The organism is Mesobacillus jeotgali (assembly GCF_900166585.1).
Taxonomy (GTDB): Bacteria; Bacillota; Bacilli; order Bacillales; family Cytobacillaceae; genus Mesobacillus; species Mesobacillus jeotgali_A.
Genome location: NZ_FVZC01000009.1, coordinates 2243054 through 2473739, shown reverse-complemented (window position 1 = coordinate 2473739; position 230686 = coordinate 2243054). Strand labels below are relative to the sequence as shown.

Annotated in this window: 213 protein-coding genes, 1 tRNA gene, 1 riboswitch and 5 other annotated features (2 of these 220 cut by a window edge); of the genes, 174 read left to right on the top strand and 40 right to left on the bottom strand. The window is 43.4% G+C overall.

Annotated features, from left to right (window positions below):
- From B5X77_RS22515 to B5X77_RS22490, 5 genes are all read left to right on the top strand, one after another.
- On the top strand, positions 1–43 hold the 3' portion of the coding sequence (locus B5X77_RS22515; RefSeq protein ID WP_079510132.1) for an MDR family MFS transporter. It extends 1142 nt beyond the left edge of the window; the window shows 43 of its 1185 coding nt (coding positions 1143–1185); its start codon lies beyond the left edge, outside the window; its stop codon occupies positions 41–43.
- 151 nt (positions 44–194) lie between these two features.
- Entirely contained in the window at positions 195–722 is a 528-nt protein-coding gene (locus tag B5X77_RS23540; RefSeq protein ID WP_257391876.1) for a CueP family metal-binding protein, read from the top strand.
- 90 nt (positions 723–812) lie between these two features.
- Positions 813–2177, top strand: coding sequence for a sigma-54 interaction domain-containing protein (locus B5X77_RS22500; RefSeq protein ID WP_079510129.1), 1365 nt, complete (start codon positions 813–815; stop codon positions 2175–2177).
- Positions 2178–2523: 346 nt separating this feature from the next.
- The gene (locus B5X77_RS22495; RefSeq protein ID WP_079510128.1) at positions 2524–3843 is read left to right on the top strand and encodes a GntP family permease; all 1320 of its coding nucleotides are present in this window, start codon (positions 2524–2526) and stop codon (positions 3841–3843) included.
- 16 nt (positions 3844–3859) lie between these two features.
- Entirely contained in the window at positions 3860–4636 is a 777-nt protein-coding gene (locus B5X77_RS22490) for a 3-hydroxybutyrate dehydrogenase (RefSeq protein WP_079510127.1), read from the top strand.
- 43 nt (positions 4637–4679) lie between these two features.
- On the opposite strand, the gene B5X77_RS22485 is transcribed toward B5X77_RS22490, so the two are convergent.
- The 4 genes from B5X77_RS22485 to B5X77_RS22470 all read right to left on the bottom strand — a co-directional run bounded on the left by B5X77_RS22485 (position 4680) and on the right by B5X77_RS22470 (position 8755).
- Positions 4680–5387: a LutC/YkgG family protein gene (locus B5X77_RS22485; RefSeq protein ID WP_218970317.1), complete on the bottom strand. Its 708-nt coding sequence runs from the start codon at positions 5385–5387 to the stop codon at positions 4680–4682.
- A complete protein-coding gene (locus B5X77_RS22480) occupies positions 5381–6811 on the bottom strand; it encodes a LutB/LldF family L-lactate oxidation iron-sulfur protein (RefSeq protein WP_079510125.1) in 1431 nt (476 codons plus the stop codon). Before B5X77_RS22480 ends, B5X77_RS22485 begins: the two co-directional genes overlap by 7 nt.
- A 203-nt stretch (positions 6812–7014) precedes the next feature.
- A complete protein-coding gene (locus B5X77_RS22475; RefSeq protein WP_079510124.1) occupies positions 7015–7731 on the bottom strand; it encodes a (Fe-S)-binding protein in 717 nt (238 codons plus the stop codon).
- 55 nt (positions 7732–7786) lie between these two features.
- Positions 7787–8755 carry a nuclease-related domain-containing protein gene (locus B5X77_RS22470; RefSeq protein WP_176167404.1) on the bottom strand — a complete coding sequence of 323 codons (969 nt, stop codon included), beginning with the start codon at positions 8753–8755 and terminating at the stop codon, positions 7787–7789.
- Between the two features lie 358 nt (positions 8756–9113).
- Positions 9114–9334: a binding site (T-box leader), on the top strand.
- Positions 9335–9414: 80 nt separating this feature from the next.
- Between B5X77_RS22470 and leuS the strand changes: the two genes are divergently transcribed.
- The 3 genes from leuS (at position 9415) to B5X77_RS22455 (ending at position 12567) form a co-directional block, all read left to right on the top strand.
- A complete protein-coding gene (leuS, locus tag B5X77_RS22465; protein ID WP_079510122.1) occupies positions 9415–11829 on the top strand; it encodes a leucine--tRNA ligase in 2415 nt (804 codons plus the stop codon).
- Positions 11830–12008: 179 nt separating this feature from the next.
- Positions 12009–12320, top strand: a complete 312-nt coding sequence (locus tag B5X77_RS22460; protein ID WP_079510121.1) for a rhodanese-like domain-containing protein — start codon at positions 12009–12011, stop codon at positions 12318–12320.
- 61 nt (positions 12321–12381) lie between these two features.
- The gene (locus B5X77_RS22455) at positions 12382–12567 is read left to right on the top strand and encodes a sporulation protein Cse60 (RefSeq protein ID WP_079510120.1); all 186 of its coding nucleotides are present in this window, start codon (positions 12382–12384) and stop codon (positions 12565–12567) included.
- Positions 12568–12835: 268 nt separating this feature from the next.
- Here B5X77_RS22455 and B5X77_RS22450 read toward each other — a convergent pair whose 3' ends face one another.
- A complete protein-coding gene (locus B5X77_RS22450) occupies positions 12836–14104 on the bottom strand; it encodes a BaiN/RdsA family NAD(P)/FAD-dependent oxidoreductase (protein WP_079510119.1) in 1269 nt (422 codons plus the stop codon).
- Between the two features lie 291 nt (positions 14105–14395).
- Between B5X77_RS22450 and B5X77_RS22445 the strand changes: the two genes are divergently transcribed.
- On the top strand, positions 14396–16024 hold the full coding sequence (locus tag B5X77_RS22445) for a putative polysaccharide biosynthesis protein (protein ID WP_079510118.1): 1629 nt from the start codon (positions 14396–14398) through the stop codon (positions 16022–16024).
- 48 nt (positions 16025–16072) lie between these two features.
- On the opposite strand, the gene B5X77_RS22440 is transcribed toward B5X77_RS22445, so the two are convergent.
- On the bottom strand, positions 16073–16354 hold the full coding sequence (locus tag B5X77_RS22440) for a hypothetical protein (RefSeq protein WP_079510117.1): 282 nt from the start codon (positions 16352–16354) through the stop codon (positions 16073–16075).
- Between the two features lie 105 nt (positions 16355–16459).
- Between B5X77_RS22440 and B5X77_RS22435 the strand changes: the two genes are divergently transcribed.
- Complete coding sequence (locus tag B5X77_RS22435) at positions 16460–17176, top strand: pseudouridine synthase (RefSeq protein WP_079510116.1); 717 nt, start codon at positions 16460–16462, stop codon at positions 17174–17176.
- A gap of 49 nt (positions 17177–17225) precedes the next feature.
- Here B5X77_RS22435 and B5X77_RS22430 read toward each other — a convergent pair whose 3' ends face one another.
- Entirely contained in the window at positions 17226–17447 is a 222-nt protein-coding gene (locus B5X77_RS22430) for a DeoR family transcriptional regulator (RefSeq protein ID WP_079510115.1), read from the bottom strand.
- Positions 17448–17912: 465 nt separating this feature from the next.
- On the opposite strand from B5X77_RS22430, the gene pepV reads away from it, so the two are divergent.
- From pepV to speD (B5X77_RS22415), 3 genes are all read left to right on the top strand, one after another.
- Positions 17913–19328 carry a dipeptidase PepV gene (pepV, locus tag B5X77_RS22425; RefSeq protein ID WP_079510114.1) on the top strand — a complete coding sequence of 472 codons (1416 nt, stop codon included), beginning with the start codon at positions 17913–17915 and terminating at the stop codon, positions 19326–19328.
- Between the two features lie 29 nt (positions 19329–19357).
- Positions 19358–20212: a D-amino-acid transaminase gene (dat, locus tag B5X77_RS22420; protein WP_079510113.1), complete on the top strand. Its 855-nt coding sequence runs from the start codon at positions 19358–19360 to the stop codon at positions 20210–20212.
- 194 nt (positions 20213–20406) lie between these two features.
- Positions 20407–21255, top strand: coding sequence for an adenosylmethionine decarboxylase (gene speD / locus B5X77_RS22415; protein ID WP_079510112.1), 849 nt, complete (start codon positions 20407–20409; stop codon positions 21253–21255).
- Positions 21256–21335: 80 nt separating this feature from the next.
- Here speD (B5X77_RS22415) and cysK read toward each other — a convergent pair whose 3' ends face one another.
- On the bottom strand, positions 21336–22271 hold the full coding sequence (cysK, locus tag B5X77_RS22410) for a cysteine synthase A (protein ID WP_079510111.1): 936 nt from the start codon (positions 22269–22271) through the stop codon (positions 21336–21338).
- 221 nt (positions 22272–22492) lie between these two features.
- Between cysK and thpR the strand changes: the two genes are divergently transcribed.
- The 5 genes from thpR (at position 22493) to B5X77_RS22385 (ending at position 28517) form a co-directional block, all read left to right on the top strand.
- Complete coding sequence (gene thpR / locus B5X77_RS22405; RefSeq protein WP_079510110.1) at positions 22493–23065, top strand: RNA 2',3'-cyclic phosphodiesterase; 573 nt, start codon at positions 22493–22495, stop codon at positions 23063–23065.
- Between the two features lie 40 nt (positions 23066–23105).
- Positions 23106–24077: a hypothetical protein gene (locus tag B5X77_RS22400; protein ID WP_079510109.1), complete on the top strand. Its 972-nt coding sequence runs from the start codon at positions 23106–23108 to the stop codon at positions 24075–24077.
- 72 nt (positions 24078–24149) lie between these two features.
- Entirely contained in the window at positions 24150–25130 is a 981-nt protein-coding gene (locus B5X77_RS22395) for a diacylglycerol/lipid kinase family protein (RefSeq protein ID WP_079510108.1), read from the top strand.
- On the top strand, positions 25117–27252 hold the full coding sequence (gene pulA / locus B5X77_RS22390) for a type I pullulanase (protein WP_079510107.1): 2136 nt from the start codon (positions 25117–25119) through the stop codon (positions 27250–27252). The genes B5X77_RS22395 and pulA overlap by 14 nt, the downstream gene beginning before the upstream one ends.
- Positions 27253–27743: 491 nt before the next feature.
- Positions 27744–28517, top strand: coding sequence for a phosphotransferase family protein (locus B5X77_RS22385; protein WP_079510106.1), 774 nt, complete (start codon positions 27744–27746; stop codon positions 28515–28517).
- Here B5X77_RS22385 and B5X77_RS22380 read toward each other — a convergent pair.
- Complete coding sequence (locus B5X77_RS22380) at positions 28510–28800, bottom strand: YtzH-like family protein (RefSeq protein ID WP_079510105.1); 291 nt, start codon at positions 28798–28800, stop codon at positions 28510–28512. The two genes, B5X77_RS22385 and B5X77_RS22380, sit on opposite strands and share 8 nt — an antisense overlap.
- Positions 28801–28947: 147 nt before the next feature.
- Between B5X77_RS22380 and trmB the strand changes: the two genes are divergently transcribed.
- Positions 28948–29592 (top strand): tRNA (guanosine(46)-N7)-methyltransferase TrmB, encoded by a 645-nt coding sequence (gene trmB / locus B5X77_RS22375; RefSeq protein ID WP_079510104.1) that lies wholly within the window; start codon positions 28948–28950, stop codon positions 29590–29592.
- Between the two features lie 285 nt (positions 29593–29877).
- A complete protein-coding gene (locus B5X77_RS22370) occupies positions 29878–30717 on the top strand; it encodes a YtnP family quorum-quenching lactonase (RefSeq protein WP_079510103.1) in 840 nt (279 codons plus the stop codon).
- 32 nt (positions 30718–30749) lie between these two features.
- On the opposite strand, the gene B5X77_RS22365 is transcribed toward B5X77_RS22370, so the two are convergent.
- Positions 30750–31064 (bottom strand): PepSY domain-containing protein, encoded by a 315-nt coding sequence (locus B5X77_RS22365; protein ID WP_079510102.1) that lies wholly within the window; start codon positions 31062–31064, stop codon positions 30750–30752.
- A gap of 200 nt (positions 31065–31264) precedes the next feature.
- On the opposite strand from B5X77_RS22365, the gene B5X77_RS22360 reads away from it, so the two are divergent.
- The 8 genes from B5X77_RS22360 (at position 31265) to murC (ending at position 41106) form a co-directional block, all read left to right on the top strand.
- Complete coding sequence (locus B5X77_RS22360) at positions 31265–32338, top strand: M42 family metallopeptidase (protein ID WP_079510101.1); 1074 nt, start codon at positions 31265–31267, stop codon at positions 32336–32338.
- Between the two features lie 65 nt (positions 32339–32403).
- Positions 32404–32913 (top strand): DUF84 family protein, encoded by a 510-nt coding sequence (locus B5X77_RS22355; RefSeq protein WP_079510100.1) that lies wholly within the window; start codon positions 32404–32406, stop codon positions 32911–32913.
- 175 nt (positions 32914–33088) lie between these two features.
- On the top strand, positions 33089–33592 hold the full coding sequence (locus B5X77_RS22350; RefSeq protein ID WP_079510099.1) for a hypothetical protein: 504 nt from the start codon (positions 33089–33091) through the stop codon (positions 33590–33592).
- Between the two features lie 244 nt (positions 33593–33836).
- Complete coding sequence (locus B5X77_RS22345) at positions 33837–34151, top strand: thioredoxin family protein (RefSeq protein ID WP_079510098.1); 315 nt, start codon at positions 33837–33839, stop codon at positions 34149–34151.
- 85 nt (positions 34152–34236) lie between these two features.
- Positions 34237–35031, top strand: coding sequence for a DUF1444 domain-containing protein (locus tag B5X77_RS22340; protein WP_257391875.1), 795 nt, complete (start codon positions 34237–34239; stop codon positions 35029–35031).
- Between the two features lie 203 nt (positions 35032–35234).
- Positions 35235–38369 (top strand): DNA translocase FtsK, encoded by a 3135-nt coding sequence (locus tag B5X77_RS23105; RefSeq protein ID WP_139378411.1) that lies wholly within the window; start codon positions 35235–35237, stop codon positions 38367–38369.
- Between the two features lie 83 nt (positions 38370–38452).
- On the top strand, positions 38453–39553 hold the full coding sequence (locus B5X77_RS22330; RefSeq protein ID WP_079510097.1) for a nicotinate phosphoribosyltransferase: 1101 nt from the start codon (positions 38453–38455) through the stop codon (positions 39551–39553).
- Positions 39554–39804: 251 nt separating this feature from the next.
- Positions 39805–41106: a UDP-N-acetylmuramate--L-alanine ligase gene (gene murC, locus B5X77_RS22325; protein ID WP_079510096.1), complete on the top strand. Its 1302-nt coding sequence runs from the start codon at positions 39805–39807 to the stop codon at positions 41104–41106.
- A 44-nt stretch (positions 41107–41150) separates the two neighbouring features.
- On the opposite strand, the gene B5X77_RS22320 is transcribed toward murC, so the two are convergent.
- Positions 41151–42266, bottom strand: coding sequence for an aminopeptidase (locus B5X77_RS22320; protein ID WP_079510095.1), 1116 nt, complete (start codon positions 42264–42266; stop codon positions 41151–41153).
- Between the two features lie 442 nt (positions 42267–42708).
- Here B5X77_RS22320 and B5X77_RS22315 point away from each other — a divergent pair, with 442 nt between their 5' ends.
- The 3 genes from B5X77_RS22315 to ytxJ all read left to right on the top strand — a co-directional run bounded on the left by B5X77_RS22315 (position 42709) and on the right by ytxJ (position 44178).
- Positions 42709–43188, top strand: coding sequence for a DUF948 domain-containing protein (locus tag B5X77_RS22315; protein WP_079510094.1), 480 nt, complete (start codon positions 42709–42711; stop codon positions 43186–43188).
- A gap of 17 nt (positions 43189–43205) precedes the next feature.
- Positions 43206–43679, top strand: coding sequence for a YtxH domain-containing protein (locus tag B5X77_RS22310; RefSeq protein WP_079510093.1), 474 nt, complete (start codon positions 43206–43208; stop codon positions 43677–43679).
- Positions 43680–43848: 169 nt separating this feature from the next.
- The gene (gene ytxJ / locus B5X77_RS22305) at positions 43849–44178 is read left to right on the top strand and encodes a bacillithiol system redox-active protein YtxJ (protein ID WP_079510092.1); all 330 of its coding nucleotides are present in this window, start codon (positions 43849–43851) and stop codon (positions 44176–44178) included.
- A gap of 11 nt (positions 44179–44189) precedes the next feature.
- On the opposite strand, the gene B5X77_RS22300 is transcribed toward ytxJ, so the two are convergent.
- Positions 44190–46355, bottom strand: a complete 2166-nt coding sequence (locus B5X77_RS22300; RefSeq protein ID WP_257391874.1) for a cell division FtsA domain-containing protein — start codon at positions 46353–46355, stop codon at positions 44190–44192.
- A gap of 382 nt (positions 46356–46737) precedes the next feature.
- On the opposite strand from B5X77_RS22300, the gene B5X77_RS22295 reads away from it, so the two are divergent.
- The 12 genes from B5X77_RS22295 (at position 46738) to B5X77_RS22245 (ending at position 58470) form a co-directional block, all read left to right on the top strand.
- Complete coding sequence (locus B5X77_RS22295; RefSeq protein WP_079510090.1) at positions 46738–47811, top strand: bifunctional 3-deoxy-7-phosphoheptulonate synthase/chorismate mutase; 1074 nt, start codon at positions 46738–46740, stop codon at positions 47809–47811.
- Positions 47812–48203: 392 nt separating this feature from the next.
- On the top strand, positions 48204–49202 hold the full coding sequence (gene ccpA, locus B5X77_RS22290) for a catabolite control protein A (RefSeq protein ID WP_079510089.1): 999 nt from the start codon (positions 48204–48206) through the stop codon (positions 49200–49202).
- Positions 49203–49450: 248 nt separating this feature from the next.
- Complete coding sequence (locus B5X77_RS23535; protein ID WP_176167403.1) at positions 49451–49618, top strand: hypothetical protein; 168 nt, start codon at positions 49451–49453, stop codon at positions 49616–49618.
- Between the two features lie 11 nt (positions 49619–49629).
- Entirely contained in the window at positions 49630–50097 is a 468-nt protein-coding gene (locus B5X77_RS22285; protein WP_079510088.1) for a cytochrome c oxidase subunit II, read from the top strand.
- Between the two features lie 16 nt (positions 50098–50113).
- Entirely contained in the window at positions 50114–51799 is a 1686-nt protein-coding gene (locus tag B5X77_RS22280; RefSeq protein WP_079510087.1) for a cbb3-type cytochrome c oxidase subunit I, read from the top strand.
- Positions 51800–51934: 135 nt separating this feature from the next.
- On the top strand, positions 51935–52570 hold the full coding sequence (locus tag B5X77_RS22275) for an SCO family protein (RefSeq protein ID WP_079510086.1): 636 nt from the start codon (positions 51935–51937) through the stop codon (positions 52568–52570).
- Between the two features lie 3 nt (positions 52571–52573).
- Positions 52574–53131, top strand: coding sequence for a hypothetical protein (locus B5X77_RS22270; protein WP_079510085.1), 558 nt, complete (start codon positions 52574–52576; stop codon positions 53129–53131).
- 87 nt (positions 53132–53218) lie between these two features.
- Positions 53219–54130, top strand: a complete 912-nt coding sequence (cyoE, locus tag B5X77_RS22265) for a heme o synthase (RefSeq protein WP_257391873.1) — start codon at positions 53219–53221, stop codon at positions 54128–54130.
- 112 nt (positions 54131–54242) lie between these two features.
- Positions 54243–55283 (top strand): flavin-containing monooxygenase, encoded by a 1041-nt coding sequence (locus B5X77_RS22260; RefSeq protein WP_079510083.1) that lies wholly within the window; start codon positions 54243–54245, stop codon positions 55281–55283.
- Positions 55284–55618: 335 nt separating this feature from the next.
- Positions 55619–55987: an ArsR/SmtB family transcription factor gene (locus tag B5X77_RS22255; protein ID WP_079510082.1), complete on the top strand. Its 369-nt coding sequence runs from the start codon at positions 55619–55621 to the stop codon at positions 55985–55987.
- Positions 55980–58109, top strand: coding sequence for a heavy metal translocating P-type ATPase (locus B5X77_RS22250; protein WP_079510081.1), 2130 nt, complete (start codon positions 55980–55982; stop codon positions 58107–58109). The genes B5X77_RS22255 and B5X77_RS22250 overlap by 8 nt, the downstream gene beginning before the upstream one ends.
- A 175-nt stretch (positions 58110–58284) precedes the next feature.
- The gene (locus B5X77_RS22245) at positions 58285–58470 is read left to right on the top strand and encodes a hypothetical protein (protein ID WP_079510080.1); all 186 of its coding nucleotides are present in this window, start codon (positions 58285–58287) and stop codon (positions 58468–58470) included.
- A gap of 231 nt (positions 58471–58701) precedes the next feature.
- Here the strand turns inward: B5X77_RS22245 and B5X77_RS22240 are convergent, their stop codons facing one another.
- From B5X77_RS22240 to B5X77_RS22230, 3 genes are read right to left on the bottom strand one after another with little or no spacing between them, the layout of a single operon-like run.
- Positions 58702–59874: an acetoin utilization protein AcuC gene (locus B5X77_RS22240; RefSeq protein WP_079510079.1), complete on the bottom strand. Its 1173-nt coding sequence runs from the start codon at positions 59872–59874 to the stop codon at positions 58702–58704.
- Entirely contained in the window at positions 59871–60518 is a 648-nt protein-coding gene (locus B5X77_RS22235; RefSeq protein ID WP_079510078.1) for an acetoin utilization AcuB family protein, read from the bottom strand. The genes B5X77_RS22240 and B5X77_RS22235 overlap by 4 nt, the downstream gene beginning before the upstream one ends.
- 49 nt (positions 60519–60567) lie before the next feature.
- Complete coding sequence (locus B5X77_RS22230) at positions 60568–61200, bottom strand: GNAT family N-acetyltransferase (protein ID WP_079510077.1); 633 nt, start codon at positions 61198–61200, stop codon at positions 60568–60570.
- Between the two features lie 224 nt (positions 61201–61424).
- Here B5X77_RS22230 and acsA point away from each other — a divergent pair, with 224 nt between their 5' ends.
- Positions 61425–63143 carry an acetate--CoA ligase gene (acsA, locus tag B5X77_RS22225; RefSeq protein WP_079510076.1) on the top strand — a complete coding sequence of 573 codons (1719 nt, stop codon included), beginning with the start codon at positions 61425–61427 and terminating at the stop codon, positions 63141–63143.
- Between the two features lie 98 nt (positions 63144–63241).
- Here acsA and B5X77_RS22220 read toward each other — a convergent pair whose 3' ends face one another.
- A complete protein-coding gene (locus tag B5X77_RS22220) occupies positions 63242–66163 on the bottom strand; it encodes a transglycosylase domain-containing protein (protein WP_079510075.1) in 2922 nt (973 codons plus the stop codon).
- 141 nt (positions 66164–66304) lie between these two features.
- Positions 66305–66523: a binding site (T-box leader), on the top strand.
- 71 nt (positions 66524–66594) lie between these two features.
- On the opposite strand from B5X77_RS22220, the gene tyrS reads away from it, so the two are divergent.
- Positions 66595–67854: a tyrosine--tRNA ligase gene (gene tyrS, locus B5X77_RS22215; protein WP_079510074.1), complete on the top strand. Its 1260-nt coding sequence runs from the start codon at positions 66595–66597 to the stop codon at positions 67852–67854.
- Positions 67855–68181: 327 nt separating this feature from the next.
- Here the strand turns inward: tyrS and rpsD are convergent, their stop codons facing one another.
- Positions 68182–68784 (bottom strand): 30S ribosomal protein S4, encoded by a 603-nt coding sequence (gene rpsD, locus B5X77_RS22210; protein WP_079510073.1) that lies wholly within the window; start codon positions 68782–68784, stop codon positions 68182–68184.
- A 452-nt stretch (positions 68785–69236) separates the two neighbouring features.
- Between rpsD and B5X77_RS22205 the strand changes: the two genes are divergently transcribed.
- Together B5X77_RS22205 and megL are read left to right on the top strand one after the other, a co-directional pair.
- Positions 69237–71120 (top strand): sensor domain-containing diguanylate cyclase, encoded by a 1884-nt coding sequence (locus B5X77_RS22205; protein WP_079510072.1) that lies wholly within the window; start codon positions 69237–69239, stop codon positions 71118–71120.
- A 251-nt stretch (positions 71121–71371) separates the two neighbouring features.
- Positions 71372–72583, top strand: coding sequence for a methionine gamma-lyase (megL, locus tag B5X77_RS22200; protein ID WP_079510071.1), 1212 nt, complete (start codon positions 71372–71374; stop codon positions 72581–72583).
- A 65-nt stretch (positions 72584–72648) separates the two neighbouring features.
- On the opposite strand, the gene B5X77_RS22195 is transcribed toward megL, so the two are convergent.
- Positions 72649–73128: a GAF domain-containing protein gene (locus B5X77_RS22195; protein ID WP_079510070.1), complete on the bottom strand. Its 480-nt coding sequence runs from the start codon at positions 73126–73128 to the stop codon at positions 72649–72651.
- 153 nt (positions 73129–73281) lie between these two features.
- Between B5X77_RS22195 and refZ the strand changes: the two genes are divergently transcribed.
- The gene (gene refZ, locus B5X77_RS22190; protein ID WP_079510069.1) at positions 73282–73917 is read left to right on the top strand and encodes a forespore capture DNA-binding protein RefZ; all 636 of its coding nucleotides are present in this window, start codon (positions 73282–73284) and stop codon (positions 73915–73917) included.
- A gap of 25 nt (positions 73918–73942) precedes the next feature.
- Here the strand turns inward: refZ and hisJ are convergent, their stop codons facing one another.
- Complete coding sequence (gene hisJ / locus B5X77_RS22185; RefSeq protein ID WP_079510068.1) at positions 73943–74740, bottom strand: histidinol-phosphatase HisJ; 798 nt, start codon at positions 74738–74740, stop codon at positions 73943–73945.
- A 203-nt stretch (positions 74741–74943) separates the two neighbouring features.
- Here hisJ and ezrA point away from each other — a divergent pair, with 203 nt between their 5' ends.
- From ezrA to rarD, 7 genes are all read left to right on the top strand, one after another.
- Positions 74944–76635, top strand: a complete 1692-nt coding sequence (gene ezrA / locus B5X77_RS22180) for a septation ring formation regulator EzrA (RefSeq protein ID WP_079510067.1) — start codon at positions 74944–74946, stop codon at positions 76633–76635.
- Between the two features lie 266 nt (positions 76636–76901).
- On the top strand, positions 76902–78047 hold the full coding sequence (locus tag B5X77_RS22175; RefSeq protein ID WP_079510066.1) for a cysteine desulfurase family protein: 1146 nt from the start codon (positions 76902–76904) through the stop codon (positions 78045–78047).
- Positions 78044–79252 (top strand): tRNA uracil 4-sulfurtransferase ThiI, encoded by a 1209-nt coding sequence (gene thiI, locus B5X77_RS22170; RefSeq protein WP_079510065.1) that lies wholly within the window; start codon positions 78044–78046, stop codon positions 79250–79252. Before B5X77_RS22175 ends, thiI begins: the two co-directional genes overlap by 4 nt.
- Before the next feature lie 91 nt (positions 79253–79343).
- Complete coding sequence (locus tag B5X77_RS22165; protein WP_079510064.1) at positions 79344–79550, top strand: alpha/beta-type small acid-soluble spore protein; 207 nt, start codon at positions 79344–79346, stop codon at positions 79548–79550.
- A gap of 197 nt (positions 79551–79747) precedes the next feature.
- Entirely contained in the window at positions 79748–81328 is a 1581-nt protein-coding gene (gene mbcS, locus B5X77_RS22160) for an acyl-CoA synthetase MbcS (RefSeq protein WP_079510063.1), read from the top strand.
- A gap of 131 nt (positions 81329–81459) precedes the next feature.
- Positions 81460–81777 (top strand): iron-sulfur cluster biosynthesis family protein, encoded by a 318-nt coding sequence (locus tag B5X77_RS22155; RefSeq protein WP_176167401.1) that lies wholly within the window; start codon positions 81460–81462, stop codon positions 81775–81777.
- Positions 81778–81900: 123 nt separating this feature from the next.
- A complete protein-coding gene (gene rarD / locus B5X77_RS22150; protein WP_079510061.1) occupies positions 81901–82836 on the top strand; it encodes an EamA family transporter RarD in 936 nt (311 codons plus the stop codon).
- A 97-nt stretch (positions 82837–82933) separates the two neighbouring features.
- On the opposite strand, the gene B5X77_RS22145 is transcribed toward rarD, so the two are convergent.
- Positions 82934–83734 (bottom strand): NAD kinase, encoded by an 801-nt coding sequence (locus B5X77_RS22145; protein ID WP_079510060.1) that lies wholly within the window; start codon positions 83732–83734, stop codon positions 82934–82936.
- Between the two features lie 144 nt (positions 83735–83878).
- Between B5X77_RS22145 and sppA the strand changes: the two genes are divergently transcribed.
- From sppA to B5X77_RS22080, 11 genes are all read left to right on the top strand, one after another.
- Entirely contained in the window at positions 83879–84889 is a 1011-nt protein-coding gene (sppA, locus tag B5X77_RS22140; RefSeq protein ID WP_079510059.1) for a signal peptide peptidase SppA, read from the top strand.
- Between the two features lie 336 nt (positions 84890–85225).
- Positions 85226–85693 carry an RDD family protein gene (locus B5X77_RS23900; RefSeq protein WP_079510351.1) on the top strand — a complete coding sequence of 156 codons (468 nt, stop codon included), beginning with the start codon at positions 85226–85228 and terminating at the stop codon, positions 85691–85693.
- Between the two features lie 71 nt (positions 85694–85764).
- Positions 85765–86463, top strand: coding sequence for a DUF2953 domain-containing protein (locus tag B5X77_RS22130; RefSeq protein ID WP_257391872.1), 699 nt, complete (start codon positions 85765–85767; stop codon positions 86461–86463).
- An 18-nt stretch (positions 86464–86481) separates the two neighbouring features.
- Positions 86482–86979, top strand: coding sequence for a GerW family sporulation protein (ytfJ, locus tag B5X77_RS22125; protein WP_079510058.1), 498 nt, complete (start codon positions 86482–86484; stop codon positions 86977–86979).
- A 157-nt stretch (positions 86980–87136) separates the two neighbouring features.
- On the top strand, positions 87137–87637 hold the full coding sequence (gene tpx / locus B5X77_RS22120; RefSeq protein ID WP_079510057.1) for a thiol peroxidase: 501 nt from the start codon (positions 87137–87139) through the stop codon (positions 87635–87637).
- Positions 87638–88578: 941 nt separating this feature from the next.
- Positions 88579–89574 carry a class I SAM-dependent methyltransferase gene (locus B5X77_RS22115; protein ID WP_079510056.1) on the top strand — a complete coding sequence of 332 codons (996 nt, stop codon included), beginning with the start codon at positions 88579–88581 and terminating at the stop codon, positions 89572–89574.
- Positions 89575–89828: 254 nt separating this feature from the next.
- Entirely contained in the window at positions 89829–91016 is a 1188-nt protein-coding gene (locus B5X77_RS22110; protein ID WP_079510055.1) for an acetate kinase, read from the top strand.
- Between the two features lie 98 nt (positions 91017–91114).
- Positions 91115–91951 carry an EcsC family protein gene (locus B5X77_RS22105; protein WP_079510054.1) on the top strand — a complete coding sequence of 279 codons (837 nt, stop codon included), beginning with the start codon at positions 91115–91117 and terminating at the stop codon, positions 91949–91951.
- Between the two features lie 4 nt (positions 91952–91955).
- Positions 91956–92468, top strand: a complete 513-nt coding sequence (locus tag B5X77_RS22100; protein ID WP_079510053.1) for a MogA/MoaB family molybdenum cofactor biosynthesis protein — start codon at positions 91956–91958, stop codon at positions 92466–92468.
- 1329 nt (positions 92469–93797) lie between these two features.
- Positions 93798–94310 carry a GNAT family N-acetyltransferase gene (locus tag B5X77_RS22085; RefSeq protein WP_079510050.1) on the top strand — a complete coding sequence of 171 codons (513 nt, stop codon included), beginning with the start codon at positions 93798–93800 and terminating at the stop codon, positions 94308–94310.
- The gene (locus B5X77_RS22080; RefSeq protein ID WP_079510049.1) at positions 94307–94486 is read left to right on the top strand and encodes a hypothetical protein; all 180 of its coding nucleotides are present in this window, start codon (positions 94307–94309) and stop codon (positions 94484–94486) included. The genes B5X77_RS22085 and B5X77_RS22080 overlap by 4 nt, the downstream gene beginning before the upstream one ends.
- Before the next feature lie 34 nt (positions 94487–94520).
- Here B5X77_RS22080 and B5X77_RS22075 read toward each other — a convergent pair whose 3' ends face one another.
- Positions 94521–94838: a hypothetical protein gene (locus B5X77_RS22075; protein ID WP_079510048.1), complete on the bottom strand. Its 318-nt coding sequence runs from the start codon at positions 94836–94838 to the stop codon at positions 94521–94523.
- Positions 94839–95038: 200 nt separating this feature from the next.
- Between B5X77_RS22075 and B5X77_RS22070 the strand changes: the two genes are divergently transcribed.
- Together B5X77_RS22070 and argH are read left to right on the top strand one after the other, a co-directional pair.
- Entirely contained in the window at positions 95039–96244 is a 1206-nt protein-coding gene (locus tag B5X77_RS22070; RefSeq protein WP_079510047.1) for an argininosuccinate synthase, read from the top strand.
- The gene (argH, locus tag B5X77_RS22065) at positions 96241–97617 is read left to right on the top strand and encodes an argininosuccinate lyase (RefSeq protein ID WP_079510046.1); all 1377 of its coding nucleotides are present in this window, start codon (positions 96241–96243) and stop codon (positions 97615–97617) included. Before B5X77_RS22070 ends, argH begins: the two co-directional genes overlap by 4 nt.
- A gap of 44 nt (positions 97618–97661) precedes the next feature.
- On the opposite strand, the gene B5X77_RS22060 is transcribed toward argH, so the two are convergent.
- Positions 97662–98111 (bottom strand): universal stress protein, encoded by a 450-nt coding sequence (locus tag B5X77_RS22060; RefSeq protein ID WP_079510045.1) that lies wholly within the window; start codon positions 98109–98111, stop codon positions 97662–97664.
- Positions 98112–98217: 106 nt separating this feature from the next.
- On the opposite strand from B5X77_RS22060, the gene B5X77_RS23525 reads away from it, so the two are divergent.
- The 3 genes from B5X77_RS23525 to B5X77_RS22050 all read left to right on the top strand — a co-directional run bounded on the left by B5X77_RS23525 (position 98218) and on the right by B5X77_RS22050 (position 101153).
- The gene (locus B5X77_RS23525) at positions 98218–98373 is read left to right on the top strand and encodes a hypothetical protein (protein ID WP_176167399.1); all 156 of its coding nucleotides are present in this window, start codon (positions 98218–98220) and stop codon (positions 98371–98373) included.
- A gap of 563 nt (positions 98374–98936) precedes the next feature.
- On the top strand, positions 98937–100058 hold the full coding sequence (ald, locus tag B5X77_RS22055) for an alanine dehydrogenase (protein WP_079510044.1): 1122 nt from the start codon (positions 98937–98939) through the stop codon (positions 100056–100058).
- Positions 100059–100223: 165 nt separating this feature from the next.
- A complete protein-coding gene (locus B5X77_RS22050) occupies positions 100224–101153 on the top strand; it encodes a manganese-dependent inorganic pyrophosphatase (RefSeq protein WP_079510043.1) in 930 nt (309 codons plus the stop codon).
- A 43-nt stretch (positions 101154–101196) separates the two neighbouring features.
- Here the strand turns inward: B5X77_RS22050 and B5X77_RS22045 are convergent, their stop codons facing one another.
- The 3 genes from B5X77_RS22045 to deoC all read right to left on the bottom strand — a co-directional run bounded on the left by B5X77_RS22045 (position 101197) and on the right by deoC (position 103082).
- A complete protein-coding gene (locus B5X77_RS22045) occupies positions 101197–101811 on the bottom strand; it encodes an AmiS/UreI family transporter (RefSeq protein WP_079510042.1) in 615 nt (204 codons plus the stop codon).
- 138 nt (positions 101812–101949) lie between these two features.
- Positions 101950–102372, bottom strand: coding sequence for a cytidine deaminase (locus tag B5X77_RS22040; protein ID WP_079510041.1), 423 nt, complete (start codon positions 102370–102372; stop codon positions 101950–101952).
- Positions 102373–102407: 35 nt separating this feature from the next.
- A complete protein-coding gene (gene deoC / locus B5X77_RS22035; RefSeq protein WP_079510040.1) occupies positions 102408–103082 on the bottom strand; it encodes a deoxyribose-phosphate aldolase in 675 nt (224 codons plus the stop codon).
- Between the two features lie 423 nt (positions 103083–103505).
- On the opposite strand from deoC, the gene queF reads away from it, so the two are divergent.
- Positions 103506–104003: a preQ(1) synthase gene (gene queF / locus B5X77_RS22030; RefSeq protein WP_079510039.1), complete on the top strand. Its 498-nt coding sequence runs from the start codon at positions 103506–103508 to the stop codon at positions 104001–104003.
- Positions 104004–104346: 343 nt separating this feature from the next.
- On the opposite strand, the gene B5X77_RS22025 is transcribed toward queF, so the two are convergent.
- A complete protein-coding gene (locus B5X77_RS22025; RefSeq protein ID WP_079510038.1) occupies positions 104347–105444 on the bottom strand; it encodes a M24 family metallopeptidase in 1098 nt (365 codons plus the stop codon).
- Between the two features lie 218 nt (positions 105445–105662).
- Here B5X77_RS22025 and B5X77_RS22020 point away from each other — a divergent pair, with 218 nt between their 5' ends.
- The 3 genes from B5X77_RS22020 (at position 105663) to B5X77_RS22010 (ending at position 108158) form a co-directional block, all read left to right on the top strand.
- Positions 105663–106343, top strand: coding sequence for a metal-dependent hydrolase (locus B5X77_RS22020; RefSeq protein ID WP_079510349.1), 681 nt, complete (start codon positions 105663–105665; stop codon positions 106341–106343).
- A 96-nt stretch (positions 106344–106439) separates the two neighbouring features.
- The gene (locus tag B5X77_RS22015; RefSeq protein WP_079510037.1) at positions 106440–106688 is read left to right on the top strand and encodes a hypothetical protein; all 249 of its coding nucleotides are present in this window, start codon (positions 106440–106442) and stop codon (positions 106686–106688) included.
- A 150-nt stretch (positions 106689–106838) separates the two neighbouring features.
- Complete coding sequence (locus B5X77_RS22010) at positions 106839–108158, top strand: DRTGG domain-containing protein (RefSeq protein ID WP_079510036.1); 1320 nt, start codon at positions 106839–106841, stop codon at positions 108156–108158.
- A gap of 46 nt (positions 108159–108204) precedes the next feature.
- Here B5X77_RS22010 and B5X77_RS22005 read toward each other — a convergent pair whose 3' ends face one another.
- Positions 108205–108501 (bottom strand): YtpI family protein, encoded by a 297-nt coding sequence (locus B5X77_RS22005; RefSeq protein WP_079510035.1) that lies wholly within the window; start codon positions 108499–108501, stop codon positions 108205–108207.
- Positions 108502–108864: 363 nt separating this feature from the next.
- Here B5X77_RS22005 and B5X77_RS22000 point away from each other — a divergent pair, with 363 nt between their 5' ends.
- On the top strand, positions 108865–109800 hold the full coding sequence (locus B5X77_RS22000; protein ID WP_079510034.1) for a DHH family phosphoesterase: 936 nt from the start codon (positions 108865–108867) through the stop codon (positions 109798–109800).
- A gap of 39 nt (positions 109801–109839) precedes the next feature.
- On the opposite strand, the gene B5X77_RS21995 is transcribed toward B5X77_RS22000, so the two are convergent.
- The 3 genes from B5X77_RS21995 to B5X77_RS21980 all read right to left on the bottom strand — a co-directional run bounded on the left by B5X77_RS21995 (position 109840) and on the right by B5X77_RS21980 (position 111286).
- The gene (locus tag B5X77_RS21995; protein WP_079510033.1) at positions 109840–110163 is read right to left on the bottom strand and encodes a hypothetical protein; all 324 of its coding nucleotides are present in this window, start codon (positions 110161–110163) and stop codon (positions 109840–109842) included.
- Positions 110164–110451: 288 nt separating this feature from the next.
- Positions 110452–110955, bottom strand: a complete 504-nt coding sequence (gene ytrI, locus B5X77_RS21985) for a sporulation membrane protein YtrI (protein WP_079510031.1) — start codon at positions 110953–110955, stop codon at positions 110452–110454.
- A gap of 1 nt (position 110956) precedes the next feature.
- Entirely contained in the window at positions 110957–111286 is a 330-nt protein-coding gene (locus tag B5X77_RS21980; protein ID WP_079510030.1) for a sporulation membrane protein YtrH, read from the bottom strand.
- 170 nt (positions 111287–111456) lie between these two features.
- Here B5X77_RS21980 and dnaE point away from each other — a divergent pair, with 170 nt between their 5' ends.
- From dnaE to B5X77_RS21940, 8 genes are all read left to right on the top strand, one after another.
- Positions 111457–114819 (top strand): DNA polymerase III subunit alpha, encoded by a 3363-nt coding sequence (gene dnaE, locus B5X77_RS21975; protein WP_079510029.1) that lies wholly within the window; start codon positions 111457–111459, stop codon positions 114817–114819.
- Between the two features lie 220 nt (positions 114820–115039).
- Positions 115040–116278, top strand: a complete 1239-nt coding sequence (locus tag B5X77_RS21970) for an NADP-dependent malic enzyme (RefSeq protein ID WP_079510028.1) — start codon at positions 115040–115042, stop codon at positions 116276–116278.
- 7 nt (positions 116279–116285) lie between these two features.
- The gene (locus B5X77_RS21965; protein WP_079510027.1) at positions 116286–116909 is read left to right on the top strand and encodes a FadR/GntR family transcriptional regulator; all 624 of its coding nucleotides are present in this window, start codon (positions 116286–116288) and stop codon (positions 116907–116909) included.
- 220 nt (positions 116910–117129) lie between these two features.
- Positions 117130–118008 carry an acetyl-CoA carboxylase, carboxyltransferase subunit beta gene (gene accD, locus B5X77_RS21960; RefSeq protein ID WP_079510026.1) on the top strand — a complete coding sequence of 293 codons (879 nt, stop codon included), beginning with the start codon at positions 117130–117132 and terminating at the stop codon, positions 118006–118008.
- Entirely contained in the window at positions 117993–118970 is a 978-nt protein-coding gene (gene accA, locus B5X77_RS21955) for an acetyl-CoA carboxylase carboxyl transferase subunit alpha (RefSeq protein WP_079510025.1), read from the top strand. The genes accD and accA overlap by 16 nt, the downstream gene beginning before the upstream one ends.
- 455 nt (positions 118971–119425) lie before the next feature.
- Positions 119426–120385, top strand: a complete 960-nt coding sequence (gene pfkA / locus B5X77_RS21950) for a 6-phosphofructokinase (RefSeq protein ID WP_079510024.1) — start codon at positions 119426–119428, stop codon at positions 120383–120385.
- 32 nt (positions 120386–120417) lie between these two features.
- Positions 120418–122178, top strand: a complete 1761-nt coding sequence (gene pyk, locus B5X77_RS21945) for a pyruvate kinase (protein ID WP_079510023.1) — start codon at positions 120418–120420, stop codon at positions 122176–122178.
- A gap of 331 nt (positions 122179–122509) precedes the next feature.
- Positions 122510–122896, top strand: coding sequence for an FxsA family protein (locus B5X77_RS21940; RefSeq protein WP_079510022.1), 387 nt, complete (start codon positions 122510–122512; stop codon positions 122894–122896).
- A gap of 139 nt (positions 122897–123035) precedes the next feature.
- On the opposite strand, the gene ytvI is transcribed toward B5X77_RS21940, so the two are convergent.
- Complete coding sequence (gene ytvI, locus B5X77_RS21935; protein ID WP_079510021.1) at positions 123036–124163, bottom strand: sporulation integral membrane protein YtvI; 1128 nt, start codon at positions 124161–124163, stop codon at positions 123036–123038.
- Between the two features lie 286 nt (positions 124164–124449).
- On the opposite strand from ytvI, the gene B5X77_RS21930 reads away from it, so the two are divergent.
- From B5X77_RS21930 to B5X77_RS21895, 8 genes are all read left to right on the top strand, one after another.
- A complete protein-coding gene (locus B5X77_RS21930; RefSeq protein WP_079510020.1) occupies positions 124450–124908 on the top strand; it encodes a DUF441 domain-containing protein in 459 nt (152 codons plus the stop codon).
- A 372-nt stretch (positions 124909–125280) separates the two neighbouring features.
- Positions 125281–126396: a citrate synthase gene (citZ, locus tag B5X77_RS21925; protein ID WP_079510019.1), complete on the top strand. Its 1116-nt coding sequence runs from the start codon at positions 125281–125283 to the stop codon at positions 126394–126396.
- A 171-nt stretch (positions 126397–126567) separates the two neighbouring features.
- Positions 126568–127836 carry an NADP-dependent isocitrate dehydrogenase gene (icd, locus tag B5X77_RS21920; protein ID WP_079510018.1) on the top strand — a complete coding sequence of 423 codons (1269 nt, stop codon included), beginning with the start codon at positions 126568–126570 and terminating at the stop codon, positions 127834–127836.
- A gap of 280 nt (positions 127837–128116) precedes the next feature.
- Complete coding sequence (gene mdh / locus B5X77_RS21915; protein ID WP_079510017.1) at positions 128117–129055, top strand: malate dehydrogenase; 939 nt, start codon at positions 128117–128119, stop codon at positions 129053–129055.
- A 113-nt stretch (positions 129056–129168) separates the two neighbouring features.
- On the top strand, positions 129169–129645 hold the full coding sequence (locus tag B5X77_RS21910; protein ID WP_079510016.1) for a MaoC/PaaZ C-terminal domain-containing protein: 477 nt from the start codon (positions 129169–129171) through the stop codon (positions 129643–129645).
- 134 nt (positions 129646–129779) lie between these two features.
- Positions 129780–130496 (top strand): response regulator transcription factor, encoded by a 717-nt coding sequence (locus B5X77_RS21905; RefSeq protein WP_079510015.1) that lies wholly within the window; start codon positions 129780–129782, stop codon positions 130494–130496.
- On the top strand, positions 130493–132259 hold the full coding sequence (gene pnpS / locus B5X77_RS21900) for a two-component system histidine kinase PnpS (RefSeq protein ID WP_079510014.1): 1767 nt from the start codon (positions 130493–130495) through the stop codon (positions 132257–132259). The genes B5X77_RS21905 and pnpS overlap by 4 nt, the downstream gene beginning before the upstream one ends.
- Before the next feature lie 146 nt (positions 132260–132405).
- Entirely contained in the window at positions 132406–132972 is a 567-nt protein-coding gene (locus tag B5X77_RS21895; protein ID WP_139378410.1) for a DUF4256 domain-containing protein, read from the top strand.
- A gap of 922 nt (positions 132973–133894) precedes the next feature.
- Here B5X77_RS21895 and B5X77_RS23520 read toward each other — a convergent pair.
- Complete coding sequence (locus B5X77_RS23520) at positions 133895–134062, bottom strand: hypothetical protein (RefSeq protein ID WP_176167398.1); 168 nt, start codon at positions 134060–134062, stop codon at positions 133895–133897.
- Positions 134063–134219: 157 nt separating this feature from the next.
- On the bottom strand, positions 134220–134354 hold the full coding sequence (locus B5X77_RS23895; RefSeq protein WP_257391871.1) for a hypothetical protein: 135 nt from the start codon (positions 134352–134354) through the stop codon (positions 134220–134222).
- A 108-nt stretch (positions 134355–134462) separates the two neighbouring features.
- Between B5X77_RS23895 and hflK the strand changes: the two genes are divergently transcribed.
- From hflK to nrdR, 10 genes are all read left to right on the top strand, one after another.
- Complete coding sequence (gene hflK, locus B5X77_RS21890; RefSeq protein WP_079510012.1) at positions 134463–135431, top strand: FtsH protease activity modulator HflK; 969 nt, start codon at positions 134463–134465, stop codon at positions 135429–135431.
- Positions 135424–136359, top strand: coding sequence for a protease modulator HflC (hflC, locus tag B5X77_RS21885; RefSeq protein WP_079510011.1), 936 nt, complete (start codon positions 135424–135426; stop codon positions 136357–136359). Before hflK ends, hflC begins: the two co-directional genes overlap by 8 nt.
- Before the next feature lie 126 nt (positions 136360–136485).
- Positions 136486–139116 carry a DNA polymerase I gene (polA, locus tag B5X77_RS21880; protein WP_079510010.1) on the top strand — a complete coding sequence of 877 codons (2631 nt, stop codon included), beginning with the start codon at positions 136486–136488 and terminating at the stop codon, positions 139114–139116.
- A 35-nt stretch (positions 139117–139151) separates the two neighbouring features.
- Positions 139152–139979, top strand: coding sequence for a DNA-formamidopyrimidine glycosylase (gene mutM / locus B5X77_RS21875; RefSeq protein ID WP_079510009.1), 828 nt, complete (start codon positions 139152–139154; stop codon positions 139977–139979).
- Positions 139980–140052: 73 nt separating this feature from the next.
- Complete coding sequence (ytaF, locus tag B5X77_RS21870; RefSeq protein WP_079510008.1) at positions 140053–140685, top strand: sporulation membrane protein YtaF; 633 nt, start codon at positions 140053–140055, stop codon at positions 140683–140685.
- A 25-nt stretch (positions 140686–140710) separates the two neighbouring features.
- Positions 140711–141307: a dephospho-CoA kinase gene (gene coaE, locus B5X77_RS21865; protein WP_079510007.1), complete on the top strand. Its 597-nt coding sequence runs from the start codon at positions 140711–140713 to the stop codon at positions 141305–141307.
- A 357-nt stretch (positions 141308–141664) separates the two neighbouring features.
- A complete protein-coding gene (locus tag B5X77_RS21860; protein ID WP_079510006.1) occupies positions 141665–142696 on the top strand; it encodes a glyceraldehyde-3-phosphate dehydrogenase in 1032 nt (343 codons plus the stop codon).
- A 300-nt stretch (positions 142697–142996) separates the two neighbouring features.
- Positions 142997–143377, top strand: coding sequence for an adenosylmethionine decarboxylase (speD, locus tag B5X77_RS21855; RefSeq protein ID WP_079510005.1), 381 nt, complete (start codon positions 142997–142999; stop codon positions 143375–143377).
- 105 nt (positions 143378–143482) lie between these two features.
- A complete protein-coding gene (locus B5X77_RS21850; RefSeq protein WP_079510004.1) occupies positions 143483–143887 on the top strand; it encodes a hypothetical protein in 405 nt (134 codons plus the stop codon).
- Positions 143888–144013: 126 nt separating this feature from the next.
- A complete protein-coding gene (gene nrdR, locus B5X77_RS21845) occupies positions 144014–144475 on the top strand; it encodes a transcriptional regulator NrdR (protein ID WP_079510348.1) in 462 nt (153 codons plus the stop codon).
- A gap of 92 nt (positions 144476–144567) precedes the next feature.
- On the opposite strand, the gene B5X77_RS21840 is transcribed toward nrdR, so the two are convergent.
- On the bottom strand, positions 144568–144747 hold the full coding sequence (locus B5X77_RS21840) for a hypothetical protein (RefSeq protein ID WP_079510003.1): 180 nt from the start codon (positions 144745–144747) through the stop codon (positions 144568–144570).
- A gap of 218 nt (positions 144748–144965) precedes the next feature.
- Here B5X77_RS21840 and B5X77_RS21835 point away from each other — a divergent pair, with 218 nt between their 5' ends.
- The 4 genes from B5X77_RS21835 (at position 144966) to thrS (ending at position 150619) form a co-directional block, all read left to right on the top strand.
- Entirely contained in the window at positions 144966–146381 is a 1416-nt protein-coding gene (locus B5X77_RS21835) for a replication initiation and membrane attachment family protein (RefSeq protein ID WP_079510002.1), read from the top strand.
- A 5-nt stretch (positions 146382–146386) separates the two neighbouring features.
- Entirely contained in the window at positions 146387–147319 is a 933-nt protein-coding gene (gene dnaI, locus B5X77_RS21830) for a primosomal protein DnaI (protein WP_079510001.1), read from the top strand.
- A gap of 131 nt (positions 147320–147450) precedes the next feature.
- Entirely contained in the window at positions 147451–148326 is an 876-nt protein-coding gene (gene ytxC / locus B5X77_RS21825; protein ID WP_079510000.1) for a sporulation protein YtxC, read from the top strand.
- Positions 148327–148687: 361 nt separating this feature from the next.
- Complete coding sequence (gene thrS, locus B5X77_RS21820) at positions 148688–150619, top strand: threonine--tRNA ligase (RefSeq protein WP_079509999.1); 1932 nt, start codon at positions 148688–148690, stop codon at positions 150617–150619.
- Between the two features lie 45 nt (positions 150620–150664).
- Here thrS and B5X77_RS21815 read toward each other — a convergent pair whose 3' ends face one another.
- Complete coding sequence (locus B5X77_RS21815) at positions 150665–150868, bottom strand: hypothetical protein (protein ID WP_079509998.1); 204 nt, start codon at positions 150866–150868, stop codon at positions 150665–150667.
- Positions 150869–151124: 256 nt separating this feature from the next.
- Positions 151125–151251 (top strand) — a sequence feature (ribosomal protein L20 leader region).
- 131 nt (positions 151252–151382) lie between these two features.
- On the opposite strand from B5X77_RS21815, the gene infC reads away from it, so the two are divergent.
- The 5 genes from infC (at position 151383) to B5X77_RS21790 (ending at position 153514) form a co-directional block, all read left to right on the top strand.
- The gene (infC, locus tag B5X77_RS21810; RefSeq protein ID WP_139378409.1) at positions 151383–151886 is read left to right on the top strand and encodes a translation initiation factor IF-3; all 504 of its coding nucleotides are present in this window, start codon (positions 151383–151385) and stop codon (positions 151884–151886) included.
- A 16-nt stretch (positions 151887–151902) separates the two neighbouring features.
- Positions 151903–152103, top strand: coding sequence for a 50S ribosomal protein L35 (rpmI, locus tag B5X77_RS21805; protein ID WP_023627047.1), 201 nt, complete (start codon positions 151903–151905; stop codon positions 152101–152103).
- 37 nt (positions 152104–152140) lie between these two features.
- A complete protein-coding gene (rplT, locus tag B5X77_RS21800) occupies positions 152141–152500 on the top strand; it encodes a 50S ribosomal protein L20 (protein ID WP_079509997.1) in 360 nt (119 codons plus the stop codon).
- Between the two features lie 108 nt (positions 152501–152608).
- Positions 152609–152884 (top strand): DUF1294 domain-containing protein, encoded by a 276-nt coding sequence (locus tag B5X77_RS21795; protein WP_139378408.1) that lies wholly within the window; start codon positions 152609–152611, stop codon positions 152882–152884.
- 57 nt (positions 152885–152941) lie between these two features.
- Positions 152942–153514: a TVP38/TMEM64 family protein gene (locus tag B5X77_RS21790; RefSeq protein ID WP_079509996.1), complete on the top strand. Its 573-nt coding sequence runs from the start codon at positions 152942–152944 to the stop codon at positions 153512–153514.
- Between the two features lie 38 nt (positions 153515–153552).
- Here B5X77_RS21790 and B5X77_RS21785 read toward each other — a convergent pair whose 3' ends face one another.
- A complete protein-coding gene (locus B5X77_RS21785; protein WP_079509995.1) occupies positions 153553–153951 on the bottom strand; it encodes a sigma-w pathway protein ysdB in 399 nt (132 codons plus the stop codon).
- Positions 153952–154565: 614 nt separating this feature from the next.
- Between B5X77_RS21785 and B5X77_RS21775 the strand changes: the two genes are divergently transcribed.
- The 3 genes from B5X77_RS21775 to B5X77_RS21765 all read left to right on the top strand — a co-directional run bounded on the left by B5X77_RS21775 (position 154566) and on the right by B5X77_RS21765 (position 157010).
- Positions 154566–154856: a hypothetical protein gene (locus tag B5X77_RS21775; RefSeq protein ID WP_079509993.1), complete on the top strand. Its 291-nt coding sequence runs from the start codon at positions 154566–154568 to the stop codon at positions 154854–154856.
- A gap of 501 nt (positions 154857–155357) precedes the next feature.
- Complete coding sequence (locus B5X77_RS21770; RefSeq protein WP_079509992.1) at positions 155358–155849, top strand: dUTP diphosphatase; 492 nt, start codon at positions 155358–155360, stop codon at positions 155847–155849.
- Positions 155850–155924: 75 nt separating this feature from the next.
- The gene (locus B5X77_RS21765; protein WP_079509991.1) at positions 155925–157010 is read left to right on the top strand and encodes a M42 family metallopeptidase; all 1086 of its coding nucleotides are present in this window, start codon (positions 155925–155927) and stop codon (positions 157008–157010) included.
- Positions 157011–157155: 145 nt separating this feature from the next.
- Here the strand turns inward: B5X77_RS21765 and sspI are convergent, their stop codons facing one another.
- Positions 157156–157371 carry a small acid-soluble spore protein SspI gene (gene sspI, locus B5X77_RS21760; protein WP_079509990.1) on the bottom strand — a complete coding sequence of 72 codons (216 nt, stop codon included), beginning with the start codon at positions 157369–157371 and terminating at the stop codon, positions 157156–157158.
- A 124-nt stretch (positions 157372–157495) separates the two neighbouring features.
- Here sspI and B5X77_RS21755 point away from each other — a divergent pair, with 124 nt between their 5' ends.
- From B5X77_RS21755 to pheT, 3 genes are all read left to right on the top strand, one after another.
- Positions 157496–158251 (top strand): TrmH family RNA methyltransferase, encoded by a 756-nt coding sequence (locus tag B5X77_RS21755; protein ID WP_079509989.1) that lies wholly within the window; start codon positions 157496–157498, stop codon positions 158249–158251.
- Positions 158252–158321: 70 nt separating this feature from the next.
- Positions 158322–158566, top strand: a binding site (T-box leader).
- A 56-nt stretch (positions 158567–158622) separates the two neighbouring features.
- A complete protein-coding gene (gene pheS / locus B5X77_RS21745; RefSeq protein ID WP_079509987.1) occupies positions 158623–159660 on the top strand; it encodes a phenylalanine--tRNA ligase subunit alpha in 1038 nt (345 codons plus the stop codon).
- A 19-nt stretch (positions 159661–159679) separates the two neighbouring features.
- Positions 159680–162094, top strand: a complete 2415-nt coding sequence (pheT, locus tag B5X77_RS21740) for a phenylalanine--tRNA ligase subunit beta (protein WP_079509986.1) — start codon at positions 159680–159682, stop codon at positions 162092–162094.
- Between the two features lie 350 nt (positions 162095–162444).
- Here the strand turns inward: pheT and rnhC are convergent, their stop codons facing one another.
- Positions 162445–163374 (bottom strand): ribonuclease HIII, encoded by a 930-nt coding sequence (rnhC, locus tag B5X77_RS21735; RefSeq protein WP_079509985.1) that lies wholly within the window; start codon positions 163372–163374, stop codon positions 162445–162447.
- Between the two features lie 132 nt (positions 163375–163506).
- Between rnhC and zapA the strand changes: the two genes are divergently transcribed.
- The 21 genes from zapA to B5X77_RS21625 all read left to right on the top strand — a co-directional run bounded on the left by zapA (position 163507) and on the right by B5X77_RS21625 (position 187557).
- Complete coding sequence (zapA, locus tag B5X77_RS21730) at positions 163507–163767, top strand: cell division protein ZapA (RefSeq protein WP_079510345.1); 261 nt, start codon at positions 163507–163509, stop codon at positions 163765–163767.
- Between the two features lie 7 nt (positions 163768–163774).
- Positions 163775–164317, top strand: coding sequence for a CvpA family protein (locus B5X77_RS21725; RefSeq protein WP_079509984.1), 543 nt, complete (start codon positions 163775–163777; stop codon positions 164315–164317).
- A 144-nt stretch (positions 164318–164461) separates the two neighbouring features.
- A complete protein-coding gene (gene polX / locus B5X77_RS21720) occupies positions 164462–166183 on the top strand; it encodes a DNA polymerase/3'-5' exonuclease PolX (protein WP_079509983.1) in 1722 nt (573 codons plus the stop codon).
- 87 nt (positions 166184–166270) lie between these two features.
- Positions 166271–168625 carry an endonuclease MutS2 gene (locus tag B5X77_RS21715; protein WP_079509982.1) on the top strand — a complete coding sequence of 785 codons (2355 nt, stop codon included), beginning with the start codon at positions 166271–166273 and terminating at the stop codon, positions 168623–168625.
- Positions 168626–168713: 88 nt separating this feature from the next.
- Positions 168714–169118: a DUF350 domain-containing protein gene (locus B5X77_RS21710; RefSeq protein ID WP_079509981.1), complete on the top strand. Its 405-nt coding sequence runs from the start codon at positions 168714–168716 to the stop codon at positions 169116–169118.
- Between the two features lie 286 nt (positions 169119–169404).
- The gene (locus B5X77_RS21705) at positions 169405–171108 is read left to right on the top strand and encodes a long-chain-fatty-acid--CoA ligase (RefSeq protein ID WP_079509980.1); all 1704 of its coding nucleotides are present in this window, start codon (positions 169405–169407) and stop codon (positions 171106–171108) included.
- Between the two features lie 215 nt (positions 171109–171323).
- Complete coding sequence (locus B5X77_RS21700; protein ID WP_079509979.1) at positions 171324–171926, top strand: TetR/AcrR family transcriptional regulator; 603 nt, start codon at positions 171324–171326, stop codon at positions 171924–171926.
- Positions 171927–172035: 109 nt separating this feature from the next.
- Positions 172036–172809 (top strand): enoyl-CoA hydratase, encoded by a 774-nt coding sequence (locus tag B5X77_RS21695; protein WP_079509978.1) that lies wholly within the window; start codon positions 172036–172038, stop codon positions 172807–172809.
- Positions 172810–172897: 88 nt separating this feature from the next.
- Positions 172898–173671, top strand: a complete 774-nt coding sequence (locus tag B5X77_RS21690) for an electron transfer flavoprotein subunit beta/FixA family protein (protein ID WP_079509977.1) — start codon at positions 172898–172900, stop codon at positions 173669–173671.
- Between the two features lie 37 nt (positions 173672–173708).
- Positions 173709–174686: an electron transfer flavoprotein subunit alpha/FixB family protein gene (locus tag B5X77_RS21685; RefSeq protein WP_079509976.1), complete on the top strand. Its 978-nt coding sequence runs from the start codon at positions 173709–173711 to the stop codon at positions 174684–174686.
- Between the two features lie 173 nt (positions 174687–174859).
- Positions 174860–175174, top strand: a complete 315-nt coding sequence (trxA, locus tag B5X77_RS21680; RefSeq protein ID WP_079509975.1) for a thioredoxin — start codon at positions 174860–174862, stop codon at positions 175172–175174.
- Between the two features lie 221 nt (positions 175175–175395).
- Positions 175396–176607: a hypothetical protein gene (locus B5X77_RS21675; protein WP_079509974.1), complete on the top strand. Its 1212-nt coding sequence runs from the start codon at positions 175396–175398 to the stop codon at positions 176605–176607.
- 89 nt (positions 176608–176696) lie between these two features.
- Positions 176697–177647: an SDR family NAD(P)-dependent oxidoreductase gene (locus B5X77_RS21670; protein WP_079509973.1), complete on the top strand. Its 951-nt coding sequence runs from the start codon at positions 176697–176699 to the stop codon at positions 177645–177647.
- The gene (locus B5X77_RS21665; protein WP_079509972.1) at positions 177631–178551 is read left to right on the top strand and encodes a lysylphosphatidylglycerol synthase transmembrane domain-containing protein; all 921 of its coding nucleotides are present in this window, start codon (positions 177631–177633) and stop codon (positions 178549–178551) included. Before B5X77_RS21670 ends, B5X77_RS21665 begins: the two co-directional genes overlap by 17 nt.
- Positions 178548–180023: an alkaline phosphatase family protein gene (locus B5X77_RS21660; RefSeq protein WP_079509971.1), complete on the top strand. Its 1476-nt coding sequence runs from the start codon at positions 178548–178550 to the stop codon at positions 180021–180023. The genes B5X77_RS21665 and B5X77_RS21660 overlap by 4 nt, the downstream gene beginning before the upstream one ends.
- Positions 179983–180789 (top strand): glycosyltransferase family 2 protein, encoded by an 807-nt coding sequence (locus B5X77_RS21655; protein ID WP_079509970.1) that lies wholly within the window; start codon positions 179983–179985, stop codon positions 180787–180789. The genes B5X77_RS21660 and B5X77_RS21655 overlap by 41 nt, the downstream gene beginning before the upstream one ends.
- Positions 180790–180840: 51 nt before the next feature.
- Entirely contained in the window at positions 180841–181596 is a 756-nt protein-coding gene (locus B5X77_RS21650) for a hypothetical protein (protein ID WP_079509969.1), read from the top strand.
- A 36-nt stretch (positions 181597–181632) separates the two neighbouring features.
- Positions 181633–182559, top strand: coding sequence for an FTR1 family iron permease (locus B5X77_RS21645; RefSeq protein ID WP_079509968.1), 927 nt, complete (start codon positions 181633–181635; stop codon positions 182557–182559).
- A gap of 109 nt (positions 182560–182668) precedes the next feature.
- A complete protein-coding gene (locus tag B5X77_RS21640) occupies positions 182669–184153 on the top strand; it encodes a glycosyltransferase family 39 protein (RefSeq protein ID WP_079509967.1) in 1485 nt (494 codons plus the stop codon).
- Positions 184146–185918: an excinuclease ABC subunit UvrC gene (gene uvrC / locus B5X77_RS21635; protein WP_079509966.1), complete on the top strand. Its 1773-nt coding sequence runs from the start codon at positions 184146–184148 to the stop codon at positions 185916–185918. Before B5X77_RS21640 ends, uvrC begins: the two co-directional genes overlap by 8 nt.
- A gap of 69 nt (positions 185919–185987) precedes the next feature.
- Positions 185988–186165: riboswitch (Lysine riboswitch) on the top strand.
- 159 nt (positions 186166–186324) lie between these two features.
- Positions 186325–187557: an aspartate kinase gene (locus B5X77_RS21625; RefSeq protein ID WP_079509964.1), complete on the top strand. Its 1233-nt coding sequence runs from the start codon at positions 186325–186327 to the stop codon at positions 187555–187557.
- Between the two features lie 1296 nt (positions 187558–188853).
- Here B5X77_RS21625 and B5X77_RS21620 read toward each other — a convergent pair.
- Complete coding sequence (locus B5X77_RS21620) at positions 188854–189306, bottom strand: YslB family protein (RefSeq protein WP_079509963.1); 453 nt, start codon at positions 189304–189306, stop codon at positions 188854–188856.
- A gap of 455 nt (positions 189307–189761) precedes the next feature.
- Here B5X77_RS21620 and B5X77_RS21615 point away from each other — a divergent pair, with 455 nt between their 5' ends.
- From B5X77_RS21615 to B5X77_RS21465, 30 genes are all read left to right on the top strand, one after another.
- Positions 189762–190370 (top strand): succinate dehydrogenase cytochrome b558 subunit, encoded by a 609-nt coding sequence (locus B5X77_RS21615; RefSeq protein ID WP_079509962.1) that lies wholly within the window; start codon positions 189762–189764, stop codon positions 190368–190370.
- A 108-nt stretch (positions 190371–190478) separates the two neighbouring features.
- A complete protein-coding gene (sdhA, locus tag B5X77_RS21610) occupies positions 190479–192236 on the top strand; it encodes a succinate dehydrogenase flavoprotein subunit (RefSeq protein ID WP_079509961.1) in 1758 nt (585 codons plus the stop codon).
- 5 nt (positions 192237–192241) lie between these two features.
- Positions 192242–193003 (top strand): succinate dehydrogenase iron-sulfur subunit, encoded by a 762-nt coding sequence (gene sdhB, locus B5X77_RS21605; protein WP_079509960.1) that lies wholly within the window; start codon positions 192242–192244, stop codon positions 193001–193003.
- A gap of 280 nt (positions 193004–193283) precedes the next feature.
- The gene (locus tag B5X77_RS21600; RefSeq protein ID WP_079510344.1) at positions 193284–193859 is read left to right on the top strand and encodes a class D sortase; all 576 of its coding nucleotides are present in this window, start codon (positions 193284–193286) and stop codon (positions 193857–193859) included.
- Between the two features lie 217 nt (positions 193860–194076).
- Positions 194077–196353 carry a DUF6359 domain-containing protein gene (locus B5X77_RS21595; RefSeq protein ID WP_079509959.1) on the top strand — a complete coding sequence of 759 codons (2277 nt, stop codon included), beginning with the start codon at positions 194077–194079 and terminating at the stop codon, positions 196351–196353.
- A 131-nt stretch (positions 196354–196484) separates the two neighbouring features.
- Positions 196485–196952, top strand: coding sequence for an acyl-CoA thioesterase (locus B5X77_RS21590; protein WP_079509958.1), 468 nt, complete (start codon positions 196485–196487; stop codon positions 196950–196952).
- A gap of 264 nt (positions 196953–197216) precedes the next feature.
- Entirely contained in the window at positions 197217–197441 is a 225-nt protein-coding gene (gene gerE, locus B5X77_RS21585) for a spore germination transcription factor GerE (protein WP_019154738.1), read from the top strand.
- A 185-nt stretch (positions 197442–197626) separates the two neighbouring features.
- Positions 197627–198079, top strand: coding sequence for a MarR family winged helix-turn-helix transcriptional regulator (locus B5X77_RS21580; protein WP_079509957.1), 453 nt, complete (start codon positions 197627–197629; stop codon positions 198077–198079).
- Between the two features lie 10 nt (positions 198080–198089).
- Positions 198090–198887, top strand: coding sequence for a glutamate racemase (gene racE / locus B5X77_RS21575; RefSeq protein ID WP_079509956.1), 798 nt, complete (start codon positions 198090–198092; stop codon positions 198885–198887).
- A gap of 133 nt (positions 198888–199020) precedes the next feature.
- The gene (locus B5X77_RS21570) at positions 199021–200082 is read left to right on the top strand and encodes a GerMN domain-containing protein (RefSeq protein ID WP_079509955.1); all 1062 of its coding nucleotides are present in this window, start codon (positions 199021–199023) and stop codon (positions 200080–200082) included.
- 120 nt (positions 200083–200202) lie between these two features.
- A complete protein-coding gene (rph, locus tag B5X77_RS21565) occupies positions 200203–200958 on the top strand; it encodes a ribonuclease PH (protein ID WP_079509954.1) in 756 nt (251 codons plus the stop codon).
- A 13-nt stretch (positions 200959–200971) separates the two neighbouring features.
- On the top strand, positions 200972–201565 hold the full coding sequence (locus B5X77_RS21560) for an XTP/dITP diphosphatase (RefSeq protein WP_079509953.1): 594 nt from the start codon (positions 200972–200974) through the stop codon (positions 201563–201565).
- Positions 201566–201568: 3 nt separating this feature from the next.
- Positions 201569–202093, top strand: coding sequence for a metallophosphoesterase (locus B5X77_RS21555; RefSeq protein ID WP_079509952.1), 525 nt, complete (start codon positions 201569–201571; stop codon positions 202091–202093).
- A gap of 118 nt (positions 202094–202211) precedes the next feature.
- A tRNA-Arg gene (locus B5X77_RS21550) sits at positions 202212–202288 on the top strand.
- Between the two features lie 336 nt (positions 202289–202624).
- Positions 202625–203527 carry a branched-chain-amino-acid transaminase gene (ilvE, locus tag B5X77_RS21545; protein ID WP_079510343.1) on the top strand — a complete coding sequence of 301 codons (903 nt, stop codon included), beginning with the start codon at positions 202625–202627 and terminating at the stop codon, positions 203525–203527.
- Positions 203528–203603: 76 nt separating this feature from the next.
- Positions 203604–203841, top strand: a binding site (T-box leader).
- A gap of 172 nt (positions 203842–204013) precedes the next feature.
- Positions 204014–205723 carry an acetolactate synthase large subunit gene (gene ilvB / locus B5X77_RS21535; RefSeq protein ID WP_079509950.1) on the top strand — a complete coding sequence of 570 codons (1710 nt, stop codon included), beginning with the start codon at positions 204014–204016 and terminating at the stop codon, positions 205721–205723.
- Positions 205720–206235 (top strand): acetolactate synthase small subunit, encoded by a 516-nt coding sequence (gene ilvN, locus B5X77_RS21530; RefSeq protein ID WP_079509949.1) that lies wholly within the window; start codon positions 205720–205722, stop codon positions 206233–206235. The genes ilvB and ilvN overlap by 4 nt, the downstream gene beginning before the upstream one ends.
- A gap of 37 nt (positions 206236–206272) precedes the next feature.
- Complete coding sequence (ilvC, locus tag B5X77_RS21525; RefSeq protein ID WP_079509948.1) at positions 206273–207295, top strand: ketol-acid reductoisomerase; 1023 nt, start codon at positions 206273–206275, stop codon at positions 207293–207295.
- A complete protein-coding gene (locus B5X77_RS21520; protein WP_079509947.1) occupies positions 207282–208820 on the top strand; it encodes a 2-isopropylmalate synthase in 1539 nt (512 codons plus the stop codon). Before ilvC ends, B5X77_RS21520 begins: the two co-directional genes overlap by 14 nt.
- A 30-nt stretch (positions 208821–208850) precedes the next feature.
- Positions 208851–209963, top strand: a complete 1113-nt coding sequence (gene leuB / locus B5X77_RS21515; protein ID WP_079509946.1) for a 3-isopropylmalate dehydrogenase — start codon at positions 208851–208853, stop codon at positions 209961–209963.
- A gap of 33 nt (positions 209964–209996) precedes the next feature.
- Complete coding sequence (gene leuC / locus B5X77_RS21510) at positions 209997–211406, top strand: 3-isopropylmalate dehydratase large subunit (protein WP_079509945.1); 1410 nt, start codon at positions 209997–209999, stop codon at positions 211404–211406.
- A gap of 134 nt (positions 211407–211540) precedes the next feature.
- Positions 211541–212137, top strand: coding sequence for a 3-isopropylmalate dehydratase small subunit (leuD, locus tag B5X77_RS21505; RefSeq protein WP_079509944.1), 597 nt, complete (start codon positions 211541–211543; stop codon positions 212135–212137).
- 200 nt (positions 212138–212337) lie between these two features.
- Complete coding sequence (locus tag B5X77_RS21500) at positions 212338–213360, top strand: tetratricopeptide repeat protein (protein WP_176167397.1); 1023 nt, start codon at positions 212338–212340, stop codon at positions 213358–213360.
- A gap of 157 nt (positions 213361–213517) precedes the next feature.
- Entirely contained in the window at positions 213518–214807 is a 1290-nt protein-coding gene (gene tig / locus B5X77_RS21495) for a trigger factor (protein ID WP_079509942.1), read from the top strand.
- Between the two features lie 334 nt (positions 214808–215141).
- Positions 215142–216404 (top strand): ATP-dependent protease ATP-binding subunit ClpX, encoded by a 1263-nt coding sequence (clpX, locus tag B5X77_RS21490; RefSeq protein WP_079509941.1) that lies wholly within the window; start codon positions 215142–215144, stop codon positions 216402–216404.
- Between the two features lie 927 nt (positions 216405–217331).
- Positions 217332–217463 carry a hypothetical protein gene (locus B5X77_RS23890; RefSeq protein WP_257391870.1) on the top strand — a complete coding sequence of 44 codons (132 nt, stop codon included), beginning with the start codon at positions 217332–217334 and terminating at the stop codon, positions 217461–217463.
- Between the two features lie 378 nt (positions 217464–217841).
- Positions 217842–219509, top strand: coding sequence for an ATP-dependent protease LonB (gene lonB, locus B5X77_RS21480; RefSeq protein ID WP_079509939.1), 1668 nt, complete (start codon positions 217842–217844; stop codon positions 219507–219509).
- Positions 219510–219829: 320 nt separating this feature from the next.
- Positions 219830–222157, top strand: a complete 2328-nt coding sequence (gene lon / locus B5X77_RS21475) for an endopeptidase La (RefSeq protein WP_079509938.1) — start codon at positions 219830–219832, stop codon at positions 222155–222157.
- Positions 222154–222738 carry a ribosome biogenesis GTP-binding protein YihA/YsxC gene (gene yihA / locus B5X77_RS21470; protein ID WP_079509937.1) on the top strand — a complete coding sequence of 195 codons (585 nt, stop codon included), beginning with the start codon at positions 222154–222156 and terminating at the stop codon, positions 222736–222738. Before lon ends, yihA begins: the two co-directional genes overlap by 4 nt.
- Positions 222739–223119: 381 nt before the next feature.
- A complete protein-coding gene (locus B5X77_RS21465) occupies positions 223120–223539 on the top strand; it encodes a hypothetical protein (protein WP_079509936.1) in 420 nt (139 codons plus the stop codon).
- A 202-nt stretch (positions 223540–223741) separates the two neighbouring features.
- Here the strand turns inward: B5X77_RS21465 and B5X77_RS21460 are convergent, their stop codons facing one another.
- Complete coding sequence (locus B5X77_RS21460; protein ID WP_079509935.1) at positions 223742–224227, bottom strand: LiaI-LiaF-like domain-containing protein; 486 nt, start codon at positions 224225–224227, stop codon at positions 223742–223744.
- A gap of 257 nt (positions 224228–224484) precedes the next feature.
- Between B5X77_RS21460 and hemA the strand changes: the two genes are divergently transcribed.
- The 6 genes from hemA to hemL form a co-directional block, all read left to right on the top strand.
- The gene (hemA, locus tag B5X77_RS21455; RefSeq protein ID WP_079509934.1) at positions 224485–225831 is read left to right on the top strand and encodes a glutamyl-tRNA reductase; all 1347 of its coding nucleotides are present in this window, start codon (positions 224485–224487) and stop codon (positions 225829–225831) included.
- A 14-nt stretch (positions 225832–225845) separates the two neighbouring features.
- On the top strand, positions 225846–226679 hold the full coding sequence (locus B5X77_RS21450) for a cytochrome C assembly family protein (RefSeq protein WP_079509933.1): 834 nt from the start codon (positions 225846–225848) through the stop codon (positions 226677–226679).
- 12 nt (positions 226680–226691) lie between these two features.
- Positions 226692–227627 carry a hydroxymethylbilane synthase gene (gene hemC / locus B5X77_RS21445; protein WP_079509932.1) on the top strand — a complete coding sequence of 312 codons (936 nt, stop codon included), beginning with the start codon at positions 226692–226694 and terminating at the stop codon, positions 227625–227627.
- Positions 227624–228400 (top strand): uroporphyrinogen-III synthase, encoded by a 777-nt coding sequence (locus tag B5X77_RS21440; RefSeq protein WP_079509931.1) that lies wholly within the window; start codon positions 227624–227626, stop codon positions 228398–228400. The genes hemC and B5X77_RS21440 overlap by 4 nt, the downstream gene beginning before the upstream one ends.
- Positions 228401–228404: 4 nt before the next feature.
- Positions 228405–229385, top strand: a complete 981-nt coding sequence (hemB, locus tag B5X77_RS21435; RefSeq protein WP_079509930.1) for a porphobilinogen synthase — start codon at positions 228405–228407, stop codon at positions 229383–229385.
- Positions 229386–229451: 66 nt separating this feature from the next.
- Positions 229452–230686 carry the 5' portion of a glutamate-1-semialdehyde 2,1-aminomutase gene (gene hemL / locus B5X77_RS21430; protein ID WP_079509929.1) on the top strand. Its footprint extends 58 nt past the window's final position, so 1235 of the gene's 1293 nt are visible here — the first part of the coding sequence; its start codon is at positions 229452–229454; the stop codon falls past the right edge of the window.

Here is a 230686-nt window from a genome sequence, read left to right as displayed (position 1 = left end):
CCGGAAATTGAAAGAAGCACATAAGGTCGCTGCAAGCGCGTAATACATGAGAGAAGCTGCTCACATTGTTCAGCTTCTTTTTTATGACACAATTTATGCATTTTTTCTCGATAAAAAATGCATATTTTCACTCTATGATAGGACTATGAGTTTATAATATAACCATAGTTTGAAAGACAAGGAGGTGAATGGGGTTGAAATTTAAACTCCTCGGAATGGCCTTATTGGCTGCCGGTTTACTGGCTGGGTGCAATAGCGGCGAAAAAACGGCAGAACCTGAAAAACAACAGCAAAACATCAAGGAATTGGTGAGTGATTACAGCTCGGGCAAGATCAAGGGCGACAATGCCTCCATCACCTCACATGAACTGATGGTCGCCGACAGTGAAGGAGAAAAGAAAGTCTACGATCTATCTGGTGAAGATTTCTTTGTCTCGATCGCTCCTTATGAAAATGAAACCCATCCTTGAACGAATCATAGCTTGACAGGTTGTCAAGGTGAGATGGTTGAGGAAGAGTTTGATGTTTATATTGAGGATATGGATGGCAAAGTGATTGTCGATGAGAAAATAAAATCACAGGCCAATGGATTTATCGACCTGTGGCTTCCTAGAGATCAAAAGTATACCGTTTTGATCGAACATAACGGAAAAAAAGCAGAAGCGGAAATCTCCACTTTTAAAAATGATAATACCTGCATTACCACAATGCAGTTGATGTAAGGAAGAGCACTCAGTTGGGTGCTTTTTATTTTGTGTTCATTTATTTTCTGAAAAGTATGATAAAATCAAAAGAAAAAACAGGGGACAAGGATGAATACGAAGCTATTACATATACCCGCAGATATCATTGAAACCATTGTCGAGAACGCGTTTGAGTGGCTGGTCGTCGTTGACAGGGAAGGAAGGATCATTTATATCAATCACAATTATTGCGAATTCCTTGAGGTAAACCGAGAAGAAACGATTGGCAGGCATGTGACCGAAGTGATTGAGAATACAAGGATGCATATTGTCGCCAAGACAGGCAAGGAGGAACTTGCGGACCTGCAATATATCAAAGGTAATTATATGATTGCTAACAGGGTGCCAATTATCAAAAACGGTGAAGTCATTGCTGCGTTCGGGACAGTGTTTTTCAGGGATACTCAAGAATGGATGAAAATGGACAGCCATGTCAAAAGTCTGATTACAAGGATGCAGCCTTACATCCAAAAAATTGATTCAGGCGTTAAATACACGCTTGATGATATATTGGGAGAATCCCAGCAAATTATCAATCTGAAAGAAAAAGTAAAAATGGTATCAAACAGCGATATTTCTATCCTGATCAGGGGAGAAAGCGGTACAGGAAAGGAGCTTTTTGCACACAGCATCCACCAGCTCAGCAGCCGAAGCCAGAAACCGTTCATCAAGGTCAACTGTGGAGCGATACCGGAAAACCTTCTCGAATCGGAGCTCTTTGGATATGAAGAAGGGGCGTTTACCGGAGCAAAAAAGGGCGGCAAAAAAGGAAAATTCCAGCTGGCCGACGGAGGAACGCTTTTCCTGGATGAAATCGGTGATATGCCATTGAGCATGCAGGTCAAGCTGCTGCGCGCTTTGCAGGACGGTGAGATAGAGCCGATTGGCTCGACCAGGTCTGTATCGGTGAATGTACGTATCATTGCGGCCACGAACCGGCCGCTTGAAAAGATGATTGAGGAGAAGCGGTTCAGGGAGGATTTGTTTTACCGGGTAAATGTCGTTCCATTCAGCGTCCCGTCATTAAGGGAACGCGCCGAGGATTTATCGCTTTTAATCGATCATTTTATAAACAAAGTCACCAACCGGCTGGGTAAGCGGATTGCTGGAATTGACCGTCAAGTGATGGCCGTATTGAAATCCTATAGCTGGCCGGGAAATATCCGTGAGCTTGAAAATATTATTGAGGCGGCGGTCCACCTGACCAAAGGGGAGCAGATCACTCTCGAATCACTGCCGGATTACATGCAGACGCAAAACGCCATTTACCGGTTCAACAATAAAAAGCTTAAGGATATTATGGAGGAAACAGAAAAATGGGTGCTGAAGCAAAGCCTGGAAAGAAATCAAGGTGACAAGATACTTACAGCCAACGAACTTGGCGTCAGCAGATCCACACTTTATGATAAGCTCAATAAACACGACCTCTTGTAGTCCGAAAATCCGGAATGATATCCGGATTTTCGGACTTTCTTTTTTTCTAGTATTTTATGAAAAGTTATCTACTGTGTAAATGGTAAAAAAACAACAAGTGCTGGACAGGTAAGTACCTTCATAATCTATTAATTTTAAAACGGACAAATATACTATTGTCCAGAAATCCGGATTAAGACAACTGAAAATTCAGAATAAACCCAGAAATAGACGTGTTTAAAAAGTTGGCACGGAAGTTGCATTAAAGATAAACAGCAATTTTATTTACCATTTATGTAAGCGTTATCAATAAAAAAGGAGGGCAGTTCTGGTTGTTTTTTATTTTAAATAACAAGGGGGAAAAGAAATGCTGAGTATGATTGGATTGATTGGCGGTCTGGCTTTATTAATTTATCTGACGATGAGGGGAATGAATCTGCTAATTGTCGGACCGATCTCTGCGTTGTTTGTTGCTGTGTTTAGTGGTATGCCATTGTTTCCGCAGCTGGCTGAGGAAGGAGCTGCCAACTTTGTCGGCAACTACATGGCCGGCTTCTCTGGATTTGTAACGTCCTGGTACATGATGTTCCTGCTTGGGGCCATTTTCGGCAAGGTCATGGAAGACAGCGGAGCAGCTGACAGCGTTTCCGAATTCATTGTACAGAAATTGGGAATGAAGTATGCGGTGCTCGCAATTGTCGCTGCCTGTGCAATATTGACATATGGAGGCGTAAGCTTATTCGTTGTAGCATTTTCAGTATACCCAATGGCACTGAGCTTGTTCAGGCAGGCCAACTTGCCAAGGCGTTTTATACCTGCAGCACTTGCCTTTGGTTCTGTTACTTTTACGATGACATCTGCTGGTTCTCCGGAAATCCAGAACTGGATTCCAATTGAGTTCCTTAATACTTCTCCGCTTGCAGGCTGGGAAGTCAGTGCCATTGTTGCTGTCTTTATGATGATTTTTGGATACTGGTGGCTGAAACGGATGATTACAAAGGCCATCGCAAAAGGAGAAAAATTTGAAGCCAGAAAGACGGATCCAACAATGGAAAAACGAGAACTGCCACATCCACTTATGGGGCTTATCCCATTAGTTGTGGTATTGGTCATCTCATTCGTCTTCCATGATTCATTGAAGCAATCAGCCCTTATTATTGCCCTGCTTGGAGGAGTGGTATCTGCTTATTTGTTAAATCGCAAGTATTTCAAAAATTTCTGGGAGGCCCTTTCAGAAGGAACAATGGGTGCCCTGATTGCCATCGGCAACACAGCTGCGGTTGTAGGCTTTGGCGGTGTCGCGAAAGCCGTTCCAGCTTTCCAGGTAGCTGTTGATACAATGACCAATATTCCGGGAAGCCCCCTGATCGGTGCGGCGATTGCCGTCAGTGTCATTGCCGGGATGACAGGGTCTGCCTCCGGCGGTCAGGCAATCGCTCTGCCACTGCTTGCTCCGCATTATCTGGATATGGGGGTCAATCCTGAAGCGCTTCACAGGGTAGCGGCAATATCCTCCGGAGCACTAGATTCATTGCCGCATAATGGCTATGTTGTCACCACTGTCCGTGCCATCTGTGGCGAGTCCCATCAGGACGCGTATAATCCTGTTGCAGCAGTAACTGTCATTGTGCCGGCGATTGGTGTGGCAATTGCGATTGTTCTTTTCTCACTTGGATTAGGTATTTAACGAAAGGAGACACATAATGGTAAAGGATAAGGTTCTTTTGATCACCGGGGCCGCCCAGGGGATCGGGTTTGAGATTGGAAAAAGTTTTGCTGAACAGGGCGGGAAGGTTTTTTTGACAGACTTACAAGAAGGCGCTGTAAAAAAAGCAGCCGAGAGCCTGCGGCAATCAGGACATGAAGCTTTTGGCTTGAAATGTGATGTTACAAATGAAAAAGACATCGAAAAGGCAGTAGTGAAATGTGTCGATCACTTTGGCAGTGTCGATGTTCTCATCAATAACGCAGGCTTGCAATATGTTTCGATGATCGAAGACTTCCCTACCGAAAAATTTGAGCTGTTGATCAAGGTCATGCTGACAGCACCTTTTGTCGCATTAAAGTATGTACTGCCAGTCATGAAAAAACAGGGTTTTGGCCGGGTAATCAACATGGCGTCGATTAATGGGCTGGTGGGTTTTGCTGGGAAAGCAGCATACAATAGTGCCAAGCATGGGGTCATTGGGCTGACAAAGGTGGCAGCACTTGAAACAGCACAGCACGGAATAACAGTAAACGCAGTCTGCCCGGGGTATGTCGATACTCCGTTAGTTCGCAATCAGCTATCAAGCCTTGCGGACACAAGGAATGTCCCATTGGAAAAAGTTCTTGAAGAAGTTATTTTCCCGCTTGTACCGCAGAAACGCCTGCTGGCTGTCGAAGAAATCGCCAATTATGTGCTTTTCCTTGCCAGTGATTCTGCGAAAGGAATCACCGGCCAGGCGGCGGTCATTGATGGCGGCTATACGATTCAATAAAAAAACGGGCTGATCTTCCTTTTTGGAAGTCGGCCCGTTTTTTTTACAAATCTTCAATTACAATATAAGTAGCTTTCACCGGTCCATGCACTCCAACGACAAGGTTCAGCTCGATATCGGCTGAATTGCTTGGACCGGTAATGAAGTGGATGCAGGGTGCGACTCTTTTACCGGAAAGATGGTTTTCTCTAAGTTTTTGTGCTGCCTGGGTGATTCGCGGCACGATTGTGCTTTTGGGAACCAGCGCAATATAAGTGGCCGGCAGGAAGCTGACAGTCCGCCCTTTATCTTTGTCGCTGAACAGGACGACTGTGCCAGATTCAGCAAGAGTCATCTCGCTAATGGTAAGACCGACATTTGCCTTCTCTGCTACACGGATATTTTCTTCGCCTTTTAGGTAATCCCATTCATACACTTCGAATTCCTGATTAAGCATAGGGGTCAGGCCCCACTCTGTAAACCGGCTGTCCTTCCAGGTAACGATTGGACCGCCGCCATAACTCTGTATTACCTCATTCAAGGTTTCTGGCAGTTTTTTAGTATCTGACATGACTAAACTAGTATGGATTTTCAGACACTGGTTCTTCAGGACTTCAATCAGTTCATCAGAAGTGGCATTTTTTAAAACCTCATCCTGAGGACGGTGCTTCCATTTTGGAACATTGACCCCGTTTGGTCGCCGGCTTCTGCCTAATGAGCTGGCTACATTGTTTAGAAATGCTTCACGGTTTTGAATAGTCCCTGTCATGATTCACCGTCTCCTTTTTCCCTGTTTTTGAACCAGTCCCGGAACCGTTCTTTATTAGGAGCAGGGAATTCTCTGATTTCTGTCCAGGCCTTCAAAGGTCCGGGACCATTTGAAATTTTATCACCGGCAGTAAAAGGAGTCATCGCCGCCGGGGCTGCCTTAGAGCCGAAATTGTAAAGCATCGGGGAGGCGGCTCCAAGTCCGAATGCCTTCATGGCAAGCTTTTCAGAGATCGGTGCTTTGCCTTCCTGTTCTACGATGACCTGCCGATGCTTGTGCAAAAGCTGATGGAGCGGAATTTTTACCGGACAAACCTCCGTACACGCTCCGCACAGGGTCGAGGCATACGGGAGCTCCTTGTAATCATCATACCTGCCGAGCAGCGGAGAAAGCACGGCACCGACTGGTCCGGAATAAATCGATCCATAGGAATGGCCGCCGACATGGCGGTAAACTGGACAAACATTAATGCAAGCTGCACAGCGGATGCATTGCAAAATAGGCTGGAACTCTGTGCCCAGTATATTTGAACGGCCATTATCAACAATCACCAGATGGAATTCTTCAGGGCCGTCGACATCCAGTTCCTCGCGCGGACCTGTCAGGACGGTGATATAGCTCGTCAGTTTCTGGCCAACCGCGCTTCTGGTCAAAAGACTGACAAGGACCTCGAGTTCGTCGAACGTCGGGACCAGCCTCTCCATCCCCATCACGGTAATTTGTGTCTTTGGGAGCGAAGTAACAAGATCGGCATTTCCCTCATTGGTCACCAATGCAAACGATCCAGTTTCAGCCACGGCAAAATTGCATCCAGTGATGCCGATATCTGCAGTCAAGTATTCCTGCCGTAGCATTTCCCTGGCATGCCATGCGAGCTCCTCCGGCTTCTCTGTCTTCTGGTAGCCGAGTTTTCTGGCAAAAACATCCCTGATTTGCTCCTTGTTTTTATGTAAAGCCGGTACGACAATATGCGATGGCGGATCATGATCATCAACCTGGAGAATATATTCTCCAAGATCTGTTTCGACCACTGTGCAGCCCGCTTGTTCAAGAGTGGAGTTAAGATTGATTTCCTCCGTCACCATCGATTTGGCTTTGACTACTTTTTTCGCATTCTTTTTTCTGACGACATCTTTGATGTAATCCGTAGCCTCTTCAGCAGTCTGGGCAAAGAAAACATGGCCGCCGCGGCTGGCAATATTTTCACTGAGCTGTTCCAGGTAAAAATCCAGGTTCTCCAGGACATGCTGGCGAATTTCCTCACCGTGGTTCCGCCATTCCTCCCAATTGCCAAGTTCATCTGCAGCATCCTGCCTGCGTGTCCCCATCCGTTCCTGGGCACCCGCAACCGCCCCACGCATGAAAGAGTCATGGATGCCGGTTTGCACACGTTCCTTAAAGTCGTCAGCTCCGATTTTCATTGGCATGTGAATCCCTCCTTTAATCAGAAATTCGGATGGCAGCAGCTTCATCTGCTCATGCAATCTGAGTGTTTTATAACGATGTTTTGATGATGCAATTTTAGTGATTTCAAGCTTGATTTTGCTACTACAAATTCAAGTAAAAACGAGACGTTATATTCTTAGTAATCTATACTTTTATTTGCTCATTCCAATAGCAAATCGAAACGTTACCTGCTGTTCAAAACTTCAGCGATATGCAGCACCCTGATTGGCTTACCTTGACGGTCAATCCTGCCGCCTATGTTCATCAGGCAGCCGGCGTCTGCGCCAATCAAATAGTCCGCTCCCGTTTCTTCGATATGCATCACTTTTTCGTCCACCATCTGTTCGGAAATTTGCGCCATTTTTACGGAAAAAGTACCGCCGAAACCGCAGCATTGCTCCTTGCCGGGAAGCTCGGTGATTTCAAGCCCTTTTACATTGTTTAAAAGAATCATAGGTGCCTTTTTTATACCCAGCAGTCTGGTCATGTGGCAGGAGGTATGGTAGGTTGCCTTTCCTTCAAACTTAGCCCCGACATCTTCGGTTTTTAAAACATCGACAATGAATTGCGTCAATTCATACGATTTAGCTGCCAGTGCACGGGCTTTCGGTTCCCAGACCGGGTCTCCCTTGAAGACGTGGGCATACTCATGGAACATCGTAATGCATGAACCGGATGGGGAGACTACATATTCGGCATGAGCAAACACATCGATCATTGACTTCATCGCTGCTTTCGCTTCTTTTACATACCCGCTGTTAAAAGCTGGCTGCCCGCAGCAAACCTGGGATTCCGGAAAATCAATTTCGCAGCCAAGCCGCTCCAACAATTCGACCGTCGCTTTTCCAACATTGCCCTGGAACAAATCAACCAGGCAAGTCGCAAACAACGTCACCTTCATATGGCCCGCCTCATTTCCTCTAACTTTTTACTTTTATAGTACTATATTAAGTTGGTCAGCTGAAAAAATCTTTTGGAGGGGAATAGGTTCTGTTTTTGGTGGTGCCGGTAATGAGAAGATCCATAGAATGGAGGATTCGAGTGACAGTATCCTCTGAATTAATATGGAGGAATTTCCTCAATTGGATATTGGTTAAAACAGGACCATACAAAAGAAAATAGTCCTTCACAGCAGCCTTGTGAGCGTCTCTTGATGTCTTGCCGCAATTTTTGCATAACCAGGTCCCGTGAATGCGCTCCATCCTAAAAACGCTGCAATGGGGACACTGGACACCGGTGATAAGATCCTGGGGATTATCCAGTGATTTGGGGTCGGGGATGAATGGTTCATGTAGTTTGAGCAACAGCCTGGTAACTTTTTTAATATCCTTCTTTGTCAGTTTTTCTTTATTTTGCTTTGCTTTTAAAGTGGATATCTTGAAAGGGATTCTTGCTGCGCGACATAGTCTATGGGTTACTTCTTTATTGTGGGCAGGATTTTTGATAATCGTCTGGGGATTGCTGATGGTAACAAAAACCTCGATCGGAGGCAGTGGAAGTTGATGTTTGAGAAGCAACTTGGCGAGGTGGGAACTTTGGATTTCTGCTTGTAAAATCGGGTTGCTATACGCCTTCTCTACACCTTCGGAATTTTGGAGCAATTGATCCAATTCAGGGTCGAGTTCAATTGTGCCTGCTAAATTTTTTGATTCGATGACTGCTATAAACCAGGCGCTGACGATCAAAGTATCTATTTGGAAATGACCGTTATGGTGGGGGAGCCTGAGGTACTGAAAAATTGTTAAGTCGTCGTCGGGAAAAAGGGAAAGATAGTAATCTACTTCTTTTTCCCCCTTGTATCCTGCTTTCCATCGGTTTAATTTCGATAGGAATTCTGGTTTTCGAGGGTGGTGATCAGGCAAACGGCGGGTAATGGCTTCATAAATGAGGATTTCCATGGGGATCGTGCGATATTTTGCGATCACTTGCATCACTCCATATTAAGTTTTACCAAATACATTCGTTATCGCAGCTGAAAATCCTTTATTTATACATGGAGATTATTTCGTTATGAGAAAAACGGGGGAATCCCGCGATATATTAGGTTTATTCCGCGAAAACTCACCATAATTCCGCGAAAGTGCCAGTGGATTCCGCGAAATTCCAGCATGATTCCGCGAACTGGAAATTCCGCACGATTTTTTCCAAAAATGTGTCCATAAAACAAGGTATTATTCCTACACAAATCCTATAGAACATTCATAAACTACTTTCCATAATCATTTATTCCATCCCCGCTTGCATCCGGGAGGGAATTTTATTACAATAACTCTATATTCATAACGAAAGACTTCGACAAGGAGTAGTAGTGGTGTAAAACCTGATTTAGAGAGCTGGCGGCCGGTGCAAGCCAGACAGGATCCATCATGAACTCGCCTTTGAGTCGCAGACGTGAACAAACATGTAGCGTTTGCCGTTTTCCGCGTTAAGGATGAATGAAGCGAGTGTTACACACTAATTTGGGTGGTACCGCGGGAGATCATACATAACCTCTCGTCCCTTTTACAGGGGCGGGAGTTTTTTATTTTTCTGGAAAAAATCCATCCGCTAAAATAAATCTAAACCAAACAGGAGGACAGTTACGATGAGTTTTAACCATCAGGAAATCGAGAAAAAATGGCAATCGCATTGGGAACAAAACAAAACATTTAAAACAACTGAAGATAAAGGGAAAGAGAAGTTTTATGCGCTTGATATGTTCCCGTATCCATCTGGTGCCGGACTTCACGTTGGCCACCCGGAAGGCTACACAGCGACTGATATCCTTTCACGCATGAAAAGGATGCAGGGTTTCAACGTCCTTCATCCAATGGGCTGGGATGCTTTCGGGCTGCCGGCAGAGCAATATGCACTGGACACTGGTAATGACCCGGCAGAGTTCACAGAGAAAAACATTAACACGTTCCGCCGCCAGATTAAGGCGTTAGGTTTTTCATACGACTGGGACCGAGAAGTCAACACGACTGATCCTGAATACTACAAGTGGACGCAGTGGATTTTCCTAAAACTTTATGAAAAAGGCCTTGCGTATATTGATGAGGTAGCGGTTAACTGGTGCCCCGCACTTGGAACTGTTTTGGCAAACGAGGAAGTTATAGATGGAAAAAGTGAGCGCGGCGGACATCCGGTTGAGCGCCGTCCGATGAGACAGTGGATGCTTAAGATCACTGAGTATGCAGACCGCCTGCTTGAGGATTTAGACTTGCTTGATTGGCCGGAGAGCCTGAAGGATATGCAGCGCAACTGGATCGGCCGTTCAGAAGGTGCGGAAATCACCTTCAACATCGAAGGACATGAGGGCACATTCACTGTGTTCACAACTCGCCCGGATACACTTTTCGGCGCAACATACGCGGTGCTTGCACCAGAACACCAGCTGGTGGATAAAATCACAACAGCTGAGCAAAAGGCTGCTGTTGAAAAATATATCGATGAAATCAAGAGCAAGAGCGATCTTGAGCGTACAGATTTAGCGAAAGACAAAACTGGTGTCTTCACAGGGGCTTATGCGATCAATCCAGCAAACGGCGGCAAAATGCCGATCTGGATTGCCGACTATGTTCTTGCATCATATGGAACAGGTGCAATCATGGCCGTTCCTGCGCATGATGAGCGCGACTATGAGTTTGCTAAAAAGTTCGATTTGGAAATCAAGGAAGTCGTGGCCGGCGGAAACGTCCAGGAAGAAGCATATACTGGCGACGGTGATCACGTTAACTCTGAATTCCTTAACGGCATGAACAAGGAAGAGGCCATCGGCAAGATGATTGCATGGCTTGAGGAAAAAGAAATTGGGACGAAGAAGGTCACTTACCGCCTTCGCGACTGGCTGTTCAGCCGCCAGCGTTACTGGGGTGAGCCGATTCCAATCATCCACTGGGAAGATGGCACAATGTCAGCCGTTCCAGAAGACCAGTTGCCTTTAGTTCTTCCTAAAACGACGGATATCAAGCCTTCTGGCACAGGGGAGTCCCCACTTGCCAATATCGATGACTGGGTGAATGTTGTGGACCCTGAAACAGGCAAAAAAGGCCGCAGGGAAACGAATACAATGCCGCAATGGGGTGGCAGCTGCTGGTACTATCTGCGCTATATCGATCCGAAGAACGACAAGGCACTTGCTGATAAGGAAAAATTAAAGCAATGGCTTCCTGTTGACATCTATATTGGAGGAGCGGAGCACGCGGTACTCCACTTGCTTTACGCTCGTTTCTGGCACAAGGTTCTATACGATGTAGGCGTTGTCCACACGAAAGAGCCATTCCAGAAACTTTTCAACCAAGGCATGATTCTTGGTGAGAATAACGAAAAGATGAGTAAGTCTAAAGGCAATGTCGTCAATCCTGATGAGATTGTTGAGAGCCATGGAGCTGATACACTTCGTCTTTATGAAATGTTCATGGGACCGCTTGAAGCATCCATTGCCTGGTCAACCAACGGCCTTGATGGATCACGCCGCTTCCTTGACCGCATCTGGCGTCTGTTTATCGACGAAAACGGCGGCTTGAGCACTAAAATCAAGGATTCTGACAATCAGAACCTTGAAAAGGTATACCACCAGACAGTGAAAAAGGTAACAGAAGATTATGAAGGACTTCGCTTCAACACAGCCATCTCTCAAATGATGGTATTCATCAATGAGGCCTATAAGGCTGAGGAGCTTCCAAAAGCATACGTGGAAGGTTTCGTGAAAATGCTGGCACCGATTACACCGCATATCGCAGAAGAACTGTGGGCTAAGCTTGGCCACAGTGAGTCAATCACATATGCTGCATGGCCAGCTTACGATGAAGCAAAACTTGTTGACGACGAAGTAGAAATTGTTGTCCAGGTGAATGGAAAAATCAAGGCGAAGATGATGGTTCCTGCAGATGCAAACAGGGAAACTCTTGAGCAAATCGCCATGGACGACAATATCGTTAAAGAACAAATCGACGGCAAAACAGTCCGCAAAGTCATTGCGGTACCTGGGAAGCTTGTCAATATTGTCGCTAACTAATACCTTGTTTAAGAGGGTCGTTTAATGACGGCCCTTTTTTAGGCAATTCTTAAATACCCCATTAGGTTTATTCTTTGTAATGTAAACAGAGTTTCTATATAATAAATAGGGGAAAATACAATATGGTATTGAATCCTTTAATATGGATCAACTTTATTTAAAATTGGAGGTAATGACTAATGAATAAAATTGAGACAATCTCAACTGAAGAGCTTCAACAGAAACTGGAAGCAGGGGAAAAGCTTGAAATGGTCGACGTACGTGAGCATGAGGAAGTTGAATCTGGAATGATACCGGGAGCTAAGCATATTCCTATGGGCGAAATTCCTGAAAGACTGAATGAATTCGACAAGGACAAGGAATACATCTTCATCTGCCGTTCAAGTGCACGCAGCGGCAATGTCTGCCATTATATGAACGAACAAGGATACAAAGTCCGCAATATGGTTGGCGGCATGATGAGCTGGGGCGGAGAAACAAAACGACCATAATTATAAAATTCTGAAAATCTGGCCAGAATGGATGGTAAAAAGGAAGGAAGGAAGACTTACCATGATCCAGGTCAGAATGTTTGATCATGAACATGAAAAAGACTTAGAACAGGACATGAACCAGTTCTTACAGAAGCTTGATGAAAAAAAGCTAGTGGACATTAAATACAATGTCGCCGTCATACCCGAAGAAGAGGATGAAGAGCAGATCTACTGCTTTTCAGCCATGGTTGTGTACAGAGCCTGAGAAATCCTCAGGCTCTGTTTTTATGTGGATTAACCATGACGGACAGAAACGAGAGTTGAGAAATAGTATAATGTCCGCCATGAGGGAGCATGACGGACAAAAAACAGTGGGAAACTAAGAAAGTGTCCATTATCACTGTCATGACGGACAAAAACCAGTGAGAAAACTGAAAAAGTGTCCATCATCAACGCCATGACGGACATAAACCAGCAAAAATACTAAAAAAGTGTCCATCATCAAAATGATGACGGACACTAAGTTTTCTATGTTATTTTTGCAGAGCAAACTGAGCTGCATTTGTTCCGGCGAGCCTGCCTGTGACAAGTGCCGAGGTGATATTGTAGCCACCTGTATACCCGTGGATATCGAGGATTTCACCGCAGAAATAAAGTCCTTCTGCTTTCTTGGATGCCATCGTTTGCGGCTCGACTTCTTTAACGGAGACGCCGCCGCCGGTGACGAAGGCTTTATCAAGCGGAAGTGTGCCGTTGACCTTGAATTCGAATTGCTTGACTGATTTCGCAAAACTCCTGATTTTTTCATGTCCGAGCTGGCCCCCCTGCATGGCTGGATCGATTTCATTGCGCTCTAGCAGGAACATCAGATAACGTTCAGGCAAAAGTCCTTTAAGCAGATTCTTGATTGTTTTTTTCGGCTCGGCTTTTATCAGTTTATTGATTTCCTGAAAGACCTCTTCTTCTTTCATGTCAGGCAGGGCATCGAGTGACATGACGACCTCTTTCAGGTTCCATTTTTGCATCGCTTTGACGACGAACTGGCTGCAGCGGAGGACCGCTGGACCGCTCACGCCGAAGTGAGTGAAAATCATATCCATTTTGTGAGTAATCAATGCTTTACCCTTTGGATTAAGGACGCTGAGTGCTATTCCTCTCAGAGAAAGTCCCTGCAAAACTTTTTCCTTTATAAACGGCTCAGAAGAGGTTACAGGCACTTCTGTTGGGAACAGGGTAGTAATTGTATGGCCTGCTTTCTCCGCCCATGCATATCCATCGCCAGTCGAACCAGTGTGTGGAACAGATTTTCCGCCGACGGCTATGATCACACTGTCAGCAAAAAATCTTTCTCCATTCTTCAATTCAACCGACTCTGCTCTTCCCTCGATGTAATGGACATCCGCTACAGGGGTGTTCGTCTTAATTTCAACTTTCAAATCTCCAAGCCTGGATAAAAGCGCATCGACAACAGATTGAGCTTTATCTGAGACAGGGAACATCCGGCCATGATCTTCTTCCTTAAGCTGTATTCCTAGCCCTTCGAAAAATGAAATGATATCTTCATTGCTGAAAATGGAGAGCGCACTGTATAAGAAGCGCCCATTTCCGGGTATATGTTTAATGATTTCATCCACTGGAAGACGGTTGGTCACATTACAGCGTCCTCCCCCGGAAATCGCGAGTTTACGTCCAAGCTTGTCCCCTTTATCGATGAGCAGCACTTTAGCACCCTGCTCGCCAGCAGCAATCGCAGCCATCAGCCCGGATGGTCCGCCGCCAAGAACAATTACATCGTATTTCATTGCTTCACCAACTTTTCGTTTCACTTTTTTAATTGCTGTTGTGCACTTTTCTTATTATAATGCATCTCTTCATTAAAAACATTGCCACGAATGAGAAATTCAAACATATCCAGCCTGAAAAACTGGCAGTCCAGTTGAAGAAGGAGTAAACTAGGGAATGCAGGAATTCTGCAGCGGGGATGCAGGGAATTTCTGTATCTGTTGATAAATATCACGGTGTGGGATTGTGTTTATGGTAAAATACAAGTTTGTAAACCGATTTTATTTTATAGATTGAAAAGTAGGGATTATATGTCATCTAAGCTTTTAAGAGGGACGTTCATATTGACACTTGGCACGATTTTATCAAAGGTGCTTGGGTTGTTTTATGTTATTCCCTTTTTCGCGATTGTAGGCCGGTATGGAACTGCTCTTTACTCGTTTTCTTATATTCCGTATACGATTTTCATAAGCATAGCTACAGCAGGGGTTCCGCTCGCTGTCTCTAAATTCATTGCAAAATATAATGCTCTTGAAGAATATTCGGTAGGCAGGAAATTATTCAAGTCTGGTGTTGTCGTAATGCTCGCGACAGGCATTCTGGCGTTTTTGGTCATGTATTTGACAGCACCGGGTCTTGCCGAAATGGTTATTGAAAAGGGCAGTGATGAAAATGTAAAAATTACATCCGAGGATGTTACAACGGTGATTCGTGCAGTGAGTTTTGCCTTGATCGTTGTTCCATTCATGAGCTTGATCCGGGGTTTCTTCCAGGGTCATCAATCAATGGGTCCATCTGCTGTATCGCAAGTTGTAGAGCAAATTGTACGGATAGTTTTTGTGCTGGCAGGGGCATACGCAGTATTGAATATTTTCGAGGGGGATATGGTCACAGCAGTTGGTGTGGCTACATTTGCAGCATTTATCGGGGCGCTTGGGAGTCTGGGTGTGCTTGGATGGTACTGGGTGAAGCGGAAACCTCATCTAGATAAGCTTCTTGAGGAAGATAAGAAAACTATGGATATTTCCTTAAAAGATATTTATAAGGAAATCTTGCTTTATGCAGCACCATTTGTTTTCGTAGGGATTGCCAATCCGCTGTTCCAATTCATAGATATGATGACATTCACTAAAGCGATGACATCGATCGGCTTTAGTTCAAATGAAGCAAGCTCTGCTTTTTCAGTATTAAATTTTGAAACACATAAGCTGGTGATCATTCCAGTATCTCTGGCTACGGCTTTTTCATTGACACTGGTACCGAGCATCACCAAAGCATTCACAGAAAACGATAGAAAAGGGATGAGGAGGCAGTTAGACCAGACGTTCCAGGTCCTCATGTACTTGACGGTGCCTGCAGCTATTGGCATTTCACTGCTTGCAGAACCTATGTATACTGTTTTCTATGCACATGATAACCTTGGAACAGAAGTGTTGACCAGCTACGCGCCAGTAGCGATTCTGTTTGCCCTTTTTTCCGTCACTGCGGCCATCCTTCAAGGAATAAACGAACAGCGTTTCACGATTTTAAGTTTATTGACCGGATTATTGGTGAAGCTAACTTTTAACATTCCAATGATTAAGCTTTTTGAAACGCAAGGTGCTGTAATTTCCACTGCGATAGGTTATTTGGCAGCTATTCTTATCAACATATATGTAATCAAAAAATTCGCAAGGTATCCAATGGGATTTGTAGCCAGAAGGATTACTCTTATCCTTGTCTTTTCAGGATTGATGGCAGGTGTAACGGCTGCATTCTATGAGATGCTTGTCCAGTTCCTGTCTCCCGCTTCAAAGTTCCAGTCGATTGTGATTATTGCCATTTCTGCACTGGTGGGTGCGGGAGTGTACTTCTACCTGGGTTTGCGTACTAAATTGGTAGACAGGCTCTTTGGGGACAGGGTTACCAGGATTAAGCGTAAATTAAGGCTGCCCGTCTAATAAGGAAAATGGCCTTCATAACTGAAGGCCATCTTTTTATAATTCATCTTAATAGTAAAACTGCTGGCTGTCTTCCCGGATACCGAGGCGGCGCTCGATTCTGTCGATCCTTCGGTCAAGCCGGTCGATTTGATTGTTTAGTCTTTCTACCTGTCTCTCAAGGCGGTTAAGTCTTTGTTCAAATTGGCCAAAGCCGCCGCCAGGGAACCCGCCGCCAGGGAATCCACCGCCGGGATATCCTCCGCCAGGGAATCCGCCGCCAGGAGCACCTCCGCCGGGAATGCCAGGGGGCGGGATGTACAAGCCTTGTCCTTGCTGCCGATAATTCATTAGGGTCATCTCCTCATAATCTTTTGTGAATTATGATATTAGTCTATGTATGAAAAAAGGAAATGGAATGGGCATATGCCCATCTGAATTTAGGGGAGGTTCACAATGAGAATTGATAAAGTGCTTTCCAATTTGGGTTATGGAAGCAGAAAAGATGTGAAAAAACTTTTAAAAGATGGTGGTGTCAAGGTAAATGGAGTCATCATCAAGGATGCAAAGCAGCATGTGGACCCTGAAGCTGATGTCATTACGTTGAACGGAGAGGAAATCCACTATCGGGAATTTATTTATCTGATGATGAACAAGCCTCCTGGCGTTATTTCGGCTACAGAAGATAACCATGATGAGACGGTTATCGACTTGCTTGAAATGGAGGATTTGGTCTTTGAACCATTCCCGGTGGGCAGACTTGATAAGGATACCGAGGGCCTGTTATTGATCACCAATGATGGCCAGCTGTCCCACAGACTCTTATCTCCGAAAAAGCATGTCCCAAAAACGTATTTTGCGGTAATCGAGGGGGAAGTGACTGAAGAAGATATCGAAGCATTCAAACAGGGTGTCACGCTGGATGATGGTTATGAGACCAAACCTGGTGAACTTGTTATTTTGAAATCAGGCTTAACCTCAGACATAGAGCTGACCATCACAGAAGGGAAGTTCCATCAAGTGAAGCGGATGTTCCAGGCTGTTGGGAAAAGGGTCATTTACTTGAAGCGTCTATCAATGGGACCTCTCAGCCTGGATGAAACGCTTGAATTAGGAGAATACAGGGAACTGACTGACGAAGAATTGGAAATGCTGCAGAACTATGAAGTATAAAAAATCGCCGAGGATTTTCCTCAGGCGATTTCTTTCTAATAATGAGTTTTTAAGATGACATCTTTACTTTTTTCCGGGTCGTTGTCCATTTACCTCGGCTCGGACTTTTTACTAAGTCGTTATAAGCCAGGACATTCAAATCCCTCTGGATGGTTCGAGGAGTAATTCCGAATTCCTCTACAAGATCTTGAGTTGTGACAGTACCATTCTGACATATATACATGTAGATGGATTTGATGCGGTTTATCATCCGGTTAGTCGAAGGTTTCAAACAACCACTCCCTATCCTTTTTTAAACCCCTTTGTCATTTTCCTGCAACCGACAATGATTGAAGACGAATCCTCAAGTATGTAGTTTTCTTCTTTCCAGACAGCTCCTTTTGCGTCCATTTTAAAAAGGAAGTCATAAGATGTCCTACCTTTTGGACTATTTTACACTTTAAAAAAATAAAATTCCAGACTATTCACTGTTTTTTTATAAAAATTTAACAATTAGTATTCTTTTCCCTCCTTCATAAATGTTTATATACTTAACGTTATGGTGTTAAACAGGCTAAATATGACAGTTATTAGAAAATTAGAAAAAGTAGTTTGCGTCCAATAGTTTACGGAAGGCGGATGGAAGGAGTAAAATAGTATTCAAGTTTTTATGAGGGCATTTAAGGTCCAATAAGAACATCTTCTTGTTTAAGAGAAAAAAGACTTACATACAACTATAATTTGGAGGTTTTGGTCCATGACTTCAATCGAATGGAGTAAGGAAGTAGAGAAAAGAGAAGCGGATTTGATTAAAGATGCTCAAGACCTGCTGAAGATCAAAAGTGTTCTGGATGAGGAAAACAGCACTCCAGACGCTCCGCTTGGTGAAGGAGTAAAGGAAGCATTGGACTTCATGCTTCAATTAGGTGAAAAGGATGGATTCACCGCCAAAAATGTCGGAAATCTTGCCGGCCACCTTGAATTCGGACAGGGAGAAGAAATCGTCGGTGTTCTTTGCCATGTCGATGTAGTGCCAGAAGGAGATGGATGGTCGAGCGATCCTTATGGCGCAGAAATACGAGATGGGAAAATCTATGCCAGGGGTGCAATCGATGACAAAGGTCCGACAATGGCAGCATATTATGCTATGAAAATTGTCAAAGAATTGGGCTTGCCACTTAATAAGCGTGTAAGGATGATCATTGGCACGGATGAGGAAAGTAATTGGCGTTGTGTGGACCATTATTTTGAACATGAAGAAATGCCATCAATGGGTTTTGCTCCTGATGCCGATTTCCCAATCATCTATGCCGAAAAAGGAATCGCTGATTATGATTTAGTGTGCAAGGCATCAGGTATTGAAAAAGAAGGCTTTGATGCTGAGGTTATCGAATTTTCATCCGGCCGCCGCTATAATATGGTGCCGGATTTTGCGAAGGCGGTTCTGGCTGTGGAGCAAGGCCAGACAGATATCGTCCAGCGTTTTGATGAATTTAAAAGGAAAAATGACCTGGATGGCAAAGCGGTTGTCGACAGCGGCAGGCTTGTCCTTGAGCTTGAAGGGGTTTCAGCCCATGGCATGGAGCCGGACAACGGGAAAAACGCAGGCCTCTATATGGCGTCGTTCCTTTCTGAATTAAGCCTTGACGGAAATAGCGAAAAGTTCTTTCAGTTCACCGCTAAATTCCTTGGCAAGGACTCACGGGGAAGAGAATTGGGCGTTGCCTATGCAGATAATATCACCGGAGATTTGACGATCAATGTCGGCAAGCTTTCTTATACTCGTGAGAACGGCGGCCGTGCTGGCTTGAATATGCGTTACCCGGTTACAACCAACCTTGAAAAAACCAAGGAAACCTTACAGCAGGCAGTGGAAGCTGAGGGACTGGCCATCGAAAATTTCAGCAACTCCAATCCGCATCATGTGGATGAAAATGATTTTCTTATTCAGACGTTGAAAAAGGTTTATGAAGAACAGGTTGGTGAAAAGGCAGAACTTATTTCCATTGGCGGCGGTACCTATGCAAGGTCATTGAAATCCGGAGTGGCATTCGGCCCCCTTTTCCCTGGAAGACCGGATATTGCGCACCAGAAGGATGAGTATATGATTATCGAGGACCTTCTAAGAGCAACTGCGATTTATGCGCAGGCTATTTATGAATTGGCAAAATAAAAGAATTTGGATTCAAGGAGGGAAAGAGAATGGAATATGTAATTGTAGACGGTGAGGTTTTAGACAGGGCAGCTGCAAAGGTGGACATTGAGGACAGGGGCTATCAGTTTGGAGATGGTGTATACGAGGTCATCCGGGTATATAACGGCAAAATGTTTACTGGCATAGAGCATTTGAATCGGCTTGTGGATAGTGCAGAAAAGGTCAGGATGAAGCTTCCATACAGCCCAGAAGATCTTTTATCCAAAATGGAAGAGTTGATCAAGAAAAACGAATTGGACACTGGAACCGTATATATGCAGTTCACAAGAGGGACTTCTCCTCGTAACCATGTTTTTCCGGGCGGAGACGTGGCGCCAACCTTTGTCGCGTATACTCGCAAGGTTCCGCGTCCTGTCGATCCAATGGAAAAAGGGGTACGCACCATCCTTGATGACGATATCCGCTGGCTTCGCTGTGATATCAAAAGCCTGAACCTGCTTGGGAACTTGCTTTCAAAACAAAAAGCGGCAGAAGCAGGCTGTTTCGAGGCGATCCTTCATCGAGGAGAAACCGTTACCGAAGGCAGCCATTCCAATATCTCGATAGTAAAAGACGGCGTGATCATCACCCATCAGGCCGACAATTTCATTCTAAATGGGATAACGAGACAAAAGATGCTGGAAATCTGCAGGAATGAGGGCATTCCTGTCGAAGAGCGAGCTTATACACTTGAGGAACTTTCATCAGCACATGAAGTTTTCTCATCCGGTACGACAGTTGAAATTATGCCAATTATTGAGGTCGATGGAAAACCTGTCGGAAACGGCCAGCCGGGAGCCGTTACCAGGAACCTCCAAAACCTTTTCAAAGCAGAAATCGAACGTGAATGTGGTCAAATCTGACTCTGGGCCTGCAGCTAAAAAGCTGCAGGTTTTTTAATATGAAAAATAAATCGCATCTTCAATCCCTTTCGCATTTACCGCTTGCTTTGTTTTTTATTGGCAGGAATGGGTATCATAAAAATATTTAATCATCATACCTGCTTTTGTTCATAATTAGACAATGTACAGCAGAAAACCGAACAGGGGGAACGGAAATGAAATTCACACCTGAACAGCATATCGAACTGCATGGATTTAATAATCTGACAAAATCATTAAGTTTTAATATGTATGACATCTGTTATACGAGGACGAAGGAAGAGCGTGAAGCTTATATTGAATATATCGATGAACAGTATAGTGCAGAACGGCTTACCAAAATCCTTACCCATGTTGCAGATATCATTGGAGCGCATGTCCTGAATGTTGCCAAGCAGGACTACGTGCCCCAGGGAGCCAGCGTGACCATCCTCGTCTCCGAAGGACCGGTCGTCGAGGTTCCTGATGAAGCGTATGACGAGTCTCCGGGACCGCTGCCAGATAATGTTGTTTTGCAGCTGGATAAAAGCCATATCACCGTCCATACTTACCCCGAGTTCCATCCGGATGAAGGAATCAGTACGTTCCGTGCAGATATCGATGTATCAACCTGCGGGGAAATTACACCATTGAAAGCATTGAATTATCTAATCCATTCCTTCGAAACAGATGTCATGACAATTGATTATAAGGTAAGGGGCTTTACAAGGGACAAGGATGGAAACAAGCTTTTCATCGACCATGACATAAGCTCGATTCAAAACTACATCCCGCAGAATATTAAAGACCAATTTGATATGGTTGATATCAATGTCTATCAGGAAAATATCTTCCATACAAAGTGCAAGTTAAATGAATTCGATCTGGATAATTACCTTTTCGGCTACACTAAAGAATCACTGTCTCCGGAAGAACGGGAAGAAATCACTGAAAGAATTCAGGCTGAAATGGAAGAAATCGTATCAGGAGTGACACTTCATTCAGGTACGATTTTTGAAGAGGAAGACGAAGAGACGGAAAAATAACAAAAAGGCGTGTGGCTGATCATTCATCCACACGCCTTTAGTATTTAAAGGTTAAGAACCTCGTTTTGTAAAGTCAATAACTAATCCTCAAACCGGAATAAATCGCTGGAAAGATATCTTTCACCTGTATCGCATGCGATGCATATGACGACTTCATCTGGTTTAAGCTGCTTCGCGACATTGATTGCAGCGAAGCAGGCAGCACCTGATGATGGGCCAACAAGGATTCCTTCCTCCCTGGCAAGTCTTCTCGCAGTTTCATATGCATCCTCGTCTTCAATCTTATGAATTTCTTCATACACATCCTGATTGAGAATTTCCGGAATGAATCCTGGGCTTGTGCCAACAAGTTTATGTTTTCCTGGCTTGCCGCCTGACAGCACAGGGGATCCTGCTGGTTCAACAACATGGACGGCAAGGTCAGGGTACACCTCTTTCAGTCCCTCGCCTGTTCCGGTGATCGTTCCGCCTGTTCCAGCTGTGGCCACAAATGCACTAAGCGGCTTTTTCAGTTCTTCCATAGCTTCAATGATTTCTTTTGCCGTAGATTTTCGGTGGGCATCTGGATTTGCTTCATTTTCAAACTGCATCGGCATAAAGCTGTCTGGTATTTCCTTTAATAATTCTTCAGCTTTTTTTATGGCCCCGGGCATTTTATCATCTCCCGGTGTGAGAACGACTTCTGCTCCGTAAGCTTTTAACAGGTTGATTCTCTCCATTGTCATCGTATCTGGCATTACAAGAATTGCTTTGTAGCCCCTTGCGGCAGCATTCATCGCCAGTCCGATTCCCGTGTTGCCGCTTGTTGGCTCAATGATGGTAGAGCCGGGCTTAAGCTTTCCTTCGTTTTCTGCCTGGACAATCATGTTGAACGCAGCTCTGTCTTTCACACTTTTGCTCGGGTTGAAGTATTCCAGCTTGAGGTAAACGGATGCCCCGCCTTCAGGTGCCAGGCGATTTAATTTTAACAGCGGTGTTTCACCGATAAGTGATGCAATATCATTAACGACTCTCATGTGATAGCCTCCTTGAATGTGTTCGATTGCTTTAGTATTTCCATCTAAGTGAATAATTGATTATCAGCAATTGAAAAATAATGTTAACTATTCTTTATCATATAAAAAAAGACTATTCCTATCAACTTGTAGGGATTAGGAATGTTCATAAGGAATTTCTGCCAATATTACATGGCATTTGCTACAATAAATTCAGTGGACGAGAAAGGGGTATTTCAGTTATGGGACAGCATGCTCATTTTTTCTATGCTCTGGAGCTTCCTGGGGCGATAAAAGAAACTTTGACGGGCAAAGTTGACCGTCTGCAAGAACAATTGCCTTTTAAAACATGGGTCCATCCCCAGGATTTACATATTACACTTGCGTTTCTCGGAAATGCCCCTGAGGACAAGCTGATTGCTTCCAGTCAACGAATTGAGGCTGCGTTAAGCAAACAGTCTTCATTTGATATGAAAATTGACCATCTAGGCATTTTCGGCCGTAAGGAGAATCCAAGGATTTTTTGGGCGGGACTGGATGAATCCCCGGAATTGAAGGAAGTCAGAAATAATGTGTTTTCGGCATGCCAGGCAGCAGGCTTTACGCTTGAAAAGCGTCCGTTCAGTCCTCATATCACAATCGCAAGAAAATGGGTGGGGGAACAACCTTTTACTGCTGAAATTCTGGAGTCAGCTATCCCTTTTAAAAACGAACAAATTTCTTTTCATGCAGAGAGGGTCGTTTTATACAAGACCCATCTGGGGAAAAGTCCTAAATATGAATCAATCAAACAATTTGAGTTTGTTTCTCGCTGAAAATGCCAGCGAAAAGCATTGAATGAAGGCAGGTCAATCTATGGCACAATTAATAAAACTTCAAGATTATATATCACGTTATACTCAGGATATTTATCTCTATCCATCGAGATATGTCCGCCTGAAGAAAAAACAGTGGGAGGGCTTGAAGAATAGGTGGGAAAACGGTCATGAGCTACCTGTAAAAGAATTCAATAAGGAACCGGTCCAAGAAATTTCCGATTCCATCCTGGATAAAATCAAAAACAAAATCCGCCAGCCCGGTTCATTAAAAGAAGAGGATTTGATTCCCGAATACTCAAAAAAAGGGGGAAATCAGGACATGATGATGGATGCCGGTGCATTCAATTCAATCAGCAGAATAAAAACCGAGGAAGAGTTAAAGCAGCATTTTCTAGATGGCTTGCTGCCCTTCCAATTAAAGTGGGCGAGCTCGACATTGACGGAACGTTCCTTTGTCGCTAAAGAATTCATCCATGATTCGACCCTTAGATTTTTGCTGCAGCGCTTTCCAGATACTTACCTCATTTTATATAAGCCTATATTTTTACTGAAAAAAGCGCCTGTCGAAGCCGAGTTAGTATTGATTACTCCCGCTGCAGCCATTTGCATTTCCTTTGTTGAGGCTGAAGAGGATGCGGCTTTTGTTGGTTCAAAAGAACGGTTTTGGATCAAGAAAACGAAACGCAGAGAAACGAAAATCCTGAATCCGCTGATTGCACTGAACAGGACAGAGAAAATCGTTAAATCCCTTTTCGACATGTACGGTGTGGAGCTCCCTGTCCAAAAGCTGCTGTTAAGCAGAAATGGCTATTTCGATTATCCATTGCAGCCATATGGAGTTCAGTTCATCGATAAACGAAATTTTGAGGAATGGTTTATGGCCCAGAGAGGAATGAAATCTCCATTGAAGCATATGCAATTAAAAGCGGCACAGGTACTGCTTCAATTTTGCCAGACAACGTCGGTCAGGAGACTTGAATGGGAGAACATCCAGGGGGAAAAAAAATAACACCGCTTCCGAATATCGTTTGACAGATAGGTTACAAGATATATACCTAATAAATAGATAAAGGTTGATCATATGGAGAAACTTTATTTCATCGTCAATCCGAACGCAAAAAATGGGAGATGCAGGGAGATTTGGAGAAAGGTAGAGGCAGAGATGAAGGCCCAGGATATCCTATATCTCGCCTTTTTTACCGAATATAGCGGGCATGCAGAAGAAATCGCCGGGACAATAGCGCGAAATTTAAACGGCAGCCAGGCAATTATTGCGGCAGTGGGAGGGGACGGAACGCTGCATGAAGTGGTGAATGGGGCGGCAACCTATCCTAATGTTACGGTTGGATTTATACCGGGAGGATCCGGAAATGATTTTTCAAGAGGATTTTCCATTCCCAAAAAGGCAGCGGACGCCTTGTATTTGGTGGCAGACCAGAACCATTCTCACACAGCCGAAATTGACATCGGAAAAATTCAGCACAAGGAATTACAAGAAACCTACTTCATGAATAATATGGGTGTAGGCTTCGATGCAGCAGTGGCAAAGGAATCAAACGAGTCCTCAATGAAAATACTGCTGAACCGTGTATCCCTCGGCAGGCTGGTCTATGTCTATATTCTTATAAAAAAACTGCTCACTTTCCGCACCATCCCGATTGAAATAACAGTCGACGGCAAAGTGTTCCGATATGATCATGCATGGTTTGTAACCGTTTCAAATCAGCCCTACTACGGAGGGGGCATGAAAATAGCTCCCGCTGCATGTCCGGATGACGGAATTCTTGATGTCACTGTCGTTCATAGTATATCCAGATGGAAGCTATTGCTCGTTTTCATCAGTGTCTTCTGGGGGAAACACACGAACTTCAAGGAAGTTGAGCAATTTACCGGCAAGTCCATCACCATTTTATCCCCACAGGACGTCTTTGCCCATGCCGATGGAGAAGCGGTCGGGCATACACCATTAAAGATCCAGGCGTGTCCAAAAGCCTTAAGTATTTTAACAGGAAAAAACAATCCAGGGCATACCGAGGAGTTGAAAATAAATGATTGCCATTGAAAGGAAATTTTACGCCTATCTTGATCAAATGGATATAATTACTGTTTTGCTTCCTTATTCATATTTTGAAGGTGACTCGAATGAGTTCAGGCTCCAGGGAGAGGACGTTGATTTGCCTATGGCAATCCGGGATAAGGTATTCCTTGAGGATACAGTGAAATATATCTGTTTTACCAGTGTCAGGCCAGAAATAGGCAAACCCTATAAAATAATAGATGGGCATGGCGGTGAAACCGACCTCCAAATAGGAGCGGTCATCCGAACGGAGGAATTCGATACCTTATTTTTTTACGATGGAACGGACCTAGGGGTCAGCTATGCAAAAGAAAAGACAATTTTCAAAGTATGGGCCCCAACCGCTGCGAAAATCAGGCTGAAGCTATTCAGGGATGCTCAGCATAATCCTGAGTTTATTAATATGGAACGGGTTGAAAAAGGTATTTGGAGCATTACAGTAGACAGGAATCTGGAACTTTATCGCTATTCTTTCCTGGTCTGTTTCAATCTCGAATGGAGAGAGGCGGTTGATCCTTATGCAATTGCATTAACGGTCAATGGTGAATATGGTGTTGTGATCGACCCGGTCAAAGCGCGGGGGGCGAACAGTGATATTTCGCCAGTGAGCCGTCCGGTGGGTGCGATTATCTATGAAGCTCATATCAGGGACTTGACGATGCATCCAAACAGTGGAACAGCAAGGAAAGGGACGTATTTGGGCGCTGCTGAAATCGATACGAGGACTCCGATGGGGGAGATGACTGGGTTATCTTATATCAAGGAGCTCGGTGTCACTCATATTGAGCTTCTTCCATTCAATGATTTCGAAGGAGTTGACGAACTGGATCGAAGCAGTTCCTATAACTGGGGTTATAATCCTGTCCATTATAATGTCCCGGATGGAAGCTATGCGACGGACCCTGCAGATCCCTACAATCGGATCATTGAGCTTAAACAGCTAATCTCCGCAATACACAAAATGGGAATGGGTGTCATTATGGATGTGGTATATAATCACGTATACATTCGGGAAGATTCTCCTTTTGAAAAAATAGTGCCGGGCTATTATTTTCGCCATGATGACAATGGTCTTCCCTCAAATGGAACAGGAGTTGGGAACGATATCGCTTCTGAAAGGCTGATGGCTAGAAAATACATCGTAGACTCAGTGCTTTATTGGCTGCAGGAGTATCATCTCGATGGATTTCGTTTCGATTTGATGGGAATCCTTGATATCGAGACCATGGCAGCAGTAAGGAAGGCTGTGGCTGAGATGAAGCCAGATGTTTTGATCATCGGCGAAGGCTGGGATTTGAACACACCTCTCCCAGGCGACAGGAAAGCCAATATTGCCAATCAGGCAAAGCTTCCGGGGATTGGACAATTCAATGACTGGTTCCGGGATTCCATTAAGGGGAGTACCTTTAATACCTACGATAAAGGGTATGCTTTAGGAAATGATCGGTATCTAGAAGCTGCAAAACAGGTGATGGCAGGCAGTATTGGAATCGGCAAGCGGAACGGCTTATTCCTTCAGCCGGCCCAGTCTGTGAATTATATTGAGTCGCATGATAATCATACATTGTGGGATAAGCTGAAAATATGCAATTCCGACCAGGATGAAGCTATTTTGAAAAAACAGCACAGGCTGGCGACATCCATGGTTTTGCTGGCACAGGGAATTCCGTTTTTGCACAGCGGCCAGGAATTCTTCAGGACAAAAAAAGGGATTGGCAACAGCTACAGGTCTCCTGATGAAATAAACTGGCTAGATTGGGACCTTCGTGATGATAACCGGGATAATGTCGACTATATTAAAGGGATCATTGAAATACGGAAATCCAACCAAGCATTCAGGCTCGGGGACAGCGAGGAAATCCGCAGCAAGATGTCATTTTGGCCATTGCCTGCACCGTTGATGGGTTATGAAATAAAAGCAGAACAATGGGAAAAAATCATTGTTCTCATTAACCCCTCAATGGATCAGCAGCTGGTTGAACTTTCGGAAGAGGCAAAATGGAATGTCCTGGCTGACCATGAAAATGCGTCTGCAATGCCATTTCGCCATATAGAAGGAAATAAGGTCCTTCTGGAGCCATGCTCACTGTTTATTGCAGCAAAATAGCATGTTCCTTGAAATGATAACTTTTTCAAAATATTAATTTAGGGCTGTTGGGGTTGACGTACCGAGCCTATGGGGATAAAATTTATAAGATAGCTATTGTATGTATTTTTCTATCAATAGCTGTCTTTTTACTTTATAAAAATATTTGATTTCTTTACTATAGATTAGTGTCCAGCTCCCGCACCTAGCCCATCGAGAAGTTCTGCTCCGGCCCATGAAGTCAAAAGTGACTCAACTGGCCTGCACACGATGGGCTAGACCTGCCAGCCACAGGATAAGGAAAGCTTCGAAACGATGCATCACACGACCGAAAGCGATCGCTTTTGGGAGGACGTGGCGTTTTTTTGGCGGTATGTGTTTGCCGGGACTGACCAGGGCGCTTGCGCTTTTCTTATTTCCGATTATAGAAACAACAGTGAATTTAGATTTTAGAGAATCCATTTCCGGTTATTCAGCACAAGGGAAATAGTGATAAATGAAGGTGACTAACTTTGGAACATTTATTTGGACAGGATTGGGAGATCGTTCCTGCTGGCGGCGCAACCGGTGCTGCCTATTTTGCACAGCATGAAGAACAAAGGCTGTTTTTAAAACGAAATTCATCCCCTTTTCTTGCTGTACTCTCAGCAGAAGGAATCGTACCCAAGCTTGTTTGGACTAAAAGGTTAGAAAACGGAGATGTTATAACGGCGCAGCAATGGATGAATGGGAGTGAGCTGAAGCCCGGGGATATGAACAATGACCGTGTGGCCAAGCTTTTAAAGAAAATCCACGCATCAGACCCGCTTCTTGGGATGCTTACAAGGCTTGGAAAAAGCCCGCTGAAACCCGAAATGTTCCTGCATGCCCTTAAAGAGGACTTGGATGAGGAGCTTCGGTCGAAGCCGGCAGTCATTCAGGCCATGGATTTCCTTTCTGAAAACGTCAGCCATGTCGACTCTTCCGAAAAGGTTGTCTGCCATTGCGACGTGAATCATAACAACTGGCTGCTTACTGAAGACAACCAGTTGTATTTGATTGATTGGGATGGGGCGATGATTGCTGATCCTGCCATTGATCTTGGACTTCTCCTTTACTCATACATACCATTGGAGGAGTGGGAAGCCTGGCTGGACAAGTACGGCATCAGCCTGACGGAGAACCTCAGGCAGCGGATGAAATGGTATGCATTAGCCCAATCGCTTTCTTCGATTCAATGGCATAAAAACCAAAACCGCATTCCAGAGATGGAAAAGTGGATTGACTTTTTAAAGGCAATTATTTAATTTTCATCAAGAATTGACCGATATCATCGACCCACTGGGATAACTGATCACGATTAGTTTGGATATGATGTTCCAGATCTGAGGTATTGATGCCGTTCTGGCTATAGTGATAAACATCCTGAAGAATCGATTTGATATTTCCATCAACATTCGTGTTGACCATGAGCGATTTAATCAGGCGTTCCAATTGTTGGTACTCTGCAACCGATCCGCAGCAGTCAGTCTGCTGGTTGCTTAATATATCCTTTAATAAATTAACCTGGTCATGGTGGCTTAATGGCACAACGATCACCCTTTCTTTTAAAAGGAATTCACATATAGATTGTGGATTCCTTTTTACGTTTATGCAGCCAGGAGAAATTTCACCTTGAAAACAGCAGAGTTGCATGATATTGTTTGAAACGAATGAAAATAGTACAGGGGTGTCAGTATGAGACTAAGAAACAAGCCTTGGGCTAAAGATAAATTGCAGGAATACTCGAATTATGTGATCCAGGACCCTGAGCAGCAGCGGGGACAATGGGGCAAGGTTTTTGAAAAAGACCAGCCGCTCCATATCGAAATTGGTACTGGGAAAGGCCAATTCATCACGGGTATGGCCAAAGCTAATCCAGACATTAACTATATTGGGATTGAGTTGCAGGAAAGCGTCATTGTCAGCGCCTTGGACAAGCTGATTGAGGAAGAGCTTCCAAACTGCAAGCTGATGAATGTCAACGGTGCTGAGCTTGCCAAGTATTTCGAAAGCGGGGACGTCAGCCGGGTTTATTTGAACTTCTCCGATCCATGGCCAAAAACCCGCCATGAAAAAAGAAGACTGACGTTCAAATCTTTCCTTGAAGTTTATGAATCCATCCTTGTTAAAAATGGCGAGATTCATTTCAAGACTGATAATCAGGGATTATTTGAGTACTCACTGATTAGCTTTTCGCATTATGGCATGAAGCTGAACTTTGTCAGCCTTGACCTGCACAAGAGTGATTACGAAGGTAACATCATGACGGAGTATGAGGAGAAATTCTCCTCAAGAGGCAGTCGGATATACCGTTGTGAAGTGCAATTTCAATCTAAATAAGTAAGTTTGCGACCGGCCTTTTTGCCGGTTGTTTTATTTACTGGGAAAAATGAGCGGAATTTTCCAATTCGCCAATAAATGTGTGAAAATCGCCAATAAAAATTAATTTTCGCCAATAAAATCGGATTATCGCCAATAAAAATAAATGATCGCCAATAAATATGTGAACTCCGCCAATAAAAAAATTCACAAGTAAATCCATAAATAAAAGGACAAAGTGAAAGTTGAATTATTTAAAAATTTAAAATCCTAATGTTACAATCAAAAGAAAAAGGGGGATTGGCTATGGAAAACCTGGATTTGCGAAACGTGAAGCTCAAGTGGCTGAATGGCGGGGTAACCCACCTGGATGGCGGCGCGATGTTCGGGGTCGTACCGAAAGCGCTATGGGCTAGAAAATATGAAGTGAATGACAAAAACCAGATACAATTGAGGACCGATCCAATCTTAATCCAGGCAGAGGGAAAGAATTTCCTTGTTGAAACCGGGATGGGAAATGGGAAACTAAATGAAAAACAAAAGCGTAATTTTGGTGTCCTGGAAGAATCAAGTCTTGATGCTGAGCTGGAATTGCTAGGACTAACTGCTGCGGATATTGATTTCATCCTGATGACCCATATGCATTTTGACCATGCCTGTGGATTAACAAAAGAGGTGAATGGTGAACTGTCTTCCGTTTTTCCGAATGCAAAAATCATCACATCACAGATTGAATGGGATGAAATGCGCAATCCTAATATCAGATCCAAAAGTACATACTGGAAAGAAAACTGGCAGGGAATCGAACAACAGGTGGAGGCATTTGAAAAAGAATGGTCATATGGGCCGATTAAGATGGTACATACAGGGGGGCACAGCGATGGCCACTCCATTCTGTTGGTTGAGGATGAAGAGTCGACTATTGTCCATATGGCTGATATCATGCCGACACATGCCCATCAAAATCCGCTCTGGGTAATGGCTTATGACGATTACCCGATGGATTCGATTTTTGCCAAGGAAAAGTGGCTTGACTTTGGAATCAGCAGGGACGCGTGGTTCACATTTTACCATGATGCTTTGTACAGGGCCGTCAAGTTTGACCAGGAAGGAAAAATAACAGAAACAATTGAGCGAAAAAAATAGACCTGCAGCTGCAGGTCTGAATTTCTTAGGATTTAATTTAAAGGGTAGGCATCCAATATGGTTCCAGTCGCCGCGTCTGCGATAAACTCATATTGCTCGACCTCGCCGTTAACATTTCGTGAGATTCCGCCTTTGTAAACCTTGTATTCAATTGGCGTTTTGGAATAAGGTTCAACTGTCATATTGATCCATGAACCGCTGATGGGCCCGGATTTTTTAAAAGCGGCCTTTGCATCATTCAATACTTTTTCAGCTGAGACAGTTTCTTTTTGTGAAGCGAGTTCTTTTACAGCATATGCACCAGCCAGGCCGGCACCAACGCCGAGGATAAAGGCTTTCCAGTTCATAGTCGAGTACCTCCAAGGTTATATATGGAATTTCAGTTATCTTCATCATAACAAATCGCTATACAGGATTAAAGGATTATTGCCCCTCAGAAAAAGGTGCATGAAAGATTAAGACTGGCACGCATAGCGAATGTTCTGTAAAATGGAATGTATACATAATGTTTAGTAACCCTAAATTTTCATTGCGAAGGAGCAGTTAAATGAACGAGCAAACTTTAAGCCTGTTTAAAACATTGACAGAATTACCTGGTGCACCAGGCAATGAGCATGCAGTCCGCAAATTCATGCGTGAGCAGCTGGAACAGTATTCTGATGAATTGATCCAGGATAAATTGGGAAGTGTGTTCGGAGTAAAAAAAGGCAATCCGGATGGACCGAAAATCATGGTTGCCGGCCATATGGATGAAGTCGGTTTCATGGTGACTTCCATTACGAAAAACGGGATGATTAGATTCCAGACACTTGGCGGCTGGTGGAGCCAGGTGCTTTTGGCACAGCGTGTCCAGATCATCACGAACAATGGACCGGTTACTGGTGTAATCGGCTCGATCCCTCCTCATCTGCTCGATGAATCAAAACGGAATAAACCAATGGAAATCAAGAATATGCTGATCGATATCGGTGCAGATGATAAAGAAGATGCAATCAGAATCGGAATCAAACCGGGACAGCCAATCTTGCCGATCTGTCCATTCACCCCGATGGCAAACGAGAAGAAGATTCTCGCAAAAGCATGGGATAACCGTTATGGCTGCGGCCTGGCGATTGAATTGTTGAAAGAAACAAAGGACATCCAATTGCCAAATACGCTATACTCCGGTGCGACAGTCCAGGAAGAAGTCGGATTAAGAGGCGCACAGACTGCTGCGAATATGATTGATCCAGACATTTTCTTTGCGCTTGACGCAAGCCCGGCGAATGATATGTCAGGAGACAAAAATGAATTCGGCCAGCTTGGCAAGGGAACATTACTAAGAATTCTTGACCGTTCGATGGTCACTCATCGCGGCATGAGAGAGTTCATCCTGGATATGGCTGAAACACATGATATTCCTTACCAGTATTTTGTTTCCCAGGGTGGAACCGATGCTGGAAGAGTCCATACTTCCAATCAGGGAATCCCGAGTGCGGTCATCGGTATCTGCTCACGATACATCCATACAGCAGCATCCATGATCCATGTTGATGACTATGCAGCAGCAAAGGAACTGCTTATCAAGCTTGTTAAGGCAGCAGATAAGACAACAGTGGAAACAATCAAAAACAATAGCTAACCTACTCGAAATAAGGGGCAGATGACAACTGCTCCTTTTTCATGGAATGAAAGGCGGAAAAGCTTATGAAAGTGGCAATAGGTTCAAAAAATCCGGCAAAAATAAACGCCGTAAAGGAAGCATTTAAAGATACAGATGTTGAGATCATCTCAATCGATGCTGAATCGGGTGTGAGCGACCAGCCGATGTCCGATGAGGAAACCATCAGAGGAGCAGTCAACAGGGCAAAACAGTCTGCTGAAAAAGCAGAAGCTGAAATCGGCATCGGACTTGAAGGTGGTGTCCAGCAAACTCCATTTGGATTGATGCTTTGCAACTGGGGGGCATTGTCAGTAAAAGGAATGGACCCAATCATTGCCGGGGGAGCCAGGATTCCGCTTCCGGATGAAGTCGCTCAGCAATTATTGGCAGGGGCTGAGCTGGGCCCAGTAATGGACGAGTATTCCAGGAAACGGAATGTGAGAAGTAATGAAGGGGCCATTGGGATTTTTACAAATGGACAAATCAACCGCAGTGAAATGTTCACTCATGTCATGAAATTGCTCGCTGGACAATATGAATATAAAACTAAATGAAAAAAATGGACAGTCTTAATCGGCTGTCTTTTTAGGTTCAGAAAGGTTTCTCGACAAATTTCTGAAAAATGTCTTAATTTCCAACAAAAAACGCTTGCGAAGCCTTGTCACCAATCAAGCAAGAAAGGTATGATAGAAAAGGAGTGGTTAAGTCCTTAGCTAGGGGGAAAAAAGTATGATGAAGTTCAGAAGGGCATTTGGGCTTGTTATAGTAGGAGTATTTCTGCTGAGCGCTTGCTCTGCCTCATTTCCAGAACAAAAGGCTGAAATAAAAAAAGAAGTTGCGAATACATTAGAAAGCCAGCCTGAAAAACCAAACAATAGTGCAAAAGACATAGAATATTACTTGCCAGCAGATTATGAAGTTGAAGAGGAAACTCCTAATAACGTCTTATTCAAGGACGGATCGAAAACCTATATTCTTTTTTATAATCAACATGAAAAAGAAGACAGCAAAGTAGTTTATAACTCTACTGTTAAGCAGCAGAAAAAATGGGACGCGAATGAGACTTTCAGTAAAAACGGGAAATTCGGCTACATGCTGGTCAAGCAATTGAAAGAAAAAAACTATCAATTAATTGTCGGCATCGGCGGTGTCAAGCTGACCACTGAAACGGAAAATGTAAGAGAAGATGCCGAAGCAATGATGGAAATTGCGAATTCTGTAAAAGTAAAATAACTTTATGATGAAGCTGTCAGAAAGCTGAGCAAAACGATTCTGACAGCTTTTTGTTTTTAATAGGTGTCATAAATATTGGGGTCAGTCTGCTAAAGCTGTCAAAAAAAGAGCGGGATTATGACAGCATTTAAGATTCCTAAGCCAAAGCTGTAAGTAATAAAATTCAAACAGATTATTTTCTTTTTTTTCAGTGCATGGGTACAATAAGGAAAGTATAATGCGATATTTACCGGGAGGATTCAAAATGAAAACCTTGGAGTCAATGGAACAATTTGAAGCGTTGAAAAATGATGGAAAACATATATTTCTTTTTACGGCTGGCTGGTGCCCGGATTGCCGTGTGATTGAGCCAGTCCTGCCAGAAATCGAAAGCAAATACAGCGAATATGAATTCGTCTCAGTTGACCGGGATGACTTCATCGATTTGTGCATCCAGCTTGATGTCTACGGGATCCCAAGCTTTATTGGATATGAAAATGGCAAAGAGCTTGGACGTTTTGTCAGCAAGGACAGAAAAACGCAGACTGAAATCGAAAACTTCATTGAAGGTCTAGCATAATCGTTTCCCTCCATCTTTTGAGGTGGAGGGAAATTTCATGTAAAATGGGTTTCAGAAACTCCTTAAGAAATGGAGGGATTAGATAGTGGACAGCAGAAAAATGAGGAAAGAGCTTGAGAACCGACTTCAGCATCCTGACAGGACTTTTTCCTATGACCGGGAAAAAGATCAGTTAAGGATTGAAAATAAAAATACAGGAAGCGGCATTACAATCGCTCTTCCTGGAATTGTTGCCAAGTGGCAGGATCAGAAAGAAAAGGCGATTGATGAGGTTGTCTATTATGTGTCAGAGGGCCTGAATGCGATGGAAAGCCAGCTTGAGCTGTCAGGCAAGGAGAAGAAAATCTTTCCTGTGATTCGTTCGACGTCGTTTCCATCAGAAGCGGAAGAAGGAGTCCCTTTTCTCTATGATGATCATACCGCTGAAACAAGGATCTATTATGCTTTGGATTTAGGCGCTACATACAGGCTGATTGATTCGAAGCTTTTGAAAAAAGAAGGATGGACAGCGGGTCAGGTCCGTGAGACGGCTTTGTTCAATGTCCGTTCTCTTTCTGTAAAACTGAAAGAGGACCGTGTCGCAGATAATACCTTCTACTTCCTGAATTCGAATGACGGCTACGATGCAAGCAGGATTCTCAATACAAGCTTCTTGAATGAAATGAAGAAAAAGATGAAGGGGACGATGGCTGTGGCTGTACCCCATCAAGATGTATTAATTATTGCTGATGTAGAAAATAATACAGGCTATGATATAATGGCGCAGATGACAATGAGCTTTTTTGCAAGTGGAAGAGTGCCGATCACAGCCTTAAGTTTCCTATATGAAGATGGAGAATTGGAACCCATCTTCATTTTGGGAAAAACGAAAAAGGAATAAGCTCTATAAGATGAAAGCCCGTTATTATGGGCTTTTTTCCTTTTTGTACTTATGATGTAATGTTTTGTAAATAACTGAGCCGAAAGTTGATTCTTCTGGGAGAATTCTTCTCGTAAAAAATGCTCATTCTTTCAATTTATCTCGAAAAATATTGATTTACTGTTAAAATAAAGAATGAAATGCGAAAGAAAGAGTGATTTAAATTGAGTTGGATTAAAAGAATTTTTACGATGTTCCAAAATGACGATGATGAATTTGATGATATCGAGAAAGTACAACCTATTCAAAAACCATCCAAACAAACAAGTAATCAAAAAAAGGATATAGAAGCAAAGGTTTTATACCAATATCCTAAAGGGCAGTTCCGCTTTCCTTTGATTCCCGATGGTGAATCTGCTGCGGAGAAACCGAAAAAGGAACGTACCATAAAGGTTAGCCCTGTTGAAGAAATAAAGCCGTTCATTAATGAAAGAGGATCGTTAAGGTTTAAAGGTGACAGCCTTCCTCAAAGGGATTCCTTCTCCAAACCAGGACGGGAGTCTGCCAGTCCTGCCCAGGACACCTTTGTATCAGAACGGGCAAGGAAAGCGAAGGAACCGCTGAAGCCTGCTGGAGCAGAGGAATCTGCAACGAAGTTCCGTTATGAACCGAGAAAGGACATTGGACCGAAATTCAGGCAGCCGTTCAAGCCAACGGAAATCCCTTCACCAATTTATGCATTCAACAGGCCGCCTAGAAAAGAACCGGAACAAAAGAGCCATGAAGAGGTGGAGTATGAACTGACTGGGTTTGAAGGAGCACAGGAAAACCTGGGTGCAGAATCTATTCAAAGGGATAAAGATTTTATTCAGAAAGAGACGATACGGCAGGAAAATCCAGATTCTAAAGAAATGCCAGAGCAAAATCAAAATCTAAAAGATAACCTTTCAGAAACGCTGGACAACGCAGCGCCTGAGGATGAATTGAAGCAATTTGACCTGGAAACAGAAACACTCGATTTAATTCTTAGTGACCATTCAGAAAAAGAGATTGGTAGTTTTATTCCAGAAAAAGAGACCCCCGATGAAGGCGTTGCAGAAAAAACAACGGCAGAAAATAGGATAAGCGAGACCAATGAATTAACAGCAAACGTCCAGGATGAAGTATTATTACCTGAACCAAGCCAGGCAGGAAGTGACCCCCAGCAAGTCTATGAAGGAGCAGAGATTTTTGGCCATCTTGTTGAAGATGCTGAGGTAATAGATTGTGATCAAACCCAGACAGAAGCAAAACAAGGCGACTCTCTGCTCATTTTTGAAGAAGAGGATTCTCAGCTAATAGAGACTAAACTGCACGAGGCTGAAGAGGACAAATCTTATCAAAAAATTATTCATCCAGGTGAGTTGGAGGATATCAAGATATCCGAGCACTCCGGTGAATCGGCTCAGAGTACTGACAATGAACCTGATCAAATGGAAGAGGAAAAGCAGAAAGAACCGAAAAGGCAGCTTCCTTTCAACGTGCTGATGCTTAAACAGGACAAGAGGAAATGGGAAAAGCGTAACATGTCTAAGTATCCTTCTTTCATGACAGAGGGAAAAGCTGACGCACCGAACCAATCCAGGGAAATAAAGCATGAAACTCATTCAGTTGCAGTAAGTGAAGATTCATATCCCGAAGCTGCTCTTTCGGAAAAAAGAGTACTGCCGTCAGTTGCCGAGTCTAATGTCAGTGAAGCGGAACCTGTTGCACAGAAGAAAGCTTTTACACCAGTGCCAAATCCAGAAGCAACATCATCGGAGCCGGGATTTATAGGTCAGCAAGAAGCCCCGCAGGAGGAAGTCCTTATATCTGCTCCTAAAGTGGACAGTCTGCCTGGAATCAAAGAGGCCGTTCGAGTTCCGGAAGTTAGTACAGAAATCCATCCGGCAGCGGTTTATGAATTCCCGCCGCTTGAATTGCTAAATCCGCCCGTCTTTAAGGCGCCGGATCCAGAATGGATTTCAGAACAAGAGCAGATGTTAAACGATACTTTAAGGAACTTCAATGTGGGCGCAAGAGTGGTCAACGTGACGCAGGGACCATCTGTTACCCGTTTTGAAGTACAGCCGGAACCTGGTGTGAAAGTAAATAAAATAACCAACCTGTCAGATGACATCAAGTTAAGTCTCGCCGCGAAGGACATCCGGATTGAAGCACCAATTCCAGGTAAGCACACAATCGGAATCGAGGTGCCTAATCATTCAAGCAGGCCCGTGCTGTTAAGTGAAATTTTACAGACTGCTGGGTTCATGGACATTGAGTCTCCTTTATCGGTTGCCTTAGGGCTGGATATTGCGGGGAATCCGATTGTCACTGACCTGAAGAAGATGCCGCACGGTTTGATTGCCGGTGCTACCGGATCAGGAAAGAGTGTCTGCATCAATACAATGCTGGTGAGCTTGCTTTATAAAGCCCATCCAGATGAGGTAAAGCTTTTGCTGATTGACCCTAAAATGGTTGAATTAGCTCCATACAACCAAATTCCTCACCTCGTTAGTCCGGTTATTACGGATGTTAAAGCCGCGACCGCATCGCTCAAATGGGCGGTAGAGGAAATGGAACGTCGTTATGAATTGTTTGCACATACTGGTGTCCGTGATATAAACCGATTCAACGAGCTTGCTGAGAAGCATCGCAGATTCTCCCACAAACTGCCTTATATCGTTATTGTCATCGATGAGCTGGCAGATTTAATGATGATGGCACCTGCGGATGTCGAGGAGGCTATTTGCCGGATTGCCCAAAAAGCCCGGGCTTGCGGTATCCATTTAATCATTGCGACACAGCGGCCTTCTGTAGATGTCATCACTGGCCTTATCAAAGCAAATGTTCCTACGAGGATTGCATTCTCTGTTTCATCACAGGTCGATTCAAGGACGATCATTGATATAAGCGGTGCCGAAAAGCTTTTGGGCCGCGGAGATATGCTGTTCCTTGAAAATGGGTCATCCAAGCCTTTCCGACTGCAAGGGACCTTTGTGACGGACAATGAGATTGATGACATTGTTGCATTCGTGAGGGAGCAGCGTGCACCTGAATACTTGTTTGAACAGGAAGAACTCTTAAAGAAAGCCCAGGTAACTGATGACGAAGATGAGCTGTTCTATGAAGCCTGTGAATTTGTCATCGATCAGGGTGGCGCTTCAACATCAAGCGTCCAGCGCCGTTTTAAAATCGGCTATAACCGTGCGGCAAGATTGATTGAAATGATGGAACAGCAGGGTTTCATTTCAGAAGGACGCGGCAGCAAGCCAAGGGATGTCTTGATTACAGCGGAAGATCTTGAAGCTCTCCAGGAAACTAGTACATTCAATTAATAAATGGTATTCTTTATTTGCATGTACTTATAATAAGGATAAATGACTATTGAAGTTGGTTTGTTATTGAAGGAGCTTTTTGGATGAAGGAAATCGAATTGAAAATGCAGGGGAAAATCAGCCGCCTGACCAATCATACATTTAAATTTGATGAAAGGATTCGGGATGGCTGGTTTTCAGCCGTGTATTTTCTAAAAACTCGAGAGTTAGTAAAGAAATACCATGAAGACAATATCATCACAATGCAGTTTTTCCAGAAGGATGAGGCAGTTCTGTGCGGTACAGATGAAGTGATCGCACTGGTAAAAACATTTTCAGACCGTCCTGAGGAACTTGAGATTTACTCACTAAAAGACGGAGATAAAATCTCACCGTTTGAAACGGTCCTGACCATCACAGGTCCTTACCAAAGCTTTGGCTATCTGGAGGGAATCATTGATGGCATCCTCGCCAGAAGGACATCAGTGTCCACGAATGTTTATAATGTCGTAAAAGCAGCCAGCTATTCCGGCAGGCAAAAGCCGGTGATCTTCATGGGTGACCGTGATGACCACTATACGACACAGGCCGGAGATGGCTACGCTGCCTATATAGGAGGAGCGACGGCCCAGGCAACCCATGCGATGAACGAATGGTGGGGCAAGCATGGGATGGGCACGATGCCACATGCCTTGATCCAGATGTTCGACGGAGATATCGTGGCCGCAACCCATGCTTATCATGAAACTTTTCCGAACGATGATTTGATTGCTCTTGTGGATTATAATAATGATGCGATTACTGACTCATTGAAAGTCGCAAGGGCCTTTGGCGAAAAACTGAAAGGTGTCAGGGTTGATACTTCCCGCACCATGATCGATCAGTATTTCCTGAGGAACCAGCACTTGCTTGGCACATTTGATCCACGGGGTGTAAACGCTGAATTGATTTTCGGTCTAAGAAAAGCCCTCGATGATGAAGGATTTAACCATGTTAAAATTGTAGTGAGCGGCGGCTTCAGTGAAAAAAGGATCCTGGAGTTTGAAAAGCAAAATGTACCCGTCGACATGTATGGAGTAGGCGGCAGTCTTTTGAAAATGAAAATTGGTTTTACTGGGGACAACGTTATGTTGAATGGAAAACACCAGGCTAAATCGGGCCGCAGGTACAGACCGAACGCTCGTCTTGAAAAAGTCGAATTTTGACACATTTAATCTCTTCCCGAAGTTTAAAAGCGACTGATTAAGGGAAAAAGTACTTTTATCTGTGATTACGGTAACAAAAAGAATGAAACTGTGTTATTTACCGTAATGATGTTATAATGATTCAATACATGGAAGATAGATGCTATCCCGTTGGCTTTAGCGCCGGATTATTCAAGAAAGCCGGCCAAATAGCAAAACAGGATATCTGTCATATACTGTGTTACATACAGACGTTGTTGGAGGTTCTTTATATGACTATTTACCATTTTGTAGGTATAAAGGGGTCTGGAATGAGTGCATTGGCTCAAGTTCTCCATGATATGGATTATCAGGTACAGGGCTCCGATTATGATAAGCACTTTTTTACCCAGGTGGCCCTTGAGAAATCTGGAATAAAGATCCTTCCGTTTAATAAGGAAAATATACAGCCTGGGATGACGATCATTGCCGGCAATGCATATCCGGATACCCATGAGGAGATTCAGGAAGGAATGAAACTTGGCCTTCCAATCATCAGGTACCACCGTTTCCTTGGCGATTTCATGCAGAACTTTACGAGTGTCGCAGTCACAGGAGCACACGGCAAGACTTCGACTACAGGGTTGCTTGCTCATGTGATGAGGGGAGCCAACCCGACATCATTCCTGATTGGCGATGGAACCGGCAAGGGTGACAGGGATGCTCAATACTTTGTATTCGAAGCATGCGAGTATCGGCGCCATTTCCTTTCCTATTTCCCTGATTATGCCATCATGACCAATATCGATTTTGACCACCCGGATTACTTTGCCAATATCGAAGACGTATTCTCTGCATTCCAGGAAATGTCATGGCAGGTCAAAAAGGGTATTTTCGCATGTGGTGACGATGAACAGCTTCAAAAAATACAGGCCAAGGTGCCGGTTGTATTTTATGGCTTTGGGGAAGAAAATGATTTCCAGGCTCGAAATATCGTTAAATCCACCAGTGGGACTACCTTCGATGTTTTTGTCCGGAATACTTTCTATGATTCGTTCTCGATTCCGTCATTTGGCGACCATAATGTGCTTAACTCTCTTGGAGTAATTGCTTTATGCCATTATGAAAATATCGACTCGAAAGTTATCCAGGCACAGCTTGAAACTTTCGAAGGGGTGAAAAGAAGGTTTTCCGAAAAGAAGGTTGCGGACCAGATCATTATTGACGACTACGCACACCATCCTACAGAAATCAAGGCAACAATCGATGCGGCAAAACAGAAGTACCCTGACCGTGAAATAGTTGCAGTTTTCCAGCCGCACACCTTCACAAGGACCCAGGCGTTCCTGAATGAGTTTGCGGAAAGCTTGAATGAGGCCGATAAAGTATATCTATGCGAAATCTTCGGTTCTGCCCGTGAGATTCATGGAAAACTATCGATTGCCGATCTAAAAGAGAAAATTGACGATGCTGAAATTATCACTGAAGATCATACATCATTGCTGAAGGAGCATGACAACGGAGTCATCCTGTTTATGGGTGCAGGCGATATCCAGAAGTTCCAGGAAGCATATGAAAAACAGTTACAAGTATAAAGGAAAAGGATGCGGCCAAATAGGTCCGCATCCTTTTTTAGGTTTTATTTAAGGTTCTCTGGATTCAATCCTTCCAGTTCCGGGATGACAAATCGTCCGTCTTTTCGGATCAGTACGTCATCGAAGTAAATCTCTCCTCCGCCGTATTCAGGGCGCTGGATATTGACCATATCCCAGTGGATATTGGAATGGTTGCCATTGAATGCATCATCATAACATTGTCCAGGGGTGAAGTGGAAGCTGCCATCGATTTTTTCATCGAACAGTATGTCCTGCATAGGGTGCTGGATATATGGGTTTACGCCAATCGCGAATTCTCCGATATATCGTGCTCCTTCGTCCGTATCGAAAATCTTGGTGATTCGTTCTGTATCATTGGCTGTTGCTTCAACAATTTTTCCATCCTTGAAGGTCAGCTTCACATTTTCGAAGGTGAATCCCTGGTATGGAGATGGAGTGTTGTAAGTGATTACGCCATTGACTGAATCACGGACAGGTGCTGTATAAACCTCGCCATCAGGGATGTTCAGTTCACCGGCACATTTAACAGCCGGGATATCCTTGATTGAAAAAGTCAGGTCAGTCCCTGGTCCAGTAATTCTGACCTTGTCGGTGCGATTCATCATTTCTGCCAGGCTGTCCATTGCCTTGTCCATTTTGCCATAATCAAGGTTGCAGACATTGAAGTAAAAATCTTCGAATGCTTCCGTGCTCATTTTTGCAAGCTGTGCCATTGCTGAATTCGGATATCGAAGGACAACCCATTTTGTTTTTGGAACACGAATGTCCCTATGTACCTTCTTGCCAACTGTATTGCCGTGGATTTTCATTTTATCAGCCGGGACATCCGCATGTTCGCTGATGTTATCACCTGAACGAAGCCCAATATATGCATCCATTTTACTCATTACGTTTGCTTCGAAGTCAGCAATCATGTCGAATTGTTCCTGCTGCGCACCCATTAGCAGGGCACGGTCCACCTGATGGTCCTTTAAGGAAACGAATGGATAGCCACCCGCCTCGTAAGCTTCTTTTACCAGGGCCGTAACAAGCTCACGTTGAAGGCCGAAGTTTTCGATCAGGACTTTTTCACCTTTTTGCAGCTTAACGGAATAATTGATCAGGTTTTTGGCCAACTTCTGAATACGAGGGTCTTTCAAATAAATCACTCCTATATATGTAAAATAAACCACACAACCATATTGTAACCGAAACGCTATAATTTGTGCTTTTTTTCAATGTAAGTCTTTCAAAGAAGTTCATCGTTCTTTTGCAAGCTTTGAGTGAAGGGTGAAAATGTCATTACCCGGGCAACCTGTCAAAGCAGTCCTGAATCTAGACTGGCAGAGTATCGAAAAGCTGCCTAAAAAATTGATATAGGTCGAAATGGAAAAGGGCAGTTCCTGTTGAATCCTATTCATCATCATTTTTACGGTGTTCTTGATCCTTAATTTATTTTTCTGCTGGCTTTTCACCGTATAGAAAGATATTCTTAAACAGGAAGGAAAAGGGTAAGGCTCTATTGAAATAGTTATTGGACAAGGTGGTTTACGTCGTTATATGCGGGGTAAAATGTACATATGCTAACGGAGGTGTTCAACAGTGGAAATTATTTTGTATCTAAGTGTTGCGGTAATCGCAATCGCATTCCTGGTTTTAGTCGTTTCGTTATCCAAAACTCTAAAATCATTGCAAACTACTTTAGACAGTGTGTCAGGCACGCTTGATGGCCTGGAGAAGCAGTTAGATGGTGTGACTCGAGAAACAACAGAGCTTCTGCATAAAACAAACAACCTGGCTGACGATATTTCCAGAAAATCTGAGAGCTTGAACGGTGTCATTAATGCTGTGAGGGATGTAGGAAATTCTGTTCAAAGATTCAATCAATCTATCCATAATGTACAGACAATGGTGGACCTTCAGATTGACAAGAATAAGGACAAGATTTCACAAGTTGTTCAATGGAGCAATGTATTCCTTGAGTTGAAGGATAAGTGGCAATCAAAAAAAACGGCCCGAATTGACCATCAGATGGAAGGCGAAGAGATGGTGTCGAGGCAAAGAGAACGTGTCCGGTATTAAAGAAAGGTGGAGATAGAATGAACAGGGAACAAAGCCAATATGATGTAAATGGAGCAATGAGGGAGAGTAACAGCAATTCCAGAGATTTTGTCACTGGGGCGATTGTTGGCGGACTTGCCGGGGCACTAGCAGCCTTATTGCTAGCTCCAAAGTCAGGAAAAGAGTTGAGAGGTTCGTTGAATGAGCAAACGTCCACTATTAAAACCAAGGGCGTGGACCTTGCCTCTGTAGCGAAGGAGAAGGCTAGCGGTTTGAAAGAAACTGTGACTCAGCAGTCTTCTAATCTGGTTAACAAAGTGAAGGATATGAAAAACCAGAATGGCACATCTTCAACGGATTCCGAGGAGGGCGTGCTGCAGGAGGTTCCAACTTCCATGGCAGAAACAAGCTCCATGGATAACACTCATACTGCCACTGGGGAAGAAATTCAGAAAAAGCTTGAAGAAACACAAAAAGCTTTCGATGAAACGGAAAACAAACTGAATCAGTAAGTTTGTCTTGTAAACGGTGAAGTGGTAAGATAACTTCACCGTTTATTTTTATATGAAAAAGGCTTTTTTTGTATGGATCGTTGCTTCTCAGTTCTGTGAAATGCTTAGTGAGAGGATACCGGAATAGAGAAAGGGTATCGATTCAAGCCATGAAAAAGGAGAGAGCAGGATGCAAAAAATTGATTCCATCCAGGAGTTTGACAAGCTTGTCGATTCAGGAGAAACGTTTTTCTTTCTGAAGCATAGTACAACATGTCCGATCAGTGGGGCCGGATATGATGAATTCGCAAAGTTCGATCAAAACGGAACTGATCAATTATATTACTTAACTGTACAGGATTCCCGTGAGCTGTCCAATTACATCGCTGAGAAATTCCATGTTAAGCATGAATCACCTCAGGCCATTCTTTTTGTTAATTCTGATGTGGCCTGGCATGCTTCCCATTTTAAAATCACCTCAAAATCACTTGCTGCAGCTAAAGAAGAGAATGTGAAGTAAAAAAACATCCATTAGGATGTTTTTTTACTTACCGGATTTTCGAAGGTAATACTTAGCTCGTCGCCTGGTGCGAGAGGATCATCAAATGCGGTTGTTTCACCATTTTTCAATAAAGTGAATCCTCGGCTGTCCTTAGGGATGTTTATTTGGGCAAAGTTGAACACATCCTGAAAAATGAACGGCCGCACATCCTTTGTTTTTGTGGTGATTTGGTCCCCGCTATACAGAAGTTCATCCAATCCAAGTTTAGTGCCTTCCTTGAAAAACTCCAATACTTCGTGTTCCAGCTGGATTTGCTGTCCGTTAAAGAAGATTGGCAGAGAGTCAAATGCTTGTATGTCAAGAATTTCTAAAAGCCTACTGAGAGTATGGTCTGTCCCTTTTTCAAAGCGGATATCATCAAGATGTTCAAATTTGTTATGCAGGCCGGCTTCTGCGCCATTAATATAAATTTTTCCCATGAACTGATTGATTTTGTGCTCCATCCCATCAATCTTGATATAGAAGGGGCGTGTATCATTAAGTATTTCTGCAAGGTTGAGTTCCTTTAGTGCCCCTTCTACCGTGTCTGTAGTCACAAAACTGATATCATCCCTATCTGCAATCTGCTGTTGAATCGGAACATGAAGGCCATTGCAGGTTAACCTTGAGCTTATTTTATATCTTTGTCCATTTAAGATGATGGTTTTCGAAGGCAGCTCACCTATCAAGTCTTCGAGCGTCAGTTCTGCTCTGACTCCATCCTTCCCCTTAATGACAGTCAGATGATCACCCCCATCTACATGATCATCAAAAGTACAAGGAGTACCGTTCTTCAGCAATACAGGAGGCTGCCCATGCTCGCCTGGAATGGTCACATTCTTGCCATTCAGGCTGACGATCATCGCAAGTCCTGGTTTACCATACAGCTTATTCATTTTGATGCCTGCAGCCAACAGGCAATCTCCAACCGTCAACTTGTTGACCTCGAATAGTCTCACAGGCTGCCCATTGACGTGAACTGTATGATATTGGACAGGAGATTGCTTCGCTGCAATCGCTATTCCAATTGGCGTGACCAGTTCTGGCCCTTTCGTGATATGGCTGGCAAATGAAACAGAAGATATGGCATCCAGGCCGCGGATGGCAACTCTGTTTTCCGGCAGGTTCAGCCTGCCGGAAAGCCTCCTGGTCAAATCAGGAGTCAAGCTTCCTCCCCCGACAAGCATGACAGCCTTAGGTGATTTATTGTTGTTCAATCTTAAGATCTCTTTCCCGATGGTTTCTGCAAGGCGGTCAATTGCAGGAGCTATCCTCTCAATCGCTTCCTCTTTTTCGATGACCGTTTCGAACCCAAGTATGTCAGTAATTGAAATGGATTCATTTTCTAGCAGCTCCCGCTTTGCTTTTTCAGCAAGTGGGAAGTCGAGCAGGAATTCATCGCTGACAGCTTCAGTGATTTCATCTCCTGCTACTGGCACCATCCCGTAAGCTATAACTGTTCCGGTGTCCGTAAGAGCAATATCAGAGGTACCCGCACCAATATCCACTAAAGCAACATTTAATCTTCTCATTGAGGCTGGAATCAATACATTGATCGCCGCTATCGGTTCGAGCGTCAATGCGTCCATTTCCAGGCCAGCCCGGTCCAAAGCGGCGAGCAGTGACTCTACTACGACCTTGGGGAGGAAGGTAGCAATGATCTCCACTGAGGCCTCGGAACCGCGCTGATCAATCAAGCTTCCAATGACTTCTCCGTCAAGCTGGTAATAAAGTACGGAGTATCCGACACAATAATAATGATGGCTTTGTTCATTGCCTGTTTCGCCGGCAACAGCCGCTTGGGCAAGCTGGACGGCGCTTAGTTCAAGATGTAGGATATCCTGTTTGGAAAACATCGGATTGCCGGAAATATCAACGACTGCTTTTGAACGTTCGGTTCTAAGAGCGCGGCCAGCCGCAGCAACACAGACCTTTGTTAAAGGGCCATGTGAAACTTCCAATTCTTCTTTAATATCCCGGATGATTTCTGAAACCGAAAGAACATCGTGGATTTGGCCGTCCAGCATGGATCTGTCCTTATGTTCACGGACAATGATATCAATTGCTTCATACTGCCCGGCGGATTCTTCCAGGATGATGCCTACTACGGAACGGGTCCCGATATCTAACGCAAACAATTTATTATGTAATTGCAAATTCCTGCACCCTCTAACTAATGGTCTCATACGATACTTTATCGCTTAAAAGCGTTTAATTATTAAAGAAAAAAGCGTGACAATTGAATTTATTTCAGATATAATTACCCTTATTAAATTGTACATCTATAGTCAAGTTCTTCAAAAGCATTATTTTTTTCGGCTCCTCCTCTAATATCGGCTCCAATCTGTTTGGGCTTTAGGTTAGAAACTTCGAGTATGCCGAACCTTGTAAAAAATGTACCATTCAACTCTAATGCTATAAAGAACATTCAGGTAAAGTTTATTTCTCCTCCTGAACTAGACAGGAACCGCGGGTTACTTTGCTTGATGATTCTTATAGTTAGGGCTAAAATGAATTCCGAAAGGACGGGAGAGAAAAATGACTAAAAATCTTGACCAGCTTAGAAATCGTGTGGATGAATTGAATCTAGAGCTTCTCTCATTGATTAATGAAAGAGCACTGCTCGTCCAGGATATTGGCCGTGCAAAAGAAACGCAGGGTGTCTATCGATATGACCCAGTACGTGAAAGGGAAATGCTCGACCTGATCAAGGAAAGCAATAATGGTCCTTTTGAGAATTCAACAATTGAACATATCTTCAAAGAAATTTTTAAGGCTGGACTGGAACTTCAATCAGATGATCACAGAAAAGCACTTCTGGTTTCCAGGAAGAAGAAGCCTGAGGATACTATCATAGATATTAAAGGATTGAAAATTGGAGACGGCACACCGGATTTCGTCTTCGGCCCTTGTTCGGTTGAGTCATATGAACAAGTAGCTACAGTGGCGGAAGCAGTTAAGGCTAAAGGCTTTAAATTGCTTCGCGGCGGAGCTTTCAAACCAAGGACTTCACCGTATGACTTCCAGGGATTAGGTGTGGAAGGCCTGAAGATTTTAAAACGAGTTGCAGATGAATACGATCTTGCGGTTATCAGCGAGATAGTGACACCTGCCGACATCGAAATAGCGGTGGACTACCTTGATGTCATTCAAATCGGCGCCCGCAACATGCAAAACTTTGAGCTTCTCAAAGCTGCTGGTGCGGTGAATAAACCTATATTGTTAAAGCGGGGGCTTGCGGCAACGATTGAGGAGTTCATTAATGCAGCTGAATATATCATGTCACAGGGTAATGGCCAGATCATTCTTTGTGAACGCGGGATACGGACATATGAAAGAGCTACCCGTAATACACTTGATATTTCCGCAGTGCCAATCTTAAAAAAGGAAACACATTTACCGGTCATGGTGGATGTTACTCACTCAACAGGCCGAAGGGATTTATTGCTTCCGGCCGCCAAAGCCGCACTTGCCATCGGGGCAGACGGCGTTATGGCAGAAGTGCATCCAGATCCCGCAGTGGCATTGTCCGACAATGCTCAGCAGATGGACCTTAAGCAATTCGATGAGTTTTTGAATGGCTTAAAGTCTACTCCGTTCGTAAGAGTCTAAGGCACAGAAACCTTCCTTTTTCTAAGGAGGGTTTTTTTTATGTGCATTTAAGGGAACTTATAAAGAGGCGGCATAGTAAGAAGCTGTTTTGAATCATGGTTTTTGACCGCATTCTTAAAGGGATCGGGTCACTGACCGAGGGAGAGCCTGAAACCAACATGAATGAATAATTTAAAACCTTAAATAGTTAAAGCTGCAAATTTTAAGGAAAAACACTGATAAAATTCATTAAAATTAAGCTGTTCAGATTGCGGGAATGCTGTGGATATCGTATGATTAATAACATAATTAAACTTGTACATATAATCACAAACTCGAAAAATGATTATTGTTGCAATTTTTGCTGTAAACTAAGCAAAAAGCGCCGTTTATTACCTTAAGGAGTGAAATAGATGAATATCACAATATATGATGTTGCAAGAGAGGCGAATGTTTCAATGGCAACGGTTTCACGTGTTGTCAATGGAAATCCTAATGTAAAGCCAGCAACCAGGAAGAAGGTCATGGAGGTCATTGACCGTCTTGGGTACCGCCCGAATGCGGTTGCCCGTGGTCTGGCAAGCAAAAAGACAACTACTGTCGGAGTCATCATCCCCGATATCTCCAGCCCATTTTTTGCTGAACTGGCCAGAGGAATTGAAGATATTGCAACCATGTATAAATACAATATTATCTTGAGCAATTCTGATCAAAATATTGAAAAAGAATTGCACCTTTTAAACACGATGCTTGGAAAGCAAGTTGACGGCATTGTTTTCATGGGCGGCAATATTAAAGCTGAGCATGTTGAAGAGTTCAAGAAATCCCCAGTACCGATTGTTCTTGCTGGTTCGATCGAGGATTCCGGCGAGATTCCATCAGTAAATATTGATTATGAACAGGCAACATATGATGCCGTTTCAGCTTTTGTAGAAAAAGGCCACAAAGAAATTGCGTTCGTCATTGGACCGTATCATGAGCCAATCAATAAAGATAAGAAGCTTGAAGGTTATAAAAGGGCACTAAAGGATGCAGGCATTGAATATAATGAAGAGCTTGTTCTGGAAGGGGATTACACCTACGATTCAGGCCTTGAGGCAATTGAAAGAATCATCGAGCTGGGTACAAAACCAACCGCAATCCTAGTCGGTTCGGATGAGATGGCTCTTGGAGTGGTTCATGGTGCATTTGACCAAGGGTTCAGCGTTCCAGATGATTTTGAGGTCATTAGTTCAGATAACACAAGATTGACTTTGATGGTGCGCCCGCAGCTGACAACTATCGTCCAGCCTTTATATGATATTGGGGCAGTAGCGATGCGCTTGCTGACTAAATACATGAACAAAGAGAAAGTGGACGAGAACATCGTTGTTCTGCCACACCGGATTGAAAACAGAAAATCAACGAATTAGACTACGGCCCCCGCAATCATTGCGAGGGGTTTTTTTGTTTCCTTTACGTAAATTAGTCTGATTATATTTTAATTCAAGTCTGGCTTGATTCAAATATTCCGTCCCTTTTAATTGTGAACGCTTAGTATGTAAGCGTTTATTTTTTTTGCAAAAAAATTACTCCCCTGGGTTTTCTAAGTGATTTGCCTCACTACAATGATAATCATTCGCAATTATCATAAAGGTAAGAAATCAAAGGGGGGATTTAAGTGAAGTTGACAGATGTGAATGATCATGAAGATGTTCGGAATGAAAAAATGACGGTTAATGTTCATCGTACATCTAAGATTGGTACTTGGATATCAGTCGGCGTTGTTGGAGCTGTAATTCTGGCTACGTATTTTGTGCTATTTGGATTATATATGGCGAGGATATAGGAGGGAAAGAAATGAAGATGCATTTGGACGAAAAAATCTGGCTGTTTTTAAGTTTCGGAATGATTATGGGATTCATGATCTTCACGGGGTATCAAGCAGTTGCTTTAGGAATGGGGCCGCCTAGCCATAAAGAAACGATTGATCCTAAAAAAGTGGATCAAACGGCACCGTTTGACCAGCCTGGAATCAAACAGATTAATGAGAATGAATATGAAGTAGTCATGACACTTCAGCTGTTTAGTTTCACACCAATGGAAATTGACGTGCCTGCTGGCTCGACTGTCCATTTCACCTTGACTTCAAAAGACGTTGTACATGGATTTCAAGTGGCAGATACAAATATAAACGCCATGGTCATGCCTGGTCATATCCAAAAAATTTCGCAAAAGTTTGATGAACCTGGAGAATATTTGGTGCTGTGTAATGAATATTGCGGGGCAGGACATCAAGCAATGAGTACAAAGATCATCGTTAGATAAAAAGGGGGGAAAGAAAGTGCAACCTGCATTAAAAACAAAAACATTTAATCAGAAAACAAATCAAGTGTTAGGGATCAGTCTAGAAGATGCCAGAATATCGAAATCATATTTATCCGTAGCTTTTATCGCATTACTGCTGGGCGGTTTTCTTGGATTGTTACAAGGATTGAATCGTGCTGGTGTCCTGCAGCTGCCTCCATGGCTTAACTATTATCAGGTACTGACAGCCCATGGAATACTATTAGTTGTTGTATTATCAGCATTTTTCACCATTGGTTACTTTTATGCCGGGATTTCCCATACATTGGGAGGATTGCTGCCTAAAGTAAGGAAGATGGCATGGATTGGCTTTTGGATGAAGATCTTTGGTTTTGTATTGGTCGTCATTCCAATTTTGAAGAATGAAGCCTCCGTCATGTATACCTTCTACCCTCCAATGGCCGCATCTCCTATGTTTTACTTCGGCTTAGTCTTTATTGTATTAGGTGTATGGATGCTCTCATTTGGAGCGTTTACCCAGGTGGCGAATTGGAGAAGGAATCATAAAGGGCAACATCTGCCGATTCTCGCATTCTTTGCAACGGGTGTTTTTGTCCTATTAGTTGGTGCAACCGCATTTGTTGCTGTGGAAGTCATTTTTATGATCATTCCCTGGACTCTTGGATGGGTTGACGGCATAAATGTGTTGCTAGCCCGTACACTATTCTGGGCATTCGGGCATACAGCCGTTAATATCTGGTACTTAACAGCTGTATCGGCATGGTATGTAGTCGTACCAAAAATAATTGGGGGAACCCGATGGAATGATCTTTTAACTCGTATGGTTGTCATACCCTTAGTGATTATGAATATTACTGGGGGATTCCACCATCAGATCATTGACCCGGGTATTTCCGAATCAATCAAATATATGCACGTATTCATGAGTCTGGCAATCGGATTCCCATCCTTAATGACGGCATACGCAATGTTCAGGGTATTTGAACGAACAGCGAGAGCGAAGGGTGGTAAAGGGTTAGTTGGCTGGTATAAGAAAATGCCATGGGGAGATGTGCGCTTCCTGGCTCCGTTCATTGCCATGGTTGCATTCATCCCAGCTGGAGCAGGCGGTATTGTACAGAGTACAAACCAATTAGACCAGGTTGTGCACAATACAATGTGGGTTGTAGGACACTTCCATCTAACGTTGGGTATGTCTGTTATTATGACATTCTTTGGTATCAGCTACTGGTTAGTTCCGTATCTATCAAAACGTGTACTGACGCCAGCCATGAACAAACTGGGTGTCATTCAAACTATCATTTGGACCATAGGCATGGTAATAATGGCAATATCGATGCATATCGCTGGCCTATTTGGATCCCCGCGCAGAACATCTTTTACAACTTATGGCGACTTTGCAGAAAAACTCGGATGGAATCCATATATGGCGTTAGTAGGAATCGGTGCAAGCTTATTACTGCTTGCTGTCATTCTTCAAGTATATGCAGTATTTAATCTGATGTTTTTTGCACCAAAAGGTACCACTGAGTTCCCAATCGCGGAAGAGGAGGCAGGTGCAGAAAAAACTCCATATTGGACAGAACGATGGGGAATTTGGGTGGTACTCATGCTGTTAGTTGTTTCAATGGCTTATGTACTTCCAATTGCTGATATGATCCTTAACGCGCCTCCTGGCTCTCCGCCATTTAAAACCTGGTAAATTCATTGAAAAAGGGATAGCTCGTGATAATGAGCTATCTCCTTTCAAATATTCTTTAGCAATAAATTTTAATCTTGAAGGATACTGGATTCAACGCTTTACTAAAATGCTTATATAAAACAGGAAGTGATCTCTGTGATCAAAAATCGGCATACTTCAGTTTCATGCATTCTTGTTCTTGTGTTTGGTTTGGTTCTGTTCTATACAGGGACAGATGGATTCACTGCTTACACAGCTGAAACAGCAAGAGTGACGAAGCTGATCGAGGAACAGCCCGTTTTTCCAGATGTATTAATTGAGGATAGTGAAGGGCGAACGTATTCCATTTCAGAATTTGAAGGCAAATATGTATTTATTACTTTTATCTATACAGGCTGCACCACTGTTTGTATAAAGCTTGAAGAAAATATGGCTCAGGTTTATGATTTGGTGCCCGACGAGTATTTAGGCAAGGAAATGGTGTTTTTAAGTATAAGCTTTGATCCAGAACGTGATGATCCAGCAACTTTAGATAGGTATAAAGATTTATTTAAAAGTGATGGGGAGACATGGAGAATGGCAAGAATCCCTGAAAAGACTCAATTGGATTCCCTGCTAAATAAGTTCGGTGTCATTGTTATTCCTGATGAAAATGGGAATTTTGCCCATAATTCTGCCTTCTATCTGGTCGACCGTAAAGGTACTTTAGTGGATGTTATGGACTTTACTAAGGTAACAGAAGCAGCGAATACGTTAAGGCAATATATTGAATCAGACAAAAAGGGGGAGTAAGCGATGAATCAGTTTTTATTCGGTCTCATCCTTTTTATTGGTTTAATGCTTCCTCCAGTCGCACGCTTAATGGAATCGGTCATGATTGTCCATATGCATATGCAAATGCCATTGTTAGTGATATCTGGTTTTTTTATGGCACACCTCTTTCTTCACCGGTATCCTCAATTCTTCAACAAATATAATCAAAATGGGGTACCTGGAATACTCCTTTTTATTATCATAATGTGCTATTGGTTGCTGCCGCGTACGATGGATGAGGCATTAACAATAAATACAGTAGAGATATTTAAATTTGTGAGTCTGCCATTTTTAGCTGGGGTTCCACTTCGTGACAGCTGGAAAAAATTCAGTAAAACATGGAAAAACAATATCATTACACTGTTTACTGTCATCTTTCTGGGAATGGGATGGTTATATATTCAATCAAACGATCAGCTGTGCAACAATTATTTAGTCATTGACCAGGTGATTCTGGGATGGGGATTTATTACGATGGCAATAAGCCTGGTCATTTATTTAATTTATATTTTTGCAGTTGATCCTTCACAGTATGAATAAGCCTATTCATTGGAATGGTAGAAGTCCGGAGAAATCCTTGAAAACACGATCAACCTTAACTATGGATTCAGGATGGGTGAGAATACTATGATCCAATCAGAAAAATTGAACGTATTAACGACAAAGAACAACACAAATTTCCTCTCAGATCTTAAATCTCTGTTTAAGGGAATTGTTCTAATAGCAAATGTATTGCCAGTATTCACCGGTCTATGGTTAGCGATGTATTTTACAAATACCTCCTTTATAGACAATTTAGATGCTGTTATATTCACAATTACGGGAAGTACATTTGTTATGGCAGGTGCTTTGGCCCTCAACAATTGGTATGATGCGGATATTGATGCAAAAATGGCTCGTACGAAAAATAGGCCAACCGTGACAGGTGCGATTTCTCTTAATGCGGTGTTGACAATAGGGATAACCTTAAGTATTCTTGGATTCCTGCTTTTACTATTTACAACAGCTGAATCAACCATTTATGCACTTGTCGGATGGGTTACTTATGTATTGCTCTACACCATGTGGTCCAAGAGAAGATATACATTCAATACACTGATTGGAAGTATATCCGGAGCTGTAACACCACTAATTGGCTGGGCAGCGATCGATTCAGGGATGCACACTGTACCGATTGTGCTTTTTCTTATCCTATTTTTCTGGCAAATGCCTCATACCTATGCAATTGCTATGAAGAAGTGCGATGAATACAGGTATGCTGGAGTGGTTATGCTTCCTGTCGTTCACGGATTCAGAAAAACAAAGAAACAAATTGTTATCTATATTCTCTGTTTGCTGCCATTGCCTTTTTTCTTAACGTCTCTTGGAAGTATCTTCACTGCTATAGCTACAATACTAAATGCCGGATGGCTCGTACTGAGCGTCAGCAGTTATTTTATCCAGGATGATCTTAAATGGGCACATCTGAATTTCATCTATTCTGTTAACTATATTTTGTTTCTGTATGTCTTAATGGTTGTTATGACAATTTTAAAATAAAGGCAATATTTGATGTATCTAAAAACAAGCCCTATTAGGGTTATTTTTTTTTGACCAATATGTGGAAGAATATGTTAGAATTTCAGTAACTAAAAATTTGGATGTGCTCAATATGGTTTATGACGTTGTTATAATTGGAGCTGGACAAGCAGGGCTTTCAATAGGTTACTTTTTACAGAAAAGTAACCTATCTTTCATTATATTGGACAAATCCACAGAAGCAGGAGAAGTTTGGAGAGAGCGATATGATTCCCTTACCTTGTTTACGCCTCATTTTTATAGTTCATTACCTGGGTTAAAATTAAATGACAATAAGAATACTTATCCAACGAAAGATGAGATAAGTCTATATTTAAAACAATATAAAGAGAAATTCAATCTTCCTGTACAGTTAAATACATTTGTACAACAGTTATTAAAAGGTAAAAACTGTTTTGAAATATCAACTAATCAAGGAGATTATACGGCGAAAAACGTTATTGTGGCAACTGGTCCCTTTCAAACAGCCCTCATACCTGAAATATCGAAAACAATTTCAGATCATATTTTTCAACTCCATTCTTCCGAATATAAAAACCCAATGCAGTTAAAAAAAGGACCTGTCCTTGTTGTGGGAGGAGGCAATTCAGGTGCCCAAATAGCAGCTGAATTATCAAATGAAAGGGATGTTTATCTATCCATTGGCCACAAATTGAAATTTCTCCCCTTAAATATAGGGGAGAAAAGTATTTTTTGGTATTTTGATAAAATGGGGATATATCGAGCTAACACAGATTCAATAATAGGTAAATTCATAAAAAAACAGAACGATCCAATCTTTGGGATCGAACTTAAAAACTTAATTAGAAATAACCTTGTAAAATTAAAACCAAGAGCTATTTCAGTGGATGATGATTCAATAATTTTTTTGGATAAAAGTGAATTAAAAGTAAGCAATATAATCTGGGCAACTGGGTTTAAACCGAACTATGAATGGATCAATCTCTCTTTAGATTTTGCAGAAAATGGCCTTCCAATCCATAAAAGGGGCATTACATCTGTAGAGGGTTTGTACTTTCTAGGATTACCATGGCAATCCAGCAGAGGTTCTGCACTAATTCAGGGTGCAGGCAGGGATGCGGAATATCTATATCATTGCATTTTATCTAGTTGAATTTAGCGATATTTAAAATGCAGCTTCTAGAAATCGGTGCGATACACAAACAACTTGAAGTAAACGAATAGAATGGGTTTCCATTCTTTTTTTACATAAATTTTTTAACTAACTTCGTTTAAAAATCCTAATATTCTCAACAGGAATTACGTTGTGTAAGAACAATAAAAACAAATACGTCTGGAATCGAATATAAAGTGGAATATACAGTCGCTGAAGTTTGATTATACCAATTGGATTTTTAGAGTGTAATATTCTAATAATCGTTTGACTATTTGAAATCCCTTGCATATACTAATGTTCAAATGAATGTTTGAATGAGGGGTGAGAATCGTTTGAAACATGATGATGTTTGTGAGATAACATGTTTTGATGGACCTAAAGTGGAACGGGTAAAGGAGTCTTTATCTAAATATAATACATTCTCAGTTTCTACAATGTTTAAAGCACTGGCAGATGATACCAGGCTGAAAATTGCTTTTGCATTAAGTGAAGAAGATGAGCTTTGTGTGTGTGACGTCGCTAATATTACAGGGTGTACAACAGCAACTGCCTCCCATCATTTACGCCTGCTCCGCAATATGGGCCTGGCAAAATATCGAAAAGAAGGAAAGCTGGTGTTTTACTCTTTAGATGATGATCATGTAAAACAATTGATTCTCCTAGCCTTTACTCATGAACAGGAGGGGAAAGTACATGGATGAAGCAGTCCAAAAATCAGCTGAAAAGCATGTATACCGTATACAGGGATTCTCTTGAACAGGTTGTGCGACTACGTTCGAAAAGAACGTAAAACACCTGGAGGGTGTTTCAGATGCAAGTGTAAACTTTGGAGCCTCTAAACTTGTTTTATACGGAAATGCTTCCATTGAAGAACTTGAAAAGGCCGGGGCATTTGAAAATTTAAAAGTAATTCCTGAGAAGGAACGATTTGAAGAAAAGAAAGAGCCGTTTTTGAAAAAGCATGCTACAGTGATTACCTCATTTGTTTTCTTGCTAATGGGATGGATTTTCGGACAATTGAACGGAGAAGAGGATATCGCCTCCGTTATCGCATATGCAGCCTCGATCCTAATAGGAGGCTACCGTCTGTTTAACACTGGATTGAAAAACCTGTTTCGATTAAATTTTGATATGAGAACCTTGATGACCATTGCCGTCATAGGAGCAGCATTCATTGGTGAATGGGGAGAAGGTGCTACGGTTGTCATCCTGTTTGCCATTAGTGAAGCCCTTGAAACTTACTCAATGGATAAAGCCCGTCAATCCATTCGATCGTTAATGGATATTGCACCAAGGGAAGCCTTGATAAGAAGGGGAAATCAGGAACTGGTGATCCAGGTCGATGAAATTCGAATTGGAGACATTATGATTGTCAAACCCGGGCAAAAAATTGCGATGGATGGCATTGTATCGAAAGGGACCTCTGCTATAAACCAGGCAGCGATTACGGGGGAGTCTGTGCCATTGGCTAAAACGGTCGATGATGAAGTTTTTGCCGGAACCCTTAATGAACAAGGACTGCTTGAGGTTAAAGTAACCAAACATGCAGATGACACGACCATTGCGAAGATTATCCATCTGGTTGAAGAAGCACAAGCAGAGCGAGCACCTTCCCAGGCGTTTGTCGATCGGTTTGCTAAGTACTATACGCCTGCGATTATGTTAATTGCTCTAGGGGTTGCCGTAATTCCTCCGCTTTTCGGAGCTGACTGGAACACCTGGATTTATCAAGGTTTAGCAGTGTTGGTGGTCGGCTGCCCATGTGCCCTGGTGGTTTCTACACCTGTTTCAATTGTTACCGCAATCGGAAATGCAGCCCGAAACGGCGTGTTAATTAAGGGTGGAATTCATTTAGAAGAAATGGGATCAATTAAAGCCATTGCTTTTGATAAAACAGGAACATTAACAAAAGGGATTCCTGTTGTCACCGATTATCTTCCGCAAGATGAAGGTTCAAACGAACAATTAAAAATCATTGCTGCCCTGGAAAATGGATCTCAACACCCACTGGCTTCAGCGATCATGAAAAAGGCTGAGGAAGAAAACCTTGATTACCAAACTGTTAATATTAATGAATTTTCTTCGCTGACCGGTAAAGGAATAAAAGGAAATATCAACGGTGAGACATATTTTGTTGGCAGCCCGAATTTATTTGAAGAAATCCTTACCGATGGGATTAGGACCGGACTAAAAGAGAAAATTGAAACTTTGCATAGCCAGGGGAAAACCGTGATGGTTGCTGGTACATCAAAGAAAATTACGGCACTGATCGCTGTTGCTGATGAAGTGAGAGAAAATAGCAAAAAAGTGATTCAAAAACTGCACTCTTTGGGTATCGAGAAAACAATTATGCTAACGGGAGATAACTCAAGGACTGCTAATGCCATCGGAAAGCATGTAGGCGTCTCGGATATTAAAGCAGAGCTTTTACCGCAGGATAAGCTTGACTGCATTAAAAATCTCAGAAAAGATTTTAACCGGGTTTCGATGGTCGGTGATGGTGTAAACGATGCTCCTGCTCTTGCAGCCTCAACTGTGGGGGTTGCTATGGGAGGTGCCGGGACAGATACGGCATTAGAAACGGCTGATATTGCCCTGATGGCTGATGACTTAGGAAAGCTGCCATTTACGGTAAAACTCAGCAGAAAAGCTTTGACGATCATTAAGCAGAATATAACCTTCTCATTAGCTATAAAGCTAGTTGCGCTATTACTCGTGATTCCAGGATGGCTCACCCTCTGGATTGCAATCTTCGCGGATATGGGCGCTACTTTACTCGTTACCTTAAACAGCCTGAGACTTCTCGGAATTAAAGACGAATAACCGACGCTTCCCAGCAATGGGAAGCTTTTTTTAGAGGATATATGATGTTTTTTAAACAGTTTCGGATGATTAGGAGTAATAAAAAAAAAAACCGAATTACTGGGTTTTTTTTCTTCGTAATTTCCCCATTTACAATTAAATCCAATTTATTTATAGTTTAATTGAGGTGGTAAAGATGATTTGGTTGATAATAGGGGCACCGTTAATTGTTTTGATTATTATTGCCTTGATTTTGGAAAAGAAAAAAGGGGCCGTTCCTCCAGAGCCACCCCATAACCACGGTATTGAATCAGATACAATGAAATACCAGTATTATACGACTCCCTCTAGTGGAGGCAGTGAAGGCAATCCCCCACAATGATAAAGCAAACACCCAATCAACTTAAATTGACTGGGTGTTTTTTTCTTCACTCTAACATGTTCGGGAATTAATGAGCACTGAATCAAGCAGGCGATATTTTGATATACTTGAGCATCAATACTCTTAGGCATTTTGCATGCTAATGGATGACCAGTTTGACTTCTGATTTTGTGGGAATTACAATATTAATTCCCCTCTGGAACTTCAATTACAGAACCCGTTACAAGTAACTTAAACGGGTTCTGATTTTTTATTATTCCTGATGGGATATAGCGCTTTTTCAACTGTCTGGGCGTTCTTTTCGGTGATTTCCGGTTTTCGCGGAATCGGTGGATATAAGTTATCCGGGTCATCCCATTCTAGTGGTAATTCTACCGGTGCCTTGTCTTTCCATTCATCGATCCAGTTTTGAGGCAAACTGCCATAACAGTTCGAGTTTTCAGTCATCTCCAGCCAGATTAGTGACCAGGCTCTCGGCACCACGCGCCATATGTCGTAGCCTCCGCCGCCAACTGCAATCCACCTGCCATCGCAATATTTATGGGCTGCTTCATGGGCAAGCCTTGGAATTTCCCGATAAATTTTCATGGTTGCAGACAGATGGGTCAATGGGTCATGGTAATGAGCATCAGCCCCATTTTGTGTCAGAATAACATCGGGTTTGAAGAACTCAACAACTTCCATCAGGGATTTTCTATAGGCATCGAGCCACGAGTCATCCTCTGTGAAAGCATCCACTGGAATATTAAAAGAATACCCATAGCCTTTCCCTTGTCCACGTTCATTCACATTTCCTGTGCCCGGAAAAAGGTAACGGCCAGTTTCATGGATCGATAAAGTGCATACATTCGGATCATCATAGAAAGACCATTGGACACCGTCTCCATGATGGGCATCGGTATCGACATATAATACCCTCGCATTGTACTTTTCCTGCAGGTATTTGATTGCGACAGAACTGTCATTGTATATACAGAAGCCCGAAGCTTTGCCACGGAACCCGTGATGCAGTCCCCCTCCTAAATGGAGCGCATGGACGGCTTTCCCGGTCATGACTTGATCTACTGCAGTCAGGGTGCCGCCGACGAGCAAAGCACTTGCTTCATGCATATTTGCGAAAATTGGTGTATCTTCAGTCCCGAGACCATATCCTTCCGCGGATTCACCTTTAAGCTTTCCCTGGCCAGCAAGCTTAACAGCGTTTACAAAATTAGGATCATGGACAAGGTGGAGTTCCTCATCCGTGGCCATCCTGGGAGCAATAATCTGATTGTCTTCAATTGCGCCAATTTTAAGCAATAAATCAAGCGTAAGCTTCAACCGCATCTGGTTAAAAGGATGGTTGCTGCTGAACCGATAATTCAGCAGCTCTTCTGAAAAAACGAACACAGAGCGGTCGCTCATGATGAAACACCCGGGAGGTTAGGCCAGAGTACATTGTGTCCTGCTTTTTTCAAATCCTCAATCACTGCGATAGGATTCATCGTCTGGATCCGTACAACGAGAATTTTATAACGATCATCCTTTTGGTCAGGGTATACGAGCACGCTTTGGATATTTGCTTTCCGCATGCTGATAACAGATGTGATTTCGCAAAGCATTCCTGCTTTGTTAGGTACCTTTACTTCTATTTGCGATCCGGGCTGGTGTGCACCTGTCAGCTCAACAAGTGTATGCAGCAAATCTGTTTCGGTTACGATTCCTACGAGTTTCCTATCTTTAATAATAGGAAGGCAGCTGATATTGTGTTCATAGAATACTGCTGATATTTCCTCTACAAAGTCTAGAGGATGCCCGGTTATCACGTCTGTTGTCATGATTGATTTTACTGGTTTATCGAGCTCGCTCTTATGTTCATCCCAATGGAAAACAGACGGGGCAGCATCCTTGATGTCGCGATCTGAAACCAGCCCAATCACGCTGTGATCTTCGTTCACAATCGGGATGTGGCGAATTTTGTTATCCGCCATCAGCTTGATCGCATCTGCAATTGTATCTTCAGGAAAAAGCGTCGTGACATTCTTCTTCATAATTTCCTCGACGATCATAATTCCTTCCTCCTTGATGATGAGGTATCTTTCAAGCTTAACAGCACTTTTAATACATAAAACGGTTCATGAACCGAAGCTGGTCAAATTTCTGCACAGATTCTGGAGGAATCCTCTTGCCAATCCGCGCCATGAGACAGTTTGCTGGGTGGGAGCTGATTTCAGGGTCATCCGTCGCATACCAGACGAGGCCGCCGGCATTCATCATCTTTTCCATGACTTTTCGATATTCCCATACATTAAGGCCGGTTCCCTTAAGGTCCCAGTGCCAGTAATATTCAGTCGTTATAATGATATAATCTTCCATTGCGTCATCCATCATGGAAACCATCAGCAAATTCTTGCCGACAGAGCTTCCGCGAAATTCAGGTATGACCTCAATTGCACCAAGTTCAATTAAATCTTCCATTTTTCCTTCAGACCATCTCTCTAGCGGGTCTGGATATAGGTACGTAACATAGCCGACGATCATATGGCCAGATCGAGCCACAATGATACGTCCTTCTGGCAGTCCGGCAATCTCAATGAGTGCCTTGTGCTGCTGTGCTGGAGGACGGAAGGCCACCAAGTCTTCGTGGAATTCATAGCTTGCCAGTTTTTCTGAAGAAATCGGGCCTTCAATGATCAAACGGCCATGGGGAGTTTTCAATTCTTTTGCGTTGTAAGTCTTTTTATGTTCCATTCAGTCACCACCCGTCAACAATTAAAACGATAATTCTATTATACATAAAATCTAACAAATAAAAGCGCTTTCACAAAATTTTCTGTATTTAAATGGCTACTTTTCTTTATAAATAATGAGCTGGAAGACCACATTTAATGTTCTGCTAATATTTTAAAAATTGAGAAAATCGAAATTTTATACTATAATGGTTTTTAAATATACAAGCCAAGGGGGATGGGTACATGAAAGTGGAAGCGCTACCAGTTACGCAAGGAAATCATAACTTAAAAAATTATGAAGAACTTCATAGTCAATTTGATTGGGCTGAAGCAGAGAAAGAGTTTTCCTGGTCTGAAACGGGCAGGGTCAATATCGCATATGAAGCAATTGACCGGCATGCCGAAGGCTTCAGGAAAAATAAAATTGCGCTATATTATCAAGATGGAGTGCGTAAGGAAAAATATACTTTCAAAGAAATGAAGGAACTTACCAATAAAGCTGGTAATGTATTTAAGACATACGCAGATGTTGAAAAAGGTGACCGCGTGTTCATCTTCATGCCTCGTTCTCCAGAACTGTATTTTGCGGTTCTCGGGGCGGTGAAACTTGGCGCGATTGTGGGGCCATTATTCGAGGCGTTCATGGAAGGTGCTGTACGCGACAGGCTGCAGGATAGTGGGGCAAAGGTATTGGTGACGACACCTGAGCTTCTTGAGCGGGTTCCTGTTGATGAGCTCCCTGACTTGAAGCACATTCTTCTTGTTGGTGATAACCTGGAAGCAAGTGATCAATATATTGATTTTAAACTAAAGCTTGCTGAAGCAAGCAAGAAGCTTGCTATTGAATGGGTTGACCGTAAGGATGGCCTGATCCTGCATTATACATCCGGTTCTACCGGAAAGCCAAAGGGTGTACTGCACGTCCATAATGCGATGATCCAGCATTACCAGACCGCAAAATGGGTTCTAGACCTTAAAGAAGAGGATGTCTACTGGTGTACAGCGGATCCAGGATGGGTAACAGGGACTTCATACGGAATCTTCGGACCATGGCTTGCAGGAGCTTCAAATGTAATTATTGGCGGGCGTTTCAATCCTGAGACATGGTACAAGATGATCGAAGAGTACGGAGTGACTGTCTGGTATAGTGCTCCAACAGCCTTCAGGATGCTGATGGGTGCGGGCGATGAGGTCGTGAAGAAATTCGACCTGAGCTGTCTGCGCCATATCCTGAGTGTTGGTGAACCGCTGAACCCTGAGGTAGTCAGATGGGGAATGAAGGTGTTCAATCTGCGCATCCATGATACTTGGTGGATGACTGAAACTGGTGCACAGCTGATCTGTAATTACCCAAGCATGGAAATTAAGCCTGGATCCATGGGCAAGCCAATCCCTGGTGTTCAAGCGGCAATCGTTGATGATCAGGGAAATGAACTGCCTCCATACAGAATGGGCAATCTGGCAATCAAAAGAGGCTGGCCATCGATGATGCACACAATCTGGAACAACCCGCAGAAGTATGAATCGTATTTCATGCCTGGCAACTGGTATGTTTCCGGTGACTCGGCGTACATGGATGAGGATGGATATTTCTGGTTCCAGGGCAGAATCGATGATGTCATCATGACTTCCGGTGAACGTGTGGGTCCATTTGAAGTAGAAAGCAAGCTTGTAGAGCATCCTGCTGTAGCCGAAGCTGGTGTAATTGGAAAGCCGGACCCAGTCCGCGGTGAAGTAATCAAGGCTTTCATTGCCCTCCGTGATGGCTATGAGCAGTCTGACGAGTTAATAGAAGAAATCCGCCAGTTTGTTAAAAGAGGCCTTGCAGCGCATGCTGCCCCTCGAGAAATCGAATTCCGCGATAAGCTTCCGAAGACACGAAGCGGTAAAATCATGCGCCGTGTATTGAAGGCCTGGGAACTTGATCTCCCAACAGGAGACCTGTCTACAATGGAAGACTAAATATATGGTTAAAAAGAGCGTGAACAGGTTTCACGCTCTTTTTACATCTTAATAAGGAAAACACCGCATCCATTTGGACGCGGTGTTTTCCTTTATAACTAGTTTCCAGTTCCGCCGCCGTCGTTTCCTCCGCCGGTCCCACCGCCATCACCAGGTGGTGGAGGTGGTGGTGGTGGCTTCGGAGGATCCTTTGGTTTTGGATCGGTTGGAGGCGGGTCTTTTGGTTTTGGATCCGTCGGCTTGCCATCCTTTGGAGGATCCTTAGGTTCTGGCTTTTTGCCGATTTCAATGATATTGGATGGAGCAGATTCTTTTCCTGCAATATCGACTGCTGTGACATAGAATGAACCGTCACCGGCATTGAAACTCAAGGAATCACCCGCTTTGATGCTGCCGACCTTTTTCTTGTTGTTATAGATTCGGTAGCCGACAATATCGTTTTCAGGATGTTTGCCCCATGTAATTGTTTTTCCAGAAAGTTTAACTCCGAGGGCTGCTGGAGTTTTTCCATTTTCACTCAGCTTATCATCTGCTGCAAGAATCTTGTTCCATGCATCCTTCTTAGGAATGAGCTGCTGAGGATCCCTGATTTTATGGCCGATGATGCTTTCCATATACTCAGGATTCAAGATTACACCGGTTTCAGTGAATTCAGCAGGAGTTGAATCAAGTGCTATGTAGCGCTTATCTCCTACTCTTACAAATTTGTTTTCAACAAGGCTGTCATCGACCTTAGATGGTGCGTACTTTGCAATAAAGTAATCAGACTCTACTAATCCTGCTTTCGAACATGCACTTGAAGGAAGCAATCCGGATACTGCGCAATAAGATCTCTTGACGATTCCGCCAGGCATCTTGAAGCGCTCTTCCGGATCGACCAGCTTAGGAGCGACCTCATATGCATCATTCATTAAGTCTGCCCAGATGTATTGGGTCCGGACTCCGTATGAAAGTCCTTTATAACTTTTTTGAAGGGCTTTTGGTGTATCATACCCAAGCCATACACCGAATGAGACATTCGGGTTTGTTGCAACAAACCAGGAATCAATATATTCATGTCCTGTTCCTGTTTTACCAGCCCAGTCAGAACCGAATTTCAGTCTGCCTTTAACAGCTGTCGCAGTACCGCGATTGATAACATCACGCATCATATCGATTGTCAGGTAGGATGTCTGCGGACTGAACACATCTACAGGTTCAGATTTATGCTGGAAAACAACATTTCCATTCTTATCAACAATTTTTTCGATCATATAAGCATCGATGAATTTACCGCCATTAGCAAACGTGCCAAAAGCATTAGTGTTTTCTTCAACAGTGACACCGCCGCGCAGGGAACCGATGGCTGTTGACAGGTTTTCATAATCATCCTTCTTCAGGTTTGAGAAGCCCATCTTATCCAGGAAGTTAGCTGGTCTCTGGCCGATGATGCTCTTATAAGCCAGTACTGCCGGAACGTTATAGGATTTCGTCAGCGCATGCCTTGCAGATGTCAAACCGCTGTATCTCATATCATAGTTATTGGGCCAGGCTTTTCCAGGTCCATTCAAAAACACCTGTACATCTGGCAGAACAGAACCAGGATGTAATTTCCCCAGCTCCATTGCAGGAGCATAGACAAGAAGCGGCTTCATAGTGGAACCGTTTTGTCTTGGAGCCCTGGAAGCGTGGTTCGTCTGTTCACGTTTAAAGTTGCGGCCGCCGACAAAACTGATGATTTTACCAGTTTTATTCTCAATGAGAGTAGCGCCAATTTCAACAGGCTCCTGGACAACAATCTTTTTGTTCGGGTCATCAGGGTCTGGAACTTCCTGAGGTTTTTCGCTTCCATAGTAAGGGTAATTCTTGGCAGTTTCCTGCATCTTTTCGTAAATATCTTTATTGATGGTGGAATAAATTTTATAGCCGTTTTGTCGAAGGTCTCGATCGGCAAGTGCTTTATATTCAGCCATCAATTTATCATCTTTTTTCAAATCGGCAAGTTCATAACCATCACGCTCGGCCAGGATCTTCGCCAGGATTTCAACAGAGCGGGCTTCGATTTCAAAAGTCAGGAATGGATATTCCTCAACCGTATTATCACTTGGAACCTCTTTGACAAAGTCTTTGGTAATATCGTAGTTGATTGCTTCCTTAAACTCTTGATCAGAAATAAACCCGGCACCATGCATCCTTGTGACGACAGTCTTATATCTGGAGAGCCCCGGTTCAAGTCCTTTCGGATCCTTTAGTTTACCATGGTCGCTGCTGAACGGAGTATAGCCAAACGGACTCTGTGGAAGTCCTGCGATAAAAGCGGCCTGAGGCAATGTCAGGTCCTTAGCATTCTTTCCGAAGATTCCCTTTGCAGCCGCCTGGACACCGGCAATATTGCTGCCGTTCGCGTTACGGCCAAAGGTAGCGACATTTAAATAGGCTTCGAGAATCTCTTTTTTATCAAAGAATTTTTCGAGACGAAGGGCGAGAAGGATTTCTTTAGCTTTTCGCTCGAATGAAATTTCATTCGTGAGGATCTGGTTTTTGATGAGCTGCTGCGTCAGTGTGCTTCCGCCTGAGGATGTCGACGAGTTGGTGACTTCCTGGAAAAGCGCCCGCATGATCGCTTTAGGCACAACACCATCATGCTCGTAAAAATACTCATCTTCCGTTGCCACTACTGCATTAACCAAATGCTTTGACATATCATCAAGCTTTACTTCCTCACGGTAAAGGTCGGTCCGTAGCTTGCCAAGATAAACATCGTTATCAAAATATAAATCCGATGTTTCTTCATAGTTGTAAATATCTTTCCTCATATTTTCATAAGGTCTGATTTGTTCATCTTTGACAAGGGATGCAAAATAGCCTGCACCTGCTCCTCCGGCAAATCCTGCCCCGAGGACCAGCACAATGATCAATAACAGCAGCATGTTCCAGACAACCGAATAGGTAATCCTGGCTCCTTTTACGGTCTTTTTATTCGTAAAAAAAGCAGCAAAGGATTTAAGCTTCTCTTTCCAAGGCTGTTTTCCTTCATGCATTCATATCATTCCCCCTAAAATCACATACATTATAGCATAAACAGGCTGCCGAAAAGTCAGCAATGTTAATTTTTCTGAAAATTTATGTCGAATTTGACAACAGATATCGCTTTATGGTAAAAATGCTTTATTAACTTTATAGTGAAAGCTTTGAAGGGAATCAGTAGTACTTTTGTCAATGTTCCAGAAAGCCGGCGGCCGCTGTGAGCCGGTACAAACAAAAGGACGAATTACCTCCCCGAGCGCCGCAGTGAACCGAATTCATAGTAGCCGCGGACGGTTTAACCGTTATTTTATTGAGTGGAAGACTTTTTGTTTAGTTTTCAAGCCGGGTGGTACCGCGCATTTAGCGTCCCTGCATTATTGCAGGGGCGCTTTTTATTGTGAAAAAAATCCGGTTGCGAAAGATATTTTTGAATGGAGGAAGGAAAATGGAATTACTAAAAGATCTCGAATGGCGCGGGATTATCTACCAGCAAACTGATGAAGAGGGAATGAAGGACCTGCTTTCCAAAGAGAAAATCTCTCTATACTGCGGTGTGGATCCAACAGCAGACAGCATGCATATCGGGCATCTTCTTCCGTTCCTGACACTGCGCCGTTTCCAGAATGCTGGCCACCGTCCGATTGTCCTTGTCGGCGGAGCAACAGGGCTGATTGGCGATCCTAGCGGCAAGAGTGAGGAACGTAAACTGCAAACACTCGAGCAAGTTCAATTGAATGTTGCAGGAATCAAGAAGCAGCTCGGAAAGATTTTTGATGTTGAAGGCGAAAATGGCGCGATGATGGTCAACAACTATGACTGGGCGGGTTCCATGGATGTTGTGACATTCCTGCGTGATTTCGGAAAGCATGTCGGCGTGAATTACATGCTGGCTAAAGATACGATCGCTTCAAGACTTGAGACAGGTATCTCATTCACTGAATTCACCTACACTATCCTGCAGGCAATGGATTTCTTCCATTTATACGAAAACCATGACTGCAAACTGCAAATTGGCGGAAGCGACCAGTGGGGTAATATCACAACAGGTCTTGAACTGATCCGCAAAATGTCCGCAGAAGGCTCAAAGGCTTACGGAATGACGATTCCATTGGTAACGAAGGCTGATGGTACAAAATTTGGCAAGTCAGAAAGCGGCGCAGTGTGGCTCGATCCTGAAAAAACTTCACCATACGAGTTTTACCAGTTCTGGATCAACACTGCTGATGCCGATGTTGTGAAATACTTGAAGTTCTTCACTTTCTTAGAAAAAGAAGAAATTGAAGCACTCGAAAAAGCGGTAGAGGAAGAACCACATCTCCGCAAGGCTCAGAAAGCACTTGCTGAAGAAATGACCCGCATGATCCATGGCGAAGATTCGCTTCAGCAGGCAATCAGGATCTCAGCAGCACTTTTCAGCGGCGAGATTAAAAACTTGAGCGCTGATGAAATCAGACAGGGCTTCAAAGATGTTCCTTCTTTTACAGCAGAAGGAGACGGAGAGCTTGGGTTAGTTGACCTGCTCGTTGCAGCGAAAATTTCGCCATCCAAGCGCCAGGCCCGTGAAGATGTGGCCAACGGTGCAGTTTCACTAAATGGAGAGCGTGTAACAGATACCTCATATGTACTTAGCGATGCAGACAAAATCGAAGGACAGTTCACCATCGTCCGCCGGGGCAAAAAGAAGTACTTTATGATTAAATACTAGAGTTTTTCGCTAACTATGATGCTTTATGCGGAAAACAGTGAATGTTAATAAAGAAAACAGCCTTCCTCGGATTAGGAAGGCTGTTTTTTTCAGTCAACAAACGTTAATTCCGCGAAAATCATGGTGAATTCCGCGAAACCACCCCTGATTCAGCGAACTAAGGCGTAATTCCGCGAAATTGACCACTAATTCCGCGAATGGTGTATTTTTACTCAAATGGTGTATCCCCAGTGGAGGCTAGAGATTAGCACCTACAGACGTTTGCAGATCCCGATTCCTGGTACAAAAAAACCCCAGCCAAATCGGCTGGGGTTTTCAAACACTCTATTAACGAGAGTAGAATTCAACGATAAGAGCTTCGTTGATTTCAGCTGGAAGTTCAGAACGCTCAGGCATACGAGTGAAAGTTCCTTCTAGCTTGTCTGCATCGAAAGTCAAGAAGTCAGGTACGAAGTTGTTTACTTCGATTGCTTCTTTAACTACATCAAGGTTGCGAGACTTTTCACGAAGTGTGATAGTTTGTCCTGGAGCTACGCGGTAAGACGGGATGTCTACACGTGCGCCATCAACCATGATGTGTCCGTGGTTTACTAATTGGCGAGCTGCACGACGAGTGCGAGCAAGACCAAGACGGTAAACAACGTTGTCAAGACGAGCTTCAAGAAGGATCATGAAGTTTTCGCCGTGCTTACCAGGCATTTTGCCTGCTTTGTCGAACAAGTTACGGAACTGGCGCTCAGTAACTCCGTACATGTGGCGAAGCTTTTGCTTCTCTTGAAGTTGCAATCCGTATTCGGAAAGCTTTTTACGCTGGTTAGGACCATGAGGACCTGGTGCGTAAGGGCGTTTTTCTAATTCTTTACCTGTACCGCTTAGTGAAATTCCAAGACGGCGGGATAGTTTCCAGCTTGGGCCGGTATAACGAGCCATGAATGACTCCTCCTTAGTTTTTATTTAGTAAAATAAAAACAGATTGTGATGAACCAATTATGGGTATTTTGTTTTCATGTACCTTCGCCCTAGCAGCAGCGGGTTACGAGATACACCATCAAACGTGTTTGAGGAACAAAATACATACATAATGCAGATCACATAGGCTGCGATATTTTACACAAAGAGTATTATATAATTTATGTTCACTTAAAGTCAAGGGTATATTTTTAGGTATATCGTTTGACCTTGAAAATCTTCCTAAAAACTTTGGTATTTATATCATACTATTTTACTAGGTCTATGATATAATAAATAGTAATTGTTTTATTTTTCAAATATTTAGGATATTACCTTGCCACGTGATGAATCATTTTTGTCCAATCAGGCTGCTGCCTTTAAAAAAGCTACTTATAAATCGCTGATAAGTGATTTTAAAACAGGTGATACATATGGAAGAAATGTTAGAACGGAAGACTATACTGGAACTGAAAAGCAGGTTCTTTGATTTGATCAGCACTGGCAGATTATCATTTTCGGAAGTTCTCTTACAGATGGTGACTGTTTTAAAAGAATTGCTTCGGGCTGATGAAATTGACTTATACAGATGTGAAGAATGGAAGCAGGGCATGTTCCTTGAAGCCACGACCCGTGAGGAGGCAAATGAGGGACTGGCAGGCACTTTCCCTGAATGTCTGGTTAGTAATGTGACTGCAGGTTCGCAGGCTTTTATTAAATATCCCGAAACTCTTAATCAATATGATTTGCTGCTTGTTGTGGCCGCAAACGAAAAGTTAAAAGGTATGTTTGCCATTGAAATGAGTAAAACATCACTTGAACGATTCTCAGACCGCTTTCTGAATGAGCTTACCGCTGAGTGCACTGTGTTTACAGAGAAAATACATAGCCTGGCTGAGACTATGGAAGAAGAAAAAAGGTATAAGCAATTATTCAGGGTAACAAAGAAATTTCATTCGACCATGGATATGGATGCAGTGCTCGGTGAAATCATTTCCACATTAAAGGAAGTGTATCCTACTTTCACTTATTATCTGATGCTGTCGCATGACCACAAAGGTTATGGCGGATTGCCTGTCAAAGACCTGGAATACGACAGTGAAAATCAGACTGCGATGCAATCGTATGTGAGCGGTCAAATCCAGTTCGAGGATTTAGTTGTTGATAAAAATTCCATCATGTATGCACCTTTAAAAGGGAGACAAGGCGTATACGGAGTGTTGCAGGTCATCGCGCCGAACTCTCTGGTATTCCCGCAAAATGAAGTGGAATTCATTAAGCTGCTCGCCAACACCGCGGGTAGCGCCCTGGAAAATGCAAAGCTTTATGAGCAATCAAGGAAGCTGATTGCCGATTTACAGTTAATAAATGAAACCTCCCATCAATTGAATACCAGCCTCCGTCTGACAGATACGATGAAATTTATCTGCAGCCAGATTATCAAGTCCTTTAATGCCCGGGAAGTTGGATTCATCATGCTGGCCGAAGAAAGTGGAGATTATACTGTTCTTCATGGCAGCACGAGTTTTTTCTTTTCAAATGAAGCATCAAATTATATATTGAAAATCGCCAGGCAGATCAGGCAGGATATGGAGCCATTGTTCATAGGAGATATCGATTCTGATTTCGAGGATGGATACTTCCGTTCCGTTATGTGTGTTCCGATGGTCCAGAGCGGTGAATTAAAGGGTATTGCCCTTGTCATGCATGAGGAGCCTTACCACTTTGCATTTGATACATTCAAGTTGCTGCAGTCACTCATCCACCATTCGACATTAGCTTTCACCAATTCCATGCTGCGTGAAGAACTGGAAAAAATGGTCGTGACGGATCATTTAACAAAGCTGTATTCCAGAGGCTATCTCGATGACAAAATGAATCTCTCGATGCTGGAGGATGCTCAGGGAACCTTTATATTAATTGATATTGATAATTTTAAAAGTGTGAATGACCAGTATGGACACCAGGTTGGAGATGAGGTGCTCATCCAGCTTGCCCGCCAGATCGCAAAAAACATTCGCGGAACTGATATAGGCGCAAGGTGGGGCGGGGAGGAACTCGCCATCTATTTACCGGGAGCTCCTTTGGAAATCGGCGTCATGATCGCAAAGAGACTAGTTGATAAAGTTGAACAACATACTAACCCCAATGTGACGATTTCCTGTGGTGTATCCACCTGGATCCGGGGGCAGGAAGATACGACCAAGACTGTGTTCAAAAGGGCAGACCAGGCTCTTTATAAAGCAAAAGGATCTGGTAAGAACAAAGTAGTAGTCCAGAATGAGAACCAGTTTGATTTTACAAGCACTCAGAAATGAGTGCTTTTTCTATTTATGTCCTGCATGAGTTTGAAATCAGTGCTTTTTCTATTAATCGGATACAGGATATCAAAATCAATGTTTTATCTATAATGGGCTGTTCGATTTGAAATGGGTGCTTTTCCTATTTAATGGACTGCAGGACTTTTTCAGCTGATGCAAGGGAAATCACTTTCCATATTAGGGTAATTATCATATCCTGATTATGAGGGTATTTTGTAAACGCTTACAATTATATAGGAGGAATAGGAATGGGAGAGAAAAGATTCGAAACAGAAGTAATCCATGCAGGCTATAAATCGGACGAATTCAGGGGAAGTCTTGCTCCTCCGTTATTTCAAACCAGTACATTCACTTTTGAAACGGCTGAGCAAGGAGAAAGGCGCTTTGCCGGGGAGGAAGAAGGATTCATTTATTCACGTCTGGGAAATCCAACTGTTGCGATGCTCGAAGAACGGATGGCAGTGATAGAAAAAGGAGAAAAAGCCCTCGCATTTGGTTCGGGAATGGCTGCTGTTTCGGCGATTTTAGTGGCACTGACCAGATCAGGCGATCATATTCTTTGTTCACAGGGTGTGTATGGCTGTACATTTGGTCTATTGCAGCTTATGAAAGAAAAGTATGATATCAATCACGATTTCTCCATGATGTCGTCTAGAGAAGATGTGCTGGCTGCTATTACCCCGGAGACAAGAGTCATCTATATTGAAACACCGATTAACCCGACTATGAGACTGGTTGACCTGGAAATGGTGGCAGATGTCGCGAAAGAAAAAGGAATTCCGGTCGTTGTTGATAACACTTTCAGTTCTCCGTATCTGCAAAATCCTTTAGAGCTTGGCTGCGATTTTGTCATCCACAGCGCAACGAAATATATTTGCGGACACGGGGATGTCATCGCTGGTCTAGCAGTTGGCCCGAAGGAAATTATGTCAAAGATTGCTATGACTACCCAAAAGGATATCGGCGGTGTAATTTCACCATTTGATGCCTGGCTGCTGCTTCGCGGCTTGAAGACGCTGCCTGTGAGGATGGACCGGCATTGTGATAATGCTGAAAAATTGGCCGCCTTTCTATCCGATCATCCAGCAGTTGAGGAGGTCATCTTTCCGGGTGATCCTAAACATCCTGATTACGCAATTGCAAAAAAGCAAATGCGCAAGCCAGGGGGTTTGATCTCTTTCAACATAAAAGGCGGCAAGAAAGAGGCTCAAGCATTTATCAACAAATTAAAACTCATAAAAATAGCAGTCAGCCTGGGTGATGCAGAAACATTGATCCAGCACCCGTCAACAATGACACATGCTGTGGTTCCGCAAGAATCAAGAGAAAAGATGGGGATTAAAGAAAACATGTTAAGGCTTTCAGTTGGTCTGGAAGCCTGGGAAGACCTAAGGGATGACCTTGAGATGGCATTTGAGGCAGTAAGGAAGGAAAGCGCAATGGAGACAGGAACGATTTAAGCAGTTATCAATCATTATAAAAAAACCTCCCGGCCATAACCGGGAGGGTTTCACTATGCTCTCTATTAAATATACTGCACCAGTACTTCAACGAATTCCTCCAGCTTCTGCTGGTCCAATTCATCAAAACGATTTTTTTCCGGAGAGTCAATATCAAGGACGCCGATCAAGTTTCCATCTTTGATGATTGGTATGACAATCTCGGATTGAGAAGCGGCATCACAGGCGATGTGACCAGGGAACGCATGGACATCTTCGACCCGTACTGTTTCTTTTTTAGAAGCTGAAGTCCCGCAGACTCCTTTTCCGAGCGGGATTCTTACACATGCAGGAAGTCCCTGGAATGGTCCGAGGACAAGTTCTCCATCCTCCATCAAGTAAAAACCGACCCAGTTGACGCGGTCGAGGAACTGGTTCAATAGAGCAGAAGCATTACTCAGATTTGCAATGGCATTCTTTTCATCCTCTATCAGTGCCTTAAGCTGTTTAATGACCAAATCGTAATTTTTTTCGCGGCTGTCGCTGTATGTTTCGACGTTAAACATCGTTATTCCCCCTCATTCATGAAGTTTTACTCTATATTGTATCAAAAATCGGCGAAACAATGGAGACTTTGTCGAGCTTTTTATAAAGGAATTTTGCAGGATTCCCAGAAAGGTTAACTATAGAGTGATTCGAGGAAAGTGAGGGGCGGAGAAATGAGAAAAAATTCAAAAGCTGCAATTATTGATGCGGCCATCTACTTATTCAATACGAAGGGGTTCAATGGAACATCAGTGAGGGATATTGCAGCAAGGGCAGACGTAAATGCAGCGAATATCTCATACTACTTCCAGAATAAAAAAGGACTCCTCGAAAATTGCTTTACTGCCTTTTTCGAAAACTATATAAAAGAGTTGGAAAAAGGTTATTCGTTTCTTGAATATGGTGCCGAGGTCTGTCTGAATGCAATGGTTGGCAATGTGTTAAGGTACCAGAGTGAAAATATCCAATTGACAAGGTTCATATTAAGAGAAATGACGATAGACTCTCAGGTTGTCAGGGAAATTATGTCGACCTACCATGTAAAAGAACGCTATATGCTTAAAAGGGTGCTTGAAAGCGGAATCGAGAACGGAGAATTCAAAAAACATTCAATCCAGTATAGTATCCTGCAGCTGAAAGGCTTGCTGCAGATGCCTTACTTGAATACACATTATGTTACAGAGGTCCTTCATGTCCAGCCGCATGAAAAATACTTTGCGGACAAATACAGTCTTGAAATTTCACAGTGGATCAAAGGAGCCCTCTGTCATGAGCAGCAATCCCATCAAAAAATGTTGATTAACATATAGGAAACCGGTATGCAGGCCGGTTTCCTTATTTTTTTATTGTCATAAATTCCAATCCCTGCCCGAGCTCCTTTGCCTGATGTGCATCGGATCCGTATACAAGCCTGATATGGCGCTTTTTGGCCTCGCTGATTACCCATTCTGGAGGATAGGGTTCACGGCATAATGGTTTCGCTGTACCGGCCCCGTTATAATCAAGTTCATACCCAAGTGCTGAAACCTTTTCCAGTATTTCAATGATTTCATTTGTACATTCATTACTGATCGGGTATTTAAGGCGGAATTTATTGGCCAGGGTCATATGGCCGATCCTTTTTGGCTTGTAAGGGCCCAAATCGGCCAGGATGGATTTCATGACAGTTTGATAGTAATGCTGATGGACTTTTTCCACGGAACCATATGATTTGATCATTTCCCCAAAGTAATCTGGACTGTAATCCAGGCAATCATATGTACCGGCATTATTTTTCAAAAAATGGACCGATAGGAGCGCATCATCTATAAACGATCCGAATTTGTTCAAAAAATTGATGGTGGCATTCTCATATCCTTCAATAAAATCAATCTCAAATCCAGCATTGATTTTTATTTTTCCTTCATACCTTTTTTTTGCCTCAGCAATTGTTTCAAAATAAGCATTTAAATCATCAAATCTCATTGCGCTGTCTTTTAATGGCGTTGGGTCGATAAAACTTTCCGGCAATGGTGCATGCTCCGCAAACGTGATTTCAGTGTAGCCAAGCTGGAGGGCCCTTTGGAGATAATCATCCATTGTGTCGTTTGATCCATGTGGGCAAAAAGCTGTGTGGACATGTCCATCTTTCATAAGAATACACCTCCTGAAGTATAATCTTTGGCATTAATTCAAGTTAATTCTGCCTAATTCGGACAATTTCAACAAAAAATATGAATTTAATAGTCAAAAATTGTCGTTAACATGGTAATATAATTACATTATACACGCATTTATCAAGAGATTTTATATAGAAGAATTCAGGACTTGGAATATGTGAGGCCAGGGGGATAATAATGGAGTACATAATTGGCGGAATTGCTATACTTATAATTGTTTTTTTGATCGGATATTTTATGAAAAGAAAATACTACAGTGAGGTCGACCGCTATGAATCATGGAAAATCGATATCATGAACCGGCCTGTACTGGATGAAATGTCCAAGGTAAAACAGCTTAACATGACTGGGCAGACAGAAGAGCTTTTCGAACGCTGGCGCCAGGAGTGGGATGAGCTTGTAACATCCAAGCTGCCCGGCATTGAGGATTATCTGTTTGATGCAGAAGAGTATATCGATAAGTACAGATTCAGCAAGGCGAAGGAATCTCTTGCCGTTATTGACCGTAAGCTTACAGAAACCGAGGAGAAAATCAAAAAAATTCTCGGGGAATTGAATGAGCTTGTCGGAAGTGAAGAAAAAAACCGCGAGGAAATCGATGGGCTGAAGGAGCATTACAGAGAAAGTAAAAAGAACCTTCTCACTCACCGCCACAGCTATGGAAGCGCGGAGGCCAGCCTCGAAGCAATGCTGGAACAAATTCAGGCCAAATTCATCGAGTTTGATGAGAAGACTGAGAATGGAAATTACCTTGAAGCAAGGGAGACGGTGCTGTCCATCCAGGCATTGCTTGAACAGGTTTCAGCGAAAATGGAATCCATTCCAGCACTTCTGCATGATTGCCAGTCGGCCATCCCAGCCCAGGTCGGCGATCTTAAGGATGGTGTCAGAGAGATGACGGAACAGGGATATGTTCTGAACCACTTGAACGCTGACAGCGAGATTGAAGAAATCAGCAAAGAATTGAGTGAGCATCTTGCTTCGCTTGAGAAGGGCGATGTAGAGACCGCTGATCAGGGCATCCAGGGTTTGAAGGAGCGGCTGGATAAATTATTTGACCTTCTGGAAGAGGAAGTACTGGCAAAACAATATATTACAAATACAGAGCATGTTGCGAAAGAAATCCTCGTAAAAGCAATAACTGAAAGCAAGACACTGAAGGAAGAAACAAAGCATATCCAGGAGAGCTATCATTTAACGGATAAAGAGCTATCTGCGCAAACACATGTGGAACAGCAGCTCAGGGGTCTGCTTAAGCGCTTCGAGCTGATTGACCACAGAATCACGGAAAACGATACAGCACAAAGCCTGATCAAAGTGGAGCTTGAAGAAGCAAAACTGCAGCTTGATAAGCTTGTCGAAGAGCAAAAAGAATTGATGGAAAAACTTAGCGCTCTTAGGAAGGACGAAATGGCGGCAAGGGAGAAAGTGAGAGGACTCTCGAAACAGATTTCCGAACTGATCCGAACCGTTTCCAAGAGCAATATGCCTGGCCTGTCACAGGAATATAAATACCTGCTGGAAGACGCGAATGAAAGCATCAAACAAGTTAATGAAAAGCTTGAGCAAAAGCCACTGGATATTCCTGCTGTCCAGCAATATCTCGAAATTGCCGTGCTGACAGTAGAAAAGCTTGAAGCTTCGACAGAGGAAATCGTCGAGACCGTCATGCTCGCTGAGCGTGTCATCCAATATGGTAACAGATACCGCAGCCGATATCCTTCTGTGGCGAGGGGATTGCGGGAAGCTGAAGAGTATTTCAGGAATTACGATTACCGTGAGGCACTTGAACAGGCAGCTACTTCCATAGAGGAAGTGGAACCTGGCGCATTGAAGAAGATTGAGAATATGCTGTCCGTAAAACAGTGATGAAACATGGTCTCCGCTTGGAGGCCTGTTTTTTTGCGAATGATTCATTCGAGGGATTGGATTTTTAATTTTGCAACATTTCTCATTCGAAAATTATTATGATATGATTTTTAGTTAGCAAAAGGATGCTTCATCATTGTTCATGAATCTTTTCCAGTTATAATTTAGATATTTTTTTAAAACCGAGGAAGCCGGTTTTTATTTTGGCTGAGATAGCAAAGTGTACGAAAAGGCCTTTAAAAAGGTTTTGGACAAGGGGGTTACCGATGATTTATTTAGACAACAGTGCAACGACTAAGCCTTATAAACCAGTATTGGAATCATTTGTAAAGGTATCTGAAGAGTACTTTGGGAATCCATCCTCTCTTCATAAAATCGGCGGCCAGGCAGAAAAGCTGCTTCAGCAGGCTCGTTCCCAGGTGGCCAGGCTGCTGAAGGTTAAAGAAGCAGAAATACTGTTTACCTCCGGAGGAACAGAAAGCAATAATCTCGCAATAAAGGGAATTGCAATGGCTCACCGTGAAAGAGGCAGGCATATTATTACCACCAGCATAGAACACGCATCCGTTCATAACGCGATGGTACAGCTCGAATCGCTCGGATATGAAATAACATATATCAAACCGGATAAAAACGGCTTTGTCAGTCCAGAATCAATCGAGAAAGAATTGCGTGATGATACGATCCTAGTGTCTGTCATTCATGTTAATAATGAAGTAGGCACCATACAGCCAGTCAAGGAGATTGGGCTGAAGCTGAAAAAGTATCCAAAGGCTTTTTTTCATGTTGATTTCGTCCAGGGAATTGGCAAGGTACCTTTGGACTTTTACGAGGCAGGAGTCCATTTATCAACGATTTCCGGCCATAAATTTCATGGGCTGAAAGGGACAGGAGCTTTGTTTATTAAAGAAGGTGTCAGGCTGTCTCCGTTATTATCCGGCGGCAATCAGGAATGGAAGCAGCGCAGCGGAACTGAAAACGTGGCAGGGATGGTAGCCATGGCAAAGGCGCTAAGGATGACACTTGAACAGAGAGAAGAAAAGCTGAATCAAATGGAGTCGGCAATGGAAAGATTAAGGGATGAACTTAGCCAAATCCAGGAAATCACTATTCACACTCCGAAAGTAAACAGTGCTCCCCACATCCTGAATTTTTCCATAAAGGGACTGAAGGCGGAAACATTTGTTCATGCACTGGAAGAAAAAAATATTTATGTATCGACCACAAGCGCGTGTTCATCAAAGAAAAAGGCAGCCAGCAAGACGCTGCTGGAAATGGGAGTTCCCGCCGCTGAAGCAGAAAGCGCGATCAGGGTAAGCCTGACCTACAGCAACACACTAGAAGAGGCAGAAATAACGGCAAAGGCGATTGCCGAAACTGTAAAACATTTAAGCGAGGTTGTAAAAAAATGATGTATGACCGCATATTGGTTCGATATGGAGAAATATCGACTAAGGGAAGAAACAGAAATAAATTCATTGACCGCCTGAGAAAAAATATCAAAAGAGCATTGAGTGATTATCCAAATGCAGCCATTAAAGCGGAACGTGACAGGATGTTCATCCTTCTAAACGGTGAGGACAGCGCTGAAATAGGAAAAAAGCTGAAGGAGATATTTGGGATCCAGTCCTTCAGTCCTGCAGTTAAAGTTGAGAAAGACCTGGAAAAAATGAAGGATGCTGCACTTGAGCTTTTCAGAAACATCTACAAACCGGGACAGACGTTTAAGATAACAGCCAAACGGTCCGACAAGACTTTTGAGTTGGATACAAATGAAATCAATTCAGAATTCGGCGGACATATACTGAGGAATGTGGAAGGGCTGAAAGTCGATGTCAGGAACCCTGATATTAACCTTCAAATTGAAATCAGGAAGGAAGCTGCCTACCTTTCAGCTGAGATCATCAAGGGGGCAGGAGGGCTTCCAGCGGCCTCCGGAGGTAAAGGAATGCTAATGCTTTCCGGCGGCATTGACAGCCCTGTTGCAGGCTACCTGACGATGAAAAGAGGACTTGAAGTAGAGGGCGTCCACTTTTTTAGCCCTCCTTTTACAAGCGAGCGTGCCAAGCAGAAGGTAATCGACCTTTCTGAAAAGCTTGCTGAAGTAAACGGGCATTTCGTACTTCATATTGTGCCATTCACTGAAATCCAGCAGGCTATACACAAACAAATCCCGGAAAACTATACAATGACAACAACAAGAAGACTCATGCTTCGTATAACGGATGTAATCAGGGAAAAGCAGGGCGCTCTAGCCATCATTACCGGAGAAAGTCTTGGGCAGGTTGCGAGCCAGACGCTTGAGAGTATGTATGCTATCAATGAAGTCACTAATACGCCAATCATCCGGCCATTAATTACAATGGACAAGCTGCAAATCATGGATATCGCACATGACATCGATACCCATGATATATCAATCCGTCCCTTCGAAGATTGCTGCACGGTCTTTGTCCCTTCGTCGCCGAAAACAAAGCCAAAGCTGGATAAAGTCCAAAACTTTGAAAGCTATTTCGACTTTGAGGAAATGATTCAGAGGGCTGTGGAAGGAACAGAGCGCATCATCGTCAAGCCGGCCTCTGAAAGGGCAGATGAAGCGATGGATGATTTATTCTAGATTGTTAAAAATATGTGAACAATTACCAATTAAAGTTTTGAATTAAGCCATGTGTTTTTACACACTCTATACTCACAAGGAGGTGAAACACATGGCAAACAACAACAACTCAAACCAACTTCTAGTTCCTGGAGTACAACAAGCTCTTGACCAAATGAAGTACGAAATCGCTACTGAATTTGGTGTAAACCTTGGTGCAGAAACTACTTCTCGCGCTAACGGTTCTGTAGGAGGAGAGATCACTAAGCGTTTGGTTCAAATGGCTGAACAACAACTTGGTGGCGGATTCTCTCGCTAATTAAAAAAAGAATAATATGGCTACAAGGAGCAGGGCAGATGCCCTGCTCTTTTTGTGTGGGAGTGAATTATTTTAAAATAACTTTGTCATATAATTTTTAATTTTTAAATAATTTTGTATAATAGAAAGTGGGGATAAGAAGCTTGTCTGACCATCCTGTCAGACAGGCCTTAAAATTTTGATTAGGGGGAATAGGTATGAATAGGGAGCAGTTAATTGCACCGCAAAAGTATAATCTTGTATCTGAAATGGAGCGTTTCGCCCAGGATCCAGTGAGAAAAGCGATTCTCTGGGAAAATGAAGAGGGCATCACAAAAGAAATTACATATCAGGAACTACTTAAAAATGCTAATAAAATTGGAAACGTTTTCTTGGAAAATGGATTAGCCAAGGGGGATGTAGTCCTTGTTGTCGTACCGAGGCTTATTGAAGCATACCAGGTTTATATTGCTTCATTAAAAATGGGCCTGGTCGTCATTCCAAGCTCGGAATTGTTAAGAACAAAAGACTTTCAATACAGAATTAACCATGGAGATGTAAAGGCAATCATCAGCTATGCTCCTTTTACAGAGGAATTTACTGATATCGAAGAAGTTAAAAATCTGCCTAAATTCGTCATCGGTGCAGAAAAAGAAGGCTGGATTAATCTTGATAAAGAAATGGAAGCGGCCTCAGAAGACCTCGCGCTGGCCGACACGGATCGTGATGATATGGCTTTCTTAAGCTATACTTCCGGAACAACCGGCAATCCAAAAGGTGTTGTCCATACACATGGATGGGCATATGCACACCTGCGCACAGCGGCCACAAATTGGCTTGGCATACAGGATGGGGACACTGTCTGGGCTACAGCAGGACCAGGCTGGCAAAAGTGGATTTGGAGTCCGTTCTTATCGGTTATGGGAACAGGTGCTACAGGCCTTGTTTATCATGGTAAATTCGAACCGCAAAAATACTTGTCATTATTGCAAAACTATAATGTAAATGTTCTTTGCTGCACTCCGACAGAGTATCGATTGATGGCTAAAGTAGAAAACATCGGTGATTATAGTTTACCTGGCCTTCATAGCGCGGTATCCGCCGGGGAGCCGTTGAACCGTGAAGTCATCGATACATTCAGGAAGCACTTCAATGTCAATGTACGCGACGGATACGGCCAGACTGAGAACACCTTGCTTGTCGGTGTAACGAAGGGCATGGAATTAAGGCCTGGATCGATGGGCAAGCCTACACCTGGAAACCGTGTTGAAATCATTAATGAGAACGGGGAACCATGCGCTCCGGGCGAAGTTGGCGATATTGCCGTCCATATTGAGACACCTGCATTATTCAAGAACTATTACAAAGACCCCGAGCGTACAGCGATGCAGTTCCGCGGTGATTACTATGTAACAGGGGATAAGGCAAGCAAGGATGAAGAGGGCTATTTCTGGTTTGAGGGCCGGGGCGATGATATCATCATCAGTTCGGGTTATACAATTGGACCTTTCGAAGTGGAGGACGCACTAGTGAAACATCCATTCGTTAAAGAATGCGCTGTTGTCGCTTCACCAGATGAAATCCGCGGACATATCGTCAAGGCTTTCGTTGTCCTGCGTGATGGTGTCACCCCTGACCAAGAGAATTTAGTTGCAGACCTGCAGCAGCACGTCAAGGAGTTAACCGCTCCATATAAGTATCCTAGGAAAATTGAGTTCCTTGAAGAACTGCCAAAAACAACTTCAGGCAAAATCCGCCGCATTGAACTGCGAAAGAAAGAATTAGAAGGCGCGAAATAATAAGAGAATACAAAAAAACGCAGGCCGAACGGTCTGCGTTTTTTGTTGCCTGAAAAAATCAACACTCTTAGGAGGAAATGCGTGACCATTCAAAACTTGGGTATATTTTTAATATGAAAGGGTGTGCTAAAGTGAAAATCGAAATTAAAGAAGCTGCAATGAATGAGTTAAGCAAAATTCAATTTGAAAATGGAGAAGGAATAAGAATACTGGCAGAGTTCGTAGGCACATGTTCTATTGCCACAGATATACAGCTGCAAATAGAAGAAAAGCAAGCTGAGGATGAGGTCATATCTGAAAACGGAATTAACTTCTTCGTTCCAAAAATATCATTGGAGTCTCTTCCAGGTAAAATTTTGTTGGATTTCAAACAAGGACTCGGCTATAAAATTTCGTCTCCGGAAGAAACTTTTGGCTATAACTTTAAATTAAAGCCGCGTAACCCATAATCAACTGATAAGGGTGACTGCGTTTATTGTCTGTTATTGGTTGAAAAAAATGGTTGTCAGTCTGTATCTTCCCCCTTATAATTGATATTATTTCGAGTCTAGAAAGATTAGGGGGCAGTTCGGATGAATAACAGAACCGAACAACAGGCTGGCGTCTTATACGCAGCTTTTTCTTATATAATATGGGGAATTCTTCCGGTTTATTGGAAGCTGCTGCAGCATGTAAGTGCAGATGAAATCCTTGCAAACCGGGTATTTTGGTCGTTTTTCTTCGTTGCGTTCATACTTATTGTTAACAAAAAGTGGGGCCTTTTTACAAAGACTTTCCGCGGGCTGGCACAGAACAAAAAACAGCTGGCGGCCCTGTTCATAGCTTCGATGCTGATCAGCATTAACTGGTTCATCTATATATGGGCAGTCAATACTGATCAAATGATCGAAGCAAGTCTGGGTTATTATATCAATCCACTCGTCAGTGTCCTATTAGGAATGATTTTCCTGAAGGAAAGACTCACACTGCTTCAGTACATGTCATTTCTTCTTGCCGCAATCGGTGTGCTGATCATGGCCACTTCTTATGGACAATTTCCATGGATTGCTTTATCACTGGCCGTTTCATTTGGTCTTTACGGGCTCGCGAAGAAATTGATCAAGGTAGACTCGGCTGTCGGCCTTGCGCTTGAAACATTAGTCGTTATGCCGCTCGCAGCCATCTATATTGGCTATCTCATCTTCCAGGGTACCAATTCTCTGTTCTCTGGTTCGTGGACTACTACGCTGCTGCTGGCGGGTGCGGGAGCAGCGACAGCAGTGCCTTTGCTGTTTTTCGCAAAGGGAGCGCAGAGAATTCCACTCGCTACGCTTGGAATCCTGCAATATATCGCACCGACACTGACTTTGATGCTTGGAGTTTTCGTCTATCACGAAACGTTTTCAACTGTCCACCTGCTTGCCTTTACTTTCATCTGGTCTGCCTTGATCCTGTATTCATTATCAAGGACAAAGCTGGCTTCAGCATTGACCATCAAGTTGAAAAAAGAAAAAAGTATGCATATGTAAACAGAGAAAGAGCTGCGGAATTTCCGCAGCTCCTTTTATTTTTATTGATTTTGTATTCTTTATTGAAAAAGTAGTAATAGAATTTACAAGATCAAACTTATAAAAACGTCCTCTTGACTTTTTCCCAGAAAGAATTGTCCTTGAGTTTGACAGTTTTGATGATTTTATTGCTCAATTTAACGTCGAATTTTTCCACATGCTGGATGCTCAGTGCTTCGTTATCCATTCCCATGATCGGATAATCGTTGCCGTCCTGGGCAACCTTGAAGGTAAGCTTACGGTCACCGCTCAGGATGAAGGATGATCCAAGAGTTCGATAATGGTTGTTATTGACCGAAGCCAGCTCACTTACCTGCATACATGGCAGAAGCGGGTCGACGACAGCTCCATTCACTGACTTGTTATAAGCAGTGCTTCCTGTTGGGGTTGCAACAATCATGCCATCCCCTCGGAACGTTTCAAAATGTTTGTCATCAATGAATACGTCCATCACGAAAGCCTTAATGATGGCGGAGCGTACGCTGAACTCATTCAGGCATTCAAATGTGGTTTCTCCGTCAATTGTCACTTCAATGGTCGGATAGCGCCTAACTTCGATTTGCGAATTTGTAATGGCTTCGATCATTTTATCCGTATCTTCAAGATGGAAATCACAATACATATTGAGGGATCCAGTGATTGAAATGCCGGCATACAGGCAATCATCGCGGAACCCAGTTTTTCTGACAGCCTGCAGGAAGGTACTATCGTCTCCAATGCTCACAATGATATTGGCTATTTTGTAGTCAGTGACGATATTGAATTCGTATCTGCGGGCAAGTTCATAAAGAGGCTCGACTTTTTCCAGCATGGTTGTGTCTGGTTTATGGTGAAAATAAATATTCCGGCGGTCTGGCATGGCTGATTCCTCCAAAATTTATATATTTTTTCCATACTTTTACCCACTTTTGAAAACTTTTGTTAATATATAACGTATTGACATTAGTGTATCATTTTTTAACAAGGCTTTGAAAGTACAAGCAATTTACAAGGGGGATTTAATATGAATGGCAAAAGGTGGGCGGCTTTAGGGATAGCCGTCGGTTTATTCATTGCTTCAACTGTAATTAATCTTCTTTCAACATTCGCATTCAGTGACGCAGAAAATGCGTTCGATGATATGTTTGCAGTGTCAGAAGAAATGTTTGCGGAAGAAATAATAGAAGAAGGTGACATGCTTAGCAAAATTGCGGTATTGTCCATCAATGGGGTAATCCAGGATACAGGGGATGCGCAATCATTCTTTGAAAGCCCGCTATACAATCATCAGGCTTTCATGGATCAGCTCGATTATGTAAAAGAATCAGATGATGTCAAAGCGATCATCCTTCAGGTGAACTCTCCGGGCGGAGGCGTTGTGGAAAGTGCAGAAATCCATGACAAAATCAAGGAAATCCAGAAAGATACGAAGAAGCCGATTTATGTTTCTATGGGATCGATGGCCGCATCTGGCGGGTATTATGTCTCTGCGCCTGCCGATAAAATCTTTGCAAGTCCGGAAACGCTGACTGGCTCCCTGGGCGTCATCATGCAAGGGATGAATTATGCCGGACTTGCCGAAAAGTACGGTGTAGAATTCACGACCATCAAGAGTGGGCCATATAAGGATATCATGAGCCCGACTAGACCAATGACAGAGGAAGAACGTAAGATCCTCCAGTCCATGATCGACAACTCTTATGAAGGGTTTGTCAAAGTCATTTCTGAAGGACGAGGCATGTCCGTCGAGCAGGTCAAGAAAATCGCGGATGGCCGCATTTATGATGGACGTCAAGCCAAGCAGCTGAATTTGATTGATGGATTCGGCTATCTAGAAGATGTTATTGAAAAGGTAAGGAAGGATGAAAAACTCGGTGATGCTACTGTGGTAAAGTACACTGAAAGCATGGGCTTTGGCTCATTTTTCAGCATGGGAGCGCAGAAACTCATGGGGAAAGACGCAGAAATGGCAGGCTTGATGAAGCTATTGTCCCAGCCTAATTCTCCGCGTCTAATGTATTTATACGCAGAATAAGGGGGACAAAAAATGAAATCCAAAGAATTTGATAATGACCAAACTAATGGTTCGCCTGAACCTGATCAAGGGGAACTTAAAAACACCCCTCCTGACGCTGATCGTTCAAACGAAAGTGAAATATACAATATTTCAAGGGAAGTTGATCGTTCAAATCAAAATGAACTGCACATATCAAGGGATGTTGAAAATTCAAAGGAAAATGAAATCCACAGCATCTCAACTGATGTTGATCGTTCAAATTCGAGCCATCCGGAACTGGACAGCATTTCAACCGCTGATGGACGTTCATACTATACAGATGCGGAAAAAGTGACGCCTCAATCAGATTATTCCATGACAGAGAGTCATCGAAATGGTACCGCACCTGAAGAAAATCAATTGTTTGCTGGTCAATATGCGGGTTTCTGGACGAGATTCTGGGCCTATTTGCTTGATTTGATTGTAATCGGGAGCATTAACAGGATGATCATCAACCCCATATTCCGTGCGTTGGATATACCTCTGGCGGAGGATGGAATCTTTTCGCCGATGGCCATTGCCACGGCAGTCGTCTTCTATTTATATTTTGTGCTAATGACAAAATTCCTTGGCCAAACGCTTGGAAAAATGGTGTTTGGACTAAAAGTAGTGGAGCTCGACGGAAAAACGCTTACATGGGGGACTGTCCTTTTCCGCGAGTGGATCGGACGTTTCATATCAGCCACTATTTTTGTCTTGTATGTTGTTGTTGCTTTTACCAAAAGAAAACAGGGATTGCATGACCTGTTCGCCGATACAACCGTCATATATGAACCACGCTAAAATGAACCTGCCGCGGCAGGTTTATTTTTTTGCCTTTTTGTTGATAATAATAGGCTGAAAGGTTGTGGAGAATGATGAAATGGGTGCTGCTTGTCATACTGCTTCTAACAGTGCTGGCGATTATAATCCTTTTTACTAGAGTTAAGATATTTCTTGATTATTTCCACGGCAATGATAATGACCACTTTAAATTAACTATTAAAGCATGGGGCGGTTTAATTAAGTACAAGATTGAAGTGCCTGTAGTAAAAATTGATGATAATTCTCCGACAATCATTGCAGAAGAAAAAATCCAGGCAGGACCTGATCAAAATAAGAATCAGCAAAAAACCTCACAGGTCGGAAAAAATGACGTGCTTAACAGCATCCATGATGTCAGGCAGATCCTTAGCCACATCGCTGGCTTCCATAAGATTGTCCGGGGTTTTTTGAAAAAAGTAACGTTGAGAAATATAGAATGGCATACGATGGTTGGTGTTGGCGATGCGGCAGCTACTGGTGTGATTACCGGTGCATTTTGGGCAGCTAAAGGCGGTGTCATCGGTATTCTGAGTCATTATATGAAACTGAAAGAGATGCCTGTAATGTCGATTACGCCAAACTTCCAGCAAACCATTTCAATTACTAGTTTTAAATGTATGATTCAAGTCAGAGTCGGGCATGCTATTTTAGCAGGAATAAAGCTGGTTAAATATTGGAAAGGCGGCTGGCCAGAATTCAAATCAAAGCAATTGTCCGCACTTTCTGGTGACAATACTAATTCTGTATAAAATAAGGAGGAAACAGGAATGTCCGACCATCCAATTCAAGGACTAATGACAACTGCCATGGAAAGCTTGAAAGAAATGATTGATGTCAACACAATCATTGGGGACCCTGTTGAAACACCGGATGGAAGCGTAATCCTGACAGTTTCAAAGGTGGGTTTCGGATTTGCAGCAGGCGGAAGTGAATTCGTTTTGGAAAGTTCAAAGGGAGGATCAGGCGGGTCTGGTGGCTCAGGAGGACAGTCAGGTGGTCCGCAGCACCCATTTGGCGGTGGTAGCGGCGGCGGTGTATCCATCACTCCAATCGCTTTCCTGATTGTAAGTTCAAGAGGAGTCAAGATGCTCCATCTCGACGAGAGCACCCATCTTTACGAGAAAATTCTTGACCTGGCACCACAAGCAGTGGAAAAGATCCAGCAGATGATGTCAAAGAAAGATCAGGGAAGTCAGGAAGGCAGCCAAAACAAGAACCAGAGCCAAAATGACTATAACGGGCCGAAAAACGATCTTGATTTTTAGGACGATGCTGCCTTTTCATGGTGAAGAGGCAGCTTCCTTATGTCAGGGGATATGCCAGACAAGAGATTTCAACCTTTTAATTTTAAATAATTGCAAAAAAATTCTTTAAAAGATATATTAACACTGTACATAAAATGGACAAGGAGGATGAGCAGGTATGGCATCTGTTACATTTAAGGGGAACCCAGTTACATTACCAGGAAATGAAGTAAAGGTAGGGGACCAGGCACCTGATTTCAAAGTGCTTGCAAACGATCTTTCTGAAGTTACTTTGCAGGATTCAAAAGGACAGGTTCGACTCATCAGTGTAGTACCTTCACTAGACACAGGTGTTTGTGATGCGCAGACACGCCGTTTCAATGAAGAAGCATCAAACCTTGATAACGTTAAAATCCTGACTATCAGCGTTGACCTTCCATTCGCGCAAAAGCGCTGGTGCGGAGCAGCTGGAATCGAAAACGTCCAGACTCTATCAGACCACCGCGACCTTTCATTCGGTGAAGCTTATGGAGTGGCAATTAAGGAACTTCGCCTCCTGGCCCGCGCAGTTTTCGTTGTCGACTCAAACGACAAAGTAACTTACGTGGAATATGTTAGCGAAGCTACAGACCACCCGAACTACGAAGCAGCAGTAGAAGCTGCAAAACAAGCTAAGTAAAAAAAGACAACATGGAACAAGCCGCAGAGTAAAAACTGCGGCTTGTTTTGCTATTTTAAGCATGGAGGGAGAAGGCTGGGGATCATTGATAGAAGGTCTCTAACGGACAAACGTAAGCCAGGGATGGAGAAAAGTGTCCGATAGAAGGTCTCTAACGGACAAACCGAAGCCGAGGGATGGAGAAAAGTGTCCGATAGAAGGTCTCTAACGGACAAACCGAAGCCAAGGGATGAAGAAAAGTGTCCGATAGAAGGTCTCTAACGGACAAACGTAAGCCAGGGATGGAGAAAAGTGTCCGATAGAAGGTCTCTAACGGACAAACGTAAGCCAGGGAGGAGAAAAGTGTCCGATAGAAAGTCTTTAACGGACAAACCGAAGCCGAGGGATGGAGAAAAGTGTCCGATAGAAGGTCTCTAACGGACAAACGTAAGCCAGGGATGGAGAAAAGTGTCCGATAGAAGGTCTCTAACGGACAAACGTAAGCCAGGGATGGAGAAAAGTGTCCGATAGAAGGTCTTTAACGGACAAACGGAAGCCAGGGATGGAGAAAAGTGTCCGATAGAAGGTCTCTAACGGACAAACGGAAGCCAGGGATGGAGAAAAGTGTCCGATAGAAGGTCTTTAACGGACAAACGTAAGCCAGGGAGGATGAAAAGTGTCCGATAGAAGGTCTCTAACGGACAAACGTAAGCCAGGGATGGAGAAAAGTGTCCGATAGAAGGTCTCTAACGGACAAACGTAAGCCAGGGATGGAGAAAAGTGTTCGATAAAAAAGCTCTACCTAACAAAACGAGAAGCTTGCACGATTGAACAAGCGCCAGACAGAAACTAACTTTTCATGGTCACGCTTCAGGGCTTGCTGGTTCCAGCCATATACCTTGTACACAACACAAAACACGGCTAAAATAGATAAATATCTATTCAAATCAGGAGGAAGTAAATTGAGTATGACTCCGGTCGAACAATTATTTACCGCATTTAACACTACGGCAGACATTTTAAAAGAAGAACTTTCTTGTACATATTTGGAAGCGCTGGCTGAAACTGGGGAAAATATTTTCCAGGGCACGGTGCTCCAGGATGAATTAAATCAATTGGCGAACAAGAGACTTGAAAAAGTATACAAGGACATCAACCTGGATTCTTTCAGCAAAGAGGAAATCCGTAAAGGCTTCCAACTGGCAATTCTGAAAGGCATGAAGGAGCATGTTCAGCCAAATCATCAAATGACACCAGATTCTGTAGGCATGTTCATTGGGTATCTTGTCAACAAATTTGTGGATAAGAATTCATTCAGGCTGCTTGATCCGGCAGTTGGAACTGGGAACCTCCTCGCAACGGTTCTGAACCAGCAGAATAATAAAGAAATTGAGTCGGTCGGGGTGGAGATTGATGATCTCCTTATCCGCCTTGCATTCGTAAATGCAAATCTTCAGAAGCATCCGGTTGAATTTTTCAATCAGGACAGTCTTGAACCATTGTTTGTCGATCCTGCGGATGCAGTTGTGTGTGACCTTCCCGTAGGTTATTATCCTAATGATCTCAGGGCTGGGGATTATGAAGTGAAAGCGAAAGAAGGCCATACTTATTCTCATCATATGTTCATTGAGCAAAGTACCAAACACGTGAAGGAAGGCGGCTATTTGTTCTTCATGATTCCAAATGGACTTTTCGAAAGCGAACAAGCCCCAATGCTTCATGAATTCATCAAGAATCATTTGATTGTCCAGGGGGTTTTGCAGCTTCCGGCTTCTTTATTCAAAAACAAGCAAGCTGCTAAGAGCATACTCATCCTCCAGAAAAACGGGGAGGAAGTGACGGCTCCGAAACAAGCACTTCTGGCCGAACTGCCGAAATTATCAGATGGGCCGGCAGTGAATCGCATATTGGGCAAAATCGACCAATGGTATAAAGAGAATAAAAGTTCAGTAAAATAAATTAAAGGACCGGACAATGCCGGTTCTTTTGTTGTTAAAAAGGGTAAATACACCGTGATAATATTTTTTTCTAATCCTTTGAAGTATCTGAATAAAAACTCATTTCGTGATTAAGAAAGCTTTGCTTGAAATGTGAAAAAGACAGTGTTTAAATGGGGTATTGAGAGATATAATCACGGCCTGTGGCACACAATAAAGGTGTACTATTTCACTGGATTATAAATCAGGTTGTTATATAAAAGGAGCGGTACAAAATGGCTAAAATCATTGCAATCAATGCCGGCAGTTCTTCACTTAAGTTCCAATTGTTCGAAATGCCGAGCGAAGAAGTCATCACAAAAGGAATCGTTGAGAGAATCGGTCTTAAGGATTCAATCTTCACAATCAGTGTAAATGGAGAGAAAAACAAAGAGGTTACTGACATCCCGGATCATGAGGTTGCGGTAAAAATCCTGCTTGATAAGCTGACATCACTGGGTATCATTCAATCACTAGATGAAATCGAAGGAATTGGCCACCGTGTTGTTCACGGCGGTGAAGAATTCAATGATTCAGTTTTAATCACCGATGAGGTTTTACAAAAAATAGACGAGCTTTCTGAGCTGGCACCGCTGCATAACCCAGCCAACTTGACTGGTATCCGTGCATTCCAGCAGGTGCTGCCGAATGTTCCAGCGATTGCTGTTTTTGATACAGCATTCCACCAGACCATGCCTGAAAACTCATTCCTATACAGTCTCCCATACGATTACTATAAAAAGTACGGAATCCGTAAATATGGCTTCCATGGAACTTCACACAAGTACGTTTCCCAGCGTGCTGCGGAAATGCTTGGGCGCCCTGTGGAGCACCTTCGCCTTATTTCCTGCCACCTTGGAAATGGAGCGAGTATCGCGGCAATCGAAGGCGGAAAATCCATCGATACATCAATGGGATTTACTCCGCTTGCAGGCGTGACAATGGGGACTCGTTCAGGGAATATTGACCCTGCCTTGATTCCTTACATCATGGAAAAAACGGATAAGACGGCAGATGAAGTTTTAGAGGTTCTTAATAAAGAGAGTGGTATGCTTGGCGTATCCGGATTCTCAAGCGACCTGCGCGATATCGAAGAGGAAGCTGAAAAAGGAAATGGGCGTGCCGAGCTTGCACTTAAGGTGTTCGGTGACAGAATCCATAAATACATTGGATCATACGCAGCCCGTATGTGCGGTGTTGACGCCATTATCTTCACGGCTGGTATTGGTGAAAATAGTTCTGCAATCCGTGCTCGCGTATTGCAGGGACTAGAATTCATGGGAATCTACTGGGATCCAGCATTGAACAAAGTGCGCGGGGAAGAAGCATTCATCAGCTATCCTCATTCACCAGTAAAAGTAATGGTCATCCCAACCGATGAAGAAGTTATGATCGCACGTGATGTTGTGCGTTTGGCGAGATAGTATAATTTCAGGCAGGAGCCAGAGTGCTCCTGCCTTTTTATGTTGAGTCAAAATTTGTGCTATACTGGAAGAAAATTCACACTAGTGGAGGGTTTTCGATGCCTTTGACTCAACGGGAACAAAAGGTGCTGGATGAATTAAATTCCTGGGAAAACAGTCTGTACGATTATGAGCCGAATGATTTTGAACTTGCTTATGACCGGTATCTTGAACGCTCTTTTTCGCTATTGCCACTTGAGGTACAGGAGCGATTTTTCAATTTATTCGACAGCTGGCTTTTCCATCTTCATTCATTGATACAGGGTTCGCAATTACAGATGGATGCAAAGGACCGGATTCTTTCGGCAGGACGTGTTTTTAAACCGGAACTGGAAACAATCCAGGATTTAAGGGATCTTCCTATTGAACAGCTTGAGTTTATTGCCAAGCAGCACATCGCCCGTCATAGGCTTTATTCCTTTGTTCAAGGCGGAATGTCCGGCAGCGGCGGAAAACTCGTGCTCGGAGCAGACATGCCGGCAATGGCAGTCATCAACCTGCGTATTGTCCAGCTCGTTGCAATGACGTATGGTTTCGAGGTGAACACACCCTTTGAGATGTCGGTCGCTCTAAAGGTATTCCATACCGCAACAATGCCTTCAAGAATGCAAAGTGCCGGTTGGGAAGAACTGAAGAATGATCTGGAACAGGCAGAAGACTTCTATTTTTATGAAGGCAATGACGACCTTACAGATGTTACATGGCTGGAACAGCCGATCAAGCAACTCTTTAAAGGAATGGCTATTTTGATGTTCCGCAAAAAACATATCCAGGGCAAGCCAATCATTTCGATGGCAATTGGCGCCGGGGCAAACTATCAATTAACTAGAAGAGTCACCGATTTTGCCCACAAATTCTATCAAATGAGATATTTCAAAGAAAAAGGGGCATTGTAGCAAAATGAGCACACAAGAACACAAGCAGGCTGCACCAAGCCAGGTGCGCTGCAAAGTCATAACCGTAAGCGATACAAGGACAACCGACACTGATAAAAGCGGTAAACTGATGATCGAGATGCTTGAATCAGCTGGCCATAAGATCGTTGATTACGTCATTGTCAAAGACGAAGCAGAACCAATCAAGTCTGAAGTCCTAAAAGGCTCTGCAAACCCGGATATTGACGTGATTCTGACAAACGGCGGTACAGGAATTGCGAAACGCGATGTCACAATCGAGACAGTCCAGAGCATCTTTGAAAAAGAAATTCCTGGATTCGGCGAGATTTTTCGAATGTTGAGCTATCAAGAGGATATTGGCTCAGCTGCGTTACTATCAAGAGCCGCCGCCGGAGTCGTGAACGACCGTGGCGTCTTCTCGACACCTGGATCGACAGGAGCAGTACGCCTGGCCATGGAAAAACTCATCCTGCCCGAAATTGGACATGTGGTGAGAGAACTGACAAAGGATTTATAATAAGCACCCGGGATGAAATCTTTAGGATTTCATCCTTTTTTATGGCTGAAAAGGAATTCGGAAAAATTTATAGAAGAACTTATGGATGAATTTGGACAAGTTAGAAAGAACATTGCGAAAGGTGTCAGCAACAGGGTCAAGTTTGGACCCGAAGTTTGGACAGCTTTAGTGGGAGAACCGGGAAAGCTGTCAGAAGTAAGATGAACTTTGGACAGGTTTAGAGTGAGAACAAGAAAAGCTGTCAGAAGTAAGGGGAAGTTTGGACAGCTTTAGTGGGAGAACCGGAAAAGCTGTCAGAAGTAAGGCGAAGTTTGGACAGCTTTAGTGGGAGAACCGGAAAAGCTGTCAGAAGTAAGGGGAAGTTTGGACAGTTTTAGTGGGAGAACCGGAAAGCTGTCAGAAGTAAGATGAACTTTGGACAGCTTTAGTGGTAAAAGCAGAAAAGCTGTCAGAAGTAAGATCAAGTTCGGACAGGTTTGAGGGGCAAGCACCAAAAGCTGTCAGAAGTAAGGGGAAGTTTGGACAGCTTTAGTGGGAGAACCGGGAAAGCTGTCAGAAGTAAGGCGAAGTTTGGACAGCTTTAGTGGGAGAACCGGGAAAGCTGTCAGAAGTAAGATGAACTTTGGACAGGTTTAGAGTGAGAACAAGAAAAGCTGTCAGAAGTAAGGGGAAGTTTGGACAGCTTTAGTGGGAGAACCGGAAAAGCTGTCAGAAGTAAGATGAACTTTGGACAGCTTTAGTGGTAAAAGCGAAAAAGCTGTCAGAAGTAATCTCAAGTTCGGACAGGTTTGAGGGGCAAGCACCAAAAGCTGTCAGAAGTAAGGGGAAGTTTGGACAGCTTTAGTGGGAGAACCGGAAAAGCTGTCAGAAGTAAGGCGAACTTTGGACAGCTTTAGTGGTAAAAGCAGAAAAGCTGTCAGAAGTATGATGAACTTTGCACAGGTTTAGTGGGGAGAAGCAGAAAAGCTGTCAGAAGTAAGATCAAATTCAGACAGGTTTAAGGGGAAAACACAGAAAGTTGTCAGAAGTAAGGTCAAGTTCGGACTGCTTTGAGGGGATAACAAGAATAAATACTGGTTTGAAAGGGGCACAGGAAAAGCTGTCAAGAAAAAGCCAGAATCAAGACAGGATGGAAGGGAACCGAGGAAAATCTGTCAAGAAAAAGCCAGAAAAGACAGTTGTTAAAGGGACGCAGGAAAAGTTTTGAAGATCTTTCAAGAAAAAATAAGAAAAGCGGACTAAAGTGGGGGAGCTATTATGAGACTGCTCGCCTTATCCATTTTTACTAAGCGAGAATGAGTTAGCCTGATTAACATGGGGGAGACTAGCATGTTTGATTTTAGAGAAATTGATGAAAATAAAGAGTTTTTAAACCAAGTAGCGGATTTATATCAACAAGTATGGAACCAAGAGGGAGATTCCATTAGGGAGCGAATTGTGAGGCATTCGGGATATGAAGGCTACAGAGGGATTGTGGCAATTTCCGACCAGGGGGAAGTAGCGGGTTATTCATATGGTTACTCTTCTCAACCTGGTCAGTATTATCATGGATTGCTATCCCAAGCGCTGAATCAGGAAGAATATCAAATTTGGTTAGCTGATTGTTTTGAGTTCGTTGAATTGGGGGTGCATCCTGCATTCAGGAATCAAGGACTTGCAAAACAGCTGGTATATCGCTTGCTTGAAGGAGCGGTACATAAGACTGCGGTATTAACAACGCAACTTGATAACGACTCCGCCCGTGGTTTATATGAAACCCTGGGCTGGAATGTCGTCAAGAAGCCTTTTTATCCTAATGAGGCTGGGGAAGCTTATATCATAATGGGAAAACAATTGTCATGAAAATCGTCGAAGCCTTAATATTTGCCCTAATCGGAAGTATTTTGATTGGTTCGTCTATCAATGTATTGAGCCCTCTTGGAAACGGATTGATCAGGATGCTTGGTGTTATTTTCCTCATTAACGCAATAAATATTGTCAGAAGGAAAAAACACGGAAAGCAGCTAGACAAAAAATAGCCTGGAGCTCCAGGCTATTTTTTTTATGAATTTGTTATCGATGCATCTTCTCCGATGTAATATCCTGATGTGTACGGTACCAGAGCCAAAGGTCGTTTATGATGGAGGCTAGCTCGGCGATTTCGCTGTTCAATTCACAGGAACGGATAAAGTTGCCCTCATTTGAAAGCTCGGCTTGTTTATGGTTAATTGTTTTTTCGAGCTCGGCAATCCGGTCTGGAATGCTTCCGCGAATTTTCTCCCAATGCAGCAGGATGGCGTGCTGTGTATCCAGGTCAAATTCTTCCCAGTTATTCTTAAGATCAGGCAGGGGAATGCCCAGTCGGCTGTTAAAAAGAAAATATTGGTCCATTTCTGATAAGCCCCCATTCCGGTAAACATGCTTACATTCTACTATACTTTTATATCCTCATCTATACTAGTCACTCAGAAGTTTTTTGCGAAATTAAAATTTAGCCTTGAAATATGCTTCAAAACCTGTTAATTTTATAAACATGAATAAAAATTTATTTGTATGTATAAATATCCGAAAAGAAAAAGGAGCTAAATAAAATGACTCAAAACAAAGTTGTGCTTGCCTACTCGGGCGGCCTTGATACATCTGTTGCGATTAAATGGCTGAAGGACCAAGGATATGCGGTAATTGCATGCTGCCTTGATGTCGGGGAAGGAAAGGATCTTGATTTCATTAAAGAAAAAGCTTTAAAGGTAGGGGCAGTCCAATCATACGTATTGGATGTAAAAGAAGAGTTTGCCACTGAATATGCACTCTTTGCCCTCCAGGCACATGCTTTATACGAAGGGAAATACCCGCTTGTTTCAGCACTGTCACGTCCGCTTATTTCTAAGAAACTAGTAGAAATCGCTGAGATGGAAGGAGCTGTGGCGGTAGCGCATGGATGCACAGGTAAAGGGAATGACCAGGTTCGCTTCGAGGTATCCATTAAGGCCTTGAATCCCGAACTTAAAGTCATCGCTCCAGTACGTGAGTGGAAATGGTCACGTGAAGAGGAGATTGCCTATGCTGCGACCAATGGCATTCCTATTCCAATCAATCTTGACAGCCCATTCTCAATTGACCAGAATCTTTGGGGACGAAGCAATGAATGTGGCATCCTAGAGGATCCTTGGCAGGCACCTCCAGTGGAAGCATATGAATTGACTGCGGAATTGGAAGACACACCTGACACACCTGATATCATTGAGATTGAATTTGTTGAGGGAGTTCCTACCGCAATTGATGGTAAAGTATATCCACTATCGGAATTAATCCTTGAACTCAACAGTATCGCTGGCAAGCATGGTGTCGGAAGAATCGACCATGTGGAAAACCGCCTTGTAGGCATCAAGTCACGTGAGGTATATGAAGCACCTGCAGCGATGACCTTAATAAAGGCGCATAAGGAATTGGAAGACATTACGCTTGTAAAAGAAGTGGCCCATTTCAAGCCGGTTATCGAGAAAAAAATGACAGAATTGATTTATGAAGGCCTTTGGTTTTCGCCGCTTCAGGAAGCACTGGCTGCTTTCCTTAAATCAACACAGAAGCATGTCACTGGAACGGTCCGCGTAAAGTTATTCAAGGGCCATGCAATCATTGAGGGCAGAAAGTCTCCGTACTCTTTATACAATGAGAAACTGGCAACATATACTGCTGACGATGAATTTGACCACAATGCTGCTGTTGGTTTCATTAACCTCTGGGGACTGCCGACAGTTGTCCACAGCATGGTCCAGGGCAAGAAGGTGACAGTGTGAAAAAACTATGGGGCGGCAGATTTACCGGATCTGCAGAAGAATGGGTAGATGAGTTCGGTGCTTCAATTGGCTTTGACCAGGAATTGGCGAAGCAGGATATTGAGGGCAGTGTCGCCCATGCTAAGATGCTGGCCGCCTGTGGAATCATCACGGAAGAAGAAGCCAATGAAATCGTTCAAGGTTTGAAAAAACTCGAGCAGCAGGCAGAAATAGGTGAACTGGAGTATTCAGCCAAACTAGAAGATATCCATCTCAATCTTGAGCATCACCTGACTGAACTGATTGGTTCGACTGGCGGGAAGCTTCATACTGCAAGAAGCAGGAATGACCAGGTTGCCACAGATATGCATTTATATCTTAAGGAGCAGGTAGCGGATATTATTGGGCTGATCACTAATTTTCAAAAAGCCCTCCTCTTACAGGCTGAGCAAAATATTGAAACCCTGATGCCTGGTTATACCCACCTGCAACGGGCACAGCCAATATCGTTTGCGCATCATTTAATGGCTTATTTTTGGATGCTGGACAGAGACAAACAGCGATTTATTGACAGCATGAAAAGAATCAATCTATCACCACTGGGTGCCGGAGCGCTTGCAGGCACTACTTTTCCAATCGACCGCCAGATGACGGCTGAAATGCTGGGATTCGACGGTATTTATGAAAACAGTCTTGATGCTGTCAGTGACCGTGATTTCATTCTTGAATTCCTGTCAGACAGTTCTATAATGATGATGCATCTTTCAAGATTGTGTGAGGAAATTATTCTCTGGACCAGCCAGGAGTTCCAGTTCATCGAGCTCTCAGATGCATTTACGACAGGAAGCAGCATCATGCCCCAGAAAAAAAATCCGGATATGGCTGAATTGATTCGCGGAAAAACAGGCCGGGTCTACGGCAGCCTGATGGGGCTTTTGACGGTGTTGAAAGGCTTGCCGTTAGCGTATAACAAGGATATGCAGGAAGATAAAGAAGGAATGTTCGATACAGTCAAAACGGTTAGAGGCTCCCTGAAAATCTTCGCTGGGATGATCAGTACCATGAAGGTCCAAAAAGAGAATATGGAAGGTTCTGTGAAAAGTGACTTCTCCAATGCCACGGAGCTAGCTGATTATCTGGCGGCCAAAGGTGTTCCATTCAGGAAAGCTCATGAAATCGTCGGGAAGCTTGTGCTGAATTGCATAGAAAAAAGCTGTTATCTTGCGGACCTGCCGTTAGAGGTATATAAAGACATGAACCCTCTATTCGAGGAAGATATTTATCATGCATTGAATCCGTATAATGCAGTAGAAAGAAGGAAGAGTGCAGGCGGCACCGGATTTTCTCAGGTTAAGAAGCAAATCGAAAAAGCAAAAGCATCCATGAAAATGTAAGAAGCACGCAGCAATTCGCTGCGTGCTTTATTTAATCATGATAGCTAGTCAGCTTTGTCAGTTCTCACTACCAGAACATCACAGGATGCATAGCGTGTGATATGCTCTGAAACACTTCCAATGAAGAAGCGCTCCACTGCGTTCATTCCTGTTGCTCCGCATATGATCAGGTCGGCGTTGTATTTTTTTGCAACATCTTTCGCAATCTTAACCTTTGGAGATCCATAATCCACTTCGTAGCTTACATCCTTGACTCCTGCATCGATAGCCTGTTGTTTGTAACTTTCCATCAACTCTGTAGCGAACTGGTTTGCACGCTCAGAGATTGTGCGGTCATAGGCCTCAACAGTTGCAAAAGTACGTAAGTCGATGATGTGGGTCATGACCAGTCTTGCTTCATTTCTTTTTGCGATTTCAATGGCCTTTTTAAAAGCCCATGCTGCCTCTTTAGAACCATCCACGGCAACTAATATATTCCTGTAATATAGTGCCATAGTTCTCGCCTCCTTTACCTATATTATACAACACTTTCCTTGGTATAGCTGTGACAATCCAACGAAAACTATGAATGCAAGCAAGAAATAAAAGGAGGTATTTCACATGGATAAGAAAGAAAAACAAGGACGGGCATTTTATGACTATGATGACCAGGGTGTCATGCAAGTCAGCCAGCAGATCATGGATTCATACAACAGCGGAATCGTTCCCCAGGATCAGATGAAAGCGGCCGCTGAAGCCAATGAGGAGCAAAGATAAACACGGTAACTTTGTAGTTTCAGGAGATAGGCAGCCTTTAGGTACGAGAAAACGATGAAAAAGAACTTAAGGCTTGCTATCGTTGAGGAATTTGTTAGCAAGCCTTTTATAAGTGTATGGGTTTTATTTATCCGCGGTTTTCACAATTTTATATGCGACCACCTTTGTCTTATTGGAAAAAACCTTTACTGGTGAAATTCAAATATATTGGCGCATTTCTCTTTTATTTTGGCGAACCGGAAGCTAATCCCATATTTTTCAGTCTGATAGAAGGTAAGTCGGCACCGGCTGGAGATTATTGATTTTAAATCAAATTCTGTGATCCCATCTGAAATACAGTAGAGGCAGGGCAAGGACGTAAAAAATATTTATTTTATTCCAAATATAAGGAATATTCATTTTTAGACAAGTTCGAACGATTTGTTTTGCCAAACGAACTTTTTTCTACTAAAATGAAAGTGTTTTCATTCTTGTTTTTTCTTTCTATTTTCCTCGTAAAATAATAGGATAGAGAAGCAAGGTGAAATGGAAGAGCAATCATAATACATAGGAGGTATGCAACAATGCGTATCGGTGTACCTAAAGAGATAAAGAATAATGAAAACCGTGTGGCTATGACGCCTGCTGGTGTAGTCAACCTTGTGAACTTCGGTCATGAAGTTTATATCGAAGCAGGGGCTGGAATCGGTTCAAGTTTCACTGATGAGGATTACAAAGCTGCCGGTGCTCTCATTGTTGAAAGTGCACAAGAAGCATGGGCACAGGAAATGGTCATGAAGGTTAAAGAACCTCTGCCAGAAGAATACGGATATTTCCGTGAAGGTTTAATCTTATTTACATATTTACACCTTGCTCCAGAACCAGAGCTGACAAAGGCCCTGATTGAAAATAAGGTAGTTGGTATCGCATATGAAACTGTTCAGCTGGCAAACGGTTCACTTCCATTGCTTACGCCTATGAGTGAAGTTGCTGGAAGGATGTCTACACAAATTGGTGCACAGTTCCTTGAAAAAGTTCATGGCGGTAAAGGAATCCTTCTTGGCGGAGTACCAGGTGTCCAAAGAGGTAAAGTTACTGTCATCGGTGGCGGTGTGGCCGGAACGAATGCAGCGAAAATGGCAGTCGGACTTGGTGCTGAAGTTACAATGATTGACTTGAACCCTGACCGTCTTCGCCAATTAGACGATATTTTTGGATCTGATATTACCACTCTAATGTCTAATCCTTTGAATATCGCTGAGGCAGTCAAGCAATCTGACCTTGTAATCGGCGCTGTATTGATTCCTGGCGCTAAAGCTCCTAAGCTTGTGACTGAAGAAATGATTCAGTCCATGAATCCAGGCTCAGTCGTTGTCGATATTGCGATCGACCAGGGCGGCATTTTCGAAACAACAGACAGAATCACTACTCACGACAACCCTACTTATGAGAAGCATGGTGTCGTACATTATGCTGTTGCCAATATGCCTGGTGCTGTTCCTAGGACTAGCACAATCGCGTTGACGAACGTAACTGTTCCATATGCTGTTCAAATTGCGAACAAGGGCTACAAGCAGGCTTGCCTTGATAATGAAGCATTGTTGAAGGGCATCAACACACTTAATGGCTACGTCACGTACCAGGCAGTTGCTGAAGCTCATAACCTCGTATATTCAGAAACAAGAACATTATTGGAGCAAATCTAATTTATCCAGATCCGGGGCGGTGTCCCGGATCTTTTTATTCCAATAACACATGCCAATTTTGGACAAAGCAGTTTAAAATCTTTTAATTTTAGCGTATATTATTTATGGGATATACGGATTCTCAAGCAGCATGTCCGTGATAAATTGTAATTAAGGAGTGTCATGATGGAAAAAGTTCTTGTTTTTGGCCATAAAAATCCTGATACAGATACAATCTGCTCTGCGATTGCTTATGCGAATCTAAAGAAAAAGCTCGGTGTGGATGCGGAAGCAGTTCGCCTGGGCCAGGTCAATGGGGAAACTCAATATGCATTAGATTATTTCAAGGCTGAGGCACCACGCCTTGCTGGCAGGGTTTCTGAAGAAGTGGACAAGGTCATCCTTGTTGATCATAACGAACGTCAGCAGAGTGCTGAAGATATAACTGAAGTGCAAATCGTGGAAGTGATTGACCACCACCGTGTGGCTAATTTCGAAACAAGCGATCCACTTTATTTCCGAGTCGAGCCAGTAGGCTGCACTGCAACAATCCTGAACAAGATGTACAAGGAAAATAATGTTGAAATTGATAAAGATATTGCAGGTCTTATGCTTTCAGCAATCATTTCCGATTCCTTGCTGTTCAAATCGCCAACTTGCACAGATCAGGACGTGGCTGCTGCACGTGAACTGGCTGAAATTGCCGGAGTGGATGCTGAGGAATACGGCCTTGACATGCTGAAGGCTGGTGCTGACCTCAGCAGCAAAACAATTGAGGAACTTATTTCTCTTGATGCAAAGGAATTCCAGATGGGAGATTCCAAAGTTGAAATCGCGCAGGTAAACACAGTTGATGTGAATGATGTTCTTTTACGCAAGGTAGAGCTTGAAGAAGCATTGATCAATAAAGTGACAGAAAAGAAACTTGGTTTATTCTTATTGGTGATCACTGATATCTTGACGAATGATTCAGCTGCGCTTGCGGTTGGTGAGAAAGCTGCTGCGGTCGAAGAAGCATTCAATGTAAAACTTGAAAATAACACTGCGACCTTAAAAGGTGTTGTATCACGAAAGAAGCAAGTCGTTCCAGTATTGACAAATGTGCTTGCGAAGTAATGTCAAAAAAACGTCCTCGCCAATCGGCAGGACGTTTTTTGAATTACGCATATTCCCCGGTTCGGGAAGGTGTTTTCTTTAGCTTTATTGTAATATAAGCAAAATACATAAAAGCAGCAATCGAGAAGTAAATCCATGCGCTAGTAACCTGGTCTGTTTTCCATAAGCCAGTCATTGACAGCAAAGCTGGGAAGGTCAAGGTCAGCCATGACTGGACCATCGCGACCTTGCCAATATAGGCATCGATCTTCTTGTTCATTCCCATCGACAGGAAGAATAGGAACCAGAGATAAGCCCACATCAGCCATGTAAGAGTGCTGACGATGTCTTCAAAATGGACATAAGCAACGAAAGCGTAGATAAGTGCAAGGACAGCAACCCAAAGGGAATACCATCCTAATCCGCTTACATCAAGATCTTTTAACAGAGTCATGCCAACATATAAATAAGTGAAGCCAAAGAGAAAGATGCTTGCAAGGCTGTATATGGTCCAGTTGTTCTGGTCAGAGGCAACGATTAAATAAAATGGTACGATTACCTGCATGGCCCCGATAAATAAATTGAATACTGCTACGCTTTTCGCATTGGCTTTTCCCATAAGCATTAAGCTGTTCAGGAAAAGTGCTGCGCCTGATAATAATAAACCTGCGTCTCCCATGATGTATGCCGTCCTTATGGAATGAACGGCTCTTTCCTCCTTTATCTATCAAGCAATAAATAGATTGAATAAGAAAGAGCAATCCCATAACCCTATATTTGGTTAGAAGGAATTGCCCCATTGTTTACTTGTAGATTTTTAAACCATCTTTTTAGACTGATCGACTTTTTCCATATCCTTTGATGTGAAATAACCAGGAAGGATTTCATCGATTGTTGTTTCCTTCACATCTCCATTAAGGTTGGAGAGATAAATCTTTGTATTTTCAGTTGCGAATTCTGCAATAACCTGGCGGCAAGCACCGCAAGGAGAAACAGGACCTTCTGTATCCGCAACAACTGCAATCGCTTTGATTTCAGTATCGCCTTCTGAAACGGCCTTGAAAATAGCTGTTCTTTCAGCACAGTTCGTCAGGCCGAAAGATGCATTTTCGATATTGCAGCCAAGATAAACATGATCATTGCTAGTAATGATGGCAGCGCCAACCTGAAATTTAGAATATGGAACGTATGCTGTGCTTCTTGCTTCAATCGCTTTCTCAACAAGCGTTTTTTTATCCATCTTCCATTCCCCATTCCCGAATGATTTGTTATTGCTTAGTATGAAGATTCAGAAGACAGTCCATTGACGATCGCTACGCCAGAGCTGGCGCCAATTCTTGTAGCCCCTGCCTCGATCATTTTCTGTGCATCCTCAAGGCTTCTTACGCCGCCGGAAGCTTTTACGCCCAAATCAGGACCCACTGTTTTTCTCATCAAAGCGATGTCCTCTACTGTGGCACCTCCTGTTGAGAAACCTGTAGATGTCTTAACAAAATCAGCTCCTGCATTCACGGAAAGCTTGCAAGCCATTTCTTTCTCTTCGTCTGTAAGCAGGCAAGTCTCGATGATCACCTTAGTCAATGCTTTGCCTTTGGCAGCATCAACAACTGCTTTGATATCTTTTTCGACCAAGTCGTACTGCTTATCCTTCAATGCACCAATGTTGATAACCATGTCGACTTCAGTCGCGCCATTTTCAATTGCATTTTTAGTTTCGAATGCCTTTGTTTCAGAAGTAGTAGCTCCAAGAGGGAAGCCGATTACTGTACAAACTTTTACACCTTCAGCATCCTTAAGAATTTCAGCAGCAGTTTTTACCCATGTTGGGTTAACACAGACAGAAGCGAATTTATATTCTTTTGCTTCCTCGGCCAGCTTTACAATCTCTGCTTCGGTAGCATTTGCTTTAAGCAATGTGTGGTCAATCATACCTGCTAAATCTTTAGTCATATTATTCATTCCCTTTCCAAAAAAATATAATGAAACGCTTTCATAATGAAGAAAAAAATATAGCTCAAATTAGTATGTGTTACTTACATGAATAATATATCAGTTGATTGAACAAATGTAAATAACCATATGAACATATGTAAAAATAAAAAACTGGAAATGCACAGATTTGTCATAATTTCTTTTTGTCTGTGTGAAAGAGCATGATGAAAAAATTTCTTTTGACTTTAATAGGATGTTTCATTATAGTTGCAATATAAATTGAATAAACATCCTGCATCGCGGGAGAGGTTCATAGCGGACACCCTCTATAAAAAACTATGGCTTTGAAAAATTTCAACCATATCCAGGAGGATGTGGTTTTTTTATTAGCAGGGTATCTGCCTCGATAAGCGCTTGCGGATTATATGGGAGGCTACTACAATGGCTGGAAGAAAAGAAGAGGAAATGAATGATTTAACTTTGCTAGGCAACCAGGGGACCAAATACCTGTTTGAATACAGTCCTGAAATTTTGGAAACGTTTGAAAATAAACATCCATACAGAGATTATTTTGTTAAATTCAATACCCCTGAGTTTACGAGCCTGTGTCCAATCACCGGACAGCCGGATTTTGCATCGATTTATATCAGCTATATTCCTGATCATCTGATGGTCGAGAGCAAATCATTGAAACTGTATCTGTTCAGCTTCAGGAACCACGGTGATTTTCACGAGGATTGCATGAACATCATCATGAACGATCTGATTAAGCTGATGGATCCAAGATATATCGAGGTCTGGGGAAAATTCACGCCAAGGGGCGGAATCTCAATTGATCCTTATACAAACTATGGCAAGCCAGGAACCAAGTATGAGGAAATGGCAAACTACCGGATGATGAATCACGATATGTATCCGGAAAAAGTGGATAATCGCTAACCAGGAAAAGAGCAGCTGCTGATGCTGCTCTTTTTTGTATTGGAAAAAAACCTGGATATTTTCCAATTCGCTATAAAAATTTGATTTTCGCTATAAAAAAAGAAAAGTCGCTATAAAAAGAATTTCTCGCTATAAAAAAAGAAAAGTCGCTATAAAAAAGAATTTCTCGCTATAAAAAAAGAAAATTCGCTATAAAAAAGAATTTCCTCGCTATAAAAAATTAAATTGGCTATAGAAAGAACTTTTCGCTATCAAAATTCGCTGTAAAAATGGAACTTCCATTTTAATTACTCACACAACTAACCGCCTGGATCCGGGATCGCAGGCGGTTGTCGTTTCTATTTTACGACACAAAGACTAATTCTTTAGTGTACTTCGTCAAAATTTCAATTCCACTCTCGGTGATGACCACGTCATCTTCAATCCTTACACCTGCCACGCCTGGTACATAAATTCCAGGTTCTGCTGTGAATACCATTCCCTTTTCCAGCAATAACGGATTCGTGCTTGTTAATGACGGGTATTCATGGACACTGACGCCAAGTCCGTGTCCAAGACGGTGTGGGAAGTAGTCGCCATATCCTGCTTCTTCAATCACATTCCTTGCTGCGAGGTCAACCTCTGAACATGACACTCCAGCACGTGCAGTTTCAAGAGACTTCAACTGTGCCTTCAAGACGGTGTTATAGATTTCTTCCTGCTGTTTGGTAATCTCGCCATATGCTACCGTCCTTGTGATATCAGAGCAATAGCCATCCATCACGACGCCAAGGTCAAACAGCACTAGGTCGCCTTTTTTGATTTTAGTCAGTCCTGGTGTACCGTGTGGGGCTGCTGCATTCTTGCCAGTAAGGACCATTGTTGAAAAGGACATTTCGGTTACGCCTTTTTTCTTCAACTCATACTCAATCGCAGCAAGGACATCCAGCTCTGTTTTGCCTTCTTTGATTTCGCTTACTCCTGTTTCAATGGCAAAATCAGCCAGCTCACAAGCTTTTCTAAGCCTTTGCAATTCTTCCTCGGTTTTCACCATACGCATCAGGCGCAGTTTTTCTTCTGCAGAGACAAATTCAGAACCGTCTGATAGTCCGGCGATCTTTTCATAGCGCTCGACATTCAGCTGTTCTTTCTCAATCGCGATCTTCTTGATGAAAGAAACACGCTTCTTCATCGCATTGAAGGCAAGTTCCATTGAATCCTCAGTATCGCTGTAGCCAATGATTTCAAGTGCCCATCCGGCATTCTTGGCATTTTCCTTATCCATAGCCGGGCAAATCATGAAAGGCTCGGCATCCTGGAATACCGCAACCGCCAGCAATCTTTCATGCGGGTCACTTAAAAAACCGCTTAAATAAAAGACATTATCTGGAGATGTAACAAAAGTGACATCAACACCATTGTCTTTCATCCATCCTGATAACGCAGCCAATCTTTCAGTCATAGAAATTCCTCCTCCGATATGTACATCACACTATGAGAGTAGCAATTCAGAGGTGAAAAGTAAAACTTTTAATCGATGAGGTTGCAGGGTAAAAGAAAATTGAAGCAGGAGATAGTCAAAGGGTGTTGAAATTATTTAATAATATGGCTATTTTTTGTAATAATTGGAGGCTGCGGTTGCAAGCCGGATCCTATGCACAAAAAGAGAGGAGCAATAATATGAAAGTATCTTATCACGGCCATTCTGTTGTTAAAATCGAAACAAATGGGAAAACAATCCTGATTGATCCATTCATCACAGGCAATGACCTGACGGATCTGAAGGTGGAGGATGTTAAGCCGGATGTCATTATCCTCACCCATGCACATGGAGACCACCTCGGGGATACGGTCGAACTGGCAAAAAAACACGACGCTCTTGTAATCGCCAATTTCGAAGTCGCTACATATTTAAGCTGGAAGGGCTTGAACACACATGGTATGTCGATTGGCGGGGCTTATGAATTTGATTTTGGAAAGGTCAAAATGACACAGGCTTTTCATGGAACGGGCATGATCAGTGATAACAATGAGATCATTTATGGTGGCATGCCTGCAGGAATCTTGTTCATGGCTGAAGGAAAAACAGTGTTCCATGCAGGTGACACAGGTCTATTTTCTGATATGAAGCTGATCGGGGAAAGACATCCAATAGACCTGGCATTCCTGCCAATTGGGGACAATTTTACAATGGGACCTGAAGATGCTGCATTGGCTGCAGAATTCCTGAAGGCGAAGCAAGTTGTGCCAATCCATTTCAACACATTCCCGCCAATTAAACAGGATCCACAAGCTTTTGTAAAAATGCTAAAGAATAACCAGGGCCGTGTCCTTGAAGCAGGAGAGGCTATCGAATTGTAATTTCACTTGCTGCACAAAAAGTTGTGCAGCTTTTTATGCTTTTTTCCCCCTCATAAGCATAAATATGAATTAAGACAACCTAATAGGAGGGGAATTATGAAGAAGAACCGCTACTTATTGTACCTGTTATTATGCGGTGTGATGCTCTACATAGCAATGCCGGAGCTCAATATCCAGGCAGGAGGAAAAGAAGCCCTGTTTGCAGGCTCATGGCTTTTCCTCGCTCTTCTTGTATTCGCAGGGAATCTGGCAGCCTTTTTATACACACCGAAAAAGCAGTCCCGGACTGGAAGCGGAAAAGCGGGAAGCAACCAGAAAAGGAAATCGCGCGTCTACACTGGCTGAGCAAATCGGCCAGTTTTTCTTTTGAAGTCCTTGCCTTTTCCAATAATTTGCACTTGCACCGTAATACAATTGAATCAAACCCTTTAAAACCTTATAATGAGTATGGATATGGCTTCATTGAACGGAAAATTATGATAAAGGGTGAAAGTCTTGGCAACTAAGCATGAACAAATACTTCAATATATTGATGAATTGCCAATAGGTGAGAAAATATCGGTACGCCAAATCGCCAAGGCGCTTAACGTAAGCGAAGGAACTGCATACAGAGCCATAAAGGATTCGGAAAATAAAGGATATGTAAGCACGATTGAACGTGTAGGAACCATCAGGATTGAGCGCAAGAAGAAAGAAAATATTGAAAAACTAACGTTCGCAGAGGTCGTCAATATCGTTGATGGACAGGTACTTGGCGGCCGTGCAGGACTTCATAAAACATTAAATAAATTTGTCATCGGGGCAATGAAGCTGGAAGCGATGATGCGATATACGGGTGCAGGCAACCTGCTGATTGTCGGGAACCGCGACAAAGCGCATGAACAAGCATTAAAGGCGGGTGCCGCTGTCTTGGTGACAGGTGGGTTCGATACAGAAGACCATGTCAAAAAGCTGGCAGATGAATTGCAGCTGCCGATTATTTCAAGCAGCTATGATACTTTTACAGTGGCGACGATGATCAACCGTGCGATTTACGATCAGTTAATCAAAAAGGAGATCATTCTAGTCGAGGATATCCTGACACCGGTGTCCGAAACGGTTTTTCTAAAAGCAAATGACCGTGTATCAGATTGGTACCGCCATAAGGATGAAACCCTGCACAGCCGTTTCCCCGTTGTTGACCAGAATATGAAAGTAATCGGGATGATTACTTCCAAGGATGTTATGGGCCATGAGCAGGAAACTTTGATTGATAAAATTATGACAAAGAGTCCGATGACTGTCAGTGGTTCGACGAGCGTGGCTTCATCATCCCACATGATGGTGTGGGAAGGAATTGAGGTCCTTCCGGTTGTTGATGACGGTAACAGGCTTCAGGGGATTGTCAGCAGACAAGATGTGTTAAAGGCCCTTCAAATGATCCAGCGCCAACCGCAGGTAGGTGAGACCCTGGACGATACAGTGACCAACCAGCTAGTACTGGCAAAAGGAAAAAACAAAGATGAAGAAATTTTCCGCTGCCAGGTGACTCCGCAGATGACAAATCACCTCGGAACTATTTCGTATGGCGTATTCACGACAATTGTCACCGAAGCAGCGAACAGGGTGCTCAGAGGCTATAAAAAAGGTGATTTGGTAGTCGAAAACATGACCATTTATTTTATCAAGCCAGTCCAGATTGACAGTGTCATAGAGATTTATCCGAAGGTGCTCGAAGTAGGAAGGAAGTTTGGAAAAGTCGATATCGAAGCCTTCAATGAAGGTATTTTAGTAGGCAAGGCGATGATGATGTGCCAGCTGATTGACAGGCATTAATGGAATGAGAAAGCCGATCCGGGACAGGATCGGCTTTTTTGAACAATTAATTTTCCCGGGCTTCCTTCACGGCATGAGGAAGATAGAATTTATAGGCTTTGATTCCGCCCCAAACACTCAATGAACCTATGACAATGAATATAGCACCCACGATGTAGGTGACAGTCGTCTGGAAAAGGAATAACTGGTTAATCCCGAACAATGCGACGAAAAGTCCAAGGGCAATGCTCGATTTTGCAGAAAGCCAGCTTCGCTCAGCAGGCCTTTTGCTGCGGACATATTTAATCTTGTAAAAGATATAGAAGACAAATGAAAGAACAATCAATAATACGAGAATAGGCATTGCAATTCCTCCAAATTTATAATCACCCCTATTTTAACGTTAATTTAAGGAGAATGCCATACCGTAGCTTTTAAGAATGGCATAAAGTAATAAGCGAGGTTATAGATTTTATAAAAACACTACTTTTAATGGTAGGGTGAGTCTTTTAACCGAAAAAATCAGGGTTTATTCGCAAAAAACGCAGTTTATTCGCAAAAAACATGTAGTAATCGCAAATCCAATGATTTATTCGCAAAATCCAATGATTTATTAGCAAACTGGAAAATAACCATTGTTTTTCCCAGCCTGTGTACATCTTCATGCTTTTCTTTTCCAAAAAATATGTTCATAATTAAGATATGATAAAGGTGAAGGAGCATTTTAATGAAAGAGCAAATACTTGAGGCAATTGAGAATTATGAAACGATCATTATCCACCGCCATGTGCGGCCCGACCCGGATGCGTACGGTTCGCAGGGAGGACTTGCTGAGGTTTTGAAGGCTTCCTATCCGGAGAAGAATATATACACTGTAGGTGTTGAGGAGCAATCCCTCAATTACCTGAGAAGGCTGGATTCAATTCCTGACAGTACTTATAAAGGGGCGCTTGTGATAGTCTGTGATACCGCGAATGCCGAGCGGATTTGCGACGAGCGTTATCGCCTGGGGGAACAGCTGGTCAAGATTGATCACCATCCAAATGAAGACCCATATGGGGACCTTCTCTGGGTGGATACTTCGGCAAGTTCCACTAGTGAAATGATCTATGAGTTTTACCTTACTTTCAAGGATAAGGGACTCAGAATGTCTGATGAGGCAGCAAGATTGCTTTATGCCGGCATTGTTGGCGATACTGGCAGATTCCTGTATCCGAGCACGACAAATAAGACTTTTGCATATGCAGGAGAACTGATTCACTATAATTTCTCGCGTACAGAGCTATATGACAGAATGTATGAACTGGCGCCGAATGTAGTGAAGCTGAACGGATACATCCTCCAGAACTTTGAATTGCTTGAAAACGGTGCTGCAAAGGTCGTGATGAAACAGGAATTGATGGACCAGTTTTCTGTGAAGCCGTCAGAAGCTTCCCTGCTGGTCAGTGAACTCGGCAATGTCGGGGGAATCAAGGCGTGGGCATTCTTTATTGAAGAGTCTGATCAAATCCGTGTTCGACTCCGTTCCAAAGGCCCTGTCATCAATACGATTGCAAGGAAATATAATGGCGGAGGCCATCCGCTTGCTGCCGGTGCCTCAATTTATTCCTGGGACGATGTCGATCGTGTACTGGAAGATTTAATCGAAGCATGTAAAGAATAAAATTAAGGTGCGTTTCAATCCGAAACGCACCTGCTTTATTTATCTATTATTAAAATAAACCTTCAAAGCATTCGTTATTTCTGCATTTAATCCATCCGTCCTGATTTTATAATGGTCACCATCAAGGGAAGCGGTGAAATCCTTGATACCCTGCTGCTTTAAAAAGTCATCGATATCCGAAAGATGTTCCCCCTGGTTCTTAAGGCTTTTTTTGCCGATAAAATCATCATTTACATAAACATCATATTGATCTTCATTTAATTTAATCTGGTTATCGTCATTGACATTATTCATAGCGTAAGGAGGGAATATCCCTCCGCCAATGCCACTGCCGCTATTTCCGGCTCCATTATTAAAAGTCATATCAAACCCTCCAGTCTGAAACTTTTTATATTGATCTTATAATTCCCCTTTTCCAAAGCAGCCACACAAATGGAAGGGAACTGGAGGGAATTACCTTTAATTCTGTAAAAGAGATAATTAAGGCAGTTCATTCGGGAATCCGCCAAAGAAAGCAGGAAGAAAAGGATTCCATTTAAGTCGTTAAAAAAAGACTGCATAGCTGGAAATCCGGCCAAAGCTGTCAAAAAAACAACAAAATAGGCTTTCCTGAAAATACCCGCTAACACCATCTCCATCCAGATCCCCGTATCAATCTAAACTGATTTCCACTTGAATACTGACAGAAGTATAAATCACCATTGACTTGATTTTCAGTTTATAGCGTTTGTCATTAACCTTGATTGATTTGTTTTCAATCACTCTTGTGATCAGTTCCCTGCTTTTAAAAACTGAGTCAAGATCCTTGGCGAGGAGCATGTTCAGCTGGCCTTTGATATCCTCCTCAATTTCGAAGATGCTGAGGGTATCTAGCTGTTTATACTTTTTGTCATTGACGATTTTCACTTTGATCTCCTGCACCGTGAGCTTTTCCTCGTTCTTTTTGTTTAACTCTTCATAATCCTGCATCCAGATTTGGATGTCGCTCTTCAAGTCTGCAATCTCATCTTTTTGCTGCTCAATTTTTTTTGCGTGTTTTTCCATCCAGGCACCATTGATGTATAAAAATAAAACCCAGCTAACGAGTGCTCCGACTGCCACACCAGAAAAGAACCTCTGCCATTCTGGTCTGCGGTAATATGGAGGAATCCTCATTTCAGACATGCTCCTGTGTCAGCCAATCGATTAGAAGAGCCCCGGTTTGAGCGCCACCCATGGCAGTCAGGATCAATAAGAACTGTTTGAAAATATCCTTTGTTTCCCCTTGCAAAAGTCCTTTTTCAAAGCTGTAGACGGTGTCGAATGTTCCGCCAATCGCGGCAATGATTGCCCATATCCTGATAGAACCAGAGAAACGGGCAATTTCTGTCATTAAAGGCTGTCCGGTTAAAAATGCGGCCAATCCTCCGATCAATGAGCCGCCAAGCAAAACTCCAAGCGCGATAAAATATGCTTCAAACAACCCAGGGATAAATGGCTGGTTCATGATAAACACCCTTTTGTAAAAAGTCGATTTTTTCCTTGTAATTCATCATATGGACAAACCGCCATCAATATGTTTAAACTTACGCAAACAAATGAGAACATATTTTCTTTTTTTTACTAAAAAGCCTATAATGAAAGAAGATGAACCTACCTTTAAAGGGTGTGAGAGAAATGCCATTTATTCACCTTCATGTCTATAGTGCATTCAGCCTGCTCACTAGTACCGCCACCGTCGAGCAGCTTGTCCGTGATGCAAGGGCAAAAGGGTTTTCCGCACTCGCACTGACGGATCACAATGTAATGTACGGAACGGTTGCATTTTATAAAGAATGCTTGAGGAATTCAATCAAGCCTCTTTTGGGCCTGACTGTTGATGTTGTCAGTACCTCTTTGGAAAATGAATCCTTCCCGCTCGTGCTCCTGGCGAAAAACAATGAGGGATTTCAGAACCTGATTAAAATCTCAAGCGCAGTACAGACAAAATCACCTGAAGGAATTCCCGTTAAGTGGCTGAAGCATTATGCATCTGGCCTATTTGCGATGACACCTGGCACTACGGGTGAGATAGAATATTATCTTTCAAATGGAGAAAGAGAGAAAGCGTTAAAGACGATTGATTTATATAAACAAATTTTTGGTAAGGATGACTTTTACCTGGCCATACAGGATCATGGTCTTCCAGGACAAAGGGAACTTGTTGAACAGCTAGCCAGGGTTGGATTAGAGACAAACACTCCATTGGCAGCTTCCAACCAGGTACATTATTTGGAAAAAGAAGATTCCTTTGCCCAGGAATGCCTTCTGGCGATAAAGAATGGCGAGAAGCTTCAGGATGATGAACGTAAAAGACTTGGCAGCAACGAGTTTTATCTGAAACCGGCAAAAGAAATGTGCGATCTGTTCCAGGAGTATCCTGAAGCTTTGGAAAACACGCTGAAAATAGCGGAAGATTGCAATGTAATGCTTGATTTTGGAACAAGGCATTTGCCCAAGTTTCCTGTCGAGCCGGGAAAAAACGCCGATGCGATGCTTGAAGAACTTTGTTTCTTGGGGCTGGAAAAACGTTACGGAAATCCATCCCGGCAGCATGTTGAAAGACTTCAGTATGAACTAACGATCATTAAAAAAATGAACTTTAGCGATTACTTCCTGATTGTATGGGATTTCATCAAATATTCGAGAGAGAAAGGAATCCTTATCGGGCCTGGACGTGGTTCCGCTGCAGGGTCGATTGTATCCTATGCGCTGTTCATTACTGATGCTGACCCTATTGAACATGACCTGCTCTTCGAAAGGTTTTTGAATCCAGAAAGGATTTCAATGCCCGACATCGATATCGACTTTCCTGACAATAGGCGGGATGAGGTCATAGAATATGTCGCTTCAAAATATGGGGAGCTTCATGTCGCGCAGATCGCGACCTTTGGAACACTTGCTGCCAAGGCAGCGGTCAGGGACGTGGGCCGCGTTTTCGGTCTGAACACAAAGGAACTGGATCGACTATCCAGGCTTGTTCCCTCAAAGCTGGGAATCACGCTGAAGGATGCGATCAGGGAATCCTCCGGGCTCAGGGAGTTTATTGAGGAGTCATCAAAAAATAAGAGAATCCTTGAAACGGCGATAAAGCTTGAGGGTTTGCCGCGTCATACATCCACTCACGCCGCGGGTGTCGTCATCAGTGAACAGCCGCTCACTAATGTGGTGCCAATCCAATCCGGACAGTCGAGGGTATTCCTCACTCAATATTCAATGGATCATCTCGAAGAAATAGGTCTATTGAAGATGGACTTCCTTGGACTCAGAAATCTGACTTTAATTGATTCCATCCTGCATTCTATCCAGCATAAAACTGGGAAAAAGCTGCATGTACGTGATATTCCCGCCGAAGATAAGCAAACTTTTGAATTGCTTGGCAGAGGAGAGACAACCGGAATCTTTCAACTTGAGTCTGAAGGCATGAGGAAGGTACTGACAAGACTGGAACCAACACGGTTCGAAGATATCGTCGCTGTCAATGCACTTTACCGCCCTGGTCCGATGGAAAATATTCCGCTGTTCATTGACCGCAAGCACGGAAGGCAACCGATTGATTTTTACCATAAAGACCTCGAGCCGATACTGAAGGATACATATGGAGTAATTGTCTATCAGGAGCAAATCATGCAGATTGCCTCAAAGATGGCAGGTTTCTCTCTTGGGGAAGCCGATTTGTTGCGAAGGGCAGTTTCAAAGAAAAAGAAAGAGGTCCTTTCACAGGAACGTGAACATTTTGTAAATGGAGCATTGAGAAAAGGTTATGATACACAAACAGCGAATCTTATCTATGATTTGATCGTCAGTTTCGCGAATTACGGATTTAACCGCAGCCATGCTGTAGCTTACAGTATGATCGCCTATCAGCTCGCCTATCTCAAAGCACATTACCCTTTATATTTCATGGCTGCACTGCTGACTTCTGCCATAGGCAATGATGCAAAAATCGCTCAATATGCCAGAGAACTGCAGCAGATGGAAATCAAGCTTCTGCCTCCATCAATCAACAGAAGCGCTTTCAGCTTCCAGCCCGAGGGAGATGCCGTCCGATATAGCCTGGCAGGAATTAAAGGTGTAGGGATTGCATCACTAAGGGAGATTTTCCAGGCGAGAAGGATTGAACCGTTTAAAGATATATTCGATTTTTGTATCCGGGTTCCGCAAAAGGCAGCCTCCAGGAAAGTGCTTGAAGCACTGATTTATTCTGGCGCATTCGATGAATTCGGGCAGGACCGGGCCGTCCTTTTGGCGACGATTGACGTGGCAATTGAACATGCTCAGCTCGTTGCCCCGGATGACACAGGACAAATCGATATGTTCGCTGAAGCTGAATTTTCCTTGAAGCCGAAGTATATAGAAGTTGACCCAATGAGGATCGAAGACAAACTGAGTCTTGAAAAAGAGATCCTGGGAGTCTATTTATCAAAGCACCCTGTTTCTATTTATGAGAAGGAGTTCCTCGCTGCGGATGTTAAAAAGATAGCCTCAAAGTCCCCAGGCAGCAAAATAAGGCTTGGTGTCTATATTACTGATCAGAAAAAAATCCGCACAAAAAAAGGTGAGGCGATGGCCTTCCTGACTCTCAGTGACGCGAGCGGCGAAACAGAAGCTGTTGTCTTCCCGTCAGTTTATAAGCAGTATGGAAATGTGCTGGGACAGGGGAAAATGGCACTGCTGGAAGGGAAATTCGATGAGCGGGACGGCAAAAGCCAGTTTATCGTCCAGCAGGTGCTTGACCTTGAAAAGGAAGCGGATAAGGCGCAGCAGAAAAAGCCTGTATTATATTTACGAATCACCCGTGGAGGGGACAGCACAGGCAAGATGGACAAGCTTAAAGCTTTATTAAAAAAACATCATGGTGCTATACCGGTTATTGTGTATAACGAAGAGACGGAGAAATCAATACTGTTACCTAATGAGTTCAATGTGAACACAGAGCTGGGAACTGTTGCAGAATTAAAGAAGGTATTAGGTGACAACAATGTTGTCCTGAAAAATTAGTTCTTTACAAGTATAATAGATGTGTTATATTGGAAAAAGGATATGTGTGGTCAGACCACTGGAATAGGCAGATTTATTTGTTAACCAGTCAGTTCGCCTATTATTGTGTCGCTGATCTCTTGCATTTTTCATCGAAACGAAACTGCTAAATCCAGATTGCAGATAGACTAGAGGCAATTAAATTGATGGAGAGAGCCCATAACTAAGGAGTGGACCTGAGTTGACTTTACGTGAAGAAGCTTTGCACATGCACCGTGTGAATAAAGGGAAATTAGAGTCTAAGTCGAAAGTGCCTGTAAGGAATGCCAGAGATTTAAGCCTTGCCTATTCTCCAGGTGTCGCGGAGCCTTGCAAGGAAATATATGATAAGCCTGAAACTGTTTTTGATTATACAATGAAGGGCAATATGGTGGCCGTTGTATCCGATGGCACTGCCGTCCTTGGCCTTGGAAATATCGGTCCTGAAGCCGCTCTTCCTGTAATGGAAGGGAAGGCTGTTCTTTTTAAGAGTTTCGCAGGTGTAGATGCATTTCCAATCTGTTTGAACACAACAGATGTAGATAAAATCGTTGAGACCGTAAAGCTTCTTGAGCCGACCTTCGGCGGTGTCAACCTTGAGGATATTGCTGCGCCAAACTGCTTTGCAATTGAAGAGCGGCTGAAAAAAGAAACGAATATTCCTGTCTTTCACGATGACCAGCATGGAACAGCCATTGTGACTGTTGCAGGACTTGTGAATGCGCTGAAAATAGTAGGCAAGAAAATGAATGAGATAAAAGTGGTCGCAAACGGAGCAGGAGCTGCGGGAATTGCCATCATCAAGCTTCTATATTCGTATGGTGTGCGAGACATCATCATGTGTGATACAAAGGGTGCTATCTATGAAGGACGCCCTAACGGCATGAATGCAATCAAGGATGAAGTAGCGAAATTTACAAACCGCGACAACGTTAAAGGTTCGCTTACTGATGCAATTAAAGGTGCTGATGTGTTCATCGGCGTTTCTGTTGCCGGAGCTTTGACTTCAGAAATGGTACAGTCAATGAATACTGACCCTATCATTTTTGCGATGGCAAATCCGGTGCCGGAAATCATGCCAGAGGAAGCGAAGGCTGCAGGCGCGGCCGTTATTGGTACTGGACGTTCGGATTTCCCTAACCAGGTGAATAATGTTCTCGCTTTCCCGGGAATCTTCCGTGGAGCCCTGGATGCCAGAGCTACCCATATCAACGAAAAGATGAAAGTGGCTGCAGTTGAGGCTATTGCCGGCCTGATTGAGGAAACAGAGCTTTCAGCCGATTATGTAATCCCGGGCCCATTCGATCCTCGGGTGGCACCTGCAGTTGCAGCGGCTGTTGCTAATGCGGCGATGGAAACCGGAGTTGCACGCATCAAGGTGGATCCGAACGAAGTCAGGGAGCGTACTGAAACTCTTGCATTAATTGGAAAAGGTGAGTGATCTCTTAGTGGCACAGCCTGAAAAAAGCACAAAAGTGTATGTGGAAATCGTCAGGCAGCTAAGGGAAATGATTAATAAAGACGGCTTGAAGCCAGGAGATAAAATTCCCTCGGAACGTGAACTTTCGGAGCGCCTGATTGCTGGGCGCTCTTCGGTTCGCGAGGCGTTGCGGGCCTTAGAGCTTCTTGGGCTGATAGAGACGAGAAGGGGAGAAGGGACCTTTATCAGGGACTTTCGCGGCAACCAGCTAGTCCAGTTATTAAGCACCTTTATCCTGCAGGATGAAAAAGCCAAAGATGATGTAGTAGAAACGAAAAATATGATCGAGGCTGATTGTCTCTATCTGGCAGCTGAAAAGATTAATGAAGATGAAATCAGAAGGTTAAAGGTCTGGATAGATGACCATAATTTTGAGGATGAGGAGTTTTTCCGAAGAATTGCAGACCTTGCTGACAATCATTTATTTTATCGAATTTGGTATATACTGAATGATTACTACAAAGCACTTAATCTGAAAGTAATTCCGGCTCCAAAAGAAGATTATCATCTGCTGGTGGACTCGCTTACAACAAAAAGTGGGGGACTGATCCTGAAAAGGTATCGCATGCTGCGGAAATTGTCGGACGAGTAACGACATGAAGTAACATCTTTCGAAAATTTGATGTTATATACTTGTGGACATGCTTATGATGCCTGGATCGAAGCCTCTCTTTCTTTTTTGATGTAGTGGTCTGACCACCTAGTGCTTTATTACTAATGATCTTTTTGTCACTGCCATAATCAGTGAGAATCCAGCCTTGCAAAATAAGGATATTACAAAACAACCAGTATTATTCGGAGGGGGTTATACATTGCTTAAGGAGCTTTTTACTAAAACGAAAAAGAAGAAGTACGCGACAATTCCTTCTGAAGCAGCAAAGCAGGATGTTCCTGAAGGAATCATGACTAAATGTCCGAACTGCAAAAAAATCATGTATACGAAAGAACTGAATAAAAACTGCAAGGTTTGTATCCAGTGTGGTTACCATCATCAAATGAATTCAGATGAGCGGATTAAAAGCTTCCTTGACATAGGAAGTTTCCGCGAATTGGACCGCGAAATGGTATCAGGCAATCCGCTCGGCTTTCCTGGATACGAGGAAAAGCTGGAAAAGGACCGGGAAAAAACGGATTTGAACGAGGCGGTAGTTACCGGCATAGGTTCTGTGAACGGATATGATGTTGCCATAGCGATCATGGATGCGACCTTCAGGATGGGAAGCATGGGATCTGTTGTAGGCGAGAAGATTACAAGAGCGATAGAGAAAGCCGATGAACTGTCCATTCCATTCATTATTTTTACTGCCTCAGGCGGGGCGAGGATGCAGGAAGGTGTCCTGAGTCTCATGCAAATGGCAAAAACAAGTGTCGCACTGAAAAGATTCAGCGATAATGGAGGGCTGATCATCTCCATCATGACCCACCCTACAACCGGGGGAGTTTCTGCAAGTTTTGCCAGTCTAGGGGACTACAATCTGGCAGAACCTGGGGCATTAATTGGCTTCGCGGGCCGCAGGATCATCGAACAGACTATTCGAGAGGAATTGCCTGAAGACTTCCAGACAGCGGAGTTTTTGCTGAAGCATGGACAGCTTGATGCGGTAATCTCGAGAGTCGATTTGAAGGAAAAAATTGCGGGAATACTTGAAATCCATCAGCCAGGAGGGACGTTCGAATGGCAGGAGAACTAGAATTCGAGAAACCAGTATTAGAATTAAGGAAAAAAATAAGTGAGCTGAAGGAATTCACCAAGAATACCGATGTTGATCTTAGCTCTGAAATAGATAAGCTTGAAGCAAGATTGCAAAAGCTTGAAACTGAAATTTATGAGAACATGAAACCATGGGATCGGGTACAGATTGCCCGGCACCCAAATCGTCCAACGACGCTTGAATATATCTCTTTGCTGTTTACTGACTTCTTCGAATGCCATGGCGACAGGACTTTTGGAGATGATGAAGCGATTGTTGGCGGTATTGCAAAGTTCCATGGCTATCCAGTTACAGTTATTGGCCACCAGCGCGGCAAAGATACGAAGGAAAATATCCGGAGGAACTTTGGTATGCCTCATCCGGAGGGTTACCGCAAAGCTTTGCGTCTAATGAAGCAGGCTGAAAAATTCAGAAGGCCGATTATTTGTTTTATAGATACAAAGGGTGCTTATCCAGGGAAAGCGGCTGAAGAACGGGGACAAAGTGAAGCAATCGCACGAAATCTGTTCGAAATGGCTGGCTTGAAGGTTCCGGTCATCTGTGTTGTCATCGGGGAAGGCGGAAGTGGCGGAGCTCTTGCACTAGGAGTGGGCAATTACATTCACATGCTGGAGAACTCCACATACTCGGTTATATCTCCAGAAGGAGCAGCGGCCATCCTTTGGAAAGATTCTTCTTTAGCTAAAAAAGCGGCAGAAACCATGAAAATTACAGCTCCTGATCTTAAAGGGCTTGGAATCATTGATGAAATCATTCCTGAAGTAAAAGGCGGAGCACATAAAGATTTGAAGCAGCAAGCAAAGTATATGGATAAAATATTAAAAGACTCGATGTCAGAGCTGCTGGTTTTAGATGAAGATACATTACTAAGCCAGCGCTATGAGAAATATAAACGAATTGGGGAGTTCTCGTTTCCAACTGAATTTATCGGGGTAAAATAAAACGTGCATAAATGCACGTTTTATTTTTTACATTTCTCATTTTGTTGCATTCTGATATTATTTATTTTAAAATCTGAAGACTCATTGAAAGAGTTTTAGTTAGGCCAATCATAATTCTGGCCAAGGCAGATGTGCTTTCCTTTTTCCAGCAACACCCTATTGAAGCGCTTGCAATTACGTGATAATTCCGTCTTATTGACAATATTAAGGATTCAGTTGAGATACGGTATTCTACATGTTATTTTAGAAATATTCCCGGGTATTCTGTTCATAATAATAGAAGCTGACAGGATACACAGTAATTTTTGTTTTCTATTTGTTTTTTCCGGATTCGTTGCTTTTTTATTTTCAAGAGTAAAAGTAGACTTCCAATAATTTTACAGTTGAAATATGAAGGGAACCATTCGAAAAGAGCAGGAAAAGTACATAGATGATCCCGAATGAGGTGAAAGACAATGAAAAGAATTGGTGTTTTGACGAGCGGCGGGGATGCCCCTGGGATGAACGCAGCAGTTCGTGCCGTCGTAAGGAAGGCTATTTATCATGATGTCGAGGTGTACGGTGTAATCGGCGGGTATGCTGGATTGATGAACGGAAATATCCAAAAGCTTGAACTAGGATCTGTAGGTGACATTATCCACCGTGGAGGGACATTCCTTTACTCTGCACGCAGTGAAGAATTCAAGAATAAGGAAGGCCAGCAAAAAGGTATCGAACAACTGAAGAAATTCGGCATTGACGGCTTAGTCGTTATTGGAGGAGATGGTTCTTACCGAGGCGCAAAGGCTTTGACTGAGCAAGGATTTCCTTGTGTTGGTGTCCCTGGGACGATTGATAATGATATTCCTGGCACGGAGTTCACCATCGGCTTCGATACAGCACTTAACACAGTTATTGACGCGATTGACAAGATCCGTGATACAGCTTCTTCACATGAAAGAACCTTTGTCGTCGAAGTAATGGGACGTAATGCGGGAGATATCGCGCTATGGGCAGGTTTAGCTGGTGGTGCGGAAACTATTCTTATTCCGGAAGATCCGCATGATATGAAGGATATTGCCAACCGTCTAAAAAAAGGTCATGAACGCGGTAAAAAGCATAGTATCATTGTTGTGGCTGAAGGAGTCATGAATGGCTATGAATTCGCAAAAAAATTAAAGGAAGAAACGGACTTCGATACGAGAGTTACGGTTCTCGGCCATGTCCAGCGCGGCGGGTCACCGACTGCATTTGACCGTGTATTGGCGAGCCGACTTGGCGCCCGCGCGGTAGAGCTTTTATTAGAAGGCAAAGGCGGACGAGCTGTCGGAATGGAGAAGAACCAGTTGGTTGACTATGACATTATCGAGGCTCTGGCTAAAGAACATACGCTTGATTTGAACTTATATAAATTATCAAAAGAGCTTTCTATCTAATTTCTTTACAGTAAACCAGGAGGTTGCAATCTATGCGCAAAACGAAAATTGTTTGTACGATTGGTCCCGCAAGTGAAAGTGTAGAAAAATTAACCCAGCTGATTGAGTCAGGAATGAATGTATCCCGCTTGAATTTCTCCCACGGGAATCATGAAGAACATGCTGCCCGTATCAAGAATATCAGAGAAGCTGCAGAGAAAACAGGGAAGAAGGTTGGTATCCTTCTTGATACGAAAGGCCCTGAAATCCGCACAAATGATATGGAAAATGGCGCAATCGAGCTTGTGACAGGCCAGGAATGTATTGTATCCATGAAAGAAGTTCTGGGTACAGCCGAGAAATTCTCTGTTACTTATGACCAGCTTATTGATGATGTCCATCCCGGTGCGAAAATTCTGCTTGATGACGGTTTAATCGGGCTTGAAGTAATCAGCATCGATAAAGAAAATAATGAAATCAAGACCAAAGTCCTTAACACGGGTACGCTTAAAAATAAAAAAGGCGTTAACGTTCCTGGTGTTTCCGTTAATCTTCCGGGAATCACGGAAAAGGATGCAAAAGATATCCTTTTCGGGATCGAACAAGGCGTAGATTTCATCGCAGCTTCTTTTGTGCGGCGCGCAACGGATGTTTTGGAAATCCGTCAGCTTTTAGAAGAAAATAACGGTTCCCACATCCAGATCATTCCTAAGATTGAAAATCAGGAAGGCGTTGACAACATCAACGAAATCCTTGAGGTTTCAGATGGACTGATGGTTGCCCGTGGAGATCTTGGTGTAGAAATCCCAGCCGAAGAAGTGCCACTTGTGCAAAAAGATTTGATCAAAAAGTGCAATACACTCGGAAAGCCAGTCATCACAGCTACTCAAATGCTCGATTCTATGCAGCGCAACCCTCGTCCAACTCGTGCAGAGGCTAGTGACGTTGCGAATGCGATATTTGATGGAACTGACGCTATCATGCTTTCAGGTGAAACAGCAGCGGGACACTACCCTGTTGAAGCTGTGCAGACAATGCATAACATCGCATCTCGTGCAGAGCAGGCGCTTAATCATAAAGAATTACTGTCATTCCGCAGTAAAGAGACAGACCACAATATCACGGATGCAATCGGACAATCGGTTGCACACACAGCGCTAAACCTTGAAGTTAATGCCATCATCACACCAACTGAAAGTGGACATACTGCACGTATGATTTCAAAGTACCGTCCAAAAGCACCGATCATTGCGGTTACTTCTAATGATCATGTGGTCCGCCGACTTGCCCTCGTATGGGGAGTGTATCCACAGCTTGGAGAAAAGGCAGAAACGACGGATGAAATGCTTGCCAGCGCAGTCGAAGAAAGTGTCAACAGCGGTCATGTTTCCCATGGTGACCTGGTAGTCATCACTGCTGGTGTACCAGTTGGAGAAGCAGGCACAACTAACTTGATGAAAATCCATGTAGTAGGAGATATCCTTGCAAAAGCACAAGGTATTGGCCGCAAATCTGCATACGGAAGAGTAGTTTTAGCAAAAGATGCCCAAGAAGCAATCAGTAAGGTAAAGCCAGGCAGCATCCTTGTAACAATCGGCTCCGACCGTGAAATGGTACCTGCCCTTGAGAAATGCAGTGCATTAATCACTGAAGAAGGCGGTCTGACAAGCCATGCAGCAGTTGTTGGATTGAACCTTGGAATCCCGGTCATCGTAGGAGTGGAAAATGCGATGAACCTGTTCACGGATGGCCAGGAAATCACAGTGGACTCTGCAAGAGGTGTCATCTACAAAGGACATGCGAGCGTTTTATAAATAAGCTTCTTAATAATTAGCGTGGAATCTTAGGATTTCACGCTTTTATTTTTATGGGTCCGAAAAAAGCAGGCGGTTCATCATGTGACTTCATGAGTTGGCCCCGGTTCGGACAAAGCCGGGAGATGATTTTGAAGGAAATGTCCGTTGTCACCCATGTTAAGACAAAATAGCAGCTGAACTTGGAGGAGATGTCCGAAGCTACCTCAATTAATCTTAATGTTTACCCTCGTTCATATATTTGGGAATCATAGCAATCATATTATTGTATTCTCATCAGCTCGGCACGTATAATAGAAAGACAGGCTATTCCAACACATTGAGGTGGAAAATGAAATACATTTTTCTGTTTTTAATTATTATTCCAGCGGCTGAGATTTCTGTCTTATTGCTTTCAGGGCAAACAATCGGCATTTGGCCAACGATTTCACTTATAATCCTCACAGGTTTCCTCGGGGCTTACCTTGCGAAACAGCAGGGATTGGAAACAATCAGAAGAACACAGGATCAATTAAGGCGAGGCATGATGCCAGGAGATGTCATCCTGGATGGAATAAGCATTCTCGTTGGAGGAGTCCTGCTTTTGACTCCTGGATTCATCACCGACATCATGGGGATTTTACTTCTGGCGCCACCTACAAGGAAGTTTTTCAAAGCATTGATGCTGAAGCTGTTCCGTAACTGGATGGATAAAGGGACCATTAAAGTTATACGATAAGATAAAAACGCCAACACTAATTGTTGGCGTTTTGTTATTTGCTCGCGTTTAAACTTACTTACACTCATGTATTTACTGTCCGGAACCTTGAACTCCCAAATGTATGGAACGGAACGCTCGACAGTCCCTGTCTGCAAACCTACTTGATTATCACTTCATCTTTTCCTTTAATGAACGACCATAAATCATGGAATACGTTAGCGCGCTGCAGAGTGTTGAAGACAACCAGAATCACAGGACCGACAATCAGTCCCAGGAACCCGATAGTTTTAAAACCGACAAACAGGGCAATCAAGGTAGCGAGTGGATCCAGGCCAATGCTGGATGATAGAATTTTTGGCTCCATTACTTGCCTTTGTACAAGGACAACAACATATAAAACACCCAAACCGATTGCAGTACTCATGTCACCGGTTACCGCTTCATATATGATCCATGGAACAAATACAGCCCCCGTGCCAAGGTATGGAATGATGTCAATAATGCCGGTCACGAGGGCGATCGTGATCGCATAATCAACTCTGAGGATCAGTAATCCGATCAGGATGATAACCGTGGTAATCGATATCAGGGTCGCCTGGGCCTTAATAAATCCGAATAAAGCCTTTTTTAAATCATCAAAAACACTTTTACTGCTTGTCCTAGCTCGATTCGGCAAGAGCCTCGTACCTAATGCGGATAATCTATACCAATCCTTGCTGATGAAGAATGTCCCCAGCAAAGAGAAAATAAGAACGGTTGCTGCATTCGGGAACCATGACAGGATGTTCGGAATTTTTTCAAAAAAGTTCTTGATAAAATTCCCTGCGGTTGTCCCGATAGTGGCACCGACATTCTGGATATTGTCCATGATCGTATCCTGCTGACCTGCATCCAGGTTTTGGAACAAACCAGCTAATTGGTTATAAAGCGGAATGAGCTGGGCAGCAAATAGATGCTCTATGTAATCAATTAAAGTAACCAGGTGATCAGGGACAACCTTAGCCAGATATTCGGCCCCGGATGCTATTTCAACAACAAGCAAAGTCAGCAGTCCGGCAAACAATGACATAATCAGGATGAGAGCAATGATTACTGCCAGGGACCTCGGTATTTTAGCCCGCATTTGAAGAAAGTTGACGAGCGGATTCATCATAAACGCAATCAGAAATCCGATTAAAAATGGATATGTGACCTTTGAAACATAATATAAGGCAAAAGCTCCTGCAACAATCGTGCTTATGACTAGAATAAAACGTATGGTTCGATGAAGATATACCGGGTTCAAGCAGTTTCCTCCTTTTGGAATGGTCAATTGCCTGGATGCTAGTACATGCTGTTTATCATGAAAACTTGGAGCCAGTCCGGAAAGTTTTCTACAATATACGATTCATATGTTAAAAAGATTCGACTTATACATAAAAATCCCTTTAAAGCCTGGGCAATATGATGGGTGATTTGGACAAGTTGCTGGAGCGTATATTAATAGATACAACTGCATCTGCCCTCTGGCTTGGTGTAATATTTTTAATTATGTTAAAATAGTATTAACCGTGGAAGGATGAAAAAATTTTATGCTGCAGCCTATGCTTTTTTTAATAACATTGCTTGTGATAGCTTTCTTAGCCAAAAACCAATCATTAATTATAGCTGTACTTGTACTTCTTGTGATGAAGATTGCCGGGTTTGAAGCAAAAACGTTTTCGCTGCTTCAGGGAAAGGGTATTAACTGGGGAGTGACAATTATCACCATTGCCGTCCTGGCCCCAATTGCCAGTGGTGATATTGGCTTCAAGGATTTATCAGGTGCCTTTAAATCACCTTATGCCTGGATTGCATTGATTTCAGGGATGGCCGTTGCTCTGCTTGCAAAGGGTGGGGTCACACTGCTCGCTGAAGATCCTCATATCACAACTGCGCTAGTCTTGGGAACCATCCTGGCAGTATCGTTATTCAAAGGTGTGGCAGTAGGTCCTTTGATAGGTGCAGGGATTGCATTTGCAGCCATGAAATTCTTTGATTTTTTCAAATAGCTTTTTACCAAAATAATATTTTCTGTTGAATTAAGTTGTTTTCATTCACAAATGTCAGATAATTGTTTATAATAGGACTTGTAACTGCTTCCATCCCTGTTGTATGGGCTGGGGGATGAGCAGAGTATCCACGGTTCTTGAAATCTAATAAAATGTAAGCATTTTCTTTTTTGCCGGCTGCCTGAGCAAGCGCTCGATACTATCTTCATAGAGGCAATTCGGCTGGAAAAGGTCTGTCGCCGGCGTATGCATCCGGCTTTTCGTATAAAGTGTCAGAAATTTCTTTTTTCTGAACGCTGTTGTGAACAGCAATTCAACAAACAGACAAATTATGGGATATGGGGAAATTAAACTACAAAGGAGAGATTGAGTATGACAGTAACACGTGGTCTTGAAGGGGTAGTGGCAACAACATCTTCTATCAGTTCTATCATCGATGATACACTGACTTATGTTGGCTATGACATTGATGATCTAGCAGAAAATGCTAGTTTCGAAGAAGTGATTTACCTATTATGGCATCGCAAGCTTCCTACAGCGGCAGAATTGGACGAATTGAAGAAGCAGCTTGCAGAAAATGCGGCATTGCCAAAGGAAGTGCTTGAGCATTTCAAGATGTACCCTATTGATAAAGTCCATCCGATGGCTGCAGTTCGCTCGGCAGTATCTCTTTTAGGATTATACGATGATGAAGCGGATGTTATGGAGAAAGAAGCGAATTACCGTAAAGCGATTCGTCTTCAGGCAAAAATGCCAGCTATTGTAACTGCTTTTGCAAGAGTAAGGAAAGGTCTTGAGCCAATTGCGCCAAGGGAAGACCTGAATTTCGCTGCAAACTTCCTGTATATGCTGACTGGTGATGAGCCTGAAGATGTGGCTGTAGAAGCAATGAACAAAGCTCTTGTCCTTCACGCTGATCATGAGCTCAATGCTTCGACATTCACAGCACGAGTATGTGTGGCGACGCTATCAGATGTGTATTCTGGTGTTACAGCAGCTATCGGTGCATTAAAGGGACCTCTTCATGGAGGAGCTAACGAAGCAGTTATGAAAATGCTGACTGAAATCGGCACACTTGAAAATGTTGAGCCAGCAATCCGCGGAAAGCTTGCGAACAAAGAAAAAATCATGGGCTTCGGACACCGTGTATACCGCCAGGGAGACCCTCGTGCGAAACACTTGAGAGAAATGTCCAAGAGGCTTACTGAGCTTACCGGCGAGCCGCATTGGTATCAGATGTCCACTAAAATTGAAGATATCGTAACAGGCGAAAAGAATCTGCCGCCGAATGTCGACTTCTATTCTGCATCTGTATACCACAGCCTTGGCATTGACCATGACCTTTTCACGCCAATTTTTGCAGTAAGCCGTGTATCCGGATGGCTTGCGCATATACTTGAGCAGTATGACAACAACCGTCTGATCCGCCCTCGTGCTGATTATACGGGTCCTGGCAAGCAGGACTATGTTGCCATCGAAATGAGATAATTTATAGAAATAGAGGAGCAATATTTTACTTTTTAGTGAAAAATTGCTGTAATAGGAGAGTGAGGAAAGTCAGTCAGGATTGCCTGACTTTCCTGAGTAAAGGTTAGAGGCCTGCCAGCCTGCTAACCTTTGATTCTGAAAAGAATGAGGATTTTGGAGGGAGAGTTTACTATGCAAGGTGAAAAAATTACAGTTAAAGATGGAGTTTTAAACGTACCAAACAACCCGATTGTTCCTTTTATCGAAGGTGACGGAACAGGTCCTGATATCTGGGCAGCTTCTGTCCGTGTCCTTGATGCTGCTGTTGAAAAAGCATACAAGGGTGAGCGCAAGATTGTCTGGAAAGAGGTTCTTGCTGGGGAAAAGGCATTCAACCAGACTGGCGAGTGGCTACCAAGCGAAACTCTAGAGTCGATCAATGAGTACTTAATCGCAATCAAGGGTCCATTAACAACACCTATCGGCGGCGGAATCCGTTCCCTTAACGTTGCACTTCGCCAGGAACTAGACCTATTCGTATGCCTGCGTCCTGTACGCTGGTTCGAAGGTGTACCATCACCTGTAAAGCGTCCTCAGGACACTGACATGGTTATTTTCCGTGAAAACACTGAAGACATCTATGCGGGTATTGAGTATGCTAGCGGTTCTGAAGAAGTCAAGAAAGTTCTTGAATTCCTGCAAAACGAAATGGGCGTAAATAAAATCCGTTTCCCTGAAACTTCAGGAATCGGTATCAAGCCTGTTTCCAAAGAAGGAACAGAGCGCCTTGTACGTTCAGCGATCAATTACGCCATCACAGAAGGACGTAAGTCATTAACGCTTGTACATAAAGGCAATATCATGAAATTCACTGAAGGTGCGTTCAAAAACTGGGGTTATGAACTTGCTGAGAAAGAATTCGGCGATAAGGTATTCACTTGGGCTCAGTATGACAAGATTAAAGAAGAACAGGGTACTGATGCAGCGAATAAAGCTCAGTCTGACGCAGAGGCTGCTGGCAAGATCATCGTTAAAGATGCGATTGCAGATATCTTCCTTCAGCAAATCCTTACTCGTCCGAAAGAGTTCGATGTTGTTGCGACAATGAACCTTAACGGCGACTACATTTCTGATGCACTTGCAGCACAGGTAGGCGGTATCGGTATCGCTCCTGGAGCAAACATCAACTATGAAACTGGCCATGCTATTTTTGAAGCGACTCATGGTACTGCTCCGAAATATGCTGGTTTGGATAAAGTTAACCCGTCTTCAGTTATCCTTTCAGGAGTTCTTATGCTTGAACACCTTGGCTGGACGGAAGCTGCCAACCTGATTGTCAAGTCTATGGAAAAATCAATCGCTTCAAAGGTTGTAACATATGACTTTGCACGTTTGATGGATGGCGCTACAGAAGTGAAGACTTCTGAGTTCGGTGATGAACTGATCAAGAACATGGGCTAAAAATGTGCAGAAGGCTATCCTTTTTAAGGATAGCCTTTACATAAATAACATATATTTTTAAAGGTTGTTCTCGTAAAGATGGTTGTTAAAATCCTAAAGCCGATTTTAACGTGATAAAATCCATTTTGTATGTCGGTACTAAGTTTGCAAGCTCTTTTCTCTTCATAAGGGTGGATTCTTTGTAGAAACATAGGTAATTCCATCCTATTTAGTAGATATAGCAGCAAAGTTGGAGAAAAGAGCCTTTTTAAAAATATATTCGTTCTGAGGAGGAAGCCTTATGTCATTGAAACGCAAAAAGATTTCAGTCATTGGTGGAGGATTCACTGGAGCAACAACAGCATTCTTGCTTGCACAGAAGGAACTTGGGGATGTAGTGTTGGTCGATATCCCGCAAATGGAAAACCCAACAAAGGGTAAAGCGCTTGATATGCTTGAAGCGAGTCCAGTCCAAGGCTTTGACGCGAACATTACCGGTACTTCCAGCTATGAGGATACGAAAGACTCAGACATCGTTGTTGTCACAGCTGGTATTGCACGCAAACCTGGCATGAGCCGAGATGACCTTGTCCAGACGAACCAGAAAATCATGAAAAGTGTAGCCCAGGAAATCGCCAAGCACTCCCCGAATAGTTTTATCGTCGTACTTACAAATCCGGTTGACGCGATGACTTATACTATTTTTAAAGAGTCCGGTTTCCCTAAAAACAGAGTAATCGGTCAATCAGGTGTATTGGATTCAGCCCGTTTCCGTACATTCGTTGCACAGGAATTGAACCTATCTGTAAAAGATGTAACTGGTTTTGTTCTTGGGGGCCACGGTGATGATATGGTGCCACTAGTGCGTTATTCATATGCAGGAGGCATTCCTCTTGAAACACTTATCCCAAAAGACCGCCTGGAAGCAATCGTAGAGCGTACACGTAAAGGCGGTGGCGAAATCGTCAACCTTCTTGGAAATGGGAGCGCTTACTACGCGCCAGCAGCCTCACTTGTGGAAATGTGTGAAGCGATTCTTAAAGACCAGCGTCGTGTACTTCCGGCGATTGCCTACCTCGAAGGGGAATATGGATACGAAGGAATCTATCTCGGAGTTCCAACAATCCTTGGTGCCGGCGGAATTGAAAAAGTAATCGAGCTTGAATTGACAGAAGATGAAAAAGCTGCACTAGACAAGTCAGCTGAATCTGTCCGAAGTGTTATGGCCGTTCTGGCTTAATCGTTTCGATAATAAAAAATCGGGGAATATTCCCCGATTTTTTTCACAAGTTTTCACTTATGAATTTAGACAAAAATAGTTTCCAGAACTTCTAATGCAAAGGGGTAAATGCTATGCTGCTTGGAAGAAAACGAAAGCTTGGCAGGAAAATAGAAGAAATCACTGTCGGTGAAAAATTGACACTAACAGAAAAAATAGAGGATAAAGATCTCCTGTTGTATTTGGGATTGACTAATGATGCGAATCCTTTATATATCCAGCACGATTATGCTTCACAAACACCATATGAGAAGCCGATTGTCCCAGCGATCATGCTTAATGGAATCATTACAGCAGCTGTTTCTAAATACCTTCCTGGACCAGGAAGCCATATTTTGAAGCAGGATCTTGAATATGTGAAGCCGGTCTATCATTATGGAACTGTCCAATTTCTGTTTGAAGTGACAGAAGTCATCAAGAGCAAGCATAATGTGGAAATTACAGTAACGGGAAAAAATGAAGAAGATGAGACAGTTGTAAAGGGGCAGCTGCTCGTCTGTCCGCCATACCCTGTACAGCGCATGGATGGTAAGGCATTGGAAAACTTTTAAAAATCGGGATGTACATTTATTTGTACATCCCTTTTCATTTTGTTTTAAAATTTGATTTTACATAATGGGTTGATATTATAATGTAGATAGAGCTATTGGATGAAACAGGGGTAATAACTTTTTTGGAGGCTTATATGAACAAGAAGGTCTTGGTTGTGGACGATGAACAATCTATTGTGACGCTGCTGAAGTATAATCTGGAGCAGGCTGGCTATTCGGTTGTTACTGGAATGGACGGTGAGGAAGGGATCACCCTTGCTGCAGCAGAGAAACCGGATTTGATGATTTTGGACTTGATGCTTCCGAAGCTCGATGGCATGGAAGTATGCAAGCAGCTCAGGCAGCAGAAAATCAATGTGCCAATTTTGATGCTTACAGCAAAGGATGACGAGTTTGACAAAGTCCTTGGCCTCGAATTAGGTGCAGATGATTATTTGACGAAGCCGTTCAGTCCTCGGGAGGTGGTTGCAAGGGTAAAAGCCATCCTCAGAAGGGTGCAGACACTGCCGGAAACCGTGGGAGAAATGCCTAAGGACGAGGGGCAGATCAAAATTGGCGAGCTTAAAATCATGCCCGATTTTTATGAAGCCTATTATATGGAAGAGCTGCTAGAGCTGACACCGAAGGAATTCGAATTGCTCCTTTATCTCGCAAAAAATAAAGGCAGGGTATTGACTCGTGACCAGCTTCTAAGCGCAGTGTGGAATTATGATTTCGCCGGGGATACAAGAATTGTAGATGTACATATTAGCCACTTGCGGGAAAAGATTGAACAGAACACGAAGAAGCCATCCTATATAAAAACAATACGAGGCCTGGGCTATAAGCTGGAGGAACCAAAGGTAGAATGACAAAGTACCGGACACGTCTTTTATTTGCCCTCATTACCCTGATCATCATCGTGTTGATCGGCCTTGGCCTGTTACTGGGGCAATTATTCAAGAATTACTATATCGATTCATTCAATGAGCGTTTGAAAATTGAAATGAATCTTTTAACCTCCAATATTGAGCAAAACGGAGGTCTAGCATCGCTGCACACAGACGAAATTTCAAAGATGAGCCGATTGCTGCACGCAAGAATTACCATCGTTGACCTAGAAGGCGATATCCATTATGACACGGGTGAACTATCAAGCACCAAAATCGGCAGGCACCGGGATATTATCGGGGAGATCGTGGAAGACAATCCCGATTCAAAGAGTGATCTTGAAATTGGCGGCGGTTATGATCTCCATTATTATTGGCATCCGCTCAAGCATAATGGTGAAAAAGAAGGATACGTATTTTTAACAACAAAGATCGATGAACTGCAGAATGCCTATCGTCAGATTTGGTGGATCCTCACAATAAGTCTTGGCATGGCACTGATCGTTATCATCCTTCTTGGTACGAGGATTACCAATCGCTATACCAAACCAATCGAGTCTGCGACAAATGTTGCAATCGAGCTGGCAAAAGGGAATTACCGCGCCAGGACATATGAAGATCATATTGACGAAACAGGTATGCTGAGCTCGTCCATCAACATTCTGGCAAGAAACCTTCAAGAACTGATGAAGCTGAAGGAATCCCAGCAGGACAGACTTACCGCCCTGATTGAAAATATGGGCAGCGGCCTGATTTTGATTGACAGCCGGGGATATATCAACTTGATCAATAAGCCATACAAGGAAATTTTCAATGTGGAAGCATCGGAATATCTTTACAAACTTTACTATGAAGTCATTGACCATATGGAAATATCTCAAATGGTCGAAGAGATTTTCATGACCGAACAAAAAGTCAGGAAGCAAGTCGTTCTTCCGTTGGAAATCGAAAGACGCCATTTTGAAGTATACGGAGTGCCAATCATCGGGACAAACAAGGTTTGGAAAGGAATCCTGCTTGTTTTTCATGATATCACCGAGATAAAAAAACTTGAACAGATGAGAAAGGACTTTGTAGCAAATGTTTCCCATGAGCTTAAGACACCCATTACCTCTATCAAGGGTTTTTCCGAAACACTGCTCGATGGTGCAATGCATGATAAGGACACCCTTGAAGCCTTCCTGGAAATCATTTTAAAGGAAAGCGACCGTCTGCAGGTGTTGATCCAGGAATTGCTTGACCTGTCCAAGATTGAGCAGCATGGTTTTCGGTTGTCATATGGAAGTGTGGATCTTCAACAGCAGGTAACTGAAGTCATAGAGATATTAAAAGGAAAAGCCGCACAAAAGGATATTGAACTGAAATTTGGCCAATCAAGCGGGAAACCCATAATTGAAGGAGATGCTGACAGGCTGAAACAAGTGTTGATCAATCTTGCCAGCAACGCAATTACATATACGCCAAATGGAGGCAGTGTAGAAATTTCCTTAGCTGACCAGGGAGACACGATTTTCCTTATGATCAAGGACTCTGGGATTGGCATTGAAAAAAGTGAGATACCAAGGATTTTTGAACGGTTTTACCGGGTGGATAGGGCAAGAAGCCGGAACTCAGGCGGAACAGGACTTGGCCTTGCCATCGTAAAACATATCGTGGAAGCCCATAAAGGGCAAATTGAGGTCACCAGTGAAGTCGGCAAAGGAACAACCTTCACAATCAAGCTTTATAAAAAGCTGCCTCAGTAAAAAATCGTTTTCGAATATAACCACCATTGTGGGCGGTCCTTTTATGATAGGGACTGCTTCTTTTTACTTAGATAAATTTGGTCCGGTTTAAAAGGGAATATGGAATGGCAAATCGAAGTCATACAGTATCAAAGGAGGGAATTCAATTGCCGAATAAAAATAAAGAGTTGTCCCGAGAAGAGCGTGATGAACTTTTTCATACTTTGAGAATCCGTTTTGAGAAGAATATGGAACGTCATAAAAGTCTTGATTGGGCTAGTGTACAAGCCAAGCTCGAAGAAAACCCCGACAAAATGTGGACGCTCAATGAAATGGAAAGGACCGGCGGGGAACCTGATGTGATTGCCATTGATAAAGAGACGGGCGAATACATTTTCTTTGATTGTTCAGCGGAGAGTCCTAAAGGCCGAAGAAGTGTGTGTTATGACAAAGAAGCACTCGAATCCAGGAAAAAACACAAACCCGAAAATAACGCTTTGGATATGGCAGCCGACATGGGCATTGAACTTTTAACAGAGGAACAATACAGGGAACTTCAGGAACATGGAAACTTTGACTTAAAAACGTCGAGCTGGATTCATACACCTGCAAATATCAGAAGATTGGGTGGCGCACTATTTTGTGACCGTCGCTACGATACGGTCTTCTTATACCACAATGGAGCAGACTCTTATTACGCAGCAAGAGGTTTTCGCGGCATGCTAAGGGTGTAAGTTTCCTGGCCAGCTTTCCATGGAGAAGGGTTTTCCAAATTTACATTGTCTTAACAAAAGGTTTATTTTTCCTTAATACTTAATTGCTAACATAATTAGTGAAAACCCCTTCATCCAAGAAGCAGAAAGAAGCACAAGCTGACCCCGCTTGTGCTTTTTTCATTTTATTATAAGGGTAGTAGTTTTAAGGTTAAGTTAATCCCGATGTCTCCCCTCTTAATCAGTGAAAGTTTTTTCAAAGGTGATCTCGGTTTTGCCAGGATTTCCTCTCATCTGTTAAAAGCTGCCCAAAGATGAATCAAGTTCTGCCAGCTATTCTTCTTTGACGGGAAAAGCTGTCCAAAGATGAATCAAGTTCTGCCAGCTATTCTTCTTTGACGGGAAAAGCTGTCCAAAGATAGCTCAAGTTCTGCCAGCTATTCTTCTTTGACGGGAAAAGCTGTCCAAAGATGAATCAAGTTCTGCCAGCTTTTCTTCTTTTACGGGAAAAGCTGTCCAAAGATGAATCAAGTTCTGCCAGGTTTCCTTCTTTTACGGTAAAAGCTGCCCAAAGATGAATCAAGTTCTGCCAGCTTTTCTTCTTTTACGGTAAAAGCTGTCCAAAGATGAATCAAGTTCTGCCAGCTTTTCTTCTTTTACGGGAAAAGCTGTCCAAAGATAGCTCAAGTTCTGCCAGCTATTCTTCTTTTACCGGAAAAGCTGTCCAAAAATGAATCAAGTTCTGCCAGCTTTTCTTCTTTTACGGTAAAAGCTGTCCAAAGATGAATCAAGTTCTGCCAGCTTTTCTTCTTTTACGGGAAAAGCTGTCCAAAGATAGCTCAAGTTCTGCCAGCTTTTCTTCTTTTACGGTAAAAGCTGTCCAAAGATGAATCAAGTTCTGCAAGGTTTCCTTCTTTTACGGTAAAAGCTGCCCAAAGATGAATCAAGTTCTGCCAGCTTTTCTTCTTTTACGGGAAAAGCTGTCCAAAGATGAATCAAGTTCTGCCAGGTTTTCTTCTTTGACGGAAAAGCTGTCCAAAGATGAATCAAGTTCTGCCAGGTTTCCTTCTTTTACGGTAAAAGCTGTCCAAAGATGAATCAAGTTCTGCAAGGTTTCCTTCTTTTACGGGAAAAGCTGTCCAAAGATAGCTCAAGTTCTGCCAGCTATTCTTCTTTTACGGGAAAAGCTGTCCAAAGATGAATCAAGTTCTGCCAGGTTTCCTTCTTTTACGGTAAAAGCTGTCCAAAGATGAATCAAGTTCTGCCAGCTATTCTTCTTTGACGGAAAAGTTGTCCAAAGATGAATCAAGTTCGACCAGGTACTCATCAGTTACTGCTAACCTGTCCAAACCGTCCAAAAGTTCCAACGGCTCTTCAACTTCTCCTGCTGAAACTACCTCCAATTATTACCTCTGACAAAACAATTTTTTAATTACCATTCATTTTGAAACTTTTACTGTAAATAAACGTAAAAACAAACATAGAAAGAAACTTAGGAAGAGGGGAATGAAATGGTGAGCTTAAAAAGGATCTACGTGACGACCGGTATTGTTGTTCTGGCTATTATTCTAGGTCTCTCTGCATTTACGACATGGTATACGGTTGATGAATCCGAACAGGCTGTCATCCTGACGTTCGGTAAGGTAGAAGCGGGAATCAGCGAGCCGGGACTGCACTTCAAGCTGCCTTGGCCGATCCAAAGTGTGGAGAAATTATCGAAAGAAACGTTCAGTCTCCAGTTTGGGTATGAGCAAAAGAACGGGGAGATCAAAGAGTTTCCTGATGAAACAAAAATGATTACCGGTGATGAAAACATTGTTCTTGCTGACCTGGTGGTTCAATGGAAAATAACGGATCCGGCAAAGTACTTATATAATGCAGATAATCCAAGAGAAATTTTATATGATGCGACTTCAGCATCGGTAAGGAGCATCATCGGCAACGCGAAAATTGATGATGCACTCACATCGGGGAAGGCAGAGATTGAAGGAGAAGTCCGGGATCTGCTGTCAACATTGATTGAAAAATACGATATGGGTGTTTCTGTATTGGGGGTAAAGCTTCAGGATGTTGAGCTGCCAAATGCTGAAGTACGAAAAGCATTTACAGATGTGACAGATGCCCGTGAAACGATGAACACTAAGATTAACGAAGCGAAGAAGTATCGCAATAAACAACTGAATGAAGCGCAAGGTGAAAAAGATGCGCTCATTTCAAGGGCAGAAGGGGAAAAAGCAGCAAGGGTTGAGCGTGCAAGAGGTGACGTTGCAGTTTTTAACAAACTATATACGGAATATAAATCCAATCCTGAGATTACAAGACAGCGTCTGATGCTCGAAACAATGGAGCAAGTGCTGCCAGGCACGGAAATTTATATTATGAATGACGATGGCAACACGATGAAGTATTTCCCAATTCGCCCTCTGGAAGCTGAGAAGCCGAAGTCAGAAAAGGAAGGCAGTGAAAAAGATAATGGCTGATAAAAATGTGATTGATCTCAAGGAACGGAGCGGCGGTTCGTTCAACTGGCGAAACTATACAAAACTAGGTATTTTTCTGATCATTATCATAGCCCTTCTCGTTTTCATGCTTACCAATGTATTTATTGTGAAGCAAGGTGAGTACAAAGTAGTGAGGCAGTTCGGTGAAGTCGTGAAAATCATAAAAGAACCCGGGCTTAACTTTAAAGTTCCTTTCATCCAGAGTGTAACCACACTGCCTAAATACCAAATGACTTATGATGTGTCACAGGCTGAAATCAATACAAAAGATAAAAAGCGGATTTTGATTGATAATTATGCGATCTGGCGGATTGAAGATCCGAAGAAGATGATTTCAAATGCAAGGACGCTTGAAGGTGCTGAATCAAGAATGGAGGAGTTCATTTATTCCGTGGTGCGTTCAGAGCTCGGCCAGCTTGATTATGACGAAATCATCAATGATGAAAAGTCATCGCGCGGCTCTCTGAATGACAGGGTGACTGAAAAGGTAAATGAGCTGCTGGCTGGCGGGAATTATGGGGTCGTCGTAACGGATGTCCGCATGAAAAGAACAGATCTTCCTGCTGAGAACGAAAAATCTGTCTTCACACGTATGATTTCAGAACGTGAATCTAAGGCTCAGGAATACCTGTCAATGGGTGATGCTGAAAAGAACAGGATTATTGCCCAGACAGACAGGGAAGTGAAAGAGCTTTTGGCAAAGGCTACGGCTGACGCTGAAACGATTCGTGGAGAGGGAGAAGGAGAAGCTGCTAAAGTCTACAACCAGTCATTCTCTAAAGATCCGGAATTCTATACAATGTTCCGCACACTGGAATCCTATAAAAAGACAATCAACGGAGAGACCGTCATTGTCCTCCCATCCGATTCACCATATGCAAGGATGCTGATGGGTTACACAAATTAATAGAAGGCTGATAAAGGGCCGTTATTTTTCTTTCTATCTTCTCTCATGATAAAATAGGAAGGAATCTAACGGTCTTTTTATATAAAGTGTTCATAGGTCTCGTTTTTTAAAAGGAGGAGGAAAGACATGTCAAAGAAGCTTGTATTGATCGACGGCAACAGTATAGCGTACCGTGCGTTTTTTGCTTTGCCGCTGTTGAATAATGAAAGAGGAATACATACAAATGCTGTTTATGGATTTACGATGATGCTGATGAAAATACTTGAGGATGAAAAGCCTTCCCATATTCTTGTTGCATTTGATGCCGGCAAAACGACCTTCAGGCATAAGACTTTCAGCGAATACAAGGGAGGCAGGCAAAAGACGCCGCCGGAGCTTTCTGAACAGTTCCCTTTCATCCGTGAGCTGCTGGCAGCTTACGGAATTGCTCAATATGAGCTGGAGAATTATGAGGCGGACGACATCATCGGCACTTTAAGCCTGCTAGCTGAAAAAGAAGGGTTTGAAACAAAGGTCATATCCGGGGATAAAGACTTGACACAATTGAGCTCTGACAAGACAACAGTCAGTATCACCCGGAAGGGCATTACCGATATCGAGGAATATACCCCGGAACATATCAAGGAGAAATATGGTCTGACGGCGGATCAAATCATAGATATGAAGGGGCTTATGGGAGATGCCTCCGATAATATTCCAGGAGTGCCGGGTGTAGGGGAAAAAACGGCAATCAAGCTGCTGAAGGAGCATGGCACCCTAGAGAAGCTGATTGAATCGCTTGACCAGGTCAGTGGGAAAAAGCTCAAGGAAAAGCTTGAGGAATTCAAAGACCAGGCCATCATGAGCAAAGAACTTGCGACCATTACTCGTGAAGCTCCGGTAGGAATAGAACTGAGTGAGCTTGAGTATGAAGGCGCAGAAAACGAGAAATTGGTGAAGATGTTCAAGGAATTAGGATTTAACTCGTTATTGGACAAGCTTGGTGCAAGTGCAATAGCAGAAAATGTAGAGCTGGAAGACATTGAATACGAACATCTAAATACGGTGGATGAAAGCATTTTTGCAAAAGAAAACGGCTTTTACGTTGAGGTGCTCGAGGATAACTATCATTATGCTGATATCGTCGGTTTTGCTGTCGTGAATGAAAATGGCCGTTATTATCTGCCAGCGAAAATGGCCCTTGAATCTGAGGAATTCAAGAAATGGGCAGAGGATGAGACTAGCAAAAAGTCCGTCTATGATGCGAAACGTTCCGAGGTTTCATTGCGCCATCACGGCATCCATCTAAAAGGTGCCGAGTTCGATGTGTCACTGGCGTCCTATATCATCAACCCTTCCGAATCGCCGGACGATCTCGCTGCAATCGCCAAACAGCATGGCTTCAATACCGTGCAGGCTGATGAGGCAGTCTATGGAAAAGGGGCTAGACGAAAGATTCCTGAAGAGGCCATTCTAGGTGAGCATCTAGTCCGTAAGGCAGCAGTGCTGGCAGCTTTAAAAGAAAAGCTCGAGCAGGAGTTATGGGATAATGATCAGCATGATCTCTTCAGCAGTCTGGAAATGCCATTGTCACTGGTGCTTGCGGATATGGAATATCAAGGGGTCAAGCTCGATATCGAACGCCTGGAGAAAATGGGAGAAGAAATTAAAGGCCGTCTGGCCGAAATCGAAATGAAGATTTTTGGGATGGCGGGCGAACAGTTCAATATCAATTCACCTAAACAATTAGGTGTGATTTTATTTGAGAAACTGGGTCTTCCTGCAGCAAAAAAGACGAAAACTGGTTATTCAACGTCAGCAGACGTCCTGGAAAAATTGGCGCCGAAGCATAAGATCATTGAAGAAATCCTGAATTACCGCCAGCTTGGCAAGCTTCAATCAACATATATTGAAGGACTCCAAAAGGTCGTAAACAAAGAAACAGAGAAAGTCCATACAAGGTTCAACCAGGCGCTGACCGCGACAGGCAGGCTAAGCTCTACCGATCCTAACCTGCAGAATATCCCGATCCGCCTTGAAGAAGGCCGGAAAATCAGGCAGGCTTTCGTTCCTTCAGAAAAAGGCTGGGTAATGTTTGCGGCCGATTATTCGCAAATTGAATTGCGTGTTCTCGCCCACATTGCCGGAGACGAGAAATTGATCGATGCTTTCCAAAATGACTTGGATATCCATACAAAGACAGCGATGGAAGTTTTCAATGTCGGGAAAGATGAAGTCACTTCTAATATGCGCCGTCACGCAAAAGCAGTAAACTTCGGAATTGTATACGGAATCAGTGATTATGGATTATCACAAAGCCTGAATATCACCAGGAAAGAAGCTGGAGAGTTCATCGACCGCTATCTTGAGAGTTATCCTGGAGTGAAGGAATATATGGATGAAATCATCAAGGATGCCAAGGCGAAAGGATATGTCCAGACGCTATTGCACCGCCGGAGATACATTCCTGAAATCACTGCCCGAAACTTCAATCTGAGAAGTTTTGCAGAACGGACAGCCATGAATACGCCGATCCAGGGCAGCGCAGCCGACATCATCAAGAAGGCAATGATTGAAATGGCTGAAAGACTCCATGAAGAAGGCCTCAAGACTAGACTGCTCCTTCAGGTACACGATGAATTAATATTTGAGGCACCGAAAGAAGAAATTGAAATCCTGAAAAAAATCGTTCCAGATGTCATGGAAAATGCCATAGAACTAAAGGTTCCTTTAAAGGTAGACTTCTCCTACGGCCCAACATGGTATGATGCAAAGTAACGGGTACAACTAGAAAAGAGGAAAGGCGGGATAGAATGCCTGAGCTTCCAGAGGTAGAAACTGTCAGGCGGACGCTTGAGGTACTTGCACTGGGCAAGGAAATCGAACGTGTCTCGGTTTTTTGGCCTAAGATGATCAAAAAGCCAAGTGAAGTGGAACAATTTAATGATGCGCTTTGCGGCCAAAAAATCCAGCAAATCGGCAGGCGAGGAAAATTCCTGATTTTCTATACAGAGGACTTCGCGCTTGTCTCCCATCTGAGGATGGAAGGGAAATACGGATTATTCAGCGCGGGGGAACCTGTTGAAAAACACACCCATGTTATTTTCCATTTTACAGATGGCAAAGAATTGCGCTATAAGGATGTCCGCAAATTTGGGACGATGCATCTGTACGCTAAAGGAACGGAATTTGATTCACAGCCACTAGCCGATTTGGGACCCGAGCCATTTTCAGAAGATTTTTCAGTAGAATGGCTGTCGGAAAAGCTCAAAAGGACTAATCGGAAAATAAAGCCTGCACTGCTTGATCAAAAGATCCTTGTAGGACTTGGGAATATTTATGTAGACGAGGCGCTTTTCCGTGCAAAGATCCACCCAGAGCGGATTGCAAACTCTCTGTCTCCAGAAGAAGAGGCTGTGCTTTACAGGGAGATTGTCAGCACTCTTTCTGAAGCGGTGGAGAAAGGCGGCAGCACCATCCGGTCGTATGTCAATTCCCAGGGACAGATTGGCATGTTCCAGCTCCAGCTGTTTGTATATGGCCGAAAGGATGAACCATGTAAGGTTTGCGGCACACCCTTGCAAAAAACTGTCGTCGGCGGGCGGGGTACGCATTTTTGCCCATCTTGTCAAAAGCTCTGAACACATGAATTTTCACCATATCTAGGCTCCTTCCATATACTAACGTAGCGATTGACAGGAAGGAGCTCAGTTTATGGCACAAATAATATCCCTGCTTTTACTTGCATTCGCTGTCAGTCTTGACAGTTTCAGTGTGGGGTTAACGTATGGATTGAGGAGAATGATTATCCCGGTAAAATCGATAGCCGTTATCGCAGCCTGTTCTGCGGTGGTCCTGATGGCTGCTATGATGATCGGGCATTTTCTCGAGAGCTTTTTTTCACCTGAATGGGCAGAGACGCTAGGTGGCGCTGTCTTGATCGTGCTGGGAGGCTGGGTTTTATTCCAATTTTTCCGCGATGACCAAACAGAATTGCTCTCCCATGAAAAAATCATCCTGAATTTTGAGATTAAATCACTAGGTATTGTTATCAATATCTTAAAGAAACCAATGTCAGCAGATTTTGACCGTTCAGGTACAATCAATGGAATTGAAGCGGTCATGCTTGGCCTCGCCCTATCCCTTGATGCATTCGGTGCCGGTATTGGAGCAGCCTTATTGGGCTTTTCGCCTGGCTACCTGGCTTTGACGGTTGCTTGCATGAGTTCACTGTTTGTCTATGCAGGCATGAAAATGGGGAGTTATTTTTCGGAAAGCGGCTGGCTGCAGAAGTTTTCTTTTGTACCAGGAATCTTATTGATCATTATTGGGCTGTTTAAGCTTTAGCAGCCCGTTTGAAAGGATAATAGAGATGTCATTAATCATTGGATTAACAGGAGGAATAGCAAGCGGCAAAAGCACCGTATCATCAATGTTCACTGAACTGGGCATCACTGTGATCGATGCCGATATTGAAGCAAGGCTTGCTGTCGAACCAGGAGAACAAGCATACAATGATATTGTCAGCCATTTTGGCAAGGGAATTTTAGATGAGGATGGCACAATCAATCGTCCTGCCCTAGGGGCGATTATTTTTAACAATGAGGAAAAAAGACTGCTGCTCAATTCGATTGTCCATCCTGCTGTACGCGAGCGCATGGCCGAAAAGAGACAGGCAGCAGAAGCGGCAAATGAAAAAGCAGTTGTCATGGATATACCGCTGCTGTTTGAAAGCAGGCTCACCAGCCTGGTCGAGAAAATCATCGTCGTTTTTGTGGATGAGAAAACACAGCTTCAAAGGCTGATGGCGAGGAATGATTTTTCCGAAGATGAAGCCCTTTCCAGGATTAAATCACAGATGCCCTTGAAGGATAAAGTTGATTTGGCAGATGAAATTATTGATAACAGTGGAAGCATTGAGCAATCAAGGCGCCAATTAATGGAGATTTTAAGAAAATGGGGAATTTGAAGAGCCTTACCATGGCTCTTTTTTTATTGGAATGGAAAATACCTGAAGTTAAACGGCTGGACCTCAGGTATTTTTAATTGAGCGGATTTATGATCCTGGTTTCTCTCAAAAATTCCCGGTTGCCCAGTATACTCCTGGTTTTCTGATGATTTACTCTTGTTTGTATTAAAATAAACACGTTATCTGAACATATCCTAACCATTCGTGGTTATAACTGACCTCGCAGGCATTATTATCAGAATTATTTTAAATTTAAAATGTGTGCAGTTTATATATCACAAATAAAATTTAATATGTTATACTAATACCATAACAAGGGGTTATTAAGTATAACACTAATTCGGAAGGGGCCGTACAATGAAGGCGAGAATAGCGATAAACGGTTTTGGGAGAATTGGCAGAATGGTTTTCAGAAGAGCCATTCTTGAAGAAAATCTTGAGATTGTAGCGATTAATGCGAGCTACCCAGCTGAAACACTGGCGCATTTAATTAAATATGATTCAACACATGGTCAATTTGCGGGGGAAGTCATTCCAGCTGATGATCACCTAGTGGTAAATGGGAAAACAGTTAAACTGCTAAGCAATAGAAATCCTGCTGAGCTTCCATGGAAAGAAATGAAGATTGATATTGTCATAGAAGCTACTGGGAAATTCAATTCGCGTGATAAGGCAGCACTTCATCTGGATGCAGGCGCAACTAAAGTCATTTTGACTGCACCAGGCACAAATGAAGATGTAACGATTGTTATGGGTGTAAATGAAAGCGCATTAAATATTGAAGTGCATGACATCATTTCAAATGCATCATGTACAACCAACTGCCTGGCACCAGTTGCAAAAGTGCTGGATGATACATTCGGGATTGAAAACGGCTTGATGACAACTGTCCATGCCTACACAAATGATCAAAATAATATCGACAATCCGCACAAGGATTTGCGCAGGGCGCGTTCTTGCGGCCAATCAATCATTCCGACTTCCACAGGAGCGGCAAAGGCACTATCACTAGTGCTTCCTCAGTTGAAAGGAAAGCTTCATGGCATGGCACTAAGGGTGCCAACACCTAATGTTTCACTTGTTGACCTGGTTGTTGACCTGAAACGTGAAGTAACCGTAGATGAAGTGAACGATGCGTTTTATTCTGCTGCAAGAGGGAAGTTGAGCGGGGTCCTGGATATCACAACAGATCCGCTTGTATCGATTGATTTTAACACCAACGAACACTCAGCCATCATTGATGGTCTATCTACAATGGTCATTGGCGCAAATAAGGTGAAGGTACTTGCATGGTATGATAATGAATGGGGTTACTCAAGCAGAGTTGTAGATCTGACAAAGCATGTGGCACAAGCCTTGTCTTCTTCTGCAAAATTGAGTGTAGGATAAATTGATATGCTGAAGGCCTGCCGGTTAATCCCGGCAGGCTTTTTTCACGTAATCAAACTTCTAAAATGGCTATCTAAAAACCTTCTAGAAAATAGGCTGTAATTCAAGAAAAAAATTTGTTTCATGTGTTGCAAAAAAAATATAAACAAAGTATACTAGTCATCGTGAACTTCTTAATAACGGTACCAATTGGCTACTTAAAGGGTTAGGACCTCTCTGGACTAACTTTCCCCCGTGGTAGTTAAGATACCATTGAAACTAGGAACTTCATTCTAATATTGTTAGAGGGGGAAATTGAATATGGAAACAATGGGTCGTCATGTAATTTCTGAACTTTGGGGTTGCGATTTTGAAAAATTGAATGATATGGATTTTATTGAACAAACTTTCGTTTCAGCTGCGTTAAAATCAGGTGCTGAAATCCGCGAAGTGGCATTCCACAAATTTGCGCCACAAGGTGTCAGCGGTGTTGTCATCATTTCTGAATCTCATTTAACTATTCACAGCTTCCCAGAACACGGGTACGCCAGCATTGATGTTTACACTTGCGGCGATCTTGATCCTAATATTGCAGCTGACTATATTGCTGAAGCTCTTAGTGCACAAACTCGCGAGAACATCGAACTTCCGCGCGGCATGGGCCCTGTGCATGTAAAGCAGGCACAAGCTAAAGCACTATAATTGAAAATATGAAAAATTACCAGGGGTGTAGCGATACACCTCTTTTTATTTTGTTCCAAAGTTAAGGTAAACTATAAATAGAAATAAGATGCAGGAGGATTTTTGATGTCTTTTTTAAAATCCATTACAGGAAGATTCGAGAAATTCAGCGGCACGAGTGAAAACAACAGGGATGAACAATTGCGGACTCGTTATTATAAAGCAAATTTCAACCAGATGTTCCAGTCAATTGAGGACCTGCTGAAAGCGGATCCTTCAGCAAGAATCACAAGTGTATCAAAAGAACATGGAGAAATCTCTGCAGAATTAAACGGCAGGCTGCCATCTTTCTTAACAGTGACTGTCATCACAACAAAACCTTATGAGACAGCGGTTGATTTACATATATCCACCGAGAAGTTTTCTCTGGCAGGCATGAATCCTGCCCTTAAGCAAGAACTGATCAAAATATATGAAAAACTGGACAAAACACACACATTCATTGGATCAGGTAAATATGGAAATCGATAGTTCCTCTTGTCCCGCCACCATCTTTTTTATAAGATAATAGTAAGGATAATGCTTATGGACGTATTGGTGGAAAAGCGAATGGTCCTTCGCTCATTCTATATTTCAAAATATTCGGAGCTGATCGAGATGAAATGTCCAACTTGCCAAAATAACTCTACCCGGGTTCTTGATTCAAGACCGGTTGATGATAGCCGATCAATTCGACGGAGACGTGAATGTGAAGCGTGCGGCTTTCGCTTTACCACTTTTGAGAAGGTTGAAGAAATTCCTTTAATAGTCGTGAAAAAAGAAGGTACACGCGAGGAGTTCAATCGGGAAAAACTTCTGCGCGGCTTGCTGAAAGCATGTGAGAAGAGACCTGTGGCCCTGAAAGAGCTCGAGGATTTGGTTTCTGAGGTGGAAAAAGAACTCCGCAGCCATGGAGTTTCAGAAGTAAAGAGCGAAGCCGTTGGGGAAATGGTGATGGACAGGCTGGCAAAGATCGATGAAGTCGCCTATGTCCGCTTCGCATCTGTTTACCGTCAGTTTAAGGATATCAATGTATTTATCGATGAATTGAAAGAGTTAATAAAAAAAGAACAATCATAAGACTCGGAGCTCAGGATAACTATATAATCTTGCTCCTGCGCCTAGCCAGTTTCATCCTCGAAAGTGCTGCCTCGAGTATCTAGCGATAAGCGTTAGCTTTGAGCAGCTCGAGCCGCTTGTTTAGTGTCACTTCCTAGAAACTTGGAAACTTCAACTACGCCCGCAGAAGCAAAGAGCGCTTCTTTGTCGGAGTCTACAGTTTCTGCGTTTCCGGGCAGTCGGCTATACTTTTCGATTTCAGGCCGCCCAATGAAGTCAAACAACAGCTTCACTGGCCGGCCCTCCGTGGCACACGATGTGCTAGACCCTCCAGCCACAGGACGTGGCGTTATTAGGCGGGCAGCGCTTGTCGGGGATGAACAAAGCGCTTGCACTTTTTATTTGAAGGAGCTGAAGGAAACTTCAGCTCTTTTTAAGACGCAATAGTTAAAACGTGTTGTTTTCAAATAGTATCAGCAATGACTAAACCAGACAGAGTGGAGGGGAAAGGATGGCTCAGCATTGGCAGGAGACTTTGCCTGTGGACCAGTATATCGTTGCATCTGGCGGCTTGCTGCATGAGTATGATCGCAAGGTGCTCACTTTTTTGTACCAGCCTTTGATTGGGCCAGCTTGTTTGAGCCTTTATATGACCCTATGGGCTGAACTTGAAGAAAACCGCCTCTGGTCACAATCGGGTACCCATCATAATCTGATGACGATCATGGATATGAACCTGAAGGAAATATATCAGGCACGCCAAAAGCTTGAGGGTATGGGGCTATTGAAGACTTATGTAAAAAACAGTGAGGATGGCCGTTCGTTCATTTATGAATTACAGCCTCCGCTGACCCCTGAACAATTTTTCCTAGATGGCATGTTGAATGTTTATTTGTATCGAAAGGTTGGAAAGAATCAGTTTTTGCGGTTGAAACGGTTTTTCAGTGATAAAACAACCGGGGCGGAGCCAGGATATTCTGAAATTACCAAGGCTTTTCAGGATGTGTTCCTTTCCGTGCCCCCACAGGCTCTTATCCATAATGAAGATTCAGCTCCTGACCTTGATGCGGGAGAGGGGAAATCCTTTATTGGAAGGGAAGAAGCTTCAAAAATCCAAATTGACCTTTCCGAGTTTAATTTCGATTTGTTATTGGGCGGTCTGCAGGAATCCCTGATCCCGAAAAAGGCTTTCACGCCGAAGGTCAGAGAAGCGATCAGCAATCTTGCTTTCCTTTATGGTATTGATGCATTGAAAATGAAGAATATCGTCTTAAGCGCATTGACGGCTGAGAATGAAATAGATATCGATGAGTTAAGGAAGGCAGCCCGGGACTGGTATCAATTTGAATATCAGGACCAGCTGCCTGCACTTCTCGACCGTACCCACCCTGTCCAGTACAAAGCAGGGATAGAAAAGCCCAGGACGAAAGAAGAGGAACTGGTTGTTTATTTTGAAAAAACTTCTCCTAGACAGCTGCTGATTGACTTTTCAGGGGGTGCCGAGCCGTCGAAAGCCGATTTGCAGATCATCGAAGAAATAATGTTCAAGCAAAAGCTGCTGCCCGGTGTTATAAATGTTTTAGTTCAATACGTTATGATCAAAACGGATATGAAGCTGACAAAGGGCTACATTGAGAAGATTGCCAGCCACTGGTCGAGGAAGAAGATCTCTACTGTCAGGGATGCGATGCAGCTGGCTAAAAATGAACACAGACAATATCTTGATTGGGCTGAAGGCAAAAAAGTTCCCGCTTCATCAGGAAAACGGAAACCTGTCCGTAAAGAAGTTCTGCCGGACTGGTTTGAGAAAAAACGCGAGGATGGACCAAATCAGCAAGATACATCTGTTGGAGAAGCGGATCCTGATTTTGAATTAGAAAAGAAAAAGCTTGAAGAAGAACTTAAGAAATTTAAATCCGGGAGGTGACTCATTTGCAAAACATAAATGAAACCCTAAAAAAGCTGGCAAATAACCAGAACTTCCAGGAACGGTATGAATCGCTCAAAAGACAGGTTATGCAGGATCAGCGTATAAAGGAGTTCCTGGATGAGAATGCGGATTATATTACTCGGGAAATGCTTGATGGCAGCATGTCAAAGCTATATGAGTTTGCCAACCAGAGCAAGGACTGTGAGAAATGTGAGAGCCTAGCAGCCTGCAGGAATATGATCAAGGGGTATGAACCTCAGCTTTTTATCAAAGGGAATTATATTGATGTTAAATATGATCGCTGTAAAAAGAAAGTCCTCTATGATGAGCAGCAAAAGAACGCACGCCTCATCAACAGTATCTATGTGCCGAAGGAGATCCTGAATGCGTCGTTCGGGGATATTGAGCTCGATGACTCAGGAAGATTCAAGGCAATCAAAATGGCAAAGGACTTTATTGAGAATTATGAATCCGGCCAGAAGCAGAAGGGCTTGTTTCTTCACGGCCCGTTCGGTACAGGCAAATCATATCTGCTTGGAGCAATAGCTAATGAATTGGCGGAGAAACAGGTCAGTTCCTTGATTGTATATGTGCCGGAATTTTTCAGGGAAATGAAAAATGCGATTGGTGATCATTCGGTCAACGACAAGCTTGAGGCAATTAAAAAGGCCAATGTCCTTATGCTCGATGATATCGGGGCTGAAACGATGAGCAGCTGGGCCAGGGATGAAATCCTTGGGACAATACTGCAATTCCGGATGCTCGAGAATCTTCCAACCTTCTTTACTTCCAACTTTGACCTTAAAGGCCTCGAGCATCATCTGACGCACAGTCAGAGAGGAGAAGAGGAGCAGCTGAAGGCAGCAAGGATCATGGAACGTATCAAATATCTTGCACAACCGGTAAAGGTAGAGGGCAAGAATCGAAGAATTTAAACATATGCTGCAGCGAACCAGGCTGCAGCATATTTTTTTTGGTTAAATCCTTCACCTGCCATTTGGATGCTTCTAAATTGTCCAAGTCCCCCATATATATAATCAGGGAATATTTATAAGGGGGGATATGGTTGATTGAAATCATCTTCCAAAAAAAGCAGGATGCCTGGAATTTTTACCACCACTTAGTCGCCAGGCTTGCTTCATTGCAGGAAAAGAATTCAATTCTTCTAAATGAAGATCGAAATAGAGTGCAGATTCCAGGGGATTTTTATCTGAAGGGCACATTATTTGAACTGAAACAATGTGTTTATGAGTTTATTTTGAAGGTGAAACGGGAGGAATGGCTCAGAAACATTCTGGCGGAATCTTATTTTTACACAGAGAGTGAAGAGCAAGACCAAATCCTTGATATCATCTACTCTGTCATGGAAGGGAACAGAAAAGATCTGGCACCTTTTATGGAGGTGGACGAAGAGCAAGGAATCATTAAAAACTTAATTAATGAAATTCTCGATGAGAGGGTCTCGTTTTCGTTTGACTCCTTTGTGATGTTCAGGCTGAAGACCTACTTCGAGCAGCTTTCGAAATGGGTAGAGGTGGCAATTGATGAGTATAAGATGGAGCAGGAGTACCAGGTATTCCTGCATACTTTAAGAAGTTTTTTGAAGGATAGAAAACCGCAAATGCCTTATTTATATTTGGTGATTGATGAAAACATGGCATTCTTTAACCAGCGATTCACGGAAATGAAAAGGAGCGAACTGTTCAAAACGATTGACCGGAGATTGCTTGTCAATCACCCAGTCTACGTCGATTCCGGAACAATCGCGCCATTGCTGTCCATCGCCCCGCAAATCATTTACCTGTATACCGACGATGCGCAGCAGCCTTTAGTGCGAACCATAATCAACCTGTTTGAAGAACGGGTCCAGATTAATTCAATATCCGCGTTTGAAGAAGAAAAGTTGAATTTTTTGAATGAGGATCATGAAAATATACGATAGCCCACTTGATTTTCAAAACATTACAAACTATAATTACGTACATAATAAACGAATAGTAAATGTAATGATGAGGACATGGGCATTCTTGAAAGGTTTGCAGAGAGGGAAGGCACGGCTGAAAACTTCCTAACACTTAAGATACGCTTACCACCTCTGAACTCCAGCTGTGAACGCCTTTATGGCAAGTATTGGCTGGCGGCAGAAGCCGTTATCTCAACCAGAGCCATTCATGCGTGAATTTTTTGCGCAAGGGTGGGAATTGGGTGGAACCACGTGTGATCAAACTCGTCCCTGTTTCAGGGGCGGGTTTTTTTATTTTTTGCGCAATAATTGCGCCATATTCGAAAAGGAGGAAAAGCCAATGGCAGACATGTTAAAGATTTCGTTTCCAGATGGAGCAGTGAAGGAGTTTCCGGCAGGCACAACAACTGAAGACATTGCCAGTTCAATCAGCCCGGGCCTAAAGAAGAAAGCCATTGCCGGTATGGTGAACGGGAAGCCTTATGATCTCCGCAGACCGATTGAGCAGGATGCAGCAATCGAAATCGTCACTCCAGACCATCCTGAAGCACTTGAAATTCTGCGCCACAGTTCAGCTCACTTAATGGCACAGGCAATCAAGCGTATGTATAAAGATGTGAACCTTGGAGTAGGGCCAGTAATCGAAGGCGGCTTCTACTATGATATCGACATGGAACATTCCTTATCTCCGGAAGACTTACCGGAAATTGAAAAGGAAATGAAGAAAATCATTAATGAGAACATCGAGATTGTCCGTAAAGAAGTAAGCCGAGAGGATGCAGTCAAGTTTTTCAAGGAGCTTGGTGATCCGTATAAGCTTGAATTGATTGAAGCGATCCCTGCTGATGAAAAGGTCACTCTATATGAACAGGGTGATTTTGTGGACCTCTGCCGGGGAGTGCATGTTCCTTCGACAGGCAAGCTGAAGGAATTCAAACTGCTCAGCATCGCAGGCGCTTACTGGCGCGGCGACAGCGACAACAAAATGCTGCAGCGTATTTACGGAACAGCATTTTTCAAGAAGGAAGATTTGCAAGAACACTTAAGGCTGCTGGAGGAAGCGAAAGAACGTGACCACCGCAAGCTTGGAAAAGAGCTGAATCTTTTCACCAACTCACAAAAGGTTGGGCAGGGACTTCCGCTTTGGCTTCCAAAAGGTGCGACAATCCGCCGCATCATCGAACGCTATATTGTCGATAAAGAAGTCAGCCTGGGTTATGACCATGTTTATACACCTGTGATGGGCAGTGTCGACCTTTACAAAACTTCCGGCCACTGGGACCACTATCAGGAAAACATGTTCCCGGTCATGGAAATGGACAATGAACAGCTTGTCTTGAGACCGATGAACTGTCCGCACCATATGATGGTATACAAAAATAGCATCCATAGCTACAGGGAGCTTCCGATCAGGATTGCCGAGCTTGGAACAATGCACCGATATGAAATGTCCGGCGCGCTTGCTGGTCTGCAGCGTGTACGGGGCATGACTCTGAACGATGCTCACATTTTCGTCCGCCCTGACCAGATCAAGGAAGAATTCAAGAGAGTAGTCCAGCTTGTACTTGAAGTCTACAAGGATTTTGACATGAATGATTATTCCTTCCGTCTATCCTACCGTGACCCTGAAGACAAGGAAAAGTACTTCGATGATGATCAGATGTGGGAAAAGGCTCAATCCATGCTTAAGGAAGCGATGGATGAGATGGGACTAGAGTATTTCGAGGCAGATGGCGAAGCGGCCTTCTACGGTCCGAAGCTGGATGTCCAGGTCAAAACTGCTCTTGGCAAGGAGGAAACTCTGTCAACTGTACAGCTCGACTTCTTGCTTCCTGAGCGCTTCGACCTGACTTATATCGGTGAAGACGGCAAGCATCATCGTCCGGTTGTCATCCACCGCGGCGTTGTGTCGACTATGGAACGTTTTGTGGCCTTCCTGATCGAAGAATACAAAGGAGCGTTCCCTACATGGCTGGCTCCAGTCCAGGCTCAAATCATTCCGGTTTCACCTGCAGTCCATTATGACTATGCAAGAGAAATCCAGGATAAACTGAAAGCAGAAGGCTTCCGCGTCGAAATCGACGGCCGTGACGAAAAAATCGGCTACAAAATCCGTGAAGCGCAAATGCAAAAGATTCCTTATATGCTGGTTGTCGGTGACAACGAAGTTGCAGAAAAAGCAGTTAACGTCCGTAAATACGGTGAACAAAAATCCGAAACTATTCCCTTTGATGAATTCCTGGAATTATTCAGGGAAGAAGCGAAGAAATAAAAATGAGAGGGGCCGATTGGCTCCTCTTATTGTTTTAATGAAATATTATTCAATAGGTTTGGAACAGGTTGGGCACAGGTTTTTCCTGTAGCTGCGCTGTATCTTCTGGCCGCAGTTTCTGCAGGACTTGAGGTTCACCGGTTTATTGTCAATATCATTGGAAAAACCGTAGCCTGTCCGGAAAAACTTCAGGGCGGTACCTGCGAGCAGCCCTGTGATCACACCTGTAATAATAATTGCGATCAGCATCACTACACCAGCTTTCTGACTTATTCTACTTTGAATTATAGCAACAAATAACCCAACAGGTTGTGACAATTTAACATATTTTGTATTTTAATCTATAGGGAACTCAATAGAATAATTTTTTAGTAAAGCGTAAAAAACTATTGCAGCCTGTAATCCTATCTGATACAATACTTTTTGTTGCAGTTAACGAATAGTGATTCGTTTGACACATCAATTTCTTTATGCTATATTAGCAAGAGTGAACTGAATACAAGTTTTAGGAAAGAAGAAGCACCCGCTTCTCACCTGGCTGACGCACTTGGGCTGTTGGCAGGTAATACGTAAACGTCTAATTATTTTGTTTCCGTAAGTGTGGGTGTTGTCGCCTGCGCTTTTTTTATTGCAAAATAAAAACGGACTATATCGTATGTCATTGTGTGAGCAAGATAAAGGCTTTGTCCTTGCAATGTACTTCTTCTCCTTGACAATGTATTCGATAAAACCCTGGAGGTGGCTAATTATTAGCAAAGATGCGATGTTACTAAACGAGGGAATTCGTGCTCGCGAAATTCGTCTGATCGATCAAAACGGCGAGCAATTAGGAATCAAATCCAAAGCTGAGGCTCTTGAGATCGCAGCGCGCGTCAATCTTGATCTTGTCCTTGTTGCTCCGAACGCGAAGCCTCCTGTAGGCCGAATCATGGACTACGGAAAATTCAAGTTCGAACAGCAAAAGAAAGAAAAAGAAGCACGTAAGAACCAAAAGATCATCACAACAAAAGAAGTACGTCTTAGCCCGACAATTGATGAGCACGACTTTAATACAAAGCTTCGCAATGCTATCAAGTTCTTGGAAAAAGGCGATAAAGTTAAAGCATCAATCCGTTTTAAAGGACGTGCTATAACACATAAGGAAATCGGTCAGCGTGTTCTTGATCGCTTCTCTGAAGCTTGCAAAGAAGTAGCGACAATCGAATCGCATCCAAAAATGGATGGCCGAAGCATGTTCCTGGTCTTAGCACCTAAAACTGACAAGTAACGAGGAGGAAGTCCCTATGCCAAAAATGAAAACTCACCGCGGCACTGCCAAGCGTTTCAAGAAAACTGGAACTGGCAAGCTTAAGCGTTCACACGCTTACACTAGCCACTTATTTGCTAACAAGTCTACAAAAGCTAAGCGTAAGCTTCGCAAATCTGCAATTGTTTCTAAGGGCGATTTCAAACGTATTCGTCACATGCTTGACAACATTAAGTAAACTCGAGCAATCTCGATTTATATAGGAGGGAAATTACATGCCACGTGTAAAAGGCGGTACAGTTACGCGCAAGCGTCGTAAAAAAGTTATCAAATTAGCTAAAGGTTATTACGGTTCTAAACATACATTATACAAAGTTGCTAACCAGCAGGTTATGAAATCCCTAATGTATGCATTCCGCGACCGTCGCCAGAAGAAGCGCGACTTCCGCAAACTTTGGATCGCTCGTATCAATGCAGCAGCTCGCATGAACGGTCTTTCTTACAGCCGTTTAATGCACGGCCTTAAGCTTGCAGGTATCGAAGTGAACCGCAAGATGCTTGCTGAGCTTGCAGTTAGCGATGCAGCAGCATTCGCTCAATTGGCTGATACAGCTAAGCAACAATTCAACAAGTAATCAATGATAAACCATTCTCTTCGGAGGATGGTTTTTCTTTTTACCTAAGGTCGGCCAAAGTATTAAGATATAATTATTTACATAACCGTTTATGAGGGATGTGTGAGAATGGAAATAATGATTTTAACTGGATTTGTCAGTCTTATCAATCTGGCAGCTTTTATCCTGATGGGCGCAGATAAGCAGAGGGCAATGAATAACCAGTACCGGATCAGTGAAAAAACACTGTGGAATGTTGCTTTTTTTGGGGGAGCGATTGGAGCAGCTACTGGAATGAAGCATTTCAGGCATAAAACAAAGCATTCGCAGTTCAAGTATGGTCTGCCTGCCCTTGCGATTATAGAGATTGGTATTTATATATATTTCTTTATGCTATTGGCATAACAGCTCGGGCGATTTTATAAGCTATTACAAATCTGAAAACCCGGGCAGGTGACAGTAATGGAAGAGGCATGGACATTGCTGCTGGTTATCGGTGAATCAGGAAGCTGGTTTGCACCTGTATTGTTTATACTTTTTCATGTTTTTCGCCAGTTTGTTTTTATTCCTCCTTCGGTGGTCTGCATCGCTGGCGGTATTGTGTTTGGAACAGTTCCGGGAATCCTCTATTCTCTCATTGGTTTGACAGGAGCGAGTATTTTGTTTTACTTTTTTGTGAAAAAACTTCCTGAGACTATGGACAGATTAAGCAGGATTAAAAAGCATCTGGTAGGACGCTTCAGGGAGTTGACCGTCCTGCAGGTCGCGCTGTTGAGACTTATACCGGTGATTCACTATCAGCTGCTGAGCTTTTGCCTGTACGAGCGAAAAAAAGATTTTAGAGAATTTATGATTGCTTCATTCATAACCAATATACCATTCGTTATCTTTTTTACAGTTTTCGGGAAGAGTGTGGGAGAGTTTGATGCACTGGCGGGGAGCTTGCTGATGATCGGACTTTTGTTGCTGGCCTATCTGTTTCGAGAGAAAATCACCCTTATAAAATGGCGTGAATTTTTTGATACGAGCCAATAGGAAAAGCGTCCGAAATGATTCGGACGCTTTGATATTTTTTATTCCTCATCCGGCCCATGATTCGCCATGAATTCCTTAATCGGGCTTTTCCAGTCAATTTTGGCTACAGGGTAGCTCTCACGGATCTTTCGTTCAATGATTTGAAAATCCTCAAGCACAAGCCCCTTCAATGCAGAAGTTTTCTTAGGCCAAATGAAAATGGAGACGACCTCAAATGCAGAAGGAGTCGTACCAAGATACTTTTCACCCTCAAACAAAACACCTTTGTAAGTCAACAGGAAATTCTTGCGGACATTGTCCGGGTCATCCAGTAAGAAAAAGCGCTTCTGCTCGTGAGCAAGCTCCAGCTTACGTTTCGGGTGGAATACATACTTCACTCCGCTGTATATCAGGAAAATGAATAAAAGCAATAAAATCAGACGTAAAAGCAGAATCATGACTGCCCCTCCAATGCGAACTTTCCTTATTTACGGATGAGTTTCCAAATAGTTTCAACAAATTTATAATTGATATATACTTTTTTTACTAAAGCTGTGAGAAGCAAGCCGAAGTTAGGACAGGTTTGGGAGCAAAGGGAGAAAAGCTGTCAGAAGCAAGCTGAAGTTTGGACAGGTTTGGTGGCAAAAGGAGAAAAGCTGTCAGAAGTAAGTCCAACTTTGGACAGGTTTGGTGGCAAAGGAAGAAAAGCTGTCAGAAGTAAGGTGAACTTTGGACAGGTTTGAGGGCAAAGGGAGAAAAGCTGTCAGAAGCAAGTCCAACTTTGGACAGGTTTGAGGGCAAAGGGAGAAAAGCTGTCAGAAGCAAGTCCAACTTTGGACAGGTTTGGGGGCAAAGGAAGAAAAGCTGTCAGAAGTAAGTCCAACTTTGGACAGGTTTGGGGGCAAAGGGAGAAAAGCTGTCAAAAGTAAGTCCAACTTTGGACAGGTTTGGGGGCAAAGGGAAAAAAGCTGTCAGAAGTAAGTCGAAGTTTGGACAGGTTTGGTGGCAAAGGAAGAAAAGCTGTCAGAAGAAGAAAAGCTGTCAGAAGTAAGTCCAACTTTGGACAGGTTTGGTGGCAAAGGGAGAAAAGCTGTCAGAAGTAAGTCCAACTTTGGACAGGTTTGAGGGCAAAGGGAGAAAAGCTGTCAGAAGTAAGTCCAACTTTGGACAGGTTTGGGGGCAAAGGGAGAAAAGCTGTCAGAAGCAAGTCCAACTTTGGACAGGTTTGGAGGCAAAGGAAGAAAAGCTGTCAGAAGTAAGTCCAACTTTGGACAGGTTTGGAGGCAAAGGAAGAAAAGCTGTCAGAAGTAAGGTGAAGTTTGGACAGGTTTGGTGGCAAAGGGAGAAAAGCTGTCAGAAGTAAGTCCAACTTTGGACAGGTTTGAGGGCAAAGGGAGAAAAGCTGTCAGAAGTAAGGTGAACTTTGGACAGGTTTGGTGGCAAAGGGAGAAAAGCTGTCAGAAGTAAGGTGAACTTTGGACAGGTTTGGTGGCAAAAGGAGAAAAGCTGTCAGAAGTAAGTCCAACTTTGGACAGGTTTGGGGGCAAAGGGAAAAAAGCTGTCAAAAGTAAGTCCAAGTTTGGACAGGTTTGGTGGCAAAGGAAGAAAAGCTATCAGAAGTAAGTCGAAGTTTGGACAGGTTTGAGGGCAAAGGGAGAAAAGCTGTCAAAAGTAAGTCCAACTTTGGACAGGTTTGAGGGCAAAGGGAGAAAAGCTGTCAGAAGTAAGTCCAACTTTGGACAGGTTTGAGGGCAAAGGGAGAAAAGCTGTCCAAAGTGAGCAAGTTTGGTCGAGAATTATCCTGAAGCTGTCAGAACAACGAGCTCTGCTATCAAGTTAAAAATTTACGGGGTGAAGTCAAATAATGAATACGATCACACTATTTAAAATGCAAAAAGCACTCGACAGCCATATTGAGTCGCACCATCAGATAGAGAATGAAGATTTATTTGATCGCAAGGTCCTTGCATTGCTTGTTGAAATAGGCGAGCTTGCGAATGAGACGAGGTGCTTTAAATTCTGGAGTGTGAAACCGTCGTCTGAAATAGATGTCATACTAGAGGAATTTGTGGATGGTGTTCATTTTATCCTATCGCTTGGGATTGAGTGTGGTTTTGATGATGTGGAATCTATTATGCAAGGCGCATCCATTGAAATCGATACAACCGGTCAGTTCCTGGCAATTTACAACTGTGTGCAAAAATTCAGGAACAGCCGCAGCAGGGAGTCCTACCTGGAATTATTCCAGGGTTATATGAAGCTTGCCCAGCTGCTTGGTTTAAGTGAAGACCAAATCGAACAGGCATATATTGCGAAAAATGAAGTAAATTATGATAGGCAGCAAAAAGGGTATTAGGCAGAATTTTTTGTACAATATCCAGCACGTCTAGTATAATAAAAAACGAAACTACATATTAAGGGAGTCGAAATAATGGCTAAATTAGATGAAACATTGACAATGCTAAAAGATTTAACCGATGCAAAAGGCATTCCCGGCAATGAGCGTGAGCCAAGGGAAGTAATGAAGAGATACATAACTCCATTCGCTGATGAAGTAACGACTGACGGACTAGGCAGCCTTGTAGCCAAGAAGGTTGGAGATGCGAATGGCCCGAAAATCATGGTTGCCGGCCATCTAGATGAGGTAGGCTTCATGGTGACAAGCATTGATGACAAAGGATTCATCCGCTTCCAGACAGTCGGCGGCTGGTGGAGCCAGGTCATGCTTGCACAGCGCGTGACAATTGTGACTCGAAAAGGCGATATCACAGGGGTAATCGGTTCTAAACCGCCTCACATCCTGCCTCCGGAAGCTCGCAAAAAGCCGGTTGATATCAAGGATATGTTCATCGATATCGGTGCATCAAGCCGTGAAGAAGCGAAGGAATGGGGAGTTACTCCTGGGGACATGGTGGTTCCTTACTTTGAATTCACCGTCATGAACAATGAGAAAATGCTTCTTGCTAAAGCTTGGGATAACCGTATCGGCTGTGCGATTGCCATCGATGTCTTAAAGGGACTCAAGGACGCAGAGCATCCTAACGTGGTATATGGGGTTGGAACAGTTCAGGAAGAGGTTGGACTCAGAGGGGCAAAGACTTCTGCCCAGATGATTGAACCTGATATCGGTTTCGGCGTTGATGTAGGTATTGCTGGCGATACTCCAGGAGTTACTGAAAAAGAAGCTTTAAGTAAAATGGGTGAGGGTCCGCAAATCATCATTTATGATGCTTCAATGGTTTCTCATAAAGGCCTACGCGATTTTGTTACAGACTTAGCTGATGAGTTGAACATTCCATATCAGTTCGATGCTGTCGCTGGCGGAGGAACAGACTCTGGTGCTATCCATCTGACACACCGTGGTGTACCGGCGTTATCAATCACGATTGCGACACGCTATATCCACTCACACGCTGCAATGCTTCACCGTGACGATTACGAAAACGCAGTAAAGCTGATCGTAGAAGTTATTAAGCGTCTTGATAAAGAAACAGTCGAAAAGATTACTTTCGAATAAAAAGATGAAGGTGTTCAGAAAATCAGTGAAAACTGGTTTCCTGGACACCTTTTGTTTGTTCATTTATAAGTCCTTTAGCTCCCTCTCTCCCGGCATCCGCACCAAAATAAAAGAACTCCTCAAAAATAAAGGAGTCCTTGCTAACTTATTGCTTTCCTTTCAATCCTTCTTCCAGTGCATTCAACATTTCCTGTTTTTCCTCTTCAGAGGCGTTCTGCCAGATTACTTCGAACAAAACTCCAAGTCCCGGAAGCATTTTTTCTTCGCCGTTTTGGATTGCGTCGACGATTGTGTCTTTCAACTCGTCTTGTGTATTTCCTGCTACATTTGATATGACAGCGTTTCTAAGGTTTAGGTTCATCCTTGCTCAAACTCCTTTCAAATGTCCATTACTGTTTTTAGGTTTTACAATTTTGGTTTTATTATGTATCCGTTTTGAGCTATAATAGTAAAATTGAACAAGCCATAATAAAGGAGAGCCAGAATTGAAGTACATTCAATCTGATAAAAATCCGCAAGTAAAACAATGGAAAAAGTTAAAGACAAGAAAAGAACGTGATAAGTCCGGAATGTTCCTTGTCGAGGGCTTCCATTTAGTCGAAGAAGCACTTACGAAAAAAGACGATGTTGAAGAAATCATTTTAAGCGAAAAAACGGAATTGCCGCCTGGCCTGGATTACGGCTCGATCTCTGTAACGGTTGTGACTGACGATATCAGCCGTCAGCTTGCCGATACCGAAACAACTCAGGGCATTTTCGCTGTGTGCCGTCAGCCACAGCAGCACATTCCAAATGGGAAGACCTATCTTCTGATTGATTCTGTTCAGGATCCGGGGAATCTTGGCACGATGATCCGTACCGCTGATGCGGCCGGGCTCGATGCCGTCATAGTCGGCAAAGGCAGTGTCGATATGTATAATCCGAAGGTACTGCGTTCAGCCCAGGGAAGTCACTTCCATTTGCCGGTTCTAAGCGGCGATCTTTTCGAGTGGGTCACCAAGCTTAAGGACGACAATATACCTGTTTATGGGACGGCACTTGAAAATGGAGTTGTTTTTACTGAGGCTGGCAGCAAGCATTCCTTCGCACTGCTGGTGGGGAATGAAGGAAGCGGGGTAAAAAAGGAGCTGCTGGCAAAAACTACTCAAAACCTTTATATCCCGATATACGGAAAGAGCGAATCATTGAATGTCGCAGTTGCGGCAGGTATTTTGCTATATTATTTAAAAACTGCAAAATAGGCTCGTTTTTTCATAAAACCATTTGATACCGCGGAAAGAATATACTATAATTAACAGCAAAATTAATATTTCAAAAACGATGACGGAGAAAAGTAGCTTGAAGATGGCCATTCAGGGAGAAAATGCCGGAGACTGGAAGCATTTTTATGGAACAGGCAAGCGAAGTTCACCTCCAGAGTTGGCATCGGGACCGCTTTTACAGAAGCGTAAAGATGCATCGGCACATGCCGTTATCTCAATGAAGCGAACACGTGATACATATTGTATTGCCTGTTAAAAAGGGTGGTACCGCGAAACCAAGACCTCGTCCCTTTATCCGGGATGAGGTCTTTTTGTGTTCAAAAAAGAAGAATAAGAAGGAGGATTTACCAATGCAGGATCGTCTAAAAGAACTGCAGGCTGAGGCTCTTGAAAAAGTAGCAGCTGCAGCAGACCTAAAAGAATTGAATGATATTCGCGTTTCCTATCTGGGGAAAAAGGGTCCAATAACGGAAGTTTTGAAAGGAATGGGCAAGTTATCGGCCGAAGAAAGACCGAAAATGGGTGCCCTGGCTAATGAAGTACGTGATGCAATTTCTGGACAGATTGAAGTAAAGCAAAAAGAGCTTGAGGAAGCAGCGGTACAAAAGCAATTGGCAGCCGAAGAAATTGATGTTACCCTTCCAGGCAGACCTGTAAAGACTGGCAGCCATCATCCGCTCACAAGCATTATCGAAGAAATCGAAGATCTTTTCATCGGCATGGGTTACACAGTCGAAGAAGGTCCTGAAGTTGAAAAAGACTATTACAACTTTGAAGCGCTGAACCTTCCAAAAGGACACCCTGCACGTGATATGCAGGATTCATTTTACATTACAGAAGAAACGCTGATGCGTACACATACCTCACCTGTTCAGGCAAGGACGATGGAAAAGCATCAGGGCAAAGGTCCTGTAAAAATCATTTGCCCTGGTAAAGTTTATCGCCGGGATAACGATGATGCGACCCACTCACACCAGTTCATGCAAATTGAAGGCCTTGTCGTCGATGAGAATGTAAGGATGAGTGATCTGAAAGGTACACTTGAAGTTTTTGCAAAGAAAATGTTTGGCGAAGATCGCGAAATTCGTCTGCGCCCAAGCTTCTTCCCATTCACGGAGCCATCCGTCGAAATGGATATTTCCTGCAAAATCTGCGGAGGATCAGGCTGCAGCGTGTGTAAGGGAACAGGCTGGATTGAGATTCTCGGTGCAGGAATGGTTCACCCGAATGTACTTGAAATGGCAGGCTACGATTCAAAGAAATACACTGGCTTCGCTTTTGGCATGGGACCTGAGCGGATTGCAATGCTGAAATACGGAGTGGATGACATACGTCATTTCTACACAAACGATGTCCGATTCTTAAAGCAATTTTCAGTTGAAGAATAAGTATTAGGAGGGTATAACCATGTTGGTATCATATAAATGGCTGCAGGATTATATCGATTTGACAGGCGTATCCGCGGATGAGCTTGCTGAAAAGATTACGAAGAGCGGCATTGAAGTTGAAGGCGTAGAAAAATTGAATGAAGGCTTGAAGGGTGTCGTTGTCGGCCATGTGTTGGAATGTGAAAAGCACCCCAATGCAGAAAAACTGAACAAAACACTCGTCGACATTGGCAGCGGCGAGCCAGTCCAAATCATTTGCGGCGCACCAAATGTCGGTAAAGGCCAGAAGGTTGCGGTTGCGACGGTAGGTGCTGTCCTGCCTGGCAACTTCAAGATCAAAAAAGCAAAACTCCGCGGCGAAGAGTCACATGGGATGATTTGTTCCCTGCAGGAGTTGGGTATTGAAGGCAAGCTGGCTCCAAAAGAATATGCTGAGGGAATCTATAATTTCTCACCAGAAACAGAAGTCGGCCAGAATGCCCTTGAAGTCCTTAACAGGGATGATGAAATCCTTGAGCTTGGCTTGACGCCAAACCGTGCAGATGCCATGAGCATGCTTGGTGTCGCGTACGAAATAGGTGCAATTCTCGGCAAAGAGGTAAAAATTCCAAATCCACAGCCGGAAACTTCTTCTGAACAGGCAAGCGACTATATCAATGTAACTGTTGAAGCAAAAGAAGATAATCCATTATACGTGGCAAAGGTAATCAAGAATGTGAAAGTCGGTCCATCACCAGTATGGCTGCAAACGAGATTGATGTCTGCTGGCATTCGCCCTCACAATAATGTAGTGGATATTACCAACTTTATTTTATTGGAGTATGGACAGCCGCTTCACGCGTTCGATTACGATAAGCTCGGTTCTAAAGAGATCCTTGTCCGCCGTGCCAGGGATGGCGAATTGATTGAAACGCTTGATGATGTGAAACGTACTTTAAATCCTGAACATCTGGTCATTACCAACGGAACAGAGCCTGTGGCGCTTGCGGGCGTCATGGGCGGAGCGAATTCTGAAGTCAGCAGCGATACAACCACTGTACTGCTGGAGTCTGCTTATTTTACCGGCGGGGCGATCAGAAAAGCTTCTAAAGACCATGGTTTACGAAGCGAAGCAAGCTCACGCTATGAAAAAGGCGTTGATCCTGAACGAGTGCGCCCGGCTGCCGAACGCGCGGCTCAATTGATGATTGAACTGGCTGGCGGAGAAGTGCTTGGCGGTGTTGTAGAAGCGGATGCTTTAAATGTTAAGCCGGCAGTCGTTTCCACAACGCTTGGTAAAATCAATAAAGTTCTTGGTACAGAATTTGAAATGAAGCAGGTTGAGGACATTTTTGCCCGCCTGAAGTTCGATACATCCGTCGACAACCAGACGATCACCGTAACTGTTCCTACACGCCGCGGTGATATTACAATCGAAGAAGATCTAATCGAGGAAGTTGGCCGCCTGTATGGCTACGACAACCTCCCAACTACTCTTCCTGAAGGACCTTCAACGCCAGGACATCTTTCTGATTACCAGAAGAAGCGCCGTGTCGTCCGCCGTTTTATGGAAGGTGCCGGACTTTACCAGGCTGTAACTTATTCACTGACAAGCGCTGAAAAAGCAACACAATATGCTTTGGATAAGCGCGAACCAGTGGAATTGGCAATGCCGATGAGCGAAGACCGCAGCCTGCTGCGCCTGAGTATCGTGCCTCAGCTGCTGGAAGTGCTTAAGTACAATAATGCACGACAGAACGACAGTGTGGCTGTTTATGAAACAGGAGCAGTCTTCCTTAAGAACAGCAATGAGGAGCTTCCAGAAGAGCGTGAGCACCTGGCTGCTGCAATTACCGGCCTATGGGAAAGCCATCCATGGCAGGGTGAAAAGAAGCCTGTTGATTTCTTCGTACTTAAAGGAATCGTCGAAGGGCTGTTTGCCAAACTTGGCCTTGATGGCCAGCTCGGATTCCAAAAGGCTGTGCTCGATGGATTGCACCCTGGACGCACTGCCGAAATCCTGCAGGACGGCAATGTGATCGGCTTCATCGGCCAGGTTCACCCAACCATGCAAAAAGCGCTTGACCTGAAAGAGACATATGTATTTGAACTGTCGCTTAAAGCATTACTCGAAGCCGAGACAGCGCCGCTTCAATACACAGCAATCCCGCGCTTCCCATCAATCACAAGAGATATCGCACTTGTTGTTGAAAAAGCAACGGCTGCAGGCGATCTGGAAAAGATTATAACTGAAGCAGGTGGTTCACTTTTGAAGGAAGTGAATGTTTTCGACCTTTACGAAGGTGAAAAAATGGAGCAGGGCAAGAAATCACTTGCCTTCTCATTGAAATACTTCGATCCTGAAAAAACATTAACGGATGAAGATATTGCGAAAGCACACAATAAAGTCCTTTCAGCCCTTGAAGAAAAAGCAGGAGCAGTATTAAGAGGATAAATAGGAAAAGGCAGCCCGCGGGCTGCCTTTTTAATATGTTTTGTGAGTTAGGATCGCGTTAATATGGGTTTAGAGACCATGAATTCTAGATGAATAGCTAACTTCCTGAGAATTTCACTATAATATCAGTCATTTATAGCTTTAGTACTCTGCTAGCAAGTGGGATACCGCGATTCTGCTGAAGATTCCCGCGGAACTACAGCATGATTCCGCTAAAACTGACCCGGATTCCGCGAAAGTCTCCCATAATCCCGCGAAAACAACCAACAATTCCGCGAACTGGAAAAAACAACTCGTTTTTTCCAGTTCCCAGATCTACACCCGAGAAATTTTCAAGTTTCCAGCTCCCGCTACACGCGTGCAATCTTCTTAGCTTTTTCGGTATTCGCAAAATGAAGCTTGACGAATTCAGGCAGGACTTCTACACCCTTTTCGATGATCAACCTGGCCGCTGCCTTATCAACAGCTGCTCCGGCACCTTTCGGGATTGTAAATCCTGCTCGCTTGCTGAGGTTCTCAAAATGGCGGACAAACGCATAGCGGGCAATCATGGATGCGGCCGCAACACCGAGATGGATTCCTTCAGCTTTTGTACTGAACAGGACATTCTCGCGGATGATCTTCCTTTGTCCTTTTAAATGCGCGAAATAGATAGGCTCTTTTGCAAATTCATCAATTAAGATGGCTTCTGGTTTTTCCGGGGCAATTTTGTCGAGAACATGGCTGATTGCCTGGTTGTGCAGCAGGGCCTTTAGTTTTCCCTGGGACATGCCCTTCATTTGCATCTGGTTATATTTTTCATTATGTAATGTCAGCAGGCTATGAGGTAAAAAGGTAACGAGCTGTCTCGCAATCTCGATGATTTTATCATCCTTGAGATTTTTGGAATCCTGGACACCGAGCTCTTTGAGAACCGGTATATCCTGCCGCCTTACATAAGCAGCAACGACGGTGATCGGACCGAAATAGTCTCCGGTGCCAACTTCATCTGAACCGATGATGGCCATTTCTGCGATATTTTTAGGCAAGTGGAATCCTGGAGCAGGAGCAGCGCTTTTTTTCGCTGAAGGCGCTGTTGCGGTGCCCCATCTTGCTGCTTCACTCTCTCCGTCTTTTCCCTGGAACAATACTTTTCCTGATTTATAGGCAGTGATCGCACAGGAAGGTGTTTTTGCGGCAAATACACTGCCGGGCGGAAGCTTATCAATCAGGAACTTGCTGTAATAATCTTTCATCTTTCTGATTTCTTCCGGACTTTTTTGAAGGACACTATTTCCCATGGTTCTACACTCCCTGTTAATGTTAGACATTTTCTTCCAAAAAACATATAGTTCAGGCCGGCAAATACTTCCCAGCTTTTTACGTTCATGTTATAGTATAAAATAGGATTCTTATGAATGGGGGCATAAATGTTGTCAGACACAAAAAAAAATCGGTCGACTGTCGTTATATATGGCCAGCAGTATACAATAGTCGGCATTGAAAGCACCAGCCATATCCGGCTCATTGCCTCAATGGTAGACGATAAAATGCGAGAAATCGGTTCAGCGAATCCTTCACTTGATACTAGTAAATTAGCTGTATTGACAGCCGTGAATGCTGTTAATGATTACATAAAAATGAAAGATCGTGTTGAATCGCTCGAAGCGGAAATTAAAAGGTTAAAGGACTGAAAAATTCATGCTTGATCTTGCTGTTTTGGCTATATTGGTCATGGGCTTCATTGTAGGACTGAAGAGGGGGTTCATCCTGCAAACCATCCATTTGGCTGGCTTTATCGCTGCCTTCATTGTGGCGTACATATATTATGATCAGCTTGCTCCCAAGCTGACTCTATGGATTCCATATCCAAACCTCGGCAGCAATACTACATTGAATCTCCTATTTGAGAATGCGAATTTAGAAGATGCCTATTATCGTGCAATAGCTTTTGCTGTCATCTTCTTCGCTGTGAAAATCCTGCTCCAAATCATCGGTTCGATGCTCGATTTTGTAGCACATCTTCCGATCCTGAAGCAGCTGAATGTCTGGGCAGGAGGATTCCTCGGATTTATAGAAGTATACCTGCTTCTGTTTATCGTCCTCTACATCGCGGCCCTGCTGCCGATCCAGGCGATCCAGGGACCTTTGAACGATTCAATTCTAGCCGAAAATATCATAAAAAATACACCGGTATTCTCCCAGCAAATAAAACAGCTTTGGATTGAATACATGGCTGCATAACTTCTCTTTTGCGGAGGAGTTTTTTTTATCCGTACGAAATAGTTTCATTTAATTTCACAGTGGAGCTTGTTTTCTATAAAATAGAGACAATGGCCAAGACCGGCTTGGAAAACCGGTTCAGAAAAGAAAAGGCAGGTGGACATCGTGTCTGTTAATAAAAAAGATATCGTGCAATTGCTTGAAACGATCGCTATATATATGGAATTAAAAGGGGAGAACCCATTTAAAGTATCCGCATTCCGCAAGGCTGCAGCTGCTCTAGAGGGTGATGAGCGCACCATGTCGGAAATGGGAGACCTTACTGAACTCAAAGGTATCGGAAAAGGGACAGCAGGAGTCATTCTGGAGTTTATGGAAACAGGACAGTCGACCGAGTTAAAGGAATTGCAGGAAGAGGTGCCAAGCGGTCTCATTCCGCTTCTGCAGCTTCCGGGAATGGGAGGCAAAAAGATTGCCAAGCTTTATAAAGAGCTGGGTGTAGAGAGTATCCATGATCTTGAGGAAGCGGCAAGTGCTGGGAAGATTCGTAATCTTGCTGGCTTTGGAAAAAAATCAGAAGAAAAAATCCTTGCTGCAATTGAAAACTTTGGCACAAGACCGGAGAGGCTTCCTCTCGCCTACATGCTTCCAGTTGCTGAATTAATTGAATCATATCTTCAAAAGATAGAGAGTATCGAACAATTTTCAAGAGCCGGAAGCCTGCGAAGGATGAGGGAGACAATCAAGGATCTCGATTTCATCATCGCTTCCGCCAACCCGTCCGCTGTGAAGGATCAATTGGTCAAACTCCCGAAAATCAAAGAAATCATTGCCGCTGGCGACACGAAGGTTTCTGTTACTCTTGGACTTGACTATGATGTGAATGTGGATTTCCGGCTTGTCGATCCAGAAGAATTCGCAACCGCTCTCCATCATTTTACCGGGTCAAAAGATCACAATGTAAGAATGAGGCAGCTTGCTAAGGAAAAGGGAGAGAAAATCAGCGAATATGGCGTGGAGAATGTAGAAACGGGTGAAGTTTCTACTTTCAAGTCGGAAGAGGAATTTTATCAATATTTTGGCCTTCCTTTTATTCCTCCAGAATTGCGGGAAGACGGCTCGGAGGTTGAGTTATACAAAAAAGACCTGAAACTCATCACTCTTGACGCTATAAAAGGTGATCTTCATATGCATTCGACATGGAGCGATGGCGGGCATTCGATTGAAGAAATGGCTATGGAATGTATGGCCAGGGGTTATAAATACATGGCCATAACCGACCATTCCCAGTATCTGAAGATAGCGAATGGACTGACACCGGACCGTATAAGGAAGCAAATAGAAGAAGTGAAAGAACTGAATAAGAAATACGAAGACTTCACAATTTTAACAGGTATCGAAATGGATATTTTACCGGACGGCTCCCTGGATTTTGAGGATGACTTGCTTGCTGAACTGGACCTGGTCATCGCATCGATCCATTCCTCTTTTTCACAGCCAACCGAAAAAATCATGAACCGCCTGAAAACGGCTTTGGAGAATGCACATGTTGATATCATCGCTCACCCAACAGGAAGGCTGATAGGCCGAAGAGAAGGGTATCCTGTTGATATCGATATGCTGATCAAGCTGGCAAAAGAAACGAATACGGCACTTGAGCTGAATGCCAATCCGAACAGGCTTGATCTGGCATCGGAATATTTAAGAAAAGCTCAGGATGAAGGCGTTAAAATTGTCATCAATACAGACGCCCACAAAGTAGATACACTGGAACATATGGGAATCGGCGTAACGGCGGCCCGGAAAGGCTGGATTAAGGAATCATCAGTCCTGAATGCACTTGATCTCGATGGATTGCTTGAATTCCTGCACGGCCGCAATCGCTAAGGGAATATTGATTCTTTTGTAGAAATGGCTAGCTTCAGGCTGACCCCTTTCTAATAACCTTCGCTTAAGAAGAAGGAGGAAATTTTCGTGCAGCAACGAGTTTTGAAAACATTGGAATTTGATAAAATCAGGAGCCAGCTGATTGAACATACTTCATCCTCATTGGGACGTGAAAAGGCGATAGCCTTGATGCCATCGGTCGATTTTTCCGAGGTTTCCCGTTTGCAGGAAGAAACTGATGAAGCAGCAAAGGTCCTAAGACTAAAGGGAAATGTACCGTTAGGCGGCATACATGATATCAGGCCTCATGTGAAAAGAGCGCAGATCGGCGGTATGCTTAGCCCGCTTGAACTGGTGCAGGTAGCAAGTACTGTCCATGCCAGCAGGCAGATGAAGCGTTTCGTTGAGGATCTGCAAGAAGTGACTGAAGTGCCGATATTATTGAGCTATACTGAAGAAATTATCGTACTGGCTAACCTTGAGGAATCGATCAGGAACTCAATCGATGAAGGCGGCGAAGTACTTGATGGAGCAAGTGAAGCGTTAAGGTCGCTGAGGCAGCAAATACGGACAAGGGAAGCAAGGGTTCGTGAAAAATTGGAAAGCATGATTCGCTCATCCAATGCTTCAAAAATGCTCTCGGATGCCATCATCACCATCAGGAATGATCGTTTTGTCATTCCTGTCAAACAGGAATACCGCTCCCATTATGGCGGCATTATTCATGATCAAAGCTCTTCTGGGCAGACTCTGTTCATCGAGCCGCAGACTGTGGTTCAGCTGAATAATGAACTCCAGACCATAAGGGTAAAAGAACAGCAGGAAATTGAACGAATCCTGTCAGAGCTTTCTGCACTGACGGCCGAGCACCATGATGAACTCTTGGTGATTGTAAGGATTATGGGCGAGCTGGACTTCATGTTTGCCAAGGCCCGATATGGCAGCAAAATCAAGGGTTCGAAGCCAATCGTCAATGACGAGGGCCGAATCAACCTTTTCCAGGCCCGACATCCTCTGATTTCAATAGAGGAGGTTGTCCCGAATAGTGTCACTCTGGGAAGTGATTATACGACGATTGTCATCACAGGTCCGAATACAGGGGGTAAAACGGTTACGCTGAAAACTGTAGGACTTTGTACGCTAATGGCTCAGGCTGGATTGCAGATCCCTGCGCTGGACGGATCGGAAGTAGCTGTTTTCGGATCGGTATATGCAGACATTGGAGATGAACAGTCAATCGAGCAAAGCTTGAGTACCTTTTCATCCCATATGGTCAATATCGTTGAAATCTTAAATAAGGTTGACTATAACAGCCTTGTTCTTTTCGATGAGCTTGGCGCAGGTACCGACCCACAGGAAGGTGCAGCACTGGCAATCTCTATTCTTGATGAGGTATATAAACGCGGGGCAAGGGTAATTGCGACAACCCATTACCCAGAGCTAAAAGCATATGGATACAATCGTGAGGGAGTCATCAATGCGAGCGTTGAGTTCGATGTGGAAACTCTGAGCCCGACTTATAAGCTTCTGATTGGTGTGCCGGGACGAAGCAATGCGTTTGAAATATCCAAGAGACTCGGTTTGAAGGAAACTGTCATTGATACAGCCAGATCTTATATCAGTGCTGACAGCAATGAGGTAGAAAACATGATTGCTTCCCTTGAGTCCAGCCGCAAGCAGGCGGAAAGGGACAGAGAAGAAGCCCACCAGCTGCTGAAGGATGCAGAAAACCTCCATAGGGATATGCAAAAGCAAATGGCTGAGTATTATCAGAAAAAGGATGAACTCTCTGAGAAGGCAAAGGTTAAAGCAGCGTCCATTGTGGAAAAAGCGAAGGATGAAGCAGAAGAAGTCATCCGTGAGCTGCGTAAGCTGAGGATGGAAAAAGGTGCGGAAATCAAGGAGCATGAATTGATCGATGCAAAGAGGCGCTTAAGTGAGGCAACCCCGGAGCTCAATAAGGTCCAAAAGGGCAGCAAGGCTAAACCTGCAAGGCATGAATTTAAGCCAGGGGATGAGGTCAATGTGTTGACCTTTGGCCAGAAAGGCCATCTTGTGGAACGAGTGAATGAAAAAGAGTGGCAAGTCCAGATTGGCATTCTCAAAATGAAAGTGAAAGAAACTGATTTGGAATATATCAATACTCCGAAACCTGCAGAAACACGACCGATCGCTACCGTAAAAGGCAAGGACTTCCATGTAGGGCTTGAGCTGGATCTTAGAGGTGAGCGCTATGAGGATGCGCTTATGAGGGTCGAGAAATATATTGACGATGCCTTGCTAGCCGGATATCCGCGAGTCAGCATTATCCATGGAAAAGGGACAGGGGCATTAAGGCAGGGTGTACAGGAATATCTGCGCAACCACCGGTCTGTCAAAAAGATCCGTTTCGGCGACGCCGGAGAAGGCGGAACGGGTGTGACGGTTGTGGAATTCAAATAGTGGATTCAACAGGCTAAAATAAATATTAAATGACGCCGGAAACCATTATAATAGGCATTAGGGTAAAATATATTCAGGGAGATAAGATATGGCGCATTTCTGGGAAAATGAATTTGTGGTAACAGCAGGTTATTACAGTGTGGCGATTCTCTGTATGGTTGTATTTCTGGCAGTCTTTGAATTGGTCACTAAATACAGGAACTGGGATGAAATCAAAAATGGAAATCTTTCAGTAGCAATGGCTACCGGCGGGAAAATTTTCGGGGTAGCCAATATATTCCGCCATTCCATCAACCAGCATGATTCCCTTCTCACAATGGTCAACTGGGGTGTTTACGGATTTGTGCTGCTTTTGATTGGATACTTTATTTTTGAATTCCTGACGCCGAAGTTCAACATAGATAAAGAAATAGAAAACGATAACCGTGCAGTCGGCCTGATTTCCATGGTCATATCCGTCGGTCTTTCGTATATCATCGGGGCTGGAATTTAACAGGGGGATTTGGAACAGATGGAAAAACTGGCGAAAATCTTGCTGATTTTATGTGGATTGTTCCTGTTGGTCGGCATGATCTATATGATGTTTATTGCATAAAAAGTTTTGAAAAACCGCCTTCAATGGCGGTTTTTTCTATGAATCCTTGCAGTGTTGCTAGAGTGTTTTATAGGAGTTTGTCCCTATTATCCTGCAAAAAACTATTCTAATTGTCATAAAAAGACCATTATATTATAATGAGAGATAGAATTTTCAAAAAATTTTAAATAAAGGAGGCAACAAGATGGAAGTAGAAAAGCCATGGCTGTCGCAATATCCTCCGGAAATCCCCGCCCATCTGGATCTTCAGGAAGCAACCGTCCAGGATTATTTAAAGAGGACTACCGAGAAATATCCAGAGAAAGTGGCCATCCACTTCATGGGCAAAGAATTGACGTATAAGCAAGTTTACAATTATGCAAAAAAACTGGCTGCTTATCTGCAAGAGTTGGGAATTGAAAAAGGAGACAGGGTGGCAATCATGCTCCCAAACACTCCCCAGTCAATTATCAGTTACTATGCAATCCTGATGGCGGGCGGAATCGTTGTCCAAACAAATCCGCTGTATATGGAGCGAGAGCTTGAATACCAGATGAAGGATTCAGGAGCGAAAGCAATCATCACTCTGGATATTCTTTTCCCAAGGGTGTCAAAGGTCATGGCAAATACGGATTTGGAGAACGTAATTGTAACCGCTGTCAAGGATTATCTTCCTTTTCCTAAGAATCTCGTCTATCCTTTCATCCAGAAAAAACAGTATGGAATCATTGTGAACGTGAAGCATGAAGGCCAGAACCATCTTTTTACAGAAATTATGAAAAAGCCAGCTGGCAAAATCAAAGAATATGAATATGATTTTGATGAAGACCTTGCCCTTCTGCAATATACGGGAGGTACAACCGGATTCCCGAAAGGGGTCATGCTGACGCACAAAAACCTGATTGCCAATGCAGCAATGAGCAATGCCTGGCTGTATAAGTGCAAGGAAGGGGAAGAAACGGTTCTCGGGATCCTGCCTTTCTTCCATGTCTATGGAATGACTGCTGTCTTGATCCTGTCAGTCATGCAAGGATCAAAAATGGTCCTGTTGCCGAAATTCGATCCTGAAACAACCTTAAAGACAATCCAGAAGCAAAGGCCAACATTGTTTCCGGGAGCACCAACAATTTATATTGGTCTGCTCAATCACCCTGACCTAAAAAAATATGATTTGTCGTCCATCGATTCCTGCATCAGCGGCTCAGCACCACTGCCTGTCGAGGTTCAGGAGAGGTTCGAGGAAATAACCGGAGGCAAGCTGGTTGAAGGATATGGCCTGACTGAATCGTCGCCAGTCACTCATGCGAATTTCCTTTGGGACAAAAAACGTGTAAAAGGAAGCATCGGGGTGCCCTGGCCGGATACTGATTCTGTTGTCCTTTCAATGGAAAACGGTGAACCGCTGCCGCCAGGGGAAATTGGTGAAATAGCAGTAAGGGGTCCGCAGGTAATGAAGGGATACTGGAACAGGCCGGAAGAAACGGAGCAAGTGCTTAAGGATGGCTGGCTTTTGACAGGAGATCTTGGCTATATGGATGAAGAAGGATATTTCTATATTGTCGACAGGAAAAAGGATATGATCATTGCAGGAGGCTTCAATATCTATCCGCGTGAAATCGAAGAAGTCCTATATGAACATCCTGCAGTCCAGGAAGTTGTGGCGGCAGGCATACCTGATCCATACAGAGGGGAAACAGTAAAAGTATATGTCGTGCTGAAGGAAGGCGCTGAGGTCACGGAAGTTGAACTTAATGAGTATTCACGCAAGCACCTGGCGGCATATAAAGTGCCCAGACTGTATGAATTCAGAAAAGAACTGCCTAAGACAGCAGTCGGCAAGATTCTAAGAAGAGCACTGGTAGATGAAGAAAAAGCTAAAAATCAGGAAGACCAGCAGAAGCGAGCTTAACTTTTTAAAGCCGGCTTTAATCGGCTCTTTCTTTTTGACAGAGAAAGCTTGTCCAGGTGAGATACAATTCCTTGACAGAAATATGAGTGAATACTATTATAAAAATATGAATGACGATTCATTCAGTAAAAAGTATTCCAGACAAAAATCGTAAACGGGAGTGTGCCACTGTAGCAGTTAATGCTTGTGCTTTTCCTGGAGCGGGAGTGAACGATATGAAAAAGAACAGGCCGAAGTATATGCAAATAATTGATGCGGCAGTCGTCGTAATCGCAGAAAACGGCTATCACCAGGCGCAAGTTTCTAAGATTGCAAAACAGGCTGGAGTGGCTGACGGGACCATTTATTTGTATTTCAAGAATAAGGAAGACATACTGATTTCTCTGTTCCAGGAGAAGATGGGTTACTTTGTTGAAAATATCCAAGAAAAAATTGCAGGAAAAAAGACAGCAACAGAGAAATTATACATGTTGGTCGAAACGCATTTCAAAATGCTTTCCCAGGACCGGCATCTTGCAATTGTAACCCAGCTGGAGTTAAGGCAGTCCAATAAGGATCTCCGTCATAAAATCAACGAGGTACTTAAAGGCTACTTAATGCTGATTGACAAAATCATTATGGAAGGCATAGAGAATGGAGAGTTTTCTAGCTCCCTGGATTTGCGTCTTGCAAGGCAGATGATTTTTGGTACGGTGGATGAAACTGTCACTTCATGGGTAATGAATGAACAGAAGTATAATCTGCCTGACCTGGCTCAAGCGGTACACCAGCTGCTGATCAATGGCTGCGGTTACCACGGTGCCAAACCGGTCCTTTAATCAAGTCCTTTCCATCGGCCTGTGTACAGGATCGTGTGGAAACGGTACGTAAAAAGGCAAGTTTCGCACCTCGGTGCGAAGCCTGTCTTCATGCAAAGGAGGGGAAAATGTGGAATATCTTAAATGGTCTACGGAGGACAGGATTGCAACCATCACGATTGCCCGTCCGCCTGCGAATGCCCTTGCTTCAGGATTGCTAAAGGAAATTTCCGCAGTGCTTGATGAAATCGAGGGAAATGAAGATATCAGGGTAGTCTTGATTCACGGTGAAGGCAGATTCTTCTCTGCAGGTGCAGATATCAAGGAGTTTACCACAATCAAAACTGGTGAAGACTTTGCGAAACTGGCGGAGTATGGACAAGATCTTTTCGAACGCATGGAGTATTATCCAAAACCGATAATCGCAGCTATTCATGGTGCGGCACTGGGCGGCGGACTGGAGCTTGCCATGGCTTGCCATTTCAGGCTGGTTGCTGAAAATGCGAAATTAGGCCTGCCGGAACTTCAGCTGGGATTAATTCCAGGATTTGCAGGCAGTCAGCGCCTTCCGAGATATGTTGGTGTTGCCAGAGCGGCGGAAATGCTGTTTACAAGTGATCCGATTTCAGGGATGGAAGCAGTTCAATACGGTCTGGCTAACCATGCCTACCCAGAAGAGGAATTGCTTGAAAACGCATACAAGCTTGCTGGGAAGATTGCGAAGAAGAGTCCTGTATCCATTGGTGCTGCTATCAAACTATTGAATTATACCAAGCATGAAACCTTCTATAAAGGGGTTAAGGAAGAGGCGAAACTCTTCGGCGATGTTTTCCTGTCAGAGGATGGCCAGGAAGGAATCAAAGCATTCCTGGAAAAAAGGCAGCCGGAGTTTAAAGGCAGATAAGCAAACTTTTAGCATCAATATTTTTTTGCTATAAATTTTTCTAATCTTTAGAACAGCTAAAATGTTTGAATACTTAGGAGGGGAACAAATGAATATCTACGTTCTAATGAAAAGGACATTCGATACAGAAGAAAAAATTACGATTTCAAACGGCAAAATCAATGAAGATGGTGCCGAATTCATCATCAACCCTTATGATGAGTACGCAATCGAAGAAGCAATCCAGGTAAGAGACGCTCATGGCGGCGAAGTTACTGTTGTTTCTGTAGGCAATGAAGAAACAGAAAAGCAGCTGCGCACAGCATTAGCAATGGGAGCAGACAAAGCTGTATTAATCAATATTGAAGATGACGTAGAAGATGGCGATCAGTTCACAACTGCCAAAATCCTTGCTGAATACCTTAAGGATAAAGAAGCAGACTTGATCCTTGGCGGAAATGTCGCAATCGATGGCGGATCAGGCCAGGTAGGGCCACGTGTGGCTGAACAGCTGGGAATGCCTTATGTAACAACGATTACTAAACTGGAAATCAATGGAACTACTGCTACAATCACTAGAGACGTTGAAGGGGATTCAGAAGTCATTGAGACAAGCCTGCCTGTTCTTGTAACTGCACAACAGGGGCTGAATGAGCCTCGTTACCCATCTCTTCCAGGGATCATGAAAGCAAAGAAGAAGCCGCTTGAAGAGCTTGAGCTTGATGATCTTGATCTTGACGAAGATGATGTAGAAGCAAAGACTAAAACAATCGAAATTTATCTTCCTCCGCAAAAAGAGGCAGGGAAAGTCCTTCAAGGCGAGCTTGCCGACCAGGTTAAAGAGCTTGTCAGCCTGCTTCACACAGAAGCAAAAGTTGTTTAACACATAAAGGAAGAATAATACGCAGGAGGTAAATCAAATGGCGAGAAAAGTATTAGTATTAGGAGAAGCACGTGACGGACAACTAAGAAATGTTTCTTTCGAAGCAATCGCAGCTGCAAAAACAGTTGCTGAAGGCGGAGAAGTTGTCGGAGTATTGATCGGTGGCTCTGTAAGTTCTTTAGGAAACGATCTATATCAGTATGGCGCGGATAAAGTTGTGACAGTAGAAGATGCCAAGCTTGCACAATATACACCAGACGGTTTTTCACAGGCATTGATGGCTGTAATCGAGCAGGAAAGCCCGGAAGGCATAATCTTCGGACATACATCGCTTGGAAAAGATCTTGCGCCGAAAATCGCGAGCAAATTGGATTCAGGACTGATCTCTGATGCAGTAGCGGTAGAGGAAGCAGGAGGGAACCTTGTATTTACTCGTCCAATCTATTCAGGAAAAGCTTTTGAAAAGAAAATTGTCACTGATGGCCTTGTTTTCGCGACAATTCGTCCAAACAATATTGCTCCGCTGGAAAAGGATGCGGGCAAATCCGGTGAGGTATCAGCTGTTTCCGCAGAAATCAAGGATCTAAGAACCATCATTAAGGATGTTGTCCGTAAAGCAACGGAAGGCGTAGATCTTTCAGAAGCAAAGGTCGTTGTGGCTGGCGGACGCGGAGTCAAGAGTGAAGAAGGCTTCGAGCCTCTAAAGGAACTGGCAAACGTTCTTGGCGGAGCAGTAGGCGCTTCCCGCGGAGCATGTGACGCGGACTACTGTGATTATTCACTGCAGATTGGCCAGACAGGAAAGGTTGTAACACCGGACTTGTATATCGCAGCCGGTATCTCTGGAGCAATCCAGCACCTTGCTGGTATGTCGAACTCTAAAGTCATTGTAGCCATCAACAAAGATCCAGAAGCAAATATCTTTAAAGTGGCTGACTACGGTATTGTTGGTGATTTATTTGAAGTCGTGCCAATGCTTACTGAAGAATTCAAGAAGCTTAAAGTCAACGCATAAAATAACAGGAAAAAACGGACGTGAGAAACGTCCGTTTTTACTTTTTACGGAGGAAAAAAGGGGAATATTCCATACTAAAAAGGGTAAATTACAACAAGAGCAAATAAATAGCATCTATTGGAAAACGATGATATACTGACGATATTATTCAGATTTATTTAGGAGGCTTTCAAATGGCTATTACACATGCTACTGACGCAACTTTTGCTAACGAAACTGGATCAGGCCTAGTGCTTGTTGACTTTTGGGCTCCATGGTGCGGCCCTTGTAAGATGATCGCTCCTGTGCTTGAAGAATTGGATTCAGAAATGGGCGACAAAGTAAAAATCGTAAAGCTTGATGTTGATGACAACCAGGAAACTGCCGCTCAATACGGCATCATGAGCATCCCGACTTTGCTTATCCTTAAGGATGGCCAGCAAGTTGATAAAGTTGTTGGTTTCCAGCCTAAAGAAGCACTTGCAGGACGTCTGCAGCAGCATATCTAAATTAAAATAAGAAGAATCCCGCCCTCTTTTGAAGGCGGGATTTTTTGCGTTATGAAGCAATGTTTGGACATAATAATTGGGAATGTTCAATACTTTGTCAAAGTTTTCTTACAAAGTTCGTTGACAGTGAAAATCATTCTCGATTATAATAACAATTGTCAATGAAAATCATTATCAATTATTAATAACACCAAAACATATTACATAGGGGGATCACAACAATGAAAAAGAAGCACCTTAAAGTGATTTTTGCGAGTTTTTTAATGGCGAGTACTGTCCTTGCAGCTTGCGGAGGAAATGAATCTGCTGAGAAACCAGAAGACAAAAAGCAGGCAGAAACAGAAAAGAAACCAGAAGACACAAAGACACAAGAAACTAAAGAAGTGAATGTAGAAGACACAGATGCTGCAAAGCAGGCTGCAGCGTATGCTGAAATGATGACAGAGCTTTCAAAAGCAAAGGAAGAACAAAAAGTTAACTGGGATACAGTCAAGGAAAAATATGATGCTGGGCTTCAGAAGGATATAGCTGAGCTTACCCCTGAATTTGACCAGGCAATCCAGGCTGCTATTGCGGCGGGTAAAAATGGCGAGATGGAGCCAATCATCTCTGTTCAGTTAATCGACAAGACCACTCAATCCTATTTCTATCAAAATCAAAAAGCACTTCAAAAAGAAGCTGTTGCTGCTCTGACAGAGGATAAAAAAGAAGATGCTGATCTAGCATTTGCGCAAATCAAGCATCTGGCTGAAAAAGTTTTCATTCCAACAGCGGAAAAGCGTGATACGTATTATGAACTCAGTGGGGACTCAAGTCTTGTAGAAAACATTAACTCAGGATTGACAGCCCAGGAAGAAGCACTTAACTCTGGAAACGCAGAAGACTTCCAGGTATTCCTTCAGGTAACGGATAAATCAATCTACAGAAGCTACTACCTGGCAGCGAAGTCATACGCTGAGAAGATGGAAGCAGGAGCGAAAGAAGGAAAAGATTCAAAAGAATTGTCCATCATGCAGGCAGAAGCTTGGGGCTTCTACCAGGCGATTAAAGGTTCACTTGGCGGTGGGGATGAAGCTGCTGCAGCTCAGTTAGACAAACTCTTCACCATTAACACAACGGATCCTGCTACAATCAAATCTACAGAAACAAATGCTTTATTCGCAAAAGCGGTAGCTGGCAAAATCAAAGGCTACTACGAAAAAGCACCAAACCTTCTAGCAGAAAATGCAGTCGAAGCGAAAGTAAGTGCTATGGAAGGCAATATGTTCCTAAAGATGCTGCAAGGCCAGATGACTGAAAAATTAGGCGAAGAAAAAACACAGGCAGTATTTGCTGACGCTGAAGCTTGGTTCAATGCCATTTCGGAAAATGAGCCAGAAGATGCAAAGGCAAAAGGCGACGCTGTCATTTCAGCAGTAAATGGTTTGCTATAAAATTTGGGAGCCGCAGTGATGCGGCTCTATTTTCGCTTTTTAGATGAAATATTATGGTAAAATGGCTTAGGAAAGAAAGAGGTGTAATCATGAAGATTTTGATTACTGGGGGCGCGGGATTTATCGGAAGCCATTTTGCTGTCAAAATGCTCAAGGAGCAGCACGAGGTGGCAATCATCGATAACCTGCATCCTTACTATTCGGTTGACAGAAAACAACAGCATCTTGAGAACATAAAAAGAACTGGCGATTTTCAGTTCTGCCAAACCAATCTCCTTGACCGTAATGAGACCACCGAAATTATCAAAAAAATTTCGCCGGAAGCGATTGTTCACCTGGCCGCATTGCCGGGAGTTGCATATTCTATCCTCCGCCCATTGGAATACATAGATTACGATGTAAAGGCAACTGTTAATGTACTTGAAGGAGCAGGTATTTCAGGTGTGAGGCAGGTTATATTTGCTTCCTCTTCATCGGTATATGGGATGATGAACAATATACCCTTTAAAGAGGAGATGGCAACTGGCAAGCCGATATCACCTTACGCGGCCTCCAAATATGCTGCTGAATCCTTTTGCCATGTGTATGGACATCTTTACAATATAGATGTCAAAATCCTTCGCTTTTTCACCGTTTATGGTCCTTGGGGCCGGCCGGACATGGCCATCGCCAACTTTATAAAGAAGTTGGAAAATGGCGAAGAGATAACTATTTTTGGCAAGGGTGGTTCTCGCGACTATACATATGTTGGAGACATCGTGAATGGTATCAGCCTGGCTCTGCAAAATCTGCAGCAAAGCGCCATTATCAATATCGGCTCGGGCCAGCCTGTTTCAATGACTCAGCTGCTGGGCGAACTAAAGGTTTATTACCCGGACATGAAAATAAAGCGCGAAGAAGATCGGGCCGGAGATGTAGACAGGACATGGGCTGATATCTCACTTGCGAAGAAATTGCTTGGTTATGAACCAGAGATGGAATTCAGCAAAGGGATAGCTGAAACGGTGGCATGGGCAAAGAATAATGAAAAATTTCTATAAAAAAACCATAGCGTTTCTATTAATCGGGGCATTTCTCCTGATGACGATCTACTATCTTGATGCAGGCAGTGTGCTTGGTGAATTAAATGCCATTGCTGATAAACCTGAAGCACTGCTGTTCATTTTCGGAAGCTATTTTCTTGCTTTCTTTGCCAGAGGCATTGCCTGGAAGCTGTATCTGAAAAATCATGTACGTCTTTCAACTTGTATGTATGGCTTGTTTTATAGTATGCTGCTGAACCATCTCCTGCCTGTCAAAGCGGGAGATTTTGCGAGGATCGGGGTTATGAAGACCAGAGAGCCTGGCATTACAGGACAGGCAGCTTTCTATTCAGTCATAGTCCTGCGCTTGATGGATACCGCAATCCTATTTACCTTAGCGTTGATCGGGCTGGCTTTCCTTGAACTGCCGTTCCCCGGGATCGTTCTTGTTTGGGTTGCAGTACCCGGAGCTGCCGTATCTATAGTTGTTTACTATAAATTCCGCTCTTTTTTTGACAGACAATTATCTATCATGAAAGATGCCTTTTCAGGCTGGCGGGGAATTTGGGTACTCGGGTTGACCCTGGCCAGCTGGATGCTGGAAGCGGCAGTGATCTATGGTGTTATTCTAAGCGGAGATAGTGTCATCAGCTTTGTACAAGCAATCTGGGTCAACAGCATTACGGTTGCTGGGCAAATCTTTCAGATCACACCGGGAGGAATTGCCAGCTATGAGGCTATAATGGTTTTTGCATTGGGAGCTAATGGCGTAGCTGCTGCAGATGCCTATACTGCTGCTATCATCACCCATGGACTGAAATATATCTTTTCATTCATCGTCGGAGGTATTGCCTTTGCTGCATACCCGGTACCGATTCATTTTTTGAAGAAATGGACTAGAGAAAGGGGCAACGAATCATGAAAAGCGCATCTAAATTTGAAAAATTCGCGGCCCGAAGCTGGAATTTGCTTAATGAAGGGAAGCCTTTCACGCCAATTTTTACAGTTGGCACGATGCTTTTATTCCACCTCGGAGATTTGGGCAGTGCGGAAGGGATAATGGATTTTCTTATCGCTCTGCTCACGGTACTGCCGCTCTTTATTATGTATTTTATTTATGATTTTCCGCTGTTTTTGAGAAACTATTTATGGATTCCGTTTATTGTTTTTATTATCTTGTGGCCTGACCTTAATTTGAATTTGCTGCTGTTTGCGGCTGGCCTTTATTTTTTCTTCACTGTGTTTTTCTGGGGTACGCTTTATTACCACTTGAGAATTGGCACTTCCTGGCTAAACTTCACAAGGTTTTGGAAACTGGTGTTAAAGAACAGTGATACGACCAGCGGAAATGCCCAGGAACAGCTTCTGAAAGTATTGCTGCTTCTGTCCTTATGGGAAATGTCATTTATCGCTTTCTCTGGTAATCTGGGTCTGCCGCTCATGGACATGGCTTTATTTTACGGCTTCGTATTGCTATTTGCGTTTATTTTGCACAGATATTTATTTGACTGGAAACCGAAGGCGTACGATACCTATACAAAGGATGAGGGACCGGAAGTACCTGAAAACGGCCTTTCAGACAAAGTGATCGTCATTGTTATCGATGGTATGCGCAAGGAACGATTTTACGAAGCGAGTACCCCTTTTCTCGATCAATTAAAAGAGAATGGTACAGAATTCCTGAACATGGAAACCTTGTATCCTGCAAGGACGGTCGTTTGTTTTAGCTCAATGTTCACGGGTACTTATCCGTTTGAACACGGCATTAAATCGAACATGGTCTATAAGCTCGGTGTTAATGCCGAAACGATTTTTGACTCGCTCAGGAAAGTCGGCAAAAGAGGAAGACTGCTGGGCATTGCCCATCTCGTTGATGCAATGGGGAGCGATGTTGAGACGGTAACAGCTGTAATGCATAAGGACAAGGCAGACACCAATATGCTTGCAAGGGCAAGAAAGATAATGGATGAGCAGGATCCTGACCTGTTTATCGTGCAAATGATCGGAACAGACCAGGTTGGTCACAGCCGCGGGGTGCTATATGATGATTACATTGAAAAAATCGAGGAAGCCGATGCGCTGATCAAGGAATTCGTAGATTGGCTCGAGGCTGAAGGGAAAATGGAGAATACCACACTGGTCATTTGTGCAGACCATGGGCAGGCTGATGGCATAGGAGGCCATGGCCACCTTGACGAAGGGGAAAGATTCGTTCCATTTTTCATGCATGGACCGCATATCAAGAAGGGAAATAAAGTCCAGGAAAAGCATAGTCTGGTCTCACTTGCTCCGACGATATCTTATTTGATGGGAGCGCCATACCCGGCCAGCAGCAGGGGAAAAGTGCTGATGGATGCAATCAAAGCAGAGAAAGAAGAGAATCGATTTGAATAAAGTTATCGTATTTTTACCTGCATTTAATGAAGAGGAATCAATAGGTGAAGTGATTGGCAATATTCCGCGCAGTTTTGCCGGAGTTGATCAAGTAGAAGTGCTAGTCATTGATGATGGATCAACAGATGGAACGGTTGCTGAAGCGAGAAAAGCGGGAGCCGACCATATCATCAGCTTTGAAAAAAACCGCGGCCTCGGTGCCGCGGTCCGAGAAGGACTGGATGCATGCTACAAAATGGGGGCAGACGTCGGCGTAATGATTGATGCAGATGGGGAATACCCCGCATGGCAGATTCCTGACATAGTTAAACCCATTATCAATGGTGAGACAGATTATACAATGGGATCCCGTTTTATGGGCACAATAAAAGGAATGAAATTTCACCGCAGGATGGGCAACTATATTTTTACCTTCCTGCAAACCTTATTATTGAGAAAGTGGCTGTATGATGGACAATCAGGAATGAGGGCCTTCTCCCGGCAGGTGCTGAAGCATGCGGAGATTATTCATGATTACAATTATGCTCAAGTATTGACGCTGAACCTTGTGAGAAAGGGTTACAGGGTTCTTGAAGTACCGATAAAATACCGAGTGAGGACAACTGGTACATCCTTCATTTCCTTCAAGAAATATATGACGAATGTCGTGCCCGCCGTATATCGCGAAATGACAAGGCCGGTCATTAAGGTATCCGGGGAAGAGAAATTCCAACGTAAAAGCAGTAAAAATAGTGACAAAAAAGTGACGTTTATCAAATATGATTGACATACATATTGATAATCATTATCATTATCATTGTAGGAGGGAAAACGACTAATGAAAAAAACTATATTTTTTTGTTTTTCATTGATATTCATTCTCAGCAGCAGCATTCCGATGACAGCCAGCGCATATTCATATGGTGACCCCAATGAAGAGAAAGTCGCTGAGGTCTATAAGGAGATGCAGCTGAAACTTGATGAGGACCCTCCAAACTTCTCGGCAGCAACGTCTCTGTTTGAAACAGTAAAAGAAGAAGTTGATATGCACATGGGACCTGAGCCTGGAGAAGTCATTATGGAAAGCTTGAATGATAAGGATAAAGAAGCCACTATTGACAATATGGAGAAGCTTTTGGTTTTGAATATTGCAAGAAGGCTTGAGAGCATTGAAAAGAGTTTTGAGGAGTATGATACTTCTAAAAAACTTCTTGCCAAAGGCTTTGCTACATATCAGGCGCTGTCGCCAAACGTGGAAGCAAAAGATCCTGAACTTGATAAACAAATTAAAGCGGACTTTGATACAGCACTTGAAGCTTTGGGGAATCCCGGACTTTTTGGAGTCGGGAAGAAGCCATCTGACATTGAAACTTTTAAAACAACAAAAGATGAAATTTTAAAGGCTTTGCAAAAGCAATTCAATCTTCCCAGCCTTGAAGTAGGACACTTCTCTGACACAGGCGAGGAAGTTGCTGCAACAGGCAAAAAGGACTGGACCGACTTGTCGAATTTGCGAAATTGGATTCCTTTGGTCCTGATTGTTGCTGTCCTTGCTGCTTTAGTGATAATTGGAATCAGAAAAAGAAGATCTTAAAATTACGATGACACCTTGGAGAGGGGAGAATCAGCAGTGGAAGTACAAGCATTATTGATCACTTTTCGTGAAGTATTGGAAGCGTTATTAATCATTGGCATCATTACAACATACTTAAAGAGGACTGGTAATCCAAAGTATACCAAGTATGTTTGGCTGGGCGCAGGCCTTGCTGTTCTTGCAAGTATAGGAGTAGCCATTCTGTTTCAGGTAGTCTTCACTGGATTTGCCGCAATGGGCAGTGAGATTTATCTGAAAATCGGAATCATGGTTGTATCGACTGTCCTTCTAACCCAGATGGTATTCTGGATGGCCAGCCATAGCAAAGACCTAAAGGGCAATATGGAAGGAAAAATGAATAAATTTATTTCCACTGGAAATATCATTGGAATGGTCATCCATTCATTCCTAGTAGTATTGCGAGAAGGAATTGAAACTGTATTCTTCTTCGCTGCGATCACTGGCGGGAATATCGGTGCCGCGATGCAGGGTTGGGGAGCGATAACAGGAACGATAATTGCAGTAGTTGTATCTTACATGTTCTTTAAAGGTACAATGAAGGTTAAGCTTAAAACATTCTTCCAAATCACTGGAGCATTCATCATCCTGATTGCAGCAGGTTTGCTGGTCCAGGCGATTTCTATGATGCAGGATATAAATTTGATCGGCAGTGTTATGTACCATGTTTATGATATTACCTGGCTGTTGCCGGAACATCCGATTGACCATGCCCATTATTTGCGGGACCATGGTGTCGCTCCGTTGCTGTCAGGAGATGTAGGAATCTTCCTGAAGGCTTTATTCGGATATTCATCAATGCCTTCCATTGAAGAAGTCATTGCGTATATTGGATACTTCACGGCAATTTACCTCTTTACCTCATCACGCAGCAGTAAAGTGAAAGCTGCCGAAAACAAAAAGGCAGAAAAACAGGTGAACGTGCTCAACCCACAAGTAAAATAAGAACTTTTGTGAGGTATTATGATCCTCTCTCCAGAAAAAGTACAGGGAAATTCCTTGTACTTTTTTCATACCTTAAAATAATTTTTTGAAAGTTAGTTGGTGAAGATAAATGGCTTCTGAAAAAGTGAACAGGGTAATAGTACTTGGACTGAGTATGATTGCGGTTCTTTATATTTTTGCTGTCCAGTTAAATTCACTGAATCCATTCGTTTCATCATGGGATCAGGTGGATTTTGCCCTTGCCCTTGAAAGGTACGACATAAGGGCGATGCAGCCGCATTTTCCAGGATATCCGTATTTTATCTTAGGTGGCTTGCTCACCGAAAATATTGTGCACAATCCAGGTCAGGCCCTGGTGGCATTCAATGTACTATTTTATGCAAGCTCAATCATACCCGTTTACTTTCTTTCATCAAGAGTTGTAGAAAAAGAGAATGCTTTCGTTGTGGCAGCAGCTATTTATACAGCCAGCTTTCCTTTGATTATCGTCAATCAGCCGATGTCTGAAGGAGCAGCGCTTGCCGCATTCTGGTGGTACTTCTGGAGCATAGTGGCAGCTGAATCTAGAGATTCGGGGAAATGGATGCTCCTGCCGTTGTTTTTATTCAGTGTGCTTTTAGGGATCAGATTGAGTTATATTCCGATGGGAATCGGGCTCATTTATCTTTTTTATAAAAAATGGACCAAACAACAGCTGAATTTGCCTGATATTCTTAAGTTTTCGGCCATTGCTGGCCTGTTTCAGCTAATTTGGGTTGCCGGGATCATTTTAACAGAAGGAAGCCTTGGCAATTTCCTGGAGCTGGCATTCGGATTCACCGGCGGCCACTTTCAGGAATGGGGAGGCACTTCGATATCGAATGAACTATCCATACTGGAAAGGCTGCAAGCATTTTTGTTTACCAACATTTTATGGTGGGGAATATTTTCACGAACAGCTGTTTTGATGGTATTATATATACTTATCGGTATATTCATTTTTATGCCGGCTCCCAAAAGCAGGATCTTGAAGCATAGCACTGTCCGATTAGGTATATTGCTGATGCTTGCTTATGGCGGATGGGCGCTTTTTGCCCAGAATATCGAGAAGCCAAGGCATATATTGCCCCTTGCGCTGCTGCTGGTGTTTCTCTGCTTGATTGTTTTTTTAAAAAAGAGAGCATTAGGTTTTGCCAGATTTCTTGCTGTAGCCGTAATCATTGCCCAGGCAATTATTTCATCAGGCTATGTGCAGGAGCAGGCCGAGTCATCACCGGCTGTTTATCAGCTCGCAGATTATCTCGAGGGGCAGACCGGCGATTTTGTGCTATACACTTGGGAGGAAACACGAGTGCTTCAGTTCCTGGAAATGCCCTTTGCGCATAAGCGAATCTACACCTATAAAATATTCCTTCATGACCAGAGTTTATATGAAGGGAAAAGCGTTTATCTAACCAATAGTGTAGTTGACGGCTTCCGTTCCCAGGGGTTTAACCTTCAAGGGAAGATTGAAAAAATAAAAACATTTAAATCAAATGAGATTTTCGATCCAGTCTATCATGAGATTGTTTTATATAAATTGGACACCGTAACAGGAGGTGAATCGCATGAATGAGCAAATTAAAAATAAGCTTGCTCTTCTCCCTGCACAGCCAGGATGTTATTTAATGAAGGACAGGCAGGGAACCATCATTTATGTCGGGAAAGCCAAGGTCTTGAAAAACAGGGTGCGTTCCTATTTCACCGGATCGCATGACGGCAAAACGCTTCGGCTTGTCAATGAAATCGAGGACTTTGAGTATATTGTCACCTCTTCCGATATGGAGGCACTGCTTCTTGAGATCAACCTGATCAAAAAATATGACCCGAAGTATAATATCATGCTCAAGGATGATAAGAGCTATCCCTTCATCAAGCTTACGGCAGAGCGCCATCCAAAGCTGATCATTACCCGGAAGGTCAAGAAGGACAGCGGCAAATATTTTGGACCGTATCCTAACGTACAGGCGGCAAATGAGACGAAAAAACTGCTCGACAGGATTTATCCGCTCAGAAAATGCTCGACTCTGCCTGACCGAGTCTGTCTTTATTATCACATGGGCCAGTGTCTTGCACCATGTATCAAGGAAGTCAGCAAGGAGGAGTACAAGCAGATTACCGATGAGATTGCCAGGTTCCTGAATGGCGGTTACAAGGAAATCAAGGAAGATCTGACGGCCAAAATGGCAGCTGCTGCCGAAGACCTGGATTTTGAACGGGCGAAGGAATTTCGCGACAAGATTGCCCATATCGAGGCGACGATGGAAAAGCAGAAAATGACCACGACAGATTTTACCGACCGGGACGTTTTTGGTTATTCTGTCGATAAGGGCTGGATGTGCGTCCAGGTGTTCTTTATTCGCCAGGGAAAACTGATCGAGCGGGAAGTATCGATGTTCCCAATCCATAATGAACCTGAGGAAGATATCCTGACGTACCTAGGTCAGTTTTACTCAAAAAATGAGCATTTCAAGCCAAAAGAAATATTGGTGCCCGAAAGCGTCGATCTGGAAATGGCTGAGGGCTTGCTTGGTGTAAAAGTCCTTAAGCCACAGCGCGGCAAGAAAAAAGAGCTTGTCCATTTGGCTTCCAAAAACGCGCGTATTGCTCTGGAAGAAAAGTTCTCGCTGATTGAGCGTGATGAGGAAAGGACCATCAAGGCAGTTGAAAACCTTGGAAAGCAGATGGGAATCTACACTCCACATCGAATCGAGTCTTTCGATAACTCGAATATCCAGGGAACTGACCCGGTTTCCGCAATGATAGTATTTATCGACGGCAAGCCTGAGAAAAGGGAATACAGGAAATACAAGATTAAATCGGTTAAAGGGCCGGATGATTACGAATCGATGAGGGAAGTCGTGCGCCGCAGGTATACCCGCGTATTGAGAGAGGCTTTGCCGCTGCCCGATTTAATCATCATCGATGGCGGTAAAGGACATATTGAGTCGGCACGGGATGTCCTCGAGAATGAATTGGGGCTCGATATTCCGATTGCAGGTCTTGCCAAGGATGACAAGCACAGGACCTCACAGCTGCTCTATGGCAATCCATTGCAGGTAATCGAATTGCCGCGGAACAGCCAGGAGTTTTATCTGCTGCAAAGAATTCAGGATGAGGTCCACCGTTTCGCAATCACCTTCCACCGCCAGTTGAGGGGGAAGAGTGCTTTTCAGTCCATACTCGACGATATCGATGGCATTGGAGAGAAACGCAAGAAAGCTCTTTTGAAGCATTTCGGTTCAGTGAAAAAAATGCGCGAGGCCACTGTTGAAGAACTAGCTGCGGCAGGACTGCCAGCAAATGTAGCACAGGAACTATATCAGAAATTACAGAATTAAGGTAGCATTCTATTTTTTTGTATGCTATAATAATAAAAATTTCATATTGTTATCACTTTAGAGTATTAAAGTGAAGATAGAGGTGCGAGCTTCAAGAGTAAAATCCCGGAGAATTATAGGATTCGAGGAAGGGTTTTGAAAGGGGATGTTCGCCGAAGTGAGGGAATGCCTATCGATTTTCTCGCTGGTCCTTCGTTGAATAAACGCAGGATTGTCAAGATTGCCATCTTGGAGTGCTATCTCATGTTGCAGCGTATAAAAACGTTTATCAAGCAATGGGAGCCACTTCCATTGCTTTTTCTGTTTTTATGGCTCTTTTTTTTAAAGGCCAGGGGAAAATACATATGCGGAAAAGCCATGAAACTCTTTAAGAGGCACAAAACAGTAGAAGAGGCAGGGGAAACTTATGGGATTGATTGTACAGAAATTCGGCGGAACATCGGTTGGCAGTGTTGAAAGAATCAGGAATGCTGCTTTAAGGACAGCAGAAGAATTAAAGAACGGAAATAATGTAGTTGTCGTGGTATCGGCCATGGGAAAAACGACCGACCATCTTGTCGACATGGCGAATGATATTTCCAAGACGCCATCCAAAAGGGAAATGGATATGCTCCTTACGACTGGAGAGCAAATTACAATTGCACTCTATTCTATGGCGCTTTCACAAAGCGGAATTGAGGCAGTTTCCTTTACAGGCTGGCAGGCTGGGATCAAAACCGAGTCCGTTCATGGCAATGCCCGGATAATTGATATTGATACTGACAGGATTTCCAAAGAGCTGAAGTCAGGAAAGGTAGTGATTGTCGCTGGATTCCAGGGAGTAACGGATGATGGGGAAATCACGACACTTGGCCGCGGAGGATCAGACACCACTGCAGTTGCTCTTGCAGCCGCATTGAAGGCAGACAAATGTGATATTTATACAGACGTAACCGGAGTATTCACGACCGATCCTAGGTTTGTAAAAAGCGCCAGGAAGTTACTGAGTGTTTCCTATGATGAAATGCTTGAACTGGCAAATTTGGGGGCAGGAGTGCTGCACCCGCGTGCGGTCGAATTTGCCAAGAACTACGGACTGCCTATTGAAGTAAGATCAAGCATGGAAAAAGAAAGAGGCACCATCATCGAGGAGGAGAATGAAATGGAACAAAATCTAATTGTACGCGGAGTGGCATTTGAAGACAAAATCACTAGAGTATCAGTCCTTGGGGTGAGCACTTCCTTAAAAGGGCTTTCTACGATTTTCACGACACTTGCACAAAATCAAATCAATGTCGATATCATCGTCCAAAGCCGGACAGAAGCAGGAACTGCCAACATTTCATTCTCCATCAAGAGCAATGATCTGCCAGAAACACTGGATGTACTGGAGCGTAATAAGGAGACCCTGAACTATCAGGCAATCGAATCAGAAACTGGCCTTGCAAAGGTGTCAATCGTAGGATCCGGCATGGTATCAAATCCGGGGGTTGCCGCGAAGATGTTCGAAGTCCTCGAAGGAAACGGCATCCAGGTGAAAATGGTCAGCACTTCCGAAATCAAAGTTTCCACAGTCGTAAGTGAAAAACAAATGGTAACCGCCGTTGAGTCGCTTCATGAAGCATTTGAGCTGTATTCAGGAGCGGTTAAGACGAATTAAGCAGGTAAAATAAGCTTTCCCGGCTGGGAAAGCTTTTTGTTCAGATATTGACGCTGACTCTTGTTCGGGTGCAAGAGGAGACAGCGCTTCAGTCCATCGGTATGAGCCATCCGGAAGGAAACGAGAGAGCAGACGGTCACATAAGGGAAACATGTGCCCGAAAAGTGGAGGAACAAAAGGTTTCGGTAACAAGTAAGAGGAACATGTGCCGAAAAAGTGGATGAGCAAATGAGTTCGGTAACAAGTATGAGAAACATGTGCCCGAAAAAAGGAGGAGCAAAAGGGTTCGGTAACAAGTAAGAGGAACATGTGCCCGAAAAGTGGAGGAGCAAAAGATTTCGGTAACAAGTAAGAAGAACATGTGCCCGAAAAGCAGAGGAGCAAAAGATTTCGGTAACAAGTAAGAGGAACATGTACCCGAAAAGCGGAGGAACAAAAGATTTCGGTAACAAGTAAGAAGAACATGTGCCCGAAAAGCGGAGGAGCAAAAGATTTCGGTAACAAGTAAGAGGAACATGTGCCCGAAAAGCGGAGGAGCAAAAGGTTTCGGTAACAAGTAAGAGGAACATGTGCCCGAAAAGTGGAGGAGCAAAAGATTTCGGTAACAAGTAAGAGGAACATGTGCCCGAAAAGTGGAGGAACAAGTAAGAGGAACATGTGCCCGAAAAGTGGAGGAGCAAAAGATTTCGGTAACAAGTAAGAAGAACATGTGCCCGAAAAGCGGAGGAGCAAAAGATTTCGGTAACAAGTAAGAGCAACATGTGCCCGAAAAGTGGAGTGACAAATGATTTCGGGAACAAGTATGAGGAACATGTGCCCGAAAAGTGGAGGAGCAAAAGATTTCGGTAACAAGTAAGAGGAACATGTGCCCGAAAAGTGGAGGAACAAAAGGTTTCGGGAACAAGTAAGAGGAACATGTGCCCGAAAAGTGGAGGAGCAAAAGGGTTCGGTAACAAGTAAGAGGAACATGTGCCCGAAAAGTGGAGGAGCAAAAGATTTCGGTAACAAGTAAGAAGAACATGTGCCCGAAAAGTGGAGGAACAAAAGGGTTCGGTAACAAGTAAGAGGAACATGTGCCCGAAGATTAGTATGTGCCTCTAAATTGGTCATTGTATCAGTATGGAGGGCAAACAAAATGTATTGCGCTAGAAAAACCGTAATAGCTCAAATTCCAGCCACAATAAAAAGGTTACTGCGACCGAATTTCGAAATTTTTTCCAAATTCGTGCGCAGTAACCCTTAAGATAAAGCTGGCATTATAAAACAGTATCTTGTTAAAGCTTCTGCTTTTTCCATTCACTCTATAATATCAGTCTTATCCCACTTGATTGTGAACAGGATTTTCAATGATTTTTTATTCGGGTGTTCGAAGGCTTCTGCTGTTACTTTTTTCTGGTGTTCAATTTGCTGGGCGATGAATCCCGCTTCGAGCTGGAAGGTTGCGTTTGGATTTTTTTTGAGTCGGGAGGAAATCAGTTCGCTGCTGAGTTGGAGCAGCATTTCTTTTCGTGATTCTTCTTTGACGGTGAGATGACCCCAGCCCGCTTCCAGGAAAAAGTGGATCGTCTCCTCCAGGCTTGATAATGGATATTTGCGCGCGAGCCTTTTGCCGGCCCAGTAAAGGATTTCAGGTGTGTCTTTGCCGAGCAGTTCCGCTAAAAGCTCGTCCCTGATCAATTCATATCCGAAAGCAGAAACAGCAAGAGGCTTGCTTTCGGTCTTTTGTTCAGAAGTTGTTGTTTCGCTCATGTTCTCCCCTCTTTCTATTAATCTATTATAAACAATTTGCCAAGAAAACAACCGGCGATGGTAAAAATTAAAGACTGTTAAATTTTGTTTCCTTAAAGATTTTATAATTTTTTTCCATGTTTATACCATACCCGTAACTTGGAATTTCAAAAATTTATTTTTTTAAATGGTTGTAAAAGGGCAATAGTGTTATTTTAATATAACCTTTCAGGGCTTGGAATGATTAAAAAGTGGGATTTTTACAATACCAATATATTTTAAAAATTTTATTTATATAAGCATTTTTATGTATCCGTTTTCTTGACGCTCTATTATGATGGGAGTAAAATGAACATGTCACATAATTGTAAGAAATACTTATTTTTTTTTGATGTTAGGTTTAATCAGTCTCTTAGGTTAATAGGGATGGGGAGAGAAGCCTGGACATCACGGCCAAATTTCAGGGGGGTATACTTATGGCAGGTAGACAAGAGTTTTATTGGCGGAGGCTGCATTCTTTACTGGGTGTTATTCCAGTAGGTCTATTCCTAACGCAGCACCTTGTAGTAAACCATTTTGCTACAGGGGGAGAAGAATCATTTAATAACGCAGCACATTTTATGGAGCAGTTGCCTTTCAGGTACTTTCTAGAAATCTTCATTATCTTCTTACCATTATTATTCCATGCAATTTACGGTCTATATATTGCTTTTACAGCTAAAAACAATATAGGCCAATATGGCCATTTCAGAAACTGGATGTTCATGCTCCAGCGTGTATCCGGGGTCATCACATTGGTCTTTGTGGCATGGCATGTATGGGAAACACGTATTGCCGCAGCCTTTGGTGCAGATGTTAACTTCCAGATGATGGAGACTATTCTATCAACTCCATTCATGCTATGGTTCTATTTAATTGGTGTAATTTCTACCACTTTCCACTTCGCAAACGGATTATGGTCTTTCCTCGTAAGCTGGGGAATCACTGTTACACCACGTTCACAAGTGATTTCTACTTATATCACAATCGGGGTTTTCATTGCGCTTTCCATTGTTGGAGTCCGCGCGATCCTGGCGTTTGTATAAGCTCATTTCTGAAATAAATGAACAAATAATGTGCAGCTTAGGCTGAGAAATAGAATTACTTTTTTAGGGATATGAAAGACAGACTTGGATTTAAGGGAGTGAGTCACGATGAGTAAAGGTAAGGTTATCGTAGTCGGCGGCGGTTTGGCTGGCTTAATGGCTACTATAAAAGTTGCAGAAACAGGAACTCCTGTTGAACTGTTTTCTCTTGTGCCGGTAAAACGTTCCCACTCTGTTTGTGCACAGGGCGGAATTAACGGCGCAGTAAATACAAAAGGTGAAGGTGACTCTCCTTGGGAGCACTTTGATGATACAGTTTATGGCGGTGACTTCCTTGCAAACCAGCCGCCTGTAAAAGCAATGGCTGAAGCAGCACCAGGAATCATCCACCTTCTTGACCGTATGGGTGTAATGTTCAACCGTACACCTGAAGGATTGCTGGACTTCCGCCGTTTCGGAGGTACACAGCATCACCGTACAGCATTTGCTGGTGCGACAACTGGACAGCAGCTTCTTTATGCTTTGGATGAGCAAGTCCGCCGCCATGAAGTGGCTGGTTTGGTCACAAAGTATGAAGGATGGGAATTCCTTGGAATAGTTAAGGATGAGGAAGGTGTCTGCCGCGGGGTGGTAGCACAAAACCTGACTTCAATGGAAATCAAATCATTTGCTGCTGATGCCGTCATCATGGCAACTGGTGGACCTGGTATCATTTTCGGTAAAACAACGAACTCAGTAATCAATACGGGTTCAGCTGCTGCAATCGTTTATCAGCAGGGCGGATATTATGCTAACGGAGAATTCATCCAGATTCACCCAACGGCAATTCCTGGTGATGACAAACTTCGCCTAATGAGTGAATCTGCACGTGGAGAAGGTGGACGAGTATGGACTTACAAGGACGGTAAGCCTTGGTATTTCCTTGAAGAGAAATATCCAGCTTACGGAAACCTTGTGCCTCGTGATATCGCTACACGTGAAATCTTCGATGTGTGCGTAAGCCAGAAGCTCGGCATCAACGGCGAAAACATGGTATATCTTGACCTTTCACATAAGGATCCTAAAGAGCTTGACATCAAGCTTGGCGGAATCATTGAAATTTATGAAAAATTCATGGGAGACGATCCAAGAAAAGTTCCTATGAAAATCTTCCCTGCTGTTCACTATTCTATGGGTGGACTGTGGGTTGACTATGATCAGATGACAAATATTCCTGGCCTGTTTGCAGCTGGTGAAGTAGATTACTCACAGCACGGTGCGAACCGTCTTGGGGCCAACTCCCTGCTGTCTGCAATCTATGGCGGAATGGTCGCTGGTCCTAACGCAATCCGTTACATCAATGGCCTTGAAAAGAGCGCGGATGCTGTTTCTTCAGTTCTGTTTGATGATGCTGTCAAAATGGAACAGGAGAAGTGGAACAATGTAATGTCATTGGATGGAACAGAGAACGCATATGTCCTTCACAAAGAGCTTGGCGAATGGATGACAGACAATGTCACAGTTGTTCGTTACAATGACAGACTGAAGAAAACAGATGAGAAAATCGTTGAATTGATGGAGCGTTACAAAAATATCAATATTAATGATACAGCTAAATGGAGCAACCAGGGCGCCGTATTCACACGTCAGCTTCAAAACATGCTCCAGCTTGCCCGTGTTATCACGATCGGCGCATATAACCGTAATGAAAGCCGTGGAGCTCACTATAAACCGGAATTCCCTGACCGTAACGATGAGGACTTCCTGAAAACAACAATGGCGAAGTTTGTTGATGCTAACTCTGCGCCAGCATTCCATTATGAAGATGTCGATACTTCATTAATCCAACCGCGTAAGCGAGATTATTCCAAGAAGAAAGGGGAGTAATAAGCATGTCAGAGAAAAGAACTGTCCGTTTTATCATCAGCCGCCAGGATACTCCTGATTCAGCCCCTTATCAGGAAGAGTTTGAACTAGATTACCGCCCAAATATGAATGTGATTTCCGCGCTTATGGAGATACGCCGTAATCCTGTTAATGCAAAAGGAGAGGCTACTACTCCAATCGCATGGGATATGAACTGCCTTGAAGAGGTTTGTGGTGCTTGCTCAATGGTCATCAATGGGCGTCCGCGCCAGTCATGTTCTGCGCTTGTAGACCAGCTGGAGCAGCCAATCAGACTGGAGCCTATGAGAACATTCCCGGTTGTCCGTGACCTGCAGGTTGACCGCAGCCGCATGTTCGATTCACTGAAGCGAGTTAAAGCTTGGATTCCTATCGATGGAACTTACGATCTTGGACCGGGACCTCGTATGCCTGAGAAAAAGCGCCAATGGGCTTACGAACTATCCAAGTGCATGACATGCGGTGTGTGCCTTGAGGCTTGCCCGAACGTAAACAGCAAGTCTGACTTTATCGGACCGCAGCCATTGTCACAGGTTCGCCTGTTCAATGCTCACCCAACTGGTGCTTTGAACAAAGGAGAACGACTTGAAACGATCATGGGAGACGGAGGACTTGCAAACTGCGGTAACTCCCAGAACTGTGTTCAGTCATGCCCTAAAGGCATTCCGTTGACTACATCAATCGCTGCCTTGAACCGTGATACAACATTCCAATCTTTCAAGAACTTCTTCGGAAGCGACCAAGTATAAAGAAAAGCGCAAGCGCCTTGGTCAGCCCCAATAAGCGACTCGAGCTGCTCAAAGCTAATGCTTCTCGCAAGATACTTGAGGAAGCCAACTCCAGGATGAAAACTGGCTAGGCGCTGAACTTGGACAATAATCTAAGGGTAAAAAGCTATTCTTTATAAAAAATACAGCCTCCTTTTCCATTTGGAAGAGGAGGTTTTTTCATTTTAAAAAAGTGCTTTTTATACAAGAGGGCATCTTGGTATACTGATACTAAAGACTTAATCAGGAGCGGTATATGAAAATACCAAAAATATTGGCTATTGTAATTATCCTCAGCGGGATCGTCATTCTCACCATTGGTGTGTTCCAATTATGGGATATCAAACGCCAGGAGATGATTTCCCTTGCAGCCGCCAGAGATTTAGTTAAAGATAATCATCTGAAGATGAAAAAGGAAGAGTTCAAGCCAGATACTGGCGATGCATCAGGATTGCTGGTAATCCCAAGAATTGAAGCGGAGCTGCCGATTGTAGAAGGGACGGACCCGGATGATCTGGACAAGGGAGTAGGCCATTATAAAGACTCCTTTTACCCGGATGAAAAAGGGCAAATCGTCCTCTCAGGCCATCGTGATACAGTTTTCCGAAAAGCAGGTGACCTGAAATTGGGGGATCATTTGACAATGAAAATGCCTTATGGGGACTATACATACGAAATCATTGCAACAAAGATTGTAAGTGCTGAAGACACTAGCATCATTACTCTCCAACATACTGAAGAAGAACTTATTCTGACCACCTGTTACCCTTTCAATTATATAGGCGATGCTCCTTACCGTTATATCATTTATGCCAGGAGGACAGCTGAGGGCAATTAATCTAGCAAAAAACCAGGAAGGGCCAAAAGTCCTGGCTGGTTTTCTTTGTGCGGGAGTATGGTAACTATTTTAATATAAAGCGTTTTCATACTATGTATTCATTTTTCTAAATTTAGGAATAATTAACATACACTGCATGGAATAGCTGAAATATCCATGTTATATTCCTTCTGACAGGGATCTTATTCTGTCGGATATAATCTGAGGAGGAATCAATGTGGGGAACTTTCGTCAAAAACTTTTTTCTTTGCTGACAGCGGTTATTCTGCTTATGGGCTATGTTTCACCTTTCCCTGGCCAAACATCAGCTGAACCAATCCTGACTGTCCAGCAGGCGATAGAAAATAACAGTGGTACGGGAACAGTTGAAGGATACATAGTAGCACATACTACAGGCACCAATGCCTATGATTTTGAAGCTCCATTCGGAAATGATTATAATCTTGCACTGGCAGACAATCCTGATGAAAAGGATGCAAGCAAAATTCTGCCTGTCCAGATCAGTACCTCTTTCAGGAATTCATTTGGTTTATCTTCCAATCCAGATATTATCGGTAAAAAAGTGCAGGTGACAGGTTCACTTCAAGCATATTTCACCGTACCAGGCCTTAAGTCGCCTACAGCTATGCGCTTCGCTGAGGACAGCGGCGGAAACCAGGGAGAGCCTGAGCCACCCGCTGTTACAGGTTTGAAAATCCATGATATTCAGGGAGAAGGTCATTCCTCACCCTATAAGGACCAAAATGTTGCCGGAGTTACAGGCATTGTAACAAAAATTGATGGCAGCAGCGCGTTTTTTATGCAGGAACCAGAAGAGGATGGTAACCCAAACACTTCGGAAGCGGTATATGTTTACCAAAAGTCTCATGGTCTTGCTGTAGGTGATTCGGTTAAAGTTGATGGCCTTGTGAAGGAATGGGTTCTTGATGGCTACAGTGAAAAGCTGCAGACTGACCTGGCAATGACTGAAATAAACGCGACTGCAGTTACTAAGATTGCTTCTGGCAACAAGCTGCCTGATGCCGTCGTCATTGGCCAAGACAGAATTCCGCCATCACAAATCATTGATAATGATCAATTCGGTGTCTTTGATCCTGCCGAGGATGGCATCGACTTTTATGAAAGTCTCGAGGGTATGAGAATCGGAGTTGAAAGTCCCCAGGTCATCGGACCGCAGAAATATGGCGAGGTGCCTGTCATCGCCAATAAGGTTGATGGAAAGGTATACAGCCCGCAAGGCGGAATCTTGCTGACTAAGGAAAGCAGCAATCCTGAAAGGCTGTTCCTGCTCATCAATCGTGACTTTGTTGCGAAAACAGGAGACCGTTTTAATGGACTAGTCACTGGTGTAGTAAGTTACAGCTTCTCAAATTTCAAAATCTTGGTGGATCAGGATACGCTTCCAGAGTTGACTGAAGCCCAATTTGTTGAAGATTTGACGAAATTAGAGACTGAAAAGGATAAATTGACAATTGCCAGCTATAATATTGAAAACTTCTCAGCAAAAACAGATGCTGCAAAGACTAAAAGAATTGCAGATTCGATAATTAACAACTTGAAATCGCCTGATATTATCGGTCTTGTTGAAGTACAAGATAATGACGGCCAGACAGCCAGCGGTTCTTCAGATGCATCGATGAGCTACCAGGCTTTGATCGATGAAATTACTGCGCAGGGCGGACCTGCATACAGCTGGACTGATATTGCCCCAGAGTATAACCAGGATGGAGGAGCGCCGGGCGGAAACATTCGTGTGGGCTACCTATATAATCCGGAACGTGTACAGTTAAAAGAGGCACCTAAAGGCACTTCGACAGAAGCTGTTGCCTATGAAAATGGCGGTCTGACATTGAATCCGGGTAGAATCGACCCGCAGAATCCTATTTTTGAAGATACAAGGAAACCATTGGCTGCAGAGTTTGAATTCAAAGGGGAAGATGTAGTCGTCATCGCCAACCATTTTAACTCAAAAGGCGGAGACACCCCATTATTCGGCAAAATCCAGCCGCCAGTCCTTGATAGCGAGGCAAAAAGAATTGAGATTGCTAAATTGCTGAACGAATTTGTCGCAGGGATATACTCACAGGATCCTGAAGCAAATGTCGTTGTTCTTGGGGATTTGAACGACTTTGAGTATTCCCAACCAATTGAGGCATTGGAAAACGGGCAATTAACAAACATGATTGAAACATTGCCTGCAGAAGAAAGGTTCACTTATAATTTTCAGGGAAATTCTCAGGTACTTGATCATATTCTGGTATCCAATCATCTTGCTGACAGCAGTGAGGCGGATATCATCAATATTAATTCTATGTATATGGAGGAGCATGGGCGGGCAAGTGACCATGATCCTGTCATGGTTCAAATCGACCTTAAGCAAAAGCAGTGTCCGGAGCAAAGCGGAAACGCAAAAGGAAAGGTAATGGACAATAACGGAAAACACTTGGGACACGATAAAAAAGCAAGAGCGTGCGGCTATAAAAATGCCAGCTGATTATTCAAGGAAGGATTGGGTCTCCCAATCCTTCCTTTCTGTTTTTAACCTGTTTTTATTTCCAAACAACAAAAAAAAATTTATAATAAAGAAAAGAATGAATGTTCATTCAGTTTACTGGAGGTTACAACATGAAGAAGATGGATTACATTGACGAAATTGTCAGCTGGGAAGAGGAATTTGAGTTTTTTTATAAAGTGAAGGTACGCTTCTCTGAAACGGATATGTTCGGGCATTTGAATAACACTGTTCCATTTACATATTTCGAACAAGCGAGGATTGAATATTTCAAGAGCCAGGGATTCATGCAGGATTGGGTAAAACCGGAAAATGAGACGATCCCGGTTGTTGCGGATTTGCAGTGTGATTATTTGAGCCAGATTTTTTTTGATGAGGACTTGAAAATTTTTGTGAAAGCCAGCTCAATTGGCAATTCTTCCGTCGACCTTCACTATATGGCAAAGAAATCTGATGGTTCAATTTGCCTTGCCGGCAGGGGGACAATTGTCCAGATTTCCAAAAAAACAGGAAAAGGTGTACGATGGACAGAAGAAATGAGGGATCTATTTTTAAAAAGCAAGAAATCCGCCGTTCAATAGTCCTTCAAGACATTCAGTAAAATAATTTTCGGGTATCGCTTTCTGGTTTTATCCTTTAAAATCAGCAAAAAAAGCCTGGACAACACATTATTTTACGGACCTTGAAAATCAATTTACAACTGTACAACAGCCTAATTGTAAAATTTGGCATGAAGTCCCTTAATTATGTGTCACTTCAATACTTTCCTTCACATATGATATTTTGACTAAATTTATACCCACCCCGCAGTTCACAGCTGGCGAAGGCAAGGAGGGTTACAATACTTGAAGGAAAATGAATATACTCACAAGCCATTACTCACTAAACGCGAAAGAGAAGTTTTCGAACTGTTAGTACAAGACAAAACAACAAAAGAGATCGCTAGTGAATTATTTATCAGCGAAAAGACAGTTCGGAACCATATTTCAAACGCCATGCAAAAGCTTGGTGTAAAGGGGCGTTCCCAAGCTGTTGTAGAGCTCCTGCGAATGGGAGAGCTAGAACTTTAATCATGACCGGCCAATCCTGCAGGGTTGGCCGGTTAAGATATTAAAGGGCCTTTGTCGGCTCATTTCAGAATTGTATCTTGAAATTTTCCCGAAAAAAGTAGAAAATAAGGGCAATAGTATTAATATCATTCTGGCTTGGAAACCAGGTCTTTTGGATAAAGCATTTTATTTAGGAGTTGTTACGGATGAAGGTTGAAGGGATTAACCAGGGGCTGGAGACGGTTGCTGATATCGAAAAGGATTTAAGATACATATCGGGTATTATTAAGCAGAAGGGCCGGGAATTGCTAAGTAATTACACGATTACACCGCCACAGTTCATTGCCCTGCAATGGCTGTTTGAAGACGGTGATATGACGATCGGGGAATTGTCGAATAAAATGTTCCTGGCATGCAGTACGACGACGGATCTTGTTGACAGGATGGAAAAGAATCAACTTGTTGTAAGGGTGAAAGACCCTAATGACAGACGAGTAGTACGCATCCATCTCCTTGACGAAGGGGAAAGGATCATCGATGAAGTAATCAAGAAACGCCAGCTGTACCTTCAGGAAGTATTGAAGGATTTCTCCGGTGAAGAAATCGTATCGCTTAAGGAAGGGCTGGCAAAATTACATCAAGAAATGCGTGGAGAATGAGGCGAGTTTTTTGAACCGACCAATCGGAATCATTGATTCAGGAGTAGGCGGGTTAACTGTTGCCAAGGAAGTCATGAGGCAGCTGCCATATGAGCAGATCATCTATGTCGGTGATACGGCCCGTTGCCCTTATGGCCCGAGGCCTGTTGAAGAAGTGAAGAGATTCACCTGGCAAATGACCCGGTTCCTGCTGGAAAAGAATATTAAAATGCTTGTCATTGCGTGCAATACAGCGACAGCGGTGGTCCTTGAAGAAATCAGGGAAGAACTATCCATTCCGGTACTGGGTGTTATCCAGCCGGGCGCAAGGACAGCGATCAAGGTAACCGAAAATTATAAAATCGGAATTATCGGTACTGAAGGCACCGTTAAAAGCCGTGCGTACGAGCATGCGCTGAAATCAATCAATCGTAGAACTTCTGTTGCAGCACTTGCCTGCCCAAAATTCGTGCCGCTTGTTGAGAGTGGGGAGTATGATGGGCATGTTGCGAAGAAGGTCGTAACTGACACCCTGAAACCATTAAAGGGACAGGGCCTGGATACATTGATCCTGGGCTGCACCCACTATCCTTTGCTTGAGCCGCTCATCAAAGAGGAAATGGGAGATGAAGTCAAGGTTATAAGTTCAGGAGAGGAAACGGCGCGTGAAGTGAGTACAATACTAGGCCATAGCGACATGTTTGCCGATCGGGACGAGCTTCCTGAGCATTCATTTTACATGACTGGCTCAAGGACAATCTTTTCTTCAATCGCGTCCCAGTGGCTGGAAAGGCCGATAGAAAACGCAGAGAAAATTAAATTAGGATAACACGGACTTCCGGCAACGGAGGTCTTTTTTTTAACAGCTTAAACAGCCTATCCAAAAAATCTTCTCTCAGACGGTCTAAAATGTTGAAAGGCTCGTATACATGATAGTACAAACTGTCTTTGGAGGGATTTATATGTCAAAAAATAAAAAGGCTGTGGTCGTTACAGCTGCTACATTGGCAACTACGGTATTCCTGTCAGGCTGCGGACTGTTCGGCGGCGAGGAAAAGAAGAAAATCGATCCGCCACAGGATGTTACGATCATGGAAGACGGGAAAGCAGTTGATGAAAATGTTTCTACAGAAACAAAAGAGGACGGCAAAGAAGCGGTGGAGACATCTGTTCAGACAGAACTGTACTTGATCGATAAAAATGGTTATGTCGTTTCCCAAACGCTCGAACTTCCTAAAACCGAGAGCGTCGCAAAACAGGCATTAGAATATCTGGTCGCAAATGGACCTGTCGAGCAAATGCTCCCTAATGGCTTCAGGGCTGTCCTTCCAGCTGACACGCAAATGTCAGTGAACATCAAGGATGGAACAGCAACAGTTGATTTTTCAAAGGAATTCGCAACCTACAAAAAAGAGGATGAAAAAAGAATCCTTCAGGCTGTGACATGGACGCTTACACAGTTTGATTCCATCAATGAGGTTAAGCTTCAGATGAATGGCACCCCACTTGAAGCCATGCCGGTAAACGGAACTCCGATTGGAGGAGAATTGAGCCGTGCAGATGGGATCAATATCGACAATTCTGATGTTGTAGATATCACAAATACAAAAGCACTAACAGTTTATTATATTGGCGGTGAGGAAGGAGCCTATTACTATGTTCCGGTAACAAAGCGGGTCAGCAATGATGTAAAAGATAACATCACCGCAGTTGTCAACGAGCTTGTAGAGGGTCCTGCATTTGCTTCGAATCTGCTTTCGGAATTCCAGGCAGATGTAAAGCTGCTTAATGATCCAAAAAATGAGGATGGCAAGGTGACGCTGGACTTTAATGAATCCATCCTAGAAGAAAAAATGGTTTCAGAACATCTGCTGAATTCTCTTGTCCTGTCACTGACAGAGCAGGAAGGAGTTGAGAGTGTCGCCCTGACTGTAAATGGAAAGGCAGACATCCTGTCAGAAACAGGTGAGAAACTGGCAGAGCCGGTTACAAGGCCTGAAAAAGTTAACACAGGTAGTTTTTAATAGCAAGATTTTGATATACTAAATAAAGACATTCAAAGAGGCAGGCGTATTTCCTGCCTCTTATTTATTGTGTTTCCAGGCAGGCCGATTGTTTTTTATCATGCTAAGGAGGGCTTTTTTATGCGATTTGATGGGCGAGAACCCTTACAATTAAGACCAATACATATTGAAACTGATTATTTAAAACACCCGGAGGGCTCAGTGCTGATTTCTGTGGGAGATACGAAAGTCATCTGTACTGCGAGCATAGAGGACCGTGTGCCGCCATTTATGCGTGGTGAGGGAAAAGGGTGGATCACTGCTGAGTATTCCATGCTGCCTAGAGCTACAGAGCAAAGGAATATTCGTGAGGCGGCAAAAGGCAAAATTTCCGGGAGAACAATGGAAATCCAGCGCTTGATTGGCAGAGCATTGCGGGCAGTCGTGAATCTGGAGGCGATTGGAGAGCGGACAGTCTGGATTGACTGTGATGTCATCCAGGCAGACGGCGGCACTCGTACCGCATCGATTACAGGAGCTTTCATTGCCATGGCACAGGCTCTAGAAAAGCTTAGTAAGCAAAAGAAACTCTCGGCATTCCCAGTAACGGACTTACTTGCTGCAACAAGTGTCGGAGTCCTGAAAAATGGAGAAGTTGTTGTTGACCTGAATTATGTAGAAGATTCCGCTGCCCATGTCGACATGAATGTGATTATGACAGGCAATGGGGAATTTGTTGAGCTCCAGGGGACAGGAGAAGAAGCTACTTTTTCATACGGCCAGCTGCAGGAGCTTTTAAAGGCGGCCCAGGATGGGATAACGGAACTATTCGAAAAGCAGAAAGCAGCCCTGGGAGAGGAATTAGCGGCCAAAATCGAGGGAGCAAATAAAAGCTAGGGGAGATCTCAAAATGGAATCAGTCATTATCGCAACAAAAAACAAAGGAAAAGCAAAAGAGTTTGAAAAGCTTTTTTTACCAAAGGGGCTGACTGTTAAAACGCTGCTGGATTACCCGGAGCTTGAAGAAGTCGAAGAAACAGGTTCAACCTTTGAGGAAAATGCAGTCCTTAAAGCTGAAACAATTGCAAGAATTCTTGGAGTCCGTGTGATTGCGGATGATTCTGGCCTTGAAATTGATGCCCTGGAGGGTCGTCCTGGTGTCTATTCTGCACGATATGCCGGAATTGAAAAGAATGATGAGGCAAACATCGACAAGGTTCTTGATGAGCTGCAAAATGTGCCAGAAAACGAGCGTGCCGCCAGATTCTGTTGTGCTTTGGCGATGGCAGAGCCGGGAAGGGAAACACTGACGGTTTTCGGAACATGCGAAGGCCGGATCCTTCATGAACGGCGGGGAACCCACGGGTTTGGCTATGACCCGATTTTCTTTGTCGAGGCAGAAGGCAAGGCAATGGCAGAGTTGTCATCAGACGAAAAAAACAGTATCAGCCACCGGGCGACCGCAATTCGAAAACTGGATGAAGCTCTCAGGGAGCGGGAGTGAAACATGAGCAAAGTGTTGATTGTCAGTGACAGCCATGGATCAACAGAGGTGCTTGAAGGAATTAAAAGTCTTCATGGAAACGATATGGACCTGATGATTCACTGCGGCGATTCTGAACTCTCCGAGAAGGACGCTGCTATCGTGAATTTCCATTCAGTCAAGGGAAATTGCGATTTTTACGGTAGTTTCCCTGATGATGAAACTCATATGATAAACGATGTGAAAATCTTTGTGACCCACGGGCATTTGTACTCAGTCAAATCGACCCTCGTAAACTTATACTATAAGGCAAAAGAAGTACAGGCGGATATAGTGTGTTTTGGGCATTCTCATATCCTGGGAGCCGAAATGATCGATGATGTGCTCTTCATTAATCCGGGCAGCATCAGACTCCCGCGAGGAAGAAGGGAAAGGACCTACGGAATTATAGAGCTGCGTGATCAAAAAGTCTTATTGAGATTCTATGACTATGGTAATGGAGAGCTATCTGATTTGAGGCAGGAGTTTTCACTTCACAAAAAAGGCTAATGCTACTATAATAGGTTTCTGAGGGGGAATAAAATTCCCCTCGGAAAAAAATTTCATTTTTTATTGACATTTAGTTATTTGGCTAATATAATAAATCTTGTCTTTAAAAAACCACTATGTCCCAGTAGCTCAGCCGGATAGAGCATACGCCTTCTAAGCGTACGGTCGGGAGTTCGAATCTCTCCTGGGACGCCATTTAAACTACATACCTTAACTCACCTTCCTGGAAGGTGAGTTTTTTTGTATTTTGGATTGCAATTAGGAAAATAGATTAAAAAAAATTTAAAAATTTTAAAATGTGAATATATCAACAATGTAAGCGTATACAAATTGATTAACAAATCTAAATTATCAAATAATTTAGAAAAAGGGTGTTGACGAGTGTATAAATTGGGCGTAAGATAATCCTCAAATATAAAATACAAGTTGCACCATACAGTTTTATAGCAATAGCCAATTGTGTAAAATTGTATTTTTTTAAACCTAAATTTTACTAATTTAAAGCGTCTATTTATTAAAGGAGTGTTGATGGTGCCCGATCAGTGGATTTACTTGAATGGTGAATTCGTCACCAAGGAAAATGCCAAGATTTCAGTATATGATCATGGTTTTTTATACGGTGATGGTATTTTTGAAGGGATACGGGTATACAGCGGCAATATTTTCAGGATGGATGAACATATGGATCGGCTATACCGTTCAGGCAAATCCATTATGCTGAACATGCCCCACTCTAAAGAGGAGCTCACTGATCTTGTTGTACAGACAGTTGAGCGGAACCAATTACGAGATGCCTATATCCGCATTGTCGTCTCGAGGGGTGTCGGTGACCTGGGACTGGATCCCTTCAAGTGCCCGAATGCGAATATCGTTATCATTGTTGAGCCGCTGTCTATTTTCCCGAAGGAATTATATGAAAGCGGACTTGAAATTGTTACGGTAGCCACAAGAAGAAATCGCCCTGATGTTTTAAGCCCAAAAGTGAAGTCATTGAATTATTTAAATAATGTTCTGGTAAAGATTGAGGCGCATCTGGCTAATGTAAGCGAGGCTTTAATGCTCAATGATCAGGGCTATGTTGCCGAAGGTTCAGCAGACAATATTTTTATCGTAAGAGGCAACAGCTTTTTCACACCGCCAGGCTATGTTGGAGCTCTTGAAGGAATCACGAGGAATGCAGTCATTGAAATAGCGGAAAAACTAGGTTACGAGGTGAAGGAAGAACCATTTACCCGCCATGATGTATACACCGCGGATGAAGTATTCCTTACCGGGACCGCAGCCGAAGTGATTGCGGTGGTTAAAGTAGATGGAAGAGTCATTGGCGATGGCGTACCGGGAGAGCACACGCAAAACATCTTGAGTGAGTTCAGAGCAAGAGTCGTAGCAGAAGGAATCCAGGTCTACCCGGAAAAAGCCCATCAAGTAAGTTAATAGAATTCTTTTACAAGACAATACGTGAGTTATACCATTAGAATCTGCCAATACCAAACTAGTCTAATTGAATATAGATAAAGCAAAGACAGGGACAAGTAATTCAATGCAATCAGCATGCACAGAGAGCCGGGTTAGCTGGGAGCCGGTGATGCCGTATTGAATGAACTCACCCTGGAGCGCCAGTTTGAAAGGAATCCAAGTAAAACTGGCCGAGTGCCCCGCACTTGTTATCAAAATCACGAGCGCACGCGTAAAGCGTGAAGAAGGGTGGTACCGTGGAACAAGGAGATAAAGCCTATTCCATCCCTTTGCCTGGGAAATCCAGGCATATGGAGATGGATGGGCTTTTTTATTTTTGAAAAAAGCTATTTCCGCAGAGTTTATTGCTTTAACAGCCAAACATTTGGGTCCAATAAGTCCCTCTCATTGGAAAAGCAACCATCAATGCGAGAAACAGCTTATATACAAAAGGAGGTTCGATAAATGGAAGCTGCCTTGAAGGAAACAAAGGCTAAAACAAGTGAAGTAAGCGGTGCGGATTTACTGCTTAAAGCCCTGGAAAAGGAAAACGTCGAAGTCATTTTTGGCTATCCCGGCGGTGCTGTCCTGCCAATTTACGACAAACTCTATGATTCCAAGATTCTTCATGTGCTGCCAAGGCATGAGCAGGGAGGAATCCACGCAGCGGAAGGATATGCAAGGATCAGCGGGAAACCGGGAGTAGTGATTGCAACTTCAGGGCCAGGCGCGACCAACATCATCACCGGAATTGCCGATGCGATGATGGACTCATTGCCATTGGTCGTTTTTACTGGCCAGGTGGCTACAGGCGTCATCGGTACGGATGCCTTCCAGGAAGCTGACATTCTTGGAATCACCACACCAATCACGAAGTACAACTATCAGGTCAGGGAAATCAAAGACATTCCGAGGATCATCAAAGAAGCTTTTTATATAGCGACAAGCGGCAGACCTGGCCCGGTCGTCATCGATTTTCCGAAAGATCTGGCAGCCGGAGTAACAGAAGTGCCGGAAGAGCAGGATGTCCATCTTCCGGGATACCAGCCGACAACTGAGCCGAACTTCCTACAGGTCAGGAAATTGTCAGAAGCAGTCAGCAAAGCTAAAAAGCCAGTCATCCTCGCCGGCGCCGGTGTCCTCCATGCCCGGGCTTCGAATCTACTAAAAGAATATGCTGAACAGCAAAACATAGCAGTTGTCCACACACTGTTAGGCTTGGGAGGATTTCCTGCTGGACATGAACTATTCATGGGAATGGCAGGGATGCATGGCTGCTATACGGCCAATATGGCTCTTTACCATTGTGACTTGTTGATCAATATTGGGGCGCGTTTTGATGACCGCTTGACCGGCAATCTAAAGCATTTCGCCCCACATGCAGCAGTTGCCCATATAGACATTGACCCGGCTGAAATCGGCAAGAATGTCCCAACGCAAATTCCCGTTGTTGGAGATGCAGGTGAAGCATTAAGGCAGCTGATCAAGCTGGAGGGGAATCCGCCGCAGCAGCAAGAGTGGATTGAATCGCTCGCCGTGTGGAAAAGGGACTTTCCTTATCATTACGAAGACAGTGAGGTTCTTAAACCGCAAAAGGTGATGGAATTGCTCTATGAAAAAACTGCAGGCGAGGCGATTGTCGTTACCGATGTCGGCCAGCATCAAATGTGGGCAGCTCAATTCTATCAGTTCAATACAGCTGATCGATGGGTCACCTCAGGAGGGCTGGGGACAATGGGATTTGGTCTTCCAGCTAGTGTTGGAGCACAGCTCGCAGACCCGCATGCTTGTGTTATCGCTGTTCTTGGCGATGGAGGCTTTCAAATGTCAACCCAGGAACTTGCGGTCATCAAAGAATTCCAGCTGCCGATCAAGATTGCGATTTTCAACAACATGGCACTCGGAATGGTGAGGCAGTGGCAGGAGATTTTTTATCAAGAAAGGTATTCACACAGTAAAAACCCAGTACAGCCATCCTTCGTCAAACTGGCAGAAGCTTATGGCATAAAAGGATTTGAAATCCGCACTGAAGCAGAAGCCAGTGCAGTCCTGGATGAAGTCCTCAATAATGATGAACCAGTGCTGCTCGATTTCAGAGTGGATGGAGACGAAAATGTATATCCGATGATTGCTCCGGGAAAAGGAATCCACGAAATGGTGGGAGTGAAAAAATGAAACGAATCATAACGTTGACGGTTTTGAACCGGCCGGGAGTTCTGAACAGGATCACCAATCTTTTTACAAAACGCAACTACAATATCGAGAGCATTTCAGTGGGCCATACCGAACAGGAAGGAGTTTCTCGGATGACTTGTGTTGTCCATGTCGAGAATGACAGGATGGTCGAGCAAATTACAAAGCAACTGAACAAGCAGATTGATGTCCTGAAGGTGGCGGATATCAGTGATCAGGCAATTGTAGCCCGCGAGCTTGTTTTAGTGAAAGTGCCGGTCCTTCCTCATAACCGCACAGAAATCTATTCAATCATTGAGCCTTTCCGGGCGTCGGTGATAGATGTCAGCAAGGATAGCATCATCATCCAATTGACAGGTGAAACAGAAAAAATTGAAGCGTTTATCGATTTGATCAAACCATATGGAATCAGGGAAATGGCCCGTACCGGAACGACAGCTTTCCCGAGGGGGAACCAGCGGACCACTCAGCAAAAAACATTTTCTTTTGTCTGATGATAACTAATTTTTTTAATAGAAAGGGAGAGGTAATATGGCAAAAATGTACTATAACGGAGACGCGAATGAGGCTTATTTTAACGGAAAGAGAGTTGCGGTTGTCGGATATGGCTCACAAGGGCATGCACACGCCCAGAATCTTCGTGACAGCGGTGTGGAAGTTGTTGTTGGCCTAAGAACTGGAAAGTCATGGGAAAAGGCTGTTGAAGATGGATTCGAAGTCAAGACGGTTGCAGAAGCAGTTGCTTCATCAGATGTAGTGATGGTGCTGTTACCGGATGAGCGGCAGACAGCGGTCTACAAAAATGAAATTGAACCTCAGTTGTCAAACCAGGCTTTAATGTTTGCCCACGGGTTTAATATACATTTTAACCAGATTGTCCCCCCGGCGAGCTGTGATGTATTGCTGGTTGCACCAAAGGGTCCGGGACATCTTGTCAGAAGGACCTACGAGGAAGGTGCAGGGGTTCCGGCATTGTTCGCTATCCATCAGGATGTGTCAGGAGAGGCAAGGGAGCTGGCGCTGGCATATGCGAAAGCAATCGGTGCATTAAGAGCGGGAGCACTGGAAACAACCTTCAAAGAAGAAACGGAAACGGATTTATTCGGGGAGCAGGCAGTACTTTGCGGGGGGTTGACTTCGCTGGTGAAAGCTGGTTTTGAAACACTTGTTGAAGCAGGCTACCAGCCAGAGCTGGCCTATTTTGAAACCATGCATGAACTGAAGCTGATCGTTGATTTGATGTATGAGGGCGGACTAGAAGGCATGCGCTATTCAATCTCCGACACAGCTCAATGGGGTGACTTTGTCAGCGGACCAAGAGTCGTCAATGACCAGGTAAAACAGGAAATGAAAAAAGTTTTGACTGACATCCAGGAAGGCAATTTCGCAAAAGGCTGGATTGCTGAAAATGAAAACAACAGGCCAGTCTTCGATGCAATCAATGAAAAAGAAAACCGGCACCAGATTGAAGAGGTGGGAAGAGAACTGAGAAAGATGATGCCGTTTGTCAACAAACAAAAGCAGAGAGAAGTGGCTGCCAGTGCGAAAAATTAAGATTTTTGATACGACACTTAGGGACGGGGAACAATCAGCAGGAGTGAACTTGAATTTTTCGGAAAAATTGGAGATAGCCAGGCAGCTCGAGCGCCTGAATGTAGATATTATCGAAGCAGGATTCCCGGCTGCCTCAAAAGGGGATTTTGCCTCGGTTGCTGAAATTTCCCGCCAGATAAAGGGGTGTTCGGTGACAGGACTCGCGCGCTCGGTTTTGACCGATATTGACACCGCCTGGGAAGCATTAAGACATGGGGCAGAACCAAGGCTTCATCTGTTTATCGCAACTTCGCCTATTCATAGGGTACACAAGCTGAAACAGACAAAGGAAGAAGTGATTGAAACAGCGGTAAGAACCGTGAAATATGCGGCATCTAAATTTCCGGTTATACAATGGTCTGCTGAGGATGCGTGCCGGACTGAGCTTGATTTCCTTGCTGAGATTGTTGAAGAAGTAATTAGAGCAGGGGCAAGGGTAATCAATATTCCAGATACTGTCGGTTATATCTCTCCGCAGGAATATGGACAAATTTTTAGTTACTTGCAGGAACATGTTCCTTCTATTAGTAAAGTCGATCTTTCAGCGCATTGCCACGATGACCTTGGAATGTCGATTGCCAACTCCCTTGCAGCTGTATCTGCTGGAGCTGCCCAGGTCGAAGGGACCATTAACGGAATCGGCGAGCGTGCCGGGAATGCTGCGCTCGAGGAGTTCGCGGTCGCCCTCCATATCCGTAAAGATTTCTATAATGCAGAAACAAGGATGAACCTTAAAGAAATCAGCAGAACGAGCAGCCTTGTCAGCAAGCTTACGGGAATGGCTGTTCCAGCTAACAAAGCCGTTGTAGGCAGGAATGCGTTCGCGCATGAGTCAGGAATCCACCAGGATGGAGTGTTAAAAGAGAAAACGACGTACGAAATCATTTCTCCCGAGCTGGTCGGCCTGCAGAATAACTCGATGGTACTCGGTAAGCATTCCGGACGCCATGCATTCAGAAACAGATTGAATGAAATCGGGCTTTCGGTACCTGAGCAGGATATCAATCATTTATTCTCAATATTTAAGGAACTGGCGGACCGCAAAAAGGAAATGACCGATGAGGATCTTGCAGCAATCATCCTAGAAGAGAAGCTGGCGAAAGAACAGCAATATTACAGTCTTGATTCGATTCAGGTCCAGTATGGCACAAACCAGGTTCCAACCGCGACCGTTACCCTGTTTGGCTGTCAAAATGAGCTGATACAGGAAGCATCGACAGGTTCCGGAAGTATTGAAGCTTTATATAATACGCTTGAAAAATGCATGGAAGAAACAGCGAGTTTATTAGATTACCGAATACAGTCTGTTGGAGCTGGCAGAGATGCACTGGCACAGGTGTATGTAAAGCTCGATTTCGGGGGCACGGAAACTAGCGGAAGAGGCTTGGCACAGGACGTGCTTGAAGCTTCTGCTAAAGCTTATCTCAATGCTGTCAACAGAGTCCTGTTTATAGAAGAAACAAAGAAAGTCGCGGTCAATGGCTGAACAACTAATAAAAAAGCGGAGGCGAGTGTAATGGAAAAAAGGATCGCAATCCTGCCGGGAGATGGCGTAGGGAAAGAAGTAAGCAAGGGGGCGGTCACTATCCTCCAGGCAGTAGCCGAGCTTTTCGGGCATAAATTCCACTGTGTATATGGAGAAATTGGAGGGGCAGCCATTGATGAATATGGCACCCCGCTTCCAGAGCACACACTGGAACTCTGCAAAACTAGCGATGCAGTCCTTTTAGGGGCAGTGGGCGGACCGAAATGGGATCGAATGCCGGGGCATATCCGTCCGGAAAAAGGGTTGTTGAAAATCAGGAAAGAGCTTGGGTTATATGCAAATGTCCGGCCAGTCCAATATTACTCCAGTATTTCTGATGTTTCACCACTGCGCAAGGAAGTCGTCGAGGGAGCAGATATGGTTGTAGTCAGGGAACTGACAGGAGGGCTTTACTTCGGGAAACCAAGCGAAAGAACCTTCCAGAAAGGTGAGGCTTCCGTAGTTGATACTTTGTTTTACCAGAAAAAAGAAATTGAGAGGGTCATCCGCTATGCGTTCGAGCTTGCAACGACGCGTAAAGGAAAGGTCACTTCTGTCGATAAGGCTAATGTCCTGGAATCAAGCAGAATGTGGAGGGAAACAGCTGAAGAAATCGCAAGGGAGTATCCTGATGTTAGGCTCGAGCATATGCTCGTTGACAATGCGGCAATGCAGCTGATTAAAAATCCGCGACAGTTTGATGTCATCGTAACCGAAAATATGTTTGGAGATATTTTAAGTGATGAAGCTTCAGTGCTGACCGGATCGCTTGGCATGCTGCCATCTGCCAGCGTCTCGACCAAAGGGCCCAGCCTCTATGAACCGATCCATGGTTCCGCACCGGATATTGCTGGTACGAACGCAGCCAATCCGATAGCGATGATCCTTTCTGCTGCTATGATGCTGAGAATGTCCTTTGGGTTGTTGGAAGAAGCCGAAGCAGTAGAGAACGCCGTCAAGCAGGTGCTTGAATCAGGAAGCAGGACTCGTGATATCGCTTTGCTGGGGAATTTCCCAGTAACTACTGAACAAATGGCAGATGAAATCAAAGCGGCCCTGCTCGACAATGAAGCAATTTTTAATATCATGGGCGCGTACGCTTAAAAAAGAATAATGATTAAGGAAGGGGAGGATATTTTGGGTAAAACGATCATAGAAAAAATTTGGGAGAAGCATGTCGTCCATATGGAAGAGGGCAGGCCGGATCTTTTGTACATCGACCTGCACCTTGTCCATGAAGTAACCTCCCCGCAGGCATTTTCAGGGCTGAGGATGAAAAATAGGAAAGTAAGGCGGCCTGATCTGACATTTGCGACGATGGACCATAATGTGCCTACCATTAATCGACGGGAAATCAATGACCAGGTGGCCAGGAATCAGATGGACACGTTGAGAAACAACTGTCTGGAGTTTGGCATACAGCTAGCGGATCTTGACAGCCCTGAACAGGGTATCGTCCATGTCATCGGGCCAGAACTGGGATTGACGAAGCCAGGAATGACCATCGTCTGCGGAGACAGCCACACATCGACACACGGTGCATTCGGTTCCCTTGCCTTCGGGATTGGAACAAGTGAGGTGGAGCATGTGCTCGCAACCCAGACACTCTGGCAGGCAAAGCCTAAAACATTGAAAATTGAGGTTTCAGGCTCACTTGGGCCTGGAGTCAGTGCCAAGGATGTGATCCTCTTCATCATCAGTAAATATGGGGTCAAATTCGGAACCGGATATGTAATCGAATTCTGCGGTGATGTGATCAGGAATATGTCGATGGAAGAGAGAATGACCATTTGCAATATGTCAATTGAAGGCGGGGCAAAAGCTTCAATTGTTGCTCCAGATGAAAAGACTTTTGCGTATTTAAATGGAAGGAAATACGTGTCAAAGGGAGATGAGTTTCTCGATCAAATCCTGGAATGGCAGCAGCTCGCTTCGGATAAGGATGCTAAACACGATGATGTGATCATGGTAAATGGAAACGAAATTGCTCCGATGGTCAGCTGGGGCACCAATCCTGCTATGACTGCAGAGGTAACGCACCGAGTGCCTTATTTAGCTGAATGTGAAACCGAGGCCGAAAAGAAAGCCGTCCAAAGGGCATTTGAGTACATGGGACTTGAGGAAGGCCAGCCTATCACTGCTATCCGTGTTTCCAGGGTATTCATCGGCTCCTGCACGAATTCAAGGATAGAGGATTTACGCGCAGCTGCCCAGATCATCAAAGGAAAGAAAGTCGCTGCCGGAGTATATGCGATTGTCGTACCCGGGTCCCAGCAGGTCAAAATGGCTGCAGAAACAGAAGGCATTGCCCGAACCTTTATCGAAGCAGGTTTTGAATGGAGAGAATCAGGCTGCAGTATGTGTCTGAGCATGAATGCTGATATTGTACCAGCTGGAGAACATTGCGCCTCCACGTCGAATCGAAACTTCGAGGGCAGGCAGGGCGCGGGGGCACGGACACATTTAGTCAGTCCGGCCATGGCTGCTGCTGCGGCGCTGTACGGACACTTTGTTGATGTCAGGACACTGGCCGGAGTTCCAGTTTAGGTTTTACTTCTTAGCCCGGTTTCTTGAACGATATTAATATGAAAATCATTACTAAAGAAGTGAAAAATGTTTCGAGGAAGAAGAATTTCGGGTCATTTTGCCAAAATCCCATTTTACGATGAAAGGAGTCTCAAATGGCCAGTTTTAAAGAAATGACAGGTAATGCTGCTGCAATGGATCGGACAAATGTGGACACAGACCAAATCATTCCAAAGCAATTCCTCAAAAGAATCGAGAAAACCGGCTTTGGGCAGTATTTGTTCTATGATTGGCGCTTCAAGCCAAGCGGTGAATTAGATGAAAGGTTTGAACTCAACCACCCTGCCAGCCAGGGAGCATCTATTTTGATCGCGAATGAAAACTTTGGCTGCGGCTCATCAAGGGAGCATGCGCCATGGGCATTGCAGGATTATGGATTCAAGGTGGTGATTGCCCCGTCGTTTGCAGATATATTCAAGCAAAACTGCCTGAAAAACGGAATCCTCCCTGTTGTACTGCCTGAAGAGGTGGTGGCCTCTTTACTCAAGAAAGCAGCCGGTCAGGTGTACGAACTGACCGTCTCACTTGAACACCAATGTGTTTATGACAAAGAAGGCTTCAAAGCAGAATTTGAGATTCACCCATATTGGTATAATATGCTCCTGAACGGCTGGGATGAGATTGAATTGACCCTCCAGCTTGAAGAGCATATCAAGGAATATGAGGATAATCCTGCTTCAACAAGATGTTAACATTCTTATAAGCATCAGCTGTTTTTTTGCAGGCTACCAGTTAAGCTTATTAATACTGCATTTATAAAATTGATTGATTCACAAGTTACACTTGTGAATCTTTTTGTTTTTTCATGAAATCATGCTACACTTTCTAAAAAGCTGAAGATGCATCTGGGAAAACAATATTGTTATTTTTTATAAAGTAAGGCGGTATGTGTATGAAAAAGCGGGATTCAAATAAGGATAATGTGATCCTGTTTCCTGGCCTGGAAAAGCGCCTTTTGGAAAAAGGCCTCGATTATATGAAACAGCAAAAGTACAGGGATGCTATCCAATATCTTGAGCAGGCCCTGGATCACGATCCTGAGAACAGCGATATATATGTTGGGCTTATACTTGCCCATTACGAAACGGGAAACCTGAAGCAAGCCAAAGATATAGCGGCAGAGATGCTTAAGAGCGGATTGGGTGATTACATACAGGTAATTGAAATGTACTTAATGATCCTCGTCCAGCTGAATGAGTACAGTGAAATGGTAACTACTATTGAAGCTCTTTTGGAAGAAAGGGAGATTCCCGCAGATAAACACGAGCATTTTATCAAAATGCTCGAGTTTGGCAGAAAGATGATCGATGGAATTGAAAGAAATGAAATTGCAGAGATAGATGATGAACAACCAGAAGAACAGGCGCTTGATCTGTTTGGCTCGGACGACCTCAATCAACAGGTGATGGCTTTAGCAAGTCTTGCGAATGTAAATATCCGTCCTTTTATCAAGATTATTAAAGAATTTACACGGTCAGAAGAGGGTCATCCCTTTTTAAAAACAATGCTGGTCAATATATTAAGAGAACAGGGTTACGCAGAGGAGCTTGCCGTAAATAAATTCGGCTGGGAAGAATCGTTTTTCCCTGCTCAGCTGCCAGATGTCAAGGAGTATATCGAGGACAGTGGAGTACTGCAGCTGTTAAGCCGTGAAATAGAAAATGAGGATCCTGTATTGTTTGAGCAGGTACAGAGCCTGGTCGAGCGTTATTTCTTCCTGATTTACCCGTATAAAAATCCTGTCGGCAATTCTCCGGCATGGGCTGCAGCAAGTCATTTCATTGCCAATGAGTACTATGGATTTGACGATCCGCTTGAGACTTTCGCTGATCTTTACAGCAGTCCGCATGAAGAAACAGCACAGGTTCTCGACTTTATCAGGAAGCTAGAAGAAATTTCTTACCCGATAATATAGTCCTGGCTGTTGAAACGAAATAATCCTGTGTTATAATGTAGTGGTTGTATTATGTAAAAATCATTCTATTTTACATTTAATCTGGAATATTACTTGGTTAACAAGAGTATTCATCGTCGAATGAAGATGACAATAGATTATTGTTGGAGGGAACTGTATGTCTGCAAAGGTAGAAAAAAGAGAAGGGAACCAAACGGTTCTAACAATTGAAGTTGATGCTGAAAAGGTCAATAAAGGTCTTGACGCTGCATTCCAGAAAGTCGTTAAGCAAATTAACGTACCAGGATTCCGTAAAGGGAAAATGCCTCGCCAAATGTTCGAAAAGCGTTTCGGCGTAGAGTCTTTATATCAAGATGCAATTGATATCCTTCTTCCAGAAGCATATGCAAATGCAATCGAAGAAACTGGAATCGAGCCAGTTGACCGTCCTGAAATCGATGTTGAACAAATCGAAAAGGGTAAGAGCCTTATCATTAAGGCTACTGTAACTGTTAAGCCAGAAGTGAAGCTTGGCGAGTACAAAGGACTTGAAGTAGAAGCATTCGACACAAACGTTACAGACGAAGAAGTTGAAAACGAACTAAAAGCATTGCAAGAAAAGCAGGCAGAGCTTGTTGTTAAAGAAGACGGTACAGCAGAAAATGGCGACAGTGTTGTCATCGATTTCGAAGGATTCGTTGATGGCGAAGCATTCGAAGGCGGCAAAGCTGAAAACTATTCACTTGAACTTGGATCAGGTTCATTCATTCCTGGTTTCGAAGAACAACTGGTTGGTACAGCTACTGGCGAAGAAAAAGATGTTGAAGTCACTTTCCCAGAAGAGTATCACGCTGCTGAGCTTGCAGGAAAGCCTGCAACTTTCAAAGTAAAAGTTCACGAAATCAAAGGCAAAGAACTTCCAGCGCTTGATGATGAGTTCGCAAAAGATGCTGATGAAGAAGTTGAAACTTTAGAAGAGCTTAAGACTAAAATCAAAGATCGCCTGGCTCACGATAAAGCACACCAGAAGGAACACTTCGAACGTGACACTGTTGTTGAAAAAGCAGCAGCTAACGCAGAAATCGAAGTTCCTGAAGCAATGATCGATACTGAAATCGACCGCATGGTTAACGAATTCGAACAGCGCCTGCAAATGCAAGGCATGAACCTTGACCTATACTACCAGTTCTCTGGTCAAGACGAAGCTGCTCTTCGTGAACAAATGAAAGAAGAAGCTGCTACACGAGTTCGCGTTAACCTGACTCTTGAAGCAATCGCAAAAGCTGAAAACATCGAAGTTACTGATGAAGAAGTTAATGCAGAGCTTGAAAAGATGTCTGAAATGTACAATATGACTGCTGACCAAATCAAAACTGCACTTGGCGGAAGCCTTGAAGGAATCAAAGGTGACCTTCAACTTAAAAAAGCAGTTGATTTCCTTGTAGAAAACAGCAAGTCTGTTGCATAATAGAATCAGGAAGATATAGAAACAAGGCGCGAGTATATCGTGCCTTGTTTTCTACAATTTATCACCAATATATACATACATAAATTTTTAGTAATTTCGTATATGCCGATTTAATGGCCTGAATTATGGATAAGATGATTTAGTACATATTTTTTCGATTCATAAGCGCGAAACTTAAATGGCCGAGGGTTATTATTTCCTGTACCCTGGCAAAATATGATACAATGCAATACATACCTGCTCGAATGCAGCAGAAAAACTGTTACTTAACCGTTCGTTTGCTTATGAATCGCAGCTTTATATATGTTTTAGAAGTTCTCAAGGGGTGAAGGCATTGTTCAAATTTAATGACGAAAAAGGACAACTCAAATGTTCCTTCTGCGGCAAGACCCAGGATCAGGTCAGAAAATTGGTTGCTGGACCAGGCGTCTATATCTGTGACGAATGTATTGAATTGTGCACAGAAATTGTTGAAGAAGAACTTGGCACTGAAGAAGAGGTTGAGTTCAAGGATGTTCCGAAGCCACAGGAAATCCGCGATATTCTAAATGAGTATGTAATTGGCCAGGACCAGGCAAAGAAAAACCTGTCTGTAGCCGTTTACAACCACTATAAGCGTATCAACTCAAACAGCAAGATTGATGATGTGGAACTATCAAAAAGTAATATTGCTATGATAGGTCCTACTGGAAGCGGTAAAACATTACTTGCTCAAACATTGGCCCGTATTCTCAATGTTCCATTCGCAATCGCGGATGCTACATCATTAACAGAAGCGGGATATGTCGGTGAAGACGTCGAAAATATCCTTTTGAAATTGATCCAGTCAGCTGATTACGATGTTGAGAAAGCTGAAAAAGGGATCATTTACATCGATGAAATCGATAAAATTGCAAGGAAATCTGAAAATCCTTCCATCACGAGGGACGTTTCAGGTGAAGGAGTACAGCAGGCACTCCTTAAAATTCTTGAAGGAACGGTTGCAAGCGTACCGCCACAAGGGGGACGAAAGCATCCTCATCAGGAATTCATCCAGATTGATACTACAAATATCCTGTTCATTTGCGGCGGGGCATTCGATGGTATCGAACAAATCATCAAACGCCGTCTCGGCCAGAAAGTAATCGGCTTTGGCTCTGATAAAAAAGAAGAAGATTTAGATAAGAAGGAATTACTGTCAAAAGTACTTCCTGAAGACTTGCTGAAATTCGGTTTGATCCCTGAATTCATCGGCCGTCTCCCTGTAATCGCCAGCCTAACTCCGCTTGACGAAGAAGCACTGGTAGAAATCCTGACAAAGCCGAAGAACGCACTTGTGAAGCAATATCAGAAAATGCTTGAGCTTGACGATGTCGAGCTTGAATTTGAAGATGATGCTTTAATCGAGATCGCGAAAAAGGCAATCGAGCGCAAAACAGGAGCACGCGGATTGCGTTCCATTATCGAAGGTATCATGCTTGATGTCATGTTCGACCTTCCATCACGTGACGATATCGTAAAATGCATCATCACGAAGGAAACAGTCGAAAACAACATGCCGCCAAAGCTAGTCCTTGAAGACGGAACAGTCCTCAAAGACGAAAGAAATTCAGCCTAATATTATCAATCCCGGTGAATATTTCACCGGGATTTTTTGATTTATTACACCCCTTTGTATGTTTGCTCCTTGGAATAAAAGTAAGCTGTTGGAACCGGAGCGAACTTTGGACAGGTTTGTTGTTAAGAGAGGAAAAGCTGTCAGAACAAAAGCCGACTTTGGACAGGTTTGGTGATAAAAGAGGAAAAGCTGTCAGAACATCAGCGAACTTTGGACAGGTTTGGTGATAAAAGAGGAAAAGCTGTCAGAACATCAGCGAACTTTGGACAGCTTTGGTGATAAAAGAGGAAAAGCTGTCCAAACAATAGCGACCTTTGGACAGCTTTTGAGTTAAAAGAGGAAAAGCTGTCAGAACATCAGCGAACTTTGGACAGGTTTGGTGATAAAAGAGGAAAAGCAGTCCAAACATCAGCGAACTTTGGACAGGTTTGATGTTAAAAGAGGAAAAGCAGTCCAAACAATAGCGACCTTTGGACAGCTTTTGAGTTAAAAGAGGAAAAGCTGTCCAAACATCAGCGAACTTTGGACAGCTTTGGTGATAAAAGAGGGAAAGCTGTCCAAACATCAGCGAACTTTGGACAGGTTTGGTGATAAAAGAGGAAAAGCTGTCCAAACATCAGCGACCTTTGGACAGGTTTGGTGATAAAAGAGGAAAAGCAGTCCAAACAATAGCGAACTTTGGACAGCTTTGGTGTTAAAAGAGGAAAAGCTGTCAGAACATCAGCGAACTTTGGACAGGTTTGTTGTTAAAAGAGGAAAAGCAGTCCAAACATGAGCGAACTTTGGACAGCTTTGGAGTTAAAAGAGGAAAAGCAGTCCAAACATCAGCGAACTTTGGACAGCTTTGGTGTTAAAAGAGGAAAAGCAGTCCAAACATCAGCGAACTTTGGACAGGTTTGTTGTTAAAAGAGGAAAAGCAGTCCAAACATGAGCGAACTTTGGACAGCTTTGGTGTTAAAAGAGGAAAAGCTGTCCAAACATCAGCGAACTTTGGACAGCTTTGGTGATAAAAGAGGAAAAGCTGTCCAAACATCAGCGAACTTTGGACAGCTTTGGTGATAAAAGAGGAAAAGCAGTCCAAACATCAGCAAACTTTGGACAGCGATGGTGTTAAGAAAGGAAAAGCTGTCCAAACATCAGCGACCTTTGGACAGCTTTGGTGATAAAAGAGGAAAAGCTGTCAGAACACAGGCCAACTTCGTACACTGTGGTGTCAAAAACTTAAAGCTGTCAAAAGGCAATCCAACGAAAAAGATATATCCCTCAAAATAAAATCCAAATTCAACAGGTTGGCAAACAGTGAAATATCATTAATTCTCACTCAACCAATGGTCAATTCAGGTGGAAAAATTCACATGAAAATATTGTTTATTCCAACACTCTCAGGGGGATACTAGGTTAAAGCGAATAGTATCAACTTACGGGAGGGAATGTACATTGAGTTGGACCGGAATCGCCTTATTTATACAGCTTTTTTTCGGTATCATTATCGGGCTGTATTTCTGGAATCTGCTTAGGAATCAGAGGACGCAAAAGGTATCAATTGATCGGGAATCCCGAAAGGAAATGGAACAGTTAAGAAAGATGAGGTCAGTCTCACTAAGTGAGCCGCTTGCTGAAAAAGTCAGGCCGTCCAGCTTTAAGGATATTGTTGGACAGGAAGATGGAATTAAGGCATTGAAAGCTGCTTTGTGCGGACCCAATCCTCAGCATGTCATCATTTATGGGCCGCCGGGAGTAGGAAAAACTGCTGCGGCAAGGCTCGTGTTAGAAGAGGCAAAGCAAAATCAAAAATCGCCTTTCAAAAAATCGTCAGTATTTGTTGAGCTGGATGCTACTACTGCCAGATTCGATGAAAGAGGGATTGCAGACCCGCTGATCGGATCGGTGCATGACCCGATTTACCAGGGGGCAGGAGCAATGGGACAGGCTGGTATACCTCAGCCAAAGCAAGGAGCGGTGACCAATGCACATGGCGGAGTCCTATTCATTGATGAGATAGGTGAACTCCATCCAATCCAGATGAATAAGCTTTTAAAAGTACTAGAAGACAGGAAAGTATTCTTAGAGAGTGCCTATTATAATGAGGAAAATACCCAAATACCGAGTCATATCCACGACATCTTCAAAAATGGGCTTCCAGCTGATTTCCGCCTTGTAGGCGCGACAACGAGAACTCCAAGCGAAATCCCTCCAGCGATCAGGTCCAGATGCATGGAAGTATTTTTCCGAGAGTTAACCCAGGAAGAAATATCTGCAGTGGCTAAAAATGCAGCTGAAAAAGTACAACTGACCATGAGCGATAAAGCGATAGAGATTTTGTCCAATTATGCGCGGAATGGCCGTGAAGCCGTCAATATGGTGCAAATTGCTGCAGGCCTGGCTATTACTGACGAACGCTCATATATCAAGGAAGAGGAAATTGAATGGGTTGTGCATTCCAGCCAGTTGACACCGAGAATGGAAAGAAGGATTAACGAAAAGTCCGCGGTAGGGCTTGTAAATGGCCTTGCTGTCTATGGGCCGAATACTGGTGCCCTTCTTGAAATCGAGGTAACAGTCATAAAGGCTAAGGATAAAGGGTCAATCAACATCACAGGAATTGTGGATGAAGAAAGCATTGGCGGACAGGGCAAATCGATCCGCAGAAAAAGCATGGCACGTGGTTCGATTGAAAATGTCATCACTGTTCTCAGGTCCATGGGTGTTCCGGCTGACGAGTTTGATATCCATGTGAATTTCCCTGGTGGTACACCAATTGATGGGCCATCTGCCGGTATTGCCATGGCCACGGGAATTTATTCTGCCATCTATAAAATCCCGATGGATAATACCGTCGCAATGACTGGTGAGATCAGTATCCACGGAAATGTTAAGCCAATCGGAGGCGTCTATCCAAAGGTGAAGGCTGCAAAAAAAGCTGGTGCCAAAAAGGTCATCATTCCAAAGGAAAACGTTCAGACGATCCTTAATGAAATTACAGGAATTGAAATCATTCCAGTCACCCATCTGGATGAAGTCTTTGATATCGCTCTTTTAAAAGAATACCCCAGAGAGCAGATCATCAAGGCTGCCAGTGATTTGACGCAAAAAGAGACAAGCTGAACATTTGAAAAAGAACGCGTGCAGCGTTCTTTTTTTATGGCATCGTCTGCCAGAACTCATCGATCCAGTAATAAATCCCGCTTCAATATGGGTTTATTTCTCCCTGAAAAAGGAAAAGGATTTGTAGCTGTCATAAACAAAGATTTGTCCGTTAAAGTCCTTTATGATTTAGACATATTTTCTCGTGAATATCAGGATACTAATCAATAGGTCGAAATAAGGCAATACGCTCTAGATATTAGACACTAGAAAATAAATGCGATAGAATTGAACAACAAAGTATTATGGTTTAATACAATGCAAGTTGGAGGTGCAATGCCATGGTGAACAAGAATGAATACACTGTCCCTCTCCTGCCGCTGCGCGGTTTGCTTGTGTATCCGACAATGGTCCTGCATTTGGATGTAGGCCGCGAAAAATCGGTACAGGCACTGGAGAAGGCAATGGTGGATGACCATTTAATCTATCTCACTACTCAAAAAGATATATCCATAGATGAACCGGGCGAAGAGGATTTATACCAGATGGGTACGCTGACTCGTGTCAAACAGATGCTGAAGCTTCCTAACGGAACGATCCGCGTATTGGTTGAAGGATTGTACAGAGCTGAAATCATTGAATTCTTCGAGGAAAATGATCATTTTTCGTGTAAGGTTAGAACGTTTGAAGACGATGATTCAAAAGATGTCGAAGATGAAGCGTTGATGAGGACAATGCTTGAGTATTTCGAACAATACATAAAAATGTCCAAGAAGATTTCCGCGGAAACGTATGCATCCGTTTCTGATATTGAAGAGCCAGGTAGGATGGCGGACATTATCGCATCCCACCTTCCGCTTAAGCTGAAGGAAAAACAGGAAATTCTTGAGACAATCGACACAAAAGAACGGATGAACCGTGTCATTGAAATTATCCATAATGAAAAAGAAGTGCTTGGCCTTGAAAAGAAAATTGGCCAGCGCGTAAAACGTTCCATGGAGCGTACCCAGAAGGAATATTACCTTCGTGAACAAATGAAGGCCATTCAGAAGGAACTGGGCGAGAAAGAAGGAAAAACAGGTGAGATTTCCGAGCTAAGCGAAAAGATTGAGCTCGCTGGAATGCCTGAACATGTGAAGGAAACGGCATTGAAGGAACTCGACCGCTATGAAAAAGTTCCGACAACCTCTGCCGAAAGTGCCGTTATCCGAAATTATATTGAATGGCTGGTTTCTTTGCCATGGTCCAAGGCTACTGTAGATGATCTGGATATCAGCAAGGCTGAAAAAATCCTTGATCAGGATCATTACGGCCTTGAAAAAGTTAAGGAACGCGTCCTGGAGTATCTGGCTGTCCAAAAGCTGACGAACTCATTGAAAGGACCGATACTGTGCCTTGCGGGACCTCCAGGGGTTGGAAAGACGAGTCTTGCCAAATCGATTGCCAAGTCCATGAACCGGAACTTTGTGCGCATCTCATTGGGCGGAGTTCGCGATGAATCAGAAATCCGCGGACACAGAAGGACCTATGTAGGGGCGATGCCGGGACGGATCATCCAGGGGATGAAGAAGGCAAGTACAATCAACCCTGTATTTCTGCTTGATGAAATTGATAAAATGTCCAGTGATTTCCGCGGAGATCCATCTGCAGCCATGCTTGAGGTTCTGGACCCAGAGCAGAACCATAACTTCAGCGACCATTATATTGAAGAGACATATGATCTTTCGAAAGTAATGTTCATCGCTACAGCCAATAATCTGGCCACAGTTCCTGGACCATTGCTAGACAGGATGGAGATCATTAATATTGCCGGCTATACAGAGCAGGAAAAGCTGCATATTGCTAAAGACCATTTGCTCCCTAGACAAATCAAGGACCATGGTCTGTCAAAATCACAGCTTCAGATGAAGGACGAGGCGATCACAAAGGTGATCCGTTATTATACGCGTGAATCCGGTGTCCGCTCCCTTGAAAGGCAGCTTGCGTCCATTTGCAGGAAAACCGCGAAGATTGTTGTTTCCGGCACGAAGAAGCGTGTGATTGTCAACGACAAGAACGTGGAAGAATTCCTGGGCAAACCTAAGTTCCGGTATGGCCAGGCTGAACTGGAGGATCAGGTTGGAGTTGCGACAGGACTCGCCTATACAACGGTTGGAGGAGATACTCTCCAAATTGAGGTTTCTCTATCTCCTGGAAAAGGAAAACTTGTGCTGACTGGGAAGCTTGGGGATGTAATGAAGGAATCCGCACAGGCAGCATTCAGCTATGTTCGTTCAAAGGCGAAGGATTTGGACATTGATCCGGATTTCCATGAGAAAAATGATATTCATATCCACGTCCCTGAAGGTGCTGTTCCTAAAGATGGTCCTTCAGCGGGAATAACGATTGCTACTGCGCTGGTTTCCGCTTTATCAGGAAAGCCGATCCGCAGGGAAGTAGGAATGACAGGAGAAATAACGCTTAGAGGACGGGTATTGCCTATTGGCGGCCTCAAGGAAAAATCCTTGAGTGCTCACAGGGCCGGTCTTACCAAGGTTATTTGTCCAAAGGATAATGAAAAAGATATTGATGATATTCCTGAAAGTGTACGTAAGGAGCTTGAATTTGTGTTAGTTTCACATGTAGATGAAGTATTGAAACACGCTCTAGCCAGCGGTGATTCTAAATGAAGGTAAACAGTGCAGAAATCGTAATCAGTGCTGTAAGGCCGAACCAGTATCCGGAAGGCAATCTTCCTGAGTTCGCTCTTGCAGGACGTTCAAATGTTGGTAAATCTTCTTTTATCAATAAAATGCTTAACAGAAAAGCTCTTGCCAGGACTTCTTCCAAGCCGGGGAAGACGCAGACATTGAATTTTTACTTGATCAATGAAATGCTTCATTTTGTTGATGTTCCAGGATATGGGTACGCTAAAGTATCTAAATCAGAACGTGAAGCATGGGGTAAAATGATTGAGACATACATTACTTCACGGGAACAATTGAAAGCGATGCTGCTGATCGTCGACTTGAGGCATCCACCTTCAAAGGATGATGTGATGATGTATGATTTCCTAAAGCACTATGGAATTCCAGTCATCATCATCGCGACTAAAGCTGATAAAATCCCAAAATCAAAATGGCAAAAACATCTGAAGATTACTAAGGAAACACTTGATTTAGACCCGGATGATACAATCATTCTTTTCTCCTCAGAAACAGGGGAAGGGAAAGACAAAGCCTGGTCTGTATTAGGTAGCTTCATGAGATAGCAGCCGATTCAAAACCTGCACCATAAATGGTTAAGGGGGTCCGTTTTGGGAGAGAAGATTACAAATAGCATTTAAAAAAGCGGGTCTAATTCTCAATTGAATTAGATCCGCTTTTTTTGTCTGTAAATCAATATTTGTACTGGCACTTCTATTGGCAGCTCAATTAGGACAAGTAAACAATATCCATTGTACAGCTAAAAATGGGTTGCTAATTAGGGTGCTAGATAACATAACTTGTCAATTTACATCATGTCCCCCTTAGTACCTCTTCCTAGGATCTCTCATGTAAGGATTTGTGTGATACAATTGTAAAAAATAGATATTCCCTTTAATGATGAAGTTTAGTCCGATAAGAAAGTAAATATAAAAGGGGGGAGTAGATTGAAAAAGATGTTACTGTTTTTTTCTTTACTAGGTGTACTCTTTGTTGCTTCAGGATGTTTAAATGAGGGGGATGCGCAAAAAATAACTGTACAGAAACGAACTGGTGAAGAAAATATTTTTGAAGACTTCAAAGAAGTCACTCAAAAAAAACAGGTTGAAGAAGCAATAGATATAGTTAAAAATGCTAATTGGGAAAATGTGAAAGTAGAAATGGCACGCTATGCCGACTATCAATTTCAATTTCCAGCTAAGAATAGCGACGGTAGCGAAGATAAAATAGCTTCCTATTTATTATGGATTAGCCCAAATGGTGAAAATTTAGAGATGGTTACCGATAGCGATAAATATGTGACATTAACAAAGCAAGATTCAGCAGCTCTATACGAAATTTTAACAGGAGAGACATTAATGAAATAGTCCCGAGTCTTCTTACACTTTTCAACCAACCAGCTTTGAATAAGAAGTTTATAAAGATTCAAAAACCCAGAGCCATTTGTTCTGGGTTTTTCACTATGTTGAATAGAGTCTTAATTACACTGCTATTTCTCCTGCCAAACTGGATGTGATTTAAGGATTTTCCTCCCTAAACGGGAGCCGTTACATAATGGTGCGGGTTTTCTTATTTTTTCTTAATGAATAATAAGTATATGCCGATCAATATCAAGGCTGCAGGCCAAAATCTCCATGCACTCGCAACTCCATTTTCCAGTAACCCGAGCCATGCGGTCACTCTGTCATAAAACAGCAGCAAACCTGCTAAAATAAGAAAAAGGATTCCATGGAACAAGCCATTGCCGGTTTTCTGATAGCGCAGCAAAAATCCGAGAGCAATGATCAATATAAACGCTCCAAGATGATCCGGCCATAGTTCGAACTTATTGACTACATGAAAATGAATTCCGATTCCAACCAGGATCACACCTGGGAAGATGGATTCATAATCCTTGCCCCAATAACCCTGCACTAAAAAGGCTGAACCGACGATTATTAAAAGCGTTGGCCAGGTATAAAACTCATTGAACAGCGAAATATTCTCCTGTTGGAGATAAAAATAGACGCCAAATCCAATCAATATCATTCCGGGTATGATTTTCTGATTTTTCATTCTTTCACCACTTCCAATAAGGCTCACTTGAATTCAAGGACAAACTTTGATAAGGTACATTAGGGAGTATGTTTATTTGCTTACTAGATAGTATAAAAGTATAACAAATCAACAGAAAAAATAGTTCAATTTAATCAATGCCATTATATAAATTTTTATTCAAGAGTTGTTCACATTTACAACGTTATAAGAGAGAAAACTCATGTATAATTGCCTTAGCCAATTATGCAATTTCTATGTGGGGGTGTCAATTCATAATGCATATTATCGTTGTCGGTCTTAACTATAAAACTGCCCCTGTCGAAATCCGCGAAAGGTTGACATTTAATGAAGCAAATCTCGGGGAAGCAATGAGCGCGCTTCAGCAAAAGAAGAGCATCCTTGAGAATGTCATCGTATCAACTTGCAACCGTACAGAAATTTATGCCGTCGTGGATCAGCTTCACACTGGCAGATACTATATCAAAGAGTTTCTATCTGAATGGTTCGGGATCCCTCAGGCAGAATTCACGCCGTTCTTGTTCATTTACGAACAGGATGGAGCGATTGAACACTTATTCAAGGTTTCTTGCGGCTTGAACTCAATGGTTTTGGGTGAAACCCAGATTCTTGGGCAGGTACGTTCAAGCTTCATGCTTGGCCTTGAAAAAAACGCGACGGGAACTGTTTTCAACCAGTTGTTCAAACAGGCTGTCACGCTTGCAAAACGCGGCCATTCTGAAACAGATATTGGCGCGAATGCTGTCTCGGTCAGCTATGCGGCTGTAGAACTTGCCAAAAAGATTTTCGGTACTTTGGATCAAAAACACGTACTGATCCTCGGTGCAGGAAAAATGGGTGAGCTTGCGATCCAAAACCTCCATGCAAATGGAGCGGAAAAAGTTACCGTCATCAATCGTACTTTCCAGAAAGCTGAAGACTTGGCTAACCGTTTTTCTGGAGTGGCCAAAAGTCTGGATGAGCTCCAGACTGCTCTGGAAGATGCTGATATCCTGATTAGTTCAACAGGAGCGAAGGATTTTGTTGTAACTAAGGATATGGTGGCAAAGGTTGAATCAAAGCGTAAAGGAAAGCCTTTATTCATGGTGGATATTGCTGTTCCCCGTGACCTTGATCCTGAAATCGCGGCACTGGAGAATGTCTTCCTTTATGATATCGACGATTTGGAAGGGATAGTCGAAGCGAACCTTCAGGAACGCCAGAAGGCAGCCGAGAAAATTCTTATCATGATTGAAGCTGAAATCGTTCAATTCAAGCAATGGTTAAACACCCTTGGTGTTGTGCCAGTCATTTCTGCATTGAGAGTCAAGGCTCTTACCATCCAGGAAGAGACGATGAGAAGCATCGAACGTAAACTGCCAAATCTCTCCGACCGTGATAAAAAGGTTCTGAACAAGCATACGAAGAGTATCATCAACCAGCTTCTTAAAGACCCGATTCTTCAGGCGAAAGAACTTGCTGCTGCACCTGATGCGGAAGCGGCTCTTGATCTTTTCGTCAAGATTTTCAATATTGAACAGCTGGTCGCTGAACAAGAAGGAATGAAAACAGCTGAAACAAAGCAGGTGAAAATTCCTTCACCTCAGCCTTCTTTTCAGGCATAAGAGAGGTGGTGCCCATGGGTGATCTTTATATTACGCGTCTCCATGAAATAACCATTGTGATTTATGCGGCAAGCGTACTTTTATATTTTATCGACTTTCTTAACCGTAACCGGAGGGCGAACAAAATTGCCTTCTGGTTACTTGCATTTGTATGGGGTTTCCAGACGATTTTCCTTATTTTTTACATGGTCGGGACAGGCCGTTTCCCAGTACTGACCCTTTTTGAAGGGCTATATTTTTATGCATGGGTGCTGGTCACGCTGTCTTTGGCAATCAACAAACTGCTGAAAGTGGATTTCATTGTATTTTTCACGAATATACTCGGGTTCATTATCATGGCGATTCATACATTTGCGCCAGTGCAATATGATTCCAATGTTATGTCTGAACAGCTGGTATCAGAGCTCCTGCTCATCCATATTACGATGGCAATCCTCTCATATGGGGCATTTTCAATTTCGTTCGTCTTTTCGCTGCTTTATCTTCTCCAATATGACCTTTTAAAGCGGAAAAAGTGGGGTAAGCTGTTATGGAGGATAACTGATTTATCTAGGCTGGACTATTGGTCTTATATATTGAATGTCATTGGAGTGCCAATGCTGATCCTAAGCTTGATTCTTGGGCTGCAATGGGCATGGATCAAGGTTCCGGATCTTGCCTGGTATGATGCCAAGCTGATAGGGTCTTTCATTGTCCTTGCATTTTACAGTATTTACCTGTATTTAAGGGTCGGCAAAGAAATGTATGGGAAATCACTTTCATTATGGAATGTTGCAGCGTTCCTGATTGTTTTAATCAACTTCTTTCTTTTCGGAAAATTATCATCATTCCATTTTTGGTATCAGTAATAGGAGGCTGTCATGAGAAAAATTATCGTTGGCTCCAGACGGAGTAAACTGGCATTGACACAAACAAATTGGGTTATCGAACAGCTGAAACAATTAGGTGCACCTTTTGAATTTGAAGTAAAGGAAATTGTCACAAAAGGAGACAAAATTCTGGATGTCACTCTATCAAAAGTTGGAGGAAAAGGACTTTTTGTCAAAGAAATTGAGCAAGCCATGCTTGATAAAGAGATTGATATGGCTGTACATAGCATGAAAGATATGCCTGCTGTATTGCCAGACGGACTTGTCATCGGGTCCATTCCTCAGCGAGAAGACCACCGAGATGTCTTGATTTCAAGCGGGCATGTGCCTTTTAAAGAACTGAAGCCGGGATCTGTAATTGGCACCAGCAGCCTGCGCAGAAGTGCGCAGCTATTGGCTCAGCGTCCAGATCTTGAAATGAAATGGATTCGCGGAAATATTGATACAAGACTCGCAAAGCTGGAAACAGAAGATTATGATGGAATCATCCTTGCAGCTGCCGGGTTGAAGCGGATGGGATGGGCAAGTGATGTTGTCACGGAATTCATCGATCCGGACCTCTGTGTGCCAGCTGTCGGGCAGGGAGCGCTTTCGATTGAGTGCCGCGGTGATGACATCGAACTGCTTGAGCTTCTTGAGAAATTCACTTCAGCTGAAACAAGCGCCACTGTAAGAGCTGAAAGAGCATTTCTGAATAAGATGGAGGGCGGCTGCCAGGTGCCGATTGCCGGATATGCGCACATCAATGATAAGGAAGAAATCGTTCTGACTGCTCTTGTTGGATCACCGGATGGAAAGACGATTATTAAGGAGCAGGTAATAGGAACGAATCCAGAGGAGCTTGGAGAGCTTGCTGCCGATAAATTAATCAGCCAGGGTGCAAAAGATTTGATTGACAAGGTAAAGCAGGAGCTTGAGAGTGAATGATAGCGCCTTTTTCGCTGCAAAATAGAACAGTATTGATTCCCAGGGGAAAGGCCCATTCGAAGCCTTTCTCTGAATTGGTTGCTAGAAATGGAGGGATTCCTGTGGAAATCCCTCTTATTGCCTTTCACCCGGTTGCAGCTTCTGAAAAATTGCTTCGTATATTAAATGAATTACATACTTATAATTGGGTTATCTTTACTAGCAATGTGACGGTTGAAACATTTTTTTCGTTTTTTAGAAACAGTAAGCCGTCTTTCCGTAAAGTAGCTGTCATAGGTGACAAAACGAGAGCTTCCCTTGAGGAAAGGGGAGTTAAAGCAGACTTTATGCCGGAGGAATATGTGGCTGAAGGGTTCATCGATGAATTTTTGCCCCAAGTAAAGGCAGGCGAAAAAATCTTGATACCAAAAGGGAACCTGGCCAGGGACTATATTTCCTCTTCCTTAAAGAAAAAGGGAGCCATCGTGGAAGAAGTTATTATCTATGAAACCTATCTTCCACAAGACAGCAGGGACAAGCTGGTTCAGATGCTAAGTGATGAAAGACTTGATATACTTACATTTACAAGCCCTTCTACGATCGATCATTTTATGGGGATTGTAGAAGAATATAATTTAAGGTGCAAGCTTGAGCAATGTATCGTTGCCTGCATTGGTCCTGTCTCCAAAAGGAAGGCAGAGCAGTGGGGTTTGAATGTCCATGCTATGCCGGAAAAATACACCGTTGAAGAGATGCTTAAAAGCGTTGCCAAGTATATACAAACTGGAGGGTAAATTTATGAAACATCTTGAATTCAGCCGCCATCGCCGTCTTCGCCAGTCAGCGAACATGCGCGCACTTGTACGTGAGAACTATCTTCGCACAGAAGACTTGATCTACCCGCTTTTTATCGTAGAAGGAGAGAATGTTAAGAATGAAGTCTCTTCTATGCCAGGTGTCTATCATTTATCTCTTGATAACCTGAAAGAAGAAATGACTGAAATAGAAGCATTAGGAATCAAATCCGTGCTGCTGTTTGGCGTTCCAAATGAAAAAGATGAAGTAGGCTGCCAGGCATACCATGACCATGGAATCGTTCAGGAAGCCACCCGTGTAATCAAAAAGGATTTCCCAGATATGGTCGTCATCGCAGATACATGCCTGTGTGAATACACAAGCCATGGTCACTGCGGCGTTATTGAAGACGGCAAGGTCTTGAATGATCCCTCTCTTGAGCTTCTTGGAAAGACAGCTGTCAGCCAGGCGAAGGCGGGAGCGGATATCATCGCACCATCTAACATGATGGATGGCTTCGTTGCCGCTATTCGCTTTGCCCTTGATGAAGCTGGATTCCAGGATGTGCCGATTATGTCCTACGCTGTAAAATATTCATCCGCATTTTACGGACCATTCCGTGAAGCGGCAGAAAGCACACCACAGTTTGGAGACCGCAAATCCTACCAGATGGATCCTGCAAACCGTATTGAAGCAATGCGCGAAGCTGAATCCGATGTAATGGAAGGTGCTGACTTCCTGATCGTGAAGCCAGGAATGCCATACCTAGACATCGTTCGTGATGTGAAAAACAACTTCAACCTGCCAGTTGTCATTTATAATGTCAGCGGTGAGTATTCAATGGTTAAAGCTGCAGCACAAAACGGCTGGGTCGATGAAAAGAGCATTGTCATGGAAATGCTGACAGGAATGAAGCGCGCAGGCTCAGACCTGATCATCACTTACCACGCAAAGGATGCAGCACGCTGGCTGAGAGAACAGTAATACATCGGGTTGCTGATACTGTTATGATTACAAAACAAGGGTAGCCAATAAGAAATGAGGGATAATATGCGCTCATATGATAAATCAATTGCAGCTTTCAAGGAAGCGAAGGAACTTTTGCCAGGCGGAGTGAACAGCCCTGTCCGCGCGTTCAAATCAGTGGATATGGATCCGATCTTCATGGAAAAAGGAAAAGGGTCAAAAATCTATGATATCGATGGCAATGAATATATTGACTATGTATTATCTTGGGGACCACTGATCCTTGGCCACACAAATGACAGAGTGGTCGAAGGAATCAAGAAGGTAGCTGAGCTTGGTACAAGCTTTGGTGCGCCAACCGTTGTTGAGAACGAGCTGGCACAGCTTGTCATTGACCGGGTGCCATCCATTGAAATGGTGAGAATGGTATCATCGGGAACTGAGGCAACAATGAGTGCCTTGCGCCTGGCGCGTGGGTATACAGGCCGAAACAAGATCCTTAAATTCGAAGGATGCTATCACGGCCATGGCGATTCATTGCTCATCAAAGCTGGCTCAGGTGTCGCTACACTTGGTTTGCCTGACAGCCCGGGTGTTCCTGAGGGTGTTGCTAAAAACACGATTACAGTGCCTTATAATGACCTTGAGAGCGTTCGCTATGCATTTGAACAGTATGGTGATGATATCGCTGGCGTCATCGTTGAACCAGTTGCCGGAAATATGGGTGTTGTGCCTCCAGTTGAAGGCTTCCTCGAAGGCTTGCGTGAAATCACAACTCAGTTTGGTACAGTATTGATTTTCGACGAGGTCATGACTGGTTTCCGTGTGGGCTATAACTGTGCCCAGGGCTATTTCGATGTAACGCCTGACCTGACATGCCTGGGAAAGGTAATCGGCGGAGGACTCCCAGTTGGAGCCTACGGCGGTAAAAGAGAAATCATGGAGCAAATCGCACCAAGCGGTCCGATTTACCAGGCAGGAACACTTTCAGGAAATCCGCTGGCAATGACAGCAGGCCTGGAAACATTGAAACAGCTGACTCCCGAATCCTACAAAGAATTTGAGCGCAAAGCTGATATTCTTGAATCAGGACTGAAAGCCGCGGCAGAAAAATACGGAATTCCTCATACCATCAACCGAGCAGGTTCGATGATCGGCATCTTCTTCACTAACGAAAATGTCATCAACTATGAGATCGCAAAAGGTTCGAATCTTGAATTCTTTGCTGCCTACTATCGTGAAATGGCAAACGAAGGAGTATTCCTCCCGCCATCACAATTTGAAGGATTGTTCCTTTCTACAGCACACACAGACGAAGA

Bases quoted from the DNA above. Each gene is read 5' to 3' on its own strand.
- B5X77_RS22500 (WP_079510129.1), top strand. From the start codon at position 813: ATGAATACGAAGCTATTACATATACCCGCAGATATCATTGAAACCATT.
- B5X77_RS22495 (WP_079510128.1), top strand. From the start codon at position 2,524: ATGCTGAGTATGATTGGATTGATTGGCGGTCTGGCTTTATTAATTTAT.
- B5X77_RS22490 (WP_079510127.1), top strand. From the start codon at position 3,860: ATGGTAAAGGATAAGGTTCTTTTGATCACCGGGGCCGCCCAGGGGATC.
- B5X77_RS22480 (WP_079510125.1), bottom strand. From the start codon at position 6,811: ATGCCAATGAAAATCGGAGCTGACGACTTTAAGGAACGTGTGCAAACC.
- B5X77_RS22475 (WP_079510124.1), bottom strand. From the start codon at position 7,731: ATGAAGGTGACGTTGTTTGCGACTTGCCTGGTTGATTTGTTCCAGGGC.
- leuS (WP_079510122.1), top strand. From the start codon at position 9,415: ATGAGTTTTAACCATCAGGAAATCGAGAAAAAATGGCAATCGCATTGG.
- B5X77_RS22460 (WP_079510121.1), top strand. From the start codon at position 12,009: ATGAATAAAATTGAGACAATCTCAACTGAAGAGCTTCAACAGAAACTG.
- B5X77_RS22455 (WP_079510120.1), top strand. From the start codon at position 12,382: ATGATCCAGGTCAGAATGTTTGATCATGAACATGAAAAAGACTTAGAA.
- B5X77_RS22450 (WP_079510119.1), bottom strand. From the start codon at position 14,104: ATGAAATACGATGTAATTGTTCTTGGCGGCGGACCATCCGGGCTGATG.
- B5X77_RS22445 (WP_079510118.1), top strand. From the start codon at position 14,396: ATGTCATCTAAGCTTTTAAGAGGGACGTTCATATTGACACTTGGCACG.
- B5X77_RS22440 (WP_079510117.1), bottom strand. From the start codon at position 16,354: ATGAATTATCGGCAGCAAGGACAAGGCTTGTACATCCCGCCCCCTGGC.
- B5X77_RS22435 (WP_079510116.1), top strand. From the start codon at position 16,460: ATGAGAATTGATAAAGTGCTTTCCAATTTGGGTTATGGAAGCAGAAAA.
- pepV (WP_079510114.1), top strand. From the start codon at position 17,913: ATGACTTCAATCGAATGGAGTAAGGAAGTAGAGAAAAGAGAAGCGGAT.
- dat (WP_079510113.1), top strand. From the start codon at position 19,358: ATGGAATATGTAATTGTAGACGGTGAGGTTTTAGACAGGGCAGCTGCA.
- speD (WP_079510112.1), top strand. From the start codon at position 20,407: ATGAAATTCACACCTGAACAGCATATCGAACTGCATGGATTTAATAAT.
- cysK (WP_079510111.1), bottom strand. From the start codon at position 22,271: ATGAGAGTCGTTAATGATATTGCATCACTTATCGGTGAAACACCGCTG.
- thpR (WP_079510110.1), top strand. From the start codon at position 22,493: ATGGGACAGCATGCTCATTTTTTCTATGCTCTGGAGCTTCCTGGGGCG.
- B5X77_RS22400 (WP_079510109.1), top strand. From the start codon at position 23,106: ATGGCACAATTAATAAAACTTCAAGATTATATATCACGTTATACTCAG.
- B5X77_RS22395 (WP_079510108.1), top strand. From the start codon at position 24,150: ATGGAGAAACTTTATTTCATCGTCAATCCGAACGCAAAAAATGGGAGA.
- pulA (WP_079510107.1), top strand. From the start codon at position 25,117: ATGATTGCCATTGAAAGGAAATTTTACGCCTATCTTGATCAAATGGAT.
- trmB (WP_079510104.1), top strand. From the start codon at position 28,948: ATGAGACTAAGAAACAAGCCTTGGGCTAAAGATAAATTGCAGGAATAC.
- B5X77_RS22370 (WP_079510103.1), top strand. From the start codon at position 29,878: ATGGAAAACCTGGATTTGCGAAACGTGAAGCTCAAGTGGCTGAATGGC.
- B5X77_RS22365 (WP_079510102.1), bottom strand. From the start codon at position 31,064: ATGAACTGGAAAGCCTTTATCCTCGGCGTTGGTGCCGGCCTGGCTGGT.
- B5X77_RS22360 (WP_079510101.1), top strand. From the start codon at position 31,265: ATGAACGAGCAAACTTTAAGCCTGTTTAAAACATTGACAGAATTACCT.
- B5X77_RS22355 (WP_079510100.1), top strand. From the start codon at position 32,404: ATGAAAGTGGCAATAGGTTCAAAAAATCCGGCAAAAATAAACGCCGTA.
- B5X77_RS22350 (WP_079510099.1), top strand. From the start codon at position 33,089: ATGATGAAGTTCAGAAGGGCATTTGGGCTTGTTATAGTAGGAGTATTT.
- B5X77_RS22345 (WP_079510098.1), top strand. From the start codon at position 33,837: ATGAAAACCTTGGAGTCAATGGAACAATTTGAAGCGTTGAAAAATGAT.
- B5X77_RS22330 (WP_079510097.1), top strand. From the start codon at position 38,453: ATGAAGGAAATCGAATTGAAAATGCAGGGGAAAATCAGCCGCCTGACC.
- murC (WP_079510096.1), top strand. From the start codon at position 39,805: ATGACTATTTACCATTTTGTAGGTATAAAGGGGTCTGGAATGAGTGCA.
- B5X77_RS22310 (WP_079510093.1), top strand. From the start codon at position 43,206: ATGAACAGGGAACAAAGCCAATATGATGTAAATGGAGCAATGAGGGAG.
- ytxJ (WP_079510092.1), top strand. From the start codon at position 43,849: ATGCAAAAAATTGATTCCATCCAGGAGTTTGACAAGCTTGTCGATTCA.
- B5X77_RS22295 (WP_079510090.1), top strand. From the start codon at position 46,738: ATGACTAAAAATCTTGACCAGCTTAGAAATCGTGTGGATGAATTGAAT.
- ccpA (WP_079510089.1), top strand. From the start codon at position 48,204: ATGAATATCACAATATATGATGTTGCAAGAGAGGCGAATGTTTCAATG.
- B5X77_RS22285 (WP_079510088.1), top strand. From the start codon at position 49,630: ATGAAGATGCATTTGGACGAAAAAATCTGGCTGTTTTTAAGTTTCGGA.
- B5X77_RS22270 (WP_079510085.1), top strand. From the start codon at position 52,574: ATGAATCAGTTTTTATTCGGTCTCATCCTTTTTATTGGTTTAATGCTT.
- cyoE (WP_257391873.1), top strand. From the start codon at position 53,219: ATGATCCAATCAGAAAAATTGAACGTATTAACGACAAAGAACAACACA.
- B5X77_RS22260 (WP_079510083.1), top strand. From the start codon at position 54,243: ATGGTTTATGACGTTGTTATAATTGGAGCTGGACAAGCAGGGCTTTCA.
- B5X77_RS22245 (WP_079510080.1), top strand. From the start codon at position 58,285: ATGATTTGGTTGATAATAGGGGCACCGTTAATTGTTTTGATTATTATT.
- B5X77_RS22240 (WP_079510079.1), bottom strand. From the start codon at position 59,874: ATGAGCGACCGCTCTGTGTTCGTTTTTTCAGAAGAGCTGCTGAATTAT.
- B5X77_RS22235 (WP_079510078.1), bottom strand. From the start codon at position 60,518: ATGATCGTCGAGGAAATTATGAAGAAGAATGTCACGACGCTTTTTCCT.
- B5X77_RS22230 (WP_079510077.1), bottom strand. From the start codon at position 61,200: ATGGAACATAAAAAGACTTACAACGCAAAAGAATTGAAAACTCCCCAT.
- acsA (WP_079510076.1), top strand. From the start codon at position 61,425: ATGAAAGTGGAAGCGCTACCAGTTACGCAAGGAAATCATAACTTAAAA.
- B5X77_RS22220 (WP_079510075.1), bottom strand. From the start codon at position 66,163: ATGCATGAAGGAAAACAGCCTTGGAAAGAGAAGCTTAAATCCTTTGCT.
- tyrS (WP_079510074.1), top strand. From the start codon at position 66,595: ATGGAATTACTAAAAGATCTCGAATGGCGCGGGATTATCTACCAGCAA.
- rpsD (WP_079510073.1), bottom strand. From the start codon at position 68,784: ATGGCTCGTTATACCGGCCCAAGCTGGAAACTATCCCGCCGTCTTGGA.
- B5X77_RS22205 (WP_079510072.1), top strand. From the start codon at position 69,237: ATGGAAGAAATGTTAGAACGGAAGACTATACTGGAACTGAAAAGCAGG.
- megL (WP_079510071.1), top strand. From the start codon at position 71,372: ATGGGAGAGAAAAGATTCGAAACAGAAGTAATCCATGCAGGCTATAAA.
- B5X77_RS22195 (WP_079510070.1), bottom strand. From the start codon at position 73,128: ATGTTTAACGTCGAAACATACAGCGACAGCCGCGAAAAAAATTACGAT.
- refZ (WP_079510069.1), top strand. From the start codon at position 73,282: ATGAGAAAAAATTCAAAAGCTGCAATTATTGATGCGGCCATCTACTTA.
- hisJ (WP_079510068.1), bottom strand. From the start codon at position 74,740: ATGAAAGATGGACATGTCCACACAGCTTTTTGCCCACATGGATCAAAC.
- ezrA (WP_079510067.1), top strand. From the start codon at position 74,944: ATGGAGTACATAATTGGCGGAATTGCTATACTTATAATTGTTTTTTTG.
- B5X77_RS22175 (WP_079510066.1), top strand. From the start codon at position 76,902: ATGATTTATTTAGACAACAGTGCAACGACTAAGCCTTATAAACCAGTA.
- thiI (WP_079510065.1), top strand. From the start codon at position 78,044: ATGATGTATGACCGCATATTGGTTCGATATGGAGAAATATCGACTAAG.
- B5X77_RS22165 (WP_079510064.1), top strand. From the start codon at position 79,344: ATGGCAAACAACAACAACTCAAACCAACTTCTAGTTCCTGGAGTACAA.
- mbcS (WP_079510063.1), top strand. From the start codon at position 79,748: ATGAATAGGGAGCAGTTAATTGCACCGCAAAAGTATAATCTTGTATCT.
- rarD (WP_079510061.1), top strand. From the start codon at position 81,901: ATGAATAACAGAACCGAACAACAGGCTGGCGTCTTATACGCAGCTTTT.
- B5X77_RS22145 (WP_079510060.1), bottom strand. From the start codon at position 83,734: ATGCCAGACCGCCGGAATATTTATTTTCACCATAAACCAGACACAACC.
- sppA (WP_079510059.1), top strand. From the start codon at position 83,879: ATGAATGGCAAAAGGTGGGCGGCTTTAGGGATAGCCGTCGGTTTATTC.
- B5X77_RS23900 (WP_079510351.1), top strand. From the start codon at position 85,226: ATGACAGAGAGTCATCGAAATGGTACCGCACCTGAAGAAAATCAATTG.
- B5X77_RS22130 (WP_257391872.1), top strand. From the start codon at position 85,765: ATGATGAAATGGGTGCTGCTTGTCATACTGCTTCTAACAGTGCTGGCG.
- ytfJ (WP_079510058.1), top strand. From the start codon at position 86,482: ATGTCCGACCATCCAATTCAAGGACTAATGACAACTGCCATGGAAAGC.
- tpx (WP_079510057.1), top strand. From the start codon at position 87,137: ATGGCATCTGTTACATTTAAGGGGAACCCAGTTACATTACCAGGAAAT.
- B5X77_RS22110 (WP_079510055.1), top strand. From the start codon at position 89,829: ATGGCTAAAATCATTGCAATCAATGCCGGCAGTTCTTCACTTAAGTTC.
- B5X77_RS22105 (WP_079510054.1), top strand. From the start codon at position 91,115: ATGCCTTTGACTCAACGGGAACAAAAGGTGCTGGATGAATTAAATTCC.
- B5X77_RS22100 (WP_079510053.1), top strand. From the start codon at position 91,956: ATGAGCACACAAGAACACAAGCAGGCTGCACCAAGCCAGGTGCGCTGC.
- B5X77_RS22085 (WP_079510050.1), top strand. From the start codon at position 93,798: ATGTTTGATTTTAGAGAAATTGATGAAAATAAAGAGTTTTTAAACCAA.
- B5X77_RS22080 (WP_079510049.1), top strand. From the start codon at position 94,307: ATGAAAATCGTCGAAGCCTTAATATTTGCCCTAATCGGAAGTATTTTG.
- B5X77_RS22075 (WP_079510048.1), bottom strand. From the start codon at position 94,838: ATGGACCAATATTTTCTTTTTAACAGCCGACTGGGCATTCCCCTGCCT.
- B5X77_RS22070 (WP_079510047.1), top strand. From the start codon at position 95,039: ATGACTCAAAACAAAGTTGTGCTTGCCTACTCGGGCGGCCTTGATACA.
- B5X77_RS22060 (WP_079510045.1), bottom strand. From the start codon at position 98,111: ATGGCACTATATTACAGGAATATATTAGTTGCCGTGGATGGTTCTAAA.
- B5X77_RS23525 (WP_176167399.1), top strand. From the start codon at position 98,218: ATGGATAAGAAAGAAAAACAAGGACGGGCATTTTATGACTATGATGAC.
- ald (WP_079510044.1), top strand. From the start codon at position 98,937: ATGCGTATCGGTGTACCTAAAGAGATAAAGAATAATGAAAACCGTGTG.
- B5X77_RS22050 (WP_079510043.1), top strand. From the start codon at position 100,224: ATGGAAAAAGTTCTTGTTTTTGGCCATAAAAATCCTGATACAGATACA.
- B5X77_RS22045 (WP_079510042.1), bottom strand. From the start codon at position 101,811: ATGGGAGACGCAGGTTTATTATTATCAGGCGCAGCACTTTTCCTGAAC.
- B5X77_RS22040 (WP_079510041.1), bottom strand. From the start codon at position 102,372: ATGGATAAAAAAACGCTTGTTGAGAAAGCGATTGAAGCAAGAAGCACA.
- deoC (WP_079510040.1), bottom strand. From the start codon at position 103,082: ATGACTAAAGATTTAGCAGGTATGATTGACCACACATTGCTTAAAGCA.
- queF (WP_079510039.1), top strand. From the start codon at position 103,506: ATGGCTGGAAGAAAAGAAGAGGAAATGAATGATTTAACTTTGCTAGGC.
- B5X77_RS22025 (WP_079510038.1), bottom strand. From the start codon at position 105,444: ATGACTGAAAGATTGGCTGCGTTATCAGGATGGATGAAAGACAATGGT.
- B5X77_RS22020 (WP_079510349.1), top strand. From the start codon at position 105,663: ATGAAAGTATCTTATCACGGCCATTCTGTTGTTAAAATCGAAACAAAT.
- B5X77_RS22015 (WP_079510037.1), top strand. From the start codon at position 106,440: ATGAAGAAGAACCGCTACTTATTGTACCTGTTATTATGCGGTGTGATG.
- B5X77_RS22005 (WP_079510035.1), bottom strand. From the start codon at position 108,501: ATGCCTATTCTCGTATTATTGATTGTTCTTTCATTTGTCTTCTATATC.
- B5X77_RS22000 (WP_079510034.1), top strand. From the start codon at position 108,865: ATGAAAGAGCAAATACTTGAGGCAATTGAGAATTATGAAACGATCATT.
- B5X77_RS21995 (WP_079510033.1), bottom strand. From the start codon at position 110,163: ATGACTTTTAATAATGGAGCCGGAAATAGCGGCAGTGGCATTGGCGGA.
- ytrI (WP_079510031.1), bottom strand. From the start codon at position 110,955: ATGAGGATTCCTCCATATTACCGCAGACCAGAATGGCAGAGGTTCTTT.
- B5X77_RS21980 (WP_079510030.1), bottom strand. From the start codon at position 111,286: ATGAACCAGCCATTTATCCCTGGGTTGTTTGAAGCATATTTTATCGCG.
- dnaE (WP_079510029.1), top strand. From the start codon at position 111,457: ATGCCATTTATTCACCTTCATGTCTATAGTGCATTCAGCCTGCTCACT.
- accA (WP_079510025.1), top strand. From the start codon at position 117,993: ATGGCAGGAGAACTAGAATTCGAGAAACCAGTATTAGAATTAAGGAAA.
- pfkA (WP_079510024.1), top strand. From the start codon at position 119,426: ATGAAAAGAATTGGTGTTTTGACGAGCGGCGGGGATGCCCCTGGGATG.
- pyk (WP_079510023.1), top strand. From the start codon at position 120,418: ATGCGCAAAACGAAAATTGTTTGTACGATTGGTCCCGCAAGTGAAAGT.
- B5X77_RS21940 (WP_079510022.1), top strand. From the start codon at position 122,510: ATGAAATACATTTTTCTGTTTTTAATTATTATTCCAGCGGCTGAGATT.
- B5X77_RS21930 (WP_079510020.1), top strand. From the start codon at position 124,450: ATGCTGCAGCCTATGCTTTTTTTAATAACATTGCTTGTGATAGCTTTC.
- citZ (WP_079510019.1), top strand. From the start codon at position 125,281: ATGACAGTAACACGTGGTCTTGAAGGGGTAGTGGCAACAACATCTTCT.
- icd (WP_079510018.1), top strand. From the start codon at position 126,568: ATGCAAGGTGAAAAAATTACAGTTAAAGATGGAGTTTTAAACGTACCA.
- mdh (WP_079510017.1), top strand. From the start codon at position 128,117: ATGTCATTGAAACGCAAAAAGATTTCAGTCATTGGTGGAGGATTCACT.
- B5X77_RS21910 (WP_079510016.1), top strand. From the start codon at position 129,169: ATGCTGCTTGGAAGAAAACGAAAGCTTGGCAGGAAAATAGAAGAAATC.
- B5X77_RS21905 (WP_079510015.1), top strand. From the start codon at position 129,780: ATGAACAAGAAGGTCTTGGTTGTGGACGATGAACAATCTATTGTGACG.
- pnpS (WP_079510014.1), top strand. From the start codon at position 130,493: ATGACAAAGTACCGGACACGTCTTTTATTTGCCCTCATTACCCTGATC.
- hflK (WP_079510012.1), top strand. From the start codon at position 134,463: ATGGTGAGCTTAAAAAGGATCTACGTGACGACCGGTATTGTTGTTCTG.
- hflC (WP_079510011.1), top strand. From the start codon at position 135,424: ATGGCTGATAAAAATGTGATTGATCTCAAGGAACGGAGCGGCGGTTCG.
- polA (WP_079510010.1), top strand. From the start codon at position 136,486: ATGTCAAAGAAGCTTGTATTGATCGACGGCAACAGTATAGCGTACCGT.
- mutM (WP_079510009.1), top strand. From the start codon at position 139,152: ATGCCTGAGCTTCCAGAGGTAGAAACTGTCAGGCGGACGCTTGAGGTA.
- ytaF (WP_079510008.1), top strand. From the start codon at position 140,053: ATGGCACAAATAATATCCCTGCTTTTACTTGCATTCGCTGTCAGTCTT.
- coaE (WP_079510007.1), top strand. From the start codon at position 140,711: ATGTCATTAATCATTGGATTAACAGGAGGAATAGCAAGCGGCAAAAGC.
- B5X77_RS21860 (WP_079510006.1), top strand. From the start codon at position 141,665: ATGAAGGCGAGAATAGCGATAAACGGTTTTGGGAGAATTGGCAGAATG.
- speD (WP_079510005.1), top strand. From the start codon at position 142,997: ATGGAAACAATGGGTCGTCATGTAATTTCTGAACTTTGGGGTTGCGAT.
- B5X77_RS21850 (WP_079510004.1), top strand. From the start codon at position 143,483: ATGTCTTTTTTAAAATCCATTACAGGAAGATTCGAGAAATTCAGCGGC.
- nrdR (WP_079510348.1), top strand. From the start codon at position 144,014: ATGAAATGTCCAACTTGCCAAAATAACTCTACCCGGGTTCTTGATTCA.
- B5X77_RS21835 (WP_079510002.1), top strand. From the start codon at position 144,966: ATGGCTCAGCATTGGCAGGAGACTTTGCCTGTGGACCAGTATATCGTT.
- thrS (WP_079509999.1), top strand. From the start codon at position 148,688: ATGGCAGACATGTTAAAGATTTCGTTTCCAGATGGAGCAGTGAAGGAG.
- B5X77_RS21815 (WP_079509998.1), bottom strand. From the start codon at position 150,868: ATGCTGATCGCAATTATTATTACAGGTGTGATCACAGGGCTGCTCGCA.
- infC (WP_139378409.1), top strand. From the start codon at position 151,383: ATGTTACTAAACGAGGGAATTCGTGCTCGCGAAATTCGTCTGATCGAT.
- rpmI (WP_023627047.1), top strand. From the start codon at position 151,903: ATGCCAAAAATGAAAACTCACCGCGGCACTGCCAAGCGTTTCAAGAAA.
- rplT (WP_079509997.1), top strand. From the start codon at position 152,141: ATGCCACGTGTAAAAGGCGGTACAGTTACGCGCAAGCGTCGTAAAAAA.
- B5X77_RS21795 (WP_139378408.1), top strand. From the start codon at position 152,609: ATGGAAATAATGATTTTAACTGGATTTGTCAGTCTTATCAATCTGGCA.
- B5X77_RS21790 (WP_079509996.1), top strand. From the start codon at position 152,942: ATGGAAGAGGCATGGACATTGCTGCTGGTTATCGGTGAATCAGGAAGC.
- B5X77_RS21785 (WP_079509995.1), bottom strand. From the start codon at position 153,951: ATGATTCTGCTTTTACGTCTGATTTTATTGCTTTTATTCATTTTCCTG.
- B5X77_RS21770 (WP_079509992.1), top strand. From the start codon at position 155,358: ATGAATACGATCACACTATTTAAAATGCAAAAAGCACTCGACAGCCAT.
- B5X77_RS21765 (WP_079509991.1), top strand. From the start codon at position 155,925: ATGGCTAAATTAGATGAAACATTGACAATGCTAAAAGATTTAACCGAT.
- sspI (WP_079509990.1), bottom strand. From the start codon at position 157,371: ATGAACCTAAACCTTAGAAACGCTGTCATATCAAATGTAGCAGGAAAT.
- pheS (WP_079509987.1), top strand. From the start codon at position 158,623: ATGCAGGATCGTCTAAAAGAACTGCAGGCTGAGGCTCTTGAAAAAGTA.
- pheT (WP_079509986.1), top strand. From the start codon at position 159,680: ATGTTGGTATCATATAAATGGCTGCAGGATTATATCGATTTGACAGGC.
- rnhC (WP_079509985.1), bottom strand. From the start codon at position 163,374: ATGGGAAATAGTGTCCTTCAAAAAAGTCCGGAAGAAATCAGAAAGATG.
- B5X77_RS21725 (WP_079509984.1), top strand. From the start codon at position 163,775: ATGCTTGATCTTGCTGTTTTGGCTATATTGGTCATGGGCTTCATTGTA.
- B5X77_RS21710 (WP_079509981.1), top strand. From the start codon at position 168,714: ATGGCGCATTTCTGGGAAAATGAATTTGTGGTAACAGCAGGTTATTAC.
- B5X77_RS21705 (WP_079509980.1), top strand. From the start codon at position 169,405: ATGGAAGTAGAAAAGCCATGGCTGTCGCAATATCCTCCGGAAATCCCC.
- B5X77_RS21700 (WP_079509979.1), top strand. From the start codon at position 171,324: ATGAAAAAGAACAGGCCGAAGTATATGCAAATAATTGATGCGGCAGTC.
- B5X77_RS21690 (WP_079509977.1), top strand. From the start codon at position 172,898: ATGAATATCTACGTTCTAATGAAAAGGACATTCGATACAGAAGAAAAA.
- B5X77_RS21685 (WP_079509976.1), top strand. From the start codon at position 173,709: ATGGCGAGAAAAGTATTAGTATTAGGAGAAGCACGTGACGGACAACTA.
- trxA (WP_079509975.1), top strand. From the start codon at position 174,860: ATGGCTATTACACATGCTACTGACGCAACTTTTGCTAACGAAACTGGA.
- B5X77_RS21675 (WP_079509974.1), top strand. From the start codon at position 175,396: ATGAAAAAGAAGCACCTTAAAGTGATTTTTGCGAGTTTTTTAATGGCG.
- B5X77_RS21670 (WP_079509973.1), top strand. From the start codon at position 176,697: ATGAAGATTTTGATTACTGGGGGCGCGGGATTTATCGGAAGCCATTTT.
- B5X77_RS21665 (WP_079509972.1), top strand. From the start codon at position 177,631: ATGAAAAATTTCTATAAAAAAACCATAGCGTTTCTATTAATCGGGGCA.
- B5X77_RS21660 (WP_079509971.1), top strand. From the start codon at position 178,548: ATGAAAAGCGCATCTAAATTTGAAAAATTCGCGGCCCGAAGCTGGAAT.
- B5X77_RS21655 (WP_079509970.1), top strand. From the start codon at position 179,983: ATGCAATCAAAGCAGAGAAAGAAGAGAATCGATTTGAATAAAGTTATC.
- B5X77_RS21650 (WP_079509969.1), top strand. From the start codon at position 180,841: ATGAAAAAAACTATATTTTTTTGTTTTTCATTGATATTCATTCTCAGC.
- B5X77_RS21640 (WP_079509967.1), top strand. From the start codon at position 182,669: ATGGCTTCTGAAAAAGTGAACAGGGTAATAGTACTTGGACTGAGTATG.
- uvrC (WP_079509966.1), top strand. From the start codon at position 184,146: ATGAATGAGCAAATTAAAAATAAGCTTGCTCTTCTCCCTGCACAGCCA.
- B5X77_RS21625 (WP_079509964.1), top strand. From the start codon at position 186,325: ATGGGATTGATTGTACAGAAATTCGGCGGAACATCGGTTGGCAGTGTT.
- B5X77_RS21620 (WP_079509963.1), bottom strand. From the start codon at position 189,306: ATGAGCGAAACAACAACTTCTGAACAAAAGACCGAAAGCAAGCCTCTT.
- B5X77_RS21615 (WP_079509962.1), top strand. From the start codon at position 189,762: ATGGCAGGTAGACAAGAGTTTTATTGGCGGAGGCTGCATTCTTTACTG.
- sdhA (WP_079509961.1), top strand. From the start codon at position 190,479: ATGAGTAAAGGTAAGGTTATCGTAGTCGGCGGCGGTTTGGCTGGCTTA.
- sdhB (WP_079509960.1), top strand. From the start codon at position 192,242: ATGTCAGAGAAAAGAACTGTCCGTTTTATCATCAGCCGCCAGGATACT.
- B5X77_RS21590 (WP_079509958.1), top strand. From the start codon at position 196,485: ATGAAGAAGATGGATTACATTGACGAAATTGTCAGCTGGGAAGAGGAA.
- B5X77_RS21580 (WP_079509957.1), top strand. From the start codon at position 197,627: ATGAAGGTTGAAGGGATTAACCAGGGGCTGGAGACGGTTGCTGATATC.
- B5X77_RS21570 (WP_079509955.1), top strand. From the start codon at position 199,021: ATGTCAAAAAATAAAAAGGCTGTGGTCGTTACAGCTGCTACATTGGCA.
- rph (WP_079509954.1), top strand. From the start codon at position 200,203: ATGCGATTTGATGGGCGAGAACCCTTACAATTAAGACCAATACATATT.
- B5X77_RS21560 (WP_079509953.1), top strand. From the start codon at position 200,972: ATGGAATCAGTCATTATCGCAACAAAAAACAAAGGAAAAGCAAAAGAG.
- B5X77_RS21555 (WP_079509952.1), top strand. From the start codon at position 201,569: ATGAGCAAAGTGTTGATTGTCAGTGACAGCCATGGATCAACAGAGGTG.
- ilvB (WP_079509950.1), top strand. From the start codon at position 204,014: ATGGAAGCTGCCTTGAAGGAAACAAAGGCTAAAACAAGTGAAGTAAGC.
- ilvN (WP_079509949.1), top strand. From the start codon at position 205,720: ATGAAACGAATCATAACGTTGACGGTTTTGAACCGGCCGGGAGTTCTG.
- ilvC (WP_079509948.1), top strand. From the start codon at position 206,273: ATGGCAAAAATGTACTATAACGGAGACGCGAATGAGGCTTATTTTAAC.
- leuB (WP_079509946.1), top strand. From the start codon at position 208,851: ATGGAAAAAAGGATCGCAATCCTGCCGGGAGATGGCGTAGGGAAAGAA.
- leuD (WP_079509944.1), top strand. From the start codon at position 211,541: ATGGCCAGTTTTAAAGAAATGACAGGTAATGCTGCTGCAATGGATCGG.
- B5X77_RS21500 (WP_176167397.1), top strand. From the start codon at position 212,338: ATGAAAAAGCGGGATTCAAATAAGGATAATGTGATCCTGTTTCCTGGC.
- tig (WP_079509942.1), top strand. From the start codon at position 213,518: ATGTCTGCAAAGGTAGAAAAAAGAGAAGGGAACCAAACGGTTCTAACA.
- B5X77_RS23890 (WP_257391870.1), top strand. From the start codon at position 217,332: ATGAGCGAACTTTGGACAGCTTTGGTGTTAAAAGAGGAAAAGCTGTCC.
- lon (WP_079509938.1), top strand. From the start codon at position 219,830: ATGGTGAACAAGAATGAATACACTGTCCCTCTCCTGCCGCTGCGCGGT.
- yihA (WP_079509937.1), top strand. From the start codon at position 222,154: ATGAAGGTAAACAGTGCAGAAATCGTAATCAGTGCTGTAAGGCCGAAC.
- B5X77_RS21460 (WP_079509935.1), bottom strand. From the start codon at position 224,227: ATGAAAAATCAGAAAATCATACCCGGAATGATATTGATTGGATTTGGC.
- hemA (WP_079509934.1), top strand. From the start codon at position 224,485: ATGCATATTATCGTTGTCGGTCTTAACTATAAAACTGCCCCTGTCGAA.
- B5X77_RS21450 (WP_079509933.1), top strand. From the start codon at position 225,846: ATGGGTGATCTTTATATTACGCGTCTCCATGAAATAACCATTGTGATT.
- hemC (WP_079509932.1), top strand. From the start codon at position 226,692: ATGAGAAAAATTATCGTTGGCTCCAGACGGAGTAAACTGGCATTGACA.
- B5X77_RS21440 (WP_079509931.1), top strand. From the start codon at position 227,624: ATGATAGCGCCTTTTTCGCTGCAAAATAGAACAGTATTGATTCCCAGG.
- hemB (WP_079509930.1), top strand. From the start codon at position 228,405: ATGAAACATCTTGAATTCAGCCGCCATCGCCGTCTTCGCCAGTCAGCG.